Origin of the sequence: Marinobacterium ramblicola (genome assembly GCF_019084545.1) — a bacterium.
GTDB lineage: Bacteria > Pseudomonadota > Gammaproteobacteria > Pseudomonadales > Balneatricaceae > Marinobacterium_D > Marinobacterium_D ramblicola.
The window spans coordinates 1-166,775 of the sequence record NZ_JAHREP010000009.1 but is presented as its reverse complement, the minus strand read 5'-3'; the positions used below and the strand labels follow the sequence as shown (position 1 = coordinate 166,775).

The 166,775-nt window shown below is 59.0% G+C and carries 144 protein-coding genes and 1 pseudogene; 72 read left to right on the top strand and 73 right to left on the bottom strand.

Annotation, left to right across the window (positions count from 1 at the left end):
• Positions 1–213: 213 nt before the first annotated feature.
• The gene (locus KQ940_RS09055) at positions 214–1,464 is read right to left on the bottom strand and encodes a DEAD/DEAH box helicase (RefSeq protein ID WP_217413167.1); all 1,251 of its coding nucleotides are present in this window, start codon (positions 1,462–1,464) and stop codon (positions 214–216) included.
• A 206-nt stretch (positions 1,465–1,670) separates the two neighbouring features.
• Here KQ940_RS09055 and KQ940_RS09050 point away from each other — a divergent pair, with 206 nt between their 5' ends.
• From KQ940_RS09050 to KQ940_RS09040, 3 genes are all read left to right on the top strand, one after another.
• A complete protein-coding gene (locus KQ940_RS09050; RefSeq protein ID WP_217413166.1) occupies positions 1,671–1,928 on the top strand; it encodes a type II toxin-antitoxin system Phd/YefM family antitoxin in 258 nt (85 codons plus the stop codon).
• On the top strand, positions 1,916–2,218 hold the full coding sequence (locus tag KQ940_RS09045) for a type II toxin-antitoxin system RelE/ParE family toxin (protein WP_217413164.1): 303 nt from the start codon (positions 1,916–1,918) through the stop codon (positions 2,216–2,218). The genes KQ940_RS09050 and KQ940_RS09045 overlap by 13 nt, the downstream gene beginning before the upstream one ends.
• 254 nt (positions 2,219–2,472) lie before the next feature.
• Positions 2,473–2,715, top strand: a complete 243-nt coding sequence (locus KQ940_RS09040) for a type II toxin-antitoxin system Phd/YefM family antitoxin (RefSeq protein WP_217413162.1) — start codon at positions 2,473–2,475, stop codon at positions 2,713–2,715.
• Between the two features lie 95 nt (positions 2,716–2,810).
• Here the strand turns inward: KQ940_RS09040 and KQ940_RS09035 are convergent, their stop codons facing one another.
• The 8 genes from KQ940_RS09035 to KQ940_RS09000 form a co-directional block, all read right to left on the bottom strand.
• On the bottom strand, positions 2,811–4,511 hold the full coding sequence (locus tag KQ940_RS09035) for an AMP-binding protein (protein ID WP_217413161.1): 1,701 nt from the start codon (positions 4,509–4,511) through the stop codon (positions 2,811–2,813).
• 57 nt (positions 4,512–4,568) lie between these two features.
• On the bottom strand, positions 4,569–5,150 hold the full coding sequence (locus tag KQ940_RS09030; protein ID WP_217413160.1) for a peroxidase-related enzyme: 582 nt from the start codon (positions 5,148–5,150) through the stop codon (positions 4,569–4,571).
• A gap of 54 nt (positions 5,151–5,204) precedes the next feature.
• On the bottom strand, positions 5,205–6,110 hold the full coding sequence (locus KQ940_RS09025) for a hydroxymethylglutaryl-CoA lyase (RefSeq protein ID WP_217413159.1): 906 nt from the start codon (positions 6,108–6,110) through the stop codon (positions 5,205–5,207).
• Positions 6,110–8,110 carry an acetyl-CoA carboxylase biotin carboxylase subunit gene (locus KQ940_RS09020; RefSeq protein ID WP_217413157.1) on the bottom strand — a complete coding sequence of 667 codons (2,001 nt, stop codon included), beginning with the start codon at positions 8,108–8,110 and terminating at the stop codon, positions 6,110–6,112. Before KQ940_RS09020 ends, KQ940_RS09025 begins: the two co-directional genes overlap by 1 nt.
• Positions 8,111–8,115: 5 nt before the next feature.
• Positions 8,116–8,910, bottom strand: a complete 795-nt coding sequence (locus KQ940_RS09015) for an enoyl-CoA hydratase/isomerase family protein (RefSeq protein ID WP_217413155.1) — start codon at positions 8,908–8,910, stop codon at positions 8,116–8,118.
• Positions 8,911–8,922: 12 nt separating this feature from the next.
• A complete protein-coding gene (locus tag KQ940_RS09010) occupies positions 8,923–10,530 on the bottom strand; it encodes a carboxyl transferase domain-containing protein (protein ID WP_217413154.1) in 1,608 nt (535 codons plus the stop codon).
• Positions 10,531–10,631: 101 nt separating this feature from the next.
• Complete coding sequence (locus KQ940_RS09005) at positions 10,632–11,798, bottom strand: isovaleryl-CoA dehydrogenase (RefSeq protein ID WP_217413152.1); 1,167 nt, start codon at positions 11,796–11,798, stop codon at positions 10,632–10,634.
• Positions 11,799–11,866: 68 nt separating this feature from the next.
• Entirely contained in the window at positions 11,867–12,277 is a 411-nt protein-coding gene (locus KQ940_RS09000) for a MerR family transcriptional regulator (protein ID WP_217413151.1), read from the bottom strand.
• A 301-nt stretch (positions 12,278–12,578) separates the two neighbouring features.
• Between KQ940_RS09000 and KQ940_RS08995 the strand changes: the two genes are divergently transcribed.
• The 5 genes from KQ940_RS08995 (at position 12,579) to KQ940_RS08975 (ending at position 17,349) form a co-directional block, all read left to right on the top strand.
• Positions 12,579–13,403, top strand: coding sequence for an ABC transporter ATP-binding protein (locus tag KQ940_RS08995; RefSeq protein WP_217413150.1), 825 nt, complete (start codon positions 12,579–12,581; stop codon positions 13,401–13,403).
• A complete protein-coding gene (locus tag KQ940_RS08990) occupies positions 13,400–14,110 on the top strand; it encodes an ABC transporter ATP-binding protein (RefSeq protein WP_217413149.1) in 711 nt (236 codons plus the stop codon). Before KQ940_RS08995 ends, KQ940_RS08990 begins: the two co-directional genes overlap by 4 nt.
• Before the next feature lie 103 nt (positions 14,111–14,213).
• Positions 14,214–15,419, top strand: a complete 1,206-nt coding sequence (locus KQ940_RS08985) for an ABC transporter substrate-binding protein (protein WP_217413148.1) — start codon at positions 14,214–14,216, stop codon at positions 15,417–15,419.
• Between the two features lie 110 nt (positions 15,420–15,529).
• The gene (locus KQ940_RS08980; protein WP_217413146.1) at positions 15,530–16,417 is read left to right on the top strand and encodes a branched-chain amino acid ABC transporter permease; all 888 of its coding nucleotides are present in this window, start codon (positions 15,530–15,532) and stop codon (positions 16,415–16,417) included.
• Positions 16,418–16,419: 2 nt separating this feature from the next.
• On the top strand, positions 16,420–17,349 hold the full coding sequence (locus KQ940_RS08975) for a branched-chain amino acid ABC transporter permease (RefSeq protein WP_217413145.1): 930 nt from the start codon (positions 16,420–16,422) through the stop codon (positions 17,347–17,349).
• Between the two features lie 110 nt (positions 17,350–17,459).
• On the opposite strand, the gene KQ940_RS08970 is transcribed toward KQ940_RS08975, so the two are convergent.
• The 4 genes from KQ940_RS08970 to KQ940_RS08955 all read right to left on the bottom strand — a co-directional run bounded on the left by KQ940_RS08970 (position 17,460) and on the right by KQ940_RS08955 (position 23,889).
• Positions 17,460–18,515 (bottom strand): substrate-binding domain-containing protein, encoded by a 1,056-nt coding sequence (locus tag KQ940_RS08970; protein WP_217413144.1) that lies wholly within the window; start codon positions 18,513–18,515, stop codon positions 17,460–17,462.
• Positions 18,516–18,660: 145 nt separating this feature from the next.
• Positions 18,661–20,598: a sensor histidine kinase gene (locus KQ940_RS08965; protein ID WP_217413143.1), complete on the bottom strand. Its 1,938-nt coding sequence runs from the start codon at positions 20,596–20,598 to the stop codon at positions 18,661–18,663.
• 3 nt (positions 20,599–20,601) lie between these two features.
• The gene (locus KQ940_RS08960; RefSeq protein ID WP_217413142.1) at positions 20,602–22,815 is read right to left on the bottom strand and encodes an EAL domain-containing protein; all 2,214 of its coding nucleotides are present in this window, start codon (positions 22,813–22,815) and stop codon (positions 20,602–20,604) included.
• Between the two features lie 147 nt (positions 22,816–22,962).
• Positions 22,963–23,889, bottom strand: coding sequence for an AraC family transcriptional regulator (locus tag KQ940_RS08955; RefSeq protein WP_217413141.1), 927 nt, complete (start codon positions 23,887–23,889; stop codon positions 22,963–22,965).
• A 145-nt stretch (positions 23,890–24,034) separates the two neighbouring features.
• Here KQ940_RS08955 and KQ940_RS08950 point away from each other — a divergent pair, with 145 nt between their 5' ends.
• The 10 genes from KQ940_RS08950 (at position 24,035) to KQ940_RS08905 (ending at position 35,988) form a co-directional block, all read left to right on the top strand.
• The gene (locus tag KQ940_RS08950; protein WP_217413140.1) at positions 24,035–25,528 is read left to right on the top strand and encodes a CoA-acylating methylmalonate-semialdehyde dehydrogenase; all 1,494 of its coding nucleotides are present in this window, start codon (positions 24,035–24,037) and stop codon (positions 25,526–25,528) included.
• A gap of 71 nt (positions 25,529–25,599) precedes the next feature.
• Positions 25,600–26,757: an acyl-CoA dehydrogenase family protein gene (locus KQ940_RS08945; protein WP_217413139.1), complete on the top strand. Its 1,158-nt coding sequence runs from the start codon at positions 25,600–25,602 to the stop codon at positions 26,755–26,757.
• Positions 26,758–26,781: 24 nt separating this feature from the next.
• Positions 26,782–27,558 (top strand): enoyl-CoA hydratase, encoded by a 777-nt coding sequence (locus KQ940_RS08940; RefSeq protein ID WP_217413138.1) that lies wholly within the window; start codon positions 26,782–26,784, stop codon positions 27,556–27,558.
• Between the two features lie 25 nt (positions 27,559–27,583).
• On the top strand, positions 27,584–28,690 hold the full coding sequence (locus KQ940_RS08935) for an enoyl-CoA hydratase/isomerase family protein (RefSeq protein ID WP_217413137.1): 1,107 nt from the start codon (positions 27,584–27,586) through the stop codon (positions 28,688–28,690).
• Positions 28,691–28,745: 55 nt separating this feature from the next.
• Positions 28,746–29,636, top strand: coding sequence for a 3-hydroxyisobutyrate dehydrogenase (gene mmsB, locus KQ940_RS08930; RefSeq protein ID WP_217413136.1), 891 nt, complete (start codon positions 28,746–28,748; stop codon positions 29,634–29,636).
• A 132-nt stretch (positions 29,637–29,768) separates the two neighbouring features.
• Entirely contained in the window at positions 29,769–31,676 is a 1,908-nt protein-coding gene (locus KQ940_RS08925; RefSeq protein ID WP_217413134.1) for a propionyl-CoA synthetase, read from the top strand.
• A 33-nt stretch (positions 31,677–31,709) separates the two neighbouring features.
• The gene (locus KQ940_RS08920; RefSeq protein ID WP_217413132.1) at positions 31,710–32,471 is read left to right on the top strand and encodes an SDR family NAD(P)-dependent oxidoreductase; all 762 of its coding nucleotides are present in this window, start codon (positions 31,710–31,712) and stop codon (positions 32,469–32,471) included.
• Positions 32,472–32,499: 28 nt separating this feature from the next.
• Complete coding sequence (locus tag KQ940_RS08915) at positions 32,500–33,681, top strand: acetyl-CoA C-acyltransferase (protein ID WP_217413129.1); 1,182 nt, start codon at positions 32,500–32,502, stop codon at positions 33,679–33,681.
• Positions 33,682–33,797: 116 nt separating this feature from the next.
• Positions 33,798–35,447, top strand: a complete 1,650-nt coding sequence (locus KQ940_RS08910) for an AMP-binding protein (protein ID WP_217413127.1) — start codon at positions 33,798–33,800, stop codon at positions 35,445–35,447.
• 151 nt (positions 35,448–35,598) lie between these two features.
• Positions 35,599–35,988: a glutaredoxin family protein gene (locus KQ940_RS08905; protein WP_217413126.1), complete on the top strand. Its 390-nt coding sequence runs from the start codon at positions 35,599–35,601 to the stop codon at positions 35,986–35,988.
• 51 nt (positions 35,989–36,039) lie between these two features.
• On the opposite strand, the gene KQ940_RS08900 is transcribed toward KQ940_RS08905, so the two are convergent.
• From KQ940_RS08900 to KQ940_RS08865, 8 genes are all read right to left on the bottom strand, one after another.
• Positions 36,040–36,474, bottom strand: a complete 435-nt coding sequence (locus KQ940_RS08900) for a nuclear transport factor 2 family protein (protein WP_217413125.1) — start codon at positions 36,472–36,474, stop codon at positions 36,040–36,042.
• A 4-nt stretch (positions 36,475–36,478) separates the two neighbouring features.
• Complete coding sequence (locus KQ940_RS08895; protein ID WP_217413124.1) at positions 36,479–37,246, bottom strand: SDR family NAD(P)-dependent oxidoreductase; 768 nt, start codon at positions 37,244–37,246, stop codon at positions 36,479–36,481.
• Between the two features lie 3 nt (positions 37,247–37,249).
• Positions 37,250–37,825, bottom strand: a complete 576-nt coding sequence (locus KQ940_RS08890; protein ID WP_217413123.1) for a DUF3833 domain-containing protein — start codon at positions 37,823–37,825, stop codon at positions 37,250–37,252.
• Complete coding sequence (locus tag KQ940_RS08885; protein WP_217413122.1) at positions 37,822–38,325, bottom strand: chalcone isomerase family protein; 504 nt, start codon at positions 38,323–38,325, stop codon at positions 37,822–37,824. Before KQ940_RS08885 ends, KQ940_RS08890 begins: the two co-directional genes overlap by 4 nt.
• Complete coding sequence (locus KQ940_RS08880) at positions 38,322–38,849, bottom strand: DUF2878 domain-containing protein (protein ID WP_217413120.1); 528 nt, start codon at positions 38,847–38,849, stop codon at positions 38,322–38,324. Before KQ940_RS08880 ends, KQ940_RS08885 begins: the two co-directional genes overlap by 4 nt.
• Before the next feature lie 55 nt (positions 38,850–38,904).
• Positions 38,905–39,372 (bottom strand): DUF3833 family protein, encoded by a 468-nt coding sequence (locus KQ940_RS08875; RefSeq protein WP_217413119.1) that lies wholly within the window; start codon positions 39,370–39,372, stop codon positions 38,905–38,907.
• Between the two features lie 89 nt (positions 39,373–39,461).
• Positions 39,462–40,115, bottom strand: coding sequence for a ChrR family anti-sigma-E factor (locus KQ940_RS08870; RefSeq protein ID WP_217413118.1), 654 nt, complete (start codon positions 40,113–40,115; stop codon positions 39,462–39,464).
• Complete coding sequence (locus tag KQ940_RS08865; protein ID WP_217413117.1) at positions 40,112–40,720, bottom strand: sigma-70 family RNA polymerase sigma factor; 609 nt, start codon at positions 40,718–40,720, stop codon at positions 40,112–40,114. Before KQ940_RS08865 ends, KQ940_RS08870 begins: the two co-directional genes overlap by 4 nt.
• 112 nt (positions 40,721–40,832) lie before the next feature.
• Between KQ940_RS08865 and KQ940_RS08860 the strand changes: the two genes are divergently transcribed.
• From KQ940_RS08860 to KQ940_RS08850, 3 genes are read left to right on the top strand one after another with little or no spacing between them, the layout of a single operon-like run.
• A complete protein-coding gene (locus KQ940_RS08860) occupies positions 40,833–42,182 on the top strand; it encodes an NAD(P)/FAD-dependent oxidoreductase (RefSeq protein ID WP_217413116.1) in 1,350 nt (449 codons plus the stop codon).
• Entirely contained in the window at positions 42,175–42,978 is an 804-nt protein-coding gene (locus tag KQ940_RS08855) for a DUF1365 domain-containing protein (protein WP_217413114.1), read from the top strand. Before KQ940_RS08860 ends, KQ940_RS08855 begins: the two co-directional genes overlap by 8 nt.
• Complete coding sequence (locus KQ940_RS08850) at positions 42,965–44,209, top strand: SAM-dependent methyltransferase (protein ID WP_217413113.1); 1,245 nt, start codon at positions 42,965–42,967, stop codon at positions 44,207–44,209. Before KQ940_RS08855 ends, KQ940_RS08850 begins: the two co-directional genes overlap by 14 nt.
• A 6-nt stretch (positions 44,210–44,215) precedes the next feature.
• On the opposite strand, the gene KQ940_RS08845 is transcribed toward KQ940_RS08850, so the two are convergent.
• Positions 44,216–45,064, bottom strand: a complete 849-nt coding sequence (locus KQ940_RS08845; protein ID WP_217413112.1) for a LysR family transcriptional regulator — start codon at positions 45,062–45,064, stop codon at positions 44,216–44,218.
• A 129-nt stretch (positions 45,065–45,193) separates the two neighbouring features.
• On the opposite strand from KQ940_RS08845, the gene KQ940_RS08840 reads away from it, so the two are divergent.
• Positions 45,194–46,384: an MFS transporter gene (locus tag KQ940_RS08840; RefSeq protein WP_217413111.1), complete on the top strand. Its 1,191-nt coding sequence runs from the start codon at positions 45,194–45,196 to the stop codon at positions 46,382–46,384.
• Positions 46,385–46,447: 63 nt separating this feature from the next.
• Here the strand turns inward: KQ940_RS08840 and KQ940_RS08835 are convergent, their stop codons facing one another.
• Positions 46,448–47,770 (bottom strand): hypothetical protein, encoded by a 1,323-nt coding sequence (locus tag KQ940_RS08835; protein WP_217413110.1) that lies wholly within the window; start codon positions 47,768–47,770, stop codon positions 46,448–46,450.
• A 269-nt stretch (positions 47,771–48,039) separates the two neighbouring features.
• Here KQ940_RS08835 and KQ940_RS08830 point away from each other — a divergent pair, with 269 nt between their 5' ends.
• Both KQ940_RS08830 and KQ940_RS08825 read left to right on the top strand, forming a co-directional pair.
• On the top strand, positions 48,040–49,245 hold the full coding sequence (locus KQ940_RS08830) for a tetratricopeptide repeat protein (RefSeq protein WP_217413108.1): 1,206 nt from the start codon (positions 48,040–48,042) through the stop codon (positions 49,243–49,245).
• A 502-nt stretch (positions 49,246–49,747) separates the two neighbouring features.
• Positions 49,748–51,196: a hypothetical protein gene (locus KQ940_RS08825; protein ID WP_217413106.1), complete on the top strand. Its 1,449-nt coding sequence runs from the start codon at positions 49,748–49,750 to the stop codon at positions 51,194–51,196.
• A gap of 601 nt (positions 51,197–51,797) precedes the next feature.
• Here KQ940_RS08825 and KQ940_RS08820 read toward each other — a convergent pair.
• On the bottom strand, positions 51,798–52,403 hold the full coding sequence (locus tag KQ940_RS08820) for a cysteine hydrolase family protein (protein ID WP_217413104.1): 606 nt from the start codon (positions 52,401–52,403) through the stop codon (positions 51,798–51,800).
• 89 nt (positions 52,404–52,492) lie between these two features.
• Between KQ940_RS08820 and KQ940_RS08815 the strand changes: the two genes are divergently transcribed.
• The gene (locus tag KQ940_RS08815; protein ID WP_217413102.1) at positions 52,493–53,458 is read left to right on the top strand and encodes a GlxA family transcriptional regulator; all 966 of its coding nucleotides are present in this window, start codon (positions 52,493–52,495) and stop codon (positions 53,456–53,458) included.
• A gap of 74 nt (positions 53,459–53,532) precedes the next feature.
• Here the strand turns inward: KQ940_RS08815 and KQ940_RS08810 are convergent, their stop codons facing one another.
• Complete coding sequence (locus KQ940_RS08810) at positions 53,533–54,111, bottom strand: Spy/CpxP family protein refolding chaperone (protein WP_217413101.1); 579 nt, start codon at positions 54,109–54,111, stop codon at positions 53,533–53,535.
• Positions 54,112–54,362: 251 nt separating this feature from the next.
• On the opposite strand from KQ940_RS08810, the gene rlmC reads away from it, so the two are divergent.
• Both rlmC and KQ940_RS08800 read left to right on the top strand, forming a co-directional pair.
• Positions 54,363–55,502, top strand: a complete 1,140-nt coding sequence (rlmC, locus tag KQ940_RS08805; RefSeq protein WP_217413100.1) for a 23S rRNA (uracil(747)-C(5))-methyltransferase RlmC — start codon at positions 54,363–54,365, stop codon at positions 55,500–55,502.
• Between the two features lie 171 nt (positions 55,503–55,673).
• The gene (locus KQ940_RS08800; RefSeq protein ID WP_217413099.1) at positions 55,674–57,182 is read left to right on the top strand and encodes an aldehyde dehydrogenase; all 1,509 of its coding nucleotides are present in this window, start codon (positions 55,674–55,676) and stop codon (positions 57,180–57,182) included.
• Between the two features lie 5 nt (positions 57,183–57,187).
• On the opposite strand, the gene KQ940_RS08795 is transcribed toward KQ940_RS08800, so the two are convergent.
• Positions 57,188–58,054, bottom strand: coding sequence for an inositol monophosphatase family protein (locus KQ940_RS08795; protein WP_217413098.1), 867 nt, complete (start codon positions 58,052–58,054; stop codon positions 57,188–57,190).
• Between the two features lie 123 nt (positions 58,055–58,177).
• Here KQ940_RS08795 and KQ940_RS08790 point away from each other — a divergent pair, with 123 nt between their 5' ends.
• The gene (locus KQ940_RS08790) at positions 58,178–58,612 is read left to right on the top strand and encodes a DUF1810 domain-containing protein (RefSeq protein ID WP_217413097.1); all 435 of its coding nucleotides are present in this window, start codon (positions 58,178–58,180) and stop codon (positions 58,610–58,612) included.
• A gap of 87 nt (positions 58,613–58,699) precedes the next feature.
• Here the strand turns inward: KQ940_RS08790 and KQ940_RS08785 are convergent, their stop codons facing one another.
• A complete protein-coding gene (locus KQ940_RS08785; RefSeq protein WP_217413096.1) occupies positions 58,700–60,094 on the bottom strand; it encodes a glutamine synthetase family protein in 1,395 nt (464 codons plus the stop codon).
• Positions 60,095–60,347: 253 nt separating this feature from the next.
• On the opposite strand from KQ940_RS08785, the gene KQ940_RS08780 reads away from it, so the two are divergent.
• From KQ940_RS08780 to KQ940_RS08750, 7 genes are all read left to right on the top strand, one after another.
• The gene (locus tag KQ940_RS08780; RefSeq protein WP_217413095.1) at positions 60,348–61,694 is read left to right on the top strand and encodes a glutamine synthetase family protein; all 1,347 of its coding nucleotides are present in this window, start codon (positions 60,348–60,350) and stop codon (positions 61,692–61,694) included.
• Positions 61,695–61,696: 2 nt separating this feature from the next.
• A complete protein-coding gene (locus tag KQ940_RS08775) occupies positions 61,697–62,986 on the top strand; it encodes an NAD(P)/FAD-dependent oxidoreductase (protein ID WP_217413094.1) in 1,290 nt (429 codons plus the stop codon).
• 182 nt (positions 62,987–63,168) lie between these two features.
• A complete protein-coding gene (locus KQ940_RS08770) occupies positions 63,169–65,292 on the top strand; it encodes a putative bifunctional diguanylate cyclase/phosphodiesterase (protein ID WP_217413092.1) in 2,124 nt (707 codons plus the stop codon).
• 387 nt (positions 65,293–65,679) lie between these two features.
• Positions 65,680–67,827: a methyl-accepting chemotaxis protein gene (locus KQ940_RS08765; protein ID WP_217413091.1), complete on the top strand. Its 2,148-nt coding sequence runs from the start codon at positions 65,680–65,682 to the stop codon at positions 67,825–67,827.
• A 100-nt stretch (positions 67,828–67,927) separates the two neighbouring features.
• On the top strand, positions 67,928–71,335 hold the full coding sequence (locus KQ940_RS08760; RefSeq protein ID WP_217413090.1) for a hybrid sensor histidine kinase/response regulator: 3,408 nt from the start codon (positions 67,928–67,930) through the stop codon (positions 71,333–71,335).
• The gene (locus KQ940_RS08755) at positions 71,332–72,246 is read left to right on the top strand and encodes a response regulator transcription factor (protein ID WP_217413089.1); all 915 of its coding nucleotides are present in this window, start codon (positions 71,332–71,334) and stop codon (positions 72,244–72,246) included. The genes KQ940_RS08760 and KQ940_RS08755 overlap by 4 nt, the downstream gene beginning before the upstream one ends.
• A 236-nt stretch (positions 72,247–72,482) precedes the next feature.
• On the top strand, positions 72,483–74,411 hold the full coding sequence (locus KQ940_RS08750) for an FAD-dependent monooxygenase (protein ID WP_217413088.1): 1,929 nt from the start codon (positions 72,483–72,485) through the stop codon (positions 74,409–74,411).
• Between the two features lie 109 nt (positions 74,412–74,520).
• Here KQ940_RS08750 and ppiC read toward each other — a convergent pair whose 3' ends face one another.
• Complete coding sequence (gene ppiC / locus KQ940_RS08745; protein ID WP_217413087.1) at positions 74,521–74,799, bottom strand: peptidylprolyl isomerase PpiC; 279 nt, start codon at positions 74,797–74,799, stop codon at positions 74,521–74,523.
• A 294-nt stretch (positions 74,800–75,093) separates the two neighbouring features.
• Here ppiC and KQ940_RS08740 point away from each other — a divergent pair, with 294 nt between their 5' ends.
• A complete protein-coding gene (locus KQ940_RS08740) occupies positions 75,094–76,449 on the top strand; it encodes a cyclic 2,3-diphosphoglycerate synthase (RefSeq protein ID WP_217413085.1) in 1,356 nt (451 codons plus the stop codon).
• Between the two features lie 26 nt (positions 76,450–76,475).
• On the opposite strand, the gene arcC is transcribed toward KQ940_RS08740, so the two are convergent.
• Positions 76,476–77,408 carry a carbamate kinase gene (gene arcC / locus KQ940_RS08735; protein ID WP_217413082.1) on the bottom strand — a complete coding sequence of 311 codons (933 nt, stop codon included), beginning with the start codon at positions 77,406–77,408 and terminating at the stop codon, positions 76,476–76,478.
• Between the two features lie 203 nt (positions 77,409–77,611).
• Here arcC and urtA point away from each other — a divergent pair, with 203 nt between their 5' ends.
• The 6 genes from urtA (at position 77,612) to KQ940_RS08705 (ending at position 84,125) form a co-directional block, all read left to right on the top strand.
• Positions 77,612–78,898, top strand: coding sequence for an urea ABC transporter substrate-binding protein (urtA, locus tag KQ940_RS08730; protein WP_217413080.1), 1,287 nt, complete (start codon positions 77,612–77,614; stop codon positions 78,896–78,898).
• 80 nt (positions 78,899–78,978) lie between these two features.
• Positions 78,979–80,595, top strand: a complete 1,617-nt coding sequence (urtB, locus tag KQ940_RS08725) for an urea ABC transporter permease subunit UrtB (protein ID WP_217413078.1) — start codon at positions 78,979–78,981, stop codon at positions 80,593–80,595.
• Positions 80,596–80,616: 21 nt separating this feature from the next.
• A complete protein-coding gene (gene urtC, locus KQ940_RS08720) occupies positions 80,617–81,681 on the top strand; it encodes an urea ABC transporter permease subunit UrtC (RefSeq protein WP_246589903.1) in 1,065 nt (354 codons plus the stop codon).
• Complete coding sequence (gene urtD / locus KQ940_RS08715) at positions 81,681–82,520, top strand: urea ABC transporter ATP-binding protein UrtD (protein ID WP_217413076.1); 840 nt, start codon at positions 81,681–81,683, stop codon at positions 82,518–82,520. Before urtC ends, urtD begins: the two co-directional genes overlap by 1 nt.
• 31 nt (positions 82,521–82,551) lie before the next feature.
• A complete protein-coding gene (urtE, locus tag KQ940_RS08710) occupies positions 82,552–83,247 on the top strand; it encodes an urea ABC transporter ATP-binding subunit UrtE (protein ID WP_217413075.1) in 696 nt (231 codons plus the stop codon).
• 20 nt (positions 83,248–83,267) lie between these two features.
• Complete coding sequence (locus tag KQ940_RS08705; protein WP_217413074.1) at positions 83,268–84,125, top strand: urease accessory protein UreD; 858 nt, start codon at positions 83,268–83,270, stop codon at positions 84,123–84,125.
• Here KQ940_RS08705 and KQ940_RS08700 read toward each other — a convergent pair.
• Both KQ940_RS08700 and amt read right to left on the bottom strand, forming a co-directional pair.
• Positions 84,070–86,763, bottom strand: a complete 2,694-nt coding sequence (locus tag KQ940_RS08700) for a glycosyltransferase (RefSeq protein WP_217413073.1) — start codon at positions 86,761–86,763, stop codon at positions 84,070–84,072. The genes KQ940_RS08705 and KQ940_RS08700 overlap by 56 nt on opposite strands.
• Before the next feature lie 93 nt (positions 86,764–86,856).
• Positions 86,857–90,261: an ammonium transporter gene (gene amt, locus KQ940_RS08695; protein WP_217413072.1), complete on the bottom strand. Its 3,405-nt coding sequence runs from the start codon at positions 90,259–90,261 to the stop codon at positions 86,857–86,859.
• Between the two features lie 583 nt (positions 90,262–90,844).
• On the opposite strand from amt, the gene ureA reads away from it, so the two are divergent.
• From ureA to KQ940_RS08655, 8 genes are all read left to right on the top strand, one after another.
• Complete coding sequence (gene ureA, locus KQ940_RS08690) at positions 90,845–91,147, top strand: urease subunit gamma (RefSeq protein ID WP_217413070.1); 303 nt, start codon at positions 90,845–90,847, stop codon at positions 91,145–91,147.
• A 9-nt stretch (positions 91,148–91,156) separates the two neighbouring features.
• On the top strand, positions 91,157–91,462 hold the full coding sequence (locus KQ940_RS08685; protein ID WP_217413069.1) for an urease subunit beta: 306 nt from the start codon (positions 91,157–91,159) through the stop codon (positions 91,460–91,462).
• Positions 91,463–91,485: 23 nt separating this feature from the next.
• The gene (ureC, locus tag KQ940_RS08680) at positions 91,486–93,189 is read left to right on the top strand and encodes an urease subunit alpha (RefSeq protein ID WP_217413068.1); all 1,704 of its coding nucleotides are present in this window, start codon (positions 91,486–91,488) and stop codon (positions 93,187–93,189) included.
• 41 nt (positions 93,190–93,230) lie between these two features.
• The gene (ureE, locus tag KQ940_RS08675; RefSeq protein ID WP_217413067.1) at positions 93,231–93,692 is read left to right on the top strand and encodes an urease accessory protein UreE; all 462 of its coding nucleotides are present in this window, start codon (positions 93,231–93,233) and stop codon (positions 93,690–93,692) included.
• Positions 93,693–93,715: 23 nt separating this feature from the next.
• Positions 93,716–93,958: a HupE/UreJ family protein gene (locus KQ940_RS08670; protein WP_217413066.1), complete on the top strand. Its 243-nt coding sequence runs from the start codon at positions 93,716–93,718 to the stop codon at positions 93,956–93,958.
• A 4-nt stretch (positions 93,959–93,962) separates the two neighbouring features.
• Positions 93,963–94,628, top strand: coding sequence for an urease accessory protein UreF (locus tag KQ940_RS08665; protein WP_217413065.1), 666 nt, complete (start codon positions 93,963–93,965; stop codon positions 94,626–94,628).
• Between the two features lie 48 nt (positions 94,629–94,676).
• A complete protein-coding gene (gene ureG / locus KQ940_RS08660) occupies positions 94,677–95,297 on the top strand; it encodes an urease accessory protein UreG (protein WP_217413063.1) in 621 nt (206 codons plus the stop codon).
• Positions 95,298–95,597: 300 nt separating this feature from the next.
• Positions 95,598–97,967 (top strand): putative bifunctional diguanylate cyclase/phosphodiesterase, encoded by a 2,370-nt coding sequence (locus tag KQ940_RS08655; RefSeq protein ID WP_217413062.1) that lies wholly within the window; start codon positions 95,598–95,600, stop codon positions 97,965–97,967.
• Positions 97,968–98,218: 251 nt separating this feature from the next.
• Here the strand turns inward: KQ940_RS08655 and KQ940_RS08650 are convergent, their stop codons facing one another.
• The 5 genes from KQ940_RS08650 to KQ940_RS08630 form a co-directional block, all read right to left on the bottom strand.
• The gene (locus tag KQ940_RS08650; RefSeq protein ID WP_217413061.1) at positions 98,219–99,313 is read right to left on the bottom strand and encodes a BMP family ABC transporter substrate-binding protein; all 1,095 of its coding nucleotides are present in this window, start codon (positions 99,311–99,313) and stop codon (positions 98,219–98,221) included.
• A 63-nt stretch (positions 99,314–99,376) separates the two neighbouring features.
• Positions 99,377–99,874: a xanthine phosphoribosyltransferase gene (gpt, locus tag KQ940_RS08645; protein ID WP_217413060.1), complete on the bottom strand. Its 498-nt coding sequence runs from the start codon at positions 99,872–99,874 to the stop codon at positions 99,377–99,379.
• A 96-nt stretch (positions 99,875–99,970) separates the two neighbouring features.
• A complete protein-coding gene (locus KQ940_RS08640; RefSeq protein WP_217413059.1) occupies positions 99,971–100,897 on the bottom strand; it encodes an ABC transporter permease in 927 nt (308 codons plus the stop codon).
• Complete coding sequence (locus tag KQ940_RS08635) at positions 100,897–102,003, bottom strand: ABC transporter permease (protein WP_217413058.1); 1,107 nt, start codon at positions 102,001–102,003, stop codon at positions 100,897–100,899. Before KQ940_RS08635 ends, KQ940_RS08640 begins: the two co-directional genes overlap by 1 nt.
• Before the next feature lie 22 nt (positions 102,004–102,025).
• The gene (locus KQ940_RS08630) at positions 102,026–103,579 is read right to left on the bottom strand and encodes an ABC transporter ATP-binding protein (protein WP_217413056.1); all 1,554 of its coding nucleotides are present in this window, start codon (positions 103,577–103,579) and stop codon (positions 102,026–102,028) included.
• 365 nt (positions 103,580–103,944) lie between these two features.
• On the opposite strand from KQ940_RS08630, the gene xdhA reads away from it, so the two are divergent.
• Genes xdhA through KQ940_RS08600 form a run of 6 tightly spaced genes read left to right on the top strand, consistent with a single transcriptional unit; the run spans position 103,945 to position 110,567 of the window.
• The gene (gene xdhA / locus KQ940_RS08625) at positions 103,945–105,390 is read left to right on the top strand and encodes a xanthine dehydrogenase small subunit (RefSeq protein ID WP_217413055.1); all 1,446 of its coding nucleotides are present in this window, start codon (positions 103,945–103,947) and stop codon (positions 105,388–105,390) included.
• Positions 105,383–107,719 (top strand): xanthine dehydrogenase molybdopterin binding subunit, encoded by a 2,337-nt coding sequence (gene xdhB, locus KQ940_RS08620; RefSeq protein WP_246589902.1) that lies wholly within the window; start codon positions 105,383–105,385, stop codon positions 107,717–107,719. Before xdhA ends, xdhB begins: the two co-directional genes overlap by 8 nt.
• Positions 107,716–108,612 (top strand): xanthine dehydrogenase accessory protein XdhC, encoded by an 897-nt coding sequence (gene xdhC, locus KQ940_RS08615; RefSeq protein ID WP_217413053.1) that lies wholly within the window; start codon positions 107,716–107,718, stop codon positions 108,610–108,612. Before xdhB ends, xdhC begins: the two co-directional genes overlap by 4 nt.
• Positions 108,602–109,114, top strand: a complete 513-nt coding sequence (uraD, locus tag KQ940_RS08610) for a 2-oxo-4-hydroxy-4-carboxy-5-ureidoimidazoline decarboxylase (RefSeq protein ID WP_217413052.1) — start codon at positions 108,602–108,604, stop codon at positions 109,112–109,114. The genes xdhC and uraD overlap by 11 nt, the downstream gene beginning before the upstream one ends.
• Entirely contained in the window at positions 109,101–110,408 is a 1,308-nt protein-coding gene (gene guaD, locus KQ940_RS08605) for a guanine deaminase (RefSeq protein ID WP_217413051.1), read from the top strand. The genes uraD and guaD overlap by 14 nt, the downstream gene beginning before the upstream one ends.
• Positions 110,409–110,411: 3 nt before the next feature.
• On the top strand, positions 110,412–110,567 hold the full coding sequence (locus KQ940_RS08600) for a urate hydroxylase PuuD (RefSeq protein ID WP_217413049.1): 156 nt from the start codon (positions 110,412–110,414) through the stop codon (positions 110,565–110,567).
• 242 nt (positions 110,568–110,809) lie between these two features.
• On the opposite strand, the gene KQ940_RS08595 is transcribed toward KQ940_RS08600, so the two are convergent.
• From KQ940_RS08595 to KQ940_RS08585, 3 genes are all read right to left on the bottom strand, one after another.
• Positions 110,810–111,346: a nucleoside 2-deoxyribosyltransferase gene (locus KQ940_RS08595; RefSeq protein ID WP_217413047.1), complete on the bottom strand. Its 537-nt coding sequence runs from the start codon at positions 111,344–111,346 to the stop codon at positions 110,810–110,812.
• Complete coding sequence (locus KQ940_RS08590) at positions 111,343–111,993, bottom strand: TetR/AcrR family transcriptional regulator (protein ID WP_217413046.1); 651 nt, start codon at positions 111,991–111,993, stop codon at positions 111,343–111,345. Before KQ940_RS08590 ends, KQ940_RS08595 begins: the two co-directional genes overlap by 4 nt.
• 137 nt (positions 111,994–112,130) lie before the next feature.
• Complete coding sequence (locus KQ940_RS08585) at positions 112,131–113,501, bottom strand: nucleobase:cation symporter-2 family protein (RefSeq protein WP_217413045.1); 1,371 nt, start codon at positions 113,499–113,501, stop codon at positions 112,131–112,133.
• A gap of 556 nt (positions 113,502–114,057) precedes the next feature.
• On the opposite strand from KQ940_RS08585, the gene KQ940_RS08580 reads away from it, so the two are divergent.
• Together KQ940_RS08580 and KQ940_RS08575 are read left to right on the top strand one after the other, a co-directional pair.
• Positions 114,058–115,653 (top strand): DNA recombination protein RmuC, encoded by a 1,596-nt coding sequence (locus KQ940_RS08580; RefSeq protein WP_217413044.1) that lies wholly within the window; start codon positions 114,058–114,060, stop codon positions 115,651–115,653.
• Between the two features lie 53 nt (positions 115,654–115,706).
• On the top strand, positions 115,707–116,213 hold the full coding sequence (locus KQ940_RS08575) for a hypothetical protein (protein ID WP_217413042.1): 507 nt from the start codon (positions 115,707–115,709) through the stop codon (positions 116,211–116,213).
• A gap of 8 nt (positions 116,214–116,221) precedes the next feature.
• Here KQ940_RS08575 and KQ940_RS08570 read toward each other — a convergent pair whose 3' ends face one another.
• Positions 116,222–117,418: a GAK system CofD-like protein gene (locus KQ940_RS08570; RefSeq protein WP_217413041.1), complete on the bottom strand. Its 1,197-nt coding sequence runs from the start codon at positions 117,416–117,418 to the stop codon at positions 116,222–116,224.
• Between the two features lie 105 nt (positions 117,419–117,523).
• Positions 117,524–119,812, bottom strand: coding sequence for an ATP-dependent DNA helicase (locus tag KQ940_RS08565; RefSeq protein ID WP_217413040.1), 2,289 nt, complete (start codon positions 119,810–119,812; stop codon positions 117,524–117,526).
• A gap of 351 nt (positions 119,813–120,163) precedes the next feature.
• Between KQ940_RS08565 and KQ940_RS08560 the strand changes: the two genes are divergently transcribed.
• Both KQ940_RS08560 and KQ940_RS08555 read left to right on the top strand, forming a co-directional pair.
• Positions 120,164–120,607 carry a hypothetical protein gene (locus tag KQ940_RS08560; RefSeq protein ID WP_217413039.1) on the top strand — a complete coding sequence of 148 codons (444 nt, stop codon included), beginning with the start codon at positions 120,164–120,166 and terminating at the stop codon, positions 120,605–120,607.
• Positions 120,607–121,908: a type II toxin-antitoxin system HipA family toxin gene (locus KQ940_RS08555; RefSeq protein ID WP_217413037.1), complete on the top strand. Its 1,302-nt coding sequence runs from the start codon at positions 120,607–120,609 to the stop codon at positions 121,906–121,908. Before KQ940_RS08560 ends, KQ940_RS08555 begins: the two co-directional genes overlap by 1 nt.
• 39 nt (positions 121,909–121,947) lie before the next feature.
• Here the strand turns inward: KQ940_RS08555 and KQ940_RS08550 are convergent, their stop codons facing one another.
• From KQ940_RS08550 to KQ940_RS08535, 4 genes are all read right to left on the bottom strand, one after another.
• Entirely contained in the window at positions 121,948–122,181 is a 234-nt protein-coding gene (locus KQ940_RS08550) for a hypothetical protein (protein WP_217413036.1), read from the bottom strand.
• Positions 122,182–122,399: 218 nt separating this feature from the next.
• Positions 122,400–123,527, bottom strand: coding sequence for a DnaJ C-terminal domain-containing protein (locus KQ940_RS08545; RefSeq protein WP_217413035.1), 1,128 nt, complete (start codon positions 123,525–123,527; stop codon positions 122,400–122,402).
• 3 nt (positions 123,528–123,530) lie between these two features.
• Positions 123,531–124,136 (bottom strand): Hsp70 family protein, encoded by a 606-nt coding sequence (locus KQ940_RS08540; protein WP_217413034.1) that lies wholly within the window; start codon positions 124,134–124,136, stop codon positions 123,531–123,533.
• A complete protein-coding gene (locus tag KQ940_RS08535; RefSeq protein WP_217413032.1) occupies positions 124,123–125,289 on the bottom strand; it encodes an Hsp70 family protein in 1,167 nt (388 codons plus the stop codon). The genes KQ940_RS08540 and KQ940_RS08535 overlap by 14 nt, the downstream gene beginning before the upstream one ends.
• A gap of 77 nt (positions 125,290–125,366) precedes the next feature.
• Here KQ940_RS08535 and KQ940_RS08530 point away from each other — a divergent pair, with 77 nt between their 5' ends.
• The 4 genes and pseudogenes from KQ940_RS08530 to KQ940_RS08515 all read left to right on the top strand — a co-directional run bounded on the left by KQ940_RS08530 (position 125,367) and on the right by KQ940_RS08515 (position 129,199).
• Positions 125,367–125,516, top strand: coding sequence for an archease (locus KQ940_RS08530; RefSeq protein ID WP_217413030.1), 150 nt, complete (start codon positions 125,367–125,369; stop codon positions 125,514–125,516).
• 20 nt (positions 125,517–125,536) lie between these two features.
• Positions 125,537–126,462: pseudogene (locus tag KQ940_RS08525) on the top strand (RtcB family protein).
• Between the two features lie 20 nt (positions 126,463–126,482).
• Complete coding sequence (groL, locus tag KQ940_RS08520; protein WP_217413029.1) at positions 126,483–128,114, top strand: chaperonin GroEL; 1,632 nt, start codon at positions 126,483–126,485, stop codon at positions 128,112–128,114.
• A gap of 65 nt (positions 128,115–128,179) precedes the next feature.
• Positions 128,180–129,199, top strand: a complete 1,020-nt coding sequence (locus tag KQ940_RS08515; protein ID WP_217413028.1) for a hypothetical protein — start codon at positions 128,180–128,182, stop codon at positions 129,197–129,199.
• Between the two features lie 318 nt (positions 129,200–129,517).
• On the opposite strand, the gene KQ940_RS08510 is transcribed toward KQ940_RS08515, so the two are convergent.
• From KQ940_RS08510 to KQ940_RS08480, 7 genes are all read right to left on the bottom strand, one after another.
• On the bottom strand, positions 129,518–129,814 hold the full coding sequence (locus KQ940_RS08510) for a hypothetical protein (protein ID WP_217413027.1): 297 nt from the start codon (positions 129,812–129,814) through the stop codon (positions 129,518–129,520).
• Between the two features lie 111 nt (positions 129,815–129,925).
• Positions 129,926–131,455, bottom strand: coding sequence for a thymidine phosphorylase family protein (locus KQ940_RS08505; RefSeq protein WP_217413026.1), 1,530 nt, complete (start codon positions 131,453–131,455; stop codon positions 129,926–129,928).
• Positions 131,456–131,495: 40 nt separating this feature from the next.
• On the bottom strand, positions 131,496–131,804 hold the full coding sequence (locus tag KQ940_RS08500) for a hypothetical protein (protein WP_217413025.1): 309 nt from the start codon (positions 131,802–131,804) through the stop codon (positions 131,496–131,498).
• Positions 131,801–132,280 (bottom strand): hypothetical protein, encoded by a 480-nt coding sequence (locus KQ940_RS08495; protein ID WP_217413023.1) that lies wholly within the window; start codon positions 132,278–132,280, stop codon positions 131,801–131,803. Before KQ940_RS08495 ends, KQ940_RS08500 begins: the two co-directional genes overlap by 4 nt.
• A gap of 228 nt (positions 132,281–132,508) precedes the next feature.
• Positions 132,509–132,859 carry a cation transporter gene (locus tag KQ940_RS08490; RefSeq protein WP_217413022.1) on the bottom strand — a complete coding sequence of 117 codons (351 nt, stop codon included), beginning with the start codon at positions 132,857–132,859 and terminating at the stop codon, positions 132,509–132,511.
• A 27-nt stretch (positions 132,860–132,886) separates the two neighbouring features.
• Positions 132,887–133,240: a cupredoxin domain-containing protein gene (locus tag KQ940_RS08485; RefSeq protein ID WP_217413021.1), complete on the bottom strand. Its 354-nt coding sequence runs from the start codon at positions 133,238–133,240 to the stop codon at positions 132,887–132,889.
• A 31-nt stretch (positions 133,241–133,271) separates the two neighbouring features.
• Positions 133,272–135,356 carry a copper-translocating P-type ATPase gene (locus KQ940_RS08480; protein ID WP_217413020.1) on the bottom strand — a complete coding sequence of 695 codons (2,085 nt, stop codon included), beginning with the start codon at positions 135,354–135,356 and terminating at the stop codon, positions 133,272–133,274.
• Positions 135,357–135,575: 219 nt separating this feature from the next.
• Here KQ940_RS08480 and KQ940_RS08475 point away from each other — a divergent pair, with 219 nt between their 5' ends.
• Entirely contained in the window at positions 135,576–135,782 is a 207-nt protein-coding gene (locus KQ940_RS08475; protein ID WP_217413019.1) for a heavy-metal-associated domain-containing protein, read from the top strand.
• 9 nt (positions 135,783–135,791) lie between these two features.
• Here KQ940_RS08475 and cueR read toward each other — a convergent pair whose 3' ends face one another.
• On the bottom strand, positions 135,792–136,283 hold the full coding sequence (gene cueR, locus KQ940_RS08470; RefSeq protein WP_425515631.1) for a Cu(I)-responsive transcriptional regulator: 492 nt from the start codon (positions 136,281–136,283) through the stop codon (positions 135,792–135,794).
• A 75-nt stretch (positions 136,284–136,358) separates the two neighbouring features.
• Positions 136,359–138,863: a heavy metal translocating P-type ATPase gene (locus tag KQ940_RS08465; protein WP_246589901.1), complete on the bottom strand. Its 2,505-nt coding sequence runs from the start codon at positions 138,861–138,863 to the stop codon at positions 136,359–136,361.
• A gap of 242 nt (positions 138,864–139,105) precedes the next feature.
• On the opposite strand from KQ940_RS08465, the gene KQ940_RS08460 reads away from it, so the two are divergent.
• The gene (locus KQ940_RS08460) at positions 139,106–140,794 is read left to right on the top strand and encodes a copper resistance system multicopper oxidase (protein WP_246589900.1); all 1,689 of its coding nucleotides are present in this window, start codon (positions 139,106–139,108) and stop codon (positions 140,792–140,794) included.
• 12 nt (positions 140,795–140,806) lie between these two features.
• Complete coding sequence (locus tag KQ940_RS08455; protein WP_217413018.1) at positions 140,807–141,538, top strand: copper resistance protein B; 732 nt, start codon at positions 140,807–140,809, stop codon at positions 141,536–141,538.
• Positions 141,539–141,974: 436 nt separating this feature from the next.
• Here KQ940_RS08455 and KQ940_RS08450 read toward each other — a convergent pair whose 3' ends face one another.
• The 5 genes from KQ940_RS08450 to KQ940_RS08430 form a co-directional block, all read right to left on the bottom strand.
• On the bottom strand, positions 141,975–142,388 hold the full coding sequence (locus tag KQ940_RS08450) for a c-type cytochrome (protein ID WP_217413017.1): 414 nt from the start codon (positions 142,386–142,388) through the stop codon (positions 141,975–141,977).
• Between the two features lie 95 nt (positions 142,389–142,483).
• On the bottom strand, positions 142,484–142,948 hold the full coding sequence (locus KQ940_RS08445; protein ID WP_217413016.1) for a hypothetical protein: 465 nt from the start codon (positions 142,946–142,948) through the stop codon (positions 142,484–142,486).
• A gap of 183 nt (positions 142,949–143,131) precedes the next feature.
• Positions 143,132–143,395, bottom strand: coding sequence for a DUF5676 family membrane protein (locus KQ940_RS08440; protein WP_217413015.1), 264 nt, complete (start codon positions 143,393–143,395; stop codon positions 143,132–143,134).
• The gene (locus KQ940_RS08435) at positions 143,392–143,679 is read right to left on the bottom strand and encodes a YHS domain-containing protein (protein ID WP_217413014.1); all 288 of its coding nucleotides are present in this window, start codon (positions 143,677–143,679) and stop codon (positions 143,392–143,394) included. Before KQ940_RS08435 ends, KQ940_RS08440 begins: the two co-directional genes overlap by 4 nt.
• A gap of 38 nt (positions 143,680–143,717) precedes the next feature.
• Positions 143,718–144,074 carry a heavy-metal-associated domain-containing protein gene (locus KQ940_RS08430; protein ID WP_217413013.1) on the bottom strand — a complete coding sequence of 119 codons (357 nt, stop codon included), beginning with the start codon at positions 144,072–144,074 and terminating at the stop codon, positions 143,718–143,720.
• Positions 144,075–144,294: 220 nt separating this feature from the next.
• On the opposite strand from KQ940_RS08430, the gene KQ940_RS08425 reads away from it, so the two are divergent.
• The 3 genes from KQ940_RS08425 (at position 144,295) to KQ940_RS08415 (ending at position 147,113) form a co-directional block, all read left to right on the top strand.
• The gene (locus tag KQ940_RS08425) at positions 144,295–144,978 is read left to right on the top strand and encodes a heavy metal response regulator transcription factor (RefSeq protein WP_217413012.1); all 684 of its coding nucleotides are present in this window, start codon (positions 144,295–144,297) and stop codon (positions 144,976–144,978) included.
• Positions 144,975–146,351: a heavy metal sensor histidine kinase gene (locus KQ940_RS08420; RefSeq protein ID WP_217413011.1), complete on the top strand. Its 1,377-nt coding sequence runs from the start codon at positions 144,975–144,977 to the stop codon at positions 146,349–146,351. The genes KQ940_RS08425 and KQ940_RS08420 overlap by 4 nt, the downstream gene beginning before the upstream one ends.
• A gap of 81 nt (positions 146,352–146,432) precedes the next feature.
• Complete coding sequence (locus tag KQ940_RS08415) at positions 146,433–147,113, top strand: heavy metal response regulator transcription factor (RefSeq protein ID WP_217413010.1); 681 nt, start codon at positions 146,433–146,435, stop codon at positions 147,111–147,113.
• Positions 147,114–147,265: 152 nt separating this feature from the next.
• Here the strand turns inward: KQ940_RS08415 and KQ940_RS08410 are convergent, their stop codons facing one another.
• The 12 genes from KQ940_RS08410 to KQ940_RS08355 all read right to left on the bottom strand — a co-directional run bounded on the left by KQ940_RS08410 (position 147,266) and on the right by KQ940_RS08355 (position 160,284).
• Complete coding sequence (locus tag KQ940_RS08410) at positions 147,266–147,622, bottom strand: copper resistance CopC family protein (protein WP_217413009.1); 357 nt, start codon at positions 147,620–147,622, stop codon at positions 147,266–147,268.
• Positions 147,619–150,795, bottom strand: coding sequence for an efflux RND transporter permease subunit (locus KQ940_RS08405; RefSeq protein ID WP_217413007.1), 3,177 nt, complete (start codon positions 150,793–150,795; stop codon positions 147,619–147,621). Before KQ940_RS08405 ends, KQ940_RS08410 begins: the two co-directional genes overlap by 4 nt.
• Positions 150,796–150,804: 9 nt before the next feature.
• Positions 150,805–152,319 carry an efflux RND transporter periplasmic adaptor subunit gene (locus tag KQ940_RS08400; protein WP_217413005.1) on the bottom strand — a complete coding sequence of 505 codons (1,515 nt, stop codon included), beginning with the start codon at positions 152,317–152,319 and terminating at the stop codon, positions 150,805–150,807.
• Positions 152,320–153,642, bottom strand: a complete 1,323-nt coding sequence (locus tag KQ940_RS08395; RefSeq protein WP_217413003.1) for a TolC family protein — start codon at positions 153,640–153,642, stop codon at positions 152,320–152,322.
• A 119-nt stretch (positions 153,643–153,761) separates the two neighbouring features.
• Positions 153,762–154,172 (bottom strand): hypothetical protein, encoded by a 411-nt coding sequence (locus KQ940_RS08390; protein WP_217413002.1) that lies wholly within the window; start codon positions 154,170–154,172, stop codon positions 153,762–153,764.
• Positions 154,173–154,351: 179 nt separating this feature from the next.
• Positions 154,352–154,597 carry an SHOCT domain-containing protein gene (locus KQ940_RS08385; RefSeq protein ID WP_217413001.1) on the bottom strand — a complete coding sequence of 82 codons (246 nt, stop codon included), beginning with the start codon at positions 154,595–154,597 and terminating at the stop codon, positions 154,352–154,354.
• A gap of 163 nt (positions 154,598–154,760) precedes the next feature.
• Complete coding sequence (locus tag KQ940_RS08380) at positions 154,761–156,149, bottom strand: multicopper oxidase family protein (protein ID WP_217413000.1); 1,389 nt, start codon at positions 156,147–156,149, stop codon at positions 154,761–154,763.
• Entirely contained in the window at positions 156,146–156,952 is an 807-nt protein-coding gene (locus KQ940_RS08375) for a DsbA family protein (RefSeq protein WP_217412999.1), read from the bottom strand. The genes KQ940_RS08380 and KQ940_RS08375 overlap by 4 nt, the downstream gene beginning before the upstream one ends.
• A gap of 415 nt (positions 156,953–157,367) precedes the next feature.
• Positions 157,368–158,261, bottom strand: a complete 894-nt coding sequence (locus KQ940_RS08370) for a c-type cytochrome (RefSeq protein WP_217412998.1) — start codon at positions 158,259–158,261, stop codon at positions 157,368–157,370.
• Positions 158,262–158,265: 4 nt separating this feature from the next.
• Positions 158,266–158,835, bottom strand: coding sequence for a c-type cytochrome (locus KQ940_RS08365; RefSeq protein WP_217412997.1), 570 nt, complete (start codon positions 158,833–158,835; stop codon positions 158,266–158,268).
• Between the two features lie 69 nt (positions 158,836–158,904).
• The gene (locus tag KQ940_RS08360; protein ID WP_217412995.1) at positions 158,905–159,264 is read right to left on the bottom strand and encodes a hypothetical protein; all 360 of its coding nucleotides are present in this window, start codon (positions 159,262–159,264) and stop codon (positions 158,905–158,907) included.
• Positions 159,265–159,348: 84 nt separating this feature from the next.
• Entirely contained in the window at positions 159,349–160,284 is a 936-nt protein-coding gene (locus KQ940_RS08355) for a LysR family transcriptional regulator (protein WP_217412994.1), read from the bottom strand.
• A gap of 107 nt (positions 160,285–160,391) precedes the next feature.
• Between KQ940_RS08355 and KQ940_RS08350 the strand changes: the two genes are divergently transcribed.
• Entirely contained in the window at positions 160,392–162,329 is a 1,938-nt protein-coding gene (locus KQ940_RS08350) for an FAD-dependent monooxygenase (RefSeq protein WP_217412993.1), read from the top strand.
• A gap of 510 nt (positions 162,330–162,839) precedes the next feature.
• Positions 162,840–165,881, top strand: coding sequence for an EAL domain-containing protein (locus KQ940_RS08345; RefSeq protein WP_217412992.1), 3,042 nt, complete (start codon positions 162,840–162,842; stop codon positions 165,879–165,881).
• Between the two features lie 5 nt (positions 165,882–165,886).
• Here KQ940_RS08345 and KQ940_RS08340 read toward each other — a convergent pair whose 3' ends face one another.
• Positions 165,887–166,180 carry a hypothetical protein gene (locus tag KQ940_RS08340; protein ID WP_217412990.1) on the bottom strand — a complete coding sequence of 98 codons (294 nt, stop codon included), beginning with the start codon at positions 166,178–166,180 and terminating at the stop codon, positions 165,887–165,889.
• A gap of 53 nt (positions 166,181–166,233) precedes the next feature.
• Positions 166,234–166,680 (bottom strand): LuxR C-terminal-related transcriptional regulator, encoded by a 447-nt coding sequence (locus tag KQ940_RS08335; protein ID WP_246589905.1) that lies wholly within the window; start codon positions 166,678–166,680, stop codon positions 166,234–166,236.
• Positions 166,681–166,775: the final 95 nt, after the last annotated feature.

Genomic DNA, 166,775 nt, shown 5'->3' with positions numbered 1-166,775 from the left:
GGATATTCGGAAATTCTTCGAAAATCTGTCCCATGATCATCTTCGGAGCCTACTGGCCAGACGGATGCAGGACGGTGAATAATCGGGGTCAGAGTAAAGTTTTAAGAGCAAAGTTTTATAATTTGACTCTGACCCCAGAGACTTATAATTTGACTCTGACCCCAGAGACTTGACCCCAGAGACTTACTATTCTTCAAATACTTCGACAAAAACCTAGCGACGACGCGGTCTTCCTGTTTTAGCTTTGTTGCTACCGTTCTGCCCAAGCGCTTTAGCACGTAGGTTTTTCTTGGACGGTTTACGCTTAGTGCTGCTCGCCTCGTCTTGCGCCATTGGATTCGGCTCGAAGCCTTCCATCCACTGCAGGATAAAATGTTCGCCCGTGAGTTTTTCTACGTCTTGAAGTAGGTATTTCTCTTTGTTCGAGACCAGCGAGACGGCCAGGCCCGCTTGACCTGCACGGCCTGTTCGACCAATACGGTGAATATAGTCTTCGGCGTTGTAGGGAAGCTCATAATTGATCACGTATTGCAGTTGCTCGATGTCCAGCCCGCGCGCGGCCACATCGGTGGCGACAAGCGCACGCACCTGGCCGGTTTTGAACTCTTCCAGGCCGCGATCGCGAGCGCCTTGGGATCTGTCGCCATGTACCGCCGCCGCACTGATGCCATCTTTCTCAAGCTCTTTGGCAAGCTCATCCACCGCTTGTTTGGTACGCGTGAAGATAAGCACCTGTTGCCAATTTTTGGAGCCGATCAGGTACGCCACCAAACCCGCTTTGCGTTTCTTGTCGACTTCGTAAAAGCGTTGCTCAATTTTCGCTGCCGTTGCATTGCGTTCGGCGACTTCGATCAGTTTCGGTTGCTTTAAAATGGTTTTGCTCAGGGCAAACACTTCATCGTTGAAGGTTGCGGAGAAGAACAGCGTTTGGCGCGATTCAGGCAGGCGTTTCAGGATGCGCTCGATATCGACAATAAAGCCCATATCCAACATGCGATCCGCCTCGTCGAGCACAAGTGTCTCGACCGTGCTCAGGTCGATCAGCTCTTTGATGGCAAGTTCCAGCAAACGGCCCGGTGTCGCCACGAGCAGATCACAGCCTTGGTTTAACGCATCGATCTGCGGGTTAATACTCGCGCCCCCGTAAGCCACGACTGAGTTGATACCCAAGCCTTGGCTGTATTTGACGAAGCTTTGGTGAACTTGTTGAGCCAGCTCCCGCGTTGGCGTCAGCACCAACACACGGATCGCTTTCTCAGATGTTTCTCGAACGAGGTGACGTTGAATCAAAGGCAAGGCAAACGCGGCCGTTTTACCCGTACCGGTTTGCGCCCCCGCCATGAGATCGTGACCGGCCAGGACTTCGGGGATTGCCGCTTGTTGAATCGGCGTTGGCGTGTGATATCCAAGCGTATCGAGGACAGCCAGCAGATCCGTGTGAAGACCCAGGGTGGAAAAACTCATGAACAAGCACCGCTTACAATAAATCGAGACGGCGCTAGTGTACCGAGTTCGCCACGAACAGTAGACCCCTTCTATAAGGCCCCTGGAGGCGGATCGTGTTCCGACTGCGTGCATCTCCTCATCATCCTCAGACTGCCTTGGCTGTGATTTCCGTGCGCGAGAAGTGCTACTATAGTGTCACTTTAGTTTCCTTTCAGGGTGAACCGATGAAAGTCGAGCTTGTTACCAACCTTAAGCGGCAGGCGACAAAGATCTTGGCGGAGCTGCACGTGTCAAAAGAACCGGTGTTGATCACCGAGCATGGTCAGCCATCCGCTTATCTCGTTGATGTGCAGGATTATGAGTTTATGCAGCGTCGACTAGAGCTGCTTGAGGGGCTCTCCCGAGGAGAGCGAGCTGTCGTTGAGGGAAGAACGTACAGCCAAAATGAAGCCAGGGAGAAGATGAGTAAATGGCTGAAGTAGTCTGGACGGAACCGGCTCTTCAGGAACTGGACGCCATTGCTGAGTATATTGCACTCGATAACCGCGCCGCCGCTCGTAAGCTGGTCGAGGCAGTTTTCGACAAAACCGAACGGCTGAGAGATTTTCCGCAATCCGGGCGTGTTCCTCCCGAATTGCCCAATTCGATCTACAGGGAGGTGATAGTGCCTCCCTGTCGCATTTTTTACCGTGAAGATGACGATCGCGTGTTAATCCTCTACGTAATGAGAGAGGAGCGGCAGCTTCGCAGCTATATTCTGGAGAGTTGCTAATATCCGTCGAGAAAGGAGGGCGGTGTGCTGGCTGTCGAGTTCACGGTTATGGGCATTCCATGTCTTGGGCGAAGCTGTGGCCCTGCGTTTAATCACGACTAGATGTTTTCGTTCCATATTGTGACCTATGCCCAAGCGACACAGCATCGCCCAACAAGTTGCACTGGACCGAAAGTATGATGCGGAACGTCCGTTTTGAAGTAAGTACATAAAGGCGTACATTGGTGAAAAGTTGAACACGTAAGAGGTGCGTCATGACCGGAATCACAGAGACCGAGGTGCATAGCAACCTATATCGGTTGATTGATGAGACTGCCGAGTCCCACCAGCCAATCGTCATCATGGGTAAGCGGAACAAAGCCGTTTTGGTTTCCGAAGAGGACTGGTCGGCAATTCAGGAAACGCTTTACCTGCTTTCCGTACCGGGTATGCGAGAGTCTATTCGTGAGGGGATGGAAACCCCAGTGGATGAATGCGATTCGATAATTGCCTCATAGCTTCGCGTTAGCCTGGTAAGAGTTTTAAACCGACACCTGATAAAGCCAAAACGCCGGCAATTGAAGCCGGCGTTTTGGGGATCGCGGGCTGAATCTTACTCCTTATCCAACCCCAGCTCCTCGATCGAGATCTGCCGCATCTTGAACTTCTGGATCTTGCCGGTCACGGTCATCGGGAACTCCTCGACGAACTTGAAGTAGCGCGGGATCTTGAAGTGGGTGATCTGGCCCTTGCAGAATGCGCGCAGCTCTTCGGGGTCGACCTCGTTGATGCCCGGTTTCAGCTTGATCCAGGCGATCAGCTCTTCGCCATACTTCTTGTCCGGCACGCCGGTGACCTGCACGTCGGAGATCGACGGGTGGGTGTAGAGGAACTCCTCGACCTCTTTCGGATAGACGTTTTCGCCGCCGCGGATCACCATATCCTTGATGCGGCCGACGATCTGCACGTAACCCTCGTCATCCATGGTGGCCAGGTCGCCGGTGTGCATCCAGCCAGCATCGTCGATGGCGCTGTGGGTGGCGTCGTCGTTGTTCCAGTACTTCAGCATCACGCTGTAGCCGCGGGTGCACAGCTCGCCGATCTCGCCGCGGGGCAGGATGTAGCCGGTGGCTGGGTCGATGATCTTGGACTCCAGGTGGGGCTGGGTGCGGCCGACGGTGGTGACACGCTTGTCGAACGGGTCGTCGGCGGCGGTCTGGGTCGATACCGGGCTGGTCTCGGTCATGCCGTAGGCGATCTGCACCTCCTGCATATGCATCTTCGAGTTGACCGCTTTCATCACCTCGGCCGGGCAGATGGAGCCTGCCATGATGCCGGTGCGCAGGCTGGACAGGTCATACTGTTCAAAGTCGGGGTGGTCCAGTTCGGCGATGAACATGGTCGGCACGCCGTACAGCGCCGTGGCGCGCTCTTCGGCCACCGTCTCCAGCACCGCGCCGGGATCGAAACCTTCGCCGGGGTAGATCATCGTCGCGCCATGGGTGATGCAGCCCAGGTTGCCCATCACCATGCCGAAGCAGTGGTAGAGCGGCACCGGAATCACCAGACGGTCCTTATGAGTGAAGCCCATCGACTCGGCGACGAAGAAGCCGTTGTTGAGGATGTTGTGGTGGGAGAGGGTGGCGCCCTTGGGGAAGCCGGTGGTGCCGGAGGTGTACTGGATATTGATGGCGTCGTCGAACTGCAGCTCGCGCTGAGCGTCGGCCAGCTGACCGGCGTCGATCTCGTCGGCGCGCTCAACGAAGTCGTTCCAGCGCCACATACCGGGGTAGGCGGTTTCCGACAGGTTGATGATCCCCTGCAGGTGCGGCAGGTTGCGTGACTCCAGATGGCCGGGCTCGCTGTGCGCCAGTTCCGGTGCCAGGGTCTGCAGCATCTCGGTGTAGTTGGAGCTCTTGAAGCTGTCGGCGGTGACCAGGAAGCGCGCTTCCGACTGGTTCAGGGCGTACTCCAGTTCGTGCAGGCGGTAGGCGGGGTTGATGTTGACCAGGATGGCGCCCACCTTGGCGGTGGCGATCTGGGTCATCAGCCATTGGGCGTTGTTCGGCGACCACATGCCGACGCGATCGCCACGGCGTACGCCGATCGCGAGCAGGGCACGGGCGACGTTGTCGACCTGAGCTTTCAGTTCGGCGTAGGTCAGGCGGATCTGCTGGTGGCGTACGATCAGAGCTTCGTTGTCGGGGTAGGTCGCCGCGATCTGGTCGAACTTGTCGCCGATTGTCATGCCGATCAGGGGCTTGGTGCTGGTACCGCTGGTGTAGCTTGGGAGCTTTTGGGGCTGCGTAGTCATCTGTGTATTCCCAAAGAGTCGTTTATTTTTGTTGTCTCGGTCCGGGTTGCGCACCTGTTATCTATGTAGCGCGTGATACTGGGGATTAGGCTGCATATCCACGGCGCTGGCGACACGGTTGGTCATGTTGTAGAAGCCGACGATGTTGGCGATATCCCAGATATCCCTGTCGCTGAACCCGGCATCGCGCAGCGCCTGTCGGTCAGCTTCCAGGATCCGGTCCGGGGTTTCGGTCAGCTTGACGGCAAAATCGAGCATGGCGCGGTGGCGTGGTGAAAGCTCGGCGGTGCGGTAGTTCATGACGATCATCTCGCCGAGCTGGGGCGATTCGGAGTATTCACGTACCGCGGCGCCATGGGCGACCTGGCAGTAGTAGCAGCGGTTGCTGGAGGAGACGGCGACCGCGATCATCTCCCTCTCCAGCGTCGACAGGCCGCTCTCGCCGAACATCAGTTCGTTATAAAGCTTAGAGAAAACATCGAGTTGCGCTGGGTTCTGACTGTAAGCCTTGAGTACATTGGGCACCATGCCCAGCTTCTCTTCGCAGATCGAGAAGTACTTCTGAAACGCCTCGGGCAGACGATCCTGCTCCGGGATCGGCAGGTCCAGTGCCGTAATATGGTCCGGTTGGGTGTACATGCGATTCCCCTTGATGGTGGAGGTTTTCAGGTTCAATCCAGTTGTTTGCGCTGCCTAGCTAATGCACCCCAGTGCCTGTGCGACCCGGGAGGCGGGTGGCCGTCCCAGCTGTTCGCTGATCCAGCAGCTGGTGGCGACCAGCTTCTCCAGATCGACACCGGTGTCGATGCCAAGTCCGTTGAGCAGGTAGAGCACATCCTCGGTGGCCACGTTGCCGGAGGCGCCCCTGGCATAGGGGCAGCCACCGAGACCGGAGACGGAGGAGTCGATCACCGCTACGCCCTCTTCAAGCACGGCATAGAGGTTGGCCAGCGCCTGGCCGTAGGTGTCGTGGAAGTGGGCGGCCAGGTTGCCGATCGGCACCTCCTGCGCGACCGCGTCCAGCATCCGTTTAGCCTTCAGCGGCGTGCCCACGCCGATGGTGTCGCCGAGCGAGATCTCGTAGCAGCCGAGCTGGTACAGATCGCGGCAGACGCTGGCGACCTGGATCGGCTCAATTTCACCGGTGTAGGGGCAGCCGAGCACGGTGGAGACGTAGCCGCGCACCGGCACGCCCGCATCGCGGGCGCGCTCGATCAGGGGGGCGAAGCGCTCCAGACTCTCGGCGATGGAGCAGTTGATGTTCTTCTGCGTGAACGCCTCGGAAGCGGCCGTGAACACGGCGACTTCCGATACCTTGGCGGCCAGCGCCGCCTCCAGCCCCTTGAGGTTGGGCGTCAGCGCGCTGTAGATCACGCCGGGGCGGCGGTCGATGCCCGCCATCACCTCGGCGCCATCGGCCATCTGCGGCACCCATTTCGGCGATACGAAGCTGGCGGCTTCGATATGGTGCAGACCGGCGTCGGCCAGGCGCTGGATCAGTTCCACCTTGATCGCGGTGGCGATCACCGCGCCCGGCTCATTCTGCAGGCCGTCGCGCGGGCCGACCTCGACCAGGCGTACCTGTTGCGGGAATGTCATCAGGCGGCCTCCTCATCTTCGGAGGAGAGTGCGATCAGCGCATCTCCCTCTTTGACCAGTTCGCCCTCGGTGAAGAAGATATCGCTGACGCAACCGTCATGAGGCGCATGGATGCTGTGCTCCATCTTCATCGCTTCCATGATCACCAGGGTCTCGCCGGCCTCGACCTGCTGTCCCTTGCTGACCAGTACCGCGACCACGGCGCCGTTCATCGGTGCCGACAGCGAGCCGCCCTGATCGGACTCGGCCGATGTTTGAAGAAAGGTATCGCGATGCTGGCGACAGGTGAACTGGTCGCCCTCGTGGAACAGCGTCAGGTTGTCGCCATCCTGGTAGCCGTGCAGCGTCAGCCGGTGGCCGTCCACCACCAGGTTCAGCGCATCCCTGTCGAGCCGGGCGCTGACACGGTGGCTGGCACCGTCCAGGGTGATCTCGTACGCCTCCTGCAGCTCACGCACGCTGAGCTGATGGATGGTCTCACCGACCACCAGTTTCAGCGGACGGGCGTACTCGGAGTTCAGCCGCCAGCCGTTCTGGGCGGAGAAGGGGGAGTGCTCGTCGCCGCGGATGCGGTCTCCCTTGCGCGCCAGTTCCAGGAACCAGGCGGCGGCGCTGACCAGACAGCGGTCCTGATCGAGACGGCCCGGCGCGAACAGCAGCTCGCGGTGGCGCTCGATAAAGCCGGTATCCAGCTGCGCCTCGCGGAACGGGGCGGCATCGGCCAGCCGGTGCAGGAAGCGGGTGTTGGTCTTCAGACCGCCGATACGGTACTGCTCCAGCGCCTGCACCATGCGGTTGATCGCCGCTTCACGGTTATCGTCCCAGACGATCAGCTTGGCGATCATCGGGTCGTAGTAGACGCTGACCTCGTCACCCTCGATGACACCGGTATCGACGCGCACATGGGCGTTCTCATCCGGGGTACGCAGGTAGCGCAGGGTGCCGGTGGCGGGCAGGAAATCCTGGTCCGGATCCTCGGCGTAGATACGCGCTTCCAGGGCGTGGCCGCGGATCTTGATCTGATCCTGCTTCAGCGGAAGTGCTTCGCCATCGGCGACGCGCAGCTGCCATTCAACCAGGTCGAGGCCGGTGATCATCTCGGTGACCGGATGCTCCACCTGCAGGCGGGTGTTCATCTCCATGAAGTAGAAGGAGCCGTCCACGTCATACAGGAACTCCACGGTACCGGCGCCGACATAGTCGATCGCCTGCGCCGCACGTACGGCGGCTTCGCCCATGGCGCGGCGAGTATGTTCGGGCAGGCCTGGTGCCGGGGCTTCCTCGATCACCTTCTGGTGGCGGCGCTGCACCGAGCAGTCACGCTCGGCCAGGTAGACGCCGTTGCCCTGGCTGTCGCAGAACACCTGGATCTCCACGTGGCGCGGCTGGGTCAGGTACTTCTCGATCAGCATATCCGGGTTGCCGAAGGCGTTTTTCGCCTCGCGGCAGGCGGAGGTCAGCGCCTCGTCGAACTGTTTCAGCGACTCGACCACGCGCATCCCCTTGCCGCCGCCACCGGCGACCGCTTTCAGCAGCAGCGGGAAGCCGCATTTTTCCGCCTCTTTCTTCAGTGTTTCCGGTGACTGGTCGTTGCCGTGGTAGCCCGGCACCAGCGGTACACCGGCGCTCTCCATGATCGCCTTGGCGGCGGACTTGGAGCCCATGGCGGCGATGGCGCTGGAGGGCGGGCCGATAAACACGATGCCGTTGCGCTCGCAGGCGTTGGCGAATTCGGTGTTCTCGGACAGGAAGCCGTAGCCGGGGTGGACCGCCTGGGCGCCGGACTCCTTGCAGATCTCGATAATGCGCTCGGCGCGCAGGTAACTTTCGCTGCTCGGCGCCGGGCCGAGCAGGTAGGCCTCATCGGCCATCGCCACATGGCGGGCGTTGCGGTCCGCTTCGGAGTAGACCGCGACGCACTTGATACCGAGGCGGTGTGCGGTCTTGATAACGCGGCACGCAATCTCGCCACGGTTAGCGATCAGAATCTTGTTAAACATGATGCTTATTCCTCGACCCAGTTGGGCTGACGCTTGTTCAGGAAGGCGCTCAGCCCCTCCTGGCCCTCGGCGCTCGAGCGGATATCGGCGATGCGCCGGGCGGTGTCGTCGATCACGGTCTGGTCGATCGGTTTCTGGCTGACCGCCTGGATCAACTTCTTGGCCTCGGTGATCCCTTGCGGGCTGTTGCGACGCAGTTGGGCGAGCATGTTGTTCGCAATCTCACCAAGCTGCTCCGCGCTGTCGGCCAGTTCATGTACCAGGCCGAACTGCTGGGCGGTGGCCGCGTCGAACGGCTCGGCGCTGATGAAGTAGCGCCTAGCCTGACGCTCGCCGATGGCGCGTACCACATAGGGGCTGATCACGGCCGGGATCAGGCCGATCTTCACTTCGGACAGGCAGAAGCGCGATTCTCGGGTGGCGATGACGATATCGCAGCAGGCGGCGAGGCCCACGGCGCCGCCGTAGGCTGCACCCTGCACCAGTGCCAGCGTCGGCTTGGAGTGGTTGTTCAACCGCTCCATCAGCCGTGCCAGCTCGCCGGCATCCTCCAGGTTCTGCTGATGACTGTTCTGCGCCATCCGCTTCATCCAGGCCAGATCGGCCCCGGCGGAGAAATTCTTACCGTTGGCGCGCAGTACCAGTGCACGTACCGTTGGATCACGGTCGGTGGTTTCGAGGGCATCGATGATCTGCGCGATCATGGTGTCGTCGAAGGCGTTGTGCACCTCGGGGCGGTTCAGCGTCAGCCAGGCGACGCCCTGAGCGTCGCGGGTCAGTTCTACATACTGTGCAGTCATCTGAAGCCCTCCTTACATACGGAACACGCCAAAGCGTGTCTCGCGCTGCGGTGCGTTGAGTGCCGCGGACAGGCCCATCGCCACCACTTCGCGGGTCTGCGCCGGGTCGATGACACCGTCGTCCCACAAGCGTGCGGAGGCGTAGTAGGGGTGGCCCTGGTGCTCGTAGGTCTCGATGATCGGCTTCTTGAACTGGGCTTCCTCCTCGGCGGACCAGCTCTTGCCCTGGCGTTCCAGGCCGTCGCGGCGCACGGTGGCCAGTACTCCTGCCGCCTGTTCGCCACCCATGACCGAGATCCGGGCGTTGGGCCACATCCACAGGAAATTGGGGCTGTAGGCGCGGCCGCACATGCCGTAGTTGCCGGCACCGAAAGAGCCGCCAATCAGCACGGTCAGTTTAGGCACGTTGGCGCAAGCGACGGCGGTGACCATCTTGGCGCCGTGCTTGGCGATCCCCTCGGATTCCGCTTTCTGACCGACCATGAAGCCGGTGATGTTCTGCAGGAATAGCAGCGGGATATTGCGCTGGCAGCAGAGCTCGACGAAGTGCGCGCCTTTCTGCGCCGAATCGCCGAACAGGATGCCGTTGTTGGCGATGATGCCGACCGGGTAGCCGTAGATATGGGCGAAACCTGTTACCAGTGTGGTGCCGTAGAGCTTCTTGAACTCGTCGAATTCGGAGCCGTCGACGAGTCGCGCGATCACCTCGCGGGCATCGTAGGGCTTCTTCAGGTCGGTACCGACCACACCGTACAACTCCTCGGCCGGGTAGAGCGGGGCGACGGGTTCGCGCAGGTCGAGCTGCGGATTCTTGCGCTTGTTCAGGTTGGCGATGCAGCTGCGGGCGATCTGCAGTGCATGGGCGTCGTTCTCGGCGTAGTGGTCGGCCACGCCGGAGGTGCGGCAGTGCACATCGGCGCCGCCGAGATCCTCGGCGGAAACCTCTTCACCGGTGGCCGCTTTCACCAGCGGCGGACCGGCCAGGAAAATGGTGCCCTGGTTGCGCACGATGATCGATTCGTCGGCCATCGCCGGGACATAGGCGCCCCCGGCGGTGCACAGCCCCATCACCACGGCGATCTGCGGGATCCCCTGGGCGGACATGCGCGCCTGGTTGTAGAAGATGCGGCCGAAGTGATCCCGGTCCGGGAACACCTCATCTTGACGCGGCAGGTTGGCACCGCCGGAGTCCACCAGGTAGATGCAGGGCAGGTGGTTGCGCTCGGCGATCTCCTGCGCACGCAGATGTTTTTTCGCCGTCAGCGGGTAGTAGGTGCCGCCCTTCACGGTGGCGTCGTTGGCGACGATCATGCACTCGACTCCGCTGACCCGGCCGATGCCGGTGATGATGCCGGCGGCCGGTACGTTGTCTTCATAGACATCGAAGGCGGCCAACTGGGACAGCTCTAGGAAGGGCGAGCCTTCGTCGAGCAGGGCGTTGATACGTTCGCGGGGCAGCAGCTTGCCGCGGGCCAGATGACGCTGCTGGTAGTCGGGGCCGCCGCCGAGTTCGACGGTAGCGACCTTGTCACGCAGGTCCGCAACCGCCTCGCGCATGGAGGCGTCGTTGCGGAGGAACTCGTCGCTGCGCGCATTGATCTTGGTGTGCAGAACGGGCATAGCGTTCTCCAATACTTATTGTTTTTGTGCAGGCCGGGCGGTTGGGTGCGCCCGGCTTAGTTCTTCAGTGGTTAGCTGTTCAGTACTTAGCTATTCGAGACTTAGTTATTCAGGAACAGCTCGCGTCCGATCAGCATACGGCGGATCTCCGAGGTACCGGCACCGATCTCGTACAACTTGGCATCGCGCAGCAGACGTCCTGTCGGAAACTCGTTGATGTAACCGTTACCGCCGAGCAGCTGAATCGCATCCAGAGCCAGTTTGGTGGCGTTCTCTGCCGAGTAGAGGATGGCGCCGGCGCAATCCTTGCGGCTGGTCTCGCCACGCTCGGCGGCACGGGAGACGGTGTAGATATAGGACTTGGACGCGTTCAGCAGCGTGTACATGTCGGCCAGCTTGCCCTGGACCAGTTCGAACTCGCCGATCGCCTTGCCGAACTGCTGGCGGTCGCGGCAGTAGGGCACGACGATATCCATCGCCGCCTGCATGATCCCCAGCGGGCCGCCGGACAGCACCAGACGCTCGTAGTCGAGTCCGCTCATCAGCACGCGAACGCCGCCGTTCAGTTCACCGAGGATGTTCTCTTTCGGCACCGGGCAATCCTCGAACACCAGCTCACAGGTGTTGGAGCCGCGCATGCCGAGCTTGTCCAGCTTCTGATGACGGGAGAAGCCGGGGAAGTCGCGCTCGACGATAAAGGCGGTGATGCCGCGGGGACCGGCGTGGATATCGGTCTTGGCGTAGATCACGTAGGTGTCGGCGTCGGGGCCGTTGGTGATCCACATCTTGTTGCCGTTGAGCAGGTAGTGATCGCCGTTGTCACGGGCGTGCAGTTTCATCGATACCACGTCGGAGCCGGCGTTGGGCTCGGACATCGCCAGCGCGCCGATATGCTCGCCGCTGATCAGCTTGGGCAGGTATTTCTGCTTCTGCTCTTCGGTGCCGTTGCGGTGGATCTGGTTCACGCAGAGGTTGGAGTGGGCACCGTAGGAGAGGCCCACCGAGGCCGAGGCGCGGCTGATCTCCTCCATCGCGATGACGTGGGCCAGGTAACCCATGTCGACGCCGCCGTACTCCTCCTTCACGGTGATGCCGAGCAGGCCCATGTCGCCGAACTTGCGCCACAGATCGGCCGGGAACAGGTTGTCTCGGTCGATCTGCTCGGCACGCGGGGCAATTTCGCGGCTGGCAAAGGTGTTGATCTGCTCGCGCAGCATATCGAGGGTTTCGCCGAGGCCGAAGTTGAGGCTGGTGAACTCTGAAATCATCTCTTTCTACCTGTCTATGTTGCTGTTGAAACCGAATGTCAGCCTGCGATCTGCTGCATTCGGTTCACTTAGCTGGCTTTTTGTTTTTGTGTGCGTAACTCGTCCAAAGCATCGCGGCAGCGGCGCTCTGCGTTGTCCAGTTCCAGTTGCACCATCGCGATATCTTTCAACTGCTGATCAAGCTCGGCGCGTTTCTGGTGAATGATTTCCATCAGCAGATTGAGCTGCTTTTGACTGCCGCTGGGGGTCTCGTCCCAGAGCGAAAACAGGTCGCGGATCTCGGCCAGGGAGAATCCCAGCCGCTTGCCGCGCAGGATCAGCTTCATCCGCACCCGGTCCTGGCGGCTGTAGATCCGCGTTTGGCCGCGACGTGTCGGATGCAGTAGCCCCTGGTCTTCATAGAAGCGGATGCTACGTGTGGTGACATCGAACTCGCTGGCCAGCTCGCTGATGGAATAGCTTCTCTGTTTCTCTGCCATGGTCCCGTTTGTTCCTTTGCGCTTTCTATTCAGGCTAGAGGAAGTTTACGTTAACGTAAAGCGGAAATAAGTATATACCCTTATTTGAAACCATTGGTTACATTTGAAGTTAAGTCATTGATATTTAATAGTTTGAATCTGTTTTTTGGGCACAAAAAGCCTTGAATTAGACTAAAGTCGTACTGGTACCTGCGTATTTGGGGTTGTTAAGTTCGGTTCCGAGCTTACGTTGACGTAAGCGACGTCCAGGGCGGTTATGCCTGGTGAAAATAACAATAAGAACACGGGTTTCGATTACGACATGAGTACCGACTACGTACTGCAAACCACTGATCTGGTTAAGGAGTTCAAGGGCTTTACCGCCGTTGACAACGTCAGTCTCAATATCGAGCGCGGCAGCATTCACGCCTTGATCGGCCCCAACGGGGCGGGCAAGACCACGGTGTTCAACCTGCTGACCAAGTTTCTCAGTCCGACCAGCGGTCGGATCCTCTATAACGGCCGCGATATCACGGCGATGAAGCCGGCCTCTGTGGCCCGTCTTGGCCTGATCCGCTCGTTCCAGATCTCGGCAGTGTTTCCCCATCTGACAGTGCTGGAGAACGTGCGCATCGCGTTGCAGCGCAAGGAATCCAACAGCTTCCACTTCTGGCGCTCGGAAAAGGTGCTGGAGCCGCTGAATGAGAAAGCGCTTGAGTTGCTGGATCAGGTTGGGCTGCGCGAGTTCGCCAAAACCACCACCGTCGATCTCTCCTACGGTCGCAAGCGCGCGCTGGAGATTGCTACTACGCTGGCGCTGGATCCCGAGCTGATGCTGCTCGACGAACCGACCCAGGGAATGGGCCACGAGGATGTGGACGTGGTCGCGGCGCTGATCAAGAAGGTCTCGGCCAACCGCACCATCCTGATGGTCGAGCACAACCTGCATGTGGTGTCCCGCCTGGCCGATCGCATCACCGTGCTGCAACGCGGTGCGGTGTTGACCGAGGGCGACTACGACACCGTGTCTGCCGACCCGCGGGTAAAAGAGGCCTATCTCGGTGTTGCCGCCGATGAGGAGGAGGAGGGTGGCGAGCCCGTTGGTGCCTCCGGCGAGGTTGAACAGCAGGAGAGGGCAACAGCATGAGTACCTACGGCGAAAAGATCCGTATCAGCGACCTGCACGCTTTCTACGGCGAGTCGCACATCCTGCACGGCATCGACCTGAACGTGAAGCAGGGCGAACTGGTGACGCTGCTCGGGCGCAATGGCGCCGGTCGTTCCACCACGCTGCGCGCGATCATGAACATGGTGGGCCGCCGCAGCGGCACAATCAATATCAACGGGCGCCAGACCATCGGCATGGCCTCCCATCGCATCGCCCACCTCGGCATCGGCTACTGCCCCGAGGAGCGCGCCATCTTCTCCAGCCTCAATGTGGAGGAGAACCTGATGCTGCCGCCGGCGGTGCGCAGCGACGGCATGAGCGTAGAGGAGATCTACGACATGTTCCCCAACCTGTACGAGCGCCGCTACAGCCAGGGCACCCGCCTATCCGGCGGCGAACAGCAGATGCTGGCCCTGGCCCGCATCCTGCGCTCCGGCGCCAATATCCTGCTGCTCGACGAGATCACCGAAGGCCTGGCCCCGGTGATCGTGAAGAAGCTTGGCGAGGTACTGCAGAAGCTGAAGCAGCGCGGGCTGACCATCCTCCTGGTTGAGCAGAACTTCCGTTTCGCGGCGCCGATCGCCGATCGGCACTACGTCATGGAGCATGGTCACATCGTAGAGGAGGTCGGGGCGCATGAGCTCGAAGCCCGGGCCGACATGCTCAACACCTATCTGGGCGTTTAAGCCCGGTTACTTTGCTCTACCCGTTAGTGCTCCACCCCCTTAAGTGCAATTTTAAGTGCCATTAAAAGCGCAATAACAATAAAAACCTCATGGAGGCGAAAGGATGAAAGCAATCAAGAAAACCCTGCTCTGCACCGGTATCGCAGCAGCAATGACCGTATCGGCAGCCCAGGCCGCCGGTATCTCCGACGACAAGGTGAAGATCGGCGTGCTGGCGGATATGGGCGGCGTATACGCCGATATCTGCGGTGAGGGTTGTGTTACCGCCGTGCAGATGGCGGTCGAGGATTTCGGCGGCACCGTGCTTGGCAAGCCGATCGAGATCGTCAGCGCCGACGATCAGAACAAGCCGGATGTGGGCTCCAGCATCGTGCGTAAGTGGATCGACAACGAGCAGGTGGACACTGTCACCGGCCTGGTGGCCAGCTCCGTGACCGGTGCGGTGGCTCAGGTGCTGACAGACGCGAAGAAGATCGCGCTGATCTCCACCTCCGCCTCGCATGCTTTCACCACGAAGGCCTGCTCACCCTACAACGTGCAGTGGACCTATAACGTGGTGGCACTGGCTAACGGTACCGTGAAACCGATGGTCGGAGCCGGCAAGTGGCGCTGGTTCTTCATCACCGCCGACTATGCGTTCGGTCATGCCCTGGAGAGCGTCGCCACCGAGGTGGTTAACTCCAGCGGTGGCGAGGTGCTGGGGGCCGTGCGCGCGCCGCTGGGTACCACCGACTTCTCCTCCTACGTGCTGCAGGCACAGAGCTCGGGCGCCGACGTGATCGCACTGGCCAATGCCGGCACCGACTTCACCAACTCGCTGAAGACCGCCGCCGAGTTCGGCCTGACCCAGTCTGCCGAAGTGGCCGGCCTGCTGGTATTTACCTCCAACGCCCAGGCGCTGGATCCGGAGATCGCCGGCGGCATGAAGCTGACCACCGGTTTCTACTGGGATATGGACGAACAGACCCGCGAGTGGTCCAAGCGCTTCAAGGAGCGTCATGGCGCGATTCCGGCGATGGGGCAGGCGGGTGCTTACTCGATGACCATGCACTACCTGAAAGCGGTGGAAGCCGCCGGTACCGACGACTCCGACGTTGTTATTCGCAAGATGAAGGAGATGAAGCCGGACGACTTCTTCGCTCGCAACGCGACGCTGCGTAACGATGGCCGCATGGTTCACGACATGTACCAGGTGCGGATCAAGCGCGCCGATGAGCGCCAGAATCCGGACGATATCTTTGCCATTGAAAACGTGATTTCCGGCGAGGAAGCCTTCGGCCCGATGCTGGCCGAGTGCGACTTCAAATAAGCGGAACTTGATGTCTCAGAACGACGGTGCCGGTCGGTTCCCCGATCGGCGCCTGAGTTCGCAAAAGGCCTTTGCGGCCACATTCGAATAAGAAAAGCGGGTAGTGGGATATGGCAACATTTCTCGGCATCAATCTGTTTGGCCTGTTCGGCCAACTGCTGGTCGGACTGATCAACGGCTCCTTTTACGCCTTGCTCAGTCTCGGGCTGGCGATCATCTTCGGTTTGTTGAAGATCATCAATTTCGCCCAGGGCGCGATGTATATGCTCGGCGCATTCGCGGCCTGGATGGCGCTGAACTATTTCGGCATCAACTACTGGGCGGCGCTGATTCTGGTACCGCTGGTGGTGGGGTTTGCTGGCGTGCTGGTGGAGCGCTTTCTGTTGCGGCCGATCGCCGGCGAGGATCACCTCTACAGCCTGCTGCTGACCTTCGGTATCGCGCTGGTGCTGCAGGGCCTGTTCACCCAGATCTACGGTGCCTCCGGTCAGCCCTACTCCATTCCCGATGCGTTGAAGGGCGGTACCAAACTGCCGTTCATGTACCTGCCCGATTATCGCGCCTGGATTATCGTCGCCTCGGTGGTGGTCTGCAGCCTGACCTGGTACATGATCGAAAAGACCCGGCTCGGCGCCTATCTGCGCGCCGGTACCGAGAACCCGGCCATGCTGCAGGCGTTCGGAATCAACGTGCCGTTGATCGTGACCCTGACCTTCGGTTTCGGCGTCGGCCTGGCGGGCTTTGCCGGGGTGATGGCGGCACCGGTCTACTCGGTCTCGCCGGATATGGGCTCCAACATGCTGATCGTGGTGTTCGCCATTGTCGTCATCGGTGGCATGGGCTCCATCGGTGGCGCCATCCTGACCGGCCTCGGCATGGGCATCATCGAGGGGCTGACCAAATACTTCTACCCGGAAGCCTCCACCACGGTGATTTTTGCCGTGATGGTGATCGTGCTGCTGCTCAAGCCCGCCGGCCTGTTCGGTAAGGAGGCGTAATCATGACAATGACAAAACCCAGAATCGCACTGCTGGTCCTGCTTGGCCTGCTGGCACCGCTGGTGATCTACCCGGTGTTCCTGATGAAGGTGCTCTGCTTCGCGCTGTTCGCCTGCGCGTTCAACCTGCTGCTCGGCTTCACCGGTCTGCTCTCGTTCGGCCATGCCGCATTTCTCGGTACCGGCGGTTATGTCACCGGCTACCTGATGATCAACACGGGGATTACCCCTGAGCTGGGTATCCTGTGCGGCACACTGGCCGCAGGTGTGGTCGGTGCCGTGTACGGCAAGCTGGCGGTGAAGCGTGAGGGGATCTACTTCGCCATGGTCACCCTGGCGCTGGCGCAGCTGCTGTTCTTTGTCTACCTGCAGGCGCCGTTTACCGGCGGTGAGGATGGTCTGCAGGGTGTACCGCGCGGTTTCCTGTTCGGCCTGATCGACCTGACCAACAACACCTACCTCTACTATGTGGTGTACGCGATCTTCCTGTTCGGCTTCTGGCTGGTGTTCCGCACCGTGCACTCGCCGTTCGGGCAGATCCTGAAGGCGATCCGCGAGAACGAACCGCGGGCGATCTCCCTTGGTTACAACGTCACTCAGTACAAGTGGGTTGCATTCGTGATCTCGGCGGCGCTGGCGGGGTTGGCGGGCTCGACCAAGACGCTTGTGTTCCAGCTTGCCTCGCTTAACGATGTGCACTGGCACCTGTCCGGTGAGGTGGTGTTGATGACGCTGCTTGGCGGCATGGGCACCATCGCAGGTCCCTTGGTCGGTGCCGGTGTGGTGGTGACGATTCAGAACTATCTGTCCGGTGGCGAGCTGGGCAACTACGTCAGCATCATCATGGGAGTCATCTTTATCATCTGCGTGCTGCTGTTCCGCAACGGCATCGTCGGCGAGCTGCAGCGGTTGATCAAGCGTAACTTTGGTTAACTCATAGAGCGGGTTAACTCATAGAGCGGGTTAACTCATAGGGTGGGTTAGCTGATGGACGGGCTGTTGGTCGTGCCGCGGGGTTCGGCCAACAGATTAAAGCCCGATACTCACTGAGCCGCAGAAGGCATGCCGCTAAGACGAAAAGCCTGTTGTTTCAACTGCTCTAATTGTGCTGCCGACATCTCGCTATCCAGCAGCTTGATATCACCGGAAAAGACTTGGGGAACCTGCTGGGGTTGCCCGGCCAGATCCAGTTTGATCGCCTCGGCCATCGCGATGCCGTTGTCGTCGTTGATGCGCATCACGGTCACATCCAGCCCTTTTTGCTGCAGCTCGATCAGCTCCGCATCGCCGCCCCCCCAACCATTGAGCAGAACATCGGTGCGGTCCATTTCACGCAGGGCGCGCAGGGCTCCCAGGGCGACATCGGTGGAGCAGGCATAGATCATTTTGAGATCGGGGTGGGCTCCCAGGGTTTTACGCGTAGCCTGATAGGCTCGTTCCTGATTGCCGTCGGTATAAAAGGCACCGACCTGCTCAATATTGGGGTATTTCGCCGCTTCTGCTGCAAAGGTATCGCCTCGCATCTGACTGACATATCCCGGTGAGAAGTAGAGCAGAAGATATTTTCCCCGGTAATCGATTCGGTTGAGCATCCAGTCGGCTATCAACTGCGTTCCCGTCGCGTGATCGAAGCCGACATAAAGAAAGGGCTGATGCTCATGCCAGCGTACCAGCGGGGTGGTGATATTCTGCAGAATCAGCTTGGGCGTTCCCTTCGCCAATATGCGTTCGATCATCCGGCCTTGGGGCGCCACATCCAGCGTGAACGCCAGATAGTCCGGTTTCCAGTCCAGCGCCTGGGCCAGCTGTTGGCTCTGTAATCCGGTTTCCACCGACGGGTGCGAAAAGAAGGACTTGAGCTCAAACGGTATACCCAGGCTGTGCAGGCGCTGTTCAAAGGAGCTTTGGCTTCGGCGCCAGTAATCGGAGGCCTGCAGGCCTGGATAGACGATAGCGATCTTTATCGGCCGGGTAGGGGGCTTTGTAATCGGTATCGCCTGATTTCGCACTATGTCGGCGAAATGGGTCGCGATAGGCTGTTGCTCCGGGTGTTCTTCCAGATAGGCATCGAGACGGATGTAATCGGATGCCGCCGACACGGGCGAACCAATGAATAGTGCGCCTACAAGTGTTACAGCTTGAAGGCTTCGCTGTAGATTCGATCTGGAGATCATGATTGTTTACCCCTGTAGTCGTTAATTCTTATGTCGGGTGGTATTCCTTGCATTCATCGGTTGCAGCGCTTTAACCGCCTTGGGCATGGTCAGTGCTTGTCTTGCTGACTTTTTCCGGCAACTGGATGATGAAACGCGCGCCTCCGGTATCGGGCGATTCCGCGTTGATGCGGCCATGCATCAGCCGCGTGACCCACTGATGAACCAGATGGAGGCCTAGCCCGGTATGGCCGCGTCCGCGGCCGCTGGTCACAAACGGATCGAACAGTTTGTCTCTCAACTCCGGCGCAATGCCTTTGCCGTTGTCGGTAACCGATAACTGGATCCAGCCATTCTGCCGCGTGGCTTCCAATATCACTTCACCGCTGTGCATACCTTCGGTTCCGTAGGTGATCGCATTGATTATCAGGTTTTGCAGAATCTGCGATACCACACCGGGATAGCCGCTCATGGCCAACCCGCTATCGATACGGTTGATGATCTGGGTGCCCGAGTTTTTGAGTTTGGGGGTCAGAGAGCGCAGCAGGTCGATGACCACCTGGTCCAGCTCGAACTCGACGATCTCCTCTTCATTGGAGCGATCAAGCGCAAGACGTTTGAAGCTTTTCACCAGCTCCGCGGCCTTGGTCAGGTTTTTTTCGACCAGCTCAAGGCCCTCGGCGGTGCTGCCCATGTAGCTGTCGAGCGCCTGACGGGTGAGACCGGATTCGAGCGCATGTTGCAGTGAGCCGTGCTGGCCTCTCAGGCTGGAGGCCGATATCAGGGCACCACCGATCGGGGTGTTGAGTTCGTGCGCCACGCCGGCAACCATCATCCCCAACGACGAGAGCTTGCGTGACTCGACCAGCTCGTTCTGCAGCAATCGTTGCCTGGTCAGAGAGCCGTCCAGTTCGGTGTTCAGGAGCTTCAGTTCATATTTTTCGTGCTCGAGGGTTTCGGTCAGCGAGTGAAGGTTGCGCTGAAGTGCGAAGTCTCTTAACAGGATACGACCGCCAATCAGCAGGATCCCAAGCGCCGTCAGTATCGAGGGCAGTAGTGCTGCAAATTCGATTTTGTTGACCACCTGGGCGGGGGTGCTTGCGATCACATAGAGCTTTTCTGATGCAGTGGGAGAGAGCTGTATCTGACGGTAACTGATCAACTGGCCTCTATAGGGCTGCATGACCCGATTTTCTTCACTATCGATATGGTTGAAAAGCGATGGATCGGTATTCCTGACGCTGTTCTGAGACTTGCCTAACACCTCCCCCCACTCTAGTGCTGCATTGGGGTGTACGATCCAGTCCCCGTGGCTGCTGGCTAGTATCATATCCATCTCTGCGGTGCTCAGGGCTCTAAGCTCGTAAATCAGATGAGAGAGGTCATAATTGATCAGCAGCAGCCCTGGGTGCATGCCGTAACTTCGGGTGGTCTGCACTCCGATACGCACCACGGGCTGAAAAGGTTTCTGGATCGTGCCGTTTTCTGAATTCAGGTCGAAGGGGGATATATAGAGTTCCGGCGGTAGCACCTGCATGGCGCTTTTGAAGTAGTAGCGGTCTTTTTTATCCTGAAGCGCACTTTCCGGCACTTCCCGTGCTATGCCGTGCTCGATGTTTACCCGCACCTTCTCCTGACCGGTATCGTCGAGCCAGCGCAGTTGCAACAGGTGATCCAGTGACCGACCATACTGGCTAAAGACAGCGCCAATGCGTGTTTTGTCCGGCGGATTGAATACCGACAGGCTGTCTAGAATATCGCTGTCGGTGGAGAGCAAGCGTAGCGTGTTCCGAATGTCGTTGAGTTCTCGATTGATCGCGATGGTGGCCAGGGTGATCTGCTCCTCATGCTGAGCCCTGAGCTCGGAACTCTTGCCCTCCTTGATCCAGATATAGAGAATCGCACCGCTGAGCAGCGCCAAAACGATTAGCGCCGCGGCGAAGACAAAGCGTTTACGGTGGAATTGCCTGACCCGGCGGCGCGCCTCGGCTGCATCGGGCAGCTGAATATCGATATAGGGGGTATTCATGATTCATCGCGCTTGATGGGCGGTTAACCATTCGATGGCGGAGTCCACGGGCATGGGGCGGGCAAACAGATACCCTTGGGCGATCGTACACCCCTTGTCCAATAGCCGCTGGCGCTGAACCTCCGTCTCGACCCCCTCTGCGACGATGTTAAAACCAAACTGCTCGCCGAGACGGATCACCATCTCTACCACATGTTCACCTGCACCATCCTGCCCCAGCCGCCCGACAAAACTCTTATCGATCTTCAGTGTCGTGGCCGCCAGGTTGGCGACATGGGCGAGCGAGGAGTAGCCGGTGCCGAAGTCATCGATGCTGACGCCCATGCCCAGATCTGAGAACCGTTTCAGGATCGGGTTGATACCTTCGTAGTTCTGCATCGCCTTTGATTCGGTTACCTCGATCTCGAGCAGTCGGCCATCAAGTCCGTTCTGGTTGATGATCTGCAGCAGAGAATCGACATAGTCCTGCTGGCGCAGGTCCAGGCAACTCGCGTTGAAGGCGATGGGCAGGCTGTAACCGGACTGTTGCAGCCTCAAGGCCGCGGCAATCGTCTGTTTCGCCGCCTCGATATCCAGGTGGTTGATCAGACCGGCTGTTTCGGCGAGCGGGATGAAACGGTCCGGGGGAACAAACTGTCCATCCGGCTTGCGCCAGCGCAGTAGCGCTTCGAAGCCAACGACCTCCAGGCTATCCATACGTATCTTGGGCTGCAGCATGATAAACAGTTCGTGGTTATCGATGGCGTTATGCAGGTCCATCACCAGATGCTGGCTCTCGGTAATCGACTCCAGGAACTCCGGCTGATAGCCGATTATCCTGTCACCTCTTGCATGCGCAATGTTAACGGCAGACTCTGACAGCTGAAGTATCTGTGCGGCTTTGAGGTCGGTGAGCAGGGCGAGGTCAACGCGTGCGACGGTCAGGGTCAACCGATGGATGGTGTTATTCAGTACCAGGCGCTGGTCGATCATGTCGAGCAGTTGCTCCTCTGTCGGTGAACTCTCCTTGCTGAACAGCATGGCGAAGGTGTAGGCACCGATGTGAGCGATGGCATGATATTCGGGATATAGAGCGTCGAGACTGACCAGTAGAGAGGCCAGCAGCTCTTCGCAATAACGGTCGCCGAAGGTTACCATCATTCCGGTAAAATCATTGACCTCTACGATCAACAGTTCGCTTGTCTGCATCTCCTCCCGCGTCATCGAACTCAGTTCACGCTGTAGCCAGTTGCGGTTGTAGGACTTGAGAATCTGATCGCGATAGGCCAGATCGGTCAGCCGGTTGACCAGGGCGACGGCGGTAAAGCCACTACTGATATTCTCACTGAATACCTGCAACAGGTTGATATGGCTTTCGGTGAGCCGGGTGCTGGATCGTACCAACATCAAGTAGTGCGCCCGGTCCACCTTGGGAGTCTCGAAATAGAGAACCGTGAAATCCTGGCCAAACTGATGCGCACGTTGCTCGGACGCGGTGGCGAAGGTGGCGTAATACTCATCCAGCCGCAGCTCGGAGAGTGCTTTTCGTGTTGAACCGCTGTAGACGCCGCTGGCGGCCAGTATGCGTGCGTCAGGGATAAACGTATCACCCTCGTAGGCGATACAGAGGATGCCGCCCTGTTTGACGCCAATGATCCGGCCGATCTCGTTCAGCACCGTTTCGGTAAAGCTGATCAGGTTCTGCTTGCTGCTGATGCTGCGCGCGGCATCGACCACCATCTGTAGCCCCTGCTTGGCCTGAATCAACTCGGTGAGGTAGTGCCAGGTGCGGATGTGGCTGCTGACCACCGTGTGCAGGGTGTCCCGAGTCAGGTCCGACTTGTTCCAGTATTCATCGATATCGTACTGCGTCATCACCTCGTTGCGTGGTGCCATGCCTGGCTGGCCGGTCAGCAGTATGATGCGTACCGATGAATTGCCAAGTACATCCCGGATAGTTTCCGCCAGCCTCAACCCGGCGTCATCCTCCTCCATTACGACGTCGAGCAGGATTACGCTGATATCGCTGTGGCGTGAAATGATCACTGCGGCTTGGCTCATCGAGTTGGCGGTCAGCACCTCTACCGGCCGACCGCGGACGATCAAGCCCCGCAGGCTATAAATAAGTGATGATTGATAGGTGAGGTCATCCTCGACGCTGAGGACTTTCCAAGGGGTAACCAGTTTTTCGTTGACTGCTGCGGGTTCGGAAAACTGGAACAGTTCGGATTCTGGCATCGCGCATCCCTCGCACTTGGAGTAATTCCTGTCCTGCTGCCGGTTAAGAATTGGTCAAGAAGTGCGAGTTCGCAAATTAATTTTGTACTTCTGAACGAAGTCCCGGCTCCTTCAGGTTCAGCGAAGCCCGGGCTGAATGCCTGTTAATTAACGACGCGCTGACTCACCTCGATAGGCATAGGCCCCGGTGCGCAGATTGCGGTACTGGCTGGGCGAGACGCCCATGATCTTCTTGAAGATGCGGGAGAAGTAGTAGGCATCTTCGTAACCCACGGCAAATGCGACCTCGTTGATGCTGTTGCCTGTGGTATCCAGCAGGTGACAGGCGCGCTCGATCTTCAACTGGATGAAATGGTTGATCGGTGTGGTGCCGGTCAGTTCTTTGTAGCGCTTGACGAAGTGGTACTTGGACAGATTGACGCTCTCTGCCAGAGTCTCCAGTGCCAGATGCTCGTGGACATGGGCTTGCATCAGGCTGTGCACCCGCTCCAGATCCAGGCTGTCGCTTTTGTCGCGGTTGCGCGCCAGCGGTTGCAGCAGCGCAATATGTGTCAGTATCTGGCGCAGCTGGTTGGCGGCGCAGAGGTAGGCGCTGAGGTTGTAGGTCGACTCGCGCAGCTCCAGCAGAGCCTCGAAATCGCTTGCCAGACGCGACTGCAGGCCAAGAGGCGTAAGCAGTAGCGGTGCGTTCTGACGCGGCTCGCGAAGGTGGTCGTAGAACGCTTCCGCATCCTCACCGTGAAAGTGGGCCCAGTAGATGGTCCAGGGGCGGCTCTTCAGTGCTCGATAGCTGTGGCTGACCCCCTTTGGCAGCAGCACCAGATCACCGGCATGCACGCTGTATTTCTGTCCTTCTACCTGCAACAGCCCCGCGCCCTCCAGACAGTAGATCATCAGGTAATCGTCGTGTTCGACGCGCTCCATATGATGCCCGGACGCCTGGTGATAGTAGCCGATACCAAGCGGATAGAGGCCCCGGCTGAGCGGGTGTTCGGCCAGTTGCTGAACGATTCTGCGTGGTACTACGAAGCGGATGCTCTCGGGCGGTAACGGCCAGTTTGAAGGGGTACTCATGGCATCAGTTTTCTAATAAGTGATATTCCTAATCTAATCGCAATATAGTCCATCAACTGAACAAGATTATCAATCCTGCACCCTCGGGAGGCATGCTAAAACTACATCATTACCTGACACTAATAATGATAAAGAGGATAGCACCATGACCCAGCAAGTCCCCCTCCTGATCAACGGCGAACTGGTACAGAGCGCGTCGAGCAAATTGATCCCGGTAACCAACCCGGCGACGCAGGAGGTGATTGCTCAGTTGCCCTGCGCCACCAGCGAAGAGGTTGATCGCGCCGTCGCCGCAGCCAAGGCCGCGTTTGAAACCTGGAAAGATACCCCGGTCGGCGATCGTGCCCGTCTGATGCTGCGCTACCAGGCGCTGCTGAAGGAGCATCACGATGATCTGGCCAAGACCCTGTCGCAGGAGACCGGCAAGACCTTCGAGGATGCCAAGGGCGACGTCTGGCGCGGTATCGAGGTGGTCGAGCATGCCTGCAACATTGCATCGCTGAGCATGGGCGAAACGGTGGAAAACGTGGCACGCAAGATCGACTGCTACAGCATCACCCAGCCGCTGGGCGTCTGCGTCGGTATCACCCCGTTCAACTTCCCGGCGATGATCCCGCTGTGGATGTTCCCGATGGCGATCGCCTGCGGTAACACGTTCGTACTCAAGCCCTCCGAGCAGGACCCGCTGACGCCGATGCGTCTGGCCGAGCTGTTCAAGGAGGCCGGCGCACCGGACGGCCTGTTGCAGATCGTGCACGGCGGTAAAGAGGTGGTCGACCAGCTGCTGACCCACAAGGACACCCCGGCGATCTCCTTCGTCGGCTCCGTCGCTGTCGGCGAGCATATCTACCGTACCGGTACCGAGCACCTGAAGCGGGTGCAGGCGTTTGCCGGCGCCAAGAACCACATGGTGGTGATGCCGGATGCGTCCAAAACCCAGGTGGTCAACGCCATCGCCGGTGCCTCTGTCGGTGCCGCAGGTCAGCGCTGCATGGCGATCTCTGTGGCGGTGTTCGTGGGTGAGTCGCGCGAGTGGATCCCCGAAGTACGTGACGCTCTGGCCAAGGTACGCCCCGGTGCCTGGGACGATCCAAGCGCCGGCTACGGTCCGCTGATCAATCCGCAGGCGAAAGAGCGCGTGCTGAACTTTATTCAGCAGGGCAAGGCTGCCGGCGCGGAATGCATTCTCGATGGCAGCGAGTGCGTGGTCGAAGGCTACCCGGACGGTAACTGGGTGGGGCCGACCATGTTCCGCAATGTGACCACCGATATGTCGATCTACCGTGAAGAGATCTTCGGCCCGGTTCTGGTTGCGCTGGAGGTGGACTCCATCGAAGAGGCGATCGAGCTGATCAACGAGAACCCCTACGGCAACGGTACCTCGATCTTCACTTCATCCGGTGCTGCCGCACGCAAGTACCAGCACGAGATCAAGGTCGGTCAGGTCGGTATCAACGTACCGGTGCCGGTACCGCTGCCGATGTTCTCCTTCACTGGCTGGCGCAAGTCGTTCTACGGCGATCAGCACGCTTACGGCAAGCAGGCGGTGCGCTTCTATACCGAGACCAAGACGGTAACAGCGCGCTGGTTTGAAGAGGATATCGACCACGGTGTTAATACCAGTATTCACCTTAAGTAACAGACTTAATCCATTGATATATAAAACTCAGGTCGGGATGAAAGTCCCGGCCGTACAAGGAGAAAACCTCTATGGATTTTGAACTGAACGAAGACCAGATCGCCTTTGCCGACATGGCCCGCGCCTTTGCACAGAACGAGCTGGAGCCCAATGCGGCACAGTGGGACCAGGAGCACCACTTCCCGGTCGACGTGCTGAAAAACGCCGGTGAGCTTGGCCTGATGGGCCTGTACTCGCCGGAGGATGTGGGCGGTCTGGCACTGAGCCGACTCGACGCCAGCATCATCTTCGAACAGCTGGCGATGGGCTGCACCTCGACCACCGCATTCATGACCATCCACAACATGGTGTGCTGGATGATCGCCAGCTACGGCAATGCCGAAACCCGCGAAACCTGGTGCCCGCAACTGACAGCCGCCGAAAAACTCGGCTCCTACTGCCTGACCGAGCCCAACGCCGGTTCCGATGCTGCGTCACTGAAAACCACGGCGCGTCGCGATGGCGACCACTATGTACTCAACGGCAGCAAGATCTTTATCTCCGGTGCCGGCAGCACCGACGTACTGGTGGTGATGGCGCGCACCGGCGGCGACGGGCCGAAAGGGATCTCCGCCTTTGTGGTCGATGCCAAGGCCGACGGCATCAGCTACGGCCGTAAGGAGGACAAGATGGGCTGGAACAGCCAGCCGACCCGAATGATCACCTTCGACGGCGTGCGCGTTCCGGCATCGGCGCTGCTGGGCGAGGAGGGGCAGGGTTTCAGCATCGCGATGAAGGCGCTGGATGGCGGCCGCATCAATATCGCCACCTGTTCCATCGGTACCGCCCAAGCGGCGTTGAACCGCGCCCGCGATTACCTGCATGAACGCAAGCAGTTCGGTCGTGAGATTGGCGAGTTTCAGGCGCTGCAGTTCACCCTGGCGGATATGGTCACCGAGCTGGTAGCAGCACGGCAGATGGTGCGCCTGGCGGCCTGCAAACTGGACGCCGGTCACCCCGACAAGACCGCCTACTGTGCCATGGCCAAGCGTTTTGCCACCGACGTCGGCTTCCGCGTCTGCGATCAGGCGCTGCAGCTGTTTGGCGGCAATGGCTATATCAAGGAGTACCCGATGGAGCGTTATGTGCGCGATAGCCGCGTGCACCGCATTCTCGAGGGTACCAACGAGATTATGCGCGTCATCATCGCCCGCCGGGCGCTGATGCAGGACGCGGCGGATCTGCTCTAACCGCCGCCTGGAAGGAGATATCGAATGAGTGATGCACTGCTAGTCGAAAAACAGGGCCACACGGCCGTAATCACGATGAACAACCCGCCGGCCAACACCTGGACCGCGGAGAGCCTGAAAGCGTTGACCGCCGCGGTGAAGTCGCTGAATGCCGACCGCGACATCTACGCACTGGTGCTGCGCAGCAGCAGCGAGAAATTCTTCTCCGCCGGTGCCGATCTGAAGCTGTTTGCCGATGGTGACAAGGCGGTAGCGCGTGATATGGCACGCGTCTTTGGTGAAGCGTTTGAAACCCTGGCGCAGTTCCGCGGCGTGTCGATCGCGGCGATCAACGGTTTCGCCATGGGCGGTGGGCTGGAAGTAGCGCTGGCCTGCGATCTGCGCGTGGCGGAAGAACAGGCACAGATGGCGCTGCCGGAGGCGAAGGTGGGCTTGCTGCCCTGTGCCGGTGGTACCCAGAACCTGACCCTCCTGGTCGGCGAGGGCTGGGCCAAGCGGATGATCCTCTGTGGTGAGCGTATCACGGCGGCCAAGGCGCTGGAGATCGGTCTTGTAGAGGAGATGGTCGGTAAAGGCCAGGCCTATGAGCGCGCGCTGGAGCTGGCGAAACAGGTGGAGCAGCAGAGCCCCATCGCCGTCACCGCCTGCAAGCGGTTGATCCAGAACAGCCGTACTGCACATCTGAATCAGGGCTACATCCTGGAGCGTGAGCTGTTTGTCGATCTGTTCGACAGTGAGGATCAGCGCGAAGGGGTCAACGCCTTTCTGCAGAAGCGCGCCCCTGAATGGAAGAATCAGTAACCGGACTGACGAGAGAGGATTGCCGATGAGCAGCGTACTGTTCAATGAGATACCTACCCGGGATGGCAAACGGATCATCGAGATCCGCCTCAACGCCGAGCGCTCGCTGAATGCGCTGACGCTGGAGATGGTCGACCTGATCCAGCCGCAGCTGGATGCCTGGCACGACGACGACAGCGTGGTGGCGCTGATCCTCGATAGCGCCGGGGAGAAGGCGTTTTGTGCCGGTGGCGATATCGTCAACATGTACAAGTCGATCAAGGGTGAGGGTGCAAAGGACTTTGCCGAGATCTTTTTCACCCGCGAGTACAAGCTCGACTACACCCTGCACACCTACCCGAAGCCGATCATCTGCTGGGGCAGCGGTATTGTCATGGGCGGCGGCATGGGGCTGATGAACGGCTGCAGCCACCGTGTTGTGACCGAAACCACCTATATGGCGATGCCGGAGGTCACCATTGGTCTCTACCCGGATGTGGGCGGAAGCTGGTTCCTCAACCATATGCCGGGGCGCACCGGGCTGTTTCTGGGCCTGACCGGCAACCCGATCAACGCCCCCGACGCGCTCTACCTGGGGCTGGCCGACCGTTTCATCCTCTCCGAACTGCGTACCACGCTGGTGGAACGTCTGCAGATTGCAGACTGGCAAGGTGATGCAAAATCGGCCGTGAACTCTGTGCTACGCGAGCTGGAGCAGCAGTCTCAGCCTCAGCTTGCCGAGATGGCCGGCCCGATTCGCCAGCACGCCGAATTGATCCGCCGTGTGACTGACCATGACAGCCTGGAAGCAGTACAGGCGGCGCTGCTTGCAGAAGATGGCAGCGACAAGTGGGTGGCACGGGCCCAGAAAGCGCTGAGCCACGGCAGCCCGCTTTCAATACGGATCATCGCCCGTCAGCTGGAACGCTGCCGCCACCTGTCACTGAAAGAGGTGTTCGAGCGCGAACTTGAGCTGTCGGTGCAGTGCTGTCGTCACTCCGAATTCCCGGAAGGGATACGCGCGCTGCTGATCGACAAGGATGGCAAGCCGGACTGGATGTTCAAGTCGATCGCCGATGTGGACCCGGCGGTGCTGGAGTCGTTTTTTGAGTCGCCCTGGGCGGTCAATCCCCTGAGCGAAGAGCTGAACTAACCGAGAGGGCGCCGGTATACGCCTGCGGCGCCGACAACAGAATAAGGATAAGAAAATGGCAACTATCGCATTTATCGGCCTGGGTCACATGGGCGGCCCGATGGCGATCAACCTGGTCAAGGCCGGGCACAACGTTCATGTATTCGATCTGGTCGACACCCTGGTGCAGGAGGTTGCGGCCGAAGGCGCCCAGGCGGCTACCAGCGCCGTCGACGCGGTATCCGACGCGGATTTCGTGATCTCCATGCTGCCGGCCGGCAAGCATGTGGAGGCGCTCTACGTTACCGGCGATCAACCGCTGTTCGATGTGGTGAAGAGGAGTGCACTGATCATCGATTCCTCCACCATCGATGCCGCCACCGCACAGCGCGTGGCCAAGGTCGGTGCCGAGCGTGGCCTGAACTTTATCGATGCCCCGGTTTCCGGCGGTGTCGGCGGTGCCAAGGCGGGTACGCTGGCGTTCATGGTCGGTGCTTCGGAGGCGCAGTTCGCCCAGGCCAAACCGATCCTCGAGTGCATGGGCAAGAACATCTTCCACGCCGGTGATCACGGCGCCGGGCAGATCGCGAAGGCGTGCAACAACCTGCTGCTCGGCGTACTGATGACCGGTACCTGCGAGGCGCTGAACCTGGGCGTCAAGAACGGTCTCGATCCTGCCGTACTGTCCGAGATCATGAAGCAGAGCTCCGGTAATAACTGGGCGCTGCAGGTCTACAACCCCTATCCGGGCGTAATGCCGGGCGTACCCTCCAGCAACGACTACCAGGGCGGCTTTATGGTCGACCTGATGTTCAAGGATCTGGGCCTGGCCATGGAGCTGAGCCAGCAGAGTGCCTCGCCGGTGCCGATGGGCTCCAGCGCACGCGCGCTGTTCAACCTGCACAAGGCCAAAGGCAATGGCACGTTGGATTTCTCCAGCGTACTGCGTCTGTACCAGGACAAGTAAACGTTCAATACCGCTAATCCGACCTGCTGGCTGCCACGACCATCCCCTCTAACGGCGCGGTAGCCGGCGATATCCATCGGGCGATGGCCGAGGGACGGCTGTGCCTTAAAAGAATAATTAAGAGGTTGAACGATGGGTTATACCGACGAGTATCAGGCCGCACTTGAGAACGGCGAGCACTACTGGGCTGAGCAGGCCGAGCGCATCCACTGGTTCCGCAAACCGCAGACAACGCTGAAAAAGACCGAATCCGGCACCTGGAGCTGGTATCCGGACGGCGAGCTGAACAGCTGCTATCTGGCGCTGGATCACCAGATCGCAGAGGGCCGCGGCGAACAGGTAGCGCTCTACTACGACTCCCCGGTGACCGGCAGCAAGCAGGCGATCAGCTACAACGCGCTTCGCGACAAGGTGGCGCGTTTCGCCGGTGCGCTGCGTCGTCAGGGTGTGGAGAAGGGCGATACCGTGCTGATCTACATGCCAATGATCCCCGAAGCGGCGGTGGCGATGCTCGCCTGTGCCCGTCTCGGTGCCGTGCACTCGGTGGTGTTCGGCGGTTTCGCGCCGCACGAGATGGCGATCCGTATCGATGACGCCGAACCCAAGGTGATTCTAACCGCCTCCTGCGGGATCGAGTTCGACAAGACCATCGCCTACAAGCCGCTGGTGGATCAGGCGATTGCCGGTGCCAAACACAAACCGGCCTGCACCATTGTTTACCAGCGGCCGATGTTGCAGGCGGATCTGGACAGCGCCCGGGATCTGGACTGGGAGCAGGTGCAGGAGGGTGTCGAGCCCGCCGAGTGCGTGCCGGTGCGCGGTGAAGATCCGCTGTACATCCTCTACACCTCCGGCACTACCGGCCAGCCCAAGGGGATCGTGCGCGACAACGGCGGCCACGCGGTGGCGCTCAGCTACGCGCTGAACAACGTCTACGGCATGCAGGAGGGTGATGTCTGGTGGGGCGCCTCCGATATCGGCTGGGTGGTCGGCCACTCCTTCATCGTCTATGGTCCGCTGATGGGCGGCTGCAGCAGCATCTTCTTCGAGGGCAAGCCGGTGCGTACCCCTGATGCCGGTACCTACTGGCGGGTGATCGCCGAGTATGGCGTCAACTCCATGTTCTGTGCCCCGACCGCGTTCCGCGCTATCCGCAAGGAGGATCCGAACGGCGAGCTGGCCAAGCAACACGACCTGTCCAGCCTGCGCTGGATCTTTGTCGCCGGTGAGAAGCTGGACTCCTCCACCTACTACTGGCTCTCCGATCTGCTGCAAGTTCCGGTGCTGGACCACTGGTGGCAGACCGAGACCGGCTGGCCGATGACCGCACCGATGATGGGCTTGTCTGACCCGGCAGAGCCGCGCCTCGGTTCCACCCACAAGCCGCTGCCCGGCTACGACATCCGGGTACTGGATAGCGATGGCCACGAGGTGCCGATGGGTGATGCGGGCCATATCTGCGTCAAGCTGCCGATGCCGCCTGGCGTGGCCTGGAGCATCTGGAACAACGACGAGCGTTTCGTCAGCTCCTACCTGACCGCCTTTCCCGGCTACTACCACACCGGCGATGGCGGATACCGCGACGCTGAAGGCTACATCTACATTACTGGGCGTACGGACGATGTGATCAATGTGGCGGGTCACCGCCTCTCCACCGGCGAGATGGAGGAGGTGGTTTCCGCCCATCCGGCCGTGGCCGAGTGTGCGGTGATCGGTGTTAACGACGAGCTGAAAGGGCAGCTTCCGGTGGGGCTGGTGGTGATCAAGGCGGGTGAGGAGATCGACGAAGATCAGCTTCAGGCCGAACTGGTGCAGCGGGTACGCGACCAGGTCGGTGCGCTGGCCTGCTTTCGCCGTGCCGTAGTGGTCACGCGCCTGCCGAAGACCCGTTCCGGCAAGATCCTGCGCGCCACCCTACGCAAGATCGCGGCTGCCGAGCCCTACAAGATGCCATCCACCATCGATGACGCCAGCATTCTGGATGAGATTACTGAACGCCTGGAACAGGCTGGATTCGAGCGGGCGAAAGCGCCGTCATGATCAAGAAAAGTATTTTAAAACAGGTAGATATTTATGGAAATTAAACAAGTACCGGCAGTTGTAACCGGTGGCGCCTCAGGTCTGGGTGAGGGTGCCGCACGGGTGCTGGCCGCGGCCGGCTGCCGCGTGGCGATTCTCGATCTGCAGCAGGAGCGTGGCGAAGCGGTCGCGCGCGAGATTGGCGGTATCTTCGTGAAGTGTGACGTTACGTCCTCCGAGAGTGCCGAGGCTGCATTTGCTGCGGCCCGCGAGGCCCATGGCCCTTGCGGTATTGCGGTGAGCTGCGCCGGTGTCGCTCCGGCCGGCCGCATCGTCGGCAAAGATGGCCCGATGCCACTGGATCAGTTTACCCGCGTCGTCCAGATCAACCTGATCGGAACCTTCAATATCCTGCGCCTGGCCGCGGCGGATATGGCCGAACGTGCAGCGAACGGCGACGGCGAGCGTGGCGTGATCGTCAACACTGCCTCCATCGCCGCTTACGAGGGGCAGATCGGCCAGGCCGCCTATGCCGCGTCCAAAGGTGGTGTCGTATCGCTGACGCTACCCGCAGCCCGTGAACTGGCGCGCCACGGGATCCGCGTCAATACCATCGCCCCGGGCCTGTTCATGACGCCGATGATGGCGGGATTCAGCGAAGAGGTGCAGCAGAGCCTGGCGGCGACGCTGCCGTTCCCGCAGCGCCTGGGCAAGCCGGAGGAGTTCGGCATGCTGGTGGAGCAGATCGTACGTAACCCGCTGCTGAACGGCGAAACCATCCGCCTGGATTGTGCGTTGCGCATGGCGCCACGTTGATATTGCCGTGTTGAGAGGAGATCAGAGAATGTCCAAAGATAGCGTTGTAATTGTGGGTGCCGCCCGTACCCCGATGGGCGGCATGCTGGGTGAGCTCAGCGATGTTCGCAGTCCGGAGCTGGGCGCCGTCGCCATCCGTGCCGCCGTGGAGCGCGCGGGACTGGCACCGGAGTCGGTCGACGAGGTGGTGATGGGCTGTGTGCTGCCGGCTGGTCTCGGCCAGGCGCCGGCACGTCAGGCGTCGCGCAAGGCGGGTATCCCCGATGCTGCGGGCTGCACCACGGTCAACAAGATGTGCGGTTCGGGGATGAAGGCGGTGATGCTGGCCCACGACCAACTGCTGGCCGGCAGTGCGCAGATCATGGTGGCCGGCGGCATGGAAAACATGAGTCAGGCACCCTACCTGCTGCCGAAAGCCCGTGCCGGTATGCGCATGGGCCACGGCCAGGTGATCGACTCCATGTTCTTCGATGGCCTCGAAGATGCGTACGAGGGTGGCCTGATGGGGGTATTTGCCCAGCGCACTGCCGATGCCTGCGAGGTCAGCCGCGAAGCGATGGACCAGTTCGCCATCACCTCCTTGAATCGGGCGCTGGAGGCGATCAACAGCGGTGCCTTCCGTGACGAGATCGCGCCGGTCAGCGTCAAGAGCCGCTCAGGTGAGGTGCTCGTCGATACCGACGAACAACCCGGCAATGCACGCCCGGACAAGATCCCGCAACTGCGTCCGGCGTTCAGCAAGGATGGCAGCGTTACAGCCGCCAACTCCAGCTCGATCAGTGACGGTGCATCGGCGCTGGTGCTGACCACCCAGGCGGAAGCCGAAGCGCGGCAGCTCAAGCCGCTGGCCCGTATCGTCGCCCATGCCACTCATGCGCAACTGCCCGCCGAGTTCACCCTGGCGCCGATCGGCTCCATCGAGAAGGTGCTCAAGCGCGCCGGCTGGAGCAAGGATGAGGTGGATCTGTTCGAGATCAATGAGGCGTTTGCCGTGGTCACCCTGCTGGCGATACGCGAGCTGGGGCTCGACCCCGGCAAGGTCAACGTCCACGGTGGTGCCTGTGCGCTCGGTCACCCGATCGGCTCCTCCGGCTCGCGCATCATCGTCACCCTGATCCATGCGCTGAAGCAACGCGGACTCAGACGTGGCGTGGCATCGCTCTGCATCGGCGGTGGCGAGGCGACGGCGGTGGCGATCGAGCTGCTGTAAACGGTCGATTCCCTCCAAAGCAGAATCGGTGGCCCTCTCTGGATCCAGAGGGGGCTAGGGCCCCTCATGTTTGAGTTCTGCTAAACGACAGCGAATAACAATATGCAGGTACTGCGATGAACAACGTTAAATACAGCGATTTCATGCGAGATTTCCGCGTCGAGACGATTCTCGACAGCTTTGTCGGTGACTACGAAAAGGGTATTAACGTCTGCGAAGAGATCTGTGACCGCCACTCCGATGATCCGACCCGCGTTGCACTGCGTTACGAGCGGATCGACGGTTCCAGCGGCGAGCTGACCTTCCGTGAACTGCAGCAGCGCTCGGCGCAGTTCGCCAACTTCCTGACCAGCCAGGGGATAGGGCGGGGCGACCGCGTGGCCTGCCTGCTGCCGCGCACGCCGGAGCTGCTGATCAGCCTGCTTGGTACCCTGAGGGTGGGCGCGGTCTATCAACCGCTGTTCACCGCCTTCGGTAGCGGTGCCATCGAGTATCGCCTTGAGCGCGCCGAGACCAAACTGATCATCACCAACCCGGAGCAGTGGCCGAAGCTCGCCGACGTCAAAGGCCTGCCGAGCACCATGCTGGTGGCCGATGCGTATGATTCTTTGGCGGCCGAGGCGACTTTCCTGTTCGATGAGTCTCAGAGTGGTCAACGTACGGAGTTTGAACCGGTACGTTTGGGCCCGGATGAGCCCTTCCTGCAGATGTTCACCTCCGGCACCACCGGCAAGTCCAAGGGGGTATCGGTACCGGTACGCGCACTGCCCGCGTTTTGGGTCTACATGCGCTACGCCATCGGCCTGCGCGAGAGCGATAACTTCTGGAACGTGGCCGATCCCGGCTGGGCCTACGGCCTCTACTACGCCATCGTCGGCCCGATGCTGCTCGGCTGCACCACCCACTTCAACGAGGCGGGATTCAGTGCCGACAACACCTTCAGCTTCCTGGAGCGCTACCGGATCACCAACTTTGCTGCGGCGCCGACCGCCTACCGCATGCTGATGGCCAACGACAAGCTGCTCGCCAACTACCCCGGTATCCAGCTGCGGGTGGCCAACAGCGCCGGTGAGCCGCTGAACCCGGAGGTGGTCAATTGGGTGCGCCGCGCGTTCGACTGCCGTGTCTGTGACCAGTACGGCCAGACCGAAACCGGCATGACGGCCGCCAACTTCCATGAGCTGAGCCATACCCATCGTGATGCCAGCATGGGCTACCCGTTGCCGGGTTATCGCCTCGTGGCACTGGATGCAGACTTCAACGAAGTGGGTGAGGGGGAGACCGGTGAACTGGCGATCGATATGGAGAACTCGCCACTGTACTTCTTCCAGGGTTACACCTGGGGCGAGAAGAGCCCCTACCAGGGCCGTTACTACCTGACCGGTGATATCGTCATCAGCAACGGTGACGGCGCTCATTCCTATACCGGCCGCGACGACGATATCATCGCCTCGGCGGGCTACCGCATCGGACCGGCGGATGTGGAGAACACTCTGCTTGAGCATGAAGCGGTGATCGAGAGCGCGGTGGTTGGCAAGCCCTGCGAAAAGCGTGGCCATATCGTCAAGGCCTATGTGGTGACGCATCCCGAGTACGATGCCGATGAGGCGCTGATCGAAGCGTTGCAGCAGCATGTGCGCAACCGTCTGTCGACCCACGCCTTCCCGCGTGAGATCGCCTTCGTCACCGAACTGCCGAAGACCTCCAGCGGCAAGCTGCAGCGTTACCTGCTGCGTCAGCAGGCGATGGAGGAGTTGAACGGCTGATAAGTTCATCAGGCCCGGGTTGCCGGGCCTTTGTTTCCCCTACGAAAGGCAGCCAGCCATTGCGTATGTAATCACAGGAGGATTTTTCGGCACATTTTGGTACACTGCGCGCCTTCAACGAACCGCCTGCAAGATTGTACGAGGAGATCGAATGCGCTGGGTGATACGACTCTTTTTCAGACTGCTACGCCGTCTGCTGATGCCGTTTATGCTGATCTATGCCGCTCTCTCCAAGCCCAAGCCGATTTCGCGAGACGAGAACGCTCAAGCCCAGGTCGATAGCGACTGCCGTCAGCTGACGCTCTATCAGTTCGTCACCTGTCCGTTCTGCATCAAGGTGCGCAAGGAGATTCACCGCCTGGCACTGCCGATCGGCATGGCCAATGTGCAGCGTGATGCCGATGCCCGCAAAGCCCTGGAGCAGGGCGGGGGCCGCGTGAAGGTTCCCTGCCTGAAGATCGAGCATGAAGACGGACGCACCGAGTGGGTGTACGAGTCCTCCGATATCAATAACTACCTGCACCAGCGCTTCGCGCCTTGAGCCATTCGGCGGACTGGCACCGAACCCGGTGCCAGTAACCCCACATACGCGCTATCTCAGACTCGTTCTCTTGCGAACCCACCTCACGATGCAACCGATCACCGGCATGCCATCCATGATCCGGCTGCCGTCCCAGTAGTCGTAGTGCCGGGTTATCTTCCCCTCCGCATCGATCAGTATATGGCTGACCCCTTCAGCCCGTATCGCCTTGGTTATGGTGCTATAGGCGCTGAACTCCCAGATCAGATAGCCACCGGTTGGGGTGGGGTCGATCTGTTTAACCCGGAACTGGATATCGTCGAGATTGGCGAACATATCGACCATCACCTCGCGATAGCCCGCCTTGCCGCTGGTGTGGTTGAACGGGTCTTTGAACTCGACGTCATCCGCCAGCAACTGCTGCATTGCGTCCAGGTTGTCCGGCGTCAGTGTCTCCAGTAAATCGGCGTACTGTTTCAGCGGGTGATCACTATTGGATTCTGTCATCGTGTCAGGTCGTCAGTTTCTGTACCAGGGGAAAGTACCACGCATAGGGCAGGCAGCGGAGCAGTTTCAGCACCGTGGTAAACCGCGCCGGGAAACTGATCTCGAAGCGGCTGGAGGTGAGCCCTTTGAGAATCCATTGTGCGGCCTGCTCGGGCTCTATCAGGGCGGGCATGGTGAACTGGTTCTTGTCGGTAAGCGGGGTGCGCACGAAGCCGGGGGAGATCAGACGCAGGTCGACGCCACTCCCGGCCAGGTCGAGCCTGAGTGCCTCGGCGAGGTTGATCAGCGCCGCCTTGCTGGCGCCATAGGCCGCTGCGGTTGGCAGACCGCGATATCCGGCGACCGATGCCATGATGGCGATCTGACCCCGGCCGCGCTTGAGGCAGTGTTTCAGGCTGGGGTCGAGCGAACGGAGCGTGCCGCAGAGGTTGATATTCAGCAATGTTTCGACCCTTTGGGCGCTGAACTCCCGGGCGGTAAACGGATCGTGCGTGCCTGCGTTGAGGATGATCAGGTCCGGCAGCCGATTGTCGTTTTCCCACTGCTCGAAATACCCCTCTATCGCCGCCTGATCGGTAACGTCGAGCGGGCAGGGGATCAGCGCACCGGGTAGACGCTTCAGGGCGTCTGCCAGCTCCTCCAGTGCTTCATGGCGCCGGGCGCTGGCGTAGACGGTAACGCCCTTTTCGCACAGTGCCGTTGCCAGCGCCCGGCCTATGCCCTGACTCGCCCCGGTTACCCAGGCGGTTTGCCAGTTGTGTCTATGCTTCATCGTCTACTCCTTTACCCGACAGCTTGGCCGAAGGGGGCGGGTGGGGGTATCACTGATACGGTGGATGGATAGGGTGATCTCGCCCAGATCGAAGCCAAACTTGGTCATCCGGGTGCGGTTGATCAGGTGGTCTTCACTGACCAGGTAAAGCCAGTCGTCGAGGCTGAGATCGATGCTGTCGCCATCATCCAGCGCGACTCTGAGCACGTATTGCCAATTCAGCGTATTGCCGGCGATTGTCCCTTCGGCTTCACCGACTACGTCACCGGCCGTTCCGGTCAAACGGCCGGCCTGCTGCTCCAGTCGCCAGCAACGCCACTGCTCCTCACCATCATTGAATTGGAACTGCTCATCGAGCACGCCGCGATGGCCGTCCCATTCGGCTGCGATGTTCGCGGTGAAGCGTCGGGTAACCTCGCCGGAACGGTTCTGCACGATACCGACTGCCTGCAGCTGGCCGTTGAAAAATGTCGAGGGTTCCAGTGCCGGCTGGCTATTGCGGTAGTGCTCGATATTGGTGCCGCAGCTCGCCAGTGTCAGCAGGCTCAGCAGCGTAATTGTACGGGTAGCGATGTTCATGATTCTCCCCTCAGCCGTCGGCTCAAGCGTGGATAGGAGCTGTTGTCTGCCAGCCAGATCGCCATAAAGGCTCTGGCAAACCGGGTATCGTCGATACGTCCGATCGGTTGCTCGTTAAAGTGGAAGGTGCCGCCGGTGGCGGTCAGCTCGAAACTGAGGCTGTCGCCGGGCCGGATCTTGTCTGGCCAGATACGGGACAGCCGCTCAAGGTTCTGTGCACTGACCAGGGCAGGAAGTTCCGGCGCGATCTGCTGCAACTCATCCCGGGTGGCATCGATCAGATCGTCCCGTTCCATCGCACGCAGATAGTGAATTCTGAGTAGCATGGGGGCGTTGATGCCGCGGTATCGACCATCGGGTGTAAACAGCTGGGCATCGTATATCTCCCATAGCAGCACACTGAGCCTGGCTTCGCCCACCAATCGATACTCGACACTGCCCATCGCAGGGCTGGCGATCACCGCGAGCAGAAGCAGCACGGCTGTAAGTCTTGCGTTCATACCGCTTCCCTCGCGTTGGTGTTGATATTGAATCGCTGGCTGAGCCGGAGCAGCACGGGCAGCAGCAGGGCCCATATAGACGCCAGTATCAGCACAGTGGTCGAGTCGGAATATCTCAACTCCACAGCCCCCAGTCGGGCGCCCAACAGATAGCTGCCGCTACCGGCGGCCCCGCCAAGCAGTGCAGACAGGTAGGGATGGGAGGCGAGCGGTTTGAGCCCTTGGCGCAAAGTTGCCGCAAAGCAGCACCACAGCAGCGCCAGCCAGAATGGAGGCAGAGTGGGGGAGTGTTCGAACTGAAACACTCCGCCGAGAAGCAGGAGAGAGTCGACAACATAGCCGAGCGTTGCGGCGATCAGGATCAACCGCAACTCACCCATCCGGTCACTGTGCAGGAGCAGATGCGCACAGAGCAGCAGAATCAGCCAGGGCAGGCTCTGCTGTTGCAGAAGTACCGCCAGCCACCAACAGAGCTGAAAGCCGATCAGGTTGGCAATGATCTGTTCACTTCTACCCGGCTTCATCCGTTGCTCCAATGAATTCGCAGTACTCAAACTACGTAGCAGGGCGCGTTTTGGATTAGGGGGATGTGGATCTGTCCAGACGGTTAAACGCCAGCGTGACACTGCCTATGGGAATACCCCACTTGCTGAGGCGTGCGCGGTTGATCAGCACGTCATCGGCCATCAGAAACATCTGATCGTTGAAGTCGACTCTTACAGAGCGCTGGCCCACCGGAAGATTGAGCTGATAGCGCCAATGCAGACGGTTAGCCACTACATTGCCCAGCGCCGGTTTGGATAGGTCGGCGGCTGTGCCGCGGTACCGGCTGTGGCTGATGCGTTGAATCCGCCAGGTGCGCTGTTGACGTTCGCCGTCGTCATATACGAAAGCCTCGTCCAGAATCAGGGTGTCGCCTTCAACGCGGCCGCTGAGGTCGATAAGCAGTTGCCGCCGACAGCGACCGAAAGGCGTTTCGAATAGTCCGTAGGCGCGGGTCGCGCCCCGAAAATACTCGAACAGATCAAAATGTACCGGAAAACTCATCCTTATCGCCCTGTGAATGCAGTCACCTATCACTACGTGACTGTTGGGCGATCGGATCAGCGGCGCTAAACGCAACCGATCCCGCGCTGTTAGAATCCTGTGAGGGGTTGCACGATTCTGCCCAGCAGGGAGGTGAAACGCAGCGGGCCATCGGTGGCGACCAGGCAGATGCAGCTCTCCGGGCTGTCGACCAGCGGCTGGTGCTCGATAGCGTCATCGAGGTCGGCGATATCGCCTTTGGCGAAGCGGCCCACATCATCCACATAGGATCCGCGCAGGATCATGGTCAGTTCATTACCGGTATGGGTGTGGGGTAACACCGACTTGCCCGGGGCGATCCGCAACAGCTTGCTCGCGCCGGTGCCCTGGCAGGGTAGATCGACATAGGCAAAGCCAGGCGCCAGGCTTTTCCACGCCAGCTCATCCAGCGGTTTGTCGATGTAGGCCCAGAGTGGCGCAGGGACATCGGCAGGTGGCAGGGCCGGAGCATCAGTCGTCGGTTCAGGCGGCTGCTCTTCGTCCAAGGCGTCGAGCAGGTTTTGCAGCGCCGAGTCGCTGAGATCGGCCGGCTGCAGGCGCTCCAGCATCTCACCACCGAGCAGCTCCATCTCGCCTGCTTTCCGACGGCAGTCGGCACAGACCGAGAGATGGCAGGCGACAACCAGCGCCATGGCGTTGGTTAAAGACCCTGAGCTGTAGCTGAGCAGGGTGGCGTCGTCGAGATGGTGTCGAATCGTGTTCATTGTTCACCCTCCCAGAAATTGCGCAACTTAGCGCTGGCGAGACGTATGCGTGCCTTTACGCTGCCCAAGGGTATGCCCAGTTTGGCAGCGATCTCGGAGTGGGCGCGACCCTCGTAATAGGACATGTAGATCACCTGCGCCTGCTCGGGCGGCAGTTCATTCAGTGCGGTTTTCATTTTGTGCCGTATCAAGTGAAGCTCGCCGGGTTCCGTTTCGCCCTCCTGCGGCTCCTCCTCATGCCCTTCCAGCGAGTAGGTGGGGTATTTCTGCTTACGCATCCAGTCGATCGCCTTGTTGCGCGCCAGGGTATAGATCCAGGCGCCGGCCTCGGCTCGCTCCGGGTTAAACGTCTTTGCTTTACGCCAGATTGTCAGCATCGACTCCTGGACCAGCTCTTCTACAACCGAATCCAGCACGCCCAGACGAAGCATGTAGCTTTTCAATAGAGGTCCGTAATGCCGAAAAATCTGCACGAACAACGCCCGATCACCGGTTTCAGCCATTCTGGCCAACAGCTGCGACCAGTCGGTGTCGTCACACGTTCGCGATGAAGGCAAAGGCACAACCCTGTTCACGCTGTCTCCCGACTCATTTGCTTTTTCCATCACTACGACCCCTGGTCCGTTTTGGATCACCGTTAATTTCATTTGAGCGAAGAGTGATCCAATTCCTTCGGCGTTGCGTTAAAGCGTAAAAACCGCAGATGAATGTCAGCCCATGAATATTAGAGCACTAAACCCGAAGAAGATCGCTGTGATTGGCTCAGGTATCTCCGGCCTCAGCAGCGCCTGGCTGCTGAACCGCTATCATGACGTCACCCTGTATGAGAAGGATGACCGGCTTGGCGGCCACAGCAACACGGTGAACTTCGAGCTGGATGGGACGCAGGTGGATGTCGACACCGGCTTTATCGTGTTCAATCCGCTCAACTACCCCAACCTGGTGGAGCTGTTCAAGCTGCTGGAGGTGGAGTGCTGCGATACCGAGATGACCTTCGCTATCTCAGCCAACGATGGCGCGCTGGAATACAACGGCACCAATCTTGGTGGACTTTTCGCGCAACGCAAGAATCTGCTGCGGCCTCGCTTTTGGCGCATGCTGGCCGATCTGCTGCGCTTCTACCGCAATGCTGAGCGGATGGCCGGGCGGCAGGATATCGACCGGCTCACGCTCGGAGAGCTGCTTCGGGATGGTGGGTACGGCGATGCGTTTATCTACGATCATCTTCTGCCGATGGGGGCTGCAATCTGGTCAACACCGGTCGACCGAATGTTGGAGTATCCCGCCCGCAGCTTCTTGAACTTCTGTCGCAATCACGGACTGGTTCAGCTCAGCGACCGTCCCCAATGGCGTACCGTGGTAGGAGGGAGCCGTCGCTACGTGGAGAAGCTAACCGCATCCCTGCGCAATCCGGTACAGCTGAACCGTCATGTGCAAAGGATCATCCGCGAACCCGATCGGGTGGTTGTCGAGGACCTGCATGGCAAGCGAGAGTATTTCGATGAGGTGGTGCTGGCCTGCCACTCCGATCAGGCGCTAAAGCTGCTTGATGCGCCAACGCCGCGGGAGCAGCGTCTGCTAGGCCAGTTCCCCTACCAGCGCAATCGCGCCTATCTGCACACGGACGCAAGTCTGATGCCGCGCAACAGGGCGGTTTGGTCAAGCTGGAACTACCTGGCCTCAGGTGAGGAGGAGAGCAAGCGCAAGGTCTCGGTGACCTACTGGATGAACCGGCTGCAGCCCCTGGCCACAGATCGCGATATTTTCGTGTCGCTCAACCCGCTTGTGGAACCGGCACCGGGCAGTATCGTCCGCACCTTCTTTTATGACCATCCTGCCTTTGGTGCCAGCTCTGCCGATGCTCAGCGTGAGCTATGGAGCCTGCAGGGTCAGCAGCGGACCTGGTTCTGCGGCGCCTATTTCGGCTACGGCTTCCATGAGGATGGTCTGCAGTCGGGGCTGGCCGTTGCCGAGCAGCTCGGCGGTATCAGCCGTCCCTGGCAGGTCGCGGAGCCGAACGGCAGGATTCACGTGGACTACCGACGGGCGCACCTTGCCCATGGCTGATCAAGATCTGAACTCCAGAGCCTACTGCGGCCAGGTGATGCATCACCGTTTCAGCCCGAAACGGCACCGCTTTGTCTACTCGGTTTTCAGCCTGCTGCTCGATCTGGATGAGCTGCCCGAGTTGGCGCGCAGGATCAACGGCTTTTCGCTCAACCGATTCAATCTGTTCTCCTTCCATGAAAAGGATCATGGCGCAGGAAAGGGACAGCTGCGGCGGGAGATCGAACAGCTGCTGCATAACCGGGGCTACGGCGAAGCCACCGACCGTATCATGGTGCTCTGCTATCCGCGCATCCTCGGCTATGTGTTCAACCCGTTAAGCGTCTATTTCTGCTACGACAGGCAGCAGCGCCTGGCCGTTGTGATCTATGAGGTGAGCAACACCTTCGGTGAGCGGCACAGCTATCTGATCGAGGTGGAGGAGGGCGAGACGACGATTCGACAGCAGTGCAGCAAGTCGATGTATGTGAGCCCCTTTACCCCGCCGGTCTCCGATTACAACTTCCGCATCCAGCCCCCGGCGGAGAGGATCGCGGTATGTATCAGTCAGCACGCGGTCGATCGGCGGCTGCTGCACGCTACGTTTACAGGCAAGTCGCAGACGCTTGGTCGCTGGTCCCCGTTAGGGCTCTTTTTTCGCTACCCGATGATGACGCTAAAAGTGATCGCAGGCATCCACTGGGAGGCGCTTCGCCTCTGGCTTAAGGGCGTTCCCGTTTATCGGCACCAAAACGGTCATCGATTAAGCGTCAGTTGGCAGGATAAGAACGGAGTCAGACACTATGAAGTTATATGAGTATAAAACCGCCGAAGTACAGGGCGAGCGCTGCACGACACAAGCGCGAGAGCAGACACCCGGTTTGTTGGAGCGCTGGCTGATCGGCCGGCTGCGCTCACGTATCGATGGCAACCGTGGAACCCTGCAACTGCGGCTCCCCAGCGGAAATTGCTATCGCTTCGGCGACAGGCAGCCCTTCGCCAGTCTGACACTGAATAACTACCGCGCGCTGCGCAAGCTGATTACCGGCGGACTCAACGGCTGGTCCGAAGCCTACCTGCAGGGCGATTGGGATAGCCCTGACCTGACCGCGTTGATTCAGTGGGGCGCACGCTACGAGCATTCTCTCGAGTCCATGGGCCGGTTGCGGCTGCTATCCGATCTGCAGCACAACCGTTACCACCGCAGTCGGGACAATCATCGCGAGGGGAGTCGGCGCAATATCGCTGCCCACTACGACCTGGGTAACGCGTTCTATCGCCAGTGGCTCGATCCCTCCATGACCTACTCGGCGGCACTGTTCAGCGAGCCGACGATGTCGCTCCAGGAGGCGCAGGGGGCGAAAAATCGCCGCATCCTCGAGTTGACCCAGACTCAACCCGGCGATCGCATCTGTGAGATCGGCTGCGGCTGGGGTGGCTTCGCCGAGCAGACGGCGCAAGCGGGGCGGCAGGTACACGGCGTCACGTTGTCCAAGGAGCAGCTGGCCTGGGCGCAACAGCGGATCCGCTCCGCCTCCCTGGACGCGCAGGTCGAGCTAAGCTTGACCGACTACCGCGATCTTGATGGGCAGTACGACGCGGTGGTATCGATCGAGATGTTCGAGGCGGTTGGCGAGCGGCACTGGGACACCTATTTTGAGCAGCTGAAGAGGATCCTGAAACCCGAGGGGCGGGCGGTATTGCAGATCATCACCATCGACGATCAGCGCTTTCACAGCTACCGAAAGCAGGCCGACTTCATTCAGCGCTATATCTTTCCCGGCGGCATGCTGCCATCGGTCGAAGCGCTACGTCACAAGTTCAACCAGCATGGTTTGAGGCTGGAGCATCAGCAGATGTTCGGGCTCGACTATGCCCGTACCCTGAAGCACTGGGCGGAGGCTTTCGAGCGCAACTACACCAATATCGAAGCGCAGGGCTTCGACCGACACTTCTACCGTATGTGGCGCTACTATCTCGCGTACTGCGAGGGTGGGTTCAGAGAGAAGTGTATCGATGTCGGCCTGTTTGTATTGACCCGTGCCTGAGGAGATCTATCGAAACAGCGGGCTCTCCTCGATGGTCTGGGCCAGCCGGGCGGTCGCCGCGTTCACCTGGTCGGCAATGAACAGGGTGGTATCGGTCTGCGGCAGGGCCGGAAGGTCCTCATCGAGCACCACCAGCCCAGGCTCCAGGGCCGACTCCGGGCATACCCCGATTCCGATACCTGCTCGCACGGCGGCGAGAACGCCCGAGCGGCTGTGGCTGGTAAAGGTGATGCGATAGGGCTTGTCGATCCGTTGCAACGCCTTGGTTGCCGAGTCTCGATAGAAACAGCCTTCGGGAAACACCGCCAATGGGATAGTCTCCTGCAGGTGTAACGGATGCGCCTCGGCGCCAACCCAGACCAGCCGGTCCCGGCTAAGCCGCACTCCACCATCGGAAAGCGCCGGCATCTCGACCAGCGCCAGATCCAGGCGGCCGTCGTCAACGAGCGCGGCAAGATGCCCCGGACGATGGTCGCAGACAACCTCAAGTTCCGCTTCGGGATAGCTGACGCCATAGCTCTCCAACAGAGGGGTAAGGGCACGGGTGATATAGAGATCGTGGGTGCCAAGACGTACCTTGCCGGTTATATCCGCGTTCTGAAACCCGCCCATAATCCTGTCGTGCAGTGCAAGCAGCTGTTGCGCGTGAGACTTGAGCTGTTCACCGGCAGCGGTGAGCCTTACGCCGTACTGACCGCGTTGCAGCAGGGGGGCGGTTACCAGGCTCTCCAAGCGGTTGATTTGCATGCTTATTGTGGACGGCGCACGGTGTAGCCGACTTGCGGCGGTGGTCAGGTTCAGGGTTTCAGCAACCACGACAAAGGTACGTAGCAGAGTGATGGGGAGATCGGTCATCTCTAGAATTCAATATATATGAACGTAGAGCTAAATATAATTCGCTTTCATGAAGTCTGGCAAGCAATTAATGTGACCTCCTCGGCGCTACGGGGGTAGCGCCACCCCGTATCTGATGGAGTCCTCTAAATGCGTATGGCGGTTGTCTTTGGTATGAATCAGGTGGTCAGCCACGGCTTCGGCATGTTTCTGTTCGCAGCGCTTGTACCGCTGATGCGCGACTCAACAGGCCTGAGCTATTGGCACCTGGCGTTAGCCGGTGCGCTGACTCAGCTCGCCTATCTGGTAGGCGCCATGATTCTTGGCCTTATCGGTCCGCGTTTGGGGACTCGCAAGGTGGCGCTGGTCAGTGGCACGGTGTCGACCTCCTTACTGTTTAGCATGCCGTTGCTGCGTGAACCGGTCACCATTATCACAGCCCTGATCTTCATGGCCGCCAGTGCCGCCATGAGCTGGGGCGCGATCGTCGAAATTATCAGCCGCTGCGCGCCCCGTGAGCGCCGTTCAACCTACTTGTCCAGTGCTTCCAGCGGCACCGCCTGGGGCTATGGCATCAGCGGGTTGGTGATCCTCTGGATCGTACCGATCTGGGGCTGGGAGAGCAGTTGGCGACTGGCAGGCGCGATGGGCGCGCTGGTACTTGTCGTCACCTGGTTGATGCTGCGTAAACTGCAGGATCCCGATCCTCAAATAGCCGTGTCCCATGACCACTCGATCGCCATATCAAAACTCCTGCGCACGCTGTTTACTGAGCGAACCGCCTTTTTTGCTTGTGCCATCTGCTTTCTGGTCGGTTTCTGCACCATGCCGTTCTCCAACTGGTTGAACACCTATCTTGAGGAGTTGGGCCTGCCGGCTGAACTTGGCGGATACAGCTGGACCACGGTGGGGATAACCGGAATGGTGGCAGGCTTCGTAACCGGTAAATTCGCTGATCAAAAGGGGCACGCCAGCGCCTTGCTGTTGATCTTTGCGGTCTTCGCTGCCGGTCAGCTCGCATTCGCGTTCAACCCGGCGAAGATGGTTTTGCTCGCCAGCTTCGGTTACGGCCTGATGTATTTCCCGATGTGGGGGATCGTGGCCGGTTGGGTCAACCAGCACTACTCGGCAACGGCGACCATGCAGATAAGCGGTATCTGCATGGTGACCTTCGGCCTGGGTGGAACGCTCGGCAACCTGTTGCTCGGTACTATCCGCGACATCAGCGGTGTACTGCAGCCGGGATTTATGTTGCTGGCCGCGGTATCCCTGCTCTTGGTTGGCCTTGGGCTCTATATCCGCCGCGGAACCCTCGGGCCAGTGGGAGTCGTGGCTCAATAAAACGTAACAGTGTGAAAGGTCAGTTTTAGGACGTACCTGACTTGTCTGCCTGTGTAGATCAAGTCAGGGTGTCTTGAAACGATAGGAGCTGGTCGACGGAGCCGTGAACTGTTCAAGCGCCGGCAGATTCACGCCGCCCCACTCGGTTACTCGATCTCGACCATTGAGTTTGAAACGTGCCCGGACACTCCAGAAGTAGCGGGTATCGGGCTTAAGACTCTGAGTCAGTGTGTGACTGTTATACGGCAGTCCTTCCCGCCAGTACACGATCTCACCGGGTGTCATATTTCGTTCCTGCGCAATGATCAGGTCGTAGCGCACATCGCGGACCGCTGCCATATCCTCAGGGGCTGCGGCTCTGTCGGCATCACGTGGAAATGCCTGCCACCGCAGCGTGGGGCGAGTGCCGCTCGAACGCGCCCACTCAAATATCTCGCCGAAGAGTTTGTCTCCTGTTAACTGACCGCGGGTTGGAGGCTCTTCGGGGGCGAGACCGAATGCCGCGACAAACAGTCCGATTGCGTTCGGATTGCGGTCAGGGAACGGATAGAGCATCAACAGGCTATCGTGAATGTGGTAAGCCAGCGCGATATAGCCGGCTTGAAGCCCTCGCAAGAGCCGCTTTGCGCCATCGGCAGACCAGTTTTGCAGTGTATAGCTGGCACCCCCATAGGTGTAGTCCACTTCCTCTATTAAGCTGTTGTCGACGGTGCTTACCAAGCGCACATGGGCGGTCATTGTCAGTTGTAATGGGGGATTAATGCCGCTGCCTCTTGTGCCGGCATGCGTAAGCGCAACCTCCAGTACTGTGTCGGCCTTACCGGAAAACGTGCGGTAATCATGGGCTTCGCCGCTTGGTGGCAGCTGGCTCAGGTCGGGTAGGGCCAGGTTGGTTCCCCTGGCCTGCGCCACCAGTATCAACTCGTCTCCAAGTGACTTCTGGATCGATTCGGCACTAAGATGGCCACCCATCCGGTCTTCAGCTCGTTCGACCTCGCTCGACGACTCGGCTTTAGCCGATCCTGCTATGCCGCCCACCACACCGCTAACCCCACATACGCCCAGCCATAGCAGGTAAAAAGCGCCACAAACAGAACCACTGCAGCTTCCCTGGCCCAGCAGCTCCATACACCCGATAAAACCCGTGCCCGCACCTTTTGCCGCACCGGCGGCTTTATTGCGGGAAAAACCTTCAAACGCGATATCCGGTTGCTCGTTGATCGACACGATAGCGACACGCCCAACGGAGGCTTGGTAGTCGGTGTTCGAGATAAGCGGAGATACGCTGCAACCTGTCTGCAGGGCAAGGATTACCACCAGCAAGGTCGCGACAAGTCGTGAGACGCTCATGGGGATGAAGGCGCAGCGCTCTGGTATTCCGTTCACACCTATCCCCTTTGACAACTTCACTTGGTTAAAGGGATGCAATGGCGCTGGATGGACGCTTAAAGAGTCCGGTCGTCATACGCCATAAATATTGTCGGAACTGACTGACTTCGCCACTTCTCACCAAGGATTCTGTTAATCAGGGGGCGCTGGTTTCTCCTGCCGGTCAATCCCTGGAGCGATAAGGTGTTTCGTGGGATCGCGGCTAAACTGTTATCTCTGAAAAGATGATCAGGGCAAGCCCGGTCCTGACAGCAGAGGGTTAATCGATGCTTCATTCGCGTCCAGGCAACATCCTGTCAACAACCTCCAAGCAAGCGGGGCAGGATTACCTAGATGCGTTAGATCTCATTCTAGGCTCTGAGTCCGGCGCCAACGAGCGACTTGATCGCGCTCTGGAGACGGATCCCAATTTCGCTTTGGCGATGGTGGCGCGCTACATGCTGGCGAAGGACACCAACGACCCCGCGGCAGAAAGTTTCAAAGTTAAGGCGCAAGCGCTGGCCCAACAGGCTGAGCCCTGGGAGCAGCGCCATATCGATGTGCTGATAGGTCTGTTGACAGATCCCTATGGCAACCTGCAGCAGACTCAGGAGTATGTTGCGGCTAATCCGGGCGATCTGCTGATCATCTCTCAACTCTGTGGTTATCTGATCTTCTATGGCGGCCCGGAGAAGCTCACCCGCGTCCTTGATATTCTCAAAGCATCCGAATCGACACTCTCCGAGGATTGGGCGTACCTGGCAAGGCTCGGCTTTGCGATCAGCGAAGCAGGTGATCCCGCCCAGGGGCGAAAGGTTCAGGAACGGGCACTTAAACTGCGTCCCCAGTCCCTCTACACGATCCACGGTTATACCCATATTCTGCATGATCTGGGGGTGCCGGATCAGGCTGTAGCGCTGATTAACAGCTGGATTGATATGAACCGTGCGTCTGCCGAAGGCGGCGCGCTCTATGGGCATCTGCAGTGGCATCTTGCACTGGCGGAGTGGCAACTGGGGCAACGGGATCAGGCCTGGGCGCGGTATCGGCGCTACTGCGCGCCGGAGACGACGACCTGTGGCCCCGTACTGACACTGGCTGATTGCGGCGGATTTCTCCTTCGCGACTATCTGAAAACCGGTGTCATCTCTGCTTCAAGCCCGGCAGTTGATGAGTTGATCGCTCGATTCGAAGGGATGCTTTCGCACCCCTTTATTGCCCTGCATGTGGCGGGTATACACGCCGCGACGGGCGATCGGGCGGCACTGGAAAGCTGCGAAGCGCACATTCGAGAGCAAGAGCCGAACAGCAATCGCGATTTGGCACTGCAACTGGTCACGGCCATCCGTCATTTCGAGCGATCCGAATACCGGCAGGCGGCCGAGATCTTGAAAACAATAACCTCAGCGCAGCGTATCGGAGTAGGCGGAAGTTACGTTGAGCGGATGCTGATTGACCTGTTGGAGGAATCAGCGCTGGAGCACTCGGTCTGATTACGATTGGGCTTGATCATGAAACCCTATCCTGTTGGATGACGGCGGACACGCTTAAAGATCTCGAAATCGATATCGTGGACCTTTCCTCTATCCTCTAAACTTTCGCTCGGGTGGATCGGTTCGCTACCCATATTCATGCCGGTCAGCAGGAGTAGTTCAATCGGAATGGTCGGAGTCCAGGAATACCAATTGGATCCTCAAATAGCTTCGCCATATGTCTAGCTTTTGTACGTCGGCATAATCCTTGGATTGTGTTGGCATTTTCTACGGGTGTGTACCAAGCTCCTTATTGTACGGACGTTGGGCTGCTTAATTTCACCGCAGCCCAGAATTCAACCGCACATGCTCGTTTTCAGCGGAGGAGAATGGCTGTTGCATCTGAAATTCCTTTGTATTCAATGATGTAAGTGCTTCTCTGGAACCGCGCTGTCACGTTTGATTTCACACGTGCAGCGCTACGTGTTGGTGTTTTTTACACCAATGGCAAGGAGGACAAAACATGAATACCCAATCGTTAATTCCCGCTATAACAAGTAGCGCACAGACCCGCCTGGACCCCGTGATTTCGGGCCTCGGTTGGAACAATGGCTTCGAGATTGGCGCGGGACTGAACGCCGTGACCGGCAGTCTAGGTGCCAATGCTATCAAGCCGGCTGAGCTCATTGATGCGAAGAATAAATCCTCGACTACACGCTACCGGTTCATCAAGAGTGAAAGCGAACTCCAGCAAGAGATCAGTGCTTCGGCAAAGGGATCGTACAACATGGAGGGCGTTACACTCAGTGCTTCATCATCGTTCGTAACCCAAGTTAAGCTGTCCGAGCTTTACGTTTCGCTGGTTGCACAGTTCGAGTCGAGCTACTCCGAATACGATGAAGCTGAAACGTATGAATTGACCGAGGAAGCCGGAAAACTCATTACGGATAGGGACAAGTTCCGTGCTACCTACGGTGACTATTTCGTTGCAGGCCGTAAGCGTGGTTCTAGCTTTAATGCCGTCTATACGTGCCATGCGACATCGGTAGAGAGCATGAACAAGTTTATGGCGAGCTTTGGAGCTGACGCCCCTGACGTTTTCAGCGTAGAGGGTAGCGTCGCTTTTGAACGGGCAGCGAAAGAGGCGGACATGGAGGTCGACGTCTGGGTCGAAATGGTAGGGTACGTCGGCACACCGCCTGTTGGTCCCTGGACACCTGAATCCGTTTTGGGCGCATTACAGTGGTTCACTGAACACGAGACAGGAATCCCTGTGCAGGCGAAGCTCTTCCACTTCAGCACGCTTGACCCGAATTTCTCACCGGAGGTACCAATTGACCCGGCAGTCTTTGCTGAGCTATCAGTTCTTTATATGAAGCGCTGGGAAATTCTGGACGGCTTCAACTCAATCCCGGATGTATACCAAAAACAATTTGAAGAGGATGTGACGCGGTTTAATTCGGATGTCATGGCCAGTACAGGCACCCTACCTACCGACGCGGAGATACGAGCAACGCTTGCAAAACAAGCGACGGTGTTGCTGGCTGATCTTAATGACGTCCTCGCACGTCAGGATTTTTACTTCAAGGTAAAGGAGAAACAGAAAGGCGAGCCTGCGAAGGACCATATCATTGACGAAGGAAAAGGAGTGCAGGTCTGGCTATACGGTTTTAGCAAGTACCCACAGAGCGAAGCGGTCAATATACAGTCCAGCTCACAACACTATAGTGAGAAATGGCACATTGGATTCCGCGAACATACCTTTGTCTTCGAACCTGACCAGAGCAGGCTCATAGTCGGTTGGGAGGTACATTCAAATTGGCAAGATGGTTCAAATGGGAGCTGGTACAAGGCGAGTGATCAGATAATTCTCGAAAGCGGAGCCCAGGTCCATGTGAAGTCAGAATACGACCGCGGCTGTAATTGGACCGTTGATATTTATTATGTTGACGCGGCGAACTACCAGTTCTGACGGTATGTACGTCGATATGGAAGAGGCTATCGCATGACTAAATACTATAATTCCATGCTCACAGGTGCTGATCGAAGCATCCAGAGTTGCCAGGATGTATATGAACGCCTCAGGGGCTACAACATATTCGTGAACACCTCATGCGGTTTCGGTGAAGATGGCACCTGCAACAAGCGGATTAAATACACGGGAGCTGGAGGCATTGGTGACGTACGTGATGCGTTCGAAACCGTTATCGATAACTTGGGCTTAGACCTTGAGTTCCAAGTTAATTCGAAAGCGAAATGCGTTTTCTAACTCATTTTATTCCGACTAACCAAGGCTGTTGGTGAACCAACGCACATCCCGCTGTCAACTAATCCTGAGGTACAGGCGGGAGGTGCGTTGGCCATTTGGGCAAATAGGCGGCAACTTCGGGCTAAGCAAAGTCTATATGCGGGTTTGGCCAGTAGGACGTCGACCTGATGGAGGCGCAAGCGCTGGAACGTGCAGCCTGACCTGCACGGCGGTCTGTCAGTCAGCAAACCCCAGCCAACAAACCGCAGTCGGTGGCCGCCACTCTGGTCAGACATTATCCTCGGCTCGGATCCCCACTAAACGATCAACCGGCGAGGAACTCCTCCGCCGTCGTCACTTTGCCGTATCGAAAGGCCAGCGCGCTCATAAACGCCGCATGTACCTGTGCTGCAGGTGCCCTCGTGCCATTGAACTCCAGATCCATCGTCGCGCAGGCGTCATGGATGATCGTGGTGTCGTAGCCAAAGTCGAACGCAGCACGGCTGGTGGCGTCGATGCACATATGGCTCATCGAGCCGAAGACCACCGTATCGCTAATTCCTTCTGCATCGATCAGTTCCTGCAGGTCGGTGCCACGAAAGGCGTTGGGATAGTGTTTGATGAGTACTGGTTCGCCCTCCAGTGGTTTGACCATAGGATGTATATCCACCGCCGCTGTGCCCGGCGCGAAATAGGTGGCGCCGGGCGTAGGCGATTCGTGCCGGATATGGATCACCAGGTCGCCTCTGGCGCGGGAGGCCTCGATCACCCTGGCCGCATTGGCGGCAGCAGCTTCGACACCCTGCAAGGGTAGCTTGCCGGCAGGGGGGAAATATTCATTCTGGATATCAACCACGATAACGGCGCGTTTGCTCATGATACTGATCTCATATTGAGTAAGGGTTATCCGCTGCTGCCAACGCAGCGACATACCGCGCATCGGTATGGATTGACATATTCCGCCTCGATCGCGATGCTGCCCATTGTCTAAATTGACATAATAAGGGGCGATAGCGACAAATGAACCCAGGCCTTCCGGTTGAAATAGGGTTGCTGCTGTATCCGGGCGTTCTGCGTTCGGCCGTACTTGGACTGACCGACCTGTTTGAGATCGGCAACCGTTTCGTTGAACCCGGCTCGGGCGGGCCGATCCGGGTCAGTCATTGGCAGCAGGAGAGCGCCGGTGCTCCTATCGCTCGCTGTTTCGATACCGCGCCCGGACTATCGGGTTCTCCGGATATGCTGGTTATACCCCCTAGTCTAGAAGAACCCGTGCCGATCGCTACTGCCGCCCGATTTGCCGAATGGCTGCGGCAGCACCACCGAGCCGGAGGAGCGCTGGCCTCAGTTTGTGCCGGTGCGTTTGTGCTGGCGGAAAGCGGCTTGCTGGATGGCCGCACGGTGACTACCCACTGGAACTACGAAGAGCTATTTCAACAGCGATTCCCGAAGGTGAGCCTCGATATCGACCGTCTTATCATCGATGATGGCGACATAATGACCGCAGGCGGCGTGATGGCCTGGACGGATCTGGGACTGAAATTGCTGGACCGGTTCCTGGGGCCGGGCGTGATGATCAAGACCGCGCGTACCTTGCTGGTCGATCCGCCGGGACGGGAGCAGCGCTATTACAGCGTTTTTTCGCCCAGACTGATGCACGGTGACAGGGCGATCCTCAAGGTGCAGCACTGGTTGCAGGCGACCGAAGCACAAGAGATTGCCCTGGACCGGCTTGCGGATATAGCCGGGCTGCAGGCGCGCACCTTTCAACGCAGATTTCAAAAAGCAACGGGGATGACCACTTCGGAGTATTGCCAGCGGCTCAGGGTAGGAAGGGCGCAGGATTTGTTGCGGTTTAGTCGGCAGTCGGTCGAGAGTGTCGCCTGGGACGTCGGGTACAAGGATCCGGGCGCGTTTCGAAAGATCTTTGTGAGAGTTGTTGGCCTGTCACCGGGCGAATATCGAGTGCGTTTCGCGCCTGAATGAGCTGACTCTCAGGTACATATGAGGTTATCAATGGCCGCCAGGTCGGCGGCAATAGCCGCCGACTTGCACCGTACCTACCAGCCCATCATGCCGGGCCAGCCGGATTGCTTCAGTTTCTCTTTTTGCTCGGCTGTCAGGATCGCTTCCGTGCGGTTCTGAGCATTGATCCAGGCTTCGGTCATCTGACGCTGCAGGTCGAATACCCGCTGCTGTTGCTCACCGATCGCCTTCGGATCCCGGTGATCGGAGAAAAACATCTGCCGAAGCTTGGCAGACTCATCGTACATCTTGCCCATCAGAGCCCAGTTTTTCTCATGCAACTCCTGGTGGATCTGCAGCATCTTCTGTTGCTGGTCACTGCTCAGATCGAGCGCGGGACCCATACTGCCGTAACCGTACATCATCCCTGAGCCCATCATGCCCGGTCCCATCATTCCGGGCCCCATCATCGAGCCGTAACCCATTCCATAGCCCATACCCGCGCCCATGCCATATCCATGCGACTGCCAGTTGCGCATATCGGAACCGTCATACTCCATCATCGGACCGGACATCATGCCGGTCCCGTGGGCGGACGCTGTAGAAGAGGCGCCGAATAGGGTTATTGCCAGTGCCACTGCAAGCCCGACAGGTTTCAACTGATTAGATTTCATCGTTCAGCGTTCCTCCGTTTAAGACTCTTCTCGCCAAGCCGTTAAAGACTCTACTCGCCAGATACGAACATCTGGATATGCCAATCTCTAAAACATTCTAGACCGGATGCCTGACGGGGACCGGAACAGGGCATGACGCGTATCAAGTAACGGGTCAATTTCATGCGGAGGAAGGGCCTGTTTAGACAATCAACGGATATCTTGCAGCTATCAAAGAAAAACCTAAAATAGCGATTTTTCCGAGATGCGCCATGCATTGCATCCATTTCACCTCTGGCCAGTGTCGCTCCTGCGACCAACTTGCAACACCCTACCTGCAACAGGTAGAGAATAAACAACTTCATCTACAAAACCTGTTTGGTGATCGAGCCGTCGATCAGTGGCTGCCGTTCGTCGTTGGTGAGAAGCAGGGCTTTCGCAACAAGGCGAAAATGGTCGCGTTGGGCGCTGCCCATGCACCCATTTTGGGTATCCTGGGACCAAACGGAGAGCCGGTCAGCCTGGTGGACTGTCCGCTGTACACTGAGGCGATGACGGAGATTCTCACCGCTTTGCCGCGCTTCATTCAACGCGCGGGGATACCGCCGTATCAGATTCAGAAGAAAAAGGGTGAACTCAAATTCGTGCTGCTGACCCAAAGCCTGGCGGAAAATTCGTTCATGCTGCGTTTCGTGTTGCGCAGCGACAGCGCGATAGAGCGAGTTCAGCACATCCTGCCTGAGCTATTGACCAGGTTCCCGGCGATCCAGGTGGTCAGTGTGAACATTCAACCGGTGCATATGGCCATATTGGAGGGTGACGAGGAGATTTTCCTAACCGAAAAGCAGCATATCGTAGAGGTGTTTAACGGTATCCCGCTGGCTATTCGTCCAAAGAGCTTCTTTCAGACCAACCCGAAGTTGGCGGCACAGCTATACAAAACCGCTGCGACCTGGGTGACTAACACCCGGGCAAAACGCATATGGGATCTGTTCTGCGGCGTCGGTGGTTTTGGTCTGCACTGCCTGCAGGAGGGCGTCAACCTGATGGGCATTGAGATAGAGCCCGAGGCGATCCGCTGTGCCCAGGCCAGCGCCCGACGGTTGGGCTATGAGCAGAGCGTACTGTTCTCGGCCTTCGATGCTACCGCTCTGCAGGCTACATCAACACAGTTCCCCGAACTGATCATCATGAACCCACCCCGCAGAGGGGTAGGGGCCGAGTTATGCTCGTTGATCAACGCCAGCAGAGTACCAAATCTGATCTACTCCAGTTGCAACGCCCAGACGCTGATCGGCGATTTGGACTGCCTGGATAACTACAAGGCTGTCTGTGTTCAGGGGTTCGATCTGTTTCCGCACACCCAACATTACGAAGTGTTGGTTCATCTACAGCGGAAGCAGGCAGCGTAGTTCGAGGCCGCTAATCTTGGCCTGACATTCAACTTATTGGCTAAGTCGCGGTCAGCTGATAGGGGCGGCGGTTTACGTTTTCGCTCTACACTGTAAGCAAGTAAAGCTGCGTAGCCGAAAGTCGATTCCTGAGTCGGCCGGCCGAGCAGCAACAGGACGGAGTGTTGGGTAATGAACGCCAAGCAGAAAACCAAGAGAACCTTCAAAGAGTGGCAGGCCGCGGCCGATGCGCTGGAGATCAACGGACAGGCGTTTATCGAGGGCCGCTATCAGCCTGCGCAGTCGGGCAAGACATTTTACTGTTTGAGCCCGGTCGACGGGCGATTGCTGGGCAAGGTTGCTGCCTGCGACAAGGCGGATGCCGATCTGGCGGTTGCCAGTGCGCGTGCCGCATTCAACTCCGGTATCTGGTCGCAGTTGGCACCGAGCAACCGAAAGCAGGTGATGATGCGCTTTGCCTACCTGCTCAACGCCAATGCCGATGAGTTGGCGTTGCTGGAAACCCTCGATATGGGCAAGCCGATCAGTGATTCGCTTCGCGTCGACATTCCCGGCGCCGCTCGCGCGCTGCGCTGGTCTGGCGAGGCGGTGGACAAGATCTACGATGAGCTGGCACCGGTGCCACACGACCAGATTGGCATGATCACACGTGAGCCGGTGGGCGTTGTCGCCGCCATCGTACCCTGGAACTTTCCGCTGATGATGGCGTGCTGGAAGCTGGGCCCGGCGCTGGCAGCGGGCAACTCGGTGGTGCTGAAACCCTCGGAGAAGTCGCCATTGAGCGCGATCCGCATTGCCCAGTTGGCGATCGATGCCGGTATCCCGCCCGGGGTGCTGAACGTGGTGCCGGGTTATGGCCATGAGATAGGGGCGGCGCTGGCACTGCATATGGACGTGGATACGCTGGCGTTCACGGGTTCCACTAATACCGCCAAGCAGCTGATGATCTATGCCGGACAGTCCAATATGAAGCGGGTCTGGCTGGAGGCGGGAGGCAAGAGCCCCAATATCGTCTTTGCCGATGCGCCGGACCTGCAGAAGGCGGCGAAGTCAGCCGCCGCGGCCATCGCCTTCAACCAGGGGGAGGTGTGCACTGCCGGTTCGCGGCTGCTGGTCGAAAGCTCGATCAAGGATGAGTTTGTTGCCCTGGTCGTCGATGCACTGAAGACGTGGAAGCCGGGCCACCCGCTCGATCCGGCAACCAGGGTTGGTGCGATTGTCGACCAGACGCAGCTCAATCGCGTGATCGAGTATATCGAGTCGGGCAAGCAGGAGGGGGCGAAGCTTTGCTGCGGCGGCAACCGGATCGAATCGGAAAATGGCGGATACTATATCGAGCCGACCCTGTTCGATGGCGTCAACAACGCGATGAAGATCGCCCAGGAGGAGATCTTCGGCCCGGTGCTGTCGGTGATCGGTTTCACCGATATGGAGGAGGCGGTCGCCATCGCCAATGATAGCGCCTACGGTCTGGCGGCGGCGGTCTGGACCTCGGACCTGAGCCGGGCGCACAGGATGGCCAAGGCGTTGCGCACCGGTATGGTCTGGATCAACCAGTATGATGGCGGCGATATGACCGCCCCCTTCGGCGGCTACAAACAGTCCGGCAACGGGCGCGACAAGTCGCTGCATGCATTCGAGAAGTACACCGAGGTCAAGGCAACCTGGATTGCGTTGTAACTCCGTTACTCTTCGCGCAGGCTGGGTTCGATGGTGGATCTTCGTTCCGGGTTGGTGAACTGCTGGCGGATCGCATCCAGTGCCTGCGGGGAGTTGGCTGCGATCACGCAACCCTCCCTGAGGGTCGGCGCGTATTCGCGCCCGTCCATCATCCCGACGGCCCCGCCGGCCTCCTGCACCGCCAGGGCGCCTGCCGCATGATCCCAGGGTTTGGCACTGGCGTTGATGTAGAAATCCACGTTGCCTTGAACCAGTAACCGATACTCGTGGCAGGCACAGCGCAGGGCATGGGCGCGGGCGAAGCCCAATACCGCGTTATTGACATGTGCACGTTCAGCCACGGCAAAACCGAAGGTCGAGATAAAGCCGATCATGGCGTTGAGCGGCTTTTCACTGCTGACGAACAGCTGAACCGGTTCGCTGTCCGGTCTGCAATACCAGGCGCCGCCGCCTCGACGCGCCATGATCCAGTCGTCCATGACCGGGTCGTAAAGCAGGCCGAACTGCGTTTCATCCCGCTCGGTAACCGCAATCAATACACCGTGGATGGCAAGCCCATTGGCGAAGTTCCAGGTACCGTCGATGGGATCGATAACGACGGCAAGCTTTGCACCGGGCAGTCTATCGAGCAGGGCCGGGTTGGCCGCCACCGCCTCCTCGCCAATGACCACGGCATCGGGGAGAAGACGGTTGACCCCCGCGGTGATCGCCTGTTCAGAACAGAGGTCCGCTTCTGTCACAAGATCGTCGAACGCCGCCTTGGTGCGTACGGCATCCGGGTGAAGGCGACGAAAACGCGGGGCTATCTCATGCCGTGCGACATCGCGAATCAGCTCGATGAGTGCCTTTTCGATGGTCTGATCCAGTAGCATCTCTCACTCCGATTTTTACCGTTACTCTATATAGTTTAGTGTAGGTCGCCAGCACGTTAAGGGGCTAAGATATGTAAGAGCTGCGATATGTAAGAGCTGCCCTTGTCAGTATGGAGGCTACACATGACAAAAGAGGTTGATCCGTACAACCTGAAACGCTTTCTGGAGGCGCAGGCGCGCGACTACAAAGTAGCCCTGTGGGAGCTCAAAGGCGGGCGCAAGCGTTCGCACTGGATCTGGTACATCTTTCCGCAAATTTCGGGGTTGGGGCGCAGTGTCAGGGCCGATATCTACGCAATAGAGACATTGGACGAAGCCCGCGCTTATCTGAACCACCCCATACTGGGACCGCGACTGATCGAGTGTGCAAACACGATGCTCTCTGTGGAAGGCAAAAGCGCACGCGATATCCTCGGTATGCCGGACGATATGAAGGTACGCTCCTGCGCGACCCTGTTCGAGGCGGTATCAGAAAAAGGCAGTGTATTCGAAAAGCTGTTGAACAAGTTCTACAACGGTGAGCGTGACAAGCTGACTCTGGAGCGGATCGGAGGCTAATTGCAACCCCAAGAAGCGGTTGGAACACGCATACAATTGAGCCGGGCAGTGCCCGGCTCTAATGTTTCTGCTTCGTAGGTTTAGCCACTAGACCGTATGCAGATACCAGGTGTATTCCAGGTCGGAGATGGTGCGCTCGAACTGCTCCACCTCATGCTCCTTGCAGGCGATGAATACGTTGAGGAAGTCGTTGCCGAAATACTCCCGCATCATGCCGGAGCTTTCCAGCTCGCGCAGTGCGTCGCGCAGGTTATTGGGCAGGCTGGTCTCCTGCTGCTCATACGCGTTGCCCTCTATCGGCGGGGGTGGCTCGATCTTGTGGGTGATCCCGAAATGGATCGCCGACAGCATCGCGGCCATCAACAGATAGGGGTTGGAATCCGTGCCGGCCAGGCGGTGCTCGATACGGGCTGCCTCCGGTTCACCCAGCGGTAGGCGCAGGGCGGTAGTACGGTTCTCGACACCCCAGCAGGGCCAAGACGGCACGTAGAACCCTTGGCTGAAGCGACGGTAGGAGTTGATGTTGGGGCAGAGAATGGCGAGGTAGTCATCCATCGCCTCGATCAACCCGCCCACGGCCCAGCGCATGATATCGTTGGGCTGTTCGCTGTCGGGATCGAGTTCGAAAACATTTTTCCCATTGCTGTCGATCAGGCTGATATGCAGATGCATACCGTTGCCGGCCTGGTCGGCGTAGGGCTTGGCCATGAAGGTGGTATCCATCTCATGGTCGTAGGCAACACTCTTGATTACGCGACGCAGAAGCGTGGCGTTATCGCAGGATTTGATCGGATCCGCCACGTGGTGCAGATTGATCTCGAACTGTCCCGGCGCCGATTCCGCTACGATGGTATCCGCGGGTATGCCCTGATCGCGTGCGGTTTCGATCACGTCGGAAAGGAAGTCGGCGTATTCGTCCAGTTCGTCTATCGAGTAGACCTGCACGCTTTCCGGGCGCTTGCCGGAGATCGGTGATTTGGGCGGTTGCGGTTTACCGGCGATATTCTCCTGGTCGATCAGATAGAACTCCAGCTCGAACGCGGTAACCGGGGTCAGCTCCAGTTCATCGAAACGTTTGAGCACCCGCTTGAGTACCGTCCGCGGATCGGCATAGAAGGGGGTTTCGTCATCTTCGTACATGGTCATCAGCAGTTGCGCGATAGGGCGCTTCTGCCAGGGTTCCATGCAGAGTGTGCCGGCGATCGGATAACAGATATTGTCGGCTTCGCCTATCTCCAGTCCAAGACCGGTGCTTTCGACGGTTTCGCCCAGAATATCCAGACCATAGAGTGACGCGGGTAGGGCGACACCCTTTTCAAACACCTTTTTAAGGGCTGATCGGTCGATGCGTTTACCCCTGACGATACCGTTCATATCCGCGATCAGGAGATCGACAAACTGCAGGTCAGGGTGTTGTTCGAGGAAGGTTTCGGCTTCAGCCGTATCGGGTAGCTCCAACCACCCGTTGGATTGTGTAGTCATGTTTCACCATTTTACGCTCGGGAAACTTCAGTTCCCGCTGATATCGAGTGAATGCCATGCCCCGAATAAAGTCAACATATTAATTTTATTAAGCCTGCGGCGGTACGATTGCGCCTTTGGGGCTTTGGTTGTAACGTCGTTCGAAAAAGCACCTGCTGAGGCAGGATGCGGTCTAGTTAACTAAGCTTTTCAGGTACTCGGCGCCCTTGCGGCGCACCCAATCGGCAATAAGAGACCTGTACAGGGGGATCAGATGCAGCGGCTTGAAACCTGGCTCAAGGAGAACCGGGTGACTGAGGTGGAGTGTGTTATCAGTGACCTGACCGGCATCGTGCGTGGCAAGATCTCGCCGGTCGATAAATTCCTCTACGAGCGCGGGATGCACCTGCCGGAAAGTGTGCTGCTGCAGACCGTGACCGGCGACTGGGTCGACGACGATATCTACTACTCTCTGCTCGACCCGGCCGATATCGATATGGTCTGCCAGCCCGACGCAGATGCTGTATTCCTGCTGCCCTGGACGCAGGAGCCCACGGCTCAGGTGATCCACGATACCTATGATCGCGACGGTAACCCTATCGCACTGTCGCCACGCAATGTACTGAAAAAAGTGCTCGCGCTCTATGATGAACAGGGTTGGAAACCGGTGGTGGCGCCGGAGATGGAGTTCTACCTGACCCAGCGCTGCGACGACCCCGACGTGCCGCTGGTGCCGCCCATCGGGCGTTCCGGCCGTCCGGAAACCGGCCGGCAGTCATTCTCCATCGAGGCCGCCAACGAGTTCGACCCGTTATTCGAGGATATGTACGACTGGTGCGAGTACCAGGGCCTGGAGATCGATACCCTGATCCATGAAGAGGGTACCGCGCAGATGGAGATCAACTTTCTCCACGGCGACCCGCTGATGCTGGCCGACCATGTTCAGGTGTTCAAGCGCACAATGCGCGAAGCGGCGATGAAGCACGGCGTGCTGGCCACCTTCATGGCCAAGCCGATCAGCAACGAGCCCGGCAGTGCCATGCATCTGCATCAGAGCGTGCTGGATGTGAAAACCGGTAACAACGTGTTCAGCGATCCCGATGGCAGCATGAGCGAGCTGTTCAAATACCACATCGGCGGGATGCAGCGTTACATCCCGGAATTCTTGCCTTTACTGGCACCGAATGTGAATTCGTTCCGCCGTTTCCTGCCGGACACCTCAGCGCCGATCAACGTGGAGTGGGGCTATGCCAACCGTACCTGCGGTCTGCGCATACCGGAATCCAATGCGGCCAACCAGCGCATCGAGAATCGCCTGGCCGGTGCCGATGCCAACAGCTACCTGGCGATCGCCGCCAGCCTGCTGTGCGGCTATATGGGGATGATGGAGAAGATCGAGCCTTCGGCGGCCTGCACCGGCCGCGCCTACGAGCGCAAGAACTTCAGTCTGCCAACCACCATTGAAAGTGCGGTGGAGCGGATGGAGCAGTCGGCGGCAGCGCGTCAGTACCTGGGTGATGCCTTCGTCGACGGCTACATTGCGGTGAAACGTGCCGAGCATGAAAACTTTAAACGGGTGATCAGCTCCTGGGAGCGTGAATTCCTGTTACTGAGCGTGTGATTATGAGCAACCTGGATCTGAACTATCCCGCCTCCTATTACGCCGCGTCTGCCAATGTTCACCCTGAGTATCCCCGGTTGGAGGGCGATATCGACTGTGATGTCTGCATCATCGGTGCCGGTTATACCGGGCTGTCGGCGGCCTTGCACCTGCTGGAGCGTGGTGTCGATGTGGTGGTGCTGGAGCAGGCGCGTGTGGGCTGGGGCGCATCCGGGCGTAACGGCGGTCAGATCGTCAACAGCTACAGCCGCGATATCGATGTTATCGAGCGCACGGCCGGCAATCGGATAGCGGAGCAGTTAGGCGCGATGGCGTTCGAGGGCGGCCGCATTATCCGTGAGCTCGTCGAACGTTACTCGATCCAGTGTGATCTGAAGGATGGCGGCGTGTTCGCGGCGCTGAACGGCAAACAGATGACCGAACTCGAGCACCAGAAAGCGCTCTGGGAGCGTTACGGTTATGACAAGCTTGAACTGCTCGATGCAAACGGAATAGGCGGCGTGGTGGCCAGCAAACGTTATGTCGGCGGTATGCTCGATCATGGCGGGGGCCATATCCATCCGCTCAACCTTGCGCTCGGTGAGGCCGAGGCGGTGCGCAAACTGGGTGGTCAGATCTTCGAACGCTCGGAGGCAATCGCCATCTCCCGCGAGGAGCAACCGATTGTCGTCACCAAGGGCGGCAGTGTCAGGGCCAAAACCCTGGTGATCGCCGGTAACGCTTATCTGGGCGGTCTCGTGCCGGAGCTGAAAGCCAAGTCCATGCCCTGCGGCACCCAGGTGATCGCCACCGAGCCGCTCGGCGACGATCTGGCGAAAGCGCTGATTCCGCAAGACTACTGCATCGAAGACTGCAACTACCTGCTCGATTACTACCGACTCTCCGCCGATAAACGGCTGTTGTACGGTGGCGGCGTGGTCTACGGTGCCCGCGATCCGCAGGATATCGAACGCCTGGTTCGGCCCAAGATGCTGAAAACCTTTCCTCAGCTGGAAGCGGTCAAGATCGAGTACCGCTGGACCGGCAACTTCCTGATGACACTTTCACGCTTGCCGCAGGTCGGTATGCTGGATGACAACATCCTGTATTCACAGGGATGCAGTGGCCACGGCGTAACCTATACCCACCTGGCAGGACGCTTGCTGTCCGAGCGTATCCTGGGCGACTCCAAACGATTCGACGCCTTTGCCGCACTCAAACACTACCCCTTCCCCGGTGGCCATCTGTTGCAGGCGCCGTTCAGTGCTATCGGGGCATGGTACTACTCGATGCGGGATCGTTTAGGGGTATAGGCGGGCAAAGAAGTGAAAAGCCGCCTTGATCCCGGCGGTAGGAATAGCCTTCTATTTCAGTAGGAATAATCCCACTCTATTGTTTTTAAAGAGATAATTTGGGAGTCTGAGCGAAAAGTGTAATTGCGAAATCCGATCATGACGGGATAGTATCTCATGACAGGTTTTTTCAAGACATCGAAATGTCCATATCCAAAGAGCAACAGCGATCAACAGTTCCGGACGGACTCAGCGCTCAGGACGAGATCGCACGGCAACTCCAGGAAGCGGTCGAGTTTTCCGAAGTGATACTCGAGGCAATCCCGGACACCCTGTTCGAGGTCGACCTGGATGGGCGCTATCACAGAGTATGGGCCAAGGATCCGGCATTGCTGGCGCTGCACGAGCAGTTCCTGGTCGGTCGAACGGTCGAGGAGGTTCTGCATCCGCAGGCGGCGGGAACTGCAATGGCGGCAATTCTGGAAGCAGACATGAAAGGGCGCTGCAGCGGCCTCGTCATCCCCATCGAGCAACAGAACGGTGAAACCGGCTGGTTCGAACACACCATTGTCAAAAAGTCGGGCTCTGGACATTCTTCATCCCGATTTATTGTACTTTCACGCGACATATCCGATCGCAAGCGGACGGAGCGGGTCATTGATGAGGCCAAGCGGCACCTGCACACCGTACTGCGCACCATCCCCGATAAGGTGTGGTTGAAAGATGCGGAGGGTACCTATCTACTCTGTAACCACGCGTTCGAGGGGCTGGTCGGCAAGAGTGAGAAGGAGATCGTCGGAGGAACCGATTACGACCTGTTCGGAAGGGATATAGCGGACTTTTTCCGCGAAAAGGACCGTGCCGCGCTGGCGGCCGGCCAGACACTGATCAACGAAGAGTGGGTCACTCATGCCGGCAGTGGTGAAACCATCCTGCTTGAAACGCGCAAGGTTCCGGTACCGGGACCCGACGGCACGGCGGTCGGTATTCTTGGTGTGGCGCGTGACATAACCGAACTGAGCGCTTCCCGGGACAAGATCCATAGGATGGCCTACTACGACACGCTCACATCGCTTCCGAACCGCGGCTTTTTCAACGACTCGCTGAAGCTGATGCTCGGCAATGCAAAACAGCATGGTCATATGGCCGGGGTGATGCTGATTGATCTGGACCACTTCAAGGCGGTGAACGACACGCTGGGACACCCTGTCGGAGACGGACTTCTGCATCAGGCAGCCAAGCGTCTGTGCGCTTGTGTGCGTGACAGGGATATGGTGGCACGTCTGGGCGGGGACGAGTTCGCCGTAGTACTGCCGAAGATCAATAATGCCGTGTACCTGAGTCAGATCGCCGAACGGGTGCTTGAAGCGTTCAACGAGGTCTTTTTGCTGGATGAACGTGAAGTGTTTGTCTCGTGTAGCATAGGGCTTGCGACCTATCCCCATGATGGCACCGAGGCGGACGATCTTCTGCGATATGCTGATACGGCGATGTATCAGGCAAAACGCTCGGGGCGTAACGCGTTCCGTTTTTATAGTGCCGACTTGACGACCCTGGCCAACGAACGTCTGCTGCTGGAATCTGAGCTACGCCGTGCCATCGAACGTGGCGAGCTGGAGTTGCACTACCAACCCAAGTTGATGCTGAATGATCAAATAATGATCGGATCCGAAGCGCTGCTGAGATGGTGTCATCCCGAAAAGGGTATGATCCCGCCAGACCAGTTTATTCCCATTGCCGAGGAGTCGGCTCTGATCAAGGAGCTGGGGCAGTGGGTGCTACGGGAAGCCTGCCGAACCGCGGTCGAGATGAACGCCGAAGGGCGGCCTCCGCACAAGGTGGCGGTCAACCTGTCGGCCAAGGAGTTTCAGTGGCCAAACCTGGCCGGTCGAGTCGCCGATATTCTGCAGGAGAGCGGCTGCCGGGCCGAGTGGATCGAGATCGAGATCACGGAAAGCCTGCTGCTCGAGGAGAATACCGATACGATCGAGACGCTGAGCGCAATGCGGAACATGGGCATAACGATCGCCGTGGATGACTTCGGCACAGGTTACTCTTCGCTGGCCTACCTGACACGGCTGCCGATCGATACACTGAAACTCGACCGCTCTTTCATCAACAGTGCAGACCGTCGCAACCTGGTGCTGGTCAAGGCGGTGCTCGACATCGCACGTGGCCTGGGGCAAAGCGTGGTCGCAGAAGGGATCGAGACGATTGAGCAGGCCAATTTCCTGGCCTCCCATGGATGTAACGCTGCTCAGGGCTTTCTTTATAGCAGACCGTTGCCAAAGGAGGAGATCATGCGGTTGCCTCAAAAACTACTCTGAGGATGCCTTTGCCGCGCTCAAGCATTACTCCTTCCCCGGTGGCCACCTGTTGCAGGCGCCGTTCAAAGCTGTCGGGGCATGGTACTACTCGATGCGGGATCGTTTAGGGGTATAGCGAGACAATGGGTCGTTTTGGTGCGCTTTGAGTGCGCTACCGCAATTCGTGATTGGTGAAATCTTGAACGACTCTGTCGGTTGAAGATATGCCTTATCAAAAAACCGGGAATCCGCACTATTTTGGTGCCAATTATGCTCAATAGGTGAACATATAGCACCATTACGGTGCTTTTTGTGCACTTGTAGGATTTTCCTTCCAAGTATTTCCTCACACGCAGTTGGCCCGTCTATTGCTTTGTCACTTCCGACTTTTGATTCAGGAGGGAGTGAATGACGCAGTTCAAAAGCCACCAGATGCATCTTTCCAGCACTGAACGTCGATGGTTACCCTGGTTTGGAAGTACGGGTAAGTTGGCCATGCGCTGGTCATGCCTGCTCAATCGCGATGCCACCGAAGTGCTTGAACATACTTTCGATGGTGTAGCGCGTATCCGTGTGGCAATCCTTGAACGTTGGGCCAAGAGCCAGTGGAGCCATGTCGAAAACCTTGCCGATCAACTGGCCGACCACTACCCCAGGATCGATCCCCCACTGTTCCAGGCGAAATTGAGCCAGGCCGACGATTTTTCCGAACTGTTTTTTGTTACTCCTGAGGGCGAGGTTTCATTTTCAACGGCCCGCAACCGCATAGGCGCGAAGGATATCGATAGCCGCGCACTGGCCGAGGGGCTGAAACAGCCATTTTTGCACGGGCCGTACAGGGACCCGGTAACCGAAACACTGGGGCCATCAAGCTCGCGATTTCACGATCAGGTCACGCTGATGTTCTATCAGCCCCTGGTCGTCGACGGCGAGACCAAAGGGTGCGTCTGTGGGCGGGTGCCTAACGATGTGCTCGGAGACCTGATTCAGCGCGAAGCCGGCCACATCTATCCCGAGTCCGGCGACAACTACCTGTTTATGGTGGAGTCGCGTTTCGATCGCAGCATACAGCAGGGCGTCGCGCTGTCGCGCTCCCGCTTCGAGGACGACACCTTTTCCCATGGCGAGAACCTCAAGGGCGGTATCCACACCGGTTTCGGTACCGTACGCATCCAGCAGCACACCGAGTTCGAGATCCGCTTTACCGATCCCGCTACCGGACAGCTGCATCCTGGGGTGCGGGAGACGATCCGTAAGGGGGAAAACCTCTATGTGCTCTATCCGGGCTATTCCGACTATCGGCACATTCCCGTAATCGGCAAGGGCGTTACCTTTCAGCTGCCGGGATCGCCGGATCGCTGGGGGATGATGTGCGAAGCGGATCTGGAGGAGGTGTACCGGCGCCGATCCCTGGCTTATAAGCAGGGCCGCCTGCTGACGCTGACCATGGGAGCTGCCTGGGGCCTGGGTATCGCTGCGCAGCAGCTAATTGCGATGCCAGATCTGATCGCCTACGCGGTTGAGGCCGGCTTGCTGCTGGCGGGCGGTCTGACCTACATGGCCTGCGGTCCCAAGCGCCTGTCGCGCCGAATGGCACGAATGACCAAGGTGATCCGCACCCTGGCCGAGGGCGAGGGTAACCTGCGACAGCGGATCGATACCGACAGCATGTCCAACGACGAGACCAACGACCTGTCGCGCTGGATCAACAGTTTCGTCGACAATCTCGATGCGATCGTCGGTCAGGTGATCAGGGCTGCCGATGGTGTCGAGCAAACCAGTAACACCATGCAGGAGCGCAACCAGGTAGCGCACCACTCGGCGAGCCGGGTAAAAAATGCTATCGACGACATGATGGCACTGGTGTCGGCGCAGCTGGAGGATATCTCCAGGGCATCGACCACCGCCGAGGAGATGCGGGCGGCGATGGAGCGGGTGGTTGAGGAGGCACGGCGCAGTTATGAGAGCGCCCGCGCCGGTACGCAGACGATTCGTGACGTGGTCCTGACCTCTGCCGAACGGATGCAGGGGTTGAATCAACGCACCTCCGAGATCGGCGAGATCGTCAATGTGATTACCGAGATAACCGCGCAGACCAACCTGTTGGCACTCAATGCCGCCATCGAGGCAGCAAGGGCGGGTGAGCATGGACGCGGCTTCTCCGTGGTTGCCGACGAGGTACGCGGGCTGGCGGCACGTACCGAGGCGGCAGCCCAGGATATCGGCAGCAAAATCGAGCGTATCCAGGTCGAGAGCGGCGAGGCGGTCAGGTTTATGGAGAAGGGGGTCGAGGATGTGGATCAGAACCTGAAGATGACCCAGAGCGCCTCCACCGATAACGCCCAGTTGCACGATCTGGTCGAGCAGATGTTCACCATCATCAAGCATATCGATGAGAGCAGTCAGCGAAACGGCAAAACCGCCGGCGACGTGGCGCATATCAGTGCAGAGATGGGCGATGCGATCCGCTCGCTGAACCACAGCTCCGATCAGGCGCGCGTGACCGCTTCGAAACTCCAACAGCTGGTCGGTTCGTTCGAGGTATCCAATGCGTGATGCAGAACTGGACCAAGCCTTCCACGGCACTGGCAGCCCGATCGTCCATCTGACGCTGTCCGGTTGCGGTCGGCGAACAACCGGGAACTGAGTCGACAGCATGTTGCCGTCCCAGACCATCCTCAAAGTGCGACGCCGCTACAACAAGTGGGTCGCCGACCAGACGCTTGAGGACTACGCGCTGCGCTTCACCTCGAGGACGGGGCGGCGGATGTCGATCGAGCGGGTCGCCAAAACCGCTTTGGGCGCCACCGCCTTTCTGGCGCTTGAGGGGATCGCGGCGGCGGTCACCCTGAGTTACGGTTTTACCAATACGCTGATCGCGATGCTGGTGGTCTGCCTGGTGTTCTTTATCACCGGCTTCCCGATCAGCTACTACTCCGCCAAACATGGCCTGGATATCGACCTGCTGACCCGCGGGGCCGGGTTCGGCTACCTGGGTTCCACCATCACCTCGCTGATCTACGCATCCTTCACCTTTATCTTCTTTGCCATCGAGGCGGCGATTCTGGCCTCGGCGCTGCAAGCGCTGTTTGGAATTCCCCTGTCGATTGGCTACGTGATCTGTGCCCTGGCGGTGATTCCGGTGGTGACCCACGGTATCTCGGCGATCAGCCGGTTTCAGGTGGGAACGCAGACCCTCTGGCTGCTGCTGCAATGCACGGCCCTGGTGGTGGTTGTGGTGTATGAATACCAGCGCATGGGGGATTGGGTCAGCTTCGCGCCGATTAGCCGATCCGGCAGCGACCACTTTGATATTTTGCTGTTTGGCGCTGCCGCGTCGGTCTTCTTCGCCATGGTGGCGCAAATTGGCGAGCAGGTGGATTACCTGCGTTTCATGCCACCGAAAACCGAGTCCAACAAACGCCGCTGGTGGTTCTGGCTGATTCTGGCCGGTCCGGGTTGGGTGTTCGTAGGCCTGATCAAGATGCTGCTGGGTTCGTTTCTGGCCTACCTCGCCATCAGCCAGGGCGAGGCGTTCAGCCGGGCCAGCGACCCTACCTACATGTACCAGATGGTGTTCACCTACCTGACCCAGTCGCCTTCCGTGTCGCTGGTACTGGCGGCATTGATGGTGATCCTGTCGCAGATGAAGATCAACGTCACCAACGCCTATGCCGGCTCCATCGCCTGGTCCAACTTCTTCTCACGGCTGACCCACAGTCATCCGGGCCGCGTGGTCTGGCTGGTGTTCAATGTCGCGATCGCGTTGATCCTGATGGAGCTGGGGATCTACCAGGCGCTGGAGGCGATACTCGGCATCTTCGCCATTGTCGCCGTCAGTTGGCTCGCCTCTCTGGCGGCCGATCTACTGATCAACAAACCCCTTGGCTTGAGCCCCTCCTATGTGGAGTTCAAGCGCGCCCACCTGTACGACATCAACCCGGTGGGCACCGGCTCCATGTTGCTGGCCACGGTACTGGGAATGCTCTGCTACCTGGGCTGGTTCGGCGAGGTGGCCAAGACACTGTCGCACTTTGTCAGCCTTCTCACCTGTTTTATCGCCGTACCGCTGATCGCTTGGGTGACCAAGGGGCGTTTCTATCTGGCCCGACAACCCGTTGAGCTGGAGCTGATCACCCACGGCAGTAACCAGCCTGGCGCGAATATCCATTGCGGCATCTGCGAGAACCATTTCGAGCGGGAGGATATGAGTTACTGCCCGGCCTACGGTCAGCCGATCTGCTCCCTGTGCTGCTCACTGGATGCCCGCTGTATGGACAGCTGTAAGCCGAGGGCACGCTTCTCGGCTCAGTTGGTCGCCTTTCTTCGCATGTTTCTGCCGCGCCGTGTGGTGCGCTCGATCAACTCGCGATTTGGCCGTTTTGTCGGCATGCTGGTGCCGTTCAACCTGTTGCTGGGGGCGCTGCTGGCACTGGTCTACCGCCAGATGCGGCCGGAGGAGCCGGTACAGATCGAACTGCTCAGTCAGACATTGTGGACGCTGTTCTTTATTCTGCTGATCGCGTCCGGTGTGGTGACCTGGTTCTTCCTGCTAGCCCATGAGAGCCGCCTCGTCGCGCAGAAAGAGTCCAACCGGCAGACCCGCAAGCTTATCCGGGAGATCGAAGCCCATGAACAGACCGATAGGGCGCTGCAGCAGGCCAAGGAGCAGGCCGAGCGGGCCAATGCGGCCAAGAGTCGCTACATCAGCGGTATCAGCCACGAGCTGCGCACGCCGCTGCAGTCGATTCTCGGTTATGCCCAGCTGCTCGGCGATCAGGCGGAAACCCCGGAGCGGATGCTACCGGGGCTGAACACCATCCACCGTAGCGGCCAGTATCTGGCTGACCTGATCGAGGGGCTGCTGGATATTTCAAAGATCGAGGCTGGCAGGCTGGAGCTGTACCGCAATCAGGTGCAGCTGCCGGAGCTGATCGATCAGCTGGCCGATATGTTCGCCATGCAGGCGCGGAGCAAGGGGATCGCATTTCACTGCCGGACACTCGACCCGCTGCCGCAACTGGTCAGTGCCGATGAGAAACGGCTGCGTCAGATCCTGATCAACCTGCTCTCCAATGCGGTGAAATATACCGCCGGCGGCCAGGTCGAGTTCGAAATCCATTATCGTAACCAGGTCGCGGAGTTCAATATCCGCGATACGGGGCCGGGGATACCCGAGGAGCACCTGGCGCGGATCTTCGATCCGTTTGAGCGGGTGCGTACCGCCGACAGCCCCAATCTGCCGGGCACCGGTTTAGGGCTGACCATCGTCAAACTGCTGACCGAGATTATGGGCGGCGATCTGCGGGTTGACAGCGTGCCGGGGCAGGGCAGCTGTTTCTCCGTCAGTCTGATGCTGCCCTGGCTCGACCCGCAAGCCCGGAAAAAAACCAGTGCTCAGCGTCTTGTCGGCTATGCCGGTGCCCGGCGCACCGTCTGTCTGGTGGATGATGATCCGGTGCTGCGCGGTTTGCTGTCCGACCTGTTGACGCCGCTGGGCTTTGTTACCCTGGAAGCGCGTGATGCCAACGCTTGCCTGAGCCTGCTGGAGAACGGCAAACCGGACCTTTTTCTGCTCGATATCTCGATGCCCGGCATGAACGGACTGGAGCTGGCGCAGGAACTGCGTCGGCGGGCTGTAGATGCGCCGATACTGATGCTATCGGCCGATGCCCGGGAATATCATGGGGAACCCGACAAGGCCCCGGTTTATGACGATTATCTGGTGAAACCGGTAGAGAATCAGGCGTTGCTGGACAAGATGGCGCGTTACCTGCAGTTGGAGTGGGTCTACCAACGGGACGAGACTGCTGTCACTCCAAGAGATCGAGTAGCGTCTGCGGTTATCAAAACGGAGGCTGGGCTGCAGCTCCCGGACCACGAATTGATCCATGAGCTGCGCGCCTATGCCGAAATCGGTTATCGCAAGGGCGTGCGCGAAACCCTCACCCAACTGGAGCAACTGGGGATGCTCGATGAGCATACGCTGGAACACTTGAAACAGCTGACCGTCAGCCTGCAGTTCGCACGGCTGGCCCAGTTCCTGGAGCGATCAGAGCCATGAACAGTGACAGAACACGCACCGACATCGCCCTGGTGGTGGATGATTCGCCCGATACGCTGAGCCTGATCAACGATGCGCTGGAAGCGGCGGGTATCGATGTGCTGGTGGCGCTGGAGGGCCGCCAGGCGCTGACCATTGCCAAGCGGATGCGACCGGATATTATCCTGATGGACGGTGTGATGCCGCATATGGATGGTTTCGAAGCCTGCCGTGCACTCAAGGCCGACCCGGAGCTGGCGTCGATCCCGGTAATCTTCATGACCGGGCTCACCGAGACCGGCGATGTGATCAAGGGGCTGGAAGCGGGTGGGGTGGACTACCTGACCAAGCCGATCAAGCCCAATGAACTGCTGGCGAGGATGAAGGTGCACCTGGGCAACGCCCGTCTGGCGCGCAGTGCGCAGACGGCGCTCGACAGTCTCGGTCAGCACCTGCTGACGGTGGACGATGAGGGGCGAGTCAAGTGGGCAACACCGCAGGCGCACGCCCTGCTGGCCCGAGCCCGTGCCGACGAACACTGGCAGCAAACCAGCCTTGCCCCCCAGATCCGCTACTGGCTGGAGCACCGGCCGCAATTGGAGGAGCAACTCAACCTGGACGGCCTCGACTACCCGCTCGCGGTCAAACTGATCGACCGGCAGGAAAATGGTGAAAAGCTGATGAAACTGCTCGACCGTCAGCGTACCGACGGTGCGTCGCTGCTGCGCGAAAAGCTGGATCTGACCGAGCGCGAATCCGAAGTCCTGTACTGGATCACCAACGGCAAGACCAACCGTGAAGCCGCGGAAATACTGGATATGAGCCCGCGCACCGTGAACAAGCATCTGGAACAGATATTCCCCAAGCTTGGGGTGGAGAATCGTACCGCAGCGGCGGGGGTGGCGTTAAGGATACTGGTCGCCAGTCAATAACCAATAAGCGTCCGGAAGCGAACCTTTAAAGACGGGGTTATTGGCGCCCGTGCCCACGTGGTTCTCTGATTCCCCCATTTCGGTTCGCCCCCGCCTTGGCTGACAAAATCCACTGTCCCCATTTTAAGGTGACAAATCCTACAACCTTATCCGCGTAGGCTTTACAGCATCAATAAATGCAACACGACAGGCCAAGGTCATAGCGAGCCTGCGAATAAGGATAAGAGGATTTCGCGATGCAATATCATCTCAACGGTTTTAAACCCGGTAACTACCAGATCCCGGATTCCGCTCGAGAACCAGCCACTCCGCCGCCGATGGTGGATCTGCCCAAGGAGGTGGATGTGTTGATCGTCGGCTGCGGTCCCGCGGGGCTTGCGTTGGCGAGGCAGCTGGCGGAGTTCGCGGATATCAAAACCTGTATCGTCGAACAGAAGCCCGGCCCCTTGCTGTTTGGCCAGGCCGACGGGATATCCTGCCGCACCATGGAGATCATGGAAGCCTTTAACTGCAGCGAAATGCTGGTTAAAGAGTGCTACCAGCTGCACCGGAACGCCTTCTGGGAGCCGGACAGCGAGCATCCTGAAAACATCAAACGTACACACAAGGTGCCCGATGCACGACTGGGTCTCTCCGAATTTACCCACGGTGTCGTTAACCAGGCGCGCCTGCACGAACTACTGCTTGAAGGGATGGAACACTCCGTTACCCACCTGGTTCCACACTACAGCCGACGACTGCTGGAACTGGATGTGGATGCCGACCTCACTCAGGACCTCAGTGCCTATCCGATCACGGCAACCTTTGAGCGCAACGATGCGGCTCAATCCGCCAAAGTAGAAACCATTAAAGCGCGCTATGTGGTGGGTTGTGACGGCGCACGCAGTGCGGTGCGCAAAAACCTGTCGATCGCGCTGCAGGGGGACTCCGCCAATAAGGCCTGGGGCGTGATGGATCTGTTGTTGGTCACCGACTTCCCCGATATCCGGGTCAAGAGTTTTATCCAGTCCAGAGAGAACGGTGCGGTGATGCTGATCCCGCGTGAAGGGGGGTATCTGGTTCGGCTCTATGTAGAGCTCGACCTGTTGAGCAAGGATCAACGCGCATCGCAGCTTGAACTCACCGTCGACGATATCATCGCCAAGGCGAAGCTGATCATGAATCCGTACACGCTGGATGTTAAGGAGGTGGCCTGGTGGTCGATCTACGAGGTGGGACAGCGTGTTGCCGAGCGCTTTGATGACACCCCCGTGGGCAATCCGCAAGGCCTCATTCCCCGCGCCTTTGTGGCCGGCGATGCCTGCCATACCCACAGCCCCAAGGGTGGCTGGGGCTTGAACACATCACTGCCGGACACTTTCAATCTCGGGTGGAAGCTGGCGGCGGTGCTGCAGGGCAAGTCGCATCCAACATTGCTGCAGACCTACGCATCGGAGCGACGCAAGGTTGCACAGATGCTGATCAATGCCGACCGACAGATGTCAGCCCTGGTGGCAACGCGCCCTTCAGCAAATAACGATGCGGGGCAGGCCAGGACCAGTACCGCGGATATCGAGAAATTTATCTCCAGGCAGAACGGTTTTATCGCGGGCACTTCGATTGGCTACGACTCGTCATTTATCTGCATGGGCGAAGAGAACCAGCAGCTGGCGACCGGGTTCAAGATCGGTCAGCGCTTCCATTCGGCCGAAGCGCGTCGCGTGGCGGATGGCAGGCCACAACATCTGGGGCATCTGGTTAAGGCGGATGGGCGCTGGCGCATCTTTATTTTCGGTAATCAGCAGAGCCCGGTAGATACCGCCTCGGACGTGTACAAGCTGGTGAGGTTTCTGGAGAGTGATAAATCGTCGCCGGTCAAAAAATATACGCCTGAGGGAACCGATATCGACTCGGTTATCGATGTCTATGCGGTGTTCCAGCAGCAGGATCTCTTGATTGAAAGGCTGCCGGACTACCTGTGGCCTGCCAAAGGAAAATATGGACTCAGAGATTACGAAAAGGTATTCCATGCAGAGGCGGGGTTGGATATTTTCGAGCAGCGCGGCATCGACCGCTCAAGCGGCTGTATGGTGGTGGTTCGACCTGACCAGCATGTCGCTAACATCTTGCCCCTCGGTGCACACGCTGAGTTGAGTGAGTTTTTTGATCGCTTCATGATCGCGTAGCGGGACATTATCAAACCGAGCGCCTCGTAGAGATGTAATTTCAGGAGGCGCTCAACCGCTCATCTCTTCTTTCGGTTTCGACGTTCGCCAATTCCAAACAATTGGGTGATCAATTGCGATACAGTGTCTTGATCAAGTGGTAACCGAAGCGGGTTTTTATCGGGCCGTGCACTTTTAGCAGGGGGCGTTTGAACACCACATCATCGAACGCCTTTACCATGTCGCCACGATGAAACTCGCCCAGGTCGCCGCCTCGCTTTCCCGACGGACAGATGGAGTAGCGCTTGGCTAATGCCTCGAACTTCTTGCCTTGCTTCAGCTGATCGAGAATATCCAGTGCCTCTTTCTCTGTCTTGACCAGTATGTGGAGTGCCGCCGCTGTCGCCATATCGCTTCTTCTAACCCAGATCAAAAAATAATGCTGTTATCGTAACAGTAAACAGAGTCGCGACACACTGAAGTGCCTTCTCACCACCAGTCGAATGGCTCGCTCTGTGCAGTTAAACAGTATGCTGACGTTCGCTAGCCACGGCACTTGGCTGTCGGGGATCATGACCTTCCGATACCTCGATGTGTTGGTCTTTGTCATTGAGGCGGGGATCGGCACAGGCCGTTCCGGCAGATGCTATCTGTCTGAGCTAGGCTTCCGTTAAAGGCAGGTTTCGGGACAGGTGGCGCGCATATGGCATTTGAGAAAGGGGGAGGGCAAAAGGAAAAACGTCTGCTGATCATGGGCGCGGCCGGACGGGATTTCCATAACTTCAATATGGTATACCGCGATGATCCCGGCAGTCGTGTGGTCGCATTTACCGCCAGTCAGATTCCGGATATCGCCGGGCGATGCTATCCCGGATCGCTTGCCGGTGATCGCTATCCTGATGGAATCCCGATTGTTGAAGAGAGTCAACTCGCCGAGCTATGCCGCGACAACCGAATCGATCAGGTTGTGTTTGCCTATAGCGATATCGCTTATACGGAGTTGATGCATCGCGCCTCTATCGTGCTTGCGCAGGGCGCAGATTTTCTGCTGTTGGGGCCGGATCGTACCATGCTGCATGCGCGGGTGCCGGTGATATCCGTGTGTGCGGTACGCACCGGCTGCGGGAAGTCACAAACCACGCGTTACCTGGCGCGACTGCTCAAGGCCAAAGGGTTGAGAGTCGCCGTGATCCGCCACCCGATGCCTTATGGCGATCTTGAAACCGAGGCAGTTCAGTGTTTCACCACGCTCGCTGATCTGGATGCAGCGAACTGTTCCGTCGAAGAGCGGGAGGAGTACGAACCACTCCTCCGGCTAGGCAATGCTGTCTACGCCGGTGTCGATTACGCGAGCATACTGGCACAAGCCGAGCATGAGGCGGACATCATCCTTTGGGACGGCGGTAACAACGACTTCTCGTTCATCAGGCCAGACCTGAACATCGTGCTGGTGGATCCATTGCGTCCAGGCAACGAATCCAGCCATCACCCTGGAGAGGCTGTACTGAGGAGGGCGGACCTGGTCGTGATCGCCAAAGTGAACTCGGCCGCGGAGGCGGATATCCAGGCGGTAACTGAAAACGTTCGTCGACTTAATCCCAGTGCGCCCATCGTACGGGCAGCCTCACCGGTCCAGCTCGACACGCCAGAGGCGGTAACCGGCAAGCGCGTGCTGGTGGTGGAGGATGGCCCGAGCATCACCCACGGCGATATGCCCTACGGGGCTGGCTATGTCGCCGCTTCAGCCGCTCAGGCGGCGGAGATCATCGACCCGAGACTGGCGGCCGAGGGCGGTATCGCAGCGATTTATGCAGACTACCCCCATATCGGTGCCGTGCTGCCGGCAATGGGGTATCACCGGCCACAACTACAGGAGCTGCGTGCGGCGATCAATGCCGCCGATGCCGACATCGTGGTAGTGGCGACCCCCTGTGATCTGGCAGCGTTGATCAAGATCGACAAGCCCGTTGTGCGCGCCCGTTATGAGTTTGAGGAGGTTGGCGAGCCGGGGTTGAGTGAGTTCGTCGAACAATTTATCGCGGAAAAACTCAACGGATGAGGGCAATTCGGCTAAAGCGGTTAGCGCTAGGACCACCAGAGGGTACCCGATCGCGTCAGCTCGATCAGAGTGCCTGCCTCGCCATCCAGTATCGCCTCCGCATCCTGAAGTCGTCCGATACCGGCAATGCCCCCGGTTTGCTCCACGAAGTCGCAGGCCGCCCTGACTTTGGGCGCCATAGAGCCTTCGGCGAAGTAACGCGTCCTGAGCTCTTGCGGCGCGATCCGCCTTATAGCGCGGGCATCCGATAGCCCCCAGTTATCGTAGAGGGCGTCGACGTCGGTCAGCATCAGTAGTGCTCGAGCCCCGAGTTGTCGGGCCAGCAGTGCACTGGCGGCGTCCTTGTCGATCACCGCCTCAACACCGATGAGGCTGCCATTCCGGCGCCTTACCACCGGTATGCCCCCGCCGCCGGCACAGATTACCAATATCTGCTGGGATACCAGCAGTTCGATAACCGTTAGTTCCAGTATGCGTATTGGGCGGGGAGAGGGCACGACACGCCGGTAGCGAGTGCCATCGAGCGCAACGGTCCAGCCACGGTCGCGTGCCAGCCGGAGCGCGTCACCCCGTTCATAGACTGGACCTATAGGCTTACTCGGATGACAAAAGGCCCTATCGTCGGGATCTACCTCAATCTGGGTCAGCAGGGTCACGCATCGCCGCTCCTCGGGGAGGCGGTTCTGCAGCTCCTGCTCGATCAGGTAACCGATCATGCCTTCGGTTTCCGCATCGAGGATATCAAGCGGATAAGCGTCGTCCGCTGCGCCTGTCATAGACTGCAGTGCAAGCATACCGACCTGGGGGCCGTTGCCATGAGTTATCACCAGTTGACGTTGAGTCGTCAGAGAGGCGAGAGCTGCCGCTGCACGCTGAACATTCAAGCGCTGGTTGTCTGCGGTCAACGGTTCACCACGCTGCAACAGCGCATTACCGCCCAGGGCGACGACGGTCAGCATGTTAACCTCCGCTTTCGAAAGGGGGGTGGGATCTGTGTTCGAACATCTTGATGATAGTCGAGATCGACCGGCTCCCTGTCTCTACCTCTATACGTCAAATGACGTACCCCGCCTCGCCAATCAACGCATACCGCCCCTTGCCCCGTTCGCTGACAATCGATGGCAGGTGTTGTTGCGAATCAAAAAACCGAAGGGGATACGAGATGAGAATGAAGAAGCTGGCAGCGGGTGTGGCTCTGGGGCTGGGTGCGTCAATGTTGAGCTTTGCTGCATTGGCGGCCGATACCATCAAGGTGGGGGTGCTTCATTCCCTCTCCGGTACCATGGCGATCAGTGAGACCACGCTGAAAGATACCATGCTGATGCTGATCGATGAGCAGAACAAGAAGGGCGGTCTGCTCGGCAAGCAGCTGGAGGCGGTGGTGGTCGACCCGGCCTCCAACTGGCCGCTGTTTGCAGAGAAGGCGCGTGAACTGATCGAGAAGGACAAGGTGTCTGCCGTGTTCGGTTGCTGGACCTCCGTGTCGCGCAAATCGGTTCTGCCGGTGTTCGAGGAGCTCAACAGCATCCTGTTCTACCCGGTACAGTACGAGGGCGAGGAGTCCTCCAAAAACGTGTTCTACACCGGTGCCGCACCCAACCAGCAGGCGATCCCGGCGGTCGATTACCTGAAGAACGAACTCGGCGTCGAACGCTGGGTGCTGGCGGGTACCGACTACGTTTATCCCCGTACCACCAACAAGATCCTCGAAGCCTACCTGAAGTCCATGGGCGTGGCTGAGTCCGATATCATGATCAACTACACGCCGTTCGGTCACTCCGACTGGCAGTCGATCGTCTCCGATATCAAGAAGTTTGGCGCTGAAGGCAAGAAGACTGCTGTGGTTTCCACCATCAACGGCGATGCCAACGTTCCGTTCTACAAGGAGCTGGGTGCCCAGGGTGTAACCGCTGACTCTATCCCGGTTGTTGCCTTCTCCGTCGGTGAGGAGGAGCTGGCCGGTATCGATACCGCCCCGCTGGTCGGTCACCTGGCGGCCTGGAACTACTTCATGAGCGTGGATAGCGAGCAGAACGACGAGTTCATCGAGTCATGGCACAAGTTCATCAAGAATGAGGACCGTGTCACCAACGACCCGATGGAGGCGAGCTATATCGGCTTCAACATGTGGGTAGAGGCTGTGAAGAAGGCGGGTACGACCGATCCGGCAGCGGTGCAGGATGCGCTGATCGGGGTGGCCGTGCCGAACCTGACCGGCGGATATGCGACCATGATGCCGAACCACCACATCGCCAAGCCGGTGCTGATCGGCGAGATCCAGGATGATGGCCAGTTTGCCGTGGTCTCCAGCACACCGGGCACCGTGGTCGGCGATGCATGGTCCGACTATCTGGAAGGCTCCAAGGATATCGTCTCCGACTGGCGTGCCCCGCTAGCCTGCGGTAACTACAACGTCAAAACCGGCAAGTGCTCCGGTCAGAACTTCTGATCCACTCGCTAGTTGCTCCAATCGCCGGTGCCCGTTTAACGGGCACCGGCTCCCATCTTCTTGTTTCCAGGTAATGACCCATGACAGTACGGACAATTGGCGGAATATGCCTGCTCAGTCTGTTGCTCCTGCTCGCACCCTTGCGTGCTCTGGCCGAGGGCGAACAGGAGGTCTACAGCCAGGCGGCCGAGCTTTTGATGAGTCGTGGCTTCGACGAAAAGGGCCAGGCGATTCAACTATTGGCCGATAACAATCACCCGCAGACGCAACTGATTCTTACGCTGTTGATGGATAGCCGTCTCTACTACAACAAAGAGGATGACCGGCTTTACCAGATCGACGACTACGACAGCGGTAAACCGGCGATCTCGATCACAACTGGTGACCGGCTGGTTATCGAAAAGAAAAGAGATTTCAAGAAGATAACGCTGAATAATCAACTCAGATCGCAGGTCAGGCAGATCCAGGCCGAGTTGGGCCTTAAGGCCTCCGATCTGTCACGGCGACTGGCGGCGGTGCGTGCGATGCTCGGCAGTATGGACAGCGATACGCTGTCACTGGTGCGCAAGGCTTACGCCGGGGAGCAGAGCGCGGCAGTGCGTGAGGTGATGCAGGTGGCTATCGCGATTGGCGAGCTGCCACGAGCGGACGAAGCCCGTGCCCGTGATGCGATCGATACGCTAGGTGGCTCATTGGAGCCGGATGCACGCAACGCGCTGAGTCAGTTCGCTTCCGCCACCGACAGCAAGGCACTGAAAGCTGCGGCGGAAAAGGCGCTGGCCGAGATCGAGCAGCGTACGAACCTCTACGGCGGGATCGAAACCCTCTATTTCGGGCTGAGCCTGGGCTCGGTGCTGGTACTGGCCGGTATCGGCCTGGCGATCACCTTCGGTGTCATGGGCGTGATCAATATGGCGCATGGCGAGCTGATCATGCTCGGCGCCTACACCACCTACGTGATTCAGCAACTGATGCCAAACCATATCGGGCTGTCGCTGATCGTAGCGATCCCCTGTGCCTTTCTGGTCTCGGCACTGGTCGGTATCGCCATCGAGCGCGGCGTGATCCGCTTCCTCTATGGCCGCCCACTGGAGACCCTGCTCGCCACCTTCGGTATCTCGCTGGTGCTGCAGCAGGCGGTGCGCACCATCTTTTCGCCGCTCAACCGCAGCGTGGAGACGCCGGAGTGGATGAGCGGTCTGATCGAGATCAACCCGGTGCTGTCGCTGACCACCAGCCGGCTGTACATCATCCTGTTTTGCCTGATGGTGTTTTTCGCGCTGCTGCTGGTGTTGAAACGCACCTCACTGGGCCTGCAGGTGCGTGCGGTATCGCAGAACCGCGCCATGGCCCGCGCCATGGGCGTGCGTTCGGAATGGGTCGATGCACTGACCTTCGGTCTTGGCTCGGGCGTGGCCGGGGTTGCCGGTGTGGCGCTGTCGCAGCTGACCAACGTAGGCCCCAACCTGGGCCAGGCCTACATCATCGACTCCTTTATGGTCGTGGTGTTCGGCGGTGTCGGTAATCTCTGGGGCACGCTGGTGGCGGGTCTGAGCCTGGGCGTCGCCAACAAGGTGCTGGAGCCCTGGGCCGGTGCGGTGCTGGCCAAGATCCTGGTACTGGTGTTCATCATCCTGTTTATCCAAAAGCGCCCGCGCGGACTCTTCCCGCAGCGTGGCCGGGCAGCGGAGGGCTGATCGATGTTTCTGTGGCGGATAATGAAGGATGATCGCGGTGGGCAGATCCTGCTCGTACTGCTGGCGGCAGCCATCGTGCTGGTGCCGATATTGAACGGGTTGCCGAGCGATTCGGCGCTGCACCTGCCCACCTATACCGTGACCCTGATCGGTAAATACCTGACCCTGGCGTTGCTGGCGGTGGCGGTGGACCTGGTCTGGGGCTACCTGGGGATTCTGACCCTGGGTCATGGTGCCTTCTTTGCCCTGGGCGGCTATGCCATGGGGATGTACCTGATGCGCCAGATCGGTGATCGTGGCGTCTACGGCAATCCGGAGCTGCCCGATTTCATGGTGTTCCTGAACTGGCAGGAGCTGCCCTGGTTTTGGCAGGGGTTCGATCAGTTCTGGTTCGCCGCGATTATGGTGATGCTGGCACCCGGGATCCTGGCCTTCGTGTTCGGTGCTCTGGCGTTCCGCTCCCGGGTGTCCGGCGTTTACCTGTCGATCATTACGCAGGCGCTGACCTTCGCGCTGATGCTGGCGTTCTACCGCAATGAGATGGGTTTCGGCGGCAACAACGGCCTGACCGACTTCAAGGATCTACTCGGATTCAATCTGCAATCGGACAGCACCCGCATTGGCCTGTTCATCGCCTCGGCACTGGCGCTGGCGTTTAGCTATCTGCTCTGTCGCTACCTGATGCAGAGCCGCCTGGGCAGGGTCTGTGTCGCTGTGCGCGATGCCGAGTCCCGCGCCCGTTTCATGGGCTACCGGGTGGAGAACGTGAAGCTCTGGGTCTTCACCATCTCGGCGATGATCGCCGGTGTCGCCGGTGCGCTCTATGTGCCGCAGGTCGGGATCATCAACCCCAACGAGTTCTCGCCGCTGAACTCCATCGAGGTGGTGGTCTGGGTTGCAGTAGGTGGCCGCGCGACACTCTACGGCGCGGTGGTCGGTGCCCTGGTGATCAACTATGCGAAGAGTTACTTCACCGCGGAGCTGCCCGATATATGGCTGTTCGCGCTGGGCGGCCTGTTCGTACTGGTCACTCTGTTGCTGCCCCGGGGTATCACCGGATTGCTGAGACCTAAGGAGGCGGTGTGATGAGCCTGCAATCGACTATGGCGGAAGTGCTCGATCGCGACCACGTATTCTCGTTCATGGCGCCACAGAGTGCGGCCAATCTCAACGTCGACAAGAGCGTACTGCTCTATCTGGAGGGGATCTCGGTCAGCTTCGACGGTTTCAAGGCGATCAACGACCTGAACCTGTATATCAACGATGGTGAGCTGCGCTGCATCATCGGGCCGAACGGCGCGGGCAAGACCACGATGATGGATATCATCACCGGCAAGACCCGCCCGGACAGTGGCGCGGCCTGGTTCGGCCAGACCATCAACCTGCTGGAGATGGATGAACCGGCGATCGCCCAGGCCGGTATCGGCCGCAAATTCCAGAAACCGACGGTATTTGAGTTTCTTACCGTGTTCGAGAACCTGGAGTTGGCGATGGCCGGGGATCGAGCGGTGCTGCAGATCCTCGGCGCCCGCATCAGTGGCGAACAGCGCGATCGGCTCGACGAGGTGCTTGAACTGATCGGGCTGAAGCAGCTGCCGCAGATGCGCGCCGGCAGCCTGTCCCACGGCCAGAAACAGTGGCTCGAGATCGGCATGTTGCTGATGCAGCAGCCGCGCCTGCTGTTGGTGGACGAGCCGGTGGCGGGCATGACCCATCAGGAGATGGACCGTACCGCGGAGCTACTGACCTCGCTGGCTGGCATGCACTCGGTGGTCGTCGTCGAACACGATATGGACTTTGTGCGCAGCCTGGCGGGCAAGGATCGCACCGTCACCGTGCTGCATCAGGGCAGTGTACTGGCCGAGGGGCGGATGGAGCAGGTACAGAACAATCGCAAAGTGGTCGAGGTGTACCTTGGCGAGTAGCGAAGAGAGTAGAGACAGGGGAGTGGAGCCGATGCTTGAGATCCAGGGGCTGAACCAGTTTTATGGCCAGAGCCATACGCTTTGGGATGTGGAGATGAGCGTGCCGGCGGGGGAGTGCACGGTGCTGATGGGACGCAACGGTGTCGGCAAAACCACGCTGCTCCAGTGCATCATGGGCCACCAGTCGGTAAAGAGCGGCGGCATCCAGTTCAAGGGCGAGGATCTGCTGAAAAAGTCGGTGGAACAGCGTCCCCGCGTCGGTATCGGTTACGTGCCCCAGGGGCGGCAGATCTTTCCGCTGCTGACGGTAGAGGAGAACCTGCAGATCGGCTTGCCGGTGCTGCCGCGGGGCAAGCGCAGGGTTCCCGACTTTATCTTCGATCTGTTCCCGGTACTGGGCGAGATGATGAAACGTCGTGGCGGGGACCTGTCCGGTGGTCAACAGCAGCAGTTGGCGATCGGTCGTGCACTGGTGGTCGACCCGCAACTGCTGATCCTGGATGAGCCGACGGAGGGGATTCAGCCCAACGTGGTACAGGAGATCGGCGATATCATCCGCCGACTGAACCGGGAGATGGGCCTGACCGTGCTGTTGGTGGAGCAGAAACTGCCCTTTGCGCGCAAGGTCGGCGACAGATTCTGTATACTGGATCGTGGCCGGGCGGTCGCGAAAGGCGGTATGACCGAGCTCGACGATCAACTGGTGAAAGAGTATCTGACGGTGTAACCGTCTGCTAAGGAGTGTCGATGAACCAGGCGGTAGCCGCCCAGGGGTGGGAAGCGCTGTTGCGGTTGGGTTATGCGCGGCGTGGCGACAAGACACGCATTGTTGAGCGTGAGCGGCGCGGCCCACTGGCGGTGCAGCGCCCCTTCTATCCGGAACAGGCGGGCGTTTGCCACACCTATCTGCTGCACCCGCCCGGTGGGGTGGTCGGCGGCGACAGCTTGGATATACAGGTGCGGGTGGAGGCCGGGGCGCAGGCGCTGATCACCACCCCCGGGGCGACCAAGTTCTACCGCTCCGGCGGTCGTCTGGCGACTCAGAGGCAGACACTGACCGTCGCCAGCGGCGGCCTGCTGGAGTGGCTGCCGCAGGAGAATATTTTCTTCCCCGACGCCTTCGCCCGGGTCGAAACCCATGTCGAGCTGGAGACGGGGGCGGGTTTTATCGGCTGGGACCTGCAGTGCCTGGGACGACCGGCAAACGGGGAGGTGTTCGATATCGGGCAGGTCAACTGCGTCACCCATTTGAGCATCGATGGCGAACTGGTCCTGATCGATCAGTTGCGTACTCAGGGGCGAGGCCTGGTCGATGCTGCCGCGGGTCTGCGCGGCTACCCGATGCAGTCCAGCCTGTTCGTCGTGCCCGGTAGCGGTTGTGCCACCTCAGGCCAGGCGTTGCTGGAGGATATCCGAGGGGTGATCGCGGCGGCCGACTGCAGCTCACTCGAGGTGGGTGCGACGCAGGTCGACGGTGTATTGGTGGTGCGCGCACTGGGCGCGGGAACAGAGCCGATCCTGCGTCTGTTCACCGCGATCTGGTGCTCGCTCAGGCCTGCCTTAACCGGGTTGGAAGCTGTACCCCCTCGGATCTGGGCCACTTGAGACTCTCCTCCAGGCCCATGTCCGACAGCAGGTTGTTGAGAATCCGCTGCGGCGTGTAGTCCAGGCACCGCGCCAACGCCCCCACCCGCAGACGCCCCTGATAGGCTGGGTCGTTCAGATAGTCGATGGCGTTCTGTGCCATCGAGTCCATATCGTCGGCCAGCAAACCGCTGCGTCCATGTTTGATGATCGATTTCGGTCCCTTACAGTTGTACGCCAGCGTCGGGAGTCCCGAGCTCATTGCTTCCAGGATCACGCAGCCAAAGGTGTCGAAGCGGGAGGGCAGCAGCAGAAGGTCGGCCTGCTGGTAGATCTGCGGCATCTGCGACTGCTCCACCCAGCCGAAGAAGGTGGCGCCGGGTAGTGCCTTGCGCAGTTTTTTCTCGGCCGGTCCACTGCCCGCGATCCAGAGCTGGGTGTTTGGATGGGTGGCTTTGACCCGGTCCCAGATCTGGCGCAGGTCAAGAACCCCTTTCTCTTCGCTGAGACGGCCCACATAGAGCAGGATCGGTGCTTCGTTATGCGGTTTGGGGATCAGGCTGGCAACCTCGGAACCGACCCCTGCCCAGTGCCCGGTCAGTTTCACCCGCGCCTCGGGCAGTGCCATCTCGGCGCTGGTGAGCCACTCACGGTGGTCTTCGTTCAGCACGAAGATACCGTCGAACCGCTGGTAAAACGCGCGGATCAGGCGGCGAATGCGGTCTTGGGCATGGTGGTCGATACCGGTCTTGCGGCTAAGGAACTCCAGCCAGTCGGTATGCATGTAGAACCAGGCGGGCACAGAGTAGGCCTGCTTCAGGTACAGCGCGATCGGTCCCATGCACAGTTCGGTGGAGCAGATGATGCGGTCGTAACCACCGTGCTCGAACAGCCTCTGTACCTCAAGCAGGTCCGGTACATGAATCGTCTGTTCCCCAAGTTGGTTGAAGTGGAACGCCGTCAGCGGGCGAATCACCTGCAGATGGGGTTGGGGCTTCAGGGTCGGGTGGCAGACCAGCAGATCGATCGGCAGCTCATGCTTCTGCACCTGGGTCAGCAGATCGCGCAGTACGGAGGAGACGCCGTTGCGGTCGACAAAGGTGTCGGTCAACCAGAGTATGCGCTGTGGGTGGCGGGTGGCGCCAAGCTGGCCGGCCAGGCGGTCGAGAAATTCACGATTGGAGTAGAGCACGCGGGTGCTGGCGAAGGCGGCCCCGGCCAGAACGCCGGCGGACAGGGCCGGGAAGGTCAGCTTGTCCATCAGTTGGCCCAGGTTGACCTGCGACATATCCGAGGCGTTGCTGCGCTCGCCGGAGAACAGGGCGCGGAAGTGGGTCGGTACCTCGAGCAGGCGCACCAGCTCGTCGATCGGCATGTCACTGAGGCTGTCATGGTCGATGCGGGCCAGCTGCTCGTGTATGCGGTTGAACAGGGTATGGCTGATCTCACGGTGAAGCTTGGGTATCGCCTCGCGCAGCGCCTCGGGGAAGCGATCCGGCTCCTTGCGCTGGGTGCGTGCGATCTGCTTGATCAGCTTTAGCGTCGGCTTGAATTCACGCGACACCCCCAGATTGACCAGCAGGCTGGGCTTACGCCCCTTCAGTGCCTGATGAAAGGTTTCCAGAAAGCTCAGGGTATATTTGTGTCGCCGCAGCTCCTGAAGCAGGTTGGATAGCGCCAGGCAGAGCATCTTGTCCTTCAGATCGCCCTTATGCAGCAGCATTCGCAGCAGGCCGGGGTCCTCCATGTTCAGCACCACCTGGGCGAAGTAGTCGAGGATGGTGGTGGTCAGCTTCTCCTCCTCACCGACAAAGCCGTAGGGGGCGGTCCGCCCCTCTCGGAGCGCCTCCAGGGCCAATGCTGGAAGCGATTCGCCGGCCGCCAACCGCCGCTTCAGGTGCGGTACTTCCATCAGCGTGCCGCAGCGCCCGGCGAACAGGCCGTTGTGGTCGTCGGAGCCACCGGTCAGCGATTTGCGGTAGGGATCGCGGCAGTAGTCGTGAGGATTGATCCCGTGTTTTCGCGACCAGGCATCGATCCGCTCCGGTGTCAGGCTCTGAATCCAGCGCAACGTTAGCAGGTTCTGCCAGTAGCCACGCTGGCCGTTAAGCACCTCGAAGCGTTCGAACAGCAGTGCGAAGCGCTCCAGAATATCGGGATTGACCTCACGGCCGTGAGTATAAAAAAACAACGGGTGCGGCAGGACCGTAGGCAGATCTTCCTGTTTGGCATAGGCGCAGAAGGCGTAGATATCGTGGCGCAGGTCGTTAAGCTTTTGCTCCTGCGCGCGGTCGAAGCCGTAGATGAGCACATGGACGCTGAGCTCGTCGCCGGGAAAATGGCAGGTAAACTCGGCCCCGCTCAGTACTGTCTTACCCTGCTGCTCAAGCGCCCAGCAGGAACGGGCGTTGTTGTGGTTGGTGATCGTGATCAGATGGGTGCCGGCACGCTCGAGCGCACTCACCAGCTCCTCGGTTTTGAGCCAGGTTTCCGGCAGGCGCAGCAGGCGCCCCCATAGCTCGTCGGGGATATCGCTGTTGTGATCATGGCAGTGCAGGTCGATACGCAGGGTGTCATGCGGATTGAATGTCCGGGCTGACTGCTGCAGGAAGGCATCGTACTGCTCGCGTATATCCTGGTAAAACGGTGATGGGGTCATGCGCTGGCTCCGATTTTCTTACGCCAGCGCAGTTTATTGCGTTCAGGTTTCGCTCAGGTGACAGTGGAGGGTGATGCATGGGATGTATCGGCGTTAACGCGGCATCACACGTACCCGGCCCAGTTGTTCCAGTGGTTTGGGCTCACCGATCAGGTAGCCCTGGGCGTAATCGACGCCGATCTCTCGCAAAAGCCCCAGGGTTTTCAGGTCCTCGACAAACTCGGCTACAGTCTTCAGCCCCATGATATGGGCGATGTTGTTGATCGAGGCGACCATCGCCTGATCGATCTCGTTGGTTGCCATATCGCGGATGAAGATACCGTCGATCTTGACGTAGTCCACGGCAAGCTTTTTCAGGTACCCGAAAGAAGAGAGGCCGCTGCCGAAGTCATCCAGTGCGAATTGACAGCCCTGGGACCTGAGCTCTTCGATAAAGCAGGAGGCGGCTTCCGGATCGAGCATCGCCGCGGTTTCGGTGATCTCGAAACAGAGGTAGTGGGCCGGGATCCGGTGGCGCTCAATGTCGGCTTTTATCCGCTCCAGACACTCGTTGCCACCGATCGATGCGCCGGAGAGGTTGATTGCGCAGTGCAGGGGACTGTTGTCTGCGTGGAGCCGATCGCCCAGCCAGGCGAGAGTGTTGGAGATCACCCACTGGTCGATGCGCGGCATCAGGTCGTAACGTTCAGCGGCCGGAATGAACGCGCCGGGCGGTACCAGTTGGTCATGGCGATCGAGCATGCGCACAAAAATCTCGATGTGTGGTACCTGCCCGGCCTCGGAGGTCAGCGGCTCGATAACCTGATAGAAGAGCCGGAACCGGTCACTGTCGATCGCATGCTGGATATTGGCCGCCCATTGCATCTGGTCCTGGCGATGGCTGAGTTCCGCGTCATCGGGCTGATACAGGTGTACACGGTTGCGCCCCATATCCTTCGCCGCATAACAGGCGGCATCAGCGACGCTGAGCAGCTCATCAAGGGAGGGACAGTCGTGACCGAAGGGGACCAGTCCGATACTGACGCCGACGGAGAAGATCTGATTCTCCCAGGAGAAGCGGAAATCCTTGATCGTTTGGCGCAGCTGTTCGGCGATCAGTCGCCCCTGTTCCACCGGGCAGTTGGCCAACAGTATGCCGAACTCGTCACCACCGAGGCGCGCCAGTGTGTCGCCCTGACGCACCAGTGTCTTGATCTCCTGGGCGAGCTGGCGCAACAGAGCATCGCCGGCGCGGTGGCCGCAGGTATCGTTGACCAGTTTGAACTGATCCAGGTCCAGATAGCAGACCAGGTGTGTGCCGTTGTCGGTGCGTGCTGAAATGATTAACTGCTCCAGCCTGCGCTCGAACTCGCGACGATTGATCAGACCGGTTAGTGCATCGTGCACCGCCTGAAACGTCAGCTTGGCCTGCAGCTCACTGTTGCGGGTGATGTCCTGCATCGCGACAACCCAGCCCATAGGGGCGCCTTTGGCGTCGTGTAGAGGGGCACAATTGAGTTGCACCTGCGAACGCCGATTGTGCGAGCCCAGCAGACTTAGCTGACGGCTTGCGTCACCCTGAGTGCTCTCCATGCACAGCGTGGCAATCGAGAGGTTGTCGTTGTGACCATCCTGCAGACGGATCACCCGGTCGATCGGTTGACCAAAGGCATCCTCGGTTTTCCAACCGGTCAGTTGCTGAGCTACCGGATTGAGGTAGACGGTATTGAGCTGTCCATCGCAGGTGATCACCGCTTCGGTGATCGCCTCCAGCGTCACCTGAGCCAGTTCCGAATGGCGGTGCAGACGCTCCTCCATCCGCTTGCGGTCACTGATATCCCGGATGACCGCACTGTACTGAACTCCCTCGGCGGTGGGGCTTGCCGAGGTCATCACCTCAACCGGTGCCGCGCTCCCATCCTGTTTACGCCCGATCAGTTCATATGGTCCCTCATTCTGACTGGCCGCGATCAATGGCAGTAGATGGTCGATCGGCGTATGGGGGTAAAGCACCTGGTTGTCGCCGTGGAGCAGCAGACCGACCGATTGTCCAACCAGTTGGTGAGGGCTGCGGCCGAATATCTGCTCCGCGCCGGGGTTAGCGCTGGTGATGACCCCCTGTTCGCTGAAGGTGATGACTCCGTCGCGCATATCCTTGAGGATGAGCTGGGTGCGACAGATCATCCGGTTTAATTTGTCCATCACCTGATTATATTTCTGTGCGATCTGTCCCACTTCGGTGAACGGCTCAACCGGCATCTTCCGGTTCATGTCGCCGCTATGCTCCTGTTCGTTCATCGCGTAGAGCAGGTCGGTCAACTCGGTGCTGGCGCCATGCTCCGAGCTGTTGAGGCCGTCGTGCTCCGCCGCGGATGAAACACGCAGCGGCATGAACCGTCGCAGAAGTAGCAGAAACAGAAAGCTGAGGCTGAACGCCCAAAGGCCGCAGATCACAATGCCCTTTATCTGCGCCAGAATCTGCGCATGCCACTCCAGGCCTGTGCCGAGTTTTGCCGGATCTCCAAACAGACCGACGGCGAGAGTGCCCCAAATGCCGGCGCCGAGATGAACGGGGGTGGCGGATATCGCATCATCCAGTTGGAGCCTCAGCAGCAGCAACTCCATACCGCGCATGCAGAGCGCACCGACAAAGCCGATGAACGCGGCCTCTGTCGTCGTCACCGCATGGCACCCGGCAGTGATGGCGACCAGTCCGGCCAGCGTGCCGTTGATCGTCAACTGCGCTGACTGGTTGTTCTGATAGCCCAGGTACATACCGGTGATTCCGCCCATGGTCGCTGCCATCAAGGTGTTGACGATGATGCCGGGAATCGCCGTAGTAAAGGCGAGTGTGCTGCCGCCGTTAAAGCCGATCCAGCCGATGATGAACATCATCATGCCCAGCATGGCAAAAGGCAGATTACTGCTGGGGATCGGTTGCGGCTTGCCATCAACGAAACGCCCTTGGCGCGTGCCCACCAGGACGATAGCGGCCAGGGCGACCCAGCCCCCGAGGCTGTGCACCACGGTGCTGCCGGCAAAGTCGACAAACCCCTGCTTTGCGAGCCAGCCGGGCACGCCATTGAGCGAACCGCCCCAGGCCAGGTGACCGAACAGCGGGTAGATCATCACCGCGATCAGCGCGGTGAGCCAAATATAGGTGCTGAAGCGGGTACGCTCGGCGATAGCGCCGGACACGATGGTTGCGGCGGTGGCACAAAAGGTGAGCTGAAAGAAAAAGAACGCGGCGTCCCAGAACGGGCGATCGCTGAAGTCAGCCGCTATCAGGCCGAGGTCCGGTGAGAGACCGTCATGCAGACCGAACATCAGGTTGAAACCGACCAACCAGAATAGGGCGGTGGTCACGAGAAGGTCGAAGGCATTCTTGAGTGCGACGTTGATCGCGTTCTTGCTGCGCGTCAGTCCGGATTCGAGGCAGAGAAACCCTCCCTGCATAACCAGCACCAGAACGGCGGCCAGCAAGAGCCATAGGGCATCGAATGCTTGATGATCTGTCACCTCGTCCCCCTTGCAGAACTGCACCTGGCAGTTCGGGCTACATCCCTGTTGCGGCAGCAATTTGTGCGCCAACCTGAGCGATCTTCATCGGCACATCGTAATGGCGTATTTCAGCCTAGAGATGAAGATGTACGCATTAACATACACTATTTATTGATGATCTACACAGGTCATAAAATAGCCAATTACTCAGCGGGCCGGGACCTCCTCCCGTTAGCTGCACATGTCGAATTGGGCACCCATATCAGTGCATGCAGCTGTGCTATATGCACCAGATTGATGCACTGGTCGCCTTGTTGGTCCCCCGGTGGTTCACAAGCCGGCGCCGACGCCGGTAACCGGTATCGATTCGAAGCCGGCACTGCTTTATCCAAAGGCAACTATCCTGATAACTACGCGCCTGTTAACGACTCGAGCGCAGGCATTGGAGGGGCGCCGCTCCGTATGGCAGGAGTTACAGCAGGGCCAGTGCTAGATCTTTGTTTGGGAACGTATTTTGCTTAATGGGCTTTACGTGGGCTTAACCGGTTACAGGCTGATCCCGCCGCGGGCATCCGGAGACTGACACAAGTAGAGGACGATCATGGAGCTGTCACCAAGAGAGAAAGACAAACTGTTGCTGTTTACCGCCGCGCTGTTGGCGGAGCGGCGCAAGGCTCGCGGCGTTAAGCTGAACTATCCGGAGGCGGTAGCGTATATCAGCGCTGCGATCCTTGAGGGCGCACGCGACGGGCGCAGTGTCGCCGAGTTAATGGATTATGGCCGAACCCTGCTCAGCAGCGAGGATGTGATGGACGGCGTTGCCGAGATGGTCACCGAGGTACAGGTCGAAGCCACTTTTCCGGACGGCACCAAACTGGTGACCGTTCATGAGCCGATTGTTTGAGGAGGCGCTATGAAACCCGGAGAGATACTAACCGAGCCCGGTGAGATCGAACTGAATGCAGGCCGTGAAACCCTGACCATAGAGGTTGCCAATACCGGGGATCGTCCGGTACAGATCGGCTCTCACTACCATTTTTACGAAGTGAACGATGCGCTGCAGTTCGATCGTGACCAGACACGGGGGTTCCGCCTCAACATTGCCGCTGGCACAGCCGTGCGCTTTGAGCCGGGCCAGAGCCGCACGGTTGAACTGGTTGCCTACGCGGGTGCTCGCGAGGTGTATGGTTTTCAGGGCCGGGTTATGGGCGCACTCTAAGCTCGCCGCAAAAGGAGTTCAAAATGGCAACAATTTCCAGACGCGCCTACGCGGAGATGTTCGGCCCGACCACCGGGGACCGGGTACGGCTGGCCGATACCGAGCTGCTGCTTGAGGTGGAGCGGGATTTCACTACCTACGGCGAGGAGGTGAAGTTCGGTGGCGGCAAGGTAATCCGCGATGGTATGGGGCAGGGGCAGCGGCCCAGCACCCGCACCATGGATCTGGTGATCACCAATGCGCTGATCGTCGATTACTGGGGCATCGTCAAAGCCGATATCGGTATCAAGAGTGGGCGTATCGCGGCGATCGGCAAGGCCGGTAACCCCGATATCCAACCCGGCGTCGATATCGCCATCGGCGCCGGCACGGAGATCGTTGCCGGCGAAGGACAGATCATTACCGCAGGCGGGATCGACTCGCATATCCACTTCATCTGTCCGCAGCAGATCGACGAGGCGCTGTGTTCCGGCGTCACCACCATGCTCGGTGGCGGCACCGGCCCGGCAACCGGCACTAACGCCACGACCTGTACGCCGGGCCCCTGGAATATACATCGCATGCTGGAAGCCGCCGATTCGCTGCCGATGAACCTTGGCTTTCTCGGCAAGGGCAACGCCAGCCAGCCGGAAGCGCTGCGCGAGCAGATTGAGGCAGGCGCCATCGGCCTGAAGTTGCATGAGGACTGGGGAACGACCCCCGCCGCTATCGACTGCTGCCTGACGGTCGCCGACGAGATGGATGTGCAGGTCGCGATCCACACCGATACGTTGAACGAGTCCGGATTTGTCGAAACCACGTTGGCGGCGATCGATGGCCGGGTGATCCATACCTACCACACCGAGGGTGCAGGTGGTGGTCATGCACCGGATATTATCAAGGCCTGTGGCGAATCCAATATTCTACCGTCATCGACCAATCCGACCCGGCCCTACACCGTCAACACCGTCGATGAGCATCTGGATATGCTGATGGTCTGCCATCATCTGGATCCGGCTATTGCCGAAGATGTGGCGTTTGCCGAGTCCCGTATCCGCCGAGAAACCATCGCCGCGGAGGATATTCTGCACGACCTGGGCGCTTTCTCGATGATCTCCTCCGACTCCCAGGCGATGGGCCGTGTCGGTGAGGTGATTACCCGAACCTGGCAGACCGCGCACAAAATGAAGGTCCAGCGTGGTGCGCTCAAGGGCGACTCCGAGCGCAACGACAACAGCCGGATCAAGCGCTATATCGCCAAGTACACCATCAACCCGGCGCTGACTCATGGCATCGCCCACGAGGTCGGCTCGGTGGAGGTGGGGAAACTGGCGGATCTTGTGCTCTGGCGACCGGCGTTCTTCGGCACCAAGCCAAGCATGGTGATCAAGGGCGGCATGATTGCCGTCGCGCCGATGGGTGATCCCAATGCCTCCATTCCAACCCCACAACCGGTTCACTACCGTCCGATGTTCGGCAGTCTTGGCCGGGCAGTACAGAGCACGTCGATGCTGTTCATGTCCCAGGCGGCTCTAGCGGCCGGTATCCCTAGCCGGTTGGGGCTGGAGAGCCTGATCGGTGAGGTACGTGACTGCCGCACAGTGACCAAGGACAGGATGGTATTGAACGCCTACCAGCCGAAGATCGAGGTCGACTCACAGACCTATGAGGTGCGCGCCGACGGCGAGCTGTTGGTGTGCGAGCCGGCGACAGAGTTGCCCATGGCTCAGCGATACTACCTGTTCTGACGCACATGCCGGACCGGGATGAAAAAGGAATATAAAACAATATGATAAAACTTATATCGAAAGCGGATTCTAACCGTTCGCCGACAGCCAGTCTGTGCCTGCCGATCGACTCGCGTATCCGCAGCCGGTTGCGCGTTGAACTGGAGGATGGACGTGAGGCGGGACTGTTCCTGCCCCGTGGTCTGATACTGCGCGGTGGCGATCGGTTGGTCAGCGAGTGCGGCGAAGTGGTGGAAGTGGTGGCCGCTGCAGAAACTGTCTCAACCATTCGCAGCGCTGATACATTGCTGTTGATGCGCTGCGCCTACCACCTGGGTAACCGCCATGTGCCGCTGCAGGTCGAGTCCGGCATGCTGCGTTACCAGCACGACCATGTGCTCGATGATATGGTGCGGGGACTCGGTGCAGAGGTGAGCTGCGAGCAGGCTCCGTTCGAACCCGAGGCTGGGGCCTATTCCAGCGAGGGTCATCACCACCATCAACATGCTCCGCACTCCCACTGAGTTCGAACACAAGGAGTTAATTTATGCATCTGCTTAAAGATCTGTTTGTCGCTGCTGCCGTGCTGACGCCCTCGTTGAGCTTTGCTCATGAAGGCCAACACCCCGGATCCCTTATAAGTGGCTTCGGCCATGTGTTAACCGAACCCGATCATCTGGCAATGGTGGCGGGGCTGGCGGCCCTCATCGGCGGTGCGGTTATGCTGCGTCGCGCTATCTCCAAGAGGAAAAAAGCGGTAACCAAGCAGGCCGCACGTACTCAGGAGTAAGTGCGTGATATCAGACCTGCGGTTGTATCAGCTGATCAGTCCAGCCTTGCCTGTCGGTGCCTTTACCTACTCGCAGGGACTTGAATGGGCGATCGAGTGCGGTTGGGTAACCGATAAACCTAGCCTCGGTGAATGGTTGGCGTCGGTACTCGAGCACAGCGTAGCGAGTCTTGAGCTTCCGGTATTGATCAGGCTGATCGACGCTTTGGACGCTGGTGACCACCCGCGATTCAACCGCTGGTGCCGGTATCTCGTCGCCAGCAGGGAGACCAGCGAGCTAAGGGCCGAGGAGCGTCAACGCGCGCAGGCCCTAACGAGGCTGCTGCCGGCGCTGGAGGTACCGCTAGATGAAACGGTCCACCCAGGTATCGAGATCACGCAACTGGCCGGTATGGCGTTGGCCGCGAGGCAGTGGGGAATAGACGGGCGCAGCCTGTGCCGCGGTTACCTCTGGAGCTGGCTGGAGAATGCCGTTATGGCCGGCGTGAAGCTTGTTCCCCTGGGGCAGACGGATGGGCAGCAGTTACTGATGCGCCTCTCTGAGCGTCTTCCGGAGCTGCTTGACCGAGCGATAAAGATCGCAGACGACGAGGTGGGCAGCTCCACTCCGGCGCTGGCTATCGCCAGCAGTTTGCACGAAACCCAATACTCAAGGTTGTTCCGTTCATGAATGCGACGACCTTTACTGAATAATCGACTGGCAGGATAGGGTGAACATATGAGCGACTACAAAGCACCGTTACGTATCGGTGTAGGCGGGCCGGTGGGCTCCGGCAAGACAGCTCTGCTTGAGGTGCTGTGCAAAGCGATGAGGGACAGTTACAGCATCGCGGTAGTGACCAATGACATCTATACCCAGGAGGATGCCAAGATCCTGACCCGCGCCCAGGCACTCCCGGAGGACCGAATCCTGGGGGTTGAGACAGGCGGTTGCCCGCATACCGCAATCCGCGAGGATGCCTCCATGAACCTGGCGGCAGTCGAGGAGCTGGCGAGGCGTCATGTTGATCTGGATCTGGTCTTTGTGGAGAGCGGCGGCGACAATCTCAGTGCCACATTCAGCCCGGAACTTGCCGATCTGTGCATCTACGTTATCGATGTGGCGGAGGGGGAGAAAATACCGCGCAAAGGCGGCCCGGGCATCACCAAGTCCGATCTGTTGGTGATCAACAAGATCGACCTTGCCCCCTACGTAGGGGCAGACCTGGCAGTCATGGAATCCGACACCCAACGAATGCGCGGCGAGCGGCCCTATGTTTTCACCAATCTCAAGGAGGGCAAGGGCTTGGACACCATCATCGACTTTATCGTGCGCCAGGGAATGCTCGATGCTGCGTAAGACCTGAGACCCCTCGTTATTGGACAAAGGAACAGTTGTAATTATTTTACAGTAATCGCATTATGTCCCTCCTGCTGGCGTATGGGACAACTCGCTGCATGATGTGCACGAGTGGCTGGCAGGATGCCCACGGATTACAAAAATATAAAAACACGGGATCCGACTTTATGCTGCTCAAAGCTCCGCTTTTAGCTGGAGTTCTGCCGTCAAAACAGGACCTTAGTGGTCAGTATTGCCACTATTCTGTTACATCTGGATGTGTGATGAGTCGGAGTCTTCCTGCTGTGGGGAGGGCCGACGATGGCGGTTAATCCTCCTAGACTTCAGCGCTATCACTCTGCTCACAGCAAGCTGTCGCTACTCCTGATCGGCTGTATCGTTCTCGCCCTGGGTGCGAGCTTCCTGTATAGCAATTACACAGCGCGTGACGCGTTTCGCTACCAGCTCGACGATCGATTTAGCTCTCTGCAAACCTATGCAGATCTGTTGTCCACTCCCGTGATGAGTGACGATGGCCGTCAAGTGCTTGGCCTGCTTGAACTGATCAGGAAAGATCCCGATGTTTTGAGGGTGGAGGTCCTTGATGCCGATGTGCATTCCATCGCCAGTAGTGAATCGGAAAAGTATGGCCAGGTGCAGGTAGAAAGCCGGATCGTCGTGCCGATCCAAACGCAGAACGCAGATACCGAAGCAGGTTGGCTGGTGGCTGAGGTCAGTGCCGAGAGTTTCTATCAGCAGCAGCATGGGCGTATTAAAGATAGTCTGTTAACCCTGTTCCTGATCATCGTCACCATCGTCCTGTCGCTGCTGATTTTTCAGATGCGGGTGGTCAATCGCCCGCTGCAGAACCTGTTGAACTCTATTCGCCGCTCCCGTGAAAGTGGTGAGTTTGTGCGGGTGAGCAACCGGCTACCCAACGACGAATTCGGTATTATCATCAAGGCATACAACGAACTGCTTGAAGAGGTCGACAAAAAGCACCGCTCACTAAAAGAGAGCGAAAGCCGTTATCGCCACCTGTATAACCAGACGCCGGCACTCCTGTTCAGCCTCTCGCCTACAGGGGTTATCGAGAGTGTCAGCGAGCACTTTCTCAGCCATTTGGGCTATGCGAATGACAGCATAATCGGTCAGCCGTTGAGGTCGCTGCTATGTGAAGCCAGCGAAAGGCCGCGCATCGATCAGCTTCTCGTGGAGATCTCGACACGTCAGACCGCGCAGGCTTACCTCAAGATCATCAATGCCAAGGGTGAAATCCACTCCATGCGCATCGACGCGACTCCACGTCCGGATGGCTTGGGCGCGCTCGGCGTGATGACCGATATCACCAGCCTGGACGAGGCGCTGAGCACCATCGAACGGCAGGCCAACTTCGATGCGCTGACCGGGCTACCGAACCGCCATTTCTTCAAACTGCTGCTGGATGAGCAGCTATCTGTCGACGAGATTCGTGACGAGGGGCTGGCGCTGCTGTTCGTCGATCTGGATCGATTCAAGTATGTCAACGACACCCACGGCCATCATACCGGAGACAAGCTGCTCACCGCCGCAGGCAAGCGGATTCAGGCCTCATTGCCGGGGGGCGATTTCGTGGCGCGGCTCGGTGGTGACGAGTTCGCGGTTCTGGTTCATGGCAATACCGACGAAGAGTCGCTGACCCAGCTTGCGCTGCAGCTTATCAAGGAGCTTGAGGGCTCGTTCCTCATCGATCAGTGCACCATGCATATCTCGGCATCGGTGGGTATCGCGATCAATCGCGGCGAGGGCTGTACCCCCGATATGCTGCTCAAGAGCGCGGATCTTGCAATGTACCGTGCCAAATCGGAAGGGCGGGGACGTGCCTGCATCTTCGTTCCCGAAGATGAGCAGCGCACCCTGCATCGGGTGAATACCGAGTCGATGCTGCGCGAGTCCCTGGCTGAAGGGTATTTCGAGCTCCATTATCAGCCCGTAGTGTCGATGGGACATCAGATGGTCGTAGGCGCCGAGGCGCTGGTACGGCTTAGACATCCCGAGATGGGGCTTCTGGCGCCAGGTGAGTTTATTGACGTCGCCGAGGAGACCGGGCTGATCGTGCCGCTTGGTGAATGGGTGCTTGAAGAGGGGTTGCGCCAACTGAGCATTTGGCACCGGGAGCATGCCAGCGCAATCTACCTGTCGATCAACGTGTCAGGCAAGCAGTTACAGGACTACCGTTTTGTGCGTACGCTTGAAACGCTGCTAAGCCGCTACCGCATCAGACCGGGATACCTGATCCTGGAGATTACCGAGTCGATGCTGATGCATCACACGGATCATACGCTCGAGGTCATGAACAGGCTGAAGCGGCTCGGTTGTTTGTTGTCCATCGATGACTTCGGCACCGGCTACTCCTCTCTCAGCTACCTGCAGAAGTTCCCGCTGGATATCCTGAAGATCGACCGATCCTTCGTAACGGATATTGAGAGCAACAAGACTCACCGAGCCCTGGTCACCGCAATCATTACCATGAGTCGATCACTGAACCTCAGGGTTATTTGCGAAGGTATCGAGACTTCGCAACAGATGGAAATTCTGAAAGGGATGCGCTGCCAGATGGGACAAGGCTACTATTTTTCCAAGCCTCTACCCGCCTGCCGATTCACGGACAACTATCTTCCCGGAACGTACCAGGCAACATCTGCAAGTTAAAAAAAGCCTGCCCCATCGGGCAGGCTGTAATGCCGTGATAACCGGAATGCAGGAAGTTGGGACACCTGTTTCCGGCGAAGCCTGTCAAAGCATGATCATCGTAATGCGAATCACTATCAATAGCAACAATAGAGTTTCTGTTTTGGGGTTTTCAATAGCGCAATCGTTAAAAGTCATGCCCGTCGCGGAATAGAGGAGGGCTGCACCAGGCAGCCCTCTATAGTTTTCTAAACAGGTTATCGGCCGGCTTGTTACTTAGGCAGTTCGCCGTTTACACCCTCGACATACCAGTTCATTTTCTCCAGCTCCTCCCAGCTCAGCACCTCACCCTCGGCCACCTTCAGTTCACCCGCCTGGTTATTGATAGGGCCGGCAAAGGGATGAACGGTGCCATCCTTGATACCGGCGATCAACTCCTGGGCTTTTGCGGAAACGTCGGCCGGGATCGCCTCATTGAATGACGGGATCACAATCGCGCCTTCTGCCATCCCTTCAACCATTGCCGAGCTTTCCCAGCTTCCATCCATCACCTTCTGGGTTTCGGCAATATAGTGAGGAGCCCAATCATCGATCACCGAGAGCAGGTGAGCTTTAGGTCCGAAGCTCGACATGTCGGATGCCTGTCCAACGGCAAACTTGCCGCGACGCTCTGCTGCCTGCATCGCAGCCGGGCTGTCGGTGTGCTGCAGAATCACATCCACACCCTGGTCCATCATCGCATTGGCGGCGTCTGCCTCTTTACCCGGATCGAACCAGCTGTTGACCCAGATGATCTTGAGTTCCGCATCCGGGTTGTACTTGTTCAGCGCCATCTGCACCGCGTTGATGTCGCGGACCACTTCCGGAATCGGGAAGGAGGCGATATAGCCGATCTTGTTGCTCTTGGTCATCTGCGAGGCCACATAGCCGGCCACGTAACGCCCTTCATAGGTTTTGCCTATGTAGGTCGCCAGGTTCTTGCTCAGCTTGTAACCGGTGGCGTGTTCGAACTTGACCTTGGGATACTGCTTGGCCACCTTGACCGTCGGGTTCATAAAACCGAAAGAGGTGGTGAAGATCAGCTCGTGACCGCTCTGGGCCAGGTTGCGGATTACACGCTCGGCATCGGCACCCTCGGGTACGTTCTCGACGTAAGTGGTTTTCACCTTATCGCCGAAATGCTTCTCCACCGCCAGGCGGCCCTGGTCGTGCTGGTAGGACCAACCGTGATCCCCGATCGGGCCGACATAGACGAATCCGACCTTGAGCGGCTCTTCAGCGGCTACCTGCCCGCTGAGCAGTGCTGTACCCAATCCTATGCCTGCGGCGATGCCGGTCAGCAGCTTGTTGAATTGACGACGTTTCATGCAGCGATCTCCTTTGCGTTGAGCTATCTACCATCGAGCGGTTTTGGAAGGTGTTTACAGTGTCTACTTTTCGCGATCAGCCAAAGGCGTGGCGAAGGTATAGGCCATATCCCAGGGGAAGCGGATCCAGGTGTCCTGGCTGACTTCGGTGATAAAGGTGTCCACCAGCGGCTTGCCGGCCGGTTTGGCGTACAGTGTGGCAAAGTGCGCCTTGGGCAGCATTTCACGCACGTACTTGGCTGTTTTGCCGGTATCCACCAGATCATCGACCAGCAGCATACCCTCGCCGTCGCCCTCCACCGATTTGAGCACGTTCAACTCGCCCTGACTCGCCTCAGTGCCGGCCTCATCACTTTTGCCGTAGCTGGTGACACAAACGGTATCGATCAGGCGGATATCCATTTCGCGGGCCAGGATCGCCGCCGGAACCAGGCCGCCACGAGTGATGGCGATGATCCCTTTCCAGGGCCCCTTGTCGAGCAGGCGTAGAGACAGTGCCCGAGCGTTACGATGCAGCTCGTCCCAGGAAACGGGGAAATCCATCTGATAGGGATGGCTCATCTTGAATCTCCTTGCAGGTAAAAACGGCAAATACTAACCAGTTGGTCAAATAATGCCACTAACATATGTGCGATATCCCGACTGTTGGGATTTAGATCAACTGTTGGCATGGAACGGCTTGCCTAGGGAGATCGGCGCCAGCAGCCTAGCCCGGACCTGGTTGCGCGACAGCAGCACCAGTACCAGGATCGTCGCGGCATAGGGCAGGGTGGCCAGCAGGTTGGAGGAGATGGAGAAGCCCAGCCCCTGGAACACCAGATGGAGGATGCTGGCGAGGCCGAACAGCCAGGCGCCGAGCAGCACCCGTTCCACCTTCCAGCTGGCAAACACCACCAGTGCCAGTGCAATCCAGCCGCGTCCGGCGCTCATATTTTCGGCCCACAGGGGAGTATAGGCGATCGACAGATAGCCACCGGCAAGGCCCGCCATGGCGCCGCCGAACATCACCGCGAAGTAGCGGGTACGCATCACCGGCAGACCGATGGCGTTGGCAGCATGCGGATTTTCACCCACCGCCTTGACCACCAAGCCGGCTCGTGACGAGCGGAAGAACCAGTACACCGCAAAAAACAGCGCGAACGACAGGTAAACCACCAGGTCCTGGGCAAACAGCATCTTGCCGATCAGCGGGATCTCGCTGAGCAGCGGCAGAGCGAATGGATCGAGGCCGTCGATCGGCTTGCCGACAAACTCACTGCCAATAAACGCGGACAGACCCGTGCCGAAGATGGTCAGTGCCAGGCCCGTGGCGACCTGGTTGGCACTGAACCCCAGCGCGATCAGGCCGAACAGCAGGGACATGGAGACGCCGGCAAGGATCGCCAGCAGGAAACCGATTATCAGGCTGCCGCTTAACAGGGCCGCCACGAAGCCGACCACGGCGCCCATCAGCAGCATACCCTCCTGACCCAGATTAAGTACGCCGCTCTTTTCGCAGACCAGTTCACCGAGCGCGACCAGTAGCAGGGGCGTTCCGGTACGGACCATCGCATAGAGAATATTGGAAAGCAGATCGATATCCATCAGCGAGCAGTCTCCTCTTGGATGGCGATGGTTTCAGCGACAGGCTTTGCCAGCGCTGGAATGCGGATACGGAAGTTGATCAGTACGTCGCAGGCGAGCAGGTAGAACAGCAGCATGCCCTGAAACAGACCGGTCAGTGCGATCGGCAGACCGAGGTTGATCTGGGCCATCTCGCCGCCCATGTAGATCAGCGCCATCAGCAAACCCGCGAGCAGGATACCGACCGGATGCAGGCGACCGAGAAAGGCGACGATGATGGCGGCGTAACCGTAGCCCGGAGAGATCTGCGGTACCAGTTGCCCGAGCGGGCCGGTGACTTCGCCGACACCGGCCAGCCCCGCCAGCGCACCGCTGATCAGCAGCGCGATCCAGGTCAGGCGTTTTTCGCGGAAGCCCGCCAGGCGTGCAGCCCGTGCATCCAGCCCCAGCACCTTGATCTGGAAGCCGAGAAAGGAGCGGCTGAGCAGGACCCATACCGCCACCAGCGCAAGCAGAGCGAACAGCATGCCGTAATGGACACGGGTGCCTTCGATCAGGGTCGGCAGCAGCGCAGAATCGGAGAACATAGCCGATTCCGGGAAGTTGAACCCCTCGGGGTCCTTCAACGGACCATGCACCGCCCAGATCAGCAGATTCAGCGCAATGTAGTTGAGCATGATCGTGGTCAGGATCTCATTGGCGTTGAAGTGGGTTTTCAGCCAAGCGGCCAACGCCGCCCACAGCGCGCCGCCGAACATACCGCTGAGCAGTACTACAGGCAGCACCCAGCCACCCTCGGCGTCGATCAGTTGCAGTGCACAGGCGCTGCCGATCAGTCCACCCATCAGCAGTTGACCTTCGGCACCGATATTCCACACCTTGGCCTTGAACACCACCGACAGACCGATAGCACAGAGCAGGATCGGCGCCGCCTTGACGAACAGTTCGGACACACCGTACAGGTCGGCGACCGGCAGGATCAGCAGCGTATGCAGGGCCTCGATCGGATCCTGGCCGAGCAGGGCGAATAGAGTGGCGCCGCTGACCAGTGTCAGTACACCGGCGAGAACCGGCGATAGCCAGGCCATTAGCTTGGAGTGCTGGCCGCGGGGTTCCAGTTTGATCATTGTTTATCCTCTTGGCTGCACATCAGGCACTAGCGGTTTCGGCTGGCGTCATCGACTCTCCGAAATCGCCGGCCATCCAGCGCCCCACCTCGGTGATACTGGTTTGCGGCGTGGCTTTGATCGGCGACAGGCGGCCGTGACAGAGCGCACCGATACGGTCGGAGATCTGAAACAGCTCGTCGATATCCTCGGACACCACCAGAATCGCAGCACCCTGATCGCGCAGCTCGATCAGCGCTTTGTGAATCGCCGTCGCCGCGCCGATATCCACGCCCCAGGTCGGATGGGCCGCGATCAGCAGCTTGGGTTGCTGCATGATCTCCCGGCCGATAATGAATTTTTGCAGGTTGCCGCCCGAGAGACTGGCAGCGTGGGTTTCCGTGCCCGGTGTCTTGACCCGGTAGCGCTCGATAATCTGCTCGGCAAAGTCTCGAGTCTTGCCGTGGGCGATCAGACCGCGCTTGACCAGCCCGGTCAAAAAACCGGTGAGCAGGGCGTTATCCTTCAGGCTCATATCCGGCACGGCACCGCGGCCCAACCGCTCCTCGGGCACGAAGGCCATGCCGGCAGCGCGTCGCTGGCGCGGCGACAGCTGGCCTACCGCGCCGTGCGGGAAGTGGATCGCATCGTGGTTTTCGATCTCGTCTTCGCCGCTCAGTGCGCCGAGCAGCTCCTCCTGGCCATTACCGGCGACTCCGGCGATGCCGAGGATCTCACCGGCCTGGACATCGAAACTGATCGACTGCAGGTCGACGCCGAATGGATCCTCGCTGAGTCGGGTCAGGCCTCTGACCTGAAGGAAGGGCTCTCGCCCCTGTACCTTGGGGTAGTCGGTGCTGATCGGCGTATCATCGCCCACCATCATCCGGGCCAGGCTCTCCGAGCTCTCCTCGGTGGGGATGCACTCGCCGGACACGCGCCCGGAACGCAGAATGGTGGCGCGGTGACACAGAGCCCGTACCTCATTGAGCTTATGGCTGATAAAGAGGATGGAGCAGCCCTCTTCGGCCAACTGACGCAGGGTCACGAACAGCGTTCCCACCTCCTGCGGGGTCAGTACCGAAGTGGGCTCGTCGAGGATCAGCAGCTTGATCGGTTGTACCAGGCAGCGCACGATCTCGACGCGCTGGCGCTCGCCAACCGACAGGCTGTGCACTTCGCGGTCCGGGTTTAGCGCCATGCCATACTTCTCTGACACTTCACGGATCCTCTCGGCCAGTGCGGGCAGGTCACCGGCATCCTCACCCAGCGCAAGCGCGATGTTTTCAGTGACGGTCAGCGTTTCGAACAGGGAAAAGTGCTGGAACACCATACCGATGCCCAGTTTGCGTGCATGAGCCGGGTCACGGACATCGATCGGCAAACCGTCCCACAGCAGCTCGCCGTGGTCGGGTTTGACCAGTCCGTAGATCACCTTCATCAGCGTACTCTTGCCTGCACCGTTTTCGCCCAGCAGGGCATGGATCTCGGCCGCTTCGATATTGAGATCGATGGCATCGTTGGCGACGCAACCCGGGTAGATCTTGGTGATCCCGCGCAGTGTCAGACGGGGAGGGGTAATATGTGGTTCAGCCATGGACTCCGCTCTTCTGTTTCAACCTGCACGAACCTGTCTTAGCCTTAGGATGGTTGGTGCGCTCTCCGATATGCAAAAAGCTGACCATGTGGTCATATTAATTCTTGTTGGGCTATCTATCCTGCTTTTCATCTCACTGCACGGTCAGCGATGGCAGGCTTGATGCACTGTTCTGCGATACCTGACTAACCGGACAATATTTTACGATGCGAATTATACCGGCCTTTATACCGAATGACTGCACTTCAATTGCAGACCGGCAATGCGCTGAAGGCGTAGTTATAAACTAGTATACAAACAGGTAGTTAGTGCGCTCTCATCAGTCGATACCTGAGCCCTTTTTCAATCGGAACGAGACCATCCCGATGATCCGCTTTCTTTTCAATGAACAGGAGTTCACCCTTGATGAGTGTTCTCCGGAGCTGACCATTCTGGAGTACCTGCGCACGGTCTTGGTGCGCAGGGGCACCAAAGAGGGGTGTGCATCGGGCGACTGCGGCGCCTGTACTGTCGTCGTGGCGGAGCCGGACGGGGAGCGCCTGCGATATTCGACGCTGAACAGCTGCATAACCTTCGTTGGCACTCTACATGGCAAACTGCTGTTGACGGTGGAACATCTGCAAAGCAGCGGTCAGTTGCACCCGGTGCAGCAGGCGATGGTCGATCTGCACGGCTCGCAGTGCGGTTTCTGTACGCCCGGCTTCATCATGTCGATGTTTGCGCTGTACAAGTCGATCGACTCGCCCTCGCGTAGCGATATCGAGCGAGCGCTGGCCGGCAACCTGTGCCGCTGCACCGGCTATCGGCCGATCATCGATGCCGCGCTGAGCCTGGCCGGTCGCGGCGGGCAGGATGGTTTCTCGTCACATGAAGCGCTTATCGGTGCCAGACTGCGCAAGATCCGTGAAGACCACCCCAGTGGTTCTCTGCAGCTAGGCGATCACCGTTTCTTTGTTCCCGCCAGCAGCGATGAGCTAGCCGCGCAGCTACAGGCGTACCCCGGCGCACAGATGGTTGCCGGCGGTACTGACCTGGCGTTAAGTGTCACCCAGCAACTTGAGCAACCTAAGGTGTTGATCTATACCGGTGCGGTGGCCGAACTCAATGCGATCAGTGAGACCGAGGGCAGCCTGTTGGTCGGCGGTGCCGTCAGTTACACCCGGCTGGAACCCTTCCTGCAGAAACACTATCCCGAGTTCGGCCATCTGCTCGACCGCCTCGGTTCGTTGCAGATCCGCAACCAGGGCACCCTGGCCGGCAACGTCGCCAACGCCTCTCCAATCGGCGATACGCCGCCGGTGCTGCTGGCCTTGGGCGCCAAACTGCATCTACGTAGCGGCAACCGCTGCCAGGTGATCGGGATCGATGACTTCTTCACCGGTTACCGGCAGACGGCGCTGCCTGAGAACGGTTTTATCGAACAGATCGAGATCCCGCTGCAGCCGGAGCAGCTGCTGAAGGTATTCAAGGTCTCCAAACGCCTGGATGATGACATCTCCGCGGTCTGCGCCGCGTTTAGCCTGCGACTGGAGCAGGGCATCGTAACCGAGGCGCGACTGGGCTTTGGCGGCATGGCGGCAACACCAGCCCGGGCGCTCAACGCCGAGAAGGCACTGATCGGGCAACCGTTTACCGAGCGGGGCATAGAAGCGGCTCAGCAGGCGCTGGGACAAGACTTTTCGCCTATCGATGACGTGCGCGCAACCGCCGAGTATCGTCTCCTCGTAGCCCGTAACCTGCTGCTGCGAGCGGTGCTGGAACAAGACCAACGCTATGCAAGTCAGCCCTTGGAGGTGGTTCAGTATGCCTAATCCATCTACACGGACCGACAGGGCGACAGGCCAGCCTCGCGCCCATGAAAGCGCAACCAAGCACGTTTCCGGGCAAGCCACCTATGTGGACGATATTGTCGAGCCGCGAGGGTGCCTGTACGCGGCGGTCGGCTACTCAAGTATCGCGCGTGGCCATATTCGCACCCTCGATCTCAGCGGTGTCCTAGCGAGCGAGGGTGTTGTCGATCTGCTGGAACTGGCTGACGTACCAGGCCACACCGATATCGGCCCGGTGTTTCCCGGCGATCCACTGTTGACGTCTGATGAGATTCGTTATGTCGGTCAGCCGATATTTGCCGTGGCGGCGACTACTGAGCTACAGGCACGACGGTCGGTAAAACATGCGGTGATCGAATACGAAGCGAAGGCGCCGCTGCTCGATGTGACACATGCGTTGAAAGAGCTGGCGTTCGTGCGTCCCTCTCACCGGATGCAGCGGGGCGATGCGCGCAGTGAGATCGAAGACGCACCGCTCAAGCTGGAGGCGGAGCAGCATCTGGGCGGTCAGGAACATTTTTACCTCGAAGGGCAGGCGACCTTGGCGGTGCCGGGCGAGGATGGCGGCATGCTGGTGTACTGCTCCACTCAGCACCCCAGCGAGGTGCAAAAGCTGGTGGCCGAGGTACTGAACGTGCCGGCCAACCGCATCACCGTCGATATGCGCCGCATGGGCGGCGGATTCGGCGGCAAGGAGACCCAAGCCGCCCCCTGGGCCTGCCTGGCGGCATTGCTGGCCAGCAAAAGCGGACGCGCGGTCAAGCTGCGGCTGCCCCGTTGCGACGATATGCCGATGACCGGTAAACGCCACCCGTTCTACAATCGCTACCGGATAGGGTTTGACCTGCTGGGCCGGCTGCTTGGCGCAGAGATCACGGTAACCGGCAACTGCGGACACTCACCCGATCTGTCCGATGCGATAGTCGATCGCGCCATGTTCCACGCCGATAATGCTTACTTCATTCCCGCGGTCAGTATCGACGGACACCGCTGCATGACCAATACCGTATCCCATACCGCGTTTCGCGGCTTCGGCGGGCCCCAGGGGATGATGATCATCGAACGCGCCATGGACGATATCGCCCGCACCGTGGGCCGGGATCCGCTGGATGTGCGCAAGCTTAACCTATATGGCGGCCCCGGTCGGGACCTTACACCCTACCACCAACAGGTCGAGCACAACCTGCTGCCGGAGCTGATCGAGCAGCTGGAAATAAGCAGCGATTATCGCCAGCGACGGGAGGAGATTCGTCAGTGGAACCGGTCCAATCCGGTGCTCAGGCGGGGGCTTGCGCTGACTCCGGTCAAGTTCGGTATCTCGTTTACCGTGCAGCACCTGAACCAGGCGGGGGCATTGCTGCATATTTATACCGATGGCAGCATCCAGCTGAATCATGGCGGTACCGAGATGGGCCAGGGGCTACACACCAAGGTGGTGCAGATCGTCGCCGAGACATTGTCGGTGGCGCCGGAACAGATCCAGGTCACCGCAACCCGCACCGACAAGGTACCGAATACCTCACCGACCGCCGCCTCCAGCGGTACCGATCTGAACGGACAGGCGGCACGCAACGCCGCGATAGAGTTGAAGCAGCGGATCAGCCAATGCATCGCGGAACAGAAGGGCGAGGAGATAGACACAGTCAGGTTCTACAAGGGGCGGGTGTACTGGAGCGACAGCGATTCGATCAGCTTTGCCGAAGCGGCCCAGCTCGCTTATATGAACCGCGTTTCGCTGTCGGCCACCGGCTACTACCGCACACCGAAGATCTGGTATGACCGGGAGCATGCAAGGGGCCGTCCGTTCTTCTATTTTGCCAATGGCGCCGCTGTCTCCGAGGTGGTGATCGATACGCTGACCGGGGAGTACCGGGTACTGGCGGTCGATATCCTGCACGACGTCGGCCGCAGCCTGAACCCCGGCGTGGATATAGGGCAGATCGAGGGCGGTTTTATCCAGGGCATGGGCTGGCTGACCACCGAAGATCTGAAATGGAACGCCGAGGGCCAGCTGATCAGCAACAGCCCCGCCAACTACAAGATTCCCGCAATCAGCGACACACCACCCCGATTCAAGGTAGCGCTGTTCAAGCGCGACAACGCCGAAGCGACCATCTATAACTCCAAGGCGGTGGGCGAGCCTCCGTTTATGCTGGCGATCTCGGTCTGGTCGGCGCTGCGCGATGCCATATCGAGCCTGTCGGATTACCGTATCAGCCCAGACCTCGATACACCGGCAACACCGGAGCGGGTGCTGCGTGCCGTAATGCGAACCCGTGAGGCAAGGAGTCAAAAAGGAGGAGAGCCATGATCGGATGGGGCGAAGCTCTGGCGGAGCTGCAGCGCAGAGGTGAAGCCTATGTCATGGTCACACTGATCGGCACCCGTGGCTCAACACCGCGGGAGAGCGGCACCAAGATGATCGTCACCGCAGAACACAGTTTCGATACCATTGGTGGCGGCAATCTGGAGTTCCAGGCGATCGCTCATGCTCGCGAGCTGCTCTGCACCGACGCCGATAGTCAAAGCCTCAGGCAGTATCCCTTGGGTGCGAGCCTGGGCCAATGCTGCGGCGGTCAGGTCTCTGTTCTGTTTGAGCACTTTGCCGCCCGCGGTCGATCACTGCTGGTGTTCGGCGCCGGACATGTGGCGCAGGCCCTGATACCGATCCTGGCTGAACTGCCGCTGCGCATCCGTTGGGTCGATAACCGTGCAACGCAGTTTCCAGCGCCGATACCCAAGCAGGTTGAAGTCTGCATCAGCGATGATCCGGTCGAAGAGGTCGAGCGGGCATCTCCGGGGCATTGGATGCTGGTGCTGACGCACAACCACCAGCTCGACTATGAACTGACCGAAGCTGCATTGAAGCGGGATGATATAGGTTATCTGGGGGTGATCGGTTCGCAAACCAAGGCACGCCGGTTTCGCCAGCGCCTGGCCCATCGTGGCTTCTCCGACGCACAGATCGATAAGCTGATCTGTCCGGTGGGGCTAGAGGATGTCGGCGGTAAAAGACCGATGGAGGTGGCCGTGTCGATCTCTGCACAGCTGATCTCGAAATATCAATCACAAACGGCCGACAGCCCCAAACGCACCGGTGTCGAGTGGCGGGAGCTGCAATCACTATTGGCCGAAGAGGCTGAAACGGCCGATGACAACCATGAAACAGATCCACTATCGACCAGGAGTCGGGATGACAATTGAACAGTTGAACCAGCTTAGCCCCGAGCAATGTATCGATACCCTGCGCCAGTGTTGTGTCAGTACGCGCTGGCTGGAGGGGATGGAAGCAGCAAGACCCTTTGCCACACCTGACACGCTATATGACAGCGCCGAGCGGATCTGGTCTGCCCTGTCGATGCCCGATTATCTCGAGGCGTTTGAAGGGCACGCCAGGATCGGCGACCTGGAAACCTTGCACACCTCATATGCCAACACCAAAGCGTTGGTGGCAGCTGAACAGTCGGCCGCCGTTCAAGCCTGCGACGAGGTACTGAACGCGTTGGCCGAGGCCAATCGCGAGTATGAGGCCCGTTTCGGTTTCATCTTTATCCTTGATGCCAGCGGCAAAACTGCACAAGAGATACTGGAGTCGCTCAACCAGCGGCTGGATAACGACCTGATCAGCGAGTTGGCGATCGCCGCCACCGAGCAGGCCAAGATCACCCGGCTTCGCCTGCAAGGGTTACTCGATGGCCGGTCATAAGGCGCTTCGCGGCCAGCTACTCTACTTCGTCGATGATCCTGCCTCAGCGGGGGAGGACGCCTGGGTCCACCATGCAGACGGTATCATCTGGATCGAGAACGGGCTGATCAAACTCGCGGATGACGCCGAAAGGGTGTTGCCGCAACTGCCTGGCGGTACCGAGATCGAAATCTACCAACATCACCTGCTGGTACCGGGTTTTATCGATACCCATATCCACTATCCGCAGACGGAGATGATTGCCGCCTACGGCGAGCGCCTGCTGGAGTGGCTGGAAACCTACACCTTTCCGGTGGAGAGCAAGTTCGACGACCCGGGCTATGCCGGCGAGATCGCCACCGTGTTTCTCGACGAACTGCTGCGCAACGGCACCACGACCGCACTGGTGTTCGGTACGGTGCACCCGGAGTCAGTGGATGCGTTCTTCAACGAAGCGCAGCGGCGCAACCTGCGCATGATCGCCGGCAAGGTGATGATGGACCGCAATGCCCCCGACTATATCCGCGACGAGGCGGAGCAGAGCTACCGTGACAGCAAGGCGCTGATCCAGCGCTGGCACGGGGTCGACCGCCTGCAGTATGCCGTAACGCCCCGTTTCGCGCCGACCAGCAGCGATCGGCAACTGGAACTGGCCGGACGCCTGTTGCGTGAACACCCCGGCGTTTATCTACATACCCATCTGGCCGAAAACCCGGAGGAGTGCGCCTGGGTGGCAGAGCTGTTCCCGCAGGCGAAGCACTACCTGGACGTCTATGACCAGGCGGGGCTGCTGACCCGGCGCAGCGTATTTGCACACGGCATCCATCTCTGTGATGACAGCTGCAAACGACTCAGTGACAGCGGTTCGGCCATCGCTCACTGTCCAACCTCGAACCTGTTTCTCGGTTCCGGTCTGTTCGAGCTGGACCGGCTGACGGAGCAGGGGGTCAATATCGGCATCGGCACCGATGTCGGCGGCGGCACCAGCTTTTCGATGCTGCAGACCCTGGCCGATGCCTACAAGATTCAGCAGCTGAGAGGGCGCAAGCTCGACCCCTTGCGTGCGCTCTACCTGGCCACGCTCGGTGGCGCCCGGGCGCTGGATCTGGAAGATAAGATCGGCAGCTTCCGCAGCGGCTGCGAAGCGGACCTTATCGCGCTGGATCTGCACGCCACCCCCTTGCTGAAGTTTCGCACCGATCGCTGCAGCAGCCTGTTTGAAACACTGTTCGTGCTCAACACCCTGGGTGACGACCGGGCGATCGCGCAAACCTGGATACTGGGCGAGGTCGTCCACAGAAGGGGCATGGCGTGATCGATGCCCAAACACCTGCACTGGTTCAAGTGGGAGGCTTACTCGACCTGGATCACCGGTGCACTGCTGCTGACGCTGCCGGTGCTGTTCATCATGCTCAGCAACCACTACCCGATCACCTACGGTCATCAGTACGGCTGGCTGATCCTGAAGCGGTAGCACTGGTACAGCAACGCTGCGCCACCTGTCACAGTGCGACCCCAAGCGATGAGGCGTTTACCCTGGCGCCCTCCGGCGTTACCTTCGACAGCGAGGATCAGATCAGACGCCTGCTCGACCCTATCGAGGCGCGGGCGGTGCTGACTCACGACATGCCGTTTCCGAACAAGACCGGTATGACGGAGGAGGAGCGGGCCAAACTGGGCGAGTGGATCGCGCGGCAGCGCCAACAGCGATAACGATCAGCGGCTCGCGATACGCTCGATCAGAGCCCGGAATGCGCGCAGGTGGTCTGCCATGGCACGAGGATCGCCACTCTGGCGTAACAGCTCGCCGCCACTCGCTTCGATGGCACCGACCAGCATCAGGTTATCGGCCATGGCGAACGCCTCCACCTGCTGATCTTCGCTATCCCATCCCGGCATGATCTGGTCGACGCGATCACCGTAGTCACGAATATCCAGCGTATAACCCCAGACCGGCTTGCCCTGCGCGCGCATATAGCCGATCTCGAACGCGGTACCGCCATCCAGGCCGGGTCCCCGAAACGGGGTCATATTGGCCAGGATCAGGTCGCAGCGGTTCATCAGTTCAATATCGGCGCTGTAGATCGCCATACCGGACTGAAACGGACTCAGGCCGGAGAGGTCGACTTTGGCATCCAGCGGAAACAGTCCTTCGTAGCCGTACTCGGCGCAGATCGCCGCCTTGGCCTGACCAAGCTCCCTGGCATCGCGTCGAAACACATCGGGCCCGGCCAGATAGATCTTCAGGCTCATTTGGCGATACCGCATCCCTTGAGGATAATATGGGTGAGGGTGTCGATGGCTTCCTGGTACACCTGATCGTCCAGCTCCTCCTTGCCCAGTGCAGCCTTTATCTGCACCGCGAAATCGGCGTAGTGCTGGGTGGAAGACCAGAGCAGGAATATCAGGTGCTCAGGACTGACTTCCGGATCGATCTTGCCCTGCTCAGCCCAGGCACGAAATACCTCAATTCGGCCCTTGAACCAGAGGTTGTAGTCCTCGTGGAAGTACTCCTTCATATTCGGCGCCCCGTTGACCAGTTCGGTGGCGAAAATCCGCGAGGCCAGCGGGTTTTCCGCGGAGAAGCGTATCTTGCTGGCGATATAGTGGGTCAACACTTCATAGGGATCGTCATCGGGGGTGATCACATTCAGCGTGCTATCCCAGAGTGCGATGATGTCGCTGATCACCGCCATGTACAGGCCAAGCTTGTTCTTGAAGTAGTAGTGAATATTGGCCTTGGGGAGTCCTGCGCGCTGTGCGATATCGTTCATGCTCGCGCCCTTGAATCCTGCAGCGGCGAACTCGATCTCGGCGGCTCTGAGGATGATCGATTCGTTCTTCTGACGAATGCGCCCCGCCGGCCGGCTGGTTGTTTCGGCATCGATTTTAAACAGCATCTAGTACTCGCTCCGCAAAGCCCATTTTGCACACAGTATAGGAGCACATTCTGAGGTGTGTTCTCCCACGGACAGTGGGGCATTATACGCAAAATGACCACTCTCACATGGCCATTTTGGTTATGAGCTTATGCCTCTTAGCTCTGTTGTTCTCCTGCCTCCGGCGGTAGCGCCGTGCGCGGTTCAGGTAAAAAGAGCGTCAGCAGTATCGCGGCAAGACCGCCGCTGGTAATGGCGGAGCCAAAGATGTTCTGCACCAGCGTCGGCATTTTCGACAGTGGCTCTGGCGCCAGGATAACGCCAAGACCGAGTCCGAAGGAGACCGCCATGATCAGCATTTTTCGCCGGTCAAGCTGCTCCGTGGCCAGAATCTTTATCCCTGCAGCGGCTACGGTGCCGAACATCACAAGCGTTGCGCCACCCAACACCGGCTTGGGTATCAACTGCAGGACGGCGCCGATAATCGGGAACAGACCCAACAGCGCCAGCATCGCGCCGATGTAGTAACCCACGTAGCGGCTGGCAACGCCGGTTAGTTGAATCACGCCGTTGTTCTGGCTGAAGGTGGTATTGGGGAAGGTATTGAAGATCGCCGCAAGCGCCGAGTTCAGCCCGTCACCGAGCACCCCGCCGCGAATACGTGCCAGATAAACCGGTCCTTTCACCGGCTGCCTGGAGACGATGGAGTTGGCGGTGAGATCGCCGGTGGACTCTATTGCGGTGATCAGGTAGATCAACGCGATCGGCAGGAAGGCGGCCCAATCAAAGTCGAATCCATACTTGAAGGGGGTCGGAATACTGATTAGCGGTGCGCTGATATTACCGAAGCTGACCTTGCCCAGCATGATGGCAACCATGAACCCGACACTAAGCCCGATAATGATCGAAGATAGCCGCAGCCAGGGATTGTTGGCGCGATTGAGCACGATGATTGTCAGTAGCACGCCAAGTCCAAGCGCCAAATTGGTCCCGCTGCCGAAATCATCAGCGCCGACGCCGCCAGCCAGATCGGTCATGCCGACCTTGATCAGGCTGATACCGATAATGGTGATGACGATACCGGTCACCAGCGGGGTGATCACATGCTGGAGCTTATGGATGAACTGGCTGAGGAGCACCTCGATGAACGCACCGAGGAAACAGACCCCAAAGATTAGCGACAGCATCTCTTCCGGGCCTCCGCCTTTGGCCTTGGCAATAAAGCCCGCCGCCAGTACCGAGCTTAGAAATGCGAAGCTGGTGCCCTGCACGCAGATCAAGCCAGCCCCGACCCCGAAGGGTCTGCGCGCCTGGATAAAGGTGCCGACGCCGGATACCACCAGCGACATGCTGATCAGATAGGGCACCTCGGAACCGAGCCCAAGTACACCGCCGATGATCAGCGTCGGTGTGATAATGCCGACGAAGCTGGCAAGCACATGCTGAAGTGCCGCGAATGTGGCCTCGACGGGGCCCGGTCTGGCATCGAGAGGGTAAAGCAGCTCTGAGTCTGTAGAGTCAGCCGACATGTCTCTATATTTCCTTGCGGTCGAAGTCATTGCAGCACCGGGTTATTACCTGCCGTCATATCAATCAACTTTAGTAGGCCGTTTGAATTGGTCCACTGGGTCCGGCAGCACATCGGCGGCATCGATAGAGTTGTGTTGGATAGAGCAAATACTTGACCAATTAGTCATATCAAATCATCTGCTTTCATCATTAACAATTTATTCAATTACTTATTACACTACTTTAAAGTTATAAATAATAATAAAAATGGATAAATGCCACGCCCTGTAGCACTCAAAGCCGTACCCGAATGCTCCAAAGCGGAGCAGACGGGTACATTTAAACCAGCCAGCCATACTGTTAATACATATTACGTATCATGTATATCTAACCCAAAGCTTGCCACCTATGGTGGTTCGCTACTTTCCAGGCCCAGGCTGCTTGCCGGCAATCCAGCTCAAAAATCGGCGCATGACAGCGATATCTATCAGCCAGCCATATGGAGCCCGGGTGTCGCTCCAGGTTTAACTGCACTATGATTTGCGCCTTGTTGTGGCAAACCAAGGATGCTGATTGATGTCGAGTGACTCTATTCTCCTGCTGGCTATCGCTGTGCCGGTGACCTTCCTGCTGGCCTGGGTGCTGGCTAGCCTGCGCGGTCAGCGCCTCGTGCATACGGAATCTGCCCGCGCCGATGCCGCCACCACCGAAGCAGCGCGACTTCAGCAGGAGCTGGAGATCCTGCGCGCCAGTTATGAACGCGGCCGAGAAGAGCTTTCCGGCCTGCGCATCGAAAAGGAGCGGCTAGAGACCCGTCTTGAGCATATCGAGGAGCAGGGTGTCGAGGTGCGCAGTCAGTACGCCCAGCAGCGTGAGCGGCTCGAACAGCTGGGGAGTGAGCTGCAGCAGAGCAGGTCGGAGCTGGCGGCAGCTGTCGAACGGCGCGATCAGCTCAATGAGCGCCTGATCGAACGGCAGCAGCGCCTACAGTATGCAGAGCAGCTGGTCGATACCCTGCGCACCGAGCATGCGGAGCTGGAGTCGGCGCATACGGAACTGCGCACGACCTTGGCGCAGAAGCAGGAGCATTTTGAGGCCCAGCTTAAGCAACTTGAGCAGAGTCGCGAGCTGCTTAAGAAAGAGTTCGAGGTGCTAGCCAGCGAGATTCTTGAGCGCAAGGGCAAGGCGTTTACCGAGCTGAACCAGACCAGCCTGAGCAATCTTCTGAACCCAATCCATAATGAAATGAAGGGGTTTAAGGAGAAAGTTGAACGCATACATGAGCAGGAGACCGCGCAGCGGATCCAGCTTAAGACCGAACTGGAGAACCTGCAGAAGCTCAATCGCGATATCACTGATCAGGCGCACAAGCTCACCACCGCTCTGCAAGGGCAGAAAAAGATGCAGGGCAACTGGGGTGAGTTGATGCTGGAAAACGTGCTGGAAAAGTCGGGCCTGAGAGCGGGCGAGGATTACCAGCGTGAGGTCAGTATCAATACCGAGGAGGGGCGCCAGCGCCCCGATGCGGTTATCTACCTGCCGCAGAACAAGCACCTGATCATCGATGCGAAAACCTCGCTGATGGCCTACACCCGCTACGTCAACGCCGAGGATGACAACGAGCGCATTGCCGCGCTTGCTGAACATACCCAAGCGGTGCGGGACCGCATCAACGAACTGGCCGATCGCGACTACTACCGCCTGCCGGGGCTCAACTCGCCGGAGATCGTGATCATGTTCATCCCGATCGAATCCGCTTATGTGGAAGCACTGAAGTATGACGACACCCTGTACCAGCGCGCCATTGAGCGGCATGTGCTGGTGGCGACCCCCACGACACTGCTGACCAGCTTGAACATTGTGCGCCAGCTTTGGCGCTTCGAGGACCAGAGCAAGCATACCGCTGAGCTGGCGGACCGGGCAGACAAGTTCTATCGCAAGCTCAACGCCTTTCTCACCAGCATGCTCGATGTGGGCAAGAAGCTTGATCTGGCGCGCGGTAGCTACGATAAAGCGCTGGGCCAGCTGGCCGACGGTCGCGGCAACCTGATCAAGCAGGCGGCGGAGTTCAAAGATCTCGGCGTCGCCGTACAGAAGGAGCTACCGCCAGAGCTGGTCGAGCGCGCCCAACTGGAGCTGGATCGCAACTCAGCATCAGCTGAACAGGAGTAGGGGGAGCGAGGTTCGCTCACAGCCCATCTAATGCAAGGACCTATACTGTAAGCATGGTAAACATTGGCGCATTTACGTTTCAGTTTGATCAGGTGGAGGATCGTATCCGCCTGGTAGGCAACCTGGATAATGGACAGCAGCGCATCGACTTCTGGCTAACACGCCGTTTGGCAAAACTGCTGCTCGATGGCGGCAACGAGCTGGTGCAGAAGACCTCTCGCCGTGTCAGCGAGAGTCCGTCGGAGTTCAAGGATGCAACTGCGCAGTTCGAACATGAGCAGGCCAAAGCTGTGCTGGACGCCAGCAACCATCCGGTCCCCACTGGCAGGGGAACGGAAGCGAAGCTGCTGCACCGTGTGGATTTCAGCTTCAAAGGCGGGCGCTACCGTTTGCGACTGTATACGCATGACAACCCGGAGACGGTCGCTGCGGTGAGTGTGCTGACCTACGCAGAACTGCATCAGATCCTTCATTTGATCCACACCGGCTGCGAAATCCTGAAATGGGATATCGCCGAGCCGTTTTCGGCCTTTGCCGGGAGTGCGGCCCGTCTGCAGTAACGCGCCGGTCAACGACTGAGGGAGAGCAGGGCGGCCACCAGGCGTTCATTGTCGTAGTAGCCGTCGGCTGAACTGTGGATCAGGTCAAGATCGATCACCTGAATGCCCAGAGAGTCCAGCAGCGGATAAGGGATGCCGCCAGGATACTGTCCTGACGCGCTGTCGACGATAATAAAATTGAGCAGGTCGCTTACCTGCAGGTTTTCTACATCGTCACGCTTCAGGTAGTCGACCAAGGTGGTGATGCTATCTGCCAGCGTCATACCCAGCTGTTCCGGATCCGAACCCTGGTTGGGGATAAAGACCTTGGGGCAGTCGTTGCGGGATATGGAGCGCCCGACTCCATCCGGCAGCAGGTTGGCGATCAAACTTGAGTAGAAGCTGCCCTGCGGGTAGCAGATCAGATCCGCCTCCTCGATCAAATCGCGATTGCGTCCGCGCACTTGGACTGTTGCTTCCGTCGGGTCGGTTGCCGAGTTGCACAGGCCGAGAGTCCGAATGGGCGCGGCTAGCCGTGGCATCTCCTTACCTGTGAGTCGGTGCTGCCCCACAACTAGGCTGTCATCCTCCAACACGGCCCTAAGGTGAAGATCGTCATCGACGATTGCACGTACCGTCCCCTGTACATTCACCAGTTTGGAGAACAGAAAAAGAATCGGCTCCAGATCCCGGTGATTATTGATATAACCTCCAGCCAGAATCAGGTTGCCGATACTGGCGCCGGACAGATCAAAATCCTCCGGCATCGCGTCGAGAAAATAGCCAAGGTTATTGCAGATCAAACGCCGCATTGGGTTCAGTATCGCCGCGACCAGTGGATCCTTGCCCGCGACCATCTGTTGCAGTCGGTCAAGCAGTCTGTCGCGCGGTTGATCTATCGGCAGGCGATAGGTGAACAGCCCGGATATCTCCGGATGACCAAGCACGGTCTCATCCGCCAATGCCATCAAACGGCTGCGCAGATCGCCTATTGCCGGCATGGCGAAAGCGGCGCGCAGCTTGGCGGAGCTGCCGCCTGAATCAAATGGCGTAACCAGGTGGATGGAGTTGTGGGTGTAGTTCTTCAGGGTTCGGGACAGACCGGTAAGCGCCGAGCCGCCACTGAAGAAGAGCACGCGCGGCCCGAGCTCCGGAATCTTGCGGCAGCGGCTGACGACAAGCGGGTCCGGAATGCTCAGACTACGGGTTACGCGTACTTTTGCCATTGAGCCAGTCCTTCACCTTTCTCGCTTTTTATAAAAGTCTAATGGCAAAAACCTTTTTTACACAACAGGTTATCAATTTGTTCCGCGTTGCAGGCGAAGATCCGGTCAGGGCTCAGACCACCAACTGGGTAACAGGCGTCGTATCTCGGGTTTGCCGAAGCGATCATCGATCAAGCGGATCACGCCCCGATCCTCAGATGTCCGGATTAACCGTCCGGCTGCCTGTATGACCTTGCGCAGACCGGGATAGAGATAGGTATACGCATAGCCATCGCCGAAACGGCACTGCAGTCGCTGGGCTAACTCCTCATGAAACTCGTCGTTGGGCGGCAGTCCCAGGGTCGCGATAAATACGCCGACCAGCGCATCGCCGGGCAGATCGATCCCTTCCGAGAAAGCGCCGCCCAGCACCGCAAAACCCACCACGCCCCGGTCTCGACGAAAACGCTCAATAAATGCCAGCCGCTCCTGTTCGCTCATGCCGGGAGTCTGCAGGGCCGTGGGGATATCGGGGTTCTGTTGGCTAAAACGGCTATAGAGTTGGTCCAGGTAGGCGAAGCTGCTCAGGTAGATCAGGTAGTTTCCCGGCTCGGCGCGATACTGCTGCTCGATGCTCCGCGTGATCGGGGTGATCGAACCAGTTCGGTCCCTGAAGCGGGTACTGACAGGGAGCGTCCTCAGATCCAGCTGTGATGGCGAAAACGGACTGGACACCGATTGCCAATAGGTCTGGTCGGGCAACCCCAGCAGATCCTGATAATAACGGCCGGGACTGAGCGTGGCGGAGAACAAGACCGAGGCCCTGGCCTGAGAAAAGCGATTCGCCAGGAAATCCGCGGGTATCAGATTTCGCAGTGCCAGGGTGGCGCTGGGGCTCCGTCTTTCACCACGCCCCCTGCTTGGCGTAACGCTCAGCGTACACAGCGAATGGTCACCGAACTGCTCCGCCAGCTTCATGAATCCGATGATGTCGAACAGCACGGCCTGTAGCTCGAGCACCACCGGGTACTCGGTCATATAGTCGGTGAGATCGGCCACCAGCCGCTGCAAGCTACCATTCAACTCCGTGGGCACACTGGACAACTGACGCTGCACGGACTCCTCGGCGGATAGCGCCTCGGCGTCAAAATGCACGTCGATCAGCTTACGCCATGCCCTCTGCATCGAACGAAACGCCTTTTTTAGACTCTCGGGAGCATCGCGTCCCGCCTGCTGTATAGCCGCTTGGTTGAGCTGTGTCGAATACATGGAGCGGGCACGGTCGATCAGGTTATGTGCTTCGTCGATCAGCGGGACGACCTGCCATTCGTTCTGCCGGGTCAGACCGTACAGCAATGCCTGCTGATCGAAATAGTGATTGACGTCACCGACCACCAAGTCCGACCAGCGCGCCATCTCCTGTGCCAGATAGTAGGGGCATATCCTATGCTCCGCGGCCAGAGCTCGGAGTTGTTCTCGATCGAGCCAGAGCGCATCGGCAGCGGCCTGACGCGCCGCGGGCAGACGGTCAAAGAAACCCTCGGCCAGCGGACAGGACTCACCGTGACAGGCTTTGTCGGGGTGCTCGCAGGCCTTGTCGCGGGCGGTAAGCTCAAGAATGCGCAAGGGCTGGGGAGATTCCGCCTCGGGCGACAGAAGTTTCAGGCTGTCCAGGATCAATTGTCGCCCGGTGGTGCGCGCCGTGAGCAGGAATAGCCGGTCTATCTCACGCCGAGGCATTGCCGCCAAGGCGGGAAAGACGACTCCCAGGGTCTTGCCGATACCGGTAGGCGCTTCCAGCAGTAGCGAGCGAGAGGTGCAGACGCTTTTGTACACCGTTTCGCTTAGCTGTCGCTGGTGGGGCCGGAATGCCGGATAGGGAAAGACCAGCGCCATCAGCGATTGATCACGGCGCCGACGGTGCTGCTGCTCCTGCTCATGCCAGTCGCGATAGCGGGTGCAGAGGGTCTCCAGAAAATCGTGCAGTGTCTCACGACCCAGAATCTCCTCGAACGGACTCTCCTGATCGCGCGTCAGGTCGTAATAGATCAGCCTGAGCCTGACCCGGGGAAGGTTATCACGCAGGCACAGTAGTGCACCGTAGACCTTAAGCTGCGCCCAATGCAGCTCACGCTGGCCGACGCCGACTCGGGAGAGGTCCCCGCGATGGGTTTTGATCTCCTCCAACAGCGGTTCGGAATCGCCATGCTGATAGCCATCGGCACGACCTCGCAGCAAAATTCCCTGACACTCGCCCTCGAGCAGGTATTCGGGTTGATAGCCCTCGCCACGCCGCGCCTGAAGCGTCTTGTGTCCGCGGATCCCCTCATCGGCCGTGGGCGAGGGCGTGTGCTTGTATTCCAGGCTGCCGGTGCGGGCGGCAAACTCACAAAGCGACCGGACAGCGACCTTCATTTCGAAATTTCCTTCCAGCTAACCAACCGTTCGCGTAATACATCTTGTATCCAGAGGCTACGACGATAATACAGCAGACATCTGTTGGCGAACGCACTCAAGACTTTAAGAGAAGAGCGACTGGCGCATTCGAGACCGGCTGAAAGCCGCATCGGAAAGGCCACACGATGGGCTGACGTAGTTTAACGCCAAATCCGAATTTTAATAGGCATTATATTACCCTTTTTATTTTATTATTAACTTAATAGGGTAATATTCTGCCTATAAACAAAACCTGCTCTTGCTATAAATTAGGTAACATACTACCCTGTATTTCATATTTCGTGACTTTTTGGGTAGGAAATTACTCATATGACACAAATTACAGCCGCCATGTCGGATGCCGCTGTCTCGGAAGCGCTATTCCAGCGCCTGGAGGCGCGCCGCAAAGCCCGGAAGATCAGCCAAAAACAGTTTGCCGAAGAGTATCTGGCCGTAAACGTCAAAACCTATCGGACGCTGCGCGAGGGGCGCTGCACCATGAGTGTATTTCTATCTGCGATACGCCAGCTTGGCCTGATCGACAATCTGAACCTGCTGGTGCCGGAACAAAGCGTCAGACCCACCGATATACTCAAGCCCAAGAAGCAGTCGCGCAGCAAACCTAATACCTCTGTTGGCGCCAGCGCACAAGCCAACCCCGCCACAGCGTCTGGGCAGGCGAGCATAACGCCCAAGACCAAGGCTGGATCGGTGAGCGACAGACTGGCGCAGCGCAAGAAGCTGAAATCGCAGCACGACATGGAGGATCGCTGATGGTCGCCAAAGCATGCCGGGTCGAGTTCGACGGCATCCCGGTCGGGACACTGGCGTATACCGACGCTTCCGCCTTTGCCAGCTTCGAGTATGACCACGAGTGGATCGCCGAAGGTTTTTCCATCTCCCCTTTGCATATGCCGCTAACAGCGGAGGTCTTTCATTTCCCGGCGATTCCGTTCGAGACCTTCAAAGGGCTGCCCGCGGCCTTTTCGGACTCGCTTCCGGATGACTTCGGCAACGCGCTGATCGACGCCTGGCTTGCCCGCGCCGGTCAGGACAAAGCCAACTTCAGCGCCATCGATCGGCTGCTCTATACCGGCACCCGCGGCATGGGGGCGCTGGAGTACCAGAACGAGATCAACCCGTTCAACAATCCCGAGGGCGATCTGCACTTGGTTGAGCTGATCGAGCTGGCTCAGAAAGTCCTGAACGACAGGGAAGAGGTAGAGATCCGCTCAGAGGATCAAAATGCCATGCAGCAACTCCTGCTGGTGGGCACCTCGGCAGGGGGCGCACGGCCCAAGGCGATTATCGCAGTCAACAGGGATCGCACTCGTATTCTGTCAGGGCAGGTCGCGGCACCCGAGGGCTTTGAACACTACCTGCTCAAGTTCGACGGCATATCCGAACATCACAAGGACAAGCAAACCTTCGGTGACCCCAAAGGCTACGGACTGATGGAGTACACCTATTACAGGATGGCGACCGAATGCGGCATCGAGATGATGCCCTGCGAGCTGCTTCAGGAGAATGGCCGGGCGCACTTCATGACCAAGCGCTTCGATCGCGAAGAGAATCAGAAATACCACACGCTAACGCTGTGCGGGATGGTCCATGCCGATTTCAAGAAACCGGCCCATTACAGCTATGAAGAGCTGCTGATGGTGGCGCGACAGCTGAATCTAACCACCAGAGAGCAGATCCAGATCTTCAAGCGCATGGTATTCAACGTTATCGCCCGCAACCAGGATGACCACACCAAAAACACCACCTTCATCGTCGATGACAACCTGGAGTGGCGTCTGGCCCCGGCGTACGATATCGCCTTTTCCTACCGGCCCGACTCGCCCAGGGTTGGCCGGCACCAGATGACGATCAACGGTAAAAGTGACGGATTTCTGCGAGGCGATCTGCTCAAGGTGGCCAGCCTGATCCCCGGTATGACCGAACACAAAGCCAACACCCAGATCGACGAGATCAAAGCCGTTGTAATGGGCTGGCGGGAGAGGGCGGATGAGATCGGCGTCTTCCCGGAGTTGCGCGATCATATCCAGGACCATTTGCGGTTACACATCTGAACCGCCGCCACCCGATGGCCCGAGGCCTGACAGCGCCGGTCAAAGCCCATGTTCGTGGATGAATGCGTTCAGGCTATCGTAATCCCAGGGCTCGCCATCGGGCCGCAAATGACCATGCTCGTTGAGCTTGTCCACCATCACCTTCAAATTATCACCCTTCTTGCGCAACCCTCGGACGAAATGCAGCGCCTCGTCGATCTTGCCCACTAACACCGGATCCTGCGCCGAATCCTCGCCCTTGCGCTTCACCACAACCTTGATCGACTTGCTCATGCCGTTATCCCTGTGTTGAACCTATGGTGCATTCATCATGGCGCGCAATAGGGCGGTCGCGCAACAGCACGTCATCTAATAGACGGCTTCAAGACGAGAAATAGATAGGCATTCAAATTCACCTTACCAAGAAACTGGCAGGCCAGTTAAATTAGGAGGGCTCTGATATCTCGTCGACATTGAGTGACATGCTCTCATTACAAAGAAAGAACTCAGCACTAAGCCTTACGCACCCCCCTCAGCTGTTCATACAACCGCTTCTCCTCATCGCTGATCTTCTCCGGTATGCGCAGCGTCAGGCGCAGGTTCAGATCGCCGCGGCCGTAGCCGCCGAACTTGACCAGGCCCTTGCCCTTAACGCGCAGCACTTCGTCGGCCTGGGTGCCGGGCGGTATTTTGACATCCACCTTGCCCTCCAACGTATCGATGCGCAGGGTGGTGCCGAGTACGGCGTCGGGGATGTCGAGTTGCACCGTATGCCAGAGATCGGCGCCGTGGCGCACGAAGCGCGGGTCGGCGGCGGTGCGGACGATGACGTAGAGGTCGCCCGGTTCGCCGCCGGCCTCGTCGCTGGGCAGGCCGTGGCCACGGATTCGCAGGGCCATCCCTTCGTCGGCACCGGGCGGGATGGTGACCTTGAGCTTGTCATCCTTCTGAATCCGGCCGCTGCCCTTGCAGCTGTGGCAGGGGTGGTCGATGAACTCGCCGCGGCCGTGGCACACCGGGCAGGTGGTGATCTGTTGCACTTGTACCGTGCCCTGGCCCTGCTTCTGTTGGCGGCTCTGCACCTGACGCCCGCTGCCGCCGCAGGCTTCACACTTGCGCGGTGCGGTGCCCGGTTCTGCGCCGCTGCCCTTGCAACCGGGGCACTGCATCGGGCGCTGGAAGTGGACGATCTCCTCGCTGCCGGAATTGATCTTTTCCAGAGGTACGGCCAGTTGTACCTGGATGTCACGACCGCGACTGGGGCGTGCATGCTGGCCTCGGTGATGGAATAGGTCGCCGAACAGGCCGCCACCCAACCCGCCGAGCCCGCCCAGGCCGCCGAAATCGAAACCGGAGTCGCCGAAGATATCGGACAGGTCGATGCCTGAGAACAGATCCTCGGCGGAGAAGCCCTCGACACCGGCGAAGCCGTGGGCGTCGTATTCGTTGCGCTTCTGCGGGTCGGAGAGGATGGCGTAGGCTTCGGCGATCTGCTTGAACTTCTCCTCCGCTTCCGGCGCCTTGTTGCGGTCCGGGTGGTACTTCATCGCCAGCTTGCGGAAGGCGCTCTTGATCGCCTTGAGGTCGGCGTCACGGGGGACGCCCAGTACTTCGTAGTAGTCTTGTTGCGCTCCGGCCATGGATTATTCGCTCTCCTTATAGTCGGCATCGACAACCCGCCCGCCGGGGCCTGCGCCCGTAGGCTTGGCATCGCCGCCGGCGTCGCTGGTGTCAGGGGTGGGGTGTGGACGTCTTTGCGGGCCGGGCTGACCCTGCTGGTAAAGTTGAGTCGCAGCGTCGGAAACCAGCTTCTGCAGCGTTTCGCGTCGCTCGTCGGCCAGTTGCGCGTCCTTTTTCTCCACCGCTTCGCGGGTCTGCTGTAGGGCCGCTTTAACGTTATCGCGCGTATCGGTGGCCAGCTTGTCTCCGGCAACGGCCAGTAGCTTTTCCGCCTGGTAGCAGAGGGTGTCGGCGGCGTTCAGTTGGTCAGCATCGGCGCGCCGTTTGGCATCGGCCTCGGCAAAGCGCTTGGCCTCGTCGATCATACGTTGCTTGTCGGATTCGGAAAGGCGGGTGGAACCGCTGATGCGGATCGACCGGGAGCGCTTGGTGGCCTGGTCGAGCGCGGTGACATTGAGGATGCCGCTGGCATCGATATCGAAGGTGACGTCGATCTTCGGGATGCCGCGTGGCGCCGGTGGCAGGCCGTTGAGGGAGAACTCACCGAGACTGGCGTTATCGCGTGACATCGACCAGCACCAGATCCTTGATCTCGCCACCGAGCACACCGGCTTGGATCGCCGCGCCGCAGGCCACGCACTCCATCGGATCGACACCCGATTCCGCCTTGCGGCTGAAGATCCCCTCGAAGAACTGGCGTACCACCGGCATCCGGGTCGGGCCGCCGACGAAGACCAGACGGTCGATCTGCTGGGCCGTAAGCTTGGCGTCGTGCAGCGCCTGCTCGATGGGCGGGCGGCAGCGCTCAATCACCTCCCGCACCTGGCGCTCCAGTTCGCTGCGGGTGAGCGCTATCTCCAGGTGTTGCGGCTGGCCATTTGCGGCGGTGAGGTAGGGCAGGTGGATCTGCGTTGTGGTACTGCTGGAGAGTTCGATCTTGGCGATCTCAGCGGCCTCGCGCAGGCGCGCCATGGCGATGCTGTCCTGATGCACGTCGATACCCTTGGCGTTACGGAAGCGCTCTGCCAGGTACTCCACCAGCCGCTGGTCCATATCGGTGCCGCCCAGTTGCGTATCGCCGCTGGTGGCGCGCACCTCGAACACGCCGTTGCCGAACTCCATGATGGTCACATCCAGGGTGCCGCCGCCGAAGTCGATGACGGCGATGCGCAGCTCCTCTCTGACGCGATCCAGCCCGTAGGCCAACGAGGCTGCGGTGGGCTCATTGACCAGGCGTATCACCTCCAGACCGGCGATACGACAGGCATCCTTGGTGGCACTGCGCTGGTTGTCATCGAAATAGGCGGGGACGGTGACCACGGCACGATGCACTGTCTCGCCGAGAAACGCCTCGGAATCGCGCTTGATCTTCTGCAGCAGGAAGGCGGACAGCTGCTCCGGCGTGAAGCGCTGATTGCGTAATTGGATCGTCTCACGCTGCCCCATACGACGCTTGAACGCGGTGGCGGTACCCTCGGGATTGAGCGTCGCCTGACGCCGGGCCGACTCACCAATCAATGTCTCGCCGTCGGACGTGACCGCGACGTAGCTCGGGAACGCCTTGCCGCCGAGGCTGATCCCCTCGGCGCTGGGAATGATAACCGGGCGACCACCACGCAGCACGGCCGCCGCCGAGTTGGATGTACCGAGGTCGATACCGATAACCGCCATGACCGCCTTCTCCCGCCTTAAATAGCCGCCAATAAACCAGAGTATAGGCACTCAGGATCGCCTTGCTGCGTGGCAGCGGAAATTGCCTAAACTTAGTGCGGGAATGAAAATTTTGGGAGAGTCTCAGCGTGTGGTCGTTGTTTCATCATGGCGCGGATATCGGTGTGCGCGGCGAGGGTTCCAGCATCGAGCGAGCGTTCGAGCAGACGGCGATGGCGCTGACCGCGGTGATTACAGACCCCGAGCGCGTGCGTTGTCGACGTTTAGCGAGTCTATGAAAAGGTAGGTGGGATGGGGTATGGATCCGGCCAGTTTCACCCGGGTATCGGATTATGAATGGCGCATCGAACGCTTTGGCAAGATGCGCGTACCGGGCATCATCTACGCCAGCGAGGCACTTATCGGCGAGATGGATGAAAAGGTACGCGAGCAGGTAACCAATGTGGCCTGCCTGCCCGGAATCGTCAAAGCCTCCTATGCCATGCCGGATGCACACTGGGGCTATGGGTTTGCCATCGGAGGCGTGGCGGCATTCGACGCCGATGAGGGCGGTGTGGTTTCCGCCGGCGGCGTCGGCTTCGATATATCCTGCGAGGTGCGCTGCCTGCGCACCGGGCTGAAAACGCCCACCATCCAACCGCTGAAGATCCGCTTGGCCGAGCGCCTGTTCCACCGTGTCCCGGTCGGCGTCGGCAGCCATGGCCGGGTCCATCTCGACAATCGTGGCATGAATGCGATGCTCTCCGGCGGCGCGCCATGGGCGGTAGAGCAGGGCTGGGGCGAGGCTCGCGATATCGACGGCCTCAAGCGGCGACTGTTCGTGCATCGCAAGGGCGCCACTCATGCGTTCGGCCCCGGCCATCCTGATCTGCCCGAACCGTTACGTGCACTCGGCCAGCCGGTGCTGATCGGCGGCTCCATGGGAACGGCATCTCATGTGCTGGCGGGTATCGAGGGCTCGGACGCGCTGGCGTTCTCATCCGCCTGCCATGGCGCCGGCCGCGCCCAGAGCCGACGTCAGGCGAGCAAACGCTGGAATGGTCATGAGGTGATCGAACGCCTCTACGCGCGCGGCATCGTGGTGCGCAGCCCCTCGGCCCGCGGCGTCGCGGAAGAGGCCCCGGGGGCCTAAAGAATGTGGATGCGGTGGTCGATGCTGCGGCGGCCGCCGGGTTGGTGCGCAAGGTGGCACGACTGGAACCACTGGTCTGTATCAAAGGCTAACAATCATGAGGTAGAAAATCATGGCAGCCAAAGAACTGCGATTCGGAGATGAGGCGCGCCAACGTATGGCGCACGGAGCCGGCATTCTGGCGCGGGCGGTGAAGGCCACGCTGGGGCCACGCGGGCGCAACGTGGCGCTGCGTCAGCCCTATGGCCCGCCGACGGTGACCAAGGACGGGGTGTCGGTGGCGCGCACCATCGAACTGCCCGATAGGTTCGAGGATATGGGGGCGCAACTGGTGCGCGAGGTGGCAGCCAGGACCTCCGATATTGCCGGGGATGGTACCACTACCGCTACCGTGCTGGCGCAGGCAATCTTAGACGAGGGGCTGAAATCGGTCGCGGCTGGCCTGAATCCTATGGATATCAAGCGAGGCATAGATTGCACGGTTGAACGCGCGGTTGAGGCGCTGAATACGCTGGCCAAACCCTGCAGCGACAGTCGCGCAATTGCCCAGGTTGGCACCGTTTCCGCCAACGGCGATAGCGAGATCGGCGACCTGATCGCCCTGGCTATGGAGAAGGTGGGACGTGAAGGGGTTATCACCGTCGAGGAGGCCTCGGGGATGGTCAACGAACTGTCGGTGGTGGAGGGGATGCAGATCGACAGAGGCTTCCTCTCACCCTATTTCATCAACAAGCCGGAGCAGCTCAGTGCCGAACTGGAGGATGCGCTGGTGCTGCTGTACGACCGCAAACTCAGCAATATCCGCGAGCTGCTGCCGCTGCTGGAGCAGGTGGCCAAGGCGGGCAATCCGATCCTGATCCTGGCCGAGGAGGTGGAGGGCGAGGCGTTGGCAACGCTGGTGGTCAATGCCGTGCGCGGCATCATCCGCTGCTGCGCCATCAAGTCGCCGGGGTTCGGCGACAGGCGAAAAGCACTGTTGCAGGATATCGCTATCCTGACCGGAGGACGGGTAATCTCCGAGGAGACGGGGTTGAGCCTGGACAAGGCGGGGCTGGATGATCTGGGCCGGGCGCAGCGCATCATCGTCACCCGTGACACCACCACCTTCGTCGGTGGCGGCGGCACCTCGCAGGCGATACAGGAGCGGATCCAGCAGATCCGCACCGAACTGAAGAAAACCAGCTCCGACTACGACCGAGAAAAACTCGAGGAGCGCCTCGCCAAGCTGTCCGGCGGCGTCGCCGTGTTGAAGGTGGGCGCCGCCACCGAAACCGCGATGAAAGAGAAGAAGGACCGGGTCGAGGATGCGATGCATGCGACCCGGGCAGCGGTGGAGGAGGGTGTGGTGCCCGGCGGGGGTGTCGCGCTGGTGCGCGTAATACAGGTGTTGAAACAGCAGGGGCTGAAAGGCGAAAACGCCGATCAGCAGGTGGGCATCAACATCGTGCTGCGGGCGATGGAGCAACCGCTGCGCGAGATCGTCAGCAACTCCGGGCTCGATGCCTCGGTGGTGTTGAGCCGGGTTGCCGAGCAGAGCGGCAACTACGGCTATAACGCCCAGAGCGGCGAGTATGGCGACATGATCGCCATGGGCATTCTCGATCCGGCCAAAGTGGTGCGCGTGGCGCTGCAGAATGCGGCCTCTATCGCCGGACTGATGATCACCACCGAAGCGATGATTGCCGATATTCCGCATGCAGAACCAGCACCTGGCATGGCCGGGATGGGTGACATGGGCGGCTGATGAGGTCCATATTCGAGATGGTCACTATTACTCGTACCTAATTATCTTCGGCGGGGACATTGTTGATGTACCGTTTGATGAGCTGTCTGGTTACCTGCCTGTACGGCGTATCGGTTAACGCAGCGGAAGTAGATAGCTATACGGGACGGGAGGTAGCGTCAGTCGACGTTACCAGCTCTTTGAATGCGCTTATCAATGATAGGCTGGCGCAGGGTGTTGCCAATGCCAATGACAGAGATGCCAGTTTGCTGGCCAGATTGAACGGCAAACCGTACTGCGATGAGACACGGTTGTATGACGAGCTTAGAAAGGCGCTCTTTCAGTCCCACACCGCGTCGTTGGGACTGAAAGGCTTTAACCTTGATCTGCAGCTACGACAAGCCCTGGCAGGCCGAAGTCATGCAGTACCTCTGGAGCGGTCCATCTACCGCGACCTTGGGTATCTCGACGCCTTCTCCGTTAATTTCAAAAAACTGAGCGAGCTCGTCAGAGTAAAGGGTCGTTATGTAGGCCTTGATAAGTTTGGCCATTTTTTCGCTCAGGGCTGGCAGTACTTTGAACTGACCTCGTCGGAGGAGGGTACGCTGAACCAGGCCCTAAACCTGGGCTGGAAACAGGAGCAGGGACGTTACGGATATCTCACCACAGGGATCTTCTCCTACGCGGATCTCGCAGCCAATTTCAATGGATGGCGCTTTTGGAACCGAGTCCTGCTACACAATCGGGATCCAATTGGCGGTTTTTTCGATAACCTTTTCCTGAGGCCCTATGTCAGTTGCGAATTCAGTGTCATCGATTCTGTGCGGGCGGGCGCGCTGGTGTATCACTGGCGCTACCGGGGAGGCTTTGATATCAGTGATTTCATAGATGGAGCCTGGGACGAGGCGAACAATTGTAATAGTTACCGAACACCCGAAATAAGGGAAAAAGTTGTGGAGCGGATCGTGCAGATTCGCCCCGACTACGCTTGCCCGCTGGAGCCATCGGCCTGTATCGAAGCACGGCAGAAGTACGGGCGTTATACCAGCCAAGTGTTGCATCAGGACTGTCAGTTCGCAGAATTGTGGACAGAAGGCAAAAAGTAACCGGCATTGAGTGACATTCTTATCGCATTCGTTGCGAAGAACGATACTCAGCCCACAAAATTCAAATCTCCGAAGCTCTCCGCACGATGTCGAAGCGGGCGGTGCTCGAGATGATCTCAGGTCAATTTGGGAATCTAAAAAATAGGGTGTAACGAACGTCTGCTCAAATATCTAATTTAACATAATATACATTATGCGAATTCTTAAATAGAGCGTTTGAGGGCGCTAAGGCGTATGCAAGAACCTACTAACCTGAGCGCAGCACTACTCTTGATGAGTCTTGATCAGCCGTTTTAAGGGTCTCGTGTGTCCGCTCACTTAAACGAGATCTGCCGGCGGCCGGCAGCAATAGTCGATATATCGTGTCAGGATTCGCCTGGTTATATCGGATACGGCGATCTGCTCCTCCTCGAAGGCCCAATACAGAAAGGTGGTCAGCTCGCTGCGATAGGTCTTGTAGTTGTTTTCGCTAAATCGCTGCTCCAACAGCCAGTCAACTGCTAGCTCGTAGATCAATACCGCATCAGATACTCGATTCAGGGTGATATTGGCGAGGTATTGGTTAACGGTTGGATTACCGTCCTCAAGGTGTTCGATGCAATCGAACAAAGGCATCGCAGGTGGTAGATTCAGCATTTAACTCACAGGCCTAAATAAAGAATAGTTTAGCAAAAACAATGAGTTAAGATCGAATGCCGATAAATAGCATTATCGGCATTTGAGGCGTCAGGAAGGCCGAAACTGAATCATACCGGTTGTCTGTTCAAGGTATGTTTGCGCATATTTGAGTTCACCCGAAGTTTCGGCACAGAGTTCAAACAAGCAGTCGCCATGGCTGACGCTATCATCCACTTTGACCAAGAGACGCACGCCGGCAGCGGGCGCATTTGGTGCTCCGGCCAGTTTGGCGAGACGGGCCAGCTTGCGGTTATCGATCGCCTTTACCATCCCGTTCCTGTCAGCCAGTACCGAATACCGGTACGCCGGTACCGGTGGACGCTCTCTGAAACCTCCCTGTGCGATACAGATCGATTTGAACTTGTCCCATGCAGCCCCGCTGTTTAGCAGGTGCACTGCCCTGTCTTCACCTCTCCCCTGAGCCTCGCTCTTTGCCATCTCCAGGATCTTCCCGGCCAGAAACAGAGCTCGCCTTCGTAAGTCATCCGGCGCACCATCCTGATTACTCAGCACCGCGAGAACGTCCTCTGCTTCGAACGCGGGGCCAATCCCCCTGCCGATTGGCTGGATACCATCCGTAATAACCGGCTGCACAACCAAACCCAACCGTGCTCCCACCTGCTCAAATACCCGCTTTAGTGCCTTGGCAGCCGTTTTCGAGCGCACCTTGGCAGTCGGGCCAACCGGGATATCGATCAATACATGAGTCGAGCCAGCTGCAATTTTTTTGGATAGTACCGAAGCAACCAGTTGGCCCTGGCTGTCCAGATCCATCGCTTTTTCGACCCGGATCAGAATATCGTCGACGGGGCTGAGTCTCACGTTTCCACCCCAGGCCAAACAACCGCCCTGCTCCCGGACGACTCGCCGGATCCTTTCGAGGTCGAGGTCAACCGGGGTAATCACCTCCATGGTATCGGCAGTGCCTGCAGGTGATGTGATGGAGCGAGAAGATGTCTTCGGCATGGTAAGTCCGGCCGCCGCCACTATGGACACTACGATTGGAGTCGTTCTGTTGCCGGGCAAGCCGCCGATACAGTGCTTGTCGACCACCACGTCGGTCCCAGGCCATGATAGTCGGCTACCGACATCCACCATCGCGTGCGTCAGATGGGCAATCTCATCGATATCGAGGCGGTTGGAGCAGGCGGTGAGAAAGCCGGCGATATGAATATCCGTGTAACGCCCTTTAAGTATGTCCCGAACGATGGCATGGAACTGGTTTGATGTTAGAGGGCGGTCGAAGACTTTGCGCCGGACGTAGCTCAGGGAGTTGACCCATGCGGGGTGGCCGACAACAACTTCGCTCCCGTCGGTCAGTGCCAGCCTCTCCCAAGCGATCTTCGATAATCCAATATGTCCTGGCGGTAGCACTCCGGCATCGGATTCAACGACATTGAGTCTGGCGATAATGCTGCTTTCGCCAGCCTGGACTTCAACCCGTGTCTGCACGCCGAAGCCTTCGGCCCGGCAGATATGGCAGTCATCGCGCATGTACACCACCGATTCCTGGTAGGTGTCGATACCGATTCGAATCGCGCAGAGGCGGTTGTGATTGTTGTCGGCGCTATGCTCCATCCCGATCCTCCCATTCAATCGGTGACTGGGGAGCGCGCTGTTAGATGAAGTAGCCCGCTATAACGACACCACTAAGGACAACACTGCCCGAGATGACCGCGCTTAGCCCGTTGCCGGTCAGCCGGGACCCGAGCTTCGTCTGCGCCAATAACCACCCGAGCAGGATGAATACAACCACAACCAGAACACCGTGGGTAATCCAGTGATGGCCTGTCGCCGCCTTCATCCAGGCGAGCACCGTGTCCTCATTCTGCTCCTTGAGAACTACCAGCAGCGCGCTCAGCAGGCTGGTAATGGCGAATGACAATGCGAAAGCGCGATTGTAGTTGCCGATTCCGGTATCGCTCATGGCGTATCTCCTGTTGATTGAGTGGCAAGCAAGGCCACCTTGGCGCCCATACTGATAAAGGCGCCCGCGCCTTCCATGGTCAAGCCCAATACCACGATCCACGCCGAAACCCAAAGCACCACCGGCTTAAGTGCCTGCTTGCCGGCGGTGAGGCTGAAAACGGCGATCGGCAGATAACTCGACAACAGCAGCATGCTGAAGAAGATGTGCTCTTTCACTTCCATGACGAAGCCATGAGCGAATGGCCAGGGACCGGCCTTGATCAAGGCTTTGTCGGCAGCGTAATAGACCACATACCAGTAGCCACCGACCAGATAGCTTAGCCAGACCAGGCCGGCACAGGCCAGGCTCATCATTCTCAGCCGGCCGCGACTGGTTGCGTTATTGGTGATGGCCTCAGCGAAGACCCAGACCGCGGCGAGAATCGCAAGCACACCAAAGGCTGGATGTGCCATCAATATCAGTTCGGATTGCATCGGTTACGTCCTTGAGTCCTGATTACCAGAGCAGATGTAAAAAACCATAGTGCAGAAAGGGTTAAACGCAAATCCGCACGACAAGCACTTTAACCTTAGCTTTTGGCGATAGCGTCACTTGGCGACGTATCGGAGCACGCAAGGGCACGGCAAGACTCAGCGACCAGAGTAAAAAACAATCGACAGCGTTCCGACAATTTGCAGTGGATACCGCATCCTTCTGCCCTACTATTTCCTCGGCACTTTGTTGCAGCAATGGGGCTCGTAGTTCGCATTTTCCTTCATGTTCTGATCGACAAAGCGGTAATAAGCGCGTTTGGTGCGGCTCCACCAACCGGTGTCGAACCGGGCGCCATGCTGGTTGACGATCGTTTCCACCACATCCACGCTGCAGTGCGTAGCGTCGTAGGCAAAGACCAAGATACCGGCGTCTGGGTCGTACTCAACTCTATCAATGCCGAACAGCTGGTCGAGTTCATCGATCAGCCTCGCCCCGCTTCCATCCATGCCGTTCAGCTTCAGTCTGCGTGTGACCAGGTTGGCCTCCTTAAGGCCAGGTTTATGGTCGAGATCGGTCATCAGGGCCTCCTTTGATTTTCCAAACCTTCATTCCACGATCAGCTCACCCCGATACATCTGCATCTGGCAGGTAAAGGGGTAATGCCCGGGCTGCATCGGCTGCAGACTCACCACTTTGGGCTGATTCAGCGGCAACTCCTCGCTGATATCGAAATCCTTGAACACCACGACGCTGGCACAGGGGGATGGGTCCCTGCGCACAAACCTGAGCTGTGCCGACTCGCCCGCCTGAACGCGAATATGGGCCGGATCGTACACCCCGTCTTTGACATTGATGGTGATCTGCCCGGAATCCAGCTGGGTTGTCGGTCCCTGATAGATCCAGAACCACCAGACGATCAATGCGATCAGGAGCAGGCCCAACAGGTTGATAATCATCATCGCGACTCCCTCCGTTCAATGTTTCTATCGATCAGTGTTCTTGGGGTTTAAACAGGCGCAGGCGGTTGGCATTGGTCACCACCGTCAACGAGGAAAACGCCATCGCCGCACCAGCAATCACAGGACTCAGCAGTACACCGGCGAAGGGGTACAGCAGGCCCGCCGCCACCGGCACACCGGCGGCGTTGTAGATGAAGGCGCCAAACAGGTTCTGGCGGATGTTGCGTAGCGTGGCGCGGCTGACCGCAATCGCATCAGCAAGGCCATGCAGCGAGCCGCGCATCAGGGTGACGTCAGCACTCTCGATCGCCACATCGGTGCCGGTACCGATGGCGAAGCCCACATCGGCCAGCGCCAGGGCCGGGGCATCATTGATGCCGTCTCCGGTCATACCGACAATCTCACCCTGCTTTTGCAACTCGGAGACCTTGTCTGACTTATCCTCTGGCAGTACCTCGGCAAAAAACTCCTTGATACCGACCTGCTCCGCGACCGCTTTCGCCGTATCGCGGTTATCCCCGGTCAGCATCACCACGCGAATACCATCTTTCTGCAGCCGCTTGATCGCCGCAATCGAGTCCTGCTTGATCGGGTCGGCCACTGCGATCAGACCGATCAACTGGCCATCAGCGGCCAGGTACATCGGTGTCTTCGCCTGGGATGCCATCGTCTGGGCCTGCTCAAGATGTGTATCGATCTCGATCTTGCGGTCGCGCATCAGCTTTTCATTGCCGAACAGCAATGTTCGTCCCTCGACTCCGCCTTCGACACCGTGACCGGCGATGGCGTTGAATTGATCGACCTTGGCAGGTGCAATCCCGCGCTCCTTGGCGGACTCGACGATCGACTGTGCAAGCGGATGTTCGGAACCCTGTTCCAGCGTGGCAGCCAAGCGTAGCGCCTCGGCTTCATCCACGCCGGCTAAGGCGACAATTTCAGTGACCTTGGGTGTTCCCTCTGTGATGGTGCCGGTCTTATCCAGTATCATCGCGGTGATCTGGGAGGCGGTTTGCAACGCCTGGCCATTACGGATCAACACCCCCGCCTCGGCCGCCTTGCCAACACCGACCATCACCGACATCGGCGTGGCCAGCCCCAGCGCGCAGGGGCAGGCGATGATCAGCACCGTGGTAGCGGAAACGATAGCGAAGGCGATAGCCGGATCAGGTCCGAAGTTCAGCCAGGCCAAAGCACTGATAACGGCGATGATCATGATCGACGGCACAAAATAGCCGGAGATCACGTCGGCCAACCGGCCGATCGGTGGCTTGGAGTTCTGTGCCTGTTTCACCATTGAGATGATCCTGGCCAGCGCGGTATCCTTACCGACACGCGTCGCCCTGAACAGCAATGTACCCGATTTGTTCAAGGTACCGCCGACCACCTCGTCATCCTTGGCTTTTTCTACCGGCATCGGCTCGCCGGTCAGCATCGACTCATCCACCGAAGAGTGGCCCTCCAAAACGATGCCGTCCACCGGGATCTTCTCGCCGGGACGCACGCGGACCTGGTCATCCTGCAACACCTGCTCGATCGGAATATCGACCTCCTGCCCATCGCGCAGCACACGCGCGGTCTTGGCCTGAAGACCGATCAGGCGTTTAATCGCCTCGGAGGTTCGGCCGCGGGCGCGGATCTCCAGCGCCAGACCCAGATCGATCAGGCCGATGATCATCGCCGTGGCCTCGAAATAGACATGCCGCGCCATCTCCGGCACGACCTGAGGGAAAAACACCACCACCATCGAGTAAAGCCAGGCGGTGCCGGTGCCCAGAGCGATCAGCGTGTCCATGTTGGCGCTATGGTTGACGAAGGATCTCCACGCCCCAACATAAAAATGACGACCGGAAAACAGCATGACCGCCAGCGTCGCCACGCCGACCAGCAGCCAGCCAATCCGCTCACCAGTGCTGCTGACGGTCATCTCACCGATGAACAGACCATACAGCATCAGCGGCACACCCAGCCCAAGGGCTATCGTCATCTCCCGCATCAGCCGTTTGTAGTAGGCCTGATCCGCCTGTTCCTTCTCGCGGAGTAGATCCTCCGTCGAATCACTCGCCGCCACCTTTGCCTGATGATGGCAATGTTCTGTGTGATGCTTCGCTTCATGCATGACCAATACTCCACAGCGGAAATAACCCTATTTCCTCAAGGACAGTATGGATGATGAGGCTCGACATGAGACTTACGGGCGGATTACATTTTTGTAATCCGCCCGGCTGCTGATGAGAGCGGTCAATCAATTGGGTGTCGGGTCCCGATTTATCTCTTGACCTTCCCAGTATTGGAACCTCTATCTTTATCCTGTACTCATTAACCAAGGAGCTCCAAAATGCACCACCACCTGAAAGTTACCGGCATGTCCTGCGGCCACTGCGTCTCTGCCATCGAAAAAGCCGTCAAGAGTCTCGATCCTCAGGCTGAGGTCACCGCCGACCTTGCGACAGGCAAAGTGACCGTCAACAGCGATATTGAAATGACACCGATCAGCGATGCCATTCGTGAAGCCGGTTACGAAAATCAGGAGCTTGACGCCTGAGTCTTGTGCTCACCTACGGCTGCGACCGGGTTCAAGCCCGGTCATGCCGAAGCGTGGGCGAGCAACCTCCCGCTTATCCTCCGCCCATTCCTGCTCTGAAAGTTCGCTTATGATTGGACAATCCGGCCGCGAATCGCCCTGACAGTGGCCGGCAAGATGCGCGAGTGTCTCACTCATCTCCTGCAGTTCACGCGCCTTGCGCTGCAGCTCGGCCACATGTTCAAGTGCAATACGTTTAACATCTGCACTGGCCCGGCCACGGTCTTGCCACAGCGCGAGCAGTTCGGCCATCTGCTCAACCGAAAAACCCAGATCACGGGCACGCCGGATGAAGCGCAGCCGGTGAACGTCTTTATCGGAATAGTCCCGGTAACCGGCTTCGGTTCTAGACACCTCCGGTATCAAACCGATCGATTCATAGTAGCGGATCATCTTGGCCGAGACGCCGGATGCCGCTGCCGCTTTGCCGATGTTCAACGCTCCTCCTTTCCGTTCACGCATGTCTCAGGTCGAACGGAAGTTGTCTCTCTATTTCTGTCAAAAAGTGAGTCTGCCTCGCGGCAGACTCACATGCGTTCATTCCGCCTGGACGGGAGCCCTGAACCTGCGCAGCCTGAGTGCGTTACCGAGCACGAAGACCGAGGAAAGGGCCATCGCCCCGGCCGCCAGGATCGGCGACAGCAGGATGCCGAAGGCCGGATAGAGTGCCCCCGCCGCCAGCGGAATCAGCGCCGTGTTGTAGGCAAACGCCCAGAACAGGTTCTGCTTGATGTTGCGGATCGTCCCCTGGGACAGCGCAATGGCGTTCGGGATACCCTTCAGGCTGCCGGACATCAGTACCACATCCGCCGCTTCGATGGCGATGTCGGTACCGGTGCCGATGGCGATCCCCACATCCGCTTCTGCCAGTGCCGGCGCATCGTTGATGCCATCGCCGACGAAGGCAAGCTTGCCGTGACGGGACTTGAGCGCCTTCACCGCTTCGACCTTGCCCTCCGGCAGAACCTCAGCCACCACCTCATCGATGCCCAGTTGTCGGGCGATCGCCTCGGCGGTGCGTCGGTTGTCTCCGGTGATCATCGCCACCTTGAGTCCCAACTTATGCAGGAGCGCGATCGCGTCCGGCGTAGATCGCTTGATCGGGTCGGATACCGCAATGATCGCGGCCAGTTTGCCACCAATCGCTGCATAGAGCGGCGTTTTACCCTCATCACCAAGGCGCGCGGCGATCTCGGCAAAGGTCGATACATCCAAACCAAGCTTGTTCATGTAGCGGTCAGCCCCGATTTCGATCGTCTCTCCGTCAGCCTCGGCTTTAACTCCAAAACCGGTCACCGACTCGAAGCGGCCTACCTTGGGTAAAGTCAACGTCTCGGCTTCGGCCGCCTCGGCGACGGCACGGGCGATTGGGTGTTCCGAGCGGGACTCCACTGCCGCGATCCGCGCCAGTACGTCGTTGCGTGCGAAGCCCTCGGCCACCTCAAGATCGGTAAGCGCCGGTTTGCCCTCGGTTAGCGTACCGGTCTTGTCGACCGCGACGACCCTGGCGTCTCTGAGCATCTGGAGGGCTTCCCCCTTGCGGAACAATACCCCCATCTCGGCGCCACGCCCAGTGCCAACCATGATCGACGTGGGCGTCGCCAGCCCCATCGCACAAGGACAGGCGATAATCAGCACCGCCACCGCATTGACCAGAGCAAGGCTCAGCGCCGGTGAAGGCCCAAAGAGGTACCAGACCAGAAACGTCAGCAGAGCCGCCGCCATGACCGCGGGTACGAACCACATCGTCACCCTGTCCACCAGACCCTGAATCGGCAGCTTTGATCCCTGCGCCTGTTCGACCATACGAATGATCTGCGCCAGAACTGTGGCACCGCCCACTGCCGTAGCCTTCAGTGCCAGCGCTCCTTTCTGATTCACCGTGCCACCGACCACCGGACTGCCGCTGCTCTTGGCGACCGGCACCGGCTCGCCGGTGATCATCGATTCATCGACATAGCTTTCGCCTTCGATCACCTCGCCATCGACCGGTATCCGCTCACCCGGGCGCACCTCGAGGATATCGCCCGGCTGCACCTCGCCGATGGCGATCTCCACCGTTTTACCGTCCCGCCGCACCCGCGCCGTCTTCGCCTGCAGGCCGATCAGACGCTTGATCGCCTGGGATGTCCGCCCCTTCGCGCGTGCTTCGAGAAAACGTCCGAGCAGAATCAGGGCAACGATGACAGCCGCGGCCTCGTAGTAAACGTTGGCGGTGCCGGATGGCAGTAGACCGGAGAAGAAGGTCGCGATAACCGAATAACCCCAAGCGGCCGATGTGCCAAGTGCAACCAAAGAGTTCATATCCGGTGCCGCGCGCAGCAGGGCCGGTACGCCCTTGTTGAAAAAGCGCAGCCCGGGTCCGAACAGCACCAGCGTCGCCAGCGCGAACTGGATATACCAGCTATTCTGCTGACCGATCGTGCTCATCACGAAGTGATGTATCGCAGGGATCAGATGAGAGCCCATCTCGATCATGAACACCGGCAGGGACAGAATCGCGGCAATGCACAGGTCGCGCTTGAGCTCCGCCTGCTCGGCATCTTTCTTCTCGGCGCTCTCATCGGCCTCCGTGACGCTCCTATCCAGCGGGCTCGCCGTATAGCCGGCATCCGCCACCGCGGCAATCAGCGTGTCGACGTCCACATTACCGCGTACATTGGCACGCTCGGTGGCGAGATTGACATTGGCCTCGATGACACCCGGAATCGCCTGCAGCGCGCGCTCCACCCTGCCGACACAGGAAGCGCAGCTCATTCCATCAATGGAGAGTTCGGTGGTTGTAGCGGGCACTGAATAGCCCGCTTTTTCTACCGCCTCTATCAGCAGCCGGCGGTCGAGCGTAGCGGAGGAGCGTATATCGGCACGCTCGGTGGCCAGGTTGACCGCGACCTCTTCAACACTCGCAACCTTCTTCAGTGCCGCTTCCACGCGTCCAACGCAGGAGGCGCAGCTCATGCCCTCAATGGGTAGGCTTATCGTCGAAAATTGCGACGGATCTTGTTTGACCTGAGTATTCACCATCTGCCTCCTTACCAGCATCTCATGATGATACTCCTGGAATATAAACCTTCCCACAATGGCAAGGTCAAGGGTGAATTTTTACGGCCGGTGATCGGTATCTCGAATCTTAATTTCCAGTCGCTGCCAGGTTAAGTGCAAGCGTCGTCGGGGCGCAGAAAAACACGCGATTGGTAACCTGACAGAAATGTCATCTCGGCGTCAGTCTGGCGATAGCCAGCGTCACTAAACTAGGTGTTTCAACCTTTATTAGAGAAGTAGCCATGAAGTGCATCAAGCATCCCGTGTTGGCCCGGCGCCTGGCGGCGGCTTCCACTTTCACCCTTGCGGCGCTGATGCCGCTCGGCGCCCTGGCCGGCAGTTACGACCTAGTGATCGACCGGCAACCGATGACGATCGACGGCAAGGCCAAGACCGCAATGACCATCAACGGTACCATCCCCGGCCCCACGCTGCATTTCCAGGAGGGTGAAGAGGTCACAGTCAACGTAACCAACAAGCTTGATGTCGACACCTCTATCCACTGGCATGGCATATTGTTGCCCTCCTCTCAGGATGGCGTACCAGGGATCAGCTTTCCCGGTATCAAACCGGGGGAAACCTATACCTACCGCTTCCCGATCCAGCAGGCCGGCACCTACTGGTACCATAGCCACTCCGGTTTCCAGGAACAGGAGGGGGTCTACGGTCCGATCGTCATCGAACCGGTCAACCGCGAACCGTTCAAGTTCGACCGGGAATACGTGGTGATGCTGTCGGACTGGTCGGCCGAAACCGGCGACCGGATCTTCTCCAACCTCAAGGGGCAGAGCGACTACTACAACTACAACCAGCAAACGGTCGGCAGCTTTATCAAGGATGCGAAAGCCAAGGGCTTCGGCACGACGCTGAAGGAGCGTCTGGCCTGGGGCGGTATGCGCATGATGCCCACCGACATCAGCGACGTATCCGGCTACAGCTTCCTGGTCAACGGCGAGTCGACCGACGACAACTGGACCGGGCTGTTCCGGTCGGGTGAGCGGGTACGGCTGCGCTTCATCAACGGCTCGGCGATGAGCTACTTCGATATCCGCATTCCCGGTCTGAAGATGACGGTGGTGCAGGCCGACGGCAATAATGTGCAGCCGGTCAGTGTCGACGAATTCCGCATGGCGGTCGCCGAAACCTACGACGTGATCGTGCAGCCGAGGGAGGATCGCGCCTATTCGATCCTGGCCGAGTCGATCGATCGCTCGGGATTTGCCCGCGGCACCCTTGCGCCGCGCGAAGGGTTGGCCGGCGAGATTCCCGCACTGCGCGAACGTCCGCAACTGACCATGGCCGATATGAGCATGGCCAGTATGGGGGGGATGGATCACGCCAACATGGCAGGTATGGATCAAGCCAATATGGCAGGTATGGATCATTCCAACATGGCAGGCATGGATCACTCGCAGATGAGCGCTGCCGCCGTGCCGAACAACGACTATGCCCCGGGCAGCGGTCTGACCCCGTCCGCTGCCAACGGCGGCAAGTTCCTGGTCTATGGCGATCTCAAGGCGATGACGCCCTACGCCGACTACCGAGCACCGGATCGCGAGATCGAGCTGCGGCTGACCGGCAACATGGAGCGCTATTTCTGGTCGATCAACGGCGCCAAGTACTCGGAGGCCGAGCCTATTAGGCTGACCTACGGCGAGCGCGTACGGATCAAATTCGTCAACGACACCATGATGAGCCACCCGATGCACCTGCACGGCATGTGGATGCAGCTCGACAAGGGCAACGGCCAGTTCAATCCGCTGAAGCACGTCGTCAATGTCGCGCCCAATACCACGTTGACGGTGGATGTACCGGTCGACGCACTCGGGGAGTGGGCCTTCCATTGCCATCTGATGTACCACATGGCATCGGGCATGTTCCGCAAGGTGATAGTGGAACCGCCTGTTGCCCAGACTGCGGCGGCACTGTAAGGAGAGAAAGAGATGACAGTAAAAATGAGATACCAGGCGCCGGTAGGGATCGCGTTGACGTTGCTGACGCTTGGCCTCACCGGCGTCGCAAACGCTGCCGAGGCCGACGACGCTTTCATGACCAAGTTGATGCTGGATCGCTTCGAACTGCGCGACCAGGCGGGCGGTGAAGAGATAGGTGCCTGGGAAGGCCAGTTCAACCTGCGCACCGACTATCAGGGATTGGCCTTCAAGACCAATGGCGAACGCCTGTCGGGCGGCCCCACCGAAAGCGCCGAATATCAGCTGCTCTATCAACAACTGGTTTCAGATTTTTTTGACGCCCAGTTCGGTATCCGCTACGACAATCAGCCGGGCCCCTCCAGAACCTATGCGGTTGCCGGCGTGCAGGGTCTTGCGCCCTATTTCTTCGAGGTTGATGCGAACCTGTTTGTCAGCGACGAGGGCGATACCTCGGCCCGACTCGAGGCGGAATATGACCTGTTGCTGACCCAACGGCTGATCCTGCAGCCTGCGGCCGAGATCAGTGTCGCCTTCAGCGACGACGAGGCACTCGGAATCGGCAGCGGCTTGAGTTCGGCCGAGTTGGGACTTCGGCTGCGCTACGAGTTGAAGCGCAAGTTCGCCCCTTATATTGGCGTGCAATGGGAGAAGAAGTTCGGCAACACCGCCGAGTATGCTCGCGACGAAGGCGAAGATATCGAGTCAACAGCAGTAGTGCTGGGCATCAGCGCCTGGTTCTGAGGTAAGGGTGGTGGGGCGTCAAGTCGTTCACCCTGTCTGACGCCCCGTTTCGACCACCCTGACTTCACCAGCGGGCACGGCAAGTATCAGTATGAACCCCAGCGCCAGGCCAACCAGAAAGAAGCGCACCCGAGGCAGACACTGAATGCCACCAGACACTGCAACAAGTAGTAAAGAGCAAAGGCCCTGGACGCCAGGGCGATAACGGTAAAGGTCGAACCGGTCCAGGCCAACACCGTTGTGGCAGCACCTACCAATAGGTAGCCCCATCTTGGCTTGAAATGTCCATGAGAGACCTCCTCAAGGTTCGATGCGGCCGCCAGTGTATCGGCTACCGCCGCGGAATATGGAGGCCAGCGGCGTACTCATGGCCGGGATGATCTGCCGCGGTCGCGGCGACTGATGATCCGGCGAACAACCACTCATATAAAGACCGTCAGCGGTGCTGCTGGTAAACGATGCCGTTGGCTTCCTGCATTTCGCGGATAAATTTCACGATAGCGGTGGACTCCATGAAGCCGACGCTCGCTTGTTTCGGCATATCGCCGTAGGGCCAGTGATGCTGGCGTACACCATTGCGCATTGCGTTGTAGATCGATTTATCGTTGTGATGCCCCGGGTTATAGATCTGGTGAACCAACGGCGGCCCTTTCATCGTGCCCGCACCGTTCTCGCCGTGACATTCGGCGCAGGTTTGATTGAACGCGCGCTGGCCGGTTTCGCCCATCTTGCTGAGAGCCGCCACGGTAACATCGACATGTCCCTCGCGATGGTCCGCCAGCGCGACATTCGCCGACAGCATCGCGAGCAGCAGCAGACTGGCGCGGAATTTTAATAGTCTAACCGGCATGGTATATTCCTCTTGTCATATCACCTTATTTACTGGGACAGACGCCCTTCCTACGCCCCCGCCCCGTTAAAACGAGCCCTGTCGTTACAGGCGCCCTACTTATCCTGGCGCTGCTCCAGCAGTTGCTGCATCAGATCAAGACGCTTATCCATTTGACGATACGCCTCCATCATGCCAACACAATCCATCTGGCTGCCCATCATGCTCATCATGCCCATGCCCATGCCCATGCCGCCACCTTGCGGCATGCCACCCATCATGCCCATACCACCGCCCTGCTGCTGCATTCCGCCCATCATGCCACGAAACTCGGTCATCGCCTTGCGGTGTTCCTCCATCAATTCACGTCGTTGCGCCGGGTCCCCGGTGGCTGCCAACCGATCGGCGAGTGTTTGCATCCGATCCAGCCGTTCCTGCATCGACGCCTGCAGCGTCGCGCCTGTCGTAGCGGCTACCGAACCACTTTGGGCATCCGCATCCGGATGATGCTCCTGCTGCGCCCAGCCAAAAGGACTGGCTATCGACAGCGCCAGCGTCAGAATTAGCGTTGGTGTTTTCATAGCGTTTACTCCAGATGGGTCGTCAGATTCCTGTTAGAAACCCGTTATGTCAGTGATTATCTGTCACGCAATAGAAATCGTTCCTGAACAGCAGTATGTGCGATGGAGTCCAACATAAAACTGACCATAGAATTACATTTTTGTAATACGAGGCTGCGGAGTTGGGCGATGAACTGTGGTTTTTCAGCCTCTGTCACGCGACGAAAAAACGTTATAAAGCGGCACCCAGATCAGGGCGAAATACCAGCCGTAACCGTAACTTTCCACCAGCCCAAGTAGAAAACTGCCCCAACTGATCCATTCAAAACCGGGCAGCAGCGCCCGCCAGCTTTGATACATCGCCTGCTCGGGAAACAGCAGGTCGAAGCCGACACAAAGGCTGAAAGAGATCGCCAGAAACAGGCTGCTGGCGTGGCCCACGGCAACTAGAGAAACTCGGGTGGTCATGATTGCTCTCCTGTGTTACGGAGATAGCGCCCGGGATCAGCATCAAACTTGTCCAGGCATGAGCGGGAACAGAAACGATATTCCTGCCCCTCATGGACCTTCCTGTAGCCCTGGTCTGGCGCTACCTCCATCCCGCAGACCGGGTCCTTATAACTTTCCCGCTGCTTATGGTCAGAGTGGCCATTACGGTGATGATGGCCGTGGATCATATGGGCACCGCAGCCGAAACGCATCATCAGGTAAAACAGCCCTGCAAACACCAGCAAGGATATGAAGCCGTCCATCGTTATGCCTCCCGCCCCAGGTTATCTCAATACCGGGGCTATTTCCGCGGTGGAATCTTGCTGCAACAAAATGGCTCATGCTTCGCGTTGTCCTGAATATTCTGGTCGCTGTAGCGATACCAGCCCTCCTTGAACCGGGTCCACCAACCGTGATCCAAGTCACTGCCGTGGCGGCGCACGATCTCCTCGATCTGCTCCAGTTGCAGCACGGAGGCGTCATAGGCGATATCCAGCCGCCGGCTGTCCGGATCGAGCGTAAGACTATCGACACCTCTGAGCGGCTCGACCTCCTGAGCAATGGCCGCTGCCTTTTCGGCATCCAGCGACTCAAGCAACAGGTGCCGTTTGATCAGATACGCCTCGTGAACGCCGGGTTTATGATGTGTAGCGGACATGTAACTATCCTTCGTCAAATATCGTTTAGTCGATTGCCGCCCTCGGCCATCTACATCGCTTCTACCAAGGAGCGAGCAGTAGCCGATACCGCTCACTTCCCTGTTTTCAGTATGGTCAATCGCAGCCGACACGAAACTTACCTGCCGATTACATTTTCGTAATCCAACACTCATGCAGCTGATTTGCTGGCACACTGTAGTCTGTCGGAGGTGTGTAGCGATGAAGATACTGCTGGTAGAAGATGAACTGAAAACCGGTGCCTACCTCAAGCAGGGGTTGACGGAGTCCGGCTATGTGGTGGATCTCGCCGATACGGGTACCGATGGCCTGCATCTGGCCAGCACCGGGGAGTACGACCTGATCATTCTCGACATCATGCTACCGGGCCTTAGCGGCTGGCAGATTCTGGATACCCTGCGCAAGAACAACGATACAACGGCCGTAATATTTCTGACCGCCCGTGACCAGGTTGATGACCGTGTTCGGGGACTGGAGATGGGGGCGAACGACTATCTGGTCAAACCCTTCGCCTTTTCCGAGTTGTTGGCGCGAATCCGCAACCAGTTGCGCCGTAACACCCCCTCCGTTGAGCCGACCACACTGGTGCTGGCCGATCTGGAGGTGGACATGATCAGGCGTCGGGTAGTCCGGAACGGGCAACGGATCAACCTGACCGCCAAGGAGTACACGTTACTGGAGTTCATGTTGCGCCGACGCGGCGAGGTACTGTCCCGCTCGCTGATCGCTTCGCAGGTGTGGGATATGAACTTCGACAGCGATACCTATATCATAGAGGTGGCGATACGCCGCCTGCGCAGCAAAATAGACGCCCCCTTCCCGACCAAACTGATTCACACACTGCGGGGTATGGGTTACGTAATGGATGAATCAGACCGACTATGATTTCGCTGACCACCCGATTGACCCTGTTGTTCATACTGGTATCTGTCGCCATTTTTACCGCACTGGGTCTTTTGATTCAGCATTCGATCGGACAGCATTTCGAAACCCAGGACTATTCCGAGCTGGACGACAAACTGCGCGTTACCGCCAACATTGTCAAAAATCTGCAAAGTCACAACGCGCTGCCGGCAGTGGAGTCCGTGATCAAGAACTCCGTTGTTGACCACGACAGCATTATCATCAAGATCGTCTCCTCTTCAGGAGACAGTCTGTTTTCCGCAAGCGCCATCGCTTTACCCTATGAAACCGATACCTTGCTGCGAGAGCCGGGCAGACCTCAACGGCTGGAGTGGCACAAGGGGGATGTGGAGTACCGGGGGGTCGCCATGGCATTACCCGAAGACCAGCGCAACGGACAGCAACTGATCATATCCGCGGCGATGGAAACGACGCGGCATACGATGTTCATGCACCAATTCGCGCGAAAGTTACTGGGTCTGATGCTGGTGGCGACAATGCTCAGTGCTCTGCTGGGTTGGTGGGTCTCCCGCCAGGGTTTGTCCCCGCTCAGGGCCATGGGGAGCAAAGCCAAGTCCGTTACCGCCAAACATCTGGATCAACGCCTGCCGGTTGATGCTGTCCCTGTCGAGCTGGCGGCACTGGCCATCGAGCTGAACTCCATGCTGGATCGCCTGGAGGAGTCGTTCAACCGTATCACCCACTTCTCGTCCGACATCGCGCACGAGCTGCGCACGCCGATCAGTAACCTGGTGACACAGACACAGGTATCTTTATCACAACAGCGCTCGGTGGAGGATTATCGGGACATTTTGGCCTCCAATCTGGAGGAGTTGGATCGGCTGTCGCGAATGATCTCCGACATGCTGTTTCTCGCCAAGGCGGAAAACAACATCGAACTGCCCTCGAGCGAGCGCTTCATGCTGGAGTTCGAAATCGTCAAGCTGTTCGACTTTTACGAAGCGTTGGCCGAGGAGCACAATCTGACCCTGTGCATGCAGGGCAGCGGCGAACTCAAAGGCGATCGCATTATGGTCGACCGGGCGATCAGCAACCTGCTGTCCAATGCCATACGCCACACCCCCGACGGTGGATCTATCGACGTTGACATTGAACCCAAGCCGGGTGAGTTACTGGTCCATATCAGGAACACCGGCGAAGCAATACCCGCCAAGGAGCTGCCCTACCTGTTCGATCGTTTCTATCGCTGCGATCAAGCGCGTTGCCATACCGCGCACGAAGGCACCGGTTTGGGACTGTCGATCACGCAAGCCATCGTCAAGGCGCACGGCGGTCATATCGACGTCCACTCAGATCTCGATAAAACCTGCTTCACCCTCGTTTTTCCTGCATAGCGCCGAGTTTACCCGTGTAGCGAAGCGGCATCCCTGTTACCCTCCCCTGTTTACAGAGTACTGAACAGAGGGCGTCGGACCGTGAAGCTGCTGATCGTTGAGGATGAGATCAAAACCGGTGACTATCTGCAAAAGGGCCTGACTGAAGCGGGTTTTAGCGCCGATCTGGTCCGCAGCGGGGTTGGAGGCCTGATGCAAGCATCATCCGAAGTCTATGACTTGATCGTGCTGGATGTGATGCTCCCCGAACTGGATGGCTGGCAGATACTGAAAGCGATCCGCGATCAGGGCAACCAGGTGCCGGTACTCTTTCTCACGGCTCGCGACGATGTTGAGGACCGGGTCAAGGGGCTTGAGCTGGGCGCAGACGACTATCTGGTGAAACCCTTCGCCTTCTCCGAACTCCTGGCACGAGTCCGCACGCTACTGCGCCGCGGGCGGGTCTCGCTGGAGCCGACGCAACTGCAGGTGGCGGATCTTGAGCTTGATCTGGTAAAACGGCGTGCCGTTCGCGCCGGCCAACGGATCGATCTGACCGCCAAGGAGTTTCTGCTGCTTGAGTTATTGATGCGGCGCCAAGGCGAGGTGCTGCCCCGCTCGCTGATCGCCTCCCAGGTCTGGGACATGAATTTCGACAGCGACACCAATGTGATCGAAGTTGCCGTACGTCGTCTGCGCAGCAAGGTCGATGATCCATTCACTCCGGCGCTGATTCACACCGTACGCGGTATGGGCTACGTTCTGGAGCAGCGGGGCTCTTGATATCCCGCTGACCGGAAGGATTTCACCTGCGCGGCAATCATGAGAAAGATCGGCACACTGTAATCGGTTAAGAGCTAAATACAGCAACGTTACACGCGCAATAAAAAACGGTCGGCATTTTGAGCCGACCGTTTTGCACGACATTACAACTATCAGTGCTGCATAAACTGGAAGGAGCCGGTCATGCGGTGCCCATCTTCGCCCATCGCCGTCCAGTGCACGGTGTAGTTATCGGGCTTGAGCATCGGTACCGGAACGCTGAAGGTTTTCGCATGCTCCTCCATCGGTTTAAAGCCGATGCTCAGCGGCTTGTTGCTTGAGTCGATCACCTTGACGTTAACCAGGCGAACATCCATACCGAAGGTCATCTCCAGGTTTTGCGTCGGCTCCATCACCATGGCGCCATCCATCGGATGTGAACTCATCATGCCCATCATGTCGGACTGCGCAAATGCCGGTGCGGAGAGTGCGATCAGGCCTGCGGCGATTATCGATTTCAGCTGTTTCATTGTGTCATTTCCTCAGGTTGGGTTGTGTCAGAAAGCAGATTGTCCAGCGTCATCCGTTTCAGCGAACGACGGCGCCAGAGGTAGTAGACGGCGGGCAGCACCAGCAACGTCAGCACCACGGCGCTGACCATGCCGCCCACCATCGGCGCGGCGATGCGGCTCATTACCTCGGAGCCGGTGCCGCTGCCGTACAGGATCGGCAGCAGGCCGATGATGATCGCGGCGGCGGTCATCATTACCGGGCGCACGCGAAGACCGGCGCCGTGCAGCACGGCGTGGCGCAGGGTCTCCTCGCGCGGCAGCACCTGATGGCTGGCGCATCGGCCCAGCATCTCCCGCCAGGACTGGTTCAGGTACACCAGCATGATCACGCCGATCTCCACCGCCACCCCGGCCAGGGCGATGAAGCCGACGCCGACGGCGATGGAGAAGTTGAAGCCCTGCCAGTACATCAGCCAGACACTGCCCACCATCGCCAGCGGCAGCGTGCCCATGATGATCGCCACCTCGGTCAGGTTGCGGAAGTTGATGAACAGCAGCACGACGATGATCGCCAGCGTCAGCGGGATCACGTAGGTCAGCTTCTCCTTGGCGCGCTGCATATACTCATACTGGCCCGACCAGGCGATGGAGTAGCCGGCCGGTAACTCGATCTGATCGGCGACGATCTCCTGCGCGTTGGCCACATAGGAGCCCAGATCCACGCCGTCGATATCGATAAAGGTCCAGCCGTTCAGACGTGCATTCTCGCTCTTGATCCCCGGCGGCCCCTCCTCGACATAGATATCCGCCACGTCGCCGAGGGCGATACGCTGCCCGGACGGTGTGACGATCGGCAGTAGCGCCAGCTGCTCCGGCGAGTCACGGTACTCCTGCGGGTAGCGCAGGTTGATCGGGTAGCGCTCCAACCCCTCAATGGTCTGCGACACGTTCATACCGCCGATGGCACTGGCCACGATCTGCTGCACGTCGGCGATGTTGAGGCCATAGCGGGCGGCGCTTGCACGCTGGATATCCACCTTGATATAACGCCCGCCCGCCACGCGCTCGGAGTAGACCGAGGCGGTGCCGGGCACCTCCTTGAGGATCGTTTCAAGCTGCTGGCCAATTTTCTGGATCTCGGCCAGCTCGGGACCGGCGATCTTGATCCCTACCGGGGTCTTGATACCGGTGGCCAGCATGTCGATGCGGGTCTTGATCGGCATCACCCAGGCGTTGGTCACGCCAGGCAGCTTGACCAGGGCATCCAGCTCCTGTTTCAGGCTCTCGGTGGTAACCCCCTCGCGCCACTCCTCACGCGGCTTGAGCTGGATGAAGGTCTCGATCATCGTCAACGGCGCCGGATCGGTGGCGGAGTCGGCACGGCCGACCTTGCCGAACACGGTGTCCACCTCCGGCAGGGTGCGGATCAGCTTGTCGGTCTGCTGCAGCACCTGCCGCGCCTGCCCCACGGAGACGCCGGGATAGGTGGTCGGCATGTACATCAGGTCGCCCTCGTCCAGCGTCGGGATGAACTCACTGCCGATCTTGTCCAGCGGCCAGAACCCGGCGGCCAGCACCAGCAACGCACCGAACAGCGTGGCTTTCGGGAACCTCAGCACGCCTTTCAGCGTCGGCATGTAGAGTGCGATCAGTAGCCGGTTGATCGGGTTCTTGTGCTCCGGCAACACCTTGCCGCGGATGAAATAGCCCATCAGCACCGGCACCAGCGTGATCGCCAGCGCTGCCGCCGCAGCCATGGCATAGGTCTTGGTGAACGCCAGCGGTGCGAACATCCGCCCCTCCTGGGACTCCAGCGTAAACACCGGCACGAAGCTGATGGTGATGATCAGCAGGCTGAAGAACAGCGCCGGGCCCACCTCGCAGGCGGAGGCGGTCACCACCTGCCAGCGGTTCTGCGCTGTCAGCGGGGTGCGCTCCATATGCTTGTGCATGTTCTCGATCATGACGATGGCGCCGTCGATCATCGCCCCAATGGCGATGGCGATACCGCCCAGCGACATGATGTTGGCGTTGATCCCCTGCAGATGCATGACGCCGAACGCGGCCAGAATCCCCACCGGCAGGCTGATGATCGCCACCAGCGACGAACGGATATGGAACAGGAACAGCATGCAGACCAGGGCGACGACGATGAACTCCTCCAGCAGCTTGTGCCAGAGGTTCTCCACCGCGCGGCCGATCAGCCCGGAGCGGTCATACACGGTGACCACCTCGACCCCTTCGGGTAGACCCGCCTTCAGCGTTTCGAGCTTGGCCTTGACGCCGTCGATGGTCTTCTGCGCATTCTCGCCGAAACGCATCACCACCACGCCGCCGACCACTTCGCCCTCGCCGTTGAGTTCAGCGATGCCGCGGCGCATCTGCGGACCGGTACCGATCTCGGCGACGTCCTTGAGCAGCAGCGGAGTACCGTTGCTGTTGACCCCCAGCGGGATGTTCTCCAGATCGCTTACGCCCTTGATGTAGCCGCTGGCGCGCACCATGTACTCGGCCTCGGCCATCTCGACCACCGAGGCACCCACCTCCTGGTTGCCACGACGGATGGCGTTCTGCACGTGCGACAGCGGCATCTCCAGTGCGCGCAGCTTGTCCGGATTGACCCGTACCTGGTACTGCTTGACCATACCCCCGATCGCCGCCACCTCGGACACGCCGGGCACGGTCTGCAGCTCATATTTCAGAAACCAGTCCTGCAGCGAGCGCAGCTCACTGATGTCGTGCCTGCCGCTCTTGTCCTGCAGCGCATAGAGGTAGACCCAGCCGACGCCGGTGGCATCCGGACCCAGCTGCGGACGGGCGTTCTCCGGCAGCGACGGTGCCACCTGCGACAGGTACTCCAGTACCCGGCTGCGCGCCCAGTAGATATCGGTGCTCTCGTCGAAGATCACGTAGACGTAGGAGTCGCCGAAGAAGGAGTAGCCGCGCACGGTGACGGCGCCCGGTACCGACAGCATCGCCGTGGTCAGCGGATAGGTGACCTGATCCTCCACCACCTGCGGCGCCTGGCCCGGGTAGCTGGTCTTGATGATCACCTGCACATCGGACAGGTCGGGAATGGCGTCAACCGGGGTGTTCTTCAGCGAGAACAGCCCCCAGCCGAGCAGTATCAGCGTCGCCAGCAGGACGAAGAAGCGGTTGCCCACCGACCAACGAATTATCGATTCGATCATGGCGCCTCCTTACTGCTGACCGGTGACATAGACGTCATTGATCTGGAAACCGCCGCTGTCGAGACGGACGATCTCGATCTGCGCCTGTACGCCCGGTGCCAGCTGGGTCAGATCGACCCACTCGGCAAGCGCAAAATCCATCCGCATATCCGGCCAGCCCCACTCCGGTACCGGCGCATGATTCACGTTGATCTTCAGTTGGTCGGCCATCACCGCGTTGACGGTGGCCTCGACCCAGACACTGGTCGGTTTCTCCGCCTTCGGCTTGGCAGTCTCCTGCGCCGTTGCGACATGCATCCGCTTGAAATCGGAGGTTTTGCTCGATTCGGAGTCGAGCAGGAACTGCGCAGAGGTCACCACCGCCTCACCTTCGGCCAGCCCCTGCAGAATCTCGACCCGCTCGCTGTCGGCCCGGCCGGTGGTTACCGCCACCGACTTGAACCGTCCCTCACCCAGTGCCAGCACCACTCGGTCGCTCTGACCGCCGCGGATCACCGCCTCGCGCGGCACACTCAATAGCGGCTCATCACTGGCCTTGTTGATGGTGATCGCTGCAAACATGTTGGGCTTCAGCGCATGATCCTGATTGGCAAAGCGCAGACGTACGCGCAGAGTGCGGGTTTTCGGATCCAGCGTCGGGTAGACGTAATCGACCTGCCCCTTCCACTCCCGCCCGGGCAGGTAATCCAATGTCATGGTGACCGGCAGCCCCTGCTCGACCAGGCTGGCCTGGCGCTCGAACACCTCTGCTTCGACCCAGACCTCGTCGAGATCACCGATCGACATCAGCGTCATGCCGGGTTTGACGTAGAAACCCTCGCGCACGGCGAAATCGTCCACCACACCGTCGGATGGCGCATAGAAGGTCACCGTCTGCAGCGCTCGACGCTCACGCTTGATCCGCTCGATGGTGCCGGCGGCCACATTGAGCGAGCGCAGACGCGATTCGGCGGCGGCAGTCAGGCGCGCATCGCCCCGCCCCAGGCCGAACAGCAGCTCCTCCTGGGCGTTGACCAGCTGCGGCGAATACAGCTCGTACAGCGGCGCACCGCGGCTGACCTTCTCGCCTGCGGTCTTGACATGCAGGCGTTCGATCCAACCTTCGACACGGGGATGGATATGTACGATCCTGTCCTGGTTGTACTGGATGTAACCGACGGTGCCGACCTCGAAGTTCAGTGGCATACGCCGGGTGTTTTCGGTGCGTACGCCGAGGTTGTTCACCACCTCGGGAGAGATGGTGATGGTGCCCGCCCCCTCATCAGGCCCTTTGGCATTGCTCTCCTCGTAGACCGGTATCAGGTCCATCCCCATCGGCGACTTGCCCGGCTTGTCGCGCCGGTAGTTCGGGTCCATCGGCGCCACCCAGTACAGCGGTTGGGGTTCGGCATTTGCGGCCTGATCTCCGCTCATACCGGTGCCGGTGCCGGTGCCGGTGCCGGTGCCGGTCAGATAGACGCCTGCGCCGCCCAGCGCGATCCCTGCCAGCAGCAGTGTGGCGGGTTTGAGTATTCCGTTTGCCATTTACTTCTCCTCGCGGTCCGTACGGGTGAGCAGATAGTTGATCTGCGCCGCCTGCTTCTGCCGATCCGCCTCAAGTTCGATTACGGCCAGCCGTGCATTCAGTTCGGCGATGCGCGCGCGCACCACCTCGGCAAAATCGCCGTTGTCGCTGGTATAGGCGTTGAGTGCCGCCTCGGCGGCCTCGTGGCTCTGCGGTAAAAGTTGATCGCTGTACAGCGCCAGACGCTCGCCGATGCGTCTGTGCGCGGCACGGGCATTGTCGTAACCGGCCAGCAGCTCTCTGAGCTTCAACAGCCGTTCGGTTTTGACCGCCTCGACGCGGGAGTTGGCTGCCGAAAGCCCGCTGTCCTGCTTGCGGGACGAAAACAGTGGCATATCGACGCTGACGGCCAGCGTCATAAGATCGGCGCGGTCCGAACCCATCGCATCCTCACCGCGATAGCCGTAGCTCGCGTTCAGGCCCCACTCCGGCTTGTACTTCTGCTTGGCCAGATCCACGTCGGTACGGGCCAGATCTATCTGACGTTCAATCAACCGAACGCTGGGGTGGTCGATGAAGGAATTCGCCGTCAGTTGACCATCGCTCTCCTCCCCTTGTGCGAGTGCAATACGGGGGAGCGCGGCAGAGAGCTGCAGATTGGGCGCTGCGGTAACGGTCTCCGCTTCTGTCGCCATCAGCCACTCGGAGAGGCGTGCCACGGAGGTATCGCGCTGCTGGGCAAGGCGATTCAGGCGATCATCGAGCTGGGTCAGCTCCAACTGCGCGCGGACCAGATCCTGCTGTCGGGTGCGCCCGAGCGCCGATACATAGCTGGAGGTGGCCACATCCACCAATTGCTCGAACAGGTCGCGATTGGCATTGATCAACGCCAGGCTTTGTTCGGCACGCCAGGCCTCGAGCCAGAGCTGGCTGACCTGCATCCGCACCCGTGCCCGCCGCTCTTCGCGCAGCAGCGGCTGCATCTCGGCCTGCTGTTCAAAACGTGAGGCGTTCAGCGCCAGCGTGTCGCCGCGCGGTATCATCTGGGATACCCCCACCACCAGTTGCGTCATCGGCTCCTGGTTGAAATCGAAGGTATCGGTGGGCAAATTGGCCAACGCCATATTGAACTTCGGATCCGGCAGGCGCCCCGCCGCGTCGCTCTGCGCCCTCTGTGCCGTTTCGTTGTATTGGCTGGCAACGAGCCAGGCATCGGCGTCCAGTGCCCGCGCCACGGCGGCGTCCAGGGTCAATTCCTGGGCCTGAACCAGCGGGACCAAAACCAGGCACCCGGTGGCCAACAGGCGCGCTACCTGTCTCTTTTGGGTTGGTAGAGATAGCATATCTACTCCGTAACAAGGCGGCACAGGCCGACCGACGGTCGACGCTGCCGCGCTTGCGAAAACATGTTTGTCGAAAATCAGTTGGATCCCGGTGGTTACCGGTTAGGGATGGCGTTGGATCAGAAGATCTTTGGAGGTTGCCCCAGCGGAGGATGGGGCATCAGTAGCGGTTGCGGTGTGAGTCGTGGCCACTCCCACTCGCGATCATTGGAAATATCTGGATGAGATACCGTGACCGGAGCATCTCCGCCGCCACAGTGTTCAAGGAAACAGTTACTTGTCTTGTCACAGCCCGCCGCTCCCTGATCGTGGGGGCTACCCTTGTCATCAAAAGTAGCGCAGTCACTGGCGCCGCCCCTGTCGATCAGGAGCGGTTCGGCATGAACGTGGGTCACAACCGCTTGCACGACGAAGTCCGCACCCTCGCCCGGGTTGGTCGAGAAAGCCCTGAAGCCGGTGCCCGCAACCAACAGAGTCAGCACGGCAATAACCAGCAGGCAGGCAACGGACTTGGGATAGTAACCAGACATCGAGTGATCTAAACGTCCATTCAAAGGTGAGGCTAATCTAATGCCTTTGCCCTATCTGCGCCAGCGGCTTTGGCTCACCTTACAGAAATGTAATGCTGGGTTCAGTTTCCCGACACCCTGTTCAAATCTGCGCTGAGCCGTAGCGCCGGGAGCATGGAAGATTGGCAGCAACGCGGGACTCAATCGGCCCGCTGCAGCTCCCGCTTCATCTCCTGGTAAGTGTCGCGATCGATCTCGCCCCGGGCGTAGCGTTCGTTCAGAATTTCCAGCGCGTCCTTGCGCCCCGTTGGCGGTTCTTTCGAACCGGACAGCCACTTGATCAACGCCGCAATCAGCAGAATGATCAGCGCCCAGACCAGAATCATGTGGATGCCGCCGAACAGCATCCAGCCCCAGTGTTCCGTACCCCACTCTCCCCACATCATGGCAATCTCCAATTTGTTGGCAGGAACCGTTTCCGGTGACCTTTTCTAACTACGAGCAGACCGGTCAAAAAGAGGCCTAAGTCTTCCATCTGTGAACCGTCGACCAGGGTGGCCTGCTAAGGGGCACGCTGTCAGTTGTGTTGTATCGGTCATATCGATTACCTCACGCCAAAACCCGGATCCAGCTGACCATGCCTGCCGCCTGATGCTCGATCATATGGCAATGTAGTAGCCAGCTTCCCGGCTTGTCCGCACGGAAGCGGATATGGGTCCGCTCACCCGCCGCCATCACCAGGGTGTCATGCCAGAGCTCCTTGTCGTATCGCGCCAGATCAGCCTGAAAATGGTGCCCGTGCAGGTGCATGCTGTGCGGCCAGCGGGTGTTGTTGATCATCTCGATCTCGATCAACTCGCCGCTTCGCGCCTCCAGCAGCGGCTGCTCCGGCATATTAGCGATACCGTTAAACGCCCATATCTGCTTCTCTTTTACCAGTTCGCGGACACCGAACGTCTGCCCCCGGTATACCGCTTGTCGTAACGACCCCATGGCGCCACCGGTCATATCCAGCTGCACGCGGTGAACCGGTTCTGCATCACCGAGCAGCGGCAACGGATTAGCGGGAAGCGCGGATGGTGTGCCGCTGAATCGACGATCGGCTCCGCCGTCCACGCGCAGATACGCGAGATCGACCGGCGCTTGATCGCTCTCCAGCTGAACCGGCAGAACACCCGTCGCCTGTTCCGGGATATCGAGCACCAGGTCGTAACGTTCGGCCGGGGCCAGTATCAGCGTCTCGTTCAGCTCTCGCGGCGATACCAGCGGCTGACCATCCTTGGCCCAGATCCATGCCGGAACCTCGGGTAGCTTGACCAGCATGATGCGGGCGTTGGCGGTGTTGAGCAGACGCAGCCTGATCCTCTCCCCCGCCCTGACCCTGAGCTGGGGCTTGATCTGCCGATTCACGGTGAGCAGGTTGCCCACGCGCCCCCCGTGCGCCCAGTCATGCATATCACCGAGGCTCCGGGTATCGAGCTGCCGTGACTCGTTGAGACGCCAGTCGTCGAGGGTCAGCGTCAGCTCCCGGTCCACATCGACCGGCTTGCTCTCCTCTACGATCAGCGGCATATACAAGCCACGCGCCAGTTGCTCATAAGTCTGATGGTGGGAGTGAGCCCAGAAGGTGCCGGCATCCTGAGGCGTAAAGCGGTAGATAAAACGCCCTCCGGAGGGGATCGGATCCTGCGTCAGCCCGCTGACACCATCCATGGCGTTATCGATCCTCAGACCGTGCCAGTGCACGCTGGACGGGTTCGGCAGACGGTTTTCAACCTCGATATCCACCGTTTCTCCCTGGCGCAGGCGCAACTCATCACCATCGAATCCCCATAGCCCTACCGGCTCACCCAGCGGGGCGAACCAGTGGCGCTGTTCAGGTCTCAGTACCAGTTTCAAGCGTCGGGTGTCTGGGGTGATCGATGCGCTGGCCAGCGCCGGTGCCGCCACAAGACCTGCCGCCGTCAACCAGATGAAATCGCGACGGCTCAACCTCATTTGAGCGCATCCTTCATCTTCTGCAGCATCCCTTCGAGACGGATCAGGGGTTGAGCACCGCCTATGGGAACCGCTTCACCGCTGGCGTTATGAAGCAAGAAGTTGCCCGGTGTACCGGTCACGCCAGATGCCATGCCGTTCTGTGTTTGCGCAAGCACCTTGTCCTTGAAACGCTCTTCGTTCATACAGGCATCGAACGCCTGTCGGTCCAGCCCTATCTCTTCCGCCAAGGGCCCGAGGTTGGCGATGGGGAAACCCTTGCCGTTGGAGCGTGTACGTTCAAAGATCAGGTCCGAGTAGCGCCAGAAGGCGTCATTGCCGCCCAGGGCGCCGGCACATTCGGCGGCTTCCGCCTCTTTCTGTGCACCGGGGTTGTGAAAGTTGAGCGGGAAGTGACGGTAGACCCAGTTTACGTCCGGATGCTTCTCGACAAACTCTTTCGCCGTGAAGTGGAACCGCTTGCAGTAGGGGCATTCATAGTCGGAGTATTCGATCAGGGTAAAAGGTGCATCCGGCTTACCGCGAATGTAGTCGCTTTGCGGATCGACAGCTGCGAGGTTTTCCACCCTCGTCTCCCGTTCCTTCCTCTCCTGCTCGGCCCGTGCCTGATTCTGCTTTTCAATGAACCGGATGATCGCCTGCTCTACACGTTCATCGAACGCTTCACTGTTGACGTACTCATCGAGCTTCTGGTCGATCAGTTGTTCTATGGCGGCGTTGTCCGCCTCTTGTGCCTGACTGGGGGGGCTCCATAGCGACACCATCAGGGCGCCGATCAGAGCAGGTATCAATGGCTTGTTCATACTGTTCTCCACGCAATGTCGTCCACCGACTCCGGTCGGCAGTGTTTCCTTTCAAGTGTAGAAAATAAGGAACTCAGGCGCGTGGGGGGCGAGTTGGCAGCGAGGTAAAACCGGGACGGAGAGCGGGTACATCGAAACCACTGGGGTTAACGATATGCACCCGCCAACCCGACTGTTGCTGGGGTGTTGCAGCCAATGACTGAACACCGCATGTGCGAGTGCATTCAGTCGTCAGCTGCGCACAGCAGTGGTGATTACCGGTCGTGGCAACATCCGCACGCGTACCCAGCCCGCCATCAGGCGCAACAGGGGTTACCGCTGATAGGGATATCAGCAGGAGCAACATAGTGAGGATGGAGAGTACCGTTTTCATCGTCTGCAGTGTGGCCCAACCGTCAGTTTTTGAACAGCCCCCTTAACGTTCGGTGAGTAGATAGGTGGCGATCGCTTGACGATCGTCATCGCTGAGGAAGGACGTTCCCTGCTGGATCACTTCGCCCATGGACGCGCCCATCACGTCGCCATCCGGCGTGATGCCGGATCGCAAGGCATAAGCCAGATCCTGCACCGTCCACCCCCGCTGCTTGAGTGCCGATGGTGCTATCGCCGGCGAAGCGCCACCACCCGGAAGCCCGTCAGCGCCGGTCCACTGCGCCTCCTCATCCAGCGCGCCCAGCAGGTTACGCGGCGTGTGACAGGCTGCGCAATGGCCGGCCGCCTCTACCAGGAAGGCACCCCGGTTGTACATGTCGCTCTTATCCTCCAGCGGCTGGAAGCGCTGAGGCTCGAAATAGAGCCCCTTCCAGAGATGAAGCCCCGTGCGGATATTGAACGGGAAGCTCAACTCCTGCTCCCTTGAGGGCTGTTCAACCGCGGGCACGGTAAGGAATGCTGCCCAGAGATCGGCGATATCCTGATCGCTGAACCGGGTATAGAAGCCATAAGGAAACGCCGGATAATAGGGTTCTCCCTCCGGCGACTCGCCCTGCCGAACGGCGCGGGCAAACTCCTCTATCGACCAGGAGCCGATGCCGTGGGTCGTATCGGTGGTCAGATTGGGCGCATAAAAGGTGCCGAAAGCGGTCTCCAGCGGGGCACCGCCGGCGAGCGGCCTGCCTCCCGATTCGCTATCGGTGTGGCAGGCGATACAGCCGGAGGCGCGCGCAAGATACGCCCCCCGCCCCACATCGCCCTGCAACGAGGCCAGGGGCGATGGCGAGGCCGGTTTCGTATCCGTCATCGAGATACCGCCCCAGCCGATCGCCACCACGCCCCCCAACGCGGCGAGCCGTAGCATCAATCGTCGCATGGCATCACTCCTCGACGCGGTAACGGGTATGACAGGATGAGCAGGTGTCGGTCAGCATCTGAAACACCGCATCGGCCGGCATCTCGGCAAGATGCTCTTCCGACGGGCCCTGATCGCCCATCATGCTGCTCATCGTGCCGCTGCCCATCATGGAGCTGTTACCCATCATCGAGCCCTGAGCGTTACCGGACGCCATACCGTTATCGGCGGCTTTCTCCAGCGCGCGGCTGTAGCGTTTCAATTGTTCCGCCAGCGACTGGAAACGATCCCACTCCTGCCAGATCTCCGGTTTCGCCTCGCTCGGACCGTGCACGCTGCCTTCCGGAAACAGCTTCGTCATCGCTTCACCCGACTTGGTTTCGATGACCTGTGCCGCCTTTTTGACGACCTCAGCATCATAAGCAGACTTGCCGCTGAAAATGGCGGACATCGACTTCATCGATCTCTTCATCTCTTTCATCGATTCCATGCGCTCTTTGACAATACCGGATGCGCCACCATGGGCCATGACGACACCTGAAGCCAGAGAAGCAGACAGCGTAAGAACAGCACCCATTACCAGAGTTGATTTCATGTAAATCCCCTTAAAAACAATAAATAACTCAGCGGAAAAACCCGCAGATGTTCCGTGTATCGAAGCGGTTCAGGCTATGGGGGGTGGTGTATCGATCGCCAGATGCGGGGCGTCATGGTTGGGAGGAGTATGGAAAAGCGGTACCGATGGGATCTTGCCACTGTCCGTTAGCGGCAATGCAAACACCAGCCCACTGATACCGGCATGGCTGATGTCGGCATGAAGATGGTTTTCGAAGCCCTTGTGATCGTCAAGCTGGGCACCGGTAACGGATGGATCGTGAGCGTGTGTGCCGTGCTCGGCGTGAAATTGCCAGTGCTTCCATGTCGCGTCGTCGGCCGAGAGCGCACCACCCATGGTCGACAGCGATTGAACGCTGAAGAGCAGCACCAGAAAAAAGGCCTGCAATGTGCGGGTTAGCCGAGTCATAGCCATCCGGAAAACATGGAGTTGCCCCGATTGTAGGGACGCCTTCGCTGCAATTCAATAACCGGACGCTCCTACATGGGTCTATCAATGGCTCGACGATAGATCCAGTCCAAAAGTATCGGACTCTCGGTCAAGCCGGCTTACGATCTCTCTGACCAGTTCCCTGACGCCAAAGTTCTCGGGGCGTTCCCCGTTTTCGCTACGCGACCAAAGCGCTATATCCCGGCGCGGTCCCGGTTTTCCCTCTACGTCGATTAACTGCTCTCGCGCCAGCTCACCGGTCATCAGCGTCAGGCGCGCCGGCAAACGCACCAGCATATCCGTGGTATCCAGCAGATGAAGTACGGAACGAATACTGCCGGTAAACGCCATCCGCGCCGCCTGCGGCCCTGCCAGCTCCCCCTGCCCATCCAGAAACCCCGCGCTGGCGCCGGCGATCATCCAGTTCTGTTGCGCGAGGATATCCAGTGATACCGGCTGCTTTGAACCAAAGAGAGTAGATCTCTTTCCAACAAACACCCCCGACCGATCACGAAACAGCAGTTCACGCTCAAGTGAACTCTGGGAAACGCTCAGGTGGGCCGGTGCCAACAGGAAATCCAGCTTCCCCTCCTGCAGCAACTGGATCTGCAGCGCGGCAGACCCCGTACGCAGATGGAAGACATGCCGTTTCTCGCGCAACAGATGCGCCGTCATCTCGCGGAAGGTCGCAAACTCCCAGAGCGGGTCGATACCGATCGTAAACTCACTCTGATAACCGCTGTGCCACTGCCGGATCACCTCCTCACCATGCTCCGACTCAGCCAGGATGCGCTCGCCAATCTGCGCCAGCCGTGCGCCGATCTCGGTAGGTACAACGCCATAGCGTGTCCGCGTCAAAACCGGCGCGCCCACCTTGGTTTCGATCTGCTGAATCGACCGCGTCAGCGTGGGTTGAGTGATAAACAGCTGCTCGCAGGCGCGGCTTAACGATCCCTGTTTGACGACGATAGCCAACTGCTTCAACAGATTAGGATTCATATATGCAAATTCTTTTAGTCTCGATACAAAAACCAATTATTACCTATATGAAAATTTTGGCTAGAGTGATCGACACAATAACTCAACAGAAGAAGAGGCATCCCAACATGCAGTTTCACCTCAACGGATTTCATCCTGGCGACCCCCGTTTCAGCGATCCGCAGGATGCTGTTGTTCCGCCGCCGGTAAAGCGCCCTCTTCCCCAAGAGGTGGATGTATTGATCGTCGGCTGCGGCCCGGCCGGTCTTAACCTCGCCGCACAGCTTGCGCAGTTCGGCACCATATCCGTTGCCATCGTGGACCAGAAGGATGACCGTCTGCTGGTCGGTCAGGCCGACGGTATCGCCTGCCGCACCGTGGAGATGTTCCAGGCATACGGCTTTGCCGACCAGATCATCCAGGAAGCCTACCAGGTCAATGAAGCCGCGTTCTGGAAGCCGGACGCCGACAAGCCGAACCTGATTACCCGCAGCAGCAAGGTGCAGGATGTGGCCGACGACCTGTCCGAGATGCCCCACTTGATCATCAACCAGGCGCGCGTACATGACGAATTCCTGAAAGTGATGCGGCAGTCGCCGATCAAGCTGGAGCCGCATTACCAGCGCAAGTTGCTGGGCCTGGAGGTGGATCCAGACGGCTCAACTGAGTACCCAGTGACGGTCAAGCTTGAGCGGATGGTGAACTTCTCCCAGTACACTCAGGAGATCGAGACCGTAAAGGCCAAATATGTGGTTGGCTGCGACGGAGCTCGTTCAAGCGTGCGCACCTCTATCGGCAAGGAGTTGGTCGGCGATGCGCTGAACCAGGCTTGGGGCGTGATGGATGTGCTGCTCAACACCGATTTTCCGGATATCCGCCTGAAATCGCTGATCCACTCCAACAACGAAGGCAACATGCTGATCATCCCGCGTGAGGGTGGCTACATGGTGCGCATCTACATCGAGCTGGACAAGTTGAAAGAGGGTGAGCGTGTCGCCCGTGACCAGATGACCTCTGAGGTTCTGGTCGCCGCGGCCAATCGTATCCTGCAGCCTTACACCATCGATGTGAAGGAGGTGGCCTGGTGGAGTGTGTACGAGATCGGCCAGCGCATCACCACGGCGTTCGACGACTCCACCCCCGACCGTGCCGCCCGCGTATTCCTCGCCGGTGACGCCTGCCACACCCACAGCCCGAAAGCGGGCCAGGGCCTGAACACCTCGGTGATGGATACCTGGAACCTGGGCTGGAAACTGGCACACGTGCTGACCGGCCTTGCCAGCGAGGAGATTCTGCAGACCTACTCGGCGGAGCGCCGCGAATACGGGCAGGCGCTGATCGACTTCGATCGTGAGTTCTCCCGCATGTTCAGCTCCAAACCGAAGTCGGCTGAAAATCCGGACGGGGTCGATCCCGCCGAGTTCCAGCGCTACTTCCAGCTGTTCGGTGAGTACACCGCAGGCGTGTCGATCCAATATCGCCCGTCGATCATGGTCGGCAAGGGTGATAACCAGCATCTGGCGACAGGCCTGACCCTCGGCAAGCGCTTCCACTCGGCTCCGGTGGTTCGCCTGGCCGATGCCAAGCCGATGCAGCTGGGCCATTGTCACACCGCGAACGGCGCGTACCGAGTGTACGCGTTTGCCGGCAAGACAACCCCGTTCTCAGACGACTGCGATGTTAAAGCCCTGTGCGATTACCTGGCTGAAAGTGCCAACTCACCGCTGAAGCTGTACACCCCAGAGGGTGCCGACGCGGACTCCGTAATCGATCTGCGCGCGGTGTTTCAGCAACACCACCATCAGGTGAACACCGCAGATGTGCCCGAAGTGCTGGCACCCCGCAAGGGAAAATACGGCCTGCGCGACCAGGAGAAGGTGTTCTGCGCCGATAACCGTCCGGCATCCTCGGGCGGCGGCAAGAACATCTATGACATGCGCGGTATCAACAGGGAGAAGGGCTGTATTGTCATTGTCCGTCCCGACCAGTATGTCGCCGACGTTCTGCCGCTGGATGACTATGCCGGGCTCTCAGCCTTCTTCAAGCAGGTGTTGGTATCGGCGTAACTCCCATCGTTCCCCCCGCCCGGCACTCAGGCTAACCTTTTCTGAGCGTCGGGCGGCGGTTTCTCCCGCACCAACTTTGCCCCCCCCGAACTCCCGCCCTTCTCGTAACCTAGCCTCCTGATCTTCGTCGTAATAAGCACTCGGACGACGAATCGCCTCGATGCCAGCCATTGCGAAACGGTTGATATTCCCGTATCTGCACTATGCTTACGAGGCAATAGCCTCGTTATAGGGATGAACCACTGATTAAAGGGAGTTGGCGGCTATGACTTCTACACCGATTGTTCGTCGTGTCTGTTGTTTTCCGGTCAGGGCTACCGCTATCTCGGCAGTGAATATCCCCACCACTTATGCAACTCCAGACTATATTCGCCCGTATATGTGCTTGGAACGGCTGCCACGGACAGTTGCCGGGGAGATCAAGTTGTTGCCGGCGGAGACTCCTGCAAAGCAAATTGAACCGTTCCTAGGGCGCGCATCTCGCCTCAGCGGCACTGAGGAAATGATGCCATGAGATTCAACATGCGTTTCTCCACTTCAATACTGTCACTCGTGTTGCTGCTTCTGGCCGCTGCTGCGATCACTTTGATTGCACCCGCTTACCTGGGCTCCGAACGCGCGCTGAAGCGTGAGATCAGACTGGGTTATGAACGCGACCAGCGCGTACTAAACAGCCTGCTGCAGTCCCAATTCATCTACATCGAGCAGATAGTGGGTGAGGTAAGCAGGATACCCAGCCTTCGTAACGCACTGCAGCAAAGCGATTTCAAACAGGTCTCGCACACTATTGACCAGTTCCTGGCAAGCAATGGTGGGCAACAGCTCGACGCCGTGGTGGCTGTGGATCGTGCCGGGCAAGCCTATGTCGGCTCAAGTGCCAGCCTGCTTAACCTGTCACTTCCGCTCGAACAGCTCAGCGAGCGCTATGTCGCGCCGGGCGTATGGAGCAGCCTGGAAACGAGGATCGGTGACGCCGAATACGCACTTCTGCGCCTGAGCCTGCCTGTTACCAGCGAGACCGATGGCGAAGTGGTGGGGGTTTTGCATTGTTTCGTCATGCTCAACAACAGCTTTTGGATTATCAATCGCTTACAGCAGCTGTTCGGATCTGAGGCGATCTTTCTGCTAGACGGCACAACCATCCTCGACAGGCTGGTTTACGACCCGGATCTACAGATGGACGATAAAAACCATACGTCGTTGGACCAAGGTTTGAATATGAGAGGCAACACCATAGTCAGAGAACACGGCTTCCAGCTCGACCAGAGCAAGAGTTACATCGTACGCTCCGTGTTACCCAATAACGCCTACCGTGACCTTCAGTCGGCCTATATCTCCCACCTCTCCTACGCCCTGATGCTGGTCGCAGCAATGGGCATTTTGACCATGCTGGCGATCCGCAAGCTGACCCGAGACTCTCTGTCACACCTGGCACAGTATGCCGAGCAGGTTCCCGAAACCGGGATTCCCCGCCCCTTTTCCGGTGCCCAGTTTAGAGAGTTTGCACGCGTGGGCAGCGCAGTAGAACGGATGCTTATGCGGATCCGGGAGCGCGACAAGCTGCTCTCGAGCATAGTGGACAACGCCCCCGACGTGATCTTTATAAAAGACCTGGATCGACGCTACCGGTTGGCCAGCAAACAGTTTGCGGATGCATTGGGCATTCCGGTGGCCAAGGTGCTTGGCGCGCGAGATGAGGAGGTGCTAAGCGGCGAGGTATTGAGACGTGCGCAGGAAACCGACCAGCGGGTGATCGATTGCGCTCAGCCGATGCAGTTCGAATCGGTCTATGGCGCTGGCGCCGAACCCAAAACCTTCCTGGTCAGCAAGTTCCCGATATTCGATGACTATGGCGCAATCACGTCGATCGGCTGTATCGCGGCCGACATAACCGCCATGAAGAAGGTACAAGAGGCGTTGGACCTCGCACACCAGGTCGTTGCAGCCACCAAGGAAGCGATCATTGTCCTTGATGAGCAACAAGAGATATTGACGGCAAACCGCGCTTTTCACGTCATGTGCGGCGCGGACGAACAAGGCAGTCGATCGGTATTGGCCAGGTTCATGTTCTCCCATCCGCAAGTCGGTGACCAGCTGCGCGGTGAAGACGCCTGGCAGGGAGAGTGCACGCTGACCCGAGCCGATGGCGTGCCGCTACCCGTTCTGGTGTCGATCAGTCACCTGCCCTATGCCGAGGGCAGAAAGCGCTCGGCTATGCTGTTCAGCGACATCAGCAACATAAAACAGGCTGAGCGCAAACTGGAACAGCTTGCGCTCTACGACTCACTCACCGGACTGCCCAATCGCAGCCAGTTCTACCACCGTCTGGACAAGCAGTTGGCACACTCCCCACGCCATACTGCCGTCCTTTTTATCGACCTCGATAACTTCAAGGTGATCAACGACACCCACGGTCATTCCCGGGGTGACCAGCTGTTGCGCCAGGTGGCCGACCGGCTGCGCACATGTGTCCAGGCCAAGGATACGGTGGCACGACTGGGTGGCGACGAGTTTACGGTTATCCTTGCCGACGTCAGCGATCGCATTCAGGCCGAAACGATCGCCAAACGAATCTTGCATGTGCTGCACGAACCCTACGATCTGGACAGCACCCACTGTTTCAGCTCGGCAAGTATCGGTATCGCGCTGGGAATAGAGAGCGGACAAGACCCGGAGATATTGCTTAACAACGCCGATCTCGCCATGTACGAAGCCAAAATGAACGGGCGAAACGCGGTCTACTTCTTCGACCCCGACATCAATGCGCGCCACCAACGACGCCATCTGCTGGAAGAGGGATTGCGGGAGGCACTGGCTCGTGCTCAACTCTTCCTCCAGTACCAGCCACGCTTCGATATCTCTGCCAAACAGGTACTGGCAGCGGAAGCGCTGGTCCGCTGGCACCATCCGGAGCATGGCGTGGTGCCACCTGGGGAGTTCATTCCCATCGCCGAGGAGAGCGGTTTGATCGTCGATATCGGCCGATTCGTGTTGCATGAGGCGTGTCGTGAGGCGGCAGCACTGTATCGGGACGGCCATGAGCTTCTGATATCGGTCAACCTGTCACCGCGCCAGCTGCGGGACCGCGACCTGCTCGCGGATATCCGTAACGCCCTGAGCAGTTATGACCTCCCTGCCCGGCTGCTGGAGCTGGAGATCACCGAAACCTATGTGATGGAGAATATCGATCAATTCATCCCCATTCTGACGCAAATTCGTGACTTGGGCGTGGGTCTCGCGGTAGACGACTTCGGCACCGGCTACTCGTCATTGATCTATCTGAAAAAGCTCCCGGTCAATACCGTCAAAATCGATCACTCGTTTATCCATGACATACCGGGAAATGTGGACGATGAAAATCTGGTCAGAGCGATCATCAGCATGTCCCACAACCTGCGCTTGAGAGTCGTGGCTGAAGGGGTGGAGAGTGCCGAGCAGTTACAGTTCCTGCGCGAACTCCACTGCGATGAGATCCAGGGGTTCCTGCTGGGCCGCCCCGGTAGCATCGATCAGTTGCGCAGACTTTCGCCCCCTTCGCTAGTTGCTCGCTAGCGGGGTCAGGCGTGATGGGGTGGCGTGGAGGCTTGCTGATAGTCGAGCACAAATCCTGCAAACACCTCGATCACCTCATCGGTCAAGTCGGATTGAACGTACAGGCTGTAATGCCCGTTACTGCCATCGGACTTGCCGATCACCTCATAGTACCGGTTTGACCTCAACTGAGGACTGCCCTCATCCGACAGCAGATTGGCCTCGACCTGGACCAGGTCGCCAAGTTGAATCAAGTGCCACAGGGCCAGCGAGTCGTTGAGCTGTTGATCCTGCGGGGGTGGCTCCGGAGTTTTTGGCATTGTCCCTCCCGATACAACTTATACCCTGTAGTTAGACGTTAGCACGTCCAGGATCAGGTCTGCAGGATTCCAGCACGCATTGCGATATGAATGATCTCCGAGTTGGAGCTGATGCCCAACTTGCGCATCAGGTTGGCGCGGTGAGCGTGAATCGTTTTCGGACTCAAATGCATCACCTCTGCCACATGGTTGACCGAATGCCCCTCGGCGATCATCGAGAAGATCTCCAACTCCCGGCTTGTCAGTTGAGACAGCTGATTTTCTTCGGATTGATCCTCTTTTGTATCAACAAGATGCGCGATAGATTTAGAGTAATAACTCTTGCCGCGTGCAATCTGCTCGACCGCCTGTTTAAGCTCGGAAGAGGCGTTGCGCTTGGTGACATAGCCGAGCACGCCCGCTTGAACGGCACGCTGAGGATAGGGGTTGGTGTCCAGGCCGGACACCACAAGGATGCGCGCGCCGTTGTCATAACTTCGAATGCGGCGAATCGCCTCCAGCCCGCCCGCTGTAGACTGGAAAGCTCCCCCATAAAAGTAGACGCCCGATAAAATCGATCTTATGCCGCCATTCTTTCATAGTCTTCAGGTACTTT

What these genes read in the sequence shown, in the direction of transcription:
- KQ940_RS09055 (WP_217413167.1), bottom strand. Translation starts at nt 1,464, where the DNA reads ATGAGTTTTTCCACCCTGGGTCTTCACACGGATCTGCTGGCTGTCCTC.
- KQ940_RS09050 (WP_217413166.1), top strand. Translation starts at nt 1,671, where the DNA reads ATGAAAGTCGAGCTTGTTACCAACCTTAAGCGGCAGGCGACAAAGATC.
- KQ940_RS09045 (WP_217413164.1), top strand. Translation starts at nt 1,916, where the DNA reads ATGGCTGAAGTAGTCTGGACGGAACCGGCTCTTCAGGAACTGGACGCC.
- KQ940_RS09040 (WP_217413162.1), top strand. Translation starts at nt 2,473, where the DNA reads ATGACCGGAATCACAGAGACCGAGGTGCATAGCAACCTATATCGGTTG.
- KQ940_RS09035 (WP_217413161.1), bottom strand. Translation starts at nt 4,511, where the DNA reads ATGACTACGCAGCCCCAAAAGCTCCCAAGCTACACCAGCGGTACCAGC.
- KQ940_RS09030 (WP_217413160.1), bottom strand. Translation starts at nt 5,150, where the DNA reads ATGTACACCCAACCGGACCATATTACGGCACTGGACCTGCCGATCCCG.
- KQ940_RS09025 (WP_217413159.1), bottom strand. Translation starts at nt 6,110, where the DNA reads ATGACATTCCCGCAACAGGTACGCCTGGTCGAGGTCGGCCCGCGCGAC.
- KQ940_RS09020 (WP_217413157.1), bottom strand. Translation starts at nt 8,110, where the DNA reads ATGTTTAACAAGATTCTGATCGCTAACCGTGGCGAGATTGCGTGCCGC.
- KQ940_RS09015 (WP_217413155.1), bottom strand. Translation starts at nt 8,910, where the DNA reads ATGACTGCACAGTATGTAGAACTGACCCGCGACGCTCAGGGCGTCGCC.
- KQ940_RS09010 (WP_217413154.1), bottom strand. Translation starts at nt 10,530, where the DNA reads ATGCCCGTTCTGCACACCAAGATCAATGCGCGCAGCGACGAGTTCCTC.
- KQ940_RS09005 (WP_217413152.1), bottom strand. Translation starts at nt 11,798, where the DNA reads ATGATTTCAGAGTTCACCAGCCTCAACTTCGGCCTCGGCGAAACCCTC.
- KQ940_RS09000 (WP_217413151.1), bottom strand. Translation starts at nt 12,277, where the DNA reads ATGGCAGAGAAACAGAGAAGCTATTCCATCAGCGAGCTGGCCAGCGAG.
- KQ940_RS08995 (WP_217413150.1), top strand. Translation starts at nt 12,579, where the DNA reads ATGAGTACCGACTACGTACTGCAAACCACTGATCTGGTTAAGGAGTTC.
- KQ940_RS08990 (WP_217413149.1), top strand. Translation starts at nt 13,400, where the DNA reads ATGAGTACCTACGGCGAAAAGATCCGTATCAGCGACCTGCACGCTTTC.
- KQ940_RS08985 (WP_217413148.1), top strand. Translation starts at nt 14,214, where the DNA reads ATGAAAGCAATCAAGAAAACCCTGCTCTGCACCGGTATCGCAGCAGCA.
- KQ940_RS08980 (WP_217413146.1), top strand. Translation starts at nt 15,530, where the DNA reads ATGGCAACATTTCTCGGCATCAATCTGTTTGGCCTGTTCGGCCAACTG.
- KQ940_RS08975 (WP_217413145.1), top strand. Translation starts at nt 16,420, where the DNA reads ATGACAATGACAAAACCCAGAATCGCACTGCTGGTCCTGCTTGGCCTG.
- KQ940_RS08965 (WP_217413143.1), bottom strand. Translation starts at nt 20,598, where the DNA reads ATGAATACCCCCTATATCGATATTCAGCTGCCCGATGCAGCCGAGGCG.
- KQ940_RS08960 (WP_217413142.1), bottom strand. Translation starts at nt 22,815, where the DNA reads ATGCCAGAATCCGAACTGTTCCAGTTTTCCGAACCCGCAGCAGTCAAC.
- KQ940_RS08955 (WP_217413141.1), bottom strand. Translation starts at nt 23,889, where the DNA reads ATGAGTACCCCTTCAAACTGGCCGTTACCGCCCGAGAGCATCCGCTTC.
- KQ940_RS08950 (WP_217413140.1), top strand. Translation starts at nt 24,035, where the DNA reads ATGACCCAGCAAGTCCCCCTCCTGATCAACGGCGAACTGGTACAGAGC.
- KQ940_RS08945 (WP_217413139.1), top strand. Translation starts at nt 25,600, where the DNA reads ATGGATTTTGAACTGAACGAAGACCAGATCGCCTTTGCCGACATGGCC.
- KQ940_RS08940 (WP_217413138.1), top strand. Translation starts at nt 26,782, where the DNA reads ATGAGTGATGCACTGCTAGTCGAAAAACAGGGCCACACGGCCGTAATC.
- KQ940_RS08935 (WP_217413137.1), top strand. Translation starts at nt 27,584, where the DNA reads ATGAGCAGCGTACTGTTCAATGAGATACCTACCCGGGATGGCAAACGG.
- mmsB (WP_217413136.1), top strand. Translation starts at nt 28,746, where the DNA reads ATGGCAACTATCGCATTTATCGGCCTGGGTCACATGGGCGGCCCGATG.
- KQ940_RS08925 (WP_217413134.1), top strand. Translation starts at nt 29,769, where the DNA reads ATGGGTTATACCGACGAGTATCAGGCCGCACTTGAGAACGGCGAGCAC.
- KQ940_RS08920 (WP_217413132.1), top strand. Translation starts at nt 31,710, where the DNA reads ATGGAAATTAAACAAGTACCGGCAGTTGTAACCGGTGGCGCCTCAGGT.
- KQ940_RS08915 (WP_217413129.1), top strand. Translation starts at nt 32,500, where the DNA reads ATGTCCAAAGATAGCGTTGTAATTGTGGGTGCCGCCCGTACCCCGATG.
- KQ940_RS08910 (WP_217413127.1), top strand. Translation starts at nt 33,798, where the DNA reads ATGAACAACGTTAAATACAGCGATTTCATGCGAGATTTCCGCGTCGAG.
- KQ940_RS08905 (WP_217413126.1), top strand. Translation starts at nt 35,599, where the DNA reads ATGCGCTGGGTGATACGACTCTTTTTCAGACTGCTACGCCGTCTGCTG.
- KQ940_RS08900 (WP_217413125.1), bottom strand. Translation starts at nt 36,474, where the DNA reads ATGACAGAATCCAATAGTGATCACCCGCTGAAACAGTACGCCGATTTA.
- KQ940_RS08895 (WP_217413124.1), bottom strand. Translation starts at nt 37,246, where the DNA reads ATGAAGCATAGACACAACTGGCAAACCGCCTGGGTAACCGGGGCGAGT.
- KQ940_RS08890 (WP_217413123.1), bottom strand. Translation starts at nt 37,825, where the DNA reads ATGAACATCGCTACCCGTACAATTACGCTGCTGAGCCTGCTGACACTG.
- KQ940_RS08885 (WP_217413122.1), bottom strand. Translation starts at nt 38,325, where the DNA reads ATGAACGCAAGACTTACAGCCGTGCTGCTTCTGCTCGCGGTGATCGCC.
- KQ940_RS08880 (WP_217413120.1), bottom strand. Translation starts at nt 38,849, where the DNA reads ATGAAGCCGGGTAGAAGTGAACAGATCATTGCCAACCTGATCGGCTTT.
- KQ940_RS08875 (WP_217413119.1), bottom strand. Translation starts at nt 39,372, where the DNA reads ATGAGTTTTCCGGTACATTTTGATCTGTTCGAGTATTTTCGGGGCGCG.
- KQ940_RS08870 (WP_217413118.1), bottom strand. Translation starts at nt 40,115, where the DNA reads ATGAACACGATTCGACACCATCTCGACGACGCCACCCTGCTCAGCTAC.
- KQ940_RS08865 (WP_217413117.1), bottom strand. Translation starts at nt 40,720, where the DNA reads ATGGAAAAAGCAAATGAGTCGGGAGACAGCGTGAACAGGGTTGTGCCT.
- KQ940_RS08860 (WP_217413116.1), top strand. Translation starts at nt 40,833, where the DNA reads ATGAATATTAGAGCACTAAACCCGAAGAAGATCGCTGTGATTGGCTCA.
- KQ940_RS08855 (WP_217413114.1), top strand. Translation starts at nt 42,175, where the DNA reads ATGGCTGATCAAGATCTGAACTCCAGAGCCTACTGCGGCCAGGTGATG.
- KQ940_RS08850 (WP_217413113.1), top strand. Translation starts at nt 42,965, where the DNA reads ATGAAGTTATATGAGTATAAAACCGCCGAAGTACAGGGCGAGCGCTGC.
- KQ940_RS08845 (WP_217413112.1), bottom strand. Translation starts at nt 45,064, where the DNA reads ATGACCGATCTCCCCATCACTCTGCTACGTACCTTTGTCGTGGTTGCT.
- KQ940_RS08840 (WP_217413111.1), top strand. Translation starts at nt 45,194, where the DNA reads ATGCGTATGGCGGTTGTCTTTGGTATGAATCAGGTGGTCAGCCACGGC.
- KQ940_RS08830 (WP_217413108.1), top strand. Translation starts at nt 48,040, where the DNA reads ATGCTTCATTCGCGTCCAGGCAACATCCTGTCAACAACCTCCAAGCAA.
- KQ940_RS08825 (WP_217413106.1), top strand. Translation starts at nt 49,748, where the DNA reads ATGAATACCCAATCGTTAATTCCCGCTATAACAAGTAGCGCACAGACC.
- KQ940_RS08820 (WP_217413104.1), bottom strand. Translation starts at nt 52,403, where the DNA reads ATGTCGCTGCGTTGGCAGCAGCGGATAACCCTTACTCAATATGAGATC.
- KQ940_RS08815 (WP_217413102.1), top strand. Translation starts at nt 52,493, where the DNA reads ATGAACCCAGGCCTTCCGGTTGAAATAGGGTTGCTGCTGTATCCGGGC.
- KQ940_RS08810 (WP_217413101.1), bottom strand. Translation starts at nt 54,111, where the DNA reads ATGAAATCTAATCAGTTGAAACCTGTCGGGCTTGCAGTGGCACTGGCA.
- rlmC (WP_217413100.1), top strand. Translation starts at nt 54,363, where the DNA reads ATGCATTGCATCCATTTCACCTCTGGCCAGTGTCGCTCCTGCGACCAA.
- KQ940_RS08800 (WP_217413099.1), top strand. Translation starts at nt 55,674, where the DNA reads ATGAACGCCAAGCAGAAAACCAAGAGAACCTTCAAAGAGTGGCAGGCC.
- KQ940_RS08795 (WP_217413098.1), bottom strand. Translation starts at nt 58,054, where the DNA reads ATGCTACTGGATCAGACCATCGAAAAGGCACTCATCGAGCTGATTCGC.
- KQ940_RS08790 (WP_217413097.1), top strand. Translation starts at nt 58,178, where the DNA reads ATGACAAAAGAGGTTGATCCGTACAACCTGAAACGCTTTCTGGAGGCG.
- KQ940_RS08785 (WP_217413096.1), bottom strand. Translation starts at nt 60,094, where the DNA reads ATGACTACACAATCCAACGGGTGGTTGGAGCTACCCGATACGGCTGAA.
- KQ940_RS08780 (WP_217413095.1), top strand. Translation starts at nt 60,348, where the DNA reads ATGCAGCGGCTTGAAACCTGGCTCAAGGAGAACCGGGTGACTGAGGTG.
- KQ940_RS08775 (WP_217413094.1), top strand. Translation starts at nt 61,697, where the DNA reads ATGAGCAACCTGGATCTGAACTATCCCGCCTCCTATTACGCCGCGTCT.
- KQ940_RS08770 (WP_217413092.1), top strand. Translation starts at nt 63,169, where the DNA reads ATGTCCATATCCAAAGAGCAACAGCGATCAACAGTTCCGGACGGACTC.
- KQ940_RS08765 (WP_217413091.1), top strand. Translation starts at nt 65,680, where the DNA reads ATGACGCAGTTCAAAAGCCACCAGATGCATCTTTCCAGCACTGAACGT.
- KQ940_RS08760 (WP_217413090.1), top strand. Translation starts at nt 67,928, where the DNA reads ATGTTGCCGTCCCAGACCATCCTCAAAGTGCGACGCCGCTACAACAAG.
- KQ940_RS08755 (WP_217413089.1), top strand. Translation starts at nt 71,332, where the DNA reads ATGAACAGTGACAGAACACGCACCGACATCGCCCTGGTGGTGGATGAT.
- KQ940_RS08750 (WP_217413088.1), top strand. Translation starts at nt 72,483, where the DNA reads ATGCAATATCATCTCAACGGTTTTAAACCCGGTAACTACCAGATCCCG.
- ppiC (WP_217413087.1), bottom strand. Translation starts at nt 74,799, where the DNA reads ATGGCGACAGCGGCGGCACTCCACATACTGGTCAAGACAGAGAAAGAG.
- KQ940_RS08740 (WP_217413085.1), top strand. Translation starts at nt 75,094, where the DNA reads ATGGCATTTGAGAAAGGGGGAGGGCAAAAGGAAAAACGTCTGCTGATC.
- arcC (WP_217413082.1), bottom strand. Translation starts at nt 77,408, where the DNA reads ATGCTGACCGTCGTCGCCCTGGGCGGTAATGCGCTGTTGCAGCGTGGT.
- urtA (WP_217413080.1), top strand. Translation starts at nt 77,612, where the DNA reads ATGAGAATGAAGAAGCTGGCAGCGGGTGTGGCTCTGGGGCTGGGTGCG.
- urtB (WP_217413078.1), top strand. Translation starts at nt 78,979, where the DNA reads ATGACAGTACGGACAATTGGCGGAATATGCCTGCTCAGTCTGTTGCTC.
- urtC (WP_246589903.1), top strand. Translation starts at nt 80,617, where the DNA reads ATGAAGGATGATCGCGGTGGGCAGATCCTGCTCGTACTGCTGGCGGCA.
- urtD (WP_217413076.1), top strand. Translation starts at nt 81,681, where the DNA reads ATGAGCCTGCAATCGACTATGGCGGAAGTGCTCGATCGCGACCACGTA.
- urtE (WP_217413075.1), top strand. Translation starts at nt 82,552, where the DNA reads ATGCTTGAGATCCAGGGGCTGAACCAGTTTTATGGCCAGAGCCATACG.
- KQ940_RS08705 (WP_217413074.1), top strand. Translation starts at nt 83,268, where the DNA reads ATGAACCAGGCGGTAGCCGCCCAGGGGTGGGAAGCGCTGTTGCGGTTG.
- KQ940_RS08700 (WP_217413073.1), bottom strand. Translation starts at nt 86,763, where the DNA reads ATGACCCCATCACCGTTTTACCAGGATATACGCGAGCAGTACGATGCC.
- ureA (WP_217413070.1), top strand. Translation starts at nt 90,845, where the DNA reads ATGGAGCTGTCACCAAGAGAGAAAGACAAACTGTTGCTGTTTACCGCC.
- KQ940_RS08685 (WP_217413069.1), top strand. Translation starts at nt 91,157, where the DNA reads ATGAAACCCGGAGAGATACTAACCGAGCCCGGTGAGATCGAACTGAAT.
- ureC (WP_217413068.1), top strand. Translation starts at nt 91,486, where the DNA reads ATGGCAACAATTTCCAGACGCGCCTACGCGGAGATGTTCGGCCCGACC.
- ureE (WP_217413067.1), top strand. Translation starts at nt 93,231, where the DNA reads ATGATAAAACTTATATCGAAAGCGGATTCTAACCGTTCGCCGACAGCC.
- KQ940_RS08670 (WP_217413066.1), top strand. Translation starts at nt 93,716, where the DNA reads ATGCATCTGCTTAAAGATCTGTTTGTCGCTGCTGCCGTGCTGACGCCC.
- ureG (WP_217413063.1), top strand. Translation starts at nt 94,677, where the DNA reads ATGAGCGACTACAAAGCACCGTTACGTATCGGTGTAGGCGGGCCGGTG.
- KQ940_RS08655 (WP_217413062.1), top strand. Translation starts at nt 95,598, where the DNA reads ATGGCGGTTAATCCTCCTAGACTTCAGCGCTATCACTCTGCTCACAGC.
- KQ940_RS08650 (WP_217413061.1), bottom strand. Translation starts at nt 99,313, where the DNA reads ATGAAACGTCGTCAATTCAACAAGCTGCTGACCGGCATCGCCGCAGGC.
- gpt (WP_217413060.1), bottom strand. Translation starts at nt 99,874, where the DNA reads ATGAGCCATCCCTATCAGATGGATTTCCCCGTTTCCTGGGACGAGCTG.
- KQ940_RS08640 (WP_217413059.1), bottom strand. Translation starts at nt 100,897, where the DNA reads ATGGATATCGATCTGCTTTCCAATATTCTCTATGCGATGGTCCGTACC.
- KQ940_RS08635 (WP_217413058.1), bottom strand. Translation starts at nt 102,003, where the DNA reads ATGATCAAACTGGAACCCCGCGGCCAGCACTCCAAGCTAATGGCCTGG.
- KQ940_RS08630 (WP_217413056.1), bottom strand. Translation starts at nt 103,579, where the DNA reads ATGGCTGAACCACATATTACCCCTCCCCGTCTGACACTGCGCGGGATC.
- xdhA (WP_217413055.1), top strand. Translation starts at nt 103,945, where the DNA reads ATGATCCGCTTTCTTTTCAATGAACAGGAGTTCACCCTTGATGAGTGT.
- xdhB (WP_246589902.1), top strand. Translation starts at nt 105,383, where the DNA reads ATGCCTAATCCATCTACACGGACCGACAGGGCGACAGGCCAGCCTCGC.
- xdhC (WP_217413053.1), top strand. Translation starts at nt 107,716, where the DNA reads ATGATCGGATGGGGCGAAGCTCTGGCGGAGCTGCAGCGCAGAGGTGAA.
- uraD (WP_217413052.1), top strand. Translation starts at nt 108,602, where the DNA reads ATGACAATTGAACAGTTGAACCAGCTTAGCCCCGAGCAATGTATCGAT.
- guaD (WP_217413051.1), top strand. Translation starts at nt 109,101, where the DNA reads ATGGCCGGTCATAAGGCGCTTCGCGGCCAGCTACTCTACTTCGTCGAT.
- KQ940_RS08600 (WP_217413049.1), top strand. Translation starts at nt 110,412, where the DNA reads ATGCCCAAACACCTGCACTGGTTCAAGTGGGAGGCTTACTCGACCTGG.
- KQ940_RS08595 (WP_217413047.1), bottom strand. Translation starts at nt 111,346, where the DNA reads ATGAGCCTGAAGATCTATCTGGCCGGGCCCGATGTGTTTCGACGCGAT.
- KQ940_RS08590 (WP_217413046.1), bottom strand. Translation starts at nt 111,993, where the DNA reads ATGCTGTTTAAAATCGATGCCGAAACAACCAGCCGGCCGGCGGGGCGC.
- KQ940_RS08585 (WP_217413045.1), bottom strand. Translation starts at nt 113,501, where the DNA reads ATGTCGGCTGACTCTACAGACTCAGAGCTGCTTTACCCTCTCGATGCC.
- KQ940_RS08580 (WP_217413044.1), top strand. Translation starts at nt 114,058, where the DNA reads ATGTCGAGTGACTCTATTCTCCTGCTGGCTATCGCTGTGCCGGTGACC.
- KQ940_RS08575 (WP_217413042.1), top strand. Translation starts at nt 115,707, where the DNA reads ATGGTAAACATTGGCGCATTTACGTTTCAGTTTGATCAGGTGGAGGAT.
- KQ940_RS08570 (WP_217413041.1), bottom strand. Translation starts at nt 117,418, where the DNA reads ATGGCAAAAGTACGCGTAACCCGTAGTCTGAGCATTCCGGACCCGCTT.
- KQ940_RS08565 (WP_217413040.1), bottom strand. Translation starts at nt 119,812, where the DNA reads ATGAAGGTCGCTGTCCGGTCGCTTTGTGAGTTTGCCGCCCGCACCGGC.
- KQ940_RS08560 (WP_217413039.1), top strand. Translation starts at nt 120,164, where the DNA reads ATGACACAAATTACAGCCGCCATGTCGGATGCCGCTGTCTCGGAAGCG.
- KQ940_RS08555 (WP_217413037.1), top strand. Translation starts at nt 120,607, where the DNA reads ATGGTCGCCAAAGCATGCCGGGTCGAGTTCGACGGCATCCCGGTCGGG.
- KQ940_RS08550 (WP_217413036.1), bottom strand. Translation starts at nt 122,181, where the DNA reads ATGAGCAAGTCGATCAAGGTTGTGGTGAAGCGCAAGGGCGAGGATTCG.
- KQ940_RS08545 (WP_217413035.1), bottom strand. Translation starts at nt 123,527, where the DNA reads ATGGCCGGAGCGCAACAAGACTACTACGAAGTACTGGGCGTCCCCCGT.
- KQ940_RS08540 (WP_217413034.1), bottom strand. Translation starts at nt 124,136, where the DNA reads ATGTCACGCGATAACGCCAGTCTCGGTGAGTTCTCCCTCAACGGCCTG.
- groL (WP_217413029.1), top strand. Translation starts at nt 126,483, where the DNA reads ATGGCAGCCAAAGAACTGCGATTCGGAGATGAGGCGCGCCAACGTATG.
- KQ940_RS08515 (WP_217413028.1), top strand. Translation starts at nt 128,180, where the DNA reads ATGTACCGTTTGATGAGCTGTCTGGTTACCTGCCTGTACGGCGTATCG.
- KQ940_RS08510 (WP_217413027.1), bottom strand. Translation starts at nt 129,814, where the DNA reads ATGCCTTTGTTCGATTGCATCGAACACCTTGAGGACGGTAATCCAACC.
- KQ940_RS08505 (WP_217413026.1), bottom strand. Translation starts at nt 131,455, where the DNA reads ATGGAGCATAGCGCCGACAACAATCACAACCGCCTCTGCGCGATTCGA.
- KQ940_RS08500 (WP_217413025.1), bottom strand. Translation starts at nt 131,804, where the DNA reads ATGAGCGATACCGGAATCGGCAACTACAATCGCGCTTTCGCATTGTCA.
- KQ940_RS08495 (WP_217413023.1), bottom strand. Translation starts at nt 132,280, where the DNA reads ATGCAATCCGAACTGATATTGATGGCACATCCAGCCTTTGGTGTGCTT.
- KQ940_RS08490 (WP_217413022.1), bottom strand. Translation starts at nt 132,859, where the DNA reads ATGACCGATCTCGACCATAAACCTGGCCTTAAGGAGGCCAACCTGGTC.
- KQ940_RS08485 (WP_217413021.1), bottom strand. Translation starts at nt 133,240, where the DNA reads ATGATGATTATCAACCTGTTGGGCCTGCTCCTGATCGCATTGATCGTC.
- KQ940_RS08480 (WP_217413020.1), bottom strand. Translation starts at nt 135,356, where the DNA reads ATGCATGAAGCGAAGCATCACACAGAACATTGCCATCATCAGGCAAAG.
- KQ940_RS08475 (WP_217413019.1), top strand. Translation starts at nt 135,576, where the DNA reads ATGCACCACCACCTGAAAGTTACCGGCATGTCCTGCGGCCACTGCGTC.
- cueR (WP_425515631.1), bottom strand. Translation starts at nt 136,283, where the DNA reads ATGCGTGAACGGAAAGGAGGAGCGTTGAACATCGGCAAAGCGGCAGCG.
- KQ940_RS08465 (WP_246589901.1), bottom strand. Translation starts at nt 138,863, where the DNA reads ATGCTGGTAAGGAGGCAGATGGTGAATACTCAGGTCAAACAAGATCCG.
- KQ940_RS08460 (WP_246589900.1), top strand. Translation starts at nt 139,106, where the DNA reads ATGAAGTGCATCAAGCATCCCGTGTTGGCCCGGCGCCTGGCGGCGGCT.
- KQ940_RS08455 (WP_217413018.1), top strand. Translation starts at nt 140,807, where the DNA reads ATGACAGTAAAAATGAGATACCAGGCGCCGGTAGGGATCGCGTTGACG.
- KQ940_RS08450 (WP_217413017.1), bottom strand. Translation starts at nt 142,388, where the DNA reads ATGCCGGTTAGACTATTAAAATTCCGCGCCAGTCTGCTGCTGCTCGCG.
- KQ940_RS08445 (WP_217413016.1), bottom strand. Translation starts at nt 142,948, where the DNA reads ATGAAAACACCAACGCTAATTCTGACGCTGGCGCTGTCGATAGCCAGT.
- KQ940_RS08440 (WP_217413015.1), bottom strand. Translation starts at nt 143,395, where the DNA reads ATGACCACCCGAGTTTCTCTAGTTGCCGTGGGCCACGCCAGCAGCCTG.
- KQ940_RS08435 (WP_217413014.1), bottom strand. Translation starts at nt 143,679, where the DNA reads ATGGACGGCTTCATATCCTTGCTGGTGTTTGCAGGGCTGTTTTACCTG.
- KQ940_RS08430 (WP_217413013.1), bottom strand. Translation starts at nt 144,074, where the DNA reads ATGTCCGCTACACATCATAAACCCGGCGTTCACGAGGCGTATCTGATC.
- KQ940_RS08425 (WP_217413012.1), top strand. Translation starts at nt 144,295, where the DNA reads ATGAAGATACTGCTGGTAGAAGATGAACTGAAAACCGGTGCCTACCTC.
- KQ940_RS08420 (WP_217413011.1), top strand. Translation starts at nt 144,975, where the DNA reads ATGATTTCGCTGACCACCCGATTGACCCTGTTGTTCATACTGGTATCT.
- KQ940_RS08410 (WP_217413009.1), bottom strand. Translation starts at nt 147,622, where the DNA reads ATGAAACAGCTGAAATCGATAATCGCCGCAGGCCTGATCGCACTCTCC.
- KQ940_RS08405 (WP_217413007.1), bottom strand. Translation starts at nt 150,795, where the DNA reads ATGATCGAATCGATAATTCGTTGGTCGGTGGGCAACCGCTTCTTCGTC.
- KQ940_RS08400 (WP_217413005.1), bottom strand. Translation starts at nt 152,319, where the DNA reads ATGGCAAACGGAATACTCAAACCCGCCACACTGCTGCTGGCAGGGATC.
- KQ940_RS08395 (WP_217413003.1), bottom strand. Translation starts at nt 153,642, where the DNA reads ATGCTATCTCTACCAACCCAAAAGAGACAGGTAGCGCGCCTGTTGGCC.
- KQ940_RS08390 (WP_217413002.1), bottom strand. Translation starts at nt 154,172, where the DNA reads ATGTCTGGTTACTATCCCAAGTCCGTTGCCTGCCTGCTGGTTATTGCC.
- KQ940_RS08385 (WP_217413001.1), bottom strand. Translation starts at nt 154,597, where the DNA reads ATGATGTGGGGAGAGTGGGGTACGGAACACTGGGGCTGGATGCTGTTC.
- KQ940_RS08380 (WP_217413000.1), bottom strand. Translation starts at nt 156,149, where the DNA reads ATGAGGTTGAGCCGTCGCGATTTCATCTGGTTGACGGCGGCAGGTCTT.
- KQ940_RS08375 (WP_217412999.1), bottom strand. Translation starts at nt 156,952, where the DNA reads ATGAACAAGCCATTGATACCTGCTCTGATCGGCGCCCTGATGGTGTCG.
- KQ940_RS08370 (WP_217412998.1), bottom strand. Translation starts at nt 158,261, where the DNA reads ATGCGACGATTGATGCTACGGCTCGCCGCGTTGGGGGGCGTGGTGGCG.
- KQ940_RS08365 (WP_217412997.1), bottom strand. Translation starts at nt 158,835, where the DNA reads ATGAAATCAACTCTGGTAATGGGTGCTGTTCTTACGCTGTCTGCTTCT.
- KQ940_RS08360 (WP_217412995.1), bottom strand. Translation starts at nt 159,264, where the DNA reads ATGACTCGGCTAACCCGCACATTGCAGGCCTTTTTTCTGGTGCTGCTC.
- KQ940_RS08355 (WP_217412994.1), bottom strand. Translation starts at nt 160,284, where the DNA reads ATGAATCCTAATCTGTTGAAGCAGTTGGCTATCGTCGTCAAACAGGGA.
- KQ940_RS08350 (WP_217412993.1), top strand. Translation starts at nt 160,392, where the DNA reads ATGCAGTTTCACCTCAACGGATTTCATCCTGGCGACCCCCGTTTCAGC.
- KQ940_RS08345 (WP_217412992.1), top strand. Translation starts at nt 162,840, where the DNA reads ATGAGATTCAACATGCGTTTCTCCACTTCAATACTGTCACTCGTGTTG.
- KQ940_RS08340 (WP_217412990.1), bottom strand. Translation starts at nt 166,180, where the DNA reads ATGCCAAAAACTCCGGAGCCACCCCCGCAGGATCAACAGCTCAACGAC.